Below are 225,121 nucleotides of genomic sequence, written 5' to 3'. Positions count from 1 at the left end.
GCGCGTCGGTCGCGGGGTCGGTGTTCTCGCCCTGTTCGGCGGCGCGTTCCTCCAGGCGGCGGCAGGCCTGCCGGACGAAGGCGTCGACGCCGTTGACGGTGACGCGGCCGATGTAGCCGTCGTCGGCCAGGTCCTCGGGGCGCGGGAACGCCATCGCGGCGACGGCGAGGTGGGCCAGTCCGTGCAGGAACCGGTCGCCGGAGTCGGCGGCGGTGCGACGCGCGTAGTCGCTCATGCGCACGGCGAAGACCGAGTCCTCGGCGGCGGTGACCGCCATGCCCGCGCGCGGGGAGACCTCCAGGACGACGAGGCCGAGGCCCGCGGCGACGGCGTCCGCGAGGCGGGCGAACGGCGGGTCCTCCCGGTAGCGGCGCAGCAGGTCGGCGTACTCCTGGTCGCGGGCGGGCAGCAGCTTGGGCTGGAGCCCGAAGGCGACGAGCCGCGCCGCGTCGGCGGCGTCGGCGGGGGTGACGGGGGCCTGCGCCGAGGGGGCAGGCGCCTCCGGCTCACTCCACTCGACGTGCTCGGTCACGGTCGGTGCTCCTTGTTGCGCTGGTGCTCACTCATGCTGCTTCCGTCCTGTCCGCCGCCATGCCGGCCGCGTCCAGCAGGGCCGTGCCGACGATGAGGTCGGCGCCCCCGAACTCGGGATCGTCGAGTTCGGTGCCGTCGTCCACGGCGAACAGGAGTTTCTCCTCGCCCTGCCGGTAGGCGGTGCCGACGGGCGGGCTGGCCGCGTGGACGGCCAGCAGGGCGACCAGGTACGGCAGGTCGGGGTCCTGCCGCCGGGCCTGGGCCAGCAGGCCCGACAGCCTGCGCGGCGCGTCGGCCGGAAGGTCCAGCAGTTCCATCGCGGCGGCCAGCTGTTCCTCGCTGAACCGGCTGTCGTCCGGGGTGGCGATGAGGTCGGGCTCGGGCATCTCGGCGCCCAGGTGCTCCCGCTCGACGGGCGGGGTCAACAGGATGTCGACCAGGTCCCCGACCCGGACGGACACCGGGGTGCGCAGGCCGGTGCCCTTGGCGAAGTAGGCGTCGGTGACGCGGATCGCCTGCTCCAGGGGCAGCGGCAGGATCGGGGCGAGGAGGTGGCCGTACAGGTCCGTCCCCGAGGTGGCGGCGGGGGTCGCGAAGGCCTGCCGGTCCTGCTCGGCGCGGAACAGCGGGCCGGCCTCCAGCAGGCGGGACTGGAGCTGGGTGTGGCGGCGGATGCAGTCCTTGACGATGTCGACGAGCTCGGCGGCGCGCCGCTTGTGCTCGGGGTCCTCGGACTCGTCGCGGGCCTTGCGGATGTTGGTGAGGATCGCGTTCTCGTGGCGGTAGCGGTCGGCCACGTGGTCCAGGGCCTCGGCGATCATGTCGGGGACGGCGGTGAGCCAGTCCACCGCGCGGACGTTGCGCCGGGTGGCGTCCAGCGCCTTGCGCAGGGTCTCCGAGTACTGCACGGTGCGGTACCGGGCCTGTTCGGCGGCGAGCTGGGCGTCGGCGAGACGGCCGCGGCTGATCAGCACCTCCAGTTTGACCTCGGCGGCGATCTGCGCGCTGGTGACATCGGTGTCGAGGGCGCCGACGAGGACGTTGACCGCCTCGTCCGTGGTCCGCAGGTAGACGCTGCCGCCGGGGCCGGGCACCTCCTCGATCAGCTTGAAGTCGTAGTCACGGCGGACGTACGTGCCGTCGGGGGCGAAGGTGCCGTACACCGCGCGGAAGCCGCGGTCGACGCTGCCGACGTTGATCAGGTTCTCCAGGACCCAGCGGGCCACCCGCTCGTGCTCGGCGGCGGGCCGCCCCGGGGCCTGCGCGGCGACGCGGGGGACGAGCCGGGCGACGACCTGGTCGTGGTCGGCGCCGGTGTCGAAGTCCATGTTGAGGGTGACGAGGTCGATCGCTGCGAGGGCGATCTCCGCCATGCCGTACACCGTGTACTCGCCCGCGAGGTTCGCCTTGCGCGCGTCGAGGTCGTGCAGCGGCGCGGTGCAGGCGAGCGCGCGCAGCCGCCGCGCCAGTCCCTCGTCGGCGGCCGGGCCCGGTGCGGGGCGCGGCCCCGCGCTGAGCTGGGGCGGAACGCTGTCCGTCGATGCAGGCGAAGTCACGGTGCACAGACTAGGTCCTCGGTCTGACAACGACCCAAACGACGCAGAGGGGGCCCACCGCCGCGCTGTCAAACCGGCCGTTCTCCGCCGAGCTCCCCGCCCATGGCCCGGATGGTCCAACTCCGCACGCGCTCGCCGGGCGCACCGGCCAGAGTGGGCAGCATGACGGAACCTGGCGAGCGACGGCGCCGCACGGCCACCGCCCCGGAGCGCGGGCACGCGCCGCGGGGTGCCGGCGACGCCGCCGAGCGGGCCGCCGAGAGCTTGAGCGCTCTCATCCGGCACCGCCTGGAGGGCGTTTCCGCGGTGCGGCGCACCGACGACGACGGCTGGATCGTCAACATCGACGTCCTGGAGCTGGCGCGCATCCCCGACACGACCAGCCTGCTCGCCGTCTACGAGGTGGAACTGGACTCGACGGGCGAGTTGACGCAGTACCGCCGAATCACGCGCTACCGGCGCGGTGCCCAGGACCAGTGACCGGCCCCTCGCGGCCCGCCGGAAGGACAGCACATGATCACGTATGAAGAAGAGGTCGTCTGCGCCCCCCGCGCCGGAAACCTCTACGACGTCCTGGATCTCATACTCGACCGCGGGATGGTGATCGACGTCTTCGTCCGCGTCTCCCTCGTCGGCATCGAGATCCTCAAGGTCGACGCCCGGATCGTGGTCGCCAGCGTCGACACCTACCTGCGGTTCGCGGAGGCGTGCAACCGCCTCGACCTGGAGCACGACGCGCGCAGCAAGACCGTGCCGGAACTGTTCGGCGCGCCGATGGCCAGGTCGCTCGGCAAGGCGGGCGCGAAGCGGGCCGGGCGGACGCTGAGCGACAAGGTGCGCGGTCTGCTCACTCCCCCCGAGGGGCGGGCCGAGGACGAGGACGAATACGAAGGCGGGTACGGCGAGTACGGCGACCACGGGGGCGCGTACGAGGACGAGGTGCCGGAGCGGGAGCCCGCGGGCCGTCGCGGCGGCCAGGGGCGGCGGCCGGAGCGGCGGCCCGACCGTCCGCGCCGCCGGCCGCCCGCGGAGCGCCCCGCACGCGGTGAGCGCGACCGCCCGGACCGCCCCCGTCCCCGCCCCCGCCGGCGCGCGGAGGAGGAAGAGGAGGAATGACGGTGAGCACTGCCGTCACCACGCTCGGCACCCTGTACGTCTACGGCATCACCCCCGCCGGCGTGGCCGGGCCGCGCACCGCGGGCGTGGCCGGCGCGCCGGTCCGGCTGCTGACCGAGTCCGGGCTGTGCGCGGTGGTCTCCACGCCGCCGGAGCGGCTGCGTCCCCGGCGCCGTGACCTGGCGGCCCATCAGGCGGTGCTGGCGGAACTCGCCGGCCAGGGACCGCTCCTGCCCATGCGGTTCGCGGTGGTCAGCCCCGACTCCGAGGCCCTGCGCGCCCAGCTGCGCGGGGACCGGCGGACCCTCCTCCGCCAGCTGGACGGCGTACGGGACTGCGTGGAGATGAATCTCAAGGGCACGGTCGTCCCCGGCTACTTCGCCCAGCTCGTACGCCGCGACGAGCACCTGGGCGCCCTGGCGGCCCGCGCCCGCCGCAGCCCCGACTACCAGACGAACGTACGGCTGGGCGAGGCGCTCGCCCGCGGTGTGCGCGGCGAGGCGCGCCGCGCCGCGCGGCAGGTCCTCGCCCGGCTGGCCCCCCTGGCCCGGCGCACGGCGGCGGGCCAGGTCGACGACGACCAGGTGCTGAGCACGTCGTTCCTGCTGCGCGCCGCGGACGAGCGGCGGTTCCGGGACGCCGTCGCGGACCAGGCCCGCGTCTACGGCGACCGGCTGGCGCTCAGCGTCACCGGGCCCCTGCCGTGCTACAGCTTCGTCGACCCGCGGCCCACCCCTGCGGGGCGGTGACCCGATGGGACTGGTGAGCGGTCTCCTGCTGCTACCCCTCGCGCCGGTGCGCGGCACCCTGTGGGTCGCCGACCACCTGCTGGCCGAGTCCCGGCGTCAGGCCCACGATCCGCGGCGCGTGCGGGCCCGACTCGCCGCGCTCAACGAGGCCCTGGACAAGGGTGTCATCGACGAGGCCGCCTTCGAGCGGGAGGAGGAGCGGCTGCTCACCCTGCTGGACGGCCTTCCGGACACCCCCGGCCGCGCTCGGACGAGGCCCGAGCCCCCACAGAGGACGAAGCCCGAACGCGCACAGAGAAGGCAACCATGAACGAAATGAAGGTGGCCATGGCGGCGGCCGTGGCAGGCGGCTACCTCCTGGGACGGACGAAGAAGGGGAAGCTGGCCCTGGTCGTCGGCTCCTACCTCGCGGGGCGGCGCCTCGGTGTCTCCCCCGCCCAGTTGGTCTCCCAGGGCCTGGCGAGGCTCCAGGAGGCCCCGCAGTTCCAGGAGCTGTCGGACCAGGTGCGCGGCGAGCTGATGCAGGCGGGCCGCACGGCGGTCTCCGGCGCGGCCAACCGCCGGCTCACGGGCCTCGCCGACGCCCTCCGGGACCGCACCGACGCCCTCAACGGCGCGGCGGGCTCCGTCGACGCGCGCGCCGGGCGCCGGGAGGACGACTACGGGGAGGACGACTACGAGGACTACCCGGAGGACGAGTACGCGGAGGATGACGAGTACGACGACGCGTACGACGACGAGGCCCGTGATCTGAAGCCGCCCGCCCGGACGGCCCCGGCCCGCAGGACGGCCCCGAAGCCCCCGGCGAAGAAGGCCGCAGCCAAGAAGACGGCCGCCAAGAAGACCGCGGCCAAGAAGACCGCTGCCAAGAGGGCTTCTTCGGGCGGCGGCGCCACCCGTTCGCGGCGAGGACGGTGACCCCGGATGGCGACGACGCGGGAACGGGGCGACCGGGCGAGCGGGCACACGGCCCTTCCGTTGGACGACCTCAAGGACGCGCTGAGCGGCTACGTCTCCGCCCTGGGCGGCAGCCTCATGAAGAAGGCGGTGCACGGGGTCGGCAAGCTGGCCACCCGGCTGACGGAGGGGGGCGGCGCGGGCGGCCGGAGCGGCAGCGGAGGCGTCAAGGCCACCCACATCATGGAGGCCGTGGACGTCGGTGTGCCCCTGCGCACCGCATACGACCAGTGGACCGCCTTCGAGGACTTCAGCGGTTTCACCAAGGGTGTGCGCAGCGTCAGCAAGTCCGGCGACGTCGAGTCCACCTGGAACGCCAAGGTCGGCCCCTCGAAACGCAGTTGGCGGGCGACCGTCCAGGAGCAGGTGCCCGACGAGCGGATCGTGTGGACGTCCGAGGGCGCCAAGGGCACCACCCGCGGCGCCGTCACCTTCCACGAGCTGGCGCCCCGCCTCACCCGGATCGTCGTGGTCGTCGAGTACGACCCGGCAGGCCTCTTCGAGAAGACCGGCAATCTGTGGCGCGCCCAGGGGCGCCGGCTGCGCCTCGACCTGAAGCACTTCGCACGGCACGTCACGCTGCACGCCGACGAGGAGGTGGAGGGCTGGCGCGGCGAGATCCGCGACGGCGAAGTGGTCCGCACGCCCGAGGACGTGCGGGCCGACGAGGAAGGCGACGAGTACGAGGCGGAAGCCGAGGAGGACAGGGAGGACGAGGAGGCCGGGGAAGAAGACGAGGAAGAAGACGCCGATGAGGACGAGTACGACGACGAGTACGAGTACGAGGACGAGGACGAGGACGAGAACGGCGACTACGGCGAAGAGGACGAATACGAAGAGGGCGAAGAGGACGAGGGCGACAGAGCCGGCCGTACGCGTCGCTGACCACCCGGGGAGCGTGCAGTGACCGACGTGAGCACCTGGCCTCCGGGCGCGGAGACGCAGCAGTACGCACCCGTCACCGGCAACCTCGCCGACCTTCTCGAACGAGTCCTCGACAAAGGCATCGTCATCGCGGGCGACATCAAGATCGATCTGCTCGACATCGAGCTGCTGACCATCCGGCTGCGCCTGTTCATCGCATCGGTCGACACCGCGCGGAAGGCGGGCATCGACTGGTGGGAGACGGACCCGGCGCTGTCCTCCCGGGCCGCGAGGGACGCGCTCGCGCAGGAGAACGCCCTGCTGCGGGAGCGTCTCGCGGCGCTGGAGGAGGCCGTACGGGAGGCTCTGGACGAGGAGCCGGAGGAGGTCCGATGAACGCGGACGCCACACTCGTGTGCGCCTTCGCCGTGCTGTCCGCCCACCCGGCCGGCGCGGAGCCGCACGTGCACCCCGGTCACGACGGGGGCGGACCGCTGCGCGTCCTGCCGGCCGGGCACCTCTTCCTGCTCGTCCAGGACGTACCGGCGGCCGCGTTCGGCGAGGCGGCGCTCGCCCAGCGGCTCGAACGTCCGGACGAGCTGGAGCGCGTCGCCCGCGCGCACCACCGGGCCGTGGAGACGGCCGCACGGTGGGGTCCTGCCGTACCGCTTCCGCTGGCGACGCTGTACCGCACCGACGACACCGCTGTGCGAGCGGTCGTGGAGCGGGAGGCGGAGCTGGCCGCGCTGCTCGACCGGTTGCGAGGCCGTACGGAGTGGGCGGTGAAGGTCCATGCCGCCACGGCCGCCACCACCACCGCGGCGCCCTCCGACGACGGCGCCAAGAACGACGGCGCGGGGAACGACGGCACCGGGACCGACGGCACCGGGACCGATCGCGGTGTCGCGGGACGCGCCTACCTGCGCCGGGTCAGCGCGCGGCGCCGCACCCGGCAGGAGGAGCACGAGCAAGCCCTGGCCGAGGCCCGGGCCGTGGACCGGGAGCTGAGACGGCACGCCGTCGCCGCGACCCGGCACCGGCCGCAGAGCAGCGAGCTGACGGGAAAGGACGCCCCGCAACTGCTGAACGGGGCCTACCTCGTCGACGACGCCGGCCGGGCGGCCTTCACCGGGGCGCTGGAGCGGCTGACCGCCGCGGGCCGGCTCCGGGGCGTCGAGGTCGTCGCGTCGGGGCCGTGGGTCCCGTACTCCTTCGCGCGCCTGGACGAGCAGCGGCAGTGCGCGGAACGAGACCCGGAGCATAGGCAGGAGGCCGGCGCATGACCGTGCCCGACACCCGGGAACCGGGGCGGCCGTTCGTCCCGTGGGACGAGCCGGAGCCCTACGCGCCGGTCGGCGTGCCGCTGGTCGACCTGCTGGACCGGGTGCTGGCGACCGGGGTCGTGGTCAGCGGGGACCTGGTCCTCGCCATCGCCGACGTGCCGCTGGTGCGGGTCTCGCTGCACGCCCTGCTGTCGTCGGTCAACGAGCGGGTGCCCGCTCCGTGGCCGGACAGCGGGCCGCTGTGAGCGCGCGGCGGGCCGGGTCCGTCGACCTGGACCCTGAGCGGGTGGCGAACGACCTGGCGGCCTTGGTCCTGACGGTGGTCGAGCTGTTGCGGCAGCTCATGGAACGCCAGGCGGTGCGCCGGTTCGACGAGGGAACGCTGAGTGCGGAGCAGGAGGAGCGGCTCGGGACCGCCCTGATGCTGCTCGACCAGCGGATGGACGAAATGTGTGAGCAGCACGGGCTGAGCCGCAGCGACCTGAATCTCGACCTGGGTCCGCTCGGACCGCTGCTGGCGGACCCCGGGCCGTGAGCCGGCCGGCGGATCCGGCAGCCCCGCGTGCGGCGGCGAGAAGGGCCCGCCGCTCACCTTCAACGCCCGGACGACCCGGTCCCGGGTGATCCGGACGGCGGGCCCTGGCCCTCCTCCCCGACCCGCCTCCGGTACACCTCCACCACCCGCTCCAGCGAGTCGTCGAGATAGCCCGCGAGCAGGCGCTCGGCCTTGCCGCGGTCGCCTTCCCGCAACGCCTCGAGAATCACGGCGTTGCGCGCGATGTACGGCTCGTGCAGGCGCCGCGGTTCGTCCACGACGTGGAAGGCCAGGCGCAGTTCGGCGAAGACGCTGCGCATCAGTTCGTCGGTGCGCTCGCTGCCGGCGAGGGCGACCAGCTCCCGGTGGAAGTGGATGTTGGCCGTACCCACCGCTTTCCAGTCACCTTCGCGTGCCGCGCGCCGGCCCGCCTCGACGGCCGCGGCGAGCGCGCCGACGTCGTGCGGCGGGGCGCCCAGCCCCCGGACGACGGCGCACTCGACGAGCCGGCGGGTGCGGTAGATGTCCTCGACGTCCTCCACCGTCAGCACCCGGACGAAGACCCCCCGGTTCAGTTCGTGGACGAGCAGCCGTTCGTGCGTGAGCAGCCGGAACGCCTCGCGCAGCGTGTTGCGGGAGACGCCGAGCGCCCCACCGATGCTGTCCTCGGACAGCCGCGTCCCGGGCGGGAAGTACCCGTCGGCGATACGGCTCCTGAGGATGTCCGAGACCCGCTCGGCGGTGCTGGTGCGCCCGAGGAGCGCGCGGTCGTCGGCAAGATCCGTCAACTGCTCTGCCATGCCTGGAATTCAAGCGCAGCCAACAGGACGAGACAACAGGGGTATTGAAGGATCGTTGAACGATCCTCTACGTTGCTGTGTGTTGGCTCACTTCTGAAGCACCCTCCGTCCTCCCCTTGCGAGGTGCCCATGAGCACGACTCCTCCACCGAAGGCCCTGACCGGCGACACACGCGACGACGCGGATCAACACCACCACGAGGCAGGCCCGTTGGGCTGGCTGCGCGCACTGGGGCCGCGCGGCCGACGCGCCTTCGCCGGCGCGTTCGGCGGCTATGCCCTGGACTCGTACGACTACTTCACACTGCCGCTCAGCATGGTCGCGCTGTCCGCGTACTTCGGCCTGGACAGCGGCCAGACCGGCCTGTTCACCACCGTCACCCTCGTCGTGTCCGCGATCGGCGGCGCGCTCGCCGGGGTGCTCGCGGACCGCGTCGGCCGGGTCAAGGCGCTGATGATCACCGTGATCACGTACGCCGTGTTCACCGTGGCCTGCGGCTTCGCCCCCACCTACGAGACGCTGCTGGTCTTCCGGGCACTGCAGGGCCTCGGGTTCGGCGGCGAGTGGGCGGTCGGCGCCATCCTGGTCGCCGAGTACTCGAGCGCCAGGCACCGCGGCCGCACCCTCGGCGCCGTCCAGAGCTCCTGGGCCGTGGGCTGGGCGCTCGCGGCGATCGTGTACACCCTGGTCTTCTCGGTCCTCGACGACGACCTGGCCTGGCGGGTGATGTTCTGGACCGGCGCGCTGCCCGCGCTGCTGGTCGTGTGGATGCGCCGCCGGGTGCACGACGCGCCCCAGGCCGTCGCCGTACGCGAACACAACCCCGCGAAGGGCTCGTTCACGACCATCTTCAAGCCCGGGCTGCTGCGCACCACGCTCTTCGCCGTGCTGCTGTCCACCGGCGTCCAGGGCGGCTACTACACCCTCGCCACCTGGGTGCCGACCTACCTGAAGACGGAACGCGACCTCTCGGTCGTCGGCACCGGCGGCTACCTGACCTTCCTGATCTCCGGTGCCTTCATCGGCTATCTGACGGGCGGTCATCTCACCGACCGGCTGGGCCGGCGGCGCAACATCTGGCTGTTCGCGCTGCTGTCGGCGGTCTGCATCCTGGCGTACGCGAACATCCCGAGCGGCGCCGACTCCCTGCTGCTCGTGCTCGGATTCCCGCTCGGGTTCTGCATGTCGGCGATCTTCAGCGGCTTCGGCTCCTTCCTGAGCGAGCTGTACCCGACGGCGGTGCGCGGCACCGGCCAGGGCTTCACGTACAACACCGGCCGCGCGGTGGGCGCCGTCTTCCCCACGACGGTCGGCTTCCTCGCCGACAGCTGGGGCGTGGGCGGCGCGCTGGTCTTCGGCGCGGTCGGCTACGGCATCGCCGCGCTCGCGCTGCTCGGTCTGCCGGAGACCCGTGGAAAGGAGCTGACGTGACCCGCCCGCGGCACCACTCCCCCGCCGTCACCGCCACCGGGGACCGCCCCCTGACCCTGGTCGACGCCCGCGCGCACGCGTGGACCCCCCGGGAGGCCCGCGCCCGCATCCGCGCGGGGCTGGCCGGCCCCACCGCCGGGGTCGCGGCGGGCCACACCCAGGTGAACCTGATCTCGGTACCCGCGGACTGGGCGTACGACATGCTGCTGTTCTGCCAGCGCAACCCCAAGCCGTGCCCGGTGCTCGACGTCACCGACGCGGGTTCCTGGAGCACGGTGCTCGCCGACGGCGCGGACCTGCGCACCGATCTGCCGCGCTACCGGGTGTGGCGGGACGGCGAGCTGGTCGACGAGCCGACGGACGTCCTCGGCCACTGGCGGGACGACCTGGTGTCGTTCCTGATCGGGTGCAGCTTCACCTTCGAGTGGGCGCTGACCCGGGCGGGCGTCCCGGTCCGCCATGTCGAGCAGGGCCGCAACGTCCCGATGTACGTCACCAGCCGCCCCTGCCGGCCCGCCGGCCGGCTGCACGGCCCCATGGTGGTGTCCATGCGGCCGGTACCGCCGGAGCACCTGGCGGCGGCGATCCGGGAGACCAGTCTGCTCCCGGCCGTGCACGGCGGCCCCGTACACTGCGGCGACCCGTCGGCACTCGGCATCGACGACCTCGGCCGACCCGACTTCGGCGAACCGGTGACGGCCGAGCCGGACGACATCCCGGTGTTCTGGGCCTGCGGTGTGACCCCGCAGGCGGCGGTGACGGCCTCGCGCCCGCCGTTCGCGATCACCCACGCACCCGGCCGGATGTTCCTCACCGACGCCCGCGACGAGCAGTACCGCGTGGGCTGATCCGAGCCCGACCGAGCCCGACCAAGCAAGAGGGGACCATGACCGCGATCGATCTGAACGCCGACCTCGGCGAGGGCTTCGGCCGCTGGCGGCTGACCGACGACGAACAGTTGCTGTCCGTCGTCACCAGCGCCAACGTGGCCTGCGGCTTCCACGCGGGTGACGCGGCCACCATGCGCCGGGTGTGCGAGCTGGCGGCCGGGCGCGGGGTGACGATCGGCGCCCAGGTCTCCTACCGGGATCTCGCCGGGTTCGGGCGCCGCGCGATGGACGTGCCGCCCGCCGAGCTGGCGGCCGAGGTGGCCTACCAGATCGGCGCCCTGGAGGTCTTCGCGCGGGCGGCGGGCGCCCGCGTGGCCTACGTCAAACCGCACGGCGCGCTGTACAACCGCGTGGTGCGCGACGAGCAGCAGGCCGGCGCGGTCGTCGAGGGGGTGCTCCTCGCGGACGCCACGCTGCCCGTGCTGGGGCTGCCCGGCTCGCGGCTGCTGGAGCTGGCCGCCAAGGCGGGCCTCCCGGCCGTCACGGAGGCGTTCGCCGACCGCGCGTACACCGAGGAGGGCACGCTGGTGCCGCGCGGGCAGGAAGGTGCCGTGGTCACCGACCCGGAGGCCGTCGTGGAGCGGTCGGTGGGCCTTGCCCGGTCCGGGACGGTGACCGCCCGCTCCGGCGTTCCGATCGAGGTCCGCGCGCGGTCCCTGTGCCTGCACGGGGACACGCCCGGCGCGGTGGAGCTGGCCCGGCGGGTCCGGCGGCGGCTGGAGTCGGCGGGCGTACGGGTGGAGGCCTTCGCATGAGGGTGCTGCCGGTCGGGGCCACCGCGCTGCTCGTCGAGGTGGCCTCCGGGGAGGAGGCGCAGGCCCTCCACGCGGAGCTGCTGCGGCGCCGCGCGGAGGGCTCGCTGGCGGTGCGGGAGATCGTGCCCGCCGCGCGGACCGTCCTTCTCGACGGGCTGACCGACCCCGGCCGGCTGGCCGCCGAGCTCGCCGCCGCCGACGTACCGCCCGCGCCGCCGCGCCCCGAGGCGGTCGTCGCCATCCCGGTGCGCTACGACGGCCCCGACCTGGCCGACGTCGCCGCCCACTGGGGGGTGTCCGCACAGGAAGTGGCCCGCATCCACGCGGGGACCGAGTTCCGGGTCGCCTTCTGCGGGTTCGCCCCCGGCTTCGGCTACCTCACCGGACTGCCGCCGCGCTACGACGTCCCGCGCCGGGCCACGCCGCGCACCGCGGTGCCGGCCGGGGCGGTGGCGCTGGCGGGCCCGTACACCGGCGTCTACCCGAGGTCGTCGCCCGGCGGCTGGCAGCTCATCGGCAGCACGGAGGCGGTGCTGTGGGACCACGCGCGCGTACCGGCCGCGCTGCTCGCACCGGGCACGCGGGTGCGTTTCGTCCCGGCGGGGACGGGTGCGGGGGCGGGGGCGGCATGACGGACCGCGCACTCGCCGTCGTACGGGCCGGAGCGCTGACCACCGTCCAGGACCTCGGGCGCCCAGGGCACGCCCACCTCGGGGTGCCGCGTTCCGGGGCGCTGGACGCCCCCGCGGCGGCCCTGGTCAACCGGCTGGTGGGCAATCCGCCGGAGGCGGCCGTCCTGGAGACGACCCTCACCGGCTGCGCGGTGCGGCCGCGTTCGGCCGTCACCGTGGCGGTCGGCGGTGCCCCCTGCGCGGTGACCGTGGACGGCCGGCCCGCCGCCTGGGGCGCCCCCGTACGGGTGCCCGCCGGGGCTCTCCTGGACGTGGGCGCGGCGCGGGCCGGCCTGCGGAGCTACGTCGCCGTCTCCGGGGGCGTGGCCGTCGAGCCGGTGCTCGGCAGCCGTTCCACTGACCTGCTGTCTGGGCTGGGCCCGGCGCCCCTCACCGACGGCGCCGTGCTGCCGCTCGGTGCGCCGGGCGAGCCGCACGCGCGCGTGGACGCCGCTCCGCAGCCCGCGCCGCCCGCCGAGTTGGTCCTGCGGGTCACCTTCGGGCCCCGCGACGACTGGTTCACGCCGGTGGCACTGCGCGCGTTCACGTCCCGCCCCTACCGGGTGTCCGCGGCGAGCAACCGCATCGGGCTGCGCACGGAGGGCCCCGCCCTGGCTCGGGCCCTCACGGGTGAGCTGCCCAGCGAGGGAATGGTGCTGGGCGCGGTCCAGGTGCCCCCGGACGGCCGCCCGGTCGTCTTCCTTGCCGACCACCCGACCACGGGCGGCTACCCGGTGATCGCGGTCGTCCGTCCCGCCGACCTCGCGGCAGCAGCCCAGGCGGTCCCAGGCACCCCGGTCCGTTTCGTGGCGGTACGCCGCCGCTGACGGGCCCGGGGCGCCCGGCCGTTCCACGGCGGAACACCGCCACCCACGGCCCCCGGACTCGCCCAGGGGACCCCTACGCCGCGCCCGTCCGCCCCACCACCGGCAGCGCCGCCAGTGCCGTCGACACCGCCTGGGTCGCGCGCAGGTCGAGGCGGGCGCTGGTGCCGCGGGCGTCGTGGTGAAGCTCGTCGGCGGCGAGCCGCAGCAGCTGGGGCAGCAGGTCGGTGCACCGGCGGGCCACCCAGCCGGTGCCCGCGGTGGCCAGCCACCACAGCGCGGCCCCTCGGGTCGGCGCAGGCGAGGCGGGCTCCGGCGAGGGGGCCGGGCCGGTCGCGAGGCCCGCTCCGGCCAGCAGCGCGTGGAAGCGGACCGCCAGCTGCCGGTGGCCCTTCTCGCCGGGGTGCAGCCGGTCCGCGCTCCACATCGCCCGGTCGCCGAGCCAGGCGTCCTCGCAGGCGTGCAGGTGCACGGCGCCGTAACGCTCGGAGAGGGCGTGGACCACGCTGTTGACCGCCCGCTGGCGCCGGGCGAGGGGGCGGGCGAGCGCCCCGGGCAGCCGCAGCATGGTGCCGGGGTCGGGCAGACAGGCGGTGAGCAGGACCGCGCCCTGCGCGGTGAACGCCGCGTACACCGTGTCGAGCCGCGCGGTGACCGCGTGGATGTCGAAGGTGCGGCGCAGGGTGTCGTTGACGCCGACGACGACGGACACCAGGTCAGGTCGCAGGGCCAGCCCGGCGCGCAGCTGGGTCTCCAGCACGTCCCTGGTCTGCGCCCCGCTGACCGCGAGGTTGGTGAACCGGACCGGTTCGGGGGCGAGGCCGGGGGCGAGCAGCGCGGCCCAGCCGCGCCACCCGCCGGCCACGGGATCACCCACCCCTTCGGTCAGCGAGTCGCCGAGCGCGACGAACCTCGGAGGTCTCATCCGACGACGCCCTCCGCGACTCCGGCGCCCTCGGCGACTTCGGCGCCCTGCCCGACACCGGCGCCCTGCCCGACACCGGCGCCCTCCCCGACTCCGGCGCCCCCCGCGGCGAAGGGACCGGTCAGGACCGTCGTGTCGTGCGCGGCGAGGAACGCCTCCACCGCGGTGCCCCAGCCGAAGCACTCCGCACGCGCGCGTGCCGCGTCGCGCCGCTCCCGCACGGGTCGCTCCAGCAGCGCCTCCACGGCGTCCGCGAAGCCCTCCCCGGTGTCCGCCGCGACGGCTCCGGCGGATCCGACGACCTCCGGCAGGGCGGAGGACGCGCTCACCGCGACGGGCGTCCCGCAGGCCATGGCCTCCAGCGCGGCCAGCCCGAACGTCTCCGCGGGCCCCGGCGCCAGGCAGACGTCGGCGCCGGCCTGGAGCGCCCCGAGCAGCCCTCGGTCGAGGACGTGCCCGAGGAAGGTGACCGGCAGCTCCCGTTCACGCGCCCGCTGTTCGAGCCGCCGGCGCAGCGGCCCGTCCCCGGCGACCACGAGCACCGCCCGCCTGCCCCGCCGGCGAAGCTCGGCGAGGGCGTCGAGCGCGGTCCCGGGCCGCTTCTCCACGGACAGCCGGGAGCACATCACCAGCAGCTCCTCGTCCACGCGCGCGTGGCGGCCGCGTATCTCCGGGTCCCGCAGCGAGGGGTGCCGGTGCGTCAGATCGACGCCGAGAGGGGCCCGTACGACGTTGCGGGCCCCGATGCGCACGAACTCCCGCTCGGCGAACTCGGTGGTGCACACGACCTTGGAGTAGGTGTGCGCGGTCCGCGTGTTGAGCGCGTCGGCGGCGCGCCGGGCGGCCCCTTCCGGCAGGCCCCAGGTGCGCAGCACGCCGTCGGCGGTCTCGTGGGACACCATCACGGCGGGTACTCGCGCGCGCCGCGCCCACCGGCCGGTCCACCGCAGCGTCGTGCGGTCGGAGACCTCCAGGCGGTCGGGCGCCAGGTCCTCCAGGAGGGCGGCGACGCGGCGGCGGTCGGTGAGGACGCGGTAGCCGCCGGTGCCGGGCAGCAGCGGCCCGGGCAGGGTGACGACCTGGCCCTGCTCGGTGTCCTCGTCGGTGTGCCGTTCGCCGGGCACGATCAGGACGGGTTCGTGGCCGGCCGCCCGGTAGCCCTCGCCGAGTTCGCGCAGCGCGGTGCGCAGGCCGCCGGACGCGGGGGCGACGAAGTTGGCCAGCCGGACGATCCGCAGCGGGGTGCCGGTCATGCCGCCAGCACCGCCTTCCGCGCGGCGAGCACGTCCTCGTAGTGCTCGATGAGCCGGTCCCCGACGGCCGCCCAGGTGCGGTCCTCGACGGTCGCCCGCGCGGCGGCGCCGTACGCGGCGCGCAGCACCGGGTCGGCGGCGAGGGACGCCACGGCGTCCCGTACGGCGTCCGCGTCGCGCGGCGGGACCAGCAGCCCGGTGCGGCCGTGGTCGACCAGGTCGAGCGGGCCGCCGGCGGCGGGCGCGACGACGGGCACCCCGCTGGCCATGGCCTCCTGCACGGTCTGGCAGAAGGTCTCGAAGGGGCCGGTGTGCGCGAAGACGTCGAGCGAGGCGAAGATCCGGGCGAGGTCGTCGCCGGTGCGGCGACCGAGGAAGGCCGCGCCGGGCAGCGCCTCCTCCAGGCCGGGCCGGCTGGGGCCGTCGCCGACGACCACCACCCGCACGCCGGGCAGCCCGCAGACACCGGCGAGCAGCTCGACCTGCTTCTCGGGGGCGAGTCGCCCGACGTAGCCGACGATCAGCTCGCCGCCGGGGGCCAGTTCGCGGCGCAGCGCCTCGTCCCGGTGGCCGGGCCGGAAGCGCACGGTGTCCACACCGCGCGGCCACAGCTCCACGCGGGGTACGCCGTGTGCCTCCAGGTCGCGCAGGGAAGCGGTGGACGGCGCGAGGGTGCGGTCGGCGGCCGCGTGCACGGAGCGGATGCGCCGCCAGGCGGCGGCCTCGCCGGCGCCCATGTAGGTGCGGGCGTATCCGGCCAGGTCGGTCTGGTAGACGGCCAGGGCGGGGACGCCGAGCCGGGCCGCGGCGGCCATGCCGCGGACGCCGAGGACGAAGGGGCTGGCCAGGTGGACGATGTCCGCGCGGTGGTCGACGAGTGCGGCGGCGAGGCGCCGGCTGGGCAGGGCGACGCGGACCTGGGGGTAGCCCGGGAACGGAAGGGAGGGGACGTGGACGACGGGGCACGGCGCGAGGGCGTCGGGCCGCTGTCCGGGAGCGGGGGCCGGGGCGACGACGAGGGGTGCGTGACCGCGATCGACGAGGTGCCGGGCGGTCTGGAGCGCGCAGTGGGCCACGCCGTTCACATCGGGGGGAAAGGATTCGGTCACGATGACGACACGCATAGGGGTGTTGTCGCCGCGCTGGACGTGGCCGCGTCAACGTGGATCTTTCCGGCCGAGGAACGTCCCATGAGCGTTGGCACCCGCACCCGGGCGGGTCAGACCGCGGCCATCCGGGCCTGATCCCCGGGTCACCCCGTGTTCACACGAGGGGGCGCACCGGCCCTGCCCGGGGTCGGGTGTCGTCCGGCGCACGCCGGATCTCGGTTCACGCGGCGGGCGCGTCCGGTCCGATGCGGCTGCGTACGGCCGTCTGGACCTCGGCCTCCTCGGCCGGGTCGGCGGCGAGCCGGCGCAGTTGCTCGACGACCCGGGTGTCACCGGTCTCGGCGTGCCGGGCGGCGAGTTCGCGGGTGGTCTCCTCGCAGTCCCACAGGCACTCGACGGCGAATCCGGCGGGGAAGGAGGGGTCGGTGGCGGCGAGCGCGCGGGCGGCGCGGCCGCGGAGATGGGAGGAGGCGGTCTCCCGGTAGATATGGCGCAGGACCGGGGCCGCGCAGCCGATGCCGAGGCGTCCGGCGCCGTCGACGAGGGTCCACAGGGTCGGCGCGTCGGGGCCCTCGCCCCGGATCGCCTCGCGCAGGGCGCCGAGGACCAGGTCGCAGTCCTGGGCTCCGCCCCGGCAGGCGAGCACCCGGCCGGCGGCGGCGCCCAGCTGGTCGGGCCGGCGGGCCCAGCCGCGCGCCCGGTCCACGGCGGCAATGCTGCTCATGCGTTCGAAGGCGTCGACGGCGGCGTCCACGACGGCCGGGGAGCCGGTGCTGACGGCGGCCTCGATCAGATCGAGGGCGTCGGGATCGCCGCTGTCGGCGAGGTACCGCAGCGCGGTGCTGCGGGCGCCGTCGGTGCCGTCCTTGGCCGCCTGCACGATCTCGGGCCGGTCCTCGGGACCGGCGACGGCGACCAGGCAGCGGGCGGCCGGCACATGGAGGGCGGCGCCGCGTTCGAGGCCCTGCTGAGCCCATTCGAACACAGCTCGCACGCTCCAGCCCGGGCGTGGCCCGGTGGGCCGCATCTGTCGCTGCCAGCGGTCGAAGCAGCCGGTCTCCTGGGCGGCGCGCACCCGCGCGGAGATCCATTCGCGGGGGTCCTCGGCCCACAGCCGCCAGGGCCGGGGTTCGAAGGAGTCCCGTACGGCGGCGGCCAGCTCGGCGTCGCCCTCGGGGTCGGCGGGGAAGCGCGCGAGGACGGGGGCGGCGAGGCCGCGCAGGGCGGCGTCGTCGTCGCGCAGGGCGAGTTCGTCCAGGGCCCATGCCCAGTTGGTGCCGTGGGCGGCGTACCTGCGCAGCAGTTCCAGGGCGTCCCGCCTGCCGTAGGAGGCCAGGTGGCCGAGGACGGCCAGGGCGAGCCCGGTGCGCGACTCGTCGCCGTCGAGGATGTCCTCGGGGTCGAAGAGGTGCGCCTCGATGGCGTCCAGCTCGCCGTTCAGGTCCAGGTAGAGACGGGCGTAGTAAAGGGAGCGGTTCTCCACCTGCCAGTCGTGGCGGGGGTCGCGGAGCACGCAGTGGTTCAGGGCCGTCAGGGCCTCGTCACGGGGGGCGGTGAGCGCGTGGAGCGTACCATCGCCGCGGCCCCGCTGGAGCAGGCCGAGCAGCGTACCGCTGGGCGCTATGACCGGATCGAACATGGGAAACAGCCTCACATCAAGCGTCGACGCAACCGGGGAACGTGCACTACCTGGCCGCGTGACAACACGTCGGGGCGCCCGCCGTCTCTAGCTTGCTGTAGACCATCTTCCTCTGCCTCTCGTCGGTGGCCCATGCGGACCGCATCACGGCCCGCGCGGTGCGGCAACACCTGCCCAGCCATCGCGTCCGTGAATCACGACGTCATGATGACTCGGCAGTTCTCCATGCCGCGACCGAAATTTCCGGCGGCCCCGTACCGCCTCCCCCGTGGTCGTTGTCTTCCCTGGTCGGAACGTGCGTTTTACCTGATCAGGCGCTGCGAATCAATCCGCGCCGAACAGCTTCAGCAGCTCGGCCTTGCCGAACATCCGAGCGGTGTCGACGGCTGAGGGCGTGCCGGCGGAAGGATTGGCTCCGCCTTCCAGCAGTGCCCTGATGACAGCTTCCTCGCCCTTGAAGACCGCCCCGGCGAGCGGTGTCTGGCCTCGGTCGTTGACATGGTCCGCCTCGGCACCCCGGGCGAGCAGCGCCCGTACGGTCTCGGCGTGGCCGTGATAGGCGGCGAGCATCACCAGGGAGTCGCCGCGGTCGTTCGTGAGGTTGGCCGGAACACCCGCGTCCACGTACGCCACGAGTGCCTCGGTCTGTCCCTGCCGGGCCAGATCGAAGATCTTCGTCGCCAGCTCCACGACCTCGGGGTCGGGGGCTTCACTCATCGGCCGGACCGCCTCTCACTACAACCGTTCAGGTGAATCGCCAGGGTACTGGCTCCCACGGCACATGACCCGATGTGCCCGAGGTAAAGATCACCACAGACCCGGTCGGGCGCAACCGCGCTGCTCAACCGGCCGAAGACGACTCGGCCGGTCGGTGGAAATCCACCGAATTTCACCCAGTTGCACCTTTTATCGTATGGATACATCCTGTGAGCCTGGAAGTACTCATGGTGACTGTCCCCACGAACCAGGAGATCTCAAATGATCCTGTCCATCTCAGGCGTGGTCCTGCTCGGCGTCATCGTCTTCCTCTTCTTCCGCAAGGACGGCCTCAAGGCCTCGCACTGCCTGGTCTCCGTCCTGTTCGGCTTCTACCTGGCGAGCACGGCGATCGCCCCCGGCATCAAGGCCGGCGGCGAGAGTCTCGCGAGCCTCCTCGGAGGCCTCAAGTTCTGACGTCCGTCCCGCCCGTACGCACCTTCAGGAGACAGCAGTGGCCCGGCGCCCCCTCCCCCGCATTCTGAGCACAGGCAGCGCGCAGATCGCCCGGAGCCGGGAGCTGGCCCGGACGGCGGCCGACAGCGCCACCGACGTCCTCCATCCGCTGATCACGATCACCCGGGGTCTGCGCCGGCTGGCGGCGGCCGGACGGCGCAGATGGGCCGAGACCCCCAAGGACAGGCGCGGGCCGCTGCTGTTCCTGATGGCCTCGGCGGTCATGGTCGTGGCACTGGTGCCGTACGGACCGCTGCTCGCCGTCATCACCCTGATGGCGGCAGCAGCCTGGCAGGGCCGGGACCGCGGCCCGGACGAGCCCGACGGCCCCGACGAGTCGCAGACCGAGCGGCTGAAGTCGTTGTACGAGGCGCTCGTCCCGTACTTCTCGACCGCCGAGGACCCCGAACCGCTGTACTCCCACGGCGGCGACTGGGACAAGGCCTTCCCCGGATACGAGTTCGACGGTTCGGGCCGGGTCGCCCACCTGGTGGTCCGCTATCCGGCCTACTTCCCGGACGGCGAGGCGGAGGCCCGCCGCCGCATCGAGTACCTGCTCACCGCCAAGTCGGGCCGCGGCCGGGAGTACCACTTCGCCTGGGACGAGGAGGGCAACCAGCTCGCCGTCACCGCCCTCGCCCCGCTGCCCACCGACATCGCCGCCCAGCGTTTCGTCACCGCCCCCGGCGAGACGGTCCTCGGCTTCACCGACCCCTCCGAGGTCCAGCGCACCCTCCCCCTCACCCACGGCGAGGAGCGGCGCGACGTCCCCCCGGTCGTCTGGCGCACCGGCGTCCGCTCCACCGAGCCGCACCTGCTGGTCGCCGGCCAGCCGGGCACCGGCACGACCACCCTGCTTCGCTCCATCGCGCTCCAGGCGCTGCAGCACGGTGACGTCCTCATCGTCGACGGCGGCGGCACCGGCGAGTACGCCTGCCTGACCGGCCGCGACGGCGTGCTCGCCGTCGAGTGCGGACTGGCCGGCGCGCTGGCCGGCCTGGAGTGGGCGGCGACCGAGACCGAGCGCCGCCTGATCGCCGCGAACCAGGCCCGGCAGGAGGGCAACCCGCCGCCGGAGGACATCAGGCGGCCCCTGTGGCTGCTGCTGGACCGGCCGACGGTGCTCACGCACATCGCCGCCGCCGACGGCCACAAGGACCCGCAGTCGCTGCTCCAGGTGCCGCTGCGGCACGGCCGGGCCGCGGGGGTCACGGTGGTCGTCGCCGAGCAGTTCGACAGCCTGGACGCCCTCGGCGACGCCGTACGCCAGCACACCCGCGCGCGCGTCGTCCTCGGCCCGGCCACCGCCGGCCGGCTGGAGTCGTTCCTGGGCGCCCCCGCGCAGACCACGCCGGTCACCCATGTCCCCCCGGGCCGCGGCTACGCCCGTCTCGGCGCGGGGCCGGTGCTGCGCCTCCAGGTCCCCGCGACGCCCGACCCGTACGACGACGCCACCAGCGACGCCCACCGGCAGGCCGTGCTGGAGCTGCTGCCCCCGCGCACGACCCCGGCGGAGGACGTCGAACCGGAGAGCGCGGAGCCGACGACCACGGGACCGAAGACCCCGGAGCCGACGACCACGGAGCCGGGGAGCGGCGCGCAGCCGGAACCCGCGGTGGAGCAGGTCCCGGATCCGGTGCCCGCCAAGGCCGTCGCGGCGGAGAGTTCCTGACGCCTCCCGACCGGAGGCATGCGAAGAGGCGGGTCCGCACCGGCGGGCCCGCCTCTTCGGGTCACGCGACGAAGGTCCGCGGCGCCTCCGCGCCCACCGTCCCCCCGCTCTCCACCAGCCGGGCCGCCGCGGCCAGCCGCACCGCGGCCTCCTCCGCCACCGCGCCGCCCACGGTGAACGGGAGCCGCACATACCCCTCGAACGCCCCGTCGACACCGAAGCGCGGCCCGGACGGCACCCGCACCCCGACCCGCTCCCCCGCCTCGGCGAGCCGCGACCCGGACAGCCCGCCGGCGCGCACCCACAGGGTCAGACCGCCCTTGGGCACCTCGAACTCCCACTCCGGCAGCTCCCGCCGCACCGCGGCGACCAGCGCGTCCCGGTTCTCCCGGGCCTGCCCCCGCCGCAGCTCGACGGCCTGCTGCCAGCCCCCGGTGCTGAACAGCCAGTGCACCGCCAGCTGCTCCAGCACCGGTGTGCCCAGGTCGGCGTAGGCCCGCGCGGCGACCAGGCTGCGGATCACGTCCGGTGCCGCCCGCACCCAGCCGATGCGCATCCCGGCCCAGAAGGCCTTGCTGGCCGACCCGACCGTGATCACCGTGGACCCGGCGGGGTCGAAGGAGCACACCGGCGGCGGCATCGCGCCCTGCATGTCCTCGTCGAGCCACAGCTCGCTCATCGTCTCGTCGGCGACCAGCACGGTCCCGGCCGACCGGGCCGCCTCCACCAGCCGCCGCCGCTGGTGCTCGTCGGCGAGCGCGCCGGTGGGGTTGTGGAAGTCGGCGACGACGTAGGCGATCCGGGGCGCGGCGTCCCGCAGCACCTGCCGCCAGCGGTCCATGTCCCAGCCCGTCAGCCCCTCGGCCATCGCGACGGGCACCAGCCGGGCGCCGGCCTCCCGCATCAGCTGGAGGATGTTGGCGTACGAGGGCGACTCCACGGCGATCCGCTCGCCCCGTCCCGCGAAGAGATGACAGATCGCGTCGATGGCGCCCATCGCACCGGTCGTCACCATGATCTGCTCGGGCATCGTGGAGATGCCCCGCGCGGTGTAGCGCTCGGCGATCATCGCGCGCAGCGCGGGCAGCCCGGCCGGATAGTCGCCGTGCGTGTGCGCGTACGGGGGCAGGTCCTCCAGAGCGCCCCGCACCGCGCGGGTGAGCCACGGCTCTGGGGCGGGGAGCGCCGCGCAGCCGAGGTCGATCATCGAGCCCAGCGCCTCGGGCGGCAGCGGTTCCAGGCCCCGCGCGGGCAGCGGGTTCCCGGCCGGTACGGCGGTCCAGCTGCCTGCGCCGCGCCGGGACTCCAGGAAGCCCTCGCCGCGCAGCGCCTCGTAGGCGGCCGCGACCGTCGTACGGCTCACGGACAGCGCGAGGGCCAGTTCACGCTCGGCGGGCAGCCGGGCGGCGACCGGCACGCGGCCTTCGAGGACCAGCAGCCGGATGCCGTCGGCGAGCGCCCGGTAGGCGGGCGGACGCCGGCTGCCGGGGCCGGCCGGGCGGTCTTGCTGGGACTTGAGCAGCCGGGCAAGCTGTGCGGCACCCACCGCCGAGGTCCACTGCGCCATGGTTACCAGTCCACCTTCCCCGAATTGGCCATGGATGGTCTTTCATCCCAAGCCACAGAGTGTCATGAGCCAGTCCACCATCACCAATCAGGGGGGGAACGTCTTGTCCACTCAGGGCCATCTCATACGCCGGCTGGTCCAGCTGTACCTCGGTCTCGCGCTGTACGGCGCGAGCTCCGCCCTCCTGGTGGAGTCGGGACTCGGGCTGGAGCCGTGGAACGTGCTCCACCAGGGCCTGGCCGAGCGCACCGGTCTGACGATCGGCGTGGTGTCGATCGTCGTCGGCGCCGCGGTGCTCCTGCTGTGGATCCCGCTGCGCCAGTGCCCCGGCCTCGGCACCGTCTCCAATGTCTTCGTGGTCGGCATCGCCATGGACGGCGCCCTCGCCGTCGTCCCCGAGGCCGACACCCTCCCCGTACGGGTCCCCCTGATGCTGGCGGGCATCCTCCTCAACGGCGTCGCCACCGGCCTCTACATCGCCGCGCGCTTCGGGCCGGGGCCGCGCGACGGGCTGATGACCGGACTGCACCGGCGCACCGGCCGCTCGATCCGGCTGATGCGCACGGCCGTCGAGGTGGCGGTCGTCGTCACCGGCTTCGCGCTGGGCGGCACGATCGGTGTCGGCACACTGCTGTACGCGCTCTCGATCGGCCCGCTCGCCCAGCTCTTCCTGCGCGTGTTCGCCGTCCCGTCGGCATCCGACGGCAGCACGGTCGTTGCCGGCGGGCAACCGCGGCGAGCGATACTTCGTCGGTGAGCACGCGCATCCGCCATCCCTATCTCGACCACCCCGGTCCCATCCCGTTCGCCCACCGGGGCGGGGCGGCCGACGGGCTGGAGAACACCGTGCGGCAGTTCCGGCGCGCGGTCGAGACGGGCTACCGGTACATCGAGACCGATGTACACGCCACGCGGGACGGCAAACTCGTGGCGTTCCACGACGACACGCTGGACCGGGTCACCGACGGCGCCGGCCGGATCGCGGACCTGCCCTGGGCGGAGGTACGGCACGCCCGGGTGGGCGGCAGCGAACCCGTGCCGCTTTTCGAGGAGCTGCTGGAGACGTTCCCCGAGGTTCGCTGGAACGTCGACCTCAAGGCGGAGTCCGCGCTCCACCCGTTCCTCAACCTGGTCGCCCGCACGGACGCCTGGGACCGGATCTGCGTCGGCTCCTTCTCCGAGGCCCGCGTGGTGCGCGCCCAGCGCCTGGCCGGACCGCGCCTGGCGACCTCGTACGGCACCAGGGGCGTGCTCAATCTGCGGCTGCGCTCCTGGGGCGTGCCCGCCGCGCTGCGCCGCTCGGCCGTCGCCGCGCAGGTGCCGGAGTCGCAGTCCGGCATCCAGGTGGTGGACCACCGCTTCGTGCGCACCGCGCACGCGCTCGGGCTCCAGGTGCACGTGTGGACGATCAACGAACCGGAACGGATGCACCGGCTCCTGGACCTGGGGGTCGATGGCATCATGACCGATCACATCGACACACTGCGCGAGGTCATGGCGGACCGCGGCGTCTGGGCCTGACGCCCCGGACCGGCGGACGTCCCGGCCCCACGCGCGGCACCTGCACGGGGAAGCGAGGGCACGGGTGGGCACCGACACCGTGCGGACGGGCGCGAAGGACGGCGACGAGTCCGCCGCGCGCCGGCGCGAGCAGCGCGGCTGGTACTTCTACGACTGGGCGTGCTCCGTCTACTCGACGAGCGTGCTCACCGTGTTCCTGGGCCCGTATCTGACGTCGGTCGCCGAGGCGGCGGCGGACTCTGACGGGTTCGTCCATCCGCTGGGCGTCCCGGTGCGCGCCGGGTCCTTCTTCGCGTACGCGGTGTCGCTGTCGGTGATCGTGGCCATCCTGGTGATGCCGCTGGTGGGCGCCGCCGCCGACCGCACCGGCCGCAAGAAGCACCTGCTGGGCGCCGCCGCGTACACGGGCGCCGCGGCGACGGCCGCCATGTTCTTCCTCTCCGGCGACCGCTATCTGCTGGGCGGGGCGCTGCTGGTGGTGGCGAACGCGGCCCAGTCGGTGGCGATGATGCTCTGCAACTCCTATCTGCCGCAGATCGCGCCGCCCGAGGAACGGGACGCGGTGTCCTCGCGCGGCTGGGCCTTCGGATACGCGGCCGGGGCCCTGGTCCTGGTCGGCAATCTGGTCCTGTACCTGGCGCACGACTCCTTCGGCCTGTCCGAGGGCGAGGCCGTCCGGATCTGCCTGGCCTCGGCCGGGCTGTGGTGGGGCGGCTTCGCGCTGATCCCGCTGCGCCGGCTGCGGGACCGCCCGGCCGTGGAGCCGGGGGCGGCCGTCCCCGGCCGCCGGCAGCTCATGGCGACCCTGCGGGACATGCGCCGCCACCCGCTCACGCTCGCCTTCCTGCTGGCGTACCTGGTCTACAACGACGGCATCCAGACCGTGATCTCCCAGGCCTCCGTCTACGGCTCCGAGGAGCTGGGACTCGGCCAGTCGACGCTGATCGGGGCCGTGCTGCTGGTCCAGGTGCTGGCGGTGGCGGGCGCACTGGCGCTGGGGCGGCTGGCCCGGCGCCACGGCGCCCGGCTCACCATCCTCGGTTCGCTGGTGGCGTGGACGGTGATTCTCGCCACGGGCTACTTCCTGCCCGCCGGGGAACCGGTGTGGTTCTTCGCGCTGGCGGCCGGGATCGGACTGGTGCTCGGCGGCAGCCAGGCGCTGTCCCGGTCCCTGTTCTCGCATCTGGTCCCGCCCGGCAAGGAGGCCGAGTACTTCGCGGCGTACGAGCTGAGCGACCGCGGGATGAGCTGGCTGGGACCGCTGCTGTTCGGCCTGACGTACCAGCTGACCGGAAGCTACCGGGACGCGATCATCTCGCTGGTGGGCTTCTTCGTGCTGGGTTTCCTGCTGCTCGCACGGGTACCGGTACGGCGGGCGATCCAGGAGGCGGGCAACCCGGTCCCCGAAAAGATTTAGCACTCGGCGCGAAAGGGCTGTAGTGTACGCGTTTGGCCTGCCAGGCGTACCGTTACTGCGCGTCAAAGATGCCGAAACGCTGGGTGACATCTCCTATCAGATGTGACAAACCGGGCGCCTGTGGGTACTGCACTGGTTGACAAGGCTGCGGCTACGACGGCGACGCATGACCCGGAACGGGACTCCGAACGGGAATCTTTACCGCCGACCGGACGTTGACCGGATGACGACGACAGCGACACCTGTCCTGTGGGCGACAAGCCCGGGAGGCACGATTCATGAGTGAGCGAGCTCTTCGCGGCACGCGCCTCGTGGTGACCAGCTACGAGACGGACCGCGGCATCGACCTGGCCCCGCGCCAGGCCGTGGAGTACGCATGCGAGAAGGGGCACCGGTTCGAGATGCCCTTCTCGGTCGAGGCGGAGATCCCGCCGGAGTGGGAGTGCAAGGTCTGCGGGGCCCAGGCACTCCTCGTGGATGGCGACGGCCCGGAGGAGAAGAAGGCCAAGCCGGCGCGAACGCATTGGGACATGCTGATGGAGCGCCGCACCCGTGAGGAGCTCGAAGAGGTCCTCGAGGAGCGGCTCGCCGTGCTGCGTTCCGGCGCGATGAACATCGCCGTTCATCCCCGGGACAGCCGCAAGTCGGCCTAGTCCCCGCGGGGCCTGGCCCGGTATCCAGCGCACGCACATGACCGCGGGCGCCGTACGTGGAAGTCACGTACGGCGCCCGCGGTCGTTTGTGTCCCTGCTCTCCTCCGGGCGCGATGCCCGGCGGCCCGGCGCAGCGGCCCGGCTCAGCGGTTCACTGATTCAGCGGTTCAGCGGCGGGTACTGTTCGCGCGGCGCGTCCGCGGGCTCGTCGCGGATGACCTCGCCCTGGACGACCTTGCCGTCCGGGCGGTGCATCCGGGCCTGCTGGAAGGCGTCGCCCAGGCTTCCGGGGGCGGCCCGGCGCAGCCTGCGGTCCACCGTGCGCTCCGCGTACCGGCCGAGGGCCTTCTGGAGCGGCGGTACGAGCAGCAGCAGACCGGCGACGTCCGAGATCATGCCGGGGAGTATCAGCAGCAGGCCGCCCAGCATCATCAGGCCGCTGCCGCCCCCGCTTGAGGGCGCGGTCCCACGCTGCAGCGCCTCGTTCAGGTTCTGGAAGGCACGCCGGCCCGCCCGCTTGATGACCGCCGCGCCGAGCACGAATCCGGCGACGAGCAGCAGGAACACGGTGAACCCGCCCGCCGCGTCGGCGACCACGGTCAGCAGCCAGATCTCCAGCACCAGCCACGCCGCGACGGCGAGCGGCAGCATGGTGCGCAGCCGGGAGCGCCGGGGCCGGGTGGTGGCAGGAGAAGGGGTCGAAGCGCCAGTCGTCATGGGTCCAGTGTGCCTGCGCCCGGCTCAGCACGGGATAAGGGGCCCGGCCGGTCCCGGCCGGGCTGGCGGCGGCGGCCCGTCACGGCTGCTTCGCAGGCCCCTCGCCGCGGCTGCCCAGCAGCTTGCCGACCCGCTCCCCCACGCCCCAGGTGGTGACCCGCCACAGCGCCTCGACGAGGATGTCGCGGCTCATCTTGGAGTCGCCCAGTTCGCGTTCGACGAAGGTGATCGGGACCTCGACCACGTGGTAGCCGGCCTTGATGGCGCGGCGGGCGAGGTCGACCTGGAAGCAGTAGCCCTGGGAGGCGACCTCGTCCAGGCCCAGGCCTTGCAGGGTCTCCACGCGGAACGCGCGGTAGCCGCCGGTGATGTCGCGCAGCGGCAGGTCCAGGGCCAGCCGCGAGTAGAGGCTGCCGCCGCGGGAGATGAACTCGCGGGACTTGGGCCAGTTCACCACCCGGCCGCCCGGCACCCAGCGGGAGCCGAGCACCAGGTCGGCGCCCTTGAGCGCGGTGAGCAGCCGGGGCAGTTCCTCGGGCTGGTGGGACCCGTCGGCGTCCATCTCGATGAGCACGCCGTAACCGTGCTCCATGCCCCAGCGGAAGCCCGCGAGGTAGGCGGCGCCGAGCCCTTCCTTGCCCTTGCGGTGCAGCACCTGGACGTGATCGTCGGACGCGGCGAGCTCGTCGGCGAGCTTGCCGGTGCCGTCGGGGCTGTTGTCGTCGGCGACCAGGACGTGCGCCTCGGGGACCGCCTCGCGCACCCGGCCGACGATCGTCTTGATGTTCTCCGCCTCGTTGTAGGTCGGAATGATCACCAAGGCCGTGCCGAGCGGGCCGAAGCGTCTCCCCTGGGCCTCTGCCGCGCGGGTGCCGTCGCCGTCGTTCACTGCTGCCCCTTCATGTCCGTACGCAGAGCTCCACCTTAGTGGCCGCGGCCTGCGCTGACGTGACAGGACGTTCCTATGGCGGCGGCCGTTCCACGTGAGCGGGGCAGATGCACTGTTTTGACCACCCCGGCGCCCCGGTCGCGCGGCGGCGCGGTGGTGCGGCGGATGGGGGCCCGGCGCCCTTCGGGCCGACCTGGGACCCGCTGGCTGCGGATCGACCGAAAGCCGTTGTCTACTGAGCGGCCGGGCCCCACCCGGGTCACACCTTCCCGGCCGGCCGGAACGCTCCCTCGGCGCGGTGCCGACGCTGAGCCTGGCTCCCAGTGACGGTGCCCCGGTGCGGTACACCATCCCTGACCCAGCGGCGCCGCGACGAGTGTGCGAACGTTCCCCGGTCGGGGTGTCCGGTGGTGGACCCGGCCGAACCTACCGGTGCCGGGCCGCCGCCTGTCAACAGCCGTCTGACCTGTGCTTTTGTGCCGAACCCGCTGGTGGGCGGGGCGGAAGCGCAGGTCGCGCGACCGTGCGCCGGGCCGCCCGCGCCCCCGCGCGGACCCCGTAGATCACTCGCCCGGCCGTACGAACACGGTCCGTCCGCCCACCACCGTGCGCAGGCAGACGGGCAGGTCGGTGCCGGGGGTGAGGTCGGGCAGGCCGGGGGTGCCGGAGCGCGGGTCGGTGGACCAGCGGGCGACCCGGTCGTCGGGGGCCTGGACGACGAGCTCGCCGGTGCGCCACACGGCGTAGTCCGCGGGCGCGCCCGGCACCAGGACGCCCGCGTCGTCGCGGCCGATCGCCCGCCAGCCGCCGCGCGTGTGGGCGGTGAAGGCGGCCCGTACGGAGACCCGGTGCTCGGGGGTGCGGTGGAAGGCGGCGGCGCGGACCGTGCCCCACGGGTCGAGCGGGGTGACCGGGCTGTCGGAGCCGAGGGCGAGCGGGACCCCGGCGCGCAGCAGGGCCGCGAACGGGTTCAGGGCGCGGGCGCGGTCGGCGCCGAGCCGCTGGGCGTACATGCCGTCCTCGCCGCCCCACAGGGCGTCGAAGGCGGGCTGGACGGAGGCGGTGAGGCCGAGCTCGGCGAAGGCGGCGACGGTCTCGGGGGTCAGCATCTCGGCGTGCTCGACGCGGTGCCGGGCGGCCCGGACGCGGGCGAGGCCGACCTTGTCGGCGGCGGCGCGCACGCCCTCGACGACGGCGGTGACGGCGGCGTCGCCGATGGCGTGGAAGCCGGCCTGGACGCCTGCCTCGGTGCAGGCGACGACATGGGCGGCGACGTCCGCGGCGTCCAGGTAGGCGGTGCCGGTGTGGCCGGCGTCGGCGTACGGCTCGTGCAGGCAGGCGGTGTGGGAGCCGAGGGCGCCGTCGACGAAGAGGTCGCCGGCGGCGCCGGCCGCGCCCAGCTCGCGGGCCTTGTCGACGTCACGCTCGGCCCAGTAGCCGACGACGCGCGGCCCGGGCTCGTCGGCGGCGAGGCGGAGCAGGCCGGTGAAGTCGTCCTCGGAGGAGATCTCGGGCCCGCCGCACTCGTGGACCGAGCCGATGCCGAGGGAGGCGGCGTGCGCGAGCGCGGCACGCTGGGCCTCGGTGCGCTGCCGCGGGGTGACGGCGGCGAGGGCGGCGGCGCGCACCGCGTGGTGGGCGTCGGCGGTGAGCGGGCCGTCGACCGGGCCGAGCTGCGGGGTCATGTCGAGCAGTGCGGTGCTGACGACCGCCGAGTGGACGTCGATCCGCGAGAGGTAGAGCGGGCGTCCCCCGGTCGCCTCGTCGAGCTCCGCGCGGGTCGGCGGGCGGCCGCCGGGCCAGCGGGCGGCGTCCCAGCCGTGGCCGAGCAGCACCCGGTCGTGCGGGCGGGCGGCGGCGAACTCCCGGACCAGGCCGAGGGCCTGTTCGAGGTCCCGCGCGGCGGACAGGTCGAGGCCGGTGAGGGCCAGTCCGGTCGCCGTGGCGTGGATGTGCGCGTCGGTGAACGCGGGGGTGACGAGGGCGCCGTCGAGGTCGATCACCTCGTCCACACCGTCCGCGAACGCGTCGGCCGCGCCCTCGGAGCCGACCCAGGCGACCTGGCCGTGCTCGACGACCATGGCGGTCGCGAAGGGGTCGGCGGGACTGTGGACCTCTCCGCGGCGGAGGAGGACGGTCTTCGGCGGGGCGGTGCGCTCACTCATGGGAACAGTCTCGCGCCCCGCGTGCGCCGCCCCGCACCCAGGTGGCTCAGATACGCGGAGGCCGTGCCTCGTACGGCGTCGACAGGACGACCGTGGTGCGCGTGGAGACCCCGGCGAGGGAGCGCAGCCGGGCCAGCAGCTCCTCCAGTTCGTGCGGGGTGGCCACCCGGACCTTGAGGATGTAGTTCTCGTCGCCCGCGACGCTGTGGCAGGCCTCGATCTCGGGGACGCCCGCGAGCCGCTCGGCGATGTCGTCGGGGGCACTGGGGTCGAACGGTTTCACCGAGATGAAGGCGGTCATGGGCAGCCCGACCGCCTCGGGGTCGACGACCGCGGCGTACCCGCGGATGACGCCACGCTGCTCCAGCCGGCGCACCCGTTGGTGCACGGCCGACGTGGACAGGCCCGTGGCCTTGCCCAGGTCGGTGTAGCTCATCCGCCCGTCCTTGACGAGCAGCTGCACGATCTGTCGGTCCAGCTCCTCCATGGCGCAAGAACCTACAGTGCGGTTGATCCCCTCGGATAGCGAGCGGCCCAGGTCATGCCCGGTTCGTGATGTGAGCGGGAGCGGTCCGTCGGCCGTCCGGGCGACGGGACTGCCACGCGGGCACCTGCGAACGGCATGTGACGAACGCCACAAGGTTCGAGCCGTCTCCGTGATGTTCTCGTGATTACCCCGGAATCCCGTTGGGAAGTGCTTGCTGTGGTCGAGGCCGCAGTGCCCGAACGGCCCAGCCCGAGGGGGAGAATCCCATGCAGAGTCTTAAGCGCCCTGGTCGTACCGCGCCCAAGCGGCAGCAGCCGGTCGTCGAACCCGAGCCGGAGGGTGTCGAACCCGACGCCTACGACGCCGAGGAACTCGACGCCTACGACACCTTCGAGATGTACCGGGTGATCTGCCCGGACTGCGCGCAGCCCATCGCCCTCCTGGCGGACGAGGAGGTCCTGCCGGAGCACGCGCTGTGCGCCTCGCCGTGGAACCCGTTCGGCCTCACGGTCTGTGCGGGTACCGGTCGCCGGGCCTCCGACGCCCGGCCAGCGGACGAGTCCTTCGAGCCGCAGGAGCAGGACACCGCCCTGCTGCTGACGCTGCCCCAGGGGCTCGACTGGCGGACGCAGCCGTTCTCGCACGTCGGCGGCCCGGGTTCGCGCCCGATGCGCGTGCCGGCGATGCGCCGCCACGCCGCCTGAGCCTCCGGCCCGCCTCTTCTCACCGGACCGTGCCACGGCACAGGACTGCCGTGGCGCGCTCCGGCATGCCGGGACGCGCCCCCGGGCCGCCCGGGCGCCCGTGACCGTACGCCCGGCGTGCGGTCTCCGCGAGCGCCCGTGAAACGCACGCCCGATTCCACGCACCGGTGACCTGCCCGGCCCGCGTGGCGTTGCCCAGGCATGACCCCCACGTACTCCACCACCGGGCGACAGCGGCCGCTGCTCGTCCCGAGCGGGTTCGCCCCCAGTGGGTTCGTCTCCAGCGGGTTCGTGCCGAGCGACGTCGCACCGAGCGGCTTCGTCTCGAGCGGCTTCCAGGACCCGCCGATCTACGCCGACCTGTTGCGGACCTGGGCCAACCGCGGCCGCACCCTGCCGGGGCGCCACGACCCGGAGTGGGTCCGGCTGGTGGCGCCCGTGGTCAGGCCGGGTCAGTTCAGCGGGTCTCCGGACCGGCGACGTGACGGGCGATGACCATCCGCTGGATCTGGTTGGTGCCCTCGACGATCTGGAGCACCTTGGCCTCGCGCATATGGCGCTCGACGGGGAAGTCCGCGGTGTAGCCGTACCCGCCGAGGATCTGGACCGCGTCCGTGGTGACCTTCATCGCCGTGTCGGTGCAGTGCAGCTTGGCCATGGCCGCCTGCTTGGCGAACGGCCGCCCCGCGTCCTTCAGCCGGGCCGCCGCGAGGTAGAGGGCGCGGCCGGCCTCGATCTGCGTGGCCATGTCGGCGAGCATGAAGCGCAGCCCCTGGAAGTCGGCGATCGGCCGGCCGAACTGCCGCCGTCCGAGTGCGTACTCCACCGCCGCGTCCAGGGCCGCCTGTGCGACGCCGATCGCGCAGGCCGCTATGCCGAGCCGCCCGGAGTCGAGGGCGGACAGGGCGATCGCGAAGCCCTGGCCCTCCTCGCCGACGCGCCGGTCGTCGCCGACCCGCACCCCGTCGAAGTGGACCTGGGCGGTGGGCGAGCCCTTCATGCCCATCTTCTTCTCCGGCGCCGCGGCACTCAGCCCCTCGGCGTCGCCGGGCACCAGGAAGGCGGTGATCCCGCGCGGACCGTCCTCGCCGGTGCGGGCCATCACGGTGTAGAAGTCGGCGACGCCGCCGTGGGTGATCCAGGCCTTGGTGCCGCTGATCACCCAGTCGTCGCCGTCGCGGACGGCCTTGGTGCGCAGCGAGGCCGCGTCGGAGCCGGAGGCCGGCTCGGAGAGGCAGTAGGCGCCGAGCAGGCCGCCGCCGAGCATCGTGGGCAGGTGCTCGACCTGCTGCTCCTTGGTGCCGTAGGTGGCGAGGGCGTGGGAGGCGAGGGTGTGCACGCTGACGCCGAGGCCGACGGTGAGGCGGGCCGTGGCCAGCTCCTCCAGGACCTGGAGGTAGACCTCGTAGGGCTGCTCCCCGCCGCCGTACTCCGGGTCGTAGGGCAGCCCCAGCAGGCCCGCCTCGGACAGGAGGGTGAAGATCTCGCGCGGGAAGCGGCCGGCGTCCTCCTCCTCGGCCGCCTTGGGCGCGATCTCGCGCTGCGCTATGTCGCGGACGAGCGAGATCAGGTCCCGGGCCTCGTCCGTGGGCAGTTGTCGGTCCACCGGCTGCGGGGCGCGGTCGGGCATGGCGACGCTCTCCTCCCGTTTCGGGCACATCGGCGGACGGCCGCCGTGGGTTGGGGCGGCTCCGCCGGTCTCTCTGAGGCCCAGCCGAGGGGGCGGGCTTCCGGGTCACGGAAGCCGCTGACCAGCGGCTGTGCGCAGTGAGTATGCCCGATCCGGGGCCCTCCGTCACCGGTTAACGACCGCTCACTTCAAGAATTCGGAAAGCGCGGAAATTGGTCCGCACCATTGACCTACTGGTCTAGTCCTCCTACGGTGTCGGATCACCGCACGCGTTATCGCGTTCATGCCAATGAGCGCGCCGTTCCCCTCTCCCCCACGAGGAGACACCTGATGCGAACTCCCCACCGCCCCCGCGGCCGCTTCCGGGCCGCCGTGGCCGCCGCCTGCGCGGCCGTCCTCGGCGCCGGACTGCTCGCCGGCGCCGGTGCGAGCACCGCCACCGCCGCCCCCGAGGCGGAGGCCGCCGCCGGCTCCAAGGTCGTCGGCTACTTCACCGAATGGGGCACCTACGACCGCAAGTACCTGGTCAAGAACATCGAGACCTCCGGCTCCGCCGCCAAGCTCACCCACATCAACTACGCCTTCGGCAACGTGGTCGGCGGCAAGTGTGTGATGGGCGACGCCTACGCGGCCACCGACCGCACCTACACCGCCGCCGAGTCCGTCGACGGCGTGGCCGACACCTGGGACCAGCCGCTGCGCGGCAACTTCAACCAGCTGCGCGAGCTGAAGAAGAAGCACCCGAACCTCAAGGTCCTGTGGTCGTTCGGCGGTTGGACCTGGTCCGGCGGCTTCGGTGAGGCGGCGAGGAACCCGGCCGCGTTCGCGCAGTCCTGTTACGACCTGGTCGAGAACTCCAAGTGGGCGGACGTCTTCGACGGCATCGACATCGACTGGGAGTACCCGAACGCCTGCGGCGCCTCCTGCGACACCAGCGGCCGGACGGCGTACAAGAACCTGATGCAGGCGGTCCGGGCCAAGTTCGGCTCCGGCAACCTGGTCACCGCGGCGATCCCCGCCGACGCGACCTCCGGCGGCAAGATCGACGCGGCGGACTACGCGGGCGCGGCGCAGTACGTGAACTGGTACAACCCGATGACGTACGACTACTTCGGCGCCTGGGACGCCACCGGCCCGACCGCCCCGCACTCGCCGCTGACCTCGTACTCCGGCATCCCGATCGCGGCGAACCACACCTCGGCGACCATCGCCAAGCTGAAGGGCCTCGGCATCCCCGCCTCGAAGCTGCTGCTCGGCATCGGCTTCTACGGCCGCGGCTGGACCGGCGTCACCCAGTCCGCGCCCGGCGGCACCGCGACCGGCCCGGCGGCGGGCACGTACGAGCAGGGCATCGACGACTACAAGGTGCTGAAGACCAAGTGCCCGGCGACCGGCACGGTGGGCGGCACCGCGTACGCCAAGTGCGGCAGCAACTGGTGGAGTTACGACACCCCGGCGACCATCGCGACGAAGATGAACTACAAGAACCAGCAGGGCCTCGGCGGCACCTTCTTCTGGGAGCTGAGCGGCGACACGGCGAGCGGTGAGCTGATCAAGGCCATCAACTGATCTTGGGACGCGGTCACTTGGGGCGGAGGCCGGTCACCGGTCTCCGCCCTCGCTCATGCCTCCCGGCGGGCGGGTCGCGGCGCCGGGAAGGCCGGGTCCAGCTCCTCGATGGCGCGCATGGCACCGCCCAGCGACTTCACCAGCAGCTCACGCATCAGGTCCCGGGGCAGCCCGGGGCGGTCGATCCAGTCGAGGGTGGTGCCCTCGACACCGCAGACCCAGCCGAGCAGTCCCATCCGCGCCAGCGGAGTGATCTCCCGTTGCCCGTAGGCCCCTTCGGCGACGGTCGTGACGATCGCCTCGCGCACGCCGTCCCGGATGGCCTGCACCTCGGTGTCGAAGCCGACGCCGCCGCTGACGATGGTGCGGTACGCGGCCTGGTTGTGCTCGGCGTAGCGCAGATAGCCGTCGACGGTGCGCTCCACCCGCTCACGCGCGGGCAGTTCCAGGCCGCCGGCCGCGAAGGTGACCAGGTCGGCGACGGAGTCCTGGACGATGGCCAGGTAATAGCCGCGCTTGGAATGGAAGTAGTAGTAGATCAGCCCCTTGGCGACATGCGCCTGCCGGGCGATGTCGTCCATCGACAGCGCGTCGTAGGACGTGTCGGCGAACAACTTCCGCCCGATGGCGATGAGTTCCGCGCGGCGTGCGACGGAGCGCTCGGTTCCGCGCGGCCGGGGACGGACGGCGTCACGTTGTTCGCTGATGTTCACTTTCGACCCTGATTCCAACGGGCGGCGGGACATCCGCAGTATGTCAGGTCGGGTCGTAGCCCTATGTGTCAGGTCACAGTGCGGCTGTGCAACCGGTCACAGCAGGCCGAGCCGGGTGACGAGCATCGCCACGACGGCCACGAGGACCCAGCCCATGACATGTTCGACGATCTGCGGGCCGTCGTCCTGGGGGCCGCCGGTACGGACGCGGGCGGCGATGAGGGAAGTGGCGGTCATGTGCTTCTCACTGGTCTCGTACGGGCGGTGGACACGGTGCACACAGTGGACACGCCGGGGCGTCGCCCACCGATCTGTCCACCTTGCCACCGCCCGCGCCGTTTGCGGCGGAGACGTTGCTCACAGCGCCGGTCAGGCCCGGAACCCGGCGCCCGGGGGTCAGCGCACCCCGACCGCCGCCAGCGCCGCCCGCTGCCGCGGGGTCGGCCGGGCCGGGAAGTAGAGGTAGCAGACGCCGCCGGTGCCGGAGACGACCTTGCCGGAGGCGTTGTACCGCTTGGTCCTCAGCCAGATGTTCTCCCACTCGCGCCGCCGGTAGACCCGCCGTACGGCCTCGTTGCTCGGCGAGGCCGGGTCGTTGGCGATCACGTCACCCTCGGCGGTGAAGCCGATCACCGTCATCAGATGGCCGGAGGTGCCGTAACCCGCGCCGGTCAGCTCCTCCTTCAGGAAGGACTGGGACGTTATGGCCGGGATGCCCGCCGCGATCAGCTGCTCCAGTTCCGTCAGGGAGCCGAGTCTGGTGACCACGCCCTGGAGGTCCTTGAAGGTGGCCGCGTAGGCGGCGTTGAACGGCCAGTTGCCGCAGCCCGCGTACTGATAGTCGTAGGTGTACCGGGCGGCGTGGCAGACCTGGGGGTCGGCGAAGGAGGGGTCGACCCAGGACAGCTGCTCGTCGGTGAGCCGGCCGCCCCAGTACTCGATGATCATCTGCGAGGAGGTGGGGCTGCACCAGGCCTCGCCGCCGTTGTCGTACTCGGGGTACTGGCCGACGTGGGTCTCCTGGGAGTAGCGCGGTACCGCCAGCTCCTGGGCGAGGCCCGCCGTGGTGGCGGGGACCGTGAAGCGGTCGGGAATGTCGGAGCCCATCGCGCCGAGGCGCCACACGGTGGGGGTGAGCCGGGTGCCCGGCCGCCGGTACAGGGTCAGCCGCAGCCGGTACGACTCCAGGCGCAGCCCGGACGCCGGGTCGTCGACGGCGAAGGTGTCCGTCCAGACGCTGCTCTTGCCGTCGCCCTGGTCGTCGACGGAGGTCCGCCGGATGTCCTGGTCGCCGGCCGCCCAGCGGCCCATGACGTACCAGGGGGTGTCGGTGCCGTCGGAGTAGGTGCCCTTCAGCTCGATCTGGATCCAGGTGCCCTCGGGGGTCTTCGCGTTCCAGGAGGGGATCACCTCGGTGGCGGGGACGGCGAGCCGGTGTACGGGCGAGGTCCAGGTCGCGTACTCCCAGCGGGAGGTCTCGCCGGTGTGCGGGTCCGTGTAGTCGAGGGTGCCGAGGGGGGCGGCGATCGCGAGGCCGGGCCGGGCGCCCGCGACGGCCCGGGTGCCCTTGGCGCCGCCGGAGCGCCAGTCGGTGTACGTGGTCCAGGCTCGGTTGTCGATGGGCCGGGCCGGGGCTCCGGCGGCGGTCGCGGTGCCGGCCGTGGTGGCGGTTCCGGCGGCCACTGCCGTTCCCGCGCTGCCGGTGACCGCGGCGGCGACCGCCGCGGCCAGGAGGGTTCTGCGGGACGGCTGTTCGGCTCTGCTCATGGGCGCTTGACTCCCAGGGGTGCGAGACGGGCAGGTCCTTGCACGACGGTGTGCGATGGTGTTCGCCAACTGATGGTGTCCGCCAACTATGGACGGGGGTGGACCGCCCTGCCAGCACTTCGGGGCATGCCACGCCCACCAATATTGGTCGGGACCACTGGCGGTCCGGGGCACACGGGATGATGGGCACGTGTCGCATCCCCTGAATGGCCTCGCCCGTACGCTCCGCCGCCTCCCCCCGTCCTGCGGCCCCGTCCGGCTCGTCGGGGTCGACGGGCACGCGGGCTCCGGGAAGTCGACCTTCGCGGGCGAGCTGGCCGCCGCGCTCGGCGGGGCGCCGGTGCTGCATCTGGACGACATCGCCAGCCACGAGGAGCTGTTCGCGTGGACCGGCCGGCTGCTGGAGCAGGTGATCGAGCCGCTCCGCAGCGGCGCGACCGCGTACTACTCCCCCTATGACTGGCGTGCCCGCCGGTTCGGCGCACCGCGTCCGCTGCCGTCGGCGCCGGTGGTCCTCTTGGAGGGCGTCGGAGCGGGCCGCCGCGCGCTGCGCCCGCATCTGGCGCGACTGCTGTGGATGGAGCTGCCCGCCGAGGACTCCTGGACGCGGGGTCGCTCCCGGGACGGGGAGGAGCAGCGGGAGTTCTGGGACGGGTGGGTTTTGGCGGAGCGGCGGCATTTCGCCGACGACCCTTCGCGGCCGTACGCCGACCTGTTGGTACGGCAGGTGAAAGGGGGATACGAGGTGCTTCCGGGGCCTGTGTGACGGTCCTCCGGAGACCAGTGCGTGACGCTCCGTGATGGATCGTCTCCGATGTGGTGAACCTGTGAAGACCCGTGCGTGCGAACTCGGCCGACTGCCTCAACTCCGCTTGACCCGGGGCCCGTACAGGACTTACGTTCTCAATGTGCGGCCAAACGGAGCCGCCCAGTGACGCGAAGCCCCCGATTGTTCCCCCGTGATCGGGGGCTTCGTTCTGTCCGCTTCACGTTTTCCGGCGCTCCCGGCCTCCGATTCGCTCACCCTCGGTCACCATGCGGGTGTGCGCCCCCTCTGCGCCCGACCTCGCCGAACGTCCCTGCGGCACCCTACGGCGGGCACCCGACCCGCGGGTACGATGCCCAATGTCGCAACTCCGGTCCGCTGCACAGCGGTTCGACCAGCGGGGGCACGGTTTGTGGGGGGACGTGATGGACTTCGGCACGCAGGGCCCCGAGGCCCCGGCCGACCTCGCCTGGCTGCGAGGCGTGGACGCGTACACCATGGGCGCCTATCCGCAGGCGGAGGAGGAGTTCCGGACCGCGGTACGGCTGGACCCCGGGATGGCCGACGGCTGGCTCGGGCTGCACGCGCTGCGCGTCGACACCACGACCGCGCTGCTGCGGATGTTCCGGCACCGTGACCGCTTCGGCGAGCAGCGCGCCCGGCACCGCCGCACCCTCAACTCCTGGTACTGGCTGGGCTGGTGGGTCCAGCCCGTGCTGGAGAGCCCCCGCGATCTGCTGCTCGCGCACGCCTCGCACTGGCTGGACGGCCGCCACGTCCCGGAGCTGGACCGGGCCCTCGCCGGGCTGCCCCCGGTCGACGCCGACGCCCAGGTCCGTTTTCTGCACGCCTGCCGGGCCTATCTGGTCAAGGACTGGGAGCAGCTGGTCCGGCACACCGACCCGCTGCTCGACGATCCGCTGCTCGGGATCGAGGCCGGCCTGTTCGGCGGCATGGCCCGGGTCCGCCTGGAGATGTACGGCCAGGCCGAGCCGCTGCTGTCGGCCGCGCTGATGCGCTGCCGCAGCGAGCAGCCGCAGCGCAAGGAGCTGCGGTACTGGCTGGCGCGGGCGCACGAGGGCACCGGCCGCTCGGCGGCGGCGCTCCCCCTGTACCGGGCGGTGCACCGCGTGGACCCCGCCTTCATGGACACCTCCGCGCGGCTCGCGGCGATCGCCGAGGGGGACGGGTACGACGACAGCACCGACCTCGCCTCGCTCCCCCTCACCGGCCCGGGGTCCGACTACGTCGACGGCGCGGAGGGACTGGACCCGCTCTTCGGCATCGAGGACCGCAACCTGAAGCTGACCGAGCCCGGCCTGCCGCCCGCCGGTCCGCTGCCGTCGGAGAGCGACCCGGCGGTACGGGAGAAGGCGACTCTGTCGTCGCAGCCGCTGCCCGCCGGCCCCACCGACCCGGGATTACTCGAGGAGGCGCTCGCCGAGCTGGAGCGCATGGTGGGCCTGGAACCGGTCAAACGGCAGGTCAAGGCGTTGTCCGCCCAGCTGAACATGGCGCGGCTGCGGGCCGGTCAGGGCCTGCCGGTGCAGCCGCCGAAGCGGCACTTCGTGTTCTCCGGCCCGTCCGGCACCGGCAAGACCACGGTGGCCCGCATCCTGGGCCGGGTCTTCTACGCGCTCGGCCTGCTCGGCGGCGACCATCTGGTGGAGGCGCAGCGGGCCGACCTGGTCGGCGAGTATCTGGGCCAGACGGCCGTGAAGGCCAACGAACTGATCGACTCCGCGCTCGGCGGGGTGCTCTTCGTGGACGAGGCGTACTCGCTGTCCAACTCCGGCTACGGCAAGGGCGACGCCTACGGCGACGAGGCGCTCCAGGTGCTGCTGAAGCGGGCGGAGGACAACCGCGACCATCTGGTGGTGATCCTGGCCGGCTACCCCGAGGGCATGGACCGGCTGCTGGCCGCCAACCCCGGCCTGTCCTCGCGTTTCACGACGCGGGTCGACTTCCCCTCGTACCGGCCGCTGGAGCTCACCGCGATCGGCGAGGTGCTGGCCGCGGAGAACGGCGACGCGTGGGACGAGGAGTCGCTGGACGAGCTGCGGTCGATCGCCGGGCACGTCGTCGACCAGGGCTGGATCGACGAGCTGGGCAACGGGCGGTTCCTGCGGACGCTGTACGAGAAGAGCTGCGCCTACCGCGATCTGCGGCTGTCGACGTACCCGGGGACGCTGTCCCGGGACGACCTGGCAACCCTGCGGCTGCCGGATCTGATGCAGGCCTACGGGGAGGTGCTGTCGGGCCGGGGCCCGCAGGATCCGTCAGCCATGTGACGGACCCCGCGGACCGGCCCGGGCGGCTCGGCTCGCCGGGGCGGGTCAGCTCGCCAGCGCTTGCTCGACCTCCTCACCCGAGCGGGGCTCGGACACGGAGGGCGGCGGGGTCTCCCGGTGCGCCGGGTCCCGCACCTCGCCGACCAGCAGTTCCAGCACGTCCTCCAGCGCCACCAGCCCCAGCACCCGGCCGGAGGCGTCGGCCACCTGGGCGAGGTGGGTGGCGGCGCGGCGCATCACCGTCAGCGCGTCGTCGAGGGGCAGCTCGGGGCGGAGGGTCGTCATCGGGCGCCACAGCTGCTGCGGCACCGCGCGGTCGGAGTCCTCCAGGTCGAGGACGTCCTTCACGTGCAGATAGCCCATGAAGGCGCCGCCGTCCGTGGCCACGGGGAAGCGGGAGTACCCGGTCCGCGCGGTCAGCTCGACGATCTGTCCCGGTGTGACCGACGGGGGCACCGTCACCAGCGACTCCCGCTTCAGCAGGACGTCCGTCACCGGGCGGGAGCCCAGTTCCAGGGCGTCCTCCAGGCGTTCGGCCTCCTCGGGGTCGAGCAGTCCGGCCTGGCCGGAGTCCTCCACCAGCCGGTTGAGCTGTTCGCTGGTGAAGACGGCCTCCACCTCGTCCTTGGGCTCGACCCGGAAGAGCCGCAGCACGCCCTGGGCGCAGGCGCCGAGGGCCGCGGTGATCGGGCGGCACACCCGGGCGAAGGCGACCAGTCCGGGGCTGAGCCACAGCGCGGCCTTCTCCGGCGCGGCCATCGCCAGGTTCTTCGGGACCATCTCGCCGATGACGAGGTGGAAGAACACGACGGTGGCCAGGGCGATGACGTAGCCCAGCGGGTGGATCATCGCGTGCGGCAGATGGATCCACTCGAAGACCGGCTCCAGCAGATGCGCCACCGTCGGCTCGGCGACCGCGCCCAGCGTCAGCGAGCAGACGGTGATGCCGAACTGGGCGGCCGCCATCATCTGCGGCAGCCGCTCCAGGCCGTACAGCACCTGGCGGGCGCGGGCGGTGCCGAGCGGTTCGATCTGGCTGCGGCGCACCGAGACCAGCGCGAACTCGGCACCGACGAAGAAGCCGTTGGCGAGCACGAGCAGCGCCGCGAACAGCAGTTGCAGGACGCTCATCGGACGGCCTCCATGACGGGGGCCGTGCGCACCAGGCGGACCCGCTCCGCGCGGTAGTGGCCGACCTGGCGGACGGCGAGCCGCCAGCCGGGCAGTTCCGCGCGGTCGCCGACGGCCGGGATCCGGCCGAGCAGGTCGGCGACGAGTCCGGCGACCGTCTCGTACGGTCCTTCGGGCACGTCCAGGCCTATCCGGGCCAGGGTGTCGACCCGGCAGCTGCCGTCGACGTCCCAGGCGGGCCTGCCGTCCTCGGGCGGGGCGGGGGCGAGTTCGGGTACGGCGTCGAGCACGTCGTCGTGCTCGTCGCGGACCTCGCCGACGATCTCCTCGACGATGTCCTCCAGGGTGACGACGCCGGCCGTGCCGCCGTACTCGTCGACGACGACCGCGATCGGCTGCTCGCTGCGCAGCCGGGCCAGCAACGGCCGGACGGGCAGGGTCTCGGGCACGAGGAGGGCCGGCCGGGCGATCCGCGACACGGGGGTGCGCAGCCGCTCGTGGGCGGGGACCGCGAGCGCGTCCTTGAGGTGGACCATGCCGACGACCTCGTCGATCCGCTCCCGGTAGACGGGGAAGCGGGACAGGCCGGTGGCCCGGGTCAGGTTGACCACGTCCTCGGCGGTCGCCGACGACTGGAGCGCGCTGACCTTCACGCGCGGGGTCATCACATGCTGCGCGGTCAGCTCGCCCAGCGACAGGGTGCGGACGAAGAGGTCCGCGGTGTCCTGTTCCAGGGCGCCGGCCCGCGCCGAGTGCCGGGCCAGCGAGACCAGCTCGCCCGGGGTGCGGGCGGAGGCCAGCTCCTCGGCGGGTTCGAAGCCGATGGCGCGGACGAGGCGGTTGGCGACGCCGTTGAGCCCGGCGATCACCGGGCGGAACAGGCGGGCGAAGGCGTGCTGCGGGCCGGCGACGAAGCGCGCGACCTGCATCGGGCGGGACACCGCCCAGTTCTTGGGCACCAGCTCGCCGACCACCATCTGCACGGCGGAGGCCAGCAGCATGCCGACGACCACGGCCACGCCGGACACCGCGGCCTCGGGGATGCCGACGGCCGTGAGCGGGCCGTCGAGCAGCCGGGCGAGGGCGGGTTCGGCGAGCATGCCGACGACCAGGGAGGTGATGGTGATGCCGAGCTGGGTGCCGGAGAGCTGGAAGGACAGCTCCTTGAGGGAGGCGACGACCCGAAGGGCCTGTCGGTCGCCCTCGGCGGCGGCCTTCTCGGCCTCCGGGCGCTCGACCGTCACCAGGCCGAACTCGGCCGCGACGAAGAAGCCGTTGGCGAGGATCAGCAGGAACGCGGCTGCGAGGAGCAGCAGGGGGGTGGTCATGATGCCGCCGCCTCCGCACGGACGCGGACCTCGTTGAGTCGGTCCGCGCTATGTCGGCAGGGGGCGGCGCAGGTACTACAGGACGATCCGTCCATCGCCGGAGAGGGTCACTCCTCGGGTAGCAGGAGCCCCTGTGCGCCGGGCGGCACGACAGGGGCGGAGGCTCATCGGAAAACACCTCCGCCCCACAGATTAATCAAGACCGGGGCCCGTGCGGCAGGGTGAGCACCCCCGAACCGTCCCCGAGTCAGCCCCGATGTTCCCCGGTACGGGCCTCCACCAGGGCCCTCAGGGTGCGGGTCTGGGCGATGGCCTGCTCCTTGGCGATACCCGGCTGGATGCCGATGGCGGGCAGGCTGGTGCCGTCGCTGAGGTCGAGGAACACCCAGGGGTCGCCGACCCGCAGGTTCACCTGGACGATCTCGGCCCACTCCAGACGGCGGACACTGCCGAAGTTGACGACCGTCACACCGGACTCCTCGGCGACGACCTTGGGGCGTGCCAGTCGCAGCAGCACCCAGGCCAGCAGGGCGGCGGTGAAGACGAAGCTCAGCTTCTCGGCCGGGCTGAGCCGGTCCAGGAGCAGTGCGACCAGCGACACGGTCACGAAGATCGCGGCGGCCGCGGTGAGCAGGACGGCCCGGGTGCGGGTCGGCCGGAAGGTGACGGGCAGATCGGGCAGGGGTGCCGGTTCCGACATCGTGCGCAGCCCCTTCTCAGAGCCGGCAGGCGTGGATGGCGGTCGTCAGGATGGCCCGCGCCCCGATGGAGTACAGGTCGTCCATGATCCGCTGCGCGTCCTTGGCGGGCACCATCGCGCGGACGGCGACCCAGCCCTCGTTGTGCAGCGGCGAGATGGTGGGCGACTCCAGGCCCGGGGTGAGGGCGACGGCCTTCTCCAGCTGCTCGACGCGGCAGTCGTAGTCCATCATCACGTAGGTGCGGGCGACCAGGACGCCCTGGAGGCGGCGCAGGAACTGCTGCACCTTCTCCTCCTCGGCGTCGGCGCCGACCCGGCGGACGACGACGGCCTCGGACTTCATGATCGGCTCGCCGATGACCTCCAGGCCGGCGTTGCGCAGCGAGGTGCCGGTCTCGACGACGTCCGCGATGACCTCGGCCACACCGAGTTCGATCGCGGTCTCGACGGCACCGTCGAGGTGGACGACCGAGGCGTCGATGCCGTTGTCGGCGAGGTGCTTGGCGACGATCCCCTCGTAGGAGGTGGCGACCGTCATGCCGCCGAGGTCCGCGACGCCGGTCGCCGTGCCCGGCTTGGTGGCGTAGCGGAAGGTGGAGCGGGCGAAGCCGAGCGGAAGGATCTCCTCGGCGCTGGCGCCGGAGTCGATCAGCAGGTCGCGGCCGGTGATGCCGATGTCGAGGCGGCCGGAGGAGACGTAGATCGCGATGTCGCGGGGGCGGAGGTAGAAGAACTCGACCTCGTTCTCCGGGTCGACGATCCGCAGTTCCTTGGACTCGCGTCGCTGCTGGTAGCCGGCCTCATGCAGCATCTCCGCCGCAGGGCCGGAGAGTGAACCCTTGTTGGGAACGGCGATGCGCAGCATGAGGTCGGCTTCCTTTGCGTGGTGTGTGGCGGGGACTGTGCGGGATGTGCTTACAGGTGGGCGTAGACGTCGTCGAGGGAGATCCCCCGGGCGACCATCATCACCTGGACGTGGTACAGCAGCTGCGAGATCTCCTCGGCGGCCGCCTCCTTGCCCTCGTACTCGGCGGCCATCCAGACCTCGGCGGCCTCCTCGACGACCTTCTTGCCGATGGCATGGACGCCCTTGCCGACCAGCTCTGCGGTGCGGGAAGTGGCGGGGTCGCCGTGGGCGGCCTTCTGCTGGAGCTCGGTGAAGAGCTCCTCGAACGTCTTCTTGGACATGGTGGTCCTAACCCTACGCGCTGACCGGCACCCCTCAGCGCCAGGGTTCAGATACTGAACGCAGGGTCGCCGCCGTGGCGACCGCCGCGGTCACCGCCTCGTGTCCCTTGTCCTCGTTGGAACCCTCCAGCCCGGCCCGGTCCAGGGCCTGCTCCTCGGTGTCGCAGGTGAGCACGCCGAAGCCGACGGGGACACCGGTGTCGACGGAGACCTGGGTGAGGCCCTGGGTGACGCCCTGGCACACGTAGTCGAAGTGCGGGGTGCCACCGCGGATGACGACGCCGAGGGCGACGATCGCGTCGTAGCCGCGGCCGGCGAGCACCTTGGCGACGACCGGGAGCTCCCAGCTGCCGGGGACCCGCAGCAGGGTCGGCTCGTCGATGCCCAGGTCGTGCAGGGCGCGCAGCGCGCCGTCCACCAGTCCGTCCATCACCTTCTCGTGCCACTGCGCCGCGATGACGGCGACCCGCAGGTCACCCACATTGCGTACGGACAGCTCCGGTGCGCCCTTGCCGCTCACGTTCTCGCCTCTCCTCGGTGTCGTTCGGGTTCGTTCTACTGGTTGCCGCAGGTGGACGCGGGGGCGTCCAGCCAGGGCAGGTCGTGACCCATCCGGTCCCGCTTGGTGCGCAGGTAGCGGAGGTTGTGCTCGCCGGCGGTCACGGGCATCGGCTCGCGCTCGGTGACCTCGATGCCGTGCCGGACGAGCGCGTCGGCCTTCTCGGGGTTGTTGGTCATCAGACGGACGCTGCGCACGCCGAGGTCCTCGAGGATCTGGGCGCCGGCCCCGTAGTCGCGGGCGTCGGCGGGCAGGCCCAGCTCCAGGTTGGCGTCGAGGGTGTCGTGGCCGCGTTCCTGGAGTTCGTAGGCGCGCAGCTTGGACAGCAGGCCGATGCCGCGCCCCTCGTGTCCGCGCAGGTAGACGACCACGCCCCGGCCGGCGGCCTGGATGCGCTCCAGGGAGGCCTCCAGCTGGGGGCCGCAGTCGCAGCGCAGGGAGTGGAAGACGTCGCCCGTGAGGCATTCGGAGTGCATGCGGACCAGGACGTCCTCGCCGTCGCCCAGCTCGCCGTGGACGAGGGCGACGTGCTCGACGCCGTCGACGGTGGAGCGGTAGCCGTACGCCGTGAAGGTGCCGTGCCGGGTGGGCAGGTGGACCTCGGCCTCGCGGCGGACGGTGGGCTCGGCGCTGCGGCGGTAGGCGATCAGGTCCTCGATGGAGATGATCGTCAGGCCGTGCTTGCGGGCGAACGGGATCAGTTCGGGCAGCCGGAGCATGCTGCCGTCCTCGCCGGCGATCTCGACGATGGCGCCGGCCGGGCGCAGGCCCGCGAGCCGGGCGAGGTCGACGGCGGCCTCGGTGTGGCCGTTGCGCGCGAGCACGCCGCCGGGCTTGGCGCGCAGCGGGAAGATGTGGCCCGGGCGGACGAAGTCGTCGGCCTGGGCGGCACCGCTCGCGAGCAGCTGGAGGGTGGTGGCGCGGTCGGATGCGGAGATGCCGGTGGTCACGCCGTGCGCGCCGGAGGCGTCGACGGAGATGGTGAACGCGGTCTTCATCGACTCGGTGTTGTCCGCGACCATCTGCGGGAGCTGGAGCCGGTCCAGTTCGTCGCCCTCCATGGGGGCGCAGATCAGACCGCGGCACTCGCTCATCATGAAGGCGACGATCTCGGGGGTGGCCTTCTCGGCGGCGATGACGAGGTCGCCCTCGTTCTCGCGGTCCTCGTCGTCGACGACCACGACCGGGCGGCCGGCCGCGATGTCGGCGATGGCCTGTTCGATCGGGTCGAGGGCGTAGTCCTCGATGCCGTCGGTGCTGTACAGCAGGGGTGCCGTGGTCATGCCGGGGCTCCTTCCAGGACGGGCTGCCCGGCCCGGCGGGAACGCCGCCACCAGTCGCGCATGCCCCACAGGACGAGTGCGCCGTAGATGACGTAGACGAAGCCGGAGAAGGCGTAGCCGTTGGCGAAGTTGAGGGGAACGCCGACCAGGTCGACGAGCAGCCAGGCGAACCAGAACTCGACCATGCCGCGCGCCTGCGCGTACATGGCGACGATGGTGCCGACGAAGATGTAGGCGTCCGGCCAGGGGTCCCAGGACAGGCTGGGGTAGGCCGTGAAGAGCAGGGCGACCGCGACGGTGCCGAGGGCGGCGGCGGCCGCCATCGCGCCGCGCTCGCGCCAGGTGGCGAACCGTACGGAGACGCGGCCGTCCTCGGTCCGGCTGCGCCCGCGGCTCCACTGCCACCAGCCGTACAGCGCGACGGCCATGACGACGGCCTGCTTGCCGGCGCTGCCGGTCAGGTGGCCGAAGAAGGCGCCGAAGAGGACGAGGCCGGAGAGGAACTGCACCGGCCAGGTCCACAGGGAGCGCCGCCAGCCGAGGGCGAGGGTGATGAGGCCGAGGATGTTGCCCACCATGTCGGACCAGATGATGTGCTGGCCGAAGAGGGTGAACGCCTCGGAGTTGAGCCAGTTCACCGGTCGGCCCCCCGGGTGCCGAGCAGGCGCTCGACGTACTTGGCGATCACGTCCACCTCGAGGTTGACCGGGTCGCCGGGCTGCTTGTGGCCGAGTGTGGTCAGGGCGAGGGTGGTCGGGATGAGGCTGACGGTGAAGTAGTCCGGGCCGGCCTCGACGACGGTGAGGCTGATGCCGTCGACGGTGATGGAGCCCTTCTCGACGACGTAGCGGGCGAGGTCGGCGGGGAGGGAGATCTTCACGATCTCCCAGTTCTCGGAGGGGGTGCGTTCGAGGACCGTGCCCGTGCCGTCGACGTGGCCCTGCACGATGTGGCCGCCGAGGCGGGCGCCGACGGCGGTGGGCCGTTCCAGGTTGACGCGGGAGCCGACGGTGAGGACGCCCAGGCTGGAGCGCTTCAGGGTCTCGGCCATGACGTCGGCGGTGAACTCGTCGCCCTCGTGGTCGACGACCGTGAGGCAGACGCCGTTGACGGCGATGGAGTCGCCGTGCTTGGCGCCCTCGGTGACGACGGGGCCGCGCAGGCGGAAGCGACAGGCGTCGTCGAGGTTCTCGACGGCGGTGACCTCGCCCAGCTCTTCGACGATTCCGGTGAACACTTCCCGGGTCCTCCTGCCTCTTCGGGCACGGACTCCGGGGCTGTCGATGACGACAGAAAGTACGGGCGACGACACCGGGAGCGACGCCGACAGAACCCGTCCCGAAAGGGACGAGCCAATACGGCGGCGCGCACGAATGCCCGCCCGCCGCGCACTGCCTCCCATCCGGACTTTAACCGTCGGTCCAGGAATTTCACCTGGTCAACCGGCCGCTGGAGGCGACCGGGTCGCGGACTGTAACCGCCGGTTCGGACTTTCACCGACCCCGGAGTGCGCTGCTACTGGTACAGGGCCAGTTTGCCACGCCCGATCGACGTCCATACGGGCGAGCGGTGTGGGGTGGCTCACAGCGCGCCCGTATGGACATTCCGAGCGCTTCCGGCAACGCCAACTCCCCCGTTCCCACCCGCACTTCAGATTGGTCCATACCTATTGACTCACTGGTCTAGTCCTCTCTAGGGTCTGCGCAACTTCCGTGGAGAGGAACCGACTGTGCTGTCCCCCTCACGTCACCGGGCCCGACCCGCCCTGCTCGCGGCCGCCGGGGCCGTCGCGGGTCTGCTGCTCGCCGGCCTCCCGGCGACCGTCTCGCACGCCGCCGACCAGGAGTCCTGTCGCCCCGACGGCCTCTACAAGACCCCCGGCGTCGACGTCCCCTACTGCTCGGTCTACGACGCCGACGGCCGGGAGAAGATGGGCGCCGACCACCAGCGCCGGGTGATCGGCTACTTCACCGGCTGGCGTACCGGCAAGGACGGCACGCCCGCGTACCTGGCCCCGGACATCCCGTGGGACAAGGTCACCCATCTCAACTACGCCTTCGCCCACATCGACGGCGGCAACAAGATCTCCGTCGGCGCGGACGGCCCGACGAACGCGGCCACCGGCATGACCTGGCCGGGGGTCAGTGACGCGGAGATGGACCCGGAGTTCTCCTACAAGGGCCACTTCAACCTGCTGAGCAAGTTCAAGAAGCAGCACCCGAACGTCAAGACGCTGGTCTCCGTGGGCGGCTGGGCCGAGACCGGCGGCTACTTCGACGACAGCGGCAAGCGCGTGAACTCCGGCGGCTTCTACTCGATGGCCACCAACGCCGACGGCTCGGTCAACCAGGCCGGCATCGACACCTTCGCCGACTCGGCGGTCGCCTTCATCCGCAAGTACGGCTTCAACGGCGTCGACATCGACTACGAGTACCCGACGACCATGAAGGACGCGGGCAACCCGCTCGACTGGTCCTTCGCCAACGCCCGCCGCGCGGGTCTGGTCAAGGGCTACGCGGCGCTGATGAAGACCCTGCGGGAGAAGCTGGACCGCGCGGGCGCCGCGGACGGCAGGCACTACCTGCTGACGGTGGCGGCCCCCTCGTCCGGCTACCTGCTGCGCGGCATGGAGACCTTCCAGGTCCAGAAGTACCTGGACTACGTCAACATCATGTCGTACGACCTGCACGGCGCCTGGAACGAGTACGTCGGCCCGAACGCCTCCCTCTTCGACGACGGCAAGGACGCGGAACTCGCGGCGGCGAACGTCTACGGCAGCCAGCAGTACGGCGGCATCGGCTACCTGAACACCGACTGGGCGTACCACTACTTCCGCGGCTCCATGCCGGCCGGCCGGATCAACATCGGCCTGCCCTACTACACGCGCGGCTTCAAGAACGTCCAGGGCGGCACGGACGGCCTGTGGGGCAAGGCCGCCGCCACCACCTGCCCGGCCGGCTCCGGCCTGACCAAGTGCGGTGACGGCGCGGTCGGCATCGACAACCTGTGGCACGACAAGGACGACAACGGCAAGGAGTCCCCGGCCGGCTCCAACCCGATGTGGCACGCGAAGAACCTGGAGAAGGGCATCGTCGGGGACTACCTGACGAAGTACGGCTTCCCCGCCGACACCCGGCTCACCGGCACCTACGCCCGCAAGTACGACTCCACCCTGGTCGCGCCGTGGCTGTGGAACGCCGAGAAGAAGGTGTTCCTCTCCACCGAGGACGAGCAGTCGGTGGCCGCCAAGGCCGACTACGTCGTGGACCGCGGCATCGGCGGCACCATGATCTGGGAGCTGGCGGGCGACTACGGCTGGAACGCGGCCAAGGGCCAGTACGAGCCCGGCTCCACGCTCACCTCGCTGATGTACGACAAGTTCAAGTCGGCCGCCCCGTACGGCGCGAAGGTCTCGAACAAGGATCTGCCCGCCAAGGCCGTCGACGTCGGCGTGGAGTTCGGGGAGTTCAAGCTCGGCGACTCCAACTACCCGATCACGCCCAAGGTGAAGATCACCAACAACACGAAGACGACGCTGCCGGGCGGTACGGAGTTCCAGTTCGACTACTCCACCGCGGCCCCGGCCAACGCCTCCGACCAGTCGGGCTTCGGCACCAAGGTGATCAGCAGCGACCACACCGGGAACAACGTCGGCGGGCTGAAGGGCGACTTCCACCGCGTCTCGCTGAAGCTGCCGGCCTGGCAGACGCTGGCGCCCGGCGCGTCCGTGGAGCTGTCCTTCAACTACTACCTGCCGGTGTCCACCCCGTGGAACTGGACCGTGAACATCGCCGGCACGACGTACGCGCTCGCCGGGAACCTGGCCCGCGGCACCACGGTGGTGGAGCCGGGCTCGGGCACCACGCCCACGCCGGACCCGACGACCCCGACCCCGACACCGACCCCGACGCCCGGGGCCTGCACCGCCCCGGCGTGGAACGCCGGCTCGGAGTACGGCGGCGGCTCGACGGTGTCCCACAAGTCCCACACGTGGAAGGCCAAGTGGTGGACGAAGGGCGAGGAGCCCGGCACCACCGGCGAATGGGGGGTCTGGCAGGACCTGGGCGCCTGCTGATCCCGGACGGACGGGCCCGGCGGCGGTGACGACGGCCCTTGCCCGCCGCCGGGTCTCACCAGAGCCACCCCGCACCCTGCCAAAGCGCCGCGCGGCGTACCGCTCTGGCAGGGTGATCGTCATGACGAGCGCGATCGCCGACGAGTTCGAACTCCACCGGGGCCGGCTGTTCGGGCTGGCCTACCGTCTGCTCGGCTCCGCCGACGAGGCCGAGGACGCCGTCCAGGACGCCTATCTGCGCTTCAGCGGCACCGACCGCGCGCAGATCGAAAACCCGGGGGCCTGGCTCGCCAAGGTCGTCACCAACCTCTGCCTCAACCGGCTGACCTCGGCCCATGCCCGGCGCGAGCAGTACGCCGGGCCCTGGCTGCCGGAACCCGTGGGCACCGCCGACGGCACCCTCGGGCCACTGGAGTCGGCCGAGCAGCGGGACGCCGTGTCCATGGCACTGCTGGTGCTCCTGGAACGGCTCACGCCGGCCGAACGGGCGGTGTACGTGCTGCGGGAGGCGTTCGGATACGGCCACCGGGAGATCGCCGAGGTGCTGGAGCTGGGCGAGGCGAACTGCCGGCAGCTGTACCGGCGGGCGGTACGGCGGGTCGCGGCGCAGGAACGCCGGTTCGAACCGGAACCCGAGCGGCAGCGGGAGCTGGTCGCGTCCTTCCTCACCGCCGCGCGCGAGGGCGATCTGGGCGGCCTGGAGAAGCTGCTCTCCGCCGACGTGACCTGGTGGAGCGACGGCGGGGGCAAGGTCTCCGCGGCCCGGCGGCCGCTCGAGGGCCGCGAGAAGGTGCTGCGCTTCCTCGCGGGCGGCTCGCAGCGGTTCGCGGCCGGGTTCACCTACACGCTCGTCGAGGTCAACGGCGGGAGCGCACTCGCCGCGTGGGCTGACGGGACGCTGGTCGCCGTGGTGTCCTTCGAGTCCGCGGACGGACTGATCACCGAGGCGCGGGCCGTGGTCAACCCGGACAAGCTGGCCTTCGTACGGCGCCAGCTCGCTCACCGGTAGGCGGTTGTCACATTCCGCGGGGGCCGCCCGGTCTCCAATGCGGAGGGCGTTCCGGCCGGGAGCGCCCCACGCGAAGGGACCGACAGCATGACCACGATCCTGGTGACCGGCGGTACCGGAACCCTCGGCCGGCTCGTCACCGAGCGGCTGCGGGCGGACGGACACGAGGTGCGGGTGCTCAGCCGCCACGCTCAGCCGTACGCCGTCGACCTGCGGGCGGGCGGCGGGCTGGACGCGGCCGTGGCGGGCGTGGACACGGTCGTGCACTGCGCGAGCTCGCCGCGCGGCGGCGACGAACAGGCGGCCGGCCACCTGATCGCGGCGGCGCGGCGGGCGGGCGTCGGCCATCTGCTCTACATCTCGATCGTCGGCGTCGACCGGGTGCCGTACGGCTACTACCGGTCCAAGCTCGCCGTCGAGCGGCTGGTCGAGGAGTCGGGGATCGGCTGGACCGTGCTGCGGGCGACCCAGTTCCACGATCTGCTGGTCCAGGTGTTCCAGGCGCTCGCCAAGCCGCCGGTGATGGCGCTGCCGGCCGGGGTGCCGGACCAGCCGATCGCGGTGGCGGAGGTCGCCGACCGGCTGGCGGAACTCGCCCTCGGCGGACCGGCCGGGCGGGTCCCGGACATGGGCGGACCCGAGGTGCGGTCGCTGGAGTCCCTGGCCCGGGCGTACCTGGCGGCGACGGGGCGCCGGCGACGGCTGCTGCGGGTGCCGTTGTGGGGCTCCGCGTACCGCGCCTTCCGCGCGGGCGGCCATCTCACGCCCGGACGGGCGGTGGGCAAGGGCACGTTCGAGGAGTACCTGGCGGCCCGCTTCGGGAGCGGCCGGTAGGCCGGCCGGCCCGTACGGTCATCTCTCCGGCGGTGTGAACAGCTCGTCCTGGGCGCGGTCCCGCGCGGTCAGCAGCGCGCCGCGCAGCACCGCGCCGCCGCCGAGGACACTCGTCCGCACCTCGGTCGCCAGCGGCGACATCCGCCGGACCCGCGCCTCGACCCGAGCGGCCAGCTCCGCTCCTCCGGCCTGCCCGATCTCACCCCCGAGCACCACACAGCCCGGATCCAGCACAGCGGCGACGGAGGCGACCCCGACGGCGATCCGGTCGGCGAGGGCGTCGAGAAAACGAGCCCCGGGGTCCGGGGGACCGCCCGCACCGGCCTCGTCGCCAGGCACTGCCGACGCGCTGCCCGACGAGCCCACCGCCGTCCCGGCACCCCGGCCGGGTTCGGGCCCCACACCGCCCATGGAGCCGGAGCCGCCCGCCTCATACGCGAAGCCGGCCGGTCCCCCGGCGCCCGGCGCGCCCTCGGAGCCGGGGCCGGGCCCGGCATCCGCCCCGCCTTCGGCACCGCGCGCCGCCGCGCCCACCAGCTCCGCCGCCCACGGGCCGGCGCCCGCGTGGGGCGCGGTCAGCCCGTGCCGCAGCGCGAGGCTCTCGATGGCCGACGCGCCCGCCAGGGAGTGGAAGCCGCCCTCGCAGTCCGTCGCCGACGGCAGGCCGCTCGTCCCCGGTACCGGCAGGAAGCCGATCTCTCCGGTGCCGCCGGAGGCGCCGCGGCGGAGACTGCCGTCGAGGACGACCGCCGCGCCGGTGCCGTGACCGAGCCAGAGCAGGACGAAGGTGTCGCGGTCGCGGGCGGCGCCGTCGCGCTGTTCGGCCAGGGCCGCGAGGTTGGTCTCGTTCTCGACGATGACGCGGGCTTCGGGGAGCCGTTCCTGGAGCGCGGCGACGAGGCGGCGGTGCCAGGCGGGCAGGCCGGTCGAGTCGCGCAGCTCGCCGGTCGCGGGGTCGATCAGTCCGGGCGCGCCGATCCCGACGGTGTGCAGCCGGTCCGCGCCGGCCTCCTTGGCGACCCGCTCGACGAGGGCGACCGCCTGTTCCACCGCGGGCCCGGTCCCGGTGCCGTCGCCGATCGGCACGGAGGCCTCGGCGAGCACCCGGCCGAGCAGGTCGGAGACGACCACGCTGACGCTCTCGGTACGCACGTCGAGCGCGGCGAGGTGGGCGCGGTCGGCGACGATGCCGTACAGCCTGGCGTTGGGGCCGCGCCGCTGCTCGCCCGCCTCGCCGACCACGGCGACGAGTCCGGCGGCGGTGAGGCGTTCGACGAGGTCGGCGACGGACGGCCGGGACAGTCCGGTCAGCTGTTTCAACTGCCCCGCCGTCAACGGGCCTTCCTGCTGGAGCAGGCGCAGGGCGAGCCGGTCGTTGATGGCCCGGGCGGTGCTCGGGGATGCGGGCATGCCGGGATCCTCCCAGACGGTCGGGCCCGCGCTGCGGGCGGCCACGAGAATACGCCCTATCTATCAGGCAGGCTTCCTGATAGTTTACGGCCGCAGAAACGGCGCCCCCGCGGACGGCGACAGCGGCACGGCGCGGACGGCGCGAACACGCCCGGGGAGGGGCCCGACAATGAGTGAAGTGGTCTACGAGCAACGCGTCGTGCGGCGCGCCCGCTACGCCGTGGCCGCCGTGTTCACCGTGCACGGAGCGGTCACCGGCTCGTTCGCGACCCGGGTGCCGTGGATCCAGGACCACGCCGGCGTGAGCGCGGGCCAGCTCGGCCTCGCCCTCGCCTTCCCCGCGTTCGGCGCGTCCGTGGCGATGCCGCTCGCGGGCTGGTTCAGCCACCGTTTCGGCGCCCGTACGGCCCTGCGCGGACTGCTGGCGCTGTGGACGCTGTCGCTGACCCTGCCCGCCCTCGCCCCGAACCTGGCCACGCTCTGTCTGGCCCTGTTCGTCTACGGCGCCACGGCCGGCATGTCGGACGTGGCGATGAACGCCCTGGGCGTGGAGGTGGAGAACCGCCTCAACCGGTCGATCATGTCCGGCCTGCACGGCATGTGGAGCGCGGGCGCCCTGCTGGGCTCGGCGGCCGGCACGCTCGCCGCGCACCTCGGCTCCGACGCCCGGCTGCACCACACGCTGGCGGCCGGTGTGCTGACCGTGGTCGGCCTGGTGGCCTGCGGCTGGGTGCTGGACCTCCAGCCCGCCGAGGACGAGGAGCCGCCGCCGCGGTTCGCGCTGCCGCCCCGCTCGGCGGTGCTGATCGGCGCGGTGGGGTTCTGCGCGGTGTTCGCGGAGGGGGCGAGCCTGGACTGGTCGGCGGTGTATCTCCGTGACGAGCTGGGCACCTCGGCCGGTCTGGCGGCGGCCTGCACGACCGGGTTCACGTTCACCATGGCGGTCGCCCGGATCGCGGGCGACAAGGTGGTGGACCGTTTCGGCGCGGTGCGGACGGTCCGCTGGGGCGGCGTGCTGGCGACCCTCGGCGGTCTGCTGATCGTCATCGGCGGGCATCCGGCGGTGGCGATGTCCGGGTTCGCCCTGATGGGGCTGGGCATCGCCGTGGTGGTCCCGCTGTGCTTCGCGGCGGCGGGCCGCAGCGGCTCGAACCCCAGCCTGGCCATCGCGGGCGTCGCCACGATCACCTACACCTCGGGGCTGGTCGCCCCGAGCGCGATCGGCGGGCTCGCCCAGCTGACCAGCCTGGTGGTGTCGTTCGGCCTGGTCACCGTGCTGGCCTGCGGGCTCGCCGTGTTCGCCGGCGTGCTGCGGTCCGGCGACCGGGGCCGTCCGAAGGTCAGCGCTGCGGACGCAGCAGTTCCCGGCCCGCGGCCCTGAACCGCTCGCTCCACGGGGCCGGGCGCATGGTGCCGGCGTCCAGCCGGACCAGCACCCGGCTGCCCTGGGCGTAGGTCACCGTCCCGTCGGCCGAGCAGAACCGGAAGCCGTAGGTGAGGCCCGTGGTGCCGAGCCGGTCCAGCCAGAGGTGGACGGCGTAGCCGCCCGGCCGGGTCACCGGCGCCTCGTAGCTGATCCGCAGTTCCCTGACGGCGTTGCAGGCGTCGCCGGCGGCGGCCCAGTCGCCCTCGAAGGTCACCCCGTGCTCCTGCCACAGCTCGGTCCAGGCGCGCTCGACGAGGACCGGGTAGCGGGCGTTGTGCAGCAGCCCGAGCGCGTCGAGGTCGTCGAAGTGGACGGTGACGGGGATCAGCCGGCCGTAAGACGGGGCGGGGGCGGCCGGGGCTTCGGCGGTGGTCATGGGCGGGGCTCCAGGGACGCGCGGGATAGGTGCCCAGTACATGAAGTGCCGGGCGCGATCATCCTAAGCGCCCGCTTTCGCCGAGCCTCCAGCAGCTTCGTCCCACCCCGAGCAGGCGCTCACATGTGCGAAGCACCCCCGTCCACCCCTGACAATGGTCCGGACGAAGCTGCCCGCACGACGAAAGCGACACCCCATGGATCTCGGCGTCCGCTGGAAACTGCACGGCGACGGACGCTCTCCGGCCCCCGGAGCCGTCGTCCACCCCGACGAACGGCTCTCCTGGCCGCGTACGGCCGGACTCGGCGCCCAGCACGTGGTGGCCATGTTCGGCGCGTCCTTCGTGGCCCCGGTGCTGATGGGACTGGACCCGAACCTCGCGATCATGATGTCGGGCGTCGCGACGATCGTGTTCCTGCTGGCCACGCGCGGCCGGGTGCCCAGCTACCTGGGCTGCTCGCTGTCCTTCGTGGGCGTCGCCGCGGTGATCCGCGCCCAGGGCGGCACCAGCGCCACGGTGACCGGCGCCGTCTTCGTCGTCGGGGTCGCGCTGTTCCTCGTCGGGCTCGCCGTGCAGCGGTTCGGGGCGCGGATCATCCACGCGGTGATGCCGCCGATCGTCACCGGCGCGGTGGTCATGCTGATCGGCTTCAACCTGGCCCCCGTGACCGCCTCCACGTACTGGCCGCAGGACCAGTGGACGGCGCTGCTGGTGATGCTGTTCACCGGTCTGGCCGTAGTGTGCCTGCGCGGTTTCTGGTCCCGGATCGCGATCTTCCTCGGCCTGGTCTTCGGCTACGGCATCTCCTGGGTCTTCGACCTGGTCCTCGGCAAGATCCACTCCGTGGACGGCAGCGGCAAGGTCACCGACCACTGGCGGCTGGACTTCTCCGCCGTCGGCCAGGCCGACTGGATCGGTCTGCCCTCCTTCCACGGCCCGTCCTTCGAGTGGTCGGCGGTCCTGGTCGCGCTGCCCGTCGTGATCGCCCTGGTCGCGGAGAACGCCGGGCACGTCAAGGCGGTCGGCGAGATGACCGGCGAGCGGCTGGACGACAAGCTCGGCACGGCGATCTCCGCCGACGGCGTCGGCTCCATGCTGTCCACCGCGTTCGGCGGCCCGCCCACCACCACGTACTCCGAGAACATCGGCGTGATGGCCGCCACCCGCGTCTACTCCACCGCCGCCTACTGGGCCGCCGCCGCGTTCGCCCTGCTGTTCGGCGTCTGCCCCAAGTTCGGCGCGGTCGTGGCCGCCATCCCGGGCGGCGTGCTCGGCGGCATCACCGTCATCCTGTACGGCATGATCGGCCTGCTCGGCGCGCAGATCTGGATCAACGCCAAGGTGGACCTGCGCAACCCGCTGAACCTGGTGCCGGCCGCGGCGGGCATCATCATCGGCGTCGGCAACGTCTCCCTGGAGATCACCGACAACTTCTCGCTCAGCGGGATCGCGCTGGGCACCCTGGTCGTCATCACCGGCTACCACGCGCTGGGCGCCTTCGCCCCCGCCCACCTCAAGGCGCAGGAGCCGCTGCTGGACGAGGGCACGTCCAGCTACGACACCGAGGACACCAAGTCGTCGTAGCCGCTTCTCAGCGCGCCAGGTCGTAGGCGTACGACGGGGTGAACGTGCCCGGCGCCCCCTTGCAGCCGTCCGACTCCCCCGGCAGCTTCACCCACAGGTAGGCGTCGATACGCTCCTCGCCGGTGTTCAGGGTCGGCGCGCGGCCGAGTTTGCGGCCCTCCGGGTCGCACCACCGGCCGTCGGCGGGGGCGCCGTTGCCGTTCCTGCTGGTGTCGATGACCGCGCCCAGGTCCGCCGGGCCGCCGAGGGCGTCCAGCACCCGCCGGTCGTAGGCGATCTCGTCGGCCGTGCGGTGGAAGTTGGAGACATTGCTGAAGACGCCGTCGGAGGAGGCGGCCGAGGCGGCGCCCGCCTGCCGCAGCAGTCCGGCCTGCTCGGCGGCCGGGCGCCAGCCGGAGTGGCCGGCGTCGTGGTAGACGCGGGCCTCGGGGTTGGCCTTCTTGAGCACCCGGCCCGCGCGGGCCAGCGAGGCGAACCTGGCGGCGCGGTCCGCGGCGGAGAGGCAGTCGGCCTGGGCGACCGCGTCGGGCTCCAGGATGACGATGACCTCGCCGGAGCCCAGCCCGGCGGCGAACCGGTCGATCCACGCGTCGTAGGCGGCGAGGCCGGGGGCCCCGCCCTGCGAGTGGCCGCCGCAGTCGCGGTCCGGGATCGCGTACGGCACCAGCACCGGCACCCGGCCCTCGGCGGCGGCGCCGGAGGTGACCGCCGCGACCCGTGAGGTGATCGTGGCCGGTGTGAAGTCGGCGAACCACACCGAGGCGGGCTGATCGGCGATGCGCTGCCGGATCACGTCGCGGCGCGGGTCGTCGGGGTTGGCGCGCACCCAGTCGAGGACGTGGGAGTCGGGGTGGCGGTAGAGCCGCCCGGCCGCCGGGGCGCCGCGCTGCTCCCGGTCGGTGGCGCGGGGCGTCGCGGTGGCGGACGGCGGCCCCTCGGACGGCGGGCCGGTCGAGGACGAGGGCGAGGCGGAGGCGGAGGGTGCCGCCGACCGCGGGGACGGCGACGGCGGCGGCTCGACCGGCGGCGGGTCCGGCCGTGGCGACCGGGTCCGCTCGGTGCTGCTCGCCTCCTCGACGGGCGGCCGGTCGTCGAACGCGGACCTCAGTCCGGTCACCGCGCCGACCGCGACCACGACCGAGGCGGCCACCACCATCGCGTTGCGCCGGACGGCACGCCTGCGCGCGGCCCTGCGCTCGGCCAGCCGCCGGGCACGTAAGCCTGACACGTGCTCTTCCCCCCTTGTGTCGCCGTCTCCCCCACGGCTCACTCCCCCGTGCGACGAACCCGTTCCCCCGTTCTGGGGAAGCGCCGGGCTCGTCGGCACCGCGGCAAGCGTAAGGCTGGGACGCTGCCCCCATGGCGCAGTTGGAACACTTCACCACTCCCGTCGACGCGGTCGTCTCCCGGATGCGCGCGCTCGACGCGTCCCTGCCCCCTCGGGACGGGGTGGCGGTCTTCAACCGCGTCTACCTCGCGGTGACCGAGGCGGTCGACCACCGCATCGACGCGGGCCGGTTCCCGGACCCGCTGGCCGCGATGACGCTGGACGTACGGTTCGCGGAGCGGTACCTCGCGGCGGTCGACGCGGTCGCCGAGGAGCGCCGCCCGCCGGCCTGCTGGCGGCCGCTGTTCCAGTTCCGCCGCCACCCCGGCGTACGTCCGCTGCAGTTCGCGCTGGCGGGCATCAACGCGCACATCGGGCACGATCTGGCGCTCGCCGTCGTGGACGCCTGCCGTACGTTGGGATGCGAACCGGCCGATCTGGAGGATGAGTTCGACCGCGTGGGCGACCTCCTCGTGACGCTGGAGGAGCGCATCCGCGAGGATCTGATGCCGGGCCCCGATCTGCTGCAGATCGCCGACCCGCTCACCCATCTGCTCGGCGCGTGGAGCCTGGACCGGGCCCGGGACGCGACGTGGGCGGCGGCGCGGGCGCTGTGGGCGATGCGCCGACTGCCCGATCTCACGGCGGAGTTCGTCGAGCGGCTGGACGCGGCGGTGGGGTTCGCGGGACGGATGATGCTCACTCCGCTACCGGACTGATCAAGCCAACCGCTTTACGCTCACCAGGCAACTCCCCATTGAATCGTTGTAAGTTGAATGACCCCTTCGGCGTCGCTCACGCAAAGGAGCAGCACGGGACATGGCGATTCGGCTCGGCCTCGGACTGCCCCAGGCACGGCACTACGACATCGGCCGCGACGTACCCGAGGTGGCACGCGCCGCGGAGCGCGTCGGCTACGAGAGTCTGTGGGTGTTCGAGCGCGCGTTGTTCCCCGAACCCGCGACCCAGGGGCTGTACGGCATCGAGGGCCTGCCGTGGCCCGAGCTCTACCGGCATGTCGCCGACCCGCTGGTCACGCTGACGCTCGCCGCGGCGGCCACCGAGCGGGCCCGCCTCGGCACCAGCGTGCTGGTGGCCCCGCTGCACGTGCCGTTCCAGCTCGCCAAGACGCTCGCCACGCTGGACGCGGCGAGCGGCGGCCGGGTGGTCGCCGGATTCGGCACCGGCTGGTCCCTCGACGAGTACGCGGCCGCCGGCATCCGGCCGTTCACGGAGCGCGGCCGGGCCCTGGACGAGCTGCTGGAGGTGTGCCGGGCGGTGTGGGGCCCGGACCCGGTCGCCTACGACGGCGACACCACCACGATCGCCTCCGCCGCGGTCGGTCCCAAGCCCGCCCGGCCCATCCCGGTCCTGCTGGCCGCGTCCAGCCCCAAGGCCCAGCGGCGGCTGGTGGACCACGCCGACGGCTGGCTGCCGGTGGCGATGGACGCCGACGCCCTCGCCGAACAGTGGCGCCGGCTCCAGGACCTGGCGGCCGAGCGGGGCCGTACGGCTCCCCTGCGGACGGTGCTGCGGGTCAACGCGCAGTACACGCCGCGGACGTACGACGGCTCCGACCGCCGGCCCTTCCAGGGCAGCGTCGACCAGATCGTCGCCGACCTGGTCCCGTTCGCGGAGATCGGGCTGGAGGAGATCATGGTCGACTTCCTGGGCGTGCCGCGCGACGCCCGGGAACTCGTGGACCTGGCCGCGCAGGTCTACGACAAGGCCCGCGCGGCCGGTATCTGAGCCGGACCCGGCTCAGTCCTCGGGCAGCTCGACCGGCGCGATCTCGTCGTACACGTCACCGGGGCCCGGGTTGGTCGGGTCGGTGGTGCCGCCCAGGTGGTGCATGACGCCCCAGACCGCGTTCAGCGCGGTCTGGACGGCGCCCTCGGCCCAGCCGGCCGTCCAGGAGATGTCGTCGCCGGCGAGGAAGATGCCCCGCTTGTCCTCGGGCAGCCGGTCCTGCATGAAGTGGGTGAACAGGCGCCGCTGGTAGCGGTAGTGGCCGGGCAGGTTGGCCTTGAACGCGCCCATGAAGTAGGGCTCGTTCTCCCAGGAGACCGTCACCGGGTTGCCGATGATGTGCTTGCGGATGTCGACCTTGGGATAGATCTCGCCGAGCGACTTCAGCATGACCTCCATCCGCTCGTTCGCGGACAGCGGCAGCCACTTCAGGCTGTCGTCGCACCAGGTGTACGACAGGCAGATGACGGCGGGCTTGTCCGGGCCGTCGTCCAGCAGGTAGGTGCCGCGGGTCATGCGGTCGGTGAGCGTCATCGACATGACGTCCCGGCCGGTCTCCTCGTCCTTGTCCAGCCAGAAGGGCCGGTCGACGGGGACGAAGAGCTTGGAGGACTCCATGTAGTGGGTGCGCTCGATCGCCGTCCAGTGGTCGATCGGGAACAGCGAGTCGTCGCAGGCGATCTTCGACAGCAGCATCCAGGACTGGGCGGTGAAGATCGCCGCACGGTAGGTGCGGATGTCGCCGTTCGCGTCGGTCACCGTGATCCGGTTGCCGGCGGTGCGGTTCAGCCGGGTCACGGCCGGGCGCGGCGCGCCGTTCTCGTGCAGCTTGGCGAGCGAGGTGCCGTACGCCCAGTGCGTGATCTTCTCCGGCTCGCGCTCCCACAGGCGCAGCGGCAGCTGCTGGGAGCCGCCGACGATGCCGCGGTGGTGGTCGTCGGCCTCGGTGTAGACGACCCGCAGGATCTCCAGGATGGAGTTGGGGAAGTCGGTGTCCCAGCCGCCGGTACCGAAGCCGACCTGGCCGAAGATCTCGCGGTGCCGGAAGGACTTGAACGCCTCGGAGTCACAGAGGAAGCCGTAGAACGTCTGGTTGTCGAGCTTCTCGACGAGCTGCGACCAGATCTCCCGGATGCGCGGCACGTCCCGCTCGCGCATCGCCTGGTTCATGTCGGAGAAGTCGGCGCCCTCTTCGAGGCACTTGTTCCAGGCGTCGGCGACGTCGCGGTAGACCTGCGGGAGGTCGTCGATCGTCTCGGCGTAGTGGCTCTCGCCCTTGAGGTCGACGACGGTCGACGGGGTCGCCTCGGCGAGGGGGTTCGGGAACGGCCGGGTCTCGAGTCCGACCAGGTCGATGTAGTGCTGGAGGGCGGTGGAGGACGGCGGGAAGCGCATCGCGCCCATCTCGGCGGTCAGCGCCGGGTCGCAGCCGTCGAAGCCGACGGTGCGCAGCCGGCCGCCGATCTGGTCGGCCTCGTAGACGACGGGCTTGAGGCCCATCTTCATCAGCTCGTAGGCGGCGACGATGCCGGACAGGCCGCCGCCGATGACCGCGACCTCGGTGCCGTGCTCGGTGGCGGGCACCTGGCCGAGGCCCGCCGGGTGGGCGAGGAAGTCGTCGTACGCGTAGGGGAAGTCCGGGCCGAACATGGTGATCGGCGGCTGCTGCTCGTCGGCGTGCTCGACGGCGTTGGGCACCGTGGACGTCATGGGGTACGGACTCCTTGCGCGGAAATCTTGCTCAGAAAGCGAGAAGAGAAGCGGGGGGCGGGGGGGAGGGCGGGGGCCGGGGCTTCAGAGAAGGGACCCGTAGAGGGCCGGGCGGCGGTCCTTCAGGTACGGGTTCGCCTCGCGGGAGGCAGCGAGGGAGACGGGGTCCACGTCGGCGAGGACCAGCTCCTCGGCGCGGCCGGCCCGGGTGCGGGCGACGCCGTCGGGTCCGGCCAGGGTGGAGAGCCCGACGAACTCGAACTCCCCTTCCACGCCGACCCGGTTGACGTAGGCGACGTACATCTGGTTCTCGAAGGCGCGCACCGGGACCAGGTGTTCGGCGACGAACTGGAACGGGTGCATCTGGGCCGTCGGCACCAGCAGCAGGTCGGTGCCCGCCAGCGCGTGGGCGCGGACGTTCTCCGGGAACTCCACGTCGTAGCAGATCATCAGGCCGACCCGCAGCCCGTCCAGCTCGGCCTGGACCACCGGCTGCTCGCCCGGCGTGAACTGGTCGCGCTCGAAGCAGCCGAAGAGGTGGGTCTTGCGGTAGTTGGCGAGGCGGGTGCCGTCGGCGGAGATCAGCTGGACGGAGTTGAAGACGATCGCGTCGGCGCGCTCCGGGTAGCCGTACGCGACCGCCAGACCGTGGCGGGAGGCGAGCTCCGCGATCGCGTCGGCCGAGTCGCCGTCGGCGGGCTCGGCGAGGCGGGCGACGTCGTCTCCGATGGCGTAGCCGGTGAGGAACATCTCCGGCGCGACCAGCAGTCCCGCGCCCGCGGCGGCGGCCCGGCCCGCGGCCTCGTCGAGGACCTTGAGGTTCTCGACGGTGGAACCGGGGCGGCCGGAGCTCTGGAGCAGGGCGATGCGCATGCGTGTTCCTCACCGGGACGGATGGGTGTGGGGGACACGTAGACGGTACGGGCGGCGGAGTCGGGCGGACAAGGAGGAGCCGTTGCGCGCTCGTGCGCGGTTCGTTGCGTCCGTGCCGGGCGTGGCGGCGATTCGTTGCGCGCCCCGAGTCGTACGCCCGGTCGCCCTCGGGGCATACCACCGGGCCCAGTCCTCCGCCGGGTGGCGGAGGCGGGGTGACGCCGTCGGCGCGATGTGGCGGGGGGTGGTCCGCGGGGAGAGTGGTGACCGTTCGCATCACCGGCTCTCACCTGCGGAAATCCCGGAAAGGACCTGCCATGAAGCGTCGCACGAGGACAGCCGCGTCCGGTGTCGCGCTTGCCCTGCTGACGGCCGCCGGCGCGGCGGCCGGCACCGCCGCCGCGGAAAAGCGGGAGGCCGCCACGCAGCAGCGCCGGACCGCCGCGGAGAAGCGGGAGGCCGCCGCGCTGACCGGCACGGCCAAGCTGTACCGGTCGGCCGGGGACCCCATCACCTTAGGTCGCGGTCGTCTCCGGCGTGATCACCGACTCCGACCTGCCCGGCGCCGAGGGCAAGCGGGTCGGCATCACCGTGCACGACCGGGGCCGGCACGACCGGCTCGGCTACAGCTGGGCCGCGACGGGCAGCCCCGCCGAGACGGAGGGACTGCCCGAGTGCGAGGGGTCCGCCCCCTTCGAGAAGGTCGAGCGGGGGACGGGCGACTTCACGGTCGTGCCGTGGCGGCCCCGGCTCTGGTCAGCAGCAGCGCCGTCACCAGGTACGGCACCGCGAACAGCGCGAAGACGGTGCCGTGCGCCGCCGATCCGCCGAGTGCCGCGTAGCCGCCGTACACGGCGATCGTGGCCAGCTCGGTGCCGAGGCCCGCGACCGAGGTGAGCGTGGCGCGCTCGCCGTCCTGGATGCGGTGCTGGAGCCGGGCGTCGGCGAGGACCGTGGCCAGCTGGAAGCCGCCGAAGGCGAGGGCCACGAGACCGAGGCCGGCCGGTGTGCCCAGGCCGGCTCCCACGGCGAGGGCGAGCGCGGCCCCGGCGAGCACTCCGGCGAGCCCGTGCCCGCCGAGGCCCGCGGCGCGCCCGGCGAGCAGGCTCCCGGCGGCGGCCCCCGCCCAGATCAGCATGATCAGGTAGGGCACGAGCTCGTCGGGCACCCCGGTCTCCCGCACCAGCAGCGGCGTGTACTCGTCGAGCGCGCCCCACACCGCGCCGACGGCGGGGACGAGCAGCAGCGCGCCCCGCAGGGACCGGTCGCCGCGGGCGGCGGCGAGCCCGGACCGCAGGGTGGCGGCCCAACCGTCGCCGCCCTCGGTCGCCGGCGTGCGGTGCTGCGGGAACCGGGTGGCCGTCGCCGCGGTCAGCAGGGCCGCCAGGACGCTGGCCGCGCCGACCGCCGCGTAGCCACCGAGCGCGAACACCGGGCCGGCGAGCGCGACCGCGGCGACCGTGGCCAGGAGGCGTGCCGCGTGGGACCGGCCCATGACCCGGGCGTACCGGTCGGCCGCGCCGAGCCGGTCCAGCTCCTCGTACACCAGGGCCTCAAGGGCACCGGAGCCGAGCGCTCCCCCGGCACCCCACAGGACGAACCCGGCCGCGAAGGCCCAGTACGACGGGACCAGCACCCACAGGCCGAAGCCGACGGCGGTGAGCAGCGGGCCGAGACACAGCAGCAGCCGGCGCGAGAAGGCGTCGGCCCAGGCGCCGGAGGGGACCTCCAGCAGGACGCCGGTCACCGACCAGAGGGCGAACAGGGAGGAGATCTGCCAGAGCGACAGGCCGGTGTCGGCGAACAGCAGCGCGTACACCGGGTAGAGCAGGACGAAGTCGTCGAGGAACGCGTAGCCGTACAGCGTGGCCGTGAGGCGGCGGACGCCGGTGCCGGGCACGCGTGCGGGTGAGAGTGTCATGAGGCCTTCCCACTGGGACGGATCGGACGCCGGGGGTACGGCGTCCGAGGCGGCCCTCGGGAGGCACGGCGGGTGGATCAATGTCGCCAGGTCATGGCACCGATGGTAGGCGGGACCGGCTCGCCCGCGCAGGGTTCCCGGCGATCCGGCGGCTCCGCCGCACGGCTACCCGTGTCCGCCTCGCGGAGGAGGCCGTCGCCCGCACCGGGGCGCGAGACTTCCTCACGACAAGCCGAAGCCGCCCGCCGAAGGGATCCTCCATGAATGCCGCCGATCGTCTCGCCCTGCCGTTCGTCGACCGGCACAGCACGGTGGTCGCGGCGGGCGCCGACGTCGTCTGGAGGGGGCTGGGTGAAGTCCTGGACCGCTCGTGGGCGGGCGGCGGGGCGGCAGGGTACGCGCGCCGGGTCGGCTGCGCCGACCGCACGGTGTCCGGGCCCCGGCCGCTGACGGAGGGTTCGGCGCTCGCGGGGTTCAGGGTGGCCGCCGCGGATCCGGGCCGGGAGCTGGTCCTCGTCGGGCGCCACCGGTTCTCGACGTACGCCCTGATCTTCCGCCTCGACGAGGCGGGCCCGGGACGAACCGTGCTGCGGGCCGAGACCCGGGCCAGGTTTCCCGGCCCGGCGGGTACCCTCTACGGGCGGCTCGTCATCGGCACGGGCGGCCACGCGATCGGCGTACGGCGGCTGCTGGCGGCGGTCCGCCGCCGGTCCGGATGAGAGCGGTCGGGTCGGCGAGCCGACCGCTCAGGTCGGCGACCCGGACGAGAAGCGCCGCAGCAGCGGGGACAGCACCAGCACCGACTTGGTGCGTTCGACGAACGGCTCCCCGGCGATCCGCTCCAGGACCCGTTCGAAGTGCCGCATGTCGGAGGCGAAGACCTGGGCGATCGCGTCCGCCTCCCCGGTGACGGTGGAGGCGGCCACGACTTCCTGGTAGCGCTCCAGGCCCCGCTGGATGGTCTCCGGCGAGGTGTTGCGGCGGCAGTAGATCTCGACGAACCCCTCGGTCTCCCAGCCGAGCGCCGACGGGTCCACCCGGACGGTGAATCCGGTGATGGCCCCGGTGGCTCGGAGCCGGTCCACGCGCCGTTTCACGGCCGGGGCGGACAGTCCGACCAGTTGACCGATGTCCGCGTAGGAGCGGCGGGCGTCCTCGGCGAGGGCGTGCACGATGCGTTCGTCGAGATCGTTCAGCACAGTGGGGTGTTCACTTCTCAGGTGTTGCGAGACGGGACCGGCGATAGCCGTAGAGGAAGTAGAACACGAGACCGGCGGCCATCCAGAACCCGAAGACGACCCAGGTGACGGTGTCGAGGCTGAACATGTTGTAGGCGCAGAAGACGAATCCCAGCACCGGCAGCACGGGGCCGAACGGCACCTTGAAGGTGCGCTCCAGCTCCGGGCGCTTGTAGCGGAGCACGATCACCGCGATGTTGACCAGGGCGAAGGCGAACAGGGTGCCGATGCTGGTGGCGTCGACGAGCTTGCCCAGCGGGATCAGGGCGGCGAGCACACCGCAGAACAGGGAGACGACCACCGTGTTCAGACGCGGCGCGCCGGTCTTCGGGTTGATCTTGCCGAGCGCCTTGGGGACCAGGCCGTCGCGGGACATCGCGAAGAGGATGCGGGTCTGGCCGTAGAGCACGGTGAGCACCACGCTGGCGATGGAGATGACCGCGCCCAGGGCGAGGAGCGTGCCCCAGAAGGTCTGTCCGCTGACGTCGTTCATGATCGCGGCGAGGGAGGCCTCGGAGCCCTCGAACTTCGTCCAGTGCCAGGCGCCGACGGCGACACCCGCGACCAGCACGTACAGCACGGTGACGATGATCAGCGAGAGCATGATCGCGCGGGGCAGGTCCTTCTTCGGGTCCTTCGCCTCCTCACCGGCGGTGGAGGCGGCGTCGAAGCCGATGTAGGAGAAGAACAGCGTGGCGCCGGCGGCGCTGACCCCGGCCATGCCGAGCGGCATGAAGTCGGCGTAGTTGCCGGACTTGAAGCCCATGAAGCCGACCGCGCAGAACAGCACCAGCGCCGCGATCTTCACCGCGACCATGATGGTGTTGGCGCGGGCGGACTCCCGCACCCCGCCGAGCAGGAAGACCATCGCCAGCAGGACGACGATCAGCGCGGGCAGGTTGATGACGCCGCCCTCGCCGGGCGCGGAGGACAGGGCGGCGGGGATGGTGACGCCGATCGTGCCGTCGAGCAGTTCGTTCAGGTACTCGCCCCAGCCGACGGCGACGGCGGCCACCGAGACGCCGTACTCCAGGACCAGACACCAGCCGCATACCCAGGCGACCAGCTCGCCCATCGTTGCGTATGCATACGAGTACGAGGAACCGGCGACCGGGATGCTGCCCGCCAGCTCGGCGTAGGACAGGGCCGAGAAGAGGGCCGTCAGACCGGCGATCACGAACGCCAGGGTGACCGCGGGGCCGGCCTCCGGGACGGCGTCGCCGAGGACGACGAAGATGCCGGTGCCGAGCGTGGCACCGATGCTGATCATGGTGAGCTGCCACAGCCCCAGGGAGCGGCGCAGCGCGCCTCCCTCACCCTGGCCGCCCTCCGCGACCAGGCGTTCCACGGGCTTGCGGCGCAGCAGGCGCGCGGCGACGCCCGGGCCTGGCTGGGTGGGGTTCTGCGGGGGTGCGCCTTGGTCGAGCACGCGCTGGCTCCTTCTCGCTGCCGTTCAGGTCGGACGGGGTCCGGCGGCACCCCGACGACAGCCGGGACCCACCGAGCGGGGTCCCCGCCACGCCACGTACAGCGCAGCACTCTATGGCCGGGGCGTTGCGGCTGTAATGCAGCAACCTTGCGCATGCCCGCAAGATCATTGCGTTCCTGGGGGTGGGGCGGGGGTTCGTTGCGCGGGGGCTGTCGAGTGTTGCGTCGCGTTGCTCAGTGGAGGGTTTTGACGAGGAACGTGCAGGAGTCGGCCTGCTCCTGCTGGACGCCCTGTTCGTCCAGGTATGTCCACCGGTCGACGTAGGCCACCGCGGGCCGGTATCCGAGCCGTGCGTAAAGAGCTTCGGCGCGCGGATTGCCGCGGCCGACACCGAGACCCATGACGGCGATGCCGCGCTCGGCCGCGAGCCGCTCGGCGGTGCGGATCAGGGCCGTGCCGATGCCCTGGGAACGCAGGGACGGCGGCGCGACGAGGAGGCCGTTGATCTCCGGGCAGCCCGGCTGGACGGCCCGCACCTCGGGCGCCGCGCAGCCGGTCCAGCGCACCTCCGCGTGGCCCACGGGCCGCCCGTCCAGCCACGGGACGAGATAGCTGCTCTCCCCGGCCTCCTGGCGGGCGAAACGGGCGGCGTGCGAGCCGCCGACGCTGTTCGACGGCAGGAGGCGCTCCAGCGCCTCGAGGTCCTCGGCACGGCACACGGTGATCTCCATGGACCCGACCGTACGGCGCCGGACACGCCGAAGGCCCCCGATTTCCCGGGGGCCTTCGGCTGGGGGCTGGTCAGCTCCAGCTGGCGTGCAGCGGCTTGCCCTCGGCGTAGCCCGCGGCGCTCTGGATGCCGACGATCGCCTTCTCGGCGAACTCCTCCAGGGAGCCGGCACCGGCGTAGGTGCAGGAGGAGCGGACGCCCGCGATGATCGAGTCGATCAGGTCCTCGACGCCCGGGCGGGCCGGGTCGAGGAACATGCGGGACGTGGAGATGCCCTCCTCGAACAGCGCCTTGCGGGCACGGTCGTACGCGGACTCCTCGGACGTGCGGTTGCGCACGGCACGCGCGGAGGCCATGCCGAACGACTCCTTGTAGGCGCGGCCGTCGGCGTCGTGCTGGAGGTCGCCCGGGGACTCGTACGTGCCGGAGAACCAGGAGCCGATCATCACGTTGGACGCGCCGGCCGCGAGGGCCATCGCCACGTCGCGCGGGTGACGGACACCGCCGTCGGCCCACACGTGCTTGCCGTACTTCTTCGCCTCGGCGGCGCACTCCAGCACCGCGGAGAACTGCGGCCGGCCGACGCCGGTCATCATGCGGGTGGTGCACATGGCGCCGGGGCCGACGCCGACCTTCACGATGTCGGCGCCCGCTTCGATCAGGTCCCTCACGCCCTCGGCGGAGACGATGTTGCCCGCCGCGATCGGCACCTGCGGGTCGAGCGCGCGGACCGTGCGGATCGCGCTGATCATCGACTCCTGGTGACCGTGCGCGGTGTCGATGACGAGGGTGTCGACGCCCGCGTCCAGCAGCTGCTTGGCCTTGCCCGCCACGTCGCCGTTGATGCCGACGGCGGCGGCGATGCGCAGCTTGCCGTTCGCGTCGGTGGCCGGGGTGTACAGGGTGGCGCGCAGGGCGCCCTTGCGGGTGAGGATGCCGGCGAGCCTGCCGTCCTTGTCGACCGCCGGGGCGTAGCGCCGGTTGTGGTGGTCGAGGGTGTTGAAGGCCTCGCGCGGGTCGATGTCGGCGTCCAGCAGGAGCAGGTCCTTGGACATGACCACTTCGAGCTGGGTGAAGCGGTCGACGCCGGTCAGGTCCTGGTCGGTGACGACACCGACAGGGCGGTGGTCCTCGTCGACGACCACGCCGGCGTTGTGCGCGCGCTTGGGCAGCAGGGCGAGTGCGTCGGCGACGGTCTGGTGCGGGGCCAGCACGATCGGGGTGTCCAGCACCAGGTGACGGCTCTTGACCCAGGAGACGACGTCGGTGACGACCTCGATCGGGATGTCCTGCGGGATGACCACGAGGCCACCGCGCCGGGCCACCGTCTCCGCCATCCGGCGGCCGGCGATGGCGGTCATGTTGGCGACGACGAGCGGAATCGTGGTGCCCGTGCCGTCCGGGGAGCTGAGGTCCACGCCCTGGCGGGAGCCGACCGCGCTGCGGCTCGGCACCATGAACACGTCGTCGTACGTCAGGTCGTACGAGGGCTGGATGTCGTTGAGGAAACGCACGTGCTGCACATCCCAGTCGATCAGAGGTGGCCCCCGGACAGGTCAGCCAGGGGGAAAGAGCACGTACTTCATTCTCCCATGGCGCCCCCTCAGCGACGTACGGGCAGTTCATCCAGGCTGGTCAGGGAGGCGTTGGGAGGATCCTCCAAGCGCGAGGTGCACGGAGAGCGCCGGAGTGTGGTCCGCCGCCTGACCGAACACCTCCTGAGCGGTCCGCCACTCGTCCGGCCGGGCCTGCGCGTACCCCTGCCAGTTCCGTACGACGACCAGCAGTCCCCGCTCTACGGCGTCCTCCGGCCAGAGGGTGTGGTCGCCGAGGCTGTCGGCGAGCGCGTCCCAGTTCCGGCCGAACCAGTCGGGCAGGTCCAGGGCGCGGGCGCAGCGGTCCATGAGGCCCGCCTTGTCGGTGATCCCGGCGAGATCCAGGGTGACCACGCGTTCCGTCATCTCGGCACCGCCCTGAACGAGTCGTAGTGATCGTCGGTGTAGTGGATCCCGCCGAGACCGGCGCGGAAACCAGCGCGCGGACCGCGCGCAGCCGACACGGCGACGGCGCGCAGACGGACGAGGGCGCCTGGGACGCACCGCGGCCGCATGCCGTCGATGCTGCCACGGCCGTGCCCGGCTCACCCGCCGCCCGCGTCCCTCGGTGTCCGCCGGCGCCCGCCGGCGCCCGTCAGTGTCCGTCCGGGTCCGCCCGGTTGAGCGCGGGCTTCGGCGTCGGGCCCGCCGTCATCAGGTAGTCCGCGGCCGAGGTGTCCGTGACCAGGCTGGTGACCAGCCCGGACCGCAGCACCGCGTCGATCGCGGCCGCCTTGCGCTGTCCGCCCGCGATCGCCACCACCTCGGGGATACGGCGCAGCTGGTCGGCCTTGACCGTGATGCACCGCTCGCCCAGGTCCCGGCCGATCCGGCGGCCCTCGGCGTCGAAGAGGTGCGCGGACATCTCGGCGGCGACACCGAGCGAGGCGTAGTGCGCCCGCTCCTCGTCGCTGAGCATGTCGTGCACCGTCGAGATGCCGGGCTCCCAGGAGCCGATAGAGACACAGGCGACCGTGACCTTGTCGAAGTACTCGAAGGCCCGGGCGATCCCCGTCTGGTTGCGCAGCGCCACCGCGGTGGCCGCGTCCGGCAGCAGCATCGGCGCGTAGATGGGGTGGGCGTCGCCGCCCGACACCTGGGCGGCACGCCGCACCGCCTCCACCGAGCCGCGCTCGGCGGTCCCGGCGTCGTACACGCCCGTCAGCTGCACCACCGTGCAGGGCGGCAGCCGGTCGAGGGCGGCCGCCATGTGGATGGTGGACCGGCCCCAGGCCAGACCCAGCACGTCACCCTCGTTGACCAGCTCGCCGAGCAGGTCGGCGGCCACCTCCCCCAGGTTCTCGGGGTCGGGTGTCTCCTCCGCCTCCGCCGGGGACTCGACCACGACGGCGTGCCTGAGGCCGTAGCGGGCGCGCAGCGCGTCGGAGCGCTCCGCGTCCAGCTCGGCCGGCACCCGGATCTCGATACGCACGAGATCCCGTTCGAGGGCGGTCTCCAGGACCCGGGCCACCTTGAAGCGGCTGACGCCGAACTCCTCGGCGATCTGGATCTTGGACTTCCCCTCGAGGTAGAAGCGGCGGGCCATGGCCGCCGCCTGCACCAGCTCAGCGGGTCCCATCCGCATGGCTGACCGGCCCGCCGACATACCCGACACGGCGATCTCCTCACTGCTGTTCACACTCTGGATTCGCCGTTCATCCTTGCAGATCCGGCGCGCTTGATCAGCCCTGATGGGAGCCGTTCACGTTCCTGACGCTCAGTGGTCGCAAGCCCACGAGGCCTTGGCCGTGGCCGCCTGAGCCTGGTTGCGTAGTGCACGTACCGCCTCGGCCGGGTCGGACGCGCCGTAGACGGCCGATCCCGCCACGAAGACGTCCGCGCCCGCGTCGGCGCACTGCTCGATGGTGGACTCCGCGACCCCGCCGTCGACCTGGAGCCACAGCTGCAGACCGTGCTTGCTGATCAACTCGCGGGTGCGGCGGATCTTGGGGAGCATGATGTCGAGGAAGGCCTGGCCGCCGAAGCCCGGCTCGACCGTCATGATGAGCAGCATGTCGAGCTCGGGGAGCAGGTCCTCGTACGGCTCGATCGGCGTCGCGGGCTTGAGCGCCATGGAGGCGCGGGCGCCCTTGGCGCGGATCTCCCGTGCCAGCCGTACCGGGGCGGCGGCCGCCTCGACATGGAAGGTGACCGAGGAGGCACCCGCTTCCACGTACTGGGGGGCCCAGCGGTCGGGGGCCTCGATCATCAGATGGCAGTCCAGCGGAGTGTCCGTCGCACGGGCCAGGGACTCCACCACCGGCACGCCGAGCGTGAGGTTCGGGACGAAATGGTTGTCCATCACGTCGACATGGAGCCAGTCGGCTCCTTCGACCGCCTTCGCCTCCTCGGCGAGTCTGGCGAAGTCGGCGGACAGGATGCTGGGGTTGATCTGCACGGCCATGACCCAAGCCTGCCATGCGCCAGGCCCTGCCGTAACGGCGGACCCGTGGGCCGGGGCCGGTGAGGGCGCCCATGGCGGACGCCCGAGGCGTCGCGCGGCTGGTCTGCGGGCCGCGCGCCAAGTGGCTGGTGCTCGCTCTGTGGCTGGTGGTGCTCGCGCTGACGGTGCCCTTCGGCCAGCGGCTCACCGGCGCCCAGGACAACGACGCGGCCTCCTGGCTGCCCGGCTCCGCCGAGTCCACGCAAGTCATGGAGATCTCCCAGGAGTTCAGGCCCGAACAGCTCCCCGTGGTCGTCCTCTACGCCCGGGAGGGCGGGCTGACGGCCCGGGACCGGGCGGCGATCGCCGAGGACGTGCGCGAGCTGCGGCTGCTGCGCGACCACGGCGTCCGGGGCGCGGAGACCCGCGGGCCGGTGTTCGACCGGGAGACCGGGCCCCGGGCCGCCCAGGTCTTCGTACCGGTCACCATGGACGAGAAGGGCTGGGAGCACATCGCCCCGGCCGTCGACTCGATCCGGGCGGGCGCCGGCGCGGGCGGCGCCGGCCTGGCCGTGCACATCACCGGCCCCGGCGGCACGTCCGCGGACTTCGCCGAGGCCTTCGCGGGCATCGACTCCACGCTGCTGCTCGCGGCGATGGGCGTCGTCGTCGCCATGCTGCTGATCACCTACCGCAGCCCCACGCTCCTCCTGGTCCCCCTGCTGTCGGTGACCGCCGCGCTGTTCACCTCGCAGGCCATCGTCTACTTCCTCGCACAGCACGCGGGTCTGACCGTCAACGGCCAGAGCGCGGGCATCCTCACCGTCCTGGTCTTCGGCGCCGGCACCGACTACGCGCTGCTGCTCGTCGCCCGCTACCGGGAGGAACTGCGCCGCCACGCGGACCGGCACGAGGCGATGGCCCTCGCCCTGGGCCGCGCGGGCCCGGCGGTGATCGCCTCCGGCGCGACGGTCGTGCTCGGCATGCTCGTCCTGCCGGCCGCCGAGATGAACTCCACCAGCGGCCTAGGCCCGGTCGCGGCCACCGGCGTCGCCGTCGCCCTGCTCGCGATGCTGACGCTGTTCCCGGCGCTGCTGGTGAGCCTCGGCCGCTGGATCTTCTGGCCGGTCGTCCCCCGCGACGGCGCCGACGACCCGGCGGAGCGCGGGATCTGGGCGCGTACGGGCCGCCGTATCGCCCTCCGCCCGCGCGTGGTGTGGGCCGTGACGGCCGTGCTCCTCGGGGTCTGCTCGCTCGGCCTGCTCCAGCTGCGCGCCGAGGGTCAGAGCAACGCCGACGCCTTCACCGACAAGCCGGACTCGATCGTCGGCCAGGAGCTCTCCGCGCGCTGGTTCCCCGCGGGCAGCGGCGATCCGCTCCTCGTCGTCAGCGACCGGGAGCAGGCCGGGCAGGTGGGCCGCGCGGTCGCCGCGGCCCCGGGGATCGTCCCCGGCTCGGTGGTCCCGGCGCCCGGCGCCGCACCGGTGCACGACGGCAGGGTCCTCTTCGAGGCCACCCTGACCGACCCCGCCGACAGCGAGGCCGCGAAGCAGACCGTCGAACGGGTCCGGGAAGCGGTGCACGCGGTGCCGGACGCCGACGCCCGGGTCGGCGGCGGCACGGCGGCGCTGGTGGACATGGACGAGGCGACGACCCGCGACAACCAGCTGATCATTCCGCTGGTGCTGGTGGTGGTGCTGCTGATCCTCTGCGTCCTGCTGCGCGCCCTGCTCGCGCCGCTGCTGCTGATCGGCACGGTGATCCTGTCGTTCGCGGCGGCGCTCGGGATCAGCGCGTTCGTGTTCCGCCACGTCTTCGGCTTCGCGAGCGAGCCGACGGACTTCCCGCTCTTCGTCTTCGTCTTCCTGGTCGCCCTGGGCATCGACTACAACATCTTCCTCACCACCCGCATCCGCGAGGAGGCCGCCCGGCAGGGCACCCGCCCGGGCGTTGTCACCGGCCTGGCGACCACCGGCGCGGTCATCACCTCCGCCGGCCTGGTCCTGGCCGGCACCTTCGCCGCGCTGGGCACCATGCCCCTGGTCACCTTCGCCGAGATCGGCTTCGCGGTCGCCCTGGGGGTACTGCTGGACACCTTCGTGGTGCGGTCGGTGCTGGTGACGGCACTGTTCCTGGACGTGGGACCGGCGGTGTGGTGGCCGCACCGGCTGGCCCGGGAGGACGGCGGTCCGCCCGAGCCCGAGCCGGTCGGCGTGGAGGTCAGCCGGTTCGGCGGATGAGCGCGAGGTACATCGCGTCCGTCCCGTGCAGATGCGGCCACAGCTGGACGTCCGGGCCGTCGCCGAGGTCCGGTACGCCGGGCAGCAGCGGACGGGCGTCGATCAGCTCGGCCTGCGGGAACTGCTTGAGCAGGTCGGCGACCACGGCCCGGGTCTCGGCGAGCAGCGGCGAGCAGGTGGCGTAGCCGACGACACCGCCGACGCGGACGGAGTCAAGGGCGGTGCGCAGCAGGGCGCGCTGGAGCGGCGCGAAGCCGTCCAGGTCCTCCGGGCGCCGCCGCCAGCGGGCCTCGGGGCGGCGGCGCAGCGCGCCGAGCCCGGTGCAGGGCACGTCCATCAGCACCCGGTCGAAGGTGCCGGACCGCCACGGCGGGCGGGTCCCGTCGGCGGCGATGACCTGGTAGGGGCCGGGGTTGCCGTGCAGCGCCTTGGCGACCAGCCCGGCCCGGTGGGGCTGCTTCTCGGAGGCGAGCAGCGTGGCGCCCCGCTCGGCGGCCAGCGCGGCGAGCAGCGCGGCCTTGCCGCCGGGTCCGGCGCAGCCGTCCAGCCACTTCTCGTCCGGCCCGTCCAGCGGCGCGCTGGCGAGGGCGAGCGCGACGAGCTGGCTGCCCTCGTCCTGGACGCCGGCCCGGCCCTCGCGGACGGCCTCGATCGCGCCGGGCTCGCCGCCCTCGGTGAGCCGCACGGCGTACGGCGACCAGCGGCCCGCCACCGCGGCGTCCTCCGCCAGCAGTTCCTCGGCCGTGGCCCGGCCGGGGCGGGCCACCAGGGTCACCTCGGGCCGCTCGTTGTCCGCCGCCAGCAGTTCCTCGATGCCGGCGCGCCCGCCGCCGAGCGAGTCCCACAGCGCGGAGACCACCCAGCGGGGGTGGGAGTGCACGACGGCGAGGTGGTCCTCGGGGTCCTCGTCGTAGGGCGGCGCGACGCGCTCCAGCCAGCCGTCGAGATCGTGCTGGGCCACCTTGCGCAGCACGGCGTTGACGAACTTGGCGCGCCCGTCGCCGAGCACCACGCGGGCCAGCTCCACGGAGGCGGACACGGCGGCGTGCGTCGGGATGCGGGTGCCGAGCAGCTGGTGCACACCGAGGCTGAGCACGTCCAGGACCGGCGGGTCGACCTCCCTGAGCGGCCGGTCGACGCAGTCCGCGATGACCGCGTCGTACGTCCCCTGCCGGCGCAACGTCCCGTACACCAGCTCGGTGGCCAGCGCGGCGTCCCGCCCGTCGAACTTCTCGGGGCCCTCCTTCTCCCGCGCCTTGCGCAGCAGCGGCGGCAGCACGAGGTTGGCGTAGGCGTCCCGCTCGTCCACGGCACGCAGCGCCTCGAAGGCGAGGATGCGGACGGGGTCCTTCTGGGGCCGACGGTAGGGCTTGCCGGGCTTGCGGGGCCGCCGGGAGGTGTCGCTCACGAAAAGGTGCTCCGGATTTCTGTATACGGTGTGCGACCAGCCTACGTCTGCCGCACACCGCCCGTGCCGGGCCTAGGGGGCGTCTCGCCGGTCATGCCGGGCTCGCGGCACCCCCTAGGGGACGTCTCGCCGATCATGCCGGGCTCGCGGCGCCTGGCACCGCGCCTCGCCGCGTTGTCGTCACTCGCCGATGCGCCGCATCGGCTCCCTCCTCCGCCTTGCGATGCACGGCACCAGACGCCGCTCCCTGATCCGGCCTGATCGACGAGACACCCCCTAGGCGCCGACGGTCTCCCCGTCGGCGATGCGCACGCCGCGGGCCCAGTCCGCCGCGCGCATCGGCTTCTTGCCCTGGGCCTGGACCCACAGCAGCTCCACGGCGTGCGAGCCGGTGCCGACGTGGACGTTGTTCTTGCCGACGGACAGTTGTCCGGGAGCGAGGTCGGTGCGGTCCGGGGTCAGGGCGACCTGGATGAGCTTGAGCCGTTCGCCTCGGAACGTGGTCCACGCGCCCGGCGCGGGGGTGCACCCGCGCACCACCCGGTCGACGCGCAGCGCTGGGGCGGCCCAGTCGATCCGCGCGTCCTCGACGGTGATCTTCGGCGCCAGGGTGATCCCGTCGGCGGGCTGCGGCACGGCCTTGAGCGTGCCGTCCTCGATGCCGTCCATGGTCGCGGCCAGCAGTCCGGCCCCGGCGAACGCCAGCCGGGTCAGCAGGTCGCCGCTGGTGTCGGTGGGGCGGACCTGCTCGGTGACCGTGCCGTAGACGGGACCGGAGTCCAGCCCCTCCTCGATCAGGAAGGTCGAGGCACCGGTGATCTCGTCACCGGCCATGATCGAGTGCTGCACGGGAGCCGCCCCGCGCCAGGCGGGCAGCAGCGAGAAGTGCAGATTGACCCAGCCGTGGGCGGGGATGTCCAGGGCGACCCGCGGCAGCAGCGCGCCGTAGGCGACGACGGGGCAGCAGTCCGGGGCGATGGCGCTCAGCCGCTCCAGGAACTCCGGGTCGCGCGGCTTCGCCGGCTTCAGCACCTCGACGCCGGCCTCCTCCGCCCGCTCGGCCACGGGAGAGGCGACCAGCCTGCGGCCCCGCCCCGCGGGCGCGTCGGGCCGGGTGACGACGGCGGCCACCTCGTGCCGGCCGGAGGCGAGCAGAGCGTCCAGGGCGGGAACGGCGACCTCGGGGGTACCGGCGAAGACCAGCTTCATGGGTGGGCACGGGCCTCTCGGACGGAATTGTGCGGGCACGCAAAGTCTAATTCCCACGCGGCGAACGTCCCTGACGGTGGAAAACCCGCAGGCGGGACGCACCGCGCACACCATCACGCGGGGGCGTGGACATATGCCCGCACGCCCCCGGTGCGTGACCAGCGGCGCCGATCCGCGTTGGTCAAGACAGAGTTGACCACCACGGGCCGCGATCGCGGCCCGATCCTTTCTCCTCAACGCCGGTTCGAGAGGCTTGTTCATGGCCGACCACGCAACCCACGACGCCCAGGCTCGGGCCAGCCTGCACTTGCTGGTGCGGGACATCGAGCGGGTCCGCCGGCAGGTGGACGCGCTGCGCACGCTCACCGCCCAGCTGGGAAACGTCTACCGCCCGCGCCGCTCCGGCCCCTCCACGGGCTTCGTCGTCTACGGACGCGCCCCCGCCCCGACCGTCCGCCTCGCCCAGGAACTGCGGGACAGCGTCGAGACCCTGGTCACGGCAGCGGTCGACTTCGACCGCTCGCTCGGCTTCTCGTGGGACGCGGTGGGCTCCGCCCTCGGAGTCACCAAGCAGGCGGTGCACCGTCGTTACGGCTCCCGCCGCGCCGCCGCCCAGGCGGCCGCCGAGGCCGAGCGCGGCACCGAGCCGTCGGGCACCCGGACGGTCAACGTCGGGACCGGCCTGCCCGCGGTACCGACGGTCCCGGCCGCCCGCTCCATGCCCACCCAGCCGACGGCAGGCAGCCCGGCCCTGCGCGACGAGGCCAGGACGACGGCCTTCCCGAGCCCCCGCAACGGCTGACACCGACCGCCCCCGCCCCGCCACCGAACACTGCACTGCCCTCCCGGCGCACCGCGCCGGGAGGGCAGTCCGTGTGCGGCTCCGGGACCACGGCCCTCCCGGCCGGGCACGCCGCCACGTCCCTCCCCCTTCGGGCTCAGCCGCCGGGCACGCCGCCGCGTCGCTCAGCCGATGTCCGGCGGATCGATCCGCACCCGTACCGCCGCCCCGTTCCCCCGGGCCGTCCGTGCCGCCTGGGTGGCCTTCAGCGCCGACGCCAGTGCGGCTCCGCGGCCCGGTGGTACGCGGATCAGCGCCCGCTCCCAGTGCTCCCCGGGCGGTGGCGCGCCCGGCCTGCGCGGCCCGCCAGGCGCGGCGACGGGCACCGGTACCGGGCCCAGCACCTCCGCCTCGGGCGGCATGTCGACCATCGTCAGGAACTCCGCGACCGCCTCCGCCGTCCCCGAGACCGCCGCCATCCGGGACACCGGCGGAAACCCCAGCTCGGCGCGCTCGGCCAGCTCCCGCACCGCGTGCCCGACGGGGTCCCACCGCACCAGCGCCTGCACCGGCCGCAGCGTGGACTCGGCGACCACCACCACCGTCCCGCCCGCGCCCTGCGGACGCACCAGCGCGCCGGCCGCGATCCACCGGCGCAGCGCGTCCTCACCGGCGCGCAGATCGGGCCGCCCGAGCATGGCCCAGCCGTCGAGCAGCAGGGCGGCGGCGTAACCGCCCTCGGCGACGGGCTCGGCGCCCGGTGTGCTCACCACCAGCGCGGGCGTCCCCGGCACCGTGTCCAGCACGTGCTCGCGCCCCGACGTCCGCACCGGGACCGCCGGGAAGGCCCGTCCCAGTTCCTCCGCGGTCCGCCGGGCGCCCACGACCTGCGCGCGCAGCCGGAACGACCCGCACTCCGGGCAGTGCCAGGACTCCTCCGCGCGGCCGCACCAGCCGCACCGCAGCGCCCCGGCGTCCTGCGCCTCGAGCGGTCCGGCGCAGTGCCGGCAGCGGGCGGGCTCGCGGCAGCGGGCGCACGCCATCCGCGGGACGTAGCCCCGCCGGGGCACCTGGACCAGGACCGGTCCGTGCCGCAGCCCCTCCCTGACCGCCTGCCAGGCCAGGGTGGGCAGCCGGGCCGCCCGGGCGGCCTCGTCCCGGGCCAGGTCCTCGTCGCCGACGGTCCGCACCAGCGGGGCGGCGGCCCGTACCTGCTCGCGCCCGGCGACCAGGGGCCGCGCCCATCCGCTCTCCACGAGCTGCGCGGCCTCCACGGTGCAGCTCCAGCCGCCCAGCAGGAAGGCGCACTTGTCCTGGGCGGCCCGCAGCAGCAGCACGTCCCGGGCGTGCGGCTGCGGCGCGTGCGGCTCGCTGTGGCTGTCGTCCCCGTCGTCCCAGAGGGCGACCAGCCCGAGGTCCTGTACCGGCGCGAACATGGCGGCCCGGGTGCCGACCACGGCGCGTACGGACCCTCTGCGTACCGCCAGCCATTCGCGGTACCGCTTCTCGGGCCCCGCGTCGGCGGTGAGCAGCGCGTGCCGCCCCGGCCCGAGCAGGGCGGTCAGGGCGGCGTCGACCCGTGCGGCGGCCCGCCCGTCCGGTACGACGACGAGCGCGCCGCGTCCCGAGGCGAGCGTCGCGGCGACGGCGCGAGCCAGCTCGGCGCTCCACTCCGGGCCGGGCAGCGCGTTCCACACGGCGCGCGGCGCGCCCCCGGAGGCCAGCGCCGCCAGGAACGCCGGGCCTCGCTCGTACCGCGTCCAGGACCCCGCGTCGGGCGCCGGGGGCGGCGGCAGCGGCGCGGGGGACGGCCGCTGCTCGGCCTTCGCGCTGCGCGGCGGCACGGCGAGCTGGAGCACGTCGGCGAGGCTTCCGGCGTACCGGTCGGCGACCGCGCGGGCCAGCCCCAGCAGTTCCTCGCTCAGGACCCGCTCGGGCGACACGACCTGCGCCAGCGCGGCCAGCGGCCCGGAGTAGTCGGACTCCGCCCGCCGCTCGATCAGGAACCCGTCGATCAGCCCGCCGCCCTCGCGGCGCCCTTCGCGCACCCGGTGCCGTCCGGCCCCGAACCGCACCCGCACCCGGACGCCCGGCTGCGCGTCGGCGTCCAGTTCCTCGGGTACGGCGTAGTCGAAGTAGCGGTCGAGGTGCAGTACGCCCTTGTCCACGAGCACCCGCGCCACGGGCAGCTCCTTGGCGAGCGCGGCGCCCCGCCATGTCCGCGGCTTGGCCTTCGGCGCCTTGGCCTTGCGCACGCTCTCCCGGATGAGCGCGAGCTGCTGCGGCGGCGCGCCTTCCGCGCCGCCGCCCCCCTGACCGTTCTCGCTGCTCACGCTTGCATTCTTACCAAACCGCACTGACACCGACGCGCGGCCCGAGATCACCTCGGCCGCGGACGAACGCCCATCGGCGCTTCCGCCTTGGTCCACTCGGCCATACCGGTCCGCCGGGACGGACCGGCAGCAGGATTCGAACCTGCGAGAGGAGAGATCCCCAGAAGTACCCGCGGCCTTCGCACCGGGCACGCGTCGTCGGCCTCCCGAGATCAAGCCGGCTTCGGCACGTGTCTTCCAGATTCACCGCACGCCCGAGAGCGCACTCCACCGAAGGAACCGAGACCCTCGCACCGGGAGATCACCACCGTACGGCGCCGTGCTCCCGCCCGGCCAGCGATTTCCCCACCGGGCCGGGCAGGGCAGGGCAGGGGCCAGGGGCGGGACGGAACGCGACGAGGCCCGGCGCCCCCGAAGGGGTACCGGGCCTCGCGGAGACCGTCGGGGCTTACAGCCCCGCAGCGGCGCGCAGCGCGTCCACGCGGTCCGTGCGCTCCCAGGTGAAGTCGGGGAGCTCACGGCCGAAGTGGCCGTACGCCGCGGTCTGGGCGTAGATCGGGCGGAGCAGGTCGAGGTCGCGGATGATCGCGGCCGGGCGGAGGTCGAAGACCTCGTCGATGGCCTTCTCGATCTTCTCCGGCTCGATCTTGTGGGTGCCGAAGGTCTCGACGAAGAGGCCGACCGGCTCGGCCTTGCCGATGGCGTAGGCGACCTGGACCTCGCAGCGGCCGGCCAGGCCCGCGGCGACCACGTTCTTGGCGACCCAGCGCATGGCGTAGGCGGCCGAGCGGTCGACCTTGGACGGGTCCTTGCCGGAGAAGGCGCCGCCGCCGTGGCGGGCCATGCCGCCGTAGGTGTCGATGATGATCTTGCGGCCGGTGAGGCCGGCGTCGCCCATCGGGCCGCCGATCTCGAAGCGGCCGGTCGGGTTGACCAGCAGGCGGTAGCCCTCGGTGTCCAGCTTGATGCCCTCGTCGAGCAGCGCCTTCAGCTCGGGCTCGACGACGAACTCGCGGATGTCGGGAGCGAGCAGCGAGTCGAGGTCGATGTCGCTGGCGTGCTGCGAGGAGACCACGACGGTGTCCAGGCGGACCGCCTTGTCGCCGTCGTACTCGATGGTGACCTGGGTCTTGCCGTCCGGGCGCAGGTAGGGGATCGTGCCGTTCTTGCGCACGTCGGACAGTCGCTTGGACAGGCGGTGCGCGAGGAAGACCGGCAGCGGCATCAGCGTCGGCGTCTCGTCCGTCGCGTAGCCGAACATCAGGCCCTGGTCGCCGGCGCCCTGCCGGTCCAGCTCGTCCTCGTCGCCCTCGACGCGGGTCTCGTAGGCGGTGTCCACGCCCTGCGCGATGTCCGGGGACTGCGAGCCGATCGACACCGACACGCCGCAGGAGGCGCCGTCGAAGCCCTTCTTCGAGGAGTCGTAGCCGATCTCCAGGATCTTGTCCCGGACGAGCTGCGGGATCGGCGCGTAGGCCTTGGTCGTGACCTCACCGGCCACGTGCACCAGGCCGGTCGTGATCAGGGTCTCGACGGCGACCCGGGACGTCGGGTCCTCGCGCAGCAGGGCGTCGAGAATGGTGTCGCTGATCTGGTCAGCGATCTTGTCGGGGTGACCCTCGGTCACGGACTCCGAGGTGAACAGGCGACGGGACACAACGCTCCCTGGGGTTGCAGCGGCTGCTGGCTGATCATTGGTGGACGGGACGGGGCTGCTGCCCGGCGGTCGTCCTGGAACAGTTTATCGGTCGCGCTCCGCCGCAGGGCCACCCGTCTCGCCTCTCGGGAGCGCTGTGACCTGCGGCACGGGCATTCTGCCCATGTTCTGCGGCATTGGCCAGGGGCGCCACGCCTGGATCGAGCGCGCGGCGGACGGCGTGGCGAGCGGAGCCGGTCAGCGCAGGCGGCCGGCGACGAGGTCCCACACGGTGTCGGCGAGCGCCTCCTTGGGGCCGTGCGGGACGGGCGTCTCACCGCCGTCGGCGGCCAGCACCACGGCCTCGTTCTCCTCGGCGCCGAAGGTCTTGCGCTCCCCCACCTCGTTGACCACGAGCAGATCGCAGCCCTTGCGCTCGAGCTTTCTGCGGCCGTTGGCCAGGACGTCGTCGGTCTCGGCGGCGAAGCCGACGATCACCTGACCGGGGCGCGCCCGGTCGGCGGAGATCTCGGCGAGGATGTCGGGGTTGCGGACCAGCACGACCGGGTCCGGGTCCTGCCCGTCCTTCTTCTTGATCTTGCCGGTCGCGTAGGTCTCCGGGCGGAAGTCGGCGACGGCGGCGGCCATGACGACCGCGTCCGCGTCGGCGGCCGCCTTCAGCACCGCCTCCCGCAGCTGGACGGCGGTGCCCACCCGGACCACGTCCACACCGGCCGGGTCCGGCAGCTCGGCGTTGGCGGCGACCAGGGTGACGCGGGCGCCGCGCGCCGCGGCCGTACGGGCGAGGGCGTAGCCCTGCTTGCCGGAGGAGCGGTTGCCGAGGAAGCGGACCGGGTCCAGCGGCTCGCGGGTGCCGCCGGCGCTGACGACGACGTGCCGGCCGGCGAGGTCGGGCTCCCGTACGCCCCGGGCGAGGACGCGGCGGCAGACCTCGAAGATCTCGGCGGGCTCGGGGAGCCTGCCCTTGCCGGTGTCGACGCCGGTGAGGCGGCCGACGGCGGGTTCGATGACGACGGCGCCGCGCCGGCGCAGCGTCGCCACGTTCTCCTGGGTGGCAGGGTGCTCCCACATCTCGGTGTGCATCGCGGGGGCGAAGACGACCGGGCAGCGGGCGGTGAGCAGGGTGTTGGTCAGCAGGTCGTCGGCGAGGCCGTGGGCGGCCTTGGCGAGCATGTCGGCCGTGGCCGGGGCGACGACGACCAGGTCGGCCTGCTGGCCGATGCGCACGTGCGGCACCTCGTGCACGGCGTCCCAGACCTCGGTGGAGACGGGATTGCCGGACAGGGCCGACCACGTGGCGGCGCCCACGAAGTGCAGGGCTGAGGCGGTGGGGACGACCCGGACGTCGTGTCCGGACTCGGTCAGCCTGCGCAGCAGCTCACACGCCTTGTACGCGGCGATGCCGCCGCTGACCCCCAGAACGACCTTCGGCTTGTCCACCGTCGTCTCTCCCCGAACCTCGGAAACGTGCAACCACCCCCCATGAGACACCACAGGCCCGGCAGACGTGCTGCCGGGCCTGTGGAAAAGTCAGCCGTGAGCTGACCGTATGACTTACTGGCCGGGGCCTTCGACGGCCTCGGAGGTCAGCAGCCCCGCGTTGATCTCGCGCAGTGCGATCGAGAGCGGCTTCTCGTGGACGTGGGTGTCGACGAGGGGACCGACGTACTCGAGGAGACCCTCGCCGAGCTGCGAGTAGTACGCGTTGATCTGGCGGGCCCGCTTGGCCGCGTAGATCACGAGGCTGTACTTCGAGTCGGTGGCCTCGAGGAGCTCGTCGATCGGCGGGTTGATGATGCCCTCGGGCGCGGAGATGGAAGAGGACACGCTCTACCTTCCGATGGATGGGAAAGAATCAGTCGCGATGATCAGCCACTGCGGCATGGTCGTCACGATCACACAACGTTCATCAAGGCTAGCAGCTCACGCGCCACGTCCTCGACGGAGGTGTTGACCAGCGTCTCGTCGAACTCGGGCTCGGCCGCGAGTTCGACCTTGGCCGCGTCCAGCCGGCGCTCGATGACCTCGGGCGGCTCGGTGCCCCGGCCGGTCAGCCTGCGCACCAGCTCCTCCCAGGAGGGCGGAGCCAGGAACACCAGCTGTGCCTCGGGCATCGACTCACGGACCTGCCGGGCGCCCTGGAGGTCGATCTCCAGGAGGACGGGCTCACCCGCCTCCAGGCGCTCCAGGACGGCCGCACGCGGCGTGCCGTAGCGGTTGCCGGCGAACTCGGCCCACTCCAGCAGCTCGCCGTTGGCGATCAGCTTGTCCATCTCGTCGTCGGTGACGAAGAAGTAGTGGACTCCGTGCTGCTCGCCCGGGCGGGGCTTGCGGGTCGTCGCCGACACCGAGAGCCAGACCTCGGGGTGTTCCTTGCGCATATGGGCGACGACCGTGCTCTTGCCGACCCCGGAGGGTCCGGAGAGCACGGTCAGCCGCGGACGTTCACTCATGCAGCGATTATTCCAGCAATCCCGGAGTGCCCGGGACCATCCCCGGGCGGACCGGGGTTCAGGAGCCGGTGCTGCCGAACTCGCGCTCGAGCGAGGCGATCTGGTTGGAACCGAGACCACGCACGCGGCGGCTCTCGGAGATTCCGAGTCGCTCCATGATCTGCTTGGCGCGGACCTTGCCCACGCCCGGCAGGGACTCGAGGAGGGCGGAGACCTTCATCTTGCCGATGACGTCGTTCTCCTGGCCCTGCTTGATGACCTCGTGAAGGGAGGCGCCGGAGTGCTTGAGTCGATTCTTGACCTCGGCCCGCTCCCGGCGAGCCGCGGCGGCCTTTTCGAGCGCGGCTGCGCGCTGTTCGGGGGTAAGGGGCGGAAGAGCCACGCCTACGTCACCTCGGATGTCGAACTGTCGGATACGGACCGGTGAGGAACCTAGTCGCCCCACACCTGGGGAGCCACGAGCAACACGCTCGCCCGTTGACTCTCGTCGGAGACTAGCGGTCAAGTCCGCCGGAGTCAGCGAGAACAGAGGAAAAGTCCTGGTCAGCCTCAGTCAGGACCGGATATTTCAGACATACTGCCCTGGATTTGAGGATGTATCCAGCCTCAAGCCGACCCCGGCGGACGCGACGGGGACCTCAGACCGACGCCACCGCGGTCCGGATCTCCTCCGCGAACCGCTCCGCGGCCGTCCGCAGCGCTCCGACGTCGGGACCGTGCCGCAGCACACCCCGGCTGACGTTCGGGACGACGTTGCGCACCGCCGCTCCGAAGACCCGGGGAAGGTCGGCCGCGGTGGCCCCCTGGGCGCCGATGCCGGGCGCGAGCAGCGGACCGTTGATCGCCAGGTCGTACGAGGACAGATCCCCCAGCGTGGCGCCGACGACCGCGCCGAAGGACCCCAGCGGCTCCTCCGCCGCGTTCTCCTCCGCGAGGTGGGCGAGCATCGTCGCGCCGACGTTCCGGCCGGCCGGGTCCTCGGTGCGCACGGCGTGCTGGACCTCGCCGCCCTCCGGGTTGGAGGTCAGCGCCAGCACGAACAGCCCGGCGCCGTTCTCCCGGGCCAGCTCGATCGCGGGCTTCAGGGAGCCGTAGCCGAGGTAGGGCGAGACGGTCAGCGCGTCGGAGAACAGCGGGGCGTCCTTGCGCAGGAACGACTCGGCGTAGGCGGCCATGGTGGAGCCGATGTCGCCGCGCTTGGCGTCCATGACGACCAGCGCGCCAGCCGCGCGGGCCTCCTCGACCGCCTTCTCCAGGACGGCGACGCCGCGCGAGCCGAAGCGCTCGAAGAACGCGCTCTGCGGCTTGAGGACGGCGACCCGGTCGGCCATCGCCTCGACGACCGTGCGGCTGAACCGCTCCAGACCGGCCACGTCGTCGTTCAGGCCCCACTCGGCGAGCAGGGAGGCGTGCGGGTCGATGCCGACGCACAGCGGGCCGCGGTCGTCCATGGCGCGGCGCAGTCGCGCGCCGAAGGGCTCAGTCATGCCGTCTTCCTCACATCGGCGCCGACCGCGTCGGCGAGGGTGGCGTAGGGGCTCTGGCGCAGGCGCGCGGCGAGGCCCTTGTGGATGGCGCGGGCCCAGAAGGGCCCCTCGTAGATGAAGGCGCTGTAGCCCTGGACCAGCGTGGCGCCGGCCAGGATGCGCTGCCAGGCGTCCTCGGCGTTCTCGACGCCGCCGACGCCCACCAGGGTGATCCGGTCCCCCACGCGCGCGTAGAGGCGGCGCAGCACCTCCAGGGAGCGGGCCTTCAGGGGCGCTCCGGACAGGCCGCCGGTCTCCTTGACCAGGGCGGGTCCGGACCGCAGGCCCAGGCCCTCGCGGGCGATGGTGGTGTTGGTCGCGATGATCCCGTCGAGGCCGAGTTCCACGGCCAGGTCGGCCACCGCGTCGACGTCCTCGTCGGCGAGGTCGGGGGCGATCTTCACGAGCAGCGGCACGCGCCGCGTGGTGACGGTCCGGTCGGCGGCGTCGCGGACGGCGGTGAGCAGCGGACGCAGCGCCTCGGTGGCCTGGAGGTTGCGCAGCCCCGGCGTGTTCGGCGACGACACGTTCACGACCAGGTAGTCGGCGTGGGGCGACAGGCGCTCGGCGGACTTCACGTAGTCCAGGACGGCCTCCGCCTCGGGGACGACCTTGGTCTTGCCGATGTTCACGCCCACGACGGTCTTGAAGACGGGCGTACGGGAGGCCAGGCGCGCGGCGACGGCGAGCGAGCCCTCGTTGTTGAAGCCCATGCGGTTGATCAGCGCCCGGTCCGCGACCAGCCGGAACAGCCGCTTCCTGGGGTTGCCGGGCTGCGCCTCCCCGGTCACGGTGCCGATCTCGACGTGGTCGAAGCCGAGCATCGCCATGCCGTCGACGGCGACCGCGTTCTTGTCGAAGCCGGCGGCGAGCCCGAAGGGCCCGTGCATGCGCAGGCCGAACGCCTCCGTGCGCAGTTCCTTGTACCGGGGCGCGAGCACGGCCGCGACGAAGGTGCGCAGCACCGGGACGCGCACGGCCAGGCGGATCCAGCGGAAGGCCAGGTGGTGGGCCTGCTCCGGGTCCATCCGCTTGAAGACGAGGTTGAAGAAGATCTTGTACATCGTGTCCTCATGAAGAAGCTCGAAGGCGAGCCTCATGAAGAGGGGGACACCGTTTCCGGTGTCCCCCTCAAGGGCTGCTAGTCGCGGGCCGCGGTCAGGAATTCCGCGTGTTCCTGGAGCGATCGGACGCCCACGTCTCCGTGGTTGAGGGCGTCGATGCCCTGGACGGCGGCGGCGAGCGCCTGGACCGTCGTCAGGCACGGCACGGACCGCGCCACGGCCGCCGTACGGATCTCGTAGCCGTCGAGGCGGCCGCCGGTGCCGTACGGCGTGTTGACGATGAGGTCGACCTCGCCGTCGTGGATGAGCTGGACGATGGTCTTCTCGCCGTTCGGGCCGGTGCCCTCGGACTGCTTGCGCACGACGGTGGCGTTGATGCCGTTGCGCTTGAGGACCTCGGCGGTACCGGAGGTGGCCAGCAGCTCGAAGCCGTGCGCGACCAGCTCGCGCGCCGGGAAGATCATCGAGCGCTTGTCGCGGTTGGCGACCGAGATGAAGGCGCGGCCCTTGGTCGGCAGCGGGCCGTAGGCGCCGGCCTGCGACTTGGCGTACGCCGTGCCGAAGACCGAGTCGATGCCCATGACCTCGCCGGTGGAGCGCATCTCCGGGCCGAGGACGGTGTCGACGCCGCGGCCGTGGATGTCGCGGAACCGCGACCACGGCATGACGGCCTCCTTGACGGAGATCGGCGCGTCGAGCGGGAGCTCGCCGCCGTCGCCGTGCTGGGGCAGCAGGCCCTCGGCGCGCAGCTCGGCGATGGTCGCGCCCAGCGAGATCCGGGCGGCGGCCTTGGCCAGCGGCACCGCGGTCGCCTTGGAGGTGAAGGGCACCGTGCGCGAGGCGCGCGGGTTGGCCTCCAGGACGTAGAGGATGTCGCCCGCCATCGCGAACTGGATGTTGATCAGGCCGCGCACGCCGACGCCCTTGGCGATGGCCTCGGTGGAGGCGCGCAGGCGCTTGATGTCGAAGCCGCCGAGGGTGATCGGGGGCAGGGCGCACGCCGAGTCGCCGGAGTGGATGCCGGCCTCCTCGATGTGCTCCATGACGCCGCCGAGGTACAGCTCCTCGCCGTCGTAGAGGGCGTCGACGTCGATCTCGATCGCGTCGTCGAGGAAGCGGTCGACGAGCACCGGCCGGGTGGGGCTGATCTCGGTCGACTCGGCGATGTACGACTCCAGGCGGGCCTCGTCGTACACGATCTCCATGCCGCGGCCGCCGAGCACGTACGACGGGCGGACGAGGACCGGGTAGCCGATCTCGTCGGCGATGGCCTTGGCCTCGGCGAAGGTGGTGGCGGTGCCGTGCTTGGGGGCCGGCAGGCCGGCCTCCTTCAGGACGCGGCCGAAGGCGCCGCGGTCCTCGGCGGCGTGGATGGCCTCCGGGGAAGTGCCGACGATCGGCACGCCGTTGTCCTTGAGGGCCTGGGCGAGGCCGAGCGGGGTCTGGCCGCCGAGCTGCACGACCACACCGGCGATCGGGCCGGCCTGCCGCTCGGCGTGGACGATCTCCAGCACGTCCTCGAGCGTCAGCGGCTCGAAGTACAGGCGGTCGGAGGTGTCGTAGTCGGTGGAGACGGTCTCCGGGTTGCAGTTGACCATCACGGTCTCGTAGCCCGCGTCGCTCAGCGCGAAGGAGGCGTGGACGCAGGAGTAGTCGAACTCGATGCCCTGGCCGATGCGGTTCGGGCCGGAGCCCAGGATGATGACGGCCGGCTTCTCGCGCGGCGCGACCTCGGTCTCCTCGTCGTACGCCGAGTAGAAGTACGGCGTCCGGGCGGCGAACTCGGCGGCGCAGGTGTCGACCGTCTTGTAGACCGGGCGGATGCCGAGCGCGTGCCGGACCTCGCGGACGACGTCCTCGCGCAGGCCGCGGATCTCACCGATCTGCTGGTCGGAGAAGCCGTGCCGCTTGGCCTCGGCGAGCAGCTCGCGGGTCAGCTCCGGGGCCTCGGCGATCTCTTCGGCGATCTCCTTGATCAGGAAGAGCTGGTCGACGAACCACGGGTCGATCTTCGTGTACTCGAAGACCTCCTCGGGGGTGGCACCCGCGCGGATGGCCTCCATGACCTTGTTGATCCGGCCGTCGGTCGGGCGCACGGCGTCGCGCAGCAGCTCTTCCTTGTCGCCGGTCTCGCCGACGAAGGTGAACTGGCTGCCCTTCTTCTCCAGGGAGCGCAGCGCCTTCTGGAAGGCCTCGGTGAAGTTGCGGCCGATGGCCATGGCCTCGCCGACCGACTTCATGGTGGTGGTCAGCGTGGAGTCGGCCTGCGGGAACTTCTCGAAGGCGAAGCGGGGCGCCTTGACGACCACGTAGTCGAGGGTCGGCTCGAAGGAGGCCGGGGTCTCCTGCGTGATGTCGTTCGGGATCTCGTCCAGCGTGTAGCCGACGGCGAGCTTCGCGGCGATCTTGGCGATCGGGAAGCCGGTCGCCTTGGAGGCGAGCGCCGAGGAGCGGGACACACGCGGGTTCATCTCGATGACGATGACCCGGCCGTCCTCCGGGTTGACCGCGAACTGGATGTTGCAGCCGCCGGTGTCGACGCCGACCTCGCGGATGATCGCGATGCCGACGTCGCGCAGCACCTGGTACTCGCGGTCGGTGAGGGTCATCGCGGGGGCGACGGTGATGGAGTCACCGGTGTGCACGCCCATGGGGTCGAAGTTCTCGATGGAGCAGACGACCACGACGTTGTCGTGCTTGTCGCGCATCAGCTCCAGTTCGTACTCCTTCCAGCCGAGGATGGACTCCTCCAGGAGCACCTCGGTGGTCGGGGAGAGCGTGAGGCCCTGGCCGGCGATGCGGCGCAGCTCCTCCTCGTCGTGCGCGAAGCCGGAGCCGGCGCCGCCCATGGTGAAGGAGGGGCGGACGACGACCGGGTAGCCGCCGAGCGTCTCCACGCCCTTGAGCACGTCGTCCATGGAGTGGCAGATGACCGAGCGGGCGGACTCGCCGTGGCCGATCTTCTTGTTGACCTCCTCGACGACCTCCTTGAAGAGGTCGCGGTCCTCGCCCTTGTGGATCGCCTCCACGTTGGCACCGATCAGCTCGACGCCGTACTTCTCCAGGACGCCGTTCTCGTGCAGCGAGATGGCGGTGTTGAGCGCGGTCTGGCCGCCCAGGGTGGGCAGCAGGGCGTCGGGGCGCTCCTTGGCGATGATCTTCTCGACGAACTCCGGGGTGATCGGCTCGACGTAGGTGGCGTCGGCGATCTCCGGGTCGGTCATGATCGTCGCCGGGTTGGAGTTCACGAGGATGACCCGCAGGCCCTCGGACTTCAGAACCCGGCACGCCTGGGTGCCGGAGTAGTCGAACTCGGCGGCCTGGCCGATGACGATCGGGCCGGAGCCGATGACCAGGACGGACTGGATATCGGTGCGCTTAGGCACGCTGGCCCTCCATCAGGGAAACGAAGCGGTCGAACAGGTAGGCGGCGTCGTGCGGGCCGGCTGCCGCTTCGGGGTGGTACTGGACGCTGAAGGCCGGCTTGTCGAGAAGCTGGAGGCCCTCCACCACGTTGTCGTTGAGGCAGACGTGGGAGACCTCGGCGCGGCCGAAGGGGGTCTCGGAGACCTTGTCGAGCGGGGCGTCGACGGCGAAGCCGTGGTTGTGCGCGGTGACCTCGACCTTGCCGGTCGTACGGTCCTGCACCGGCTGGTTGATGCCGCGGTGGCCGTACTTCAGCTTGTAGGTGCCGAAGCCGAGGGCGCGGCCCAGGATCTGGTTGCCGAAGCAGATACCGAACAGCGGGGTGCCCCGCTCCAGGACGGACTGCATCACGGAGACCGGGTGGTCGGCGGTGGCCGGGTCGCCCGGGCCGTTGGAGAAGAACACGCCGTCCGGGTTGACGGCGTACACGTCCTCGGCGGTCGCCGTGGCGGGCAGCACGTGCACCTCGATGCCGCGCTCGGCCATGCGGTGCGGGGTCATGCCCTTGATGCCGAGGTCGACGGCGGCGACGGTGAACTTCTTCTCGCCGATCGCGGGGACGACGTACGCCTCGGTGGTGGCGACCTCGGCGGAGAGGTCGGCGCCCTTCATCTCGGGCGCCTCCTGGACGCGGGCCAGCAGCGCGGCGTCGTCCTGGATGGCGTCGCCGCTGAAGATGCCGACGCGCATGGCGCCGCGCTCGCGCAGGTGGCGGGTGAGGGCGCGGGTGTCGATGCCGCTGATGCCGACGACGCCCTGGGCGGCCAGCTCCTCGTCCAGCGAGCGCCGGGAGCGCCAGTTGGAGGGCACGCGCGCGGGGTCGCGCACGACGTAGCCGGCGACCCAGATGCGCTTGGACTCGGGGTCCTCGTCGTTGACGCCGGTGTTGCCCACGTGCGGGGCGGTCATCACGACGACCTGGCGGTGGTAGGACGGGTCGGTCAGGGTCTCCTGGTAGCCGGTCATGCCGGTGGAGAAGACTGCCTCGCCGAAGGTCTCCCCCACGGCCCCGTAGGCACGGCCGCGGAAGACTCGGCCGTCCTCCAGGACGAGTACGGCGGGAACCTTGCTGGTTCCCCTGGTGGAGGTCGTCATCGTTCGGCGCCTTCCCTGGTGTTCGTTTCGGTCATGGAGTTCAGTACGTCGACCCACTCGTTGTGCTCGGCCGCTCGGTCCGAGCGGAAGCCCGAGTCGATCAGTTTTCCGCCGTGGGCCCAGGTCACGATGAGCAGTCCGCCCTCGGTGAGCACCTTTCCGGCGATGCCCTTGTCGAGCCGGGCCTCACGCAGGCTCGCGGCCGGGACGAAGAAGTCGGTCGCCCCGGGGCGTACGACCTCCAGTCCCGCGTCCGTCAGCGTGAGCTCGGCACGGCTGCGGGTGCCCAGGCCGTGTGCCACGATGCGGTCGAGCCACTGCCCTGCGGTGGTGGAGCCGTGGTAGCGGCCGCTCATCGTCAGTTTCGCCGGACCGGCGGCATCCGGCGCGGTGGGCAGCTCCGGCAGGTCCCCCTGGAGGGTGCCCCGCCATTTCCAGCCCTCGCGCATCAGCCAGTAGACGAGCGCGACGAAGAGGGCGAGACCGACGACCCAGCCGAGGCGGGCGGCCCAGTCGGTCACTTCCGCCGATTCCTTCTCGGCGGCCAGCAGGAGTACAGGTGTCACGTGAGCTTCCCGTCGACGAGCGTGGCCTTGCCCCGGAGCCACGTGTGCGTGACACGGCCCGGCAGCTCACGCCCCTCGTACGGAGTGTTGCGGCTGCGCGAGGCGAAGCCCGCGGGGTCCACGAGCCCACGGTATGCCGTGTCGACGAGGGTGAGGTTGGCGGGCTCACCAGCCGAGACGGGACGTCCGTGGCCCGAGGCCTGTCCGATCCGCGCGGGCGTGACGGACATCCGGTCGGCGACGCCGGCCCAGTCCAGCAGGCCCGTGTCCACCATGGTCGCCTGGACCACCGACAGGGCGGTCTCCAGGCCGACCATGCCCATCGCGGCGGCGGCCCACTCGCAGTCCTTGTCCTCGTGCGGGTGCGGGGCGTGGTCGGTGGCGACGATGTCGATCGTGCCGTCGGCGAGCGCCTCGCGCAGGGCCATCACGTCGCGCTCGGTGCGCAGCGGCGGGTTGACCTTGTAGACGGGGTTGTAGGTGCGCACCAGCTCGTCGGTGAGGAGCAGGTGGTGCGGGGTGACCTCGGCGGTGACCTGGATGCCGCGGGACTTGGCCCAGCGGACGATCTCGACGGAGCCGGCCGTCGACAGGTGGCAGATGTGCACGCGGGAGCCGACGTGCTCGGCGAGCAGCACGTCCCGGGCGATGATCGACTCCTCGGCCACGGCCGGCCAGCCGCCCAGGCCCAGCTCGGCGGAGACGATTCCCTCGTTCATCTCGGCGCCCTCGGTCAGCCGCGGCTCCTGCGCGTGCTGGGCGATGACACCGCCGAAGGCCTTCACGTACTCCAGGGCGCGGCGCATGATCTGCGCGTCGTGGACGCACTTGCCGTCGTCGGAGAAGACGGTGACGCCGGCCGCGGACTCGTGCATGGCGCCCAGCTCGGCGAGCTTGCTGCCCTCCAGGCCGACGGTGACGGCGCCGATGGGCTGCACGTCGCAGTAGCCGGACTCCTGGCCGAGCCGCCAGACCTGCTCGACGACACCGGCGGTGTCGGCGACCGGGAAGGTGTTGGCCATGGCGAACACGGAGGTGTAGCCGCCGGAGGCGGCGGCGCGGGTGCCGGTGAGGACGGTCTCGGAGTCCTCGCGGCCGGGCTCGCGCAGGTGGGTGTGCAGGTCGACCAGGCCCGGCAGCAGCACCTTGCCACCGGCCTCGACGACCTCGGCGCCCTCGGCGGACAGGCCGCTGCCCACCGCCTCGATGGTCTCGCCGTCGATCAGGACGTCCCGCGCCTCGCCGCCGAGGACCTTCGCACCACGGATCAGGATCTTGCTCATCTGTCTTACTTCTCCTCAGCGGTACGGGCGTGGGTGACGGCGGGCTCGTTGCCGCCCAGCAGCAGGTAGAGGACGGCCATGCGGATGGAGACGCCGTTGGCGACCTGCTCGACGACCGTGCACCGGTCGGAGTCGGCGACCTCGGCGGTGATCTCCATGCCGCGCACCATGGGGCCGGGGTGCATCACGATGGCGTGCTCGGGCATCTTCGCCATGCGGTCGCCGTCGAGGCCGTAGCGGCGCGAGTACTCGCGCTCGGTCGGGAAGAACGCGGCGTTCATCCGTTCGCGCTGCACCCGCAGCATCATCACCGCGTCGGACTTGGGCAGCGTGCTGTCGAGGTCGTACGACACCTCGCAGGGCCAGGTCTCGACGCCGACCGGCACCAGGGTCGGCGGGGCGACCAGGGTGACCTCGGCGCCGAGGGTGTGCAGCAGGTCTACGTTGGAGCGGGCGACCCGGCTGTGCAGGACGTCTCCGACGATGGTGACGCGCTTGCCGGCCAGGTCCTGGCCGAGCCCGGCGTCCCGGCCGACCAGGCGGCGGCGCATGGTGAAGGCGTCGAGGAGGGCCTGGGTGGGGTGCTGGTGGGTGCCGTCGCCGGCGTTGATCACGGCCGCGTCGATCCAGCCGGAGTTGGCCAGGCGGTACGGGGCTCCGGAGGCGCCGTGCCGGATGACGACGGCGTCGACGCCCATGGCCTCCAGGGTCTGGGCGGTGTCCTTCAGGGACTCGCCCTTGGACACGCTGGAGCCCTTGGCGGAGAAGTTGATGACGTCCGCGGACAGCCGCTTCTCGGCGGCCTCGAAGGAGATCCGGGTGCGGGTGGAGTCCTCGAAGAAGAGGTTGACCACGGTGCGGCCGCGCAGGGTCGGCAGCTTCTTGATCGGCCGGTCGGCGACCCGGGCCATCTCCTCGGCGGTGTCGAGGATCAGGACGGCGTCGTCGCGGGTGAGGTCGGCGGCCGAGATGAGATGACGCAGCATCTGTCAGGCTCCGTAAGGCAGTTATTCAGGAGAATTCGGGCAAACCTGGTCGCGCGTCGGCGTGCGGAAGCGTCGACGCGCCCTGATCTGCTACCGGTCGGCCGGCTTGGCGCCGAGCAGCACGGTGTCGCGACCGTCCTCCTCGGCGAGCTGGACCTTGACCGTCTCCCGCAGCGACGTGGGGAGGTTCTTGCCGACGTAGTCGGCGCGGATGGGCAGCTCGCGGTGGCCGCGGTCGACGAGGACCGCCAGCTGGACCGCGCGGGGGCGCCCGATGTCGTTCAGGGCGTCGAGGGCGGCGCGGATGGTGCGGCCGGAGAAGAGCACGTCGTCGACCAGGACGACCAGCTTGCCGTCGATGCCGTCACCGGGGATCTCGGTGCGGGCCAGCGCACGCGGCGGGTGCATGCGCAGGTCGTCGCGGTACATGGTGATGTCCAGCGAGCCGCACGGGACCTTGCGCTCGGTGATCTGCTCGAGCTTGGCGGCGAGTCGCCGGCCGAGGAAGACGCCTCGGGTCGGAATGCCGAGGAGCACCACGTCGTCGGCGCCCTTGGCGCGCTCGACGATCTCATGGGCGATGCGGGTCAGTACCCGCGCGATGTCGGGGCCCTCGAGAACGGGCCTCGCATCGGACGCTTGCGTGTCCATACGAAACGGACCTCCTTCTCCGCCTCACGGGACGGACCTTAAAGGACGTCGGGATTGCGCCACCAACGTTAGCAGGCCCGTACGACACGCCCGAGCACCCCCCTCCCGGGCTCCCGATTTCACCCACTTGGCCCAAGCGATCGCCGATACCACGGAAGAGTCGGTGTGGACCATTCGGCTTGACGCAAGAGAGTCACGCTGCGTAACCTCACAGTGAGTTACCAACCGCGCGGCATGGACCCACGCCAGTCGCGTCGACACAGTGTCCGGGGAGCTATATGTCCAGCGAATACGCCAAACAGCTCGGGGCCAAGCTCCGGGCCATCCGCACCCAGCAGGGCCTTTCCCTCCACGGTGTCGAGGAGAAGTCCCAGGGACGCTGGAAGGCCGTGGTGGTCGGTTCGTACGAGCGCGGTGACCGCGCGGTGACCGTACAGCGCCTCGCCGAGCTGGCGGATTTCTACGGCGTTCCCGTGCAGGAGCTGCTGCCGGGCACGACCCCGGGCGGCGCCGCCGAGCCGCCGCCGAAGCTGGTCCTGGACCTGGAGCGGCTGGCCACCGTGCCGGCCGAGAAGGCGGGCCCCCTGCAGCGCTACGCGGCGACGATCCAGTCCCAGCGCGGTGACTACAACGGCAAGGTGCTCTCGATCCGCCAGGACGACCTGCGCACACTCGCCGTCATCTACGACCAGTCGCCCTCGGTCCTCACCGAGCAGCTGATCAGCTGGGGCGTGCTGGACGCCGACGCGCGGCGCGCGGTGGCCTCCCACGAGGAGAGCTGAGCGCTCCACAGCGTCGGCAGACGCCCAGCAGAAACGTGCCGCCGGGGTGGCCGGAACCGATCGGTTCCGGCCACCCCGGCGGCGTTCTGCGGGCCGCACGAGCCCTGGACGTACGGCGGACGCCCGAGGGCCCGCAGCAGTGGTGCTGCGGGCCCTCGGGCGTCTTGGGGCTCTCAGGCCTGGTCGCGGCGCAGCGACGGCTTGAGTTCCTTGAGCCGGCCGAGCAGGCCGTTGACGAACGAGGGCGACTCGTCCGTGGAGAACTCCTTCGCCAGCTGCACCATCTCGTCGAGGACGACGGCGTCCGGGGTCTCGTCGACCCAGATCAGTTCGTACGCGCCGAGACGCAGGATGTTGCGGTCCACGACCGGCATCCGGTCGAGCGTCCAGCCGACCGAGTACTGCGAGATCAGCTCGTCGATCCGGGTCGCGTGCACCGCGTAGCCCTCGACCAGCTGCATCGTGTACTCGCTCACCGGCGGCTGCCGGGTGTCGGCCCGGGAGAGCCGGATCCAGTCCGCGAGGACCGTCAGGACGTCGGCGCCGCGCTGGTCACCCTCGAAGAGGATCTGGAAGGCGCGCTTGCGGGCCGTGTTGCGGGCAGCCACGGTTAGCTGTTCACCCGGCCGAGGTAGTCGCTCGTGCGGGTGTCGACCTTGATCTTCTCACCGGTGGTGATGAAGAGCGGGACCTGGATCTGGTGGCCGGTCTCCAGGGTGGCGGGCTTGGTGCCGCCGGTGGAGCGGTCGCCCTGGACGCCCGGCTCGGTCTCCTGGATGGTCAGCTCGACGGCGGCGGGCAGCTCGACGAAGAGGACCTCGCCCTCGTGCTGGGCGACGGTGGCGGTGAAGCCCTCGACGAGGAAGTTGGCGGCGTCGCCGACGGCCTTGCGGTCGACCATGAGCTGGTCGTACGTCTCCATGTCCATGAAGACGAAGTACTCGCCGTCCATGTACGAGAACTGCATGTCGCGCTTGTCGACAGTGGCCGTCTCGACCTTGACGCCGGCGTTGAAGGTCTTGTCGACGACCTTGCCGGAGAGCACGTTCTTGAGCTTGGTGCGCACGAAGGCCGGGCCCTTGCCGGGCTTGACGTGCTGGAACTCGACGACGGACCAGAGCTGGCCGCCTTCGAGCTTGAGCACCATGCCGTTCTTGAGGTCGTTCGTGGAAGCCACGGTTGCGGAATCTCCTGGACTGACGTGGACGACCCCGGGGGCACGCACCTGCCTATAGTGCGAGCAGCTCCTTGGTCGTGATGGTGAGTAGCTCGGGTCCGCCGTCCGCCTCGGGGCGGACGACGAGCGTGTCATCGATCCGGACGCCGCCCCGGCCCGGGAGGTGGACCCCCGGTTCGACGGTGACCGGCACGCAAGCGTCCAGTTTACCCATTGCGGCGGGAGCCAACTGAGGGTCCTCGTCGATTTCGAGTCCCACGCCGTGGCCGATGAGCGGAGGCAGTCCTTCCCCGCGGCCCGCCGAGTCCAGCACCTGCCGCGCCGCGCGGTCCACGTCCCGGTAGGCGGCGCCGGGCGCCAGGCTCTCCCGTCCGGCGCGCTGGGCGGCGAAGACCAGGTCGTACAGCTCGATCTGCCAGTCGGCGGGCGAGGTCCCGATCACGAAGGTACGGCCGATCTCGCACCGGTAGCCGCGGTAGGTGGCGCCCAGACAGACGGAGAGGAAGTCGCCCTCCTCCACGCGCCGGTCCGTGGGCCGGTGGCCGCGGCGGCCGGAGTTCGGGCCGGTGCCGACGGAGGTGGGGAACGCCGGACCGTCGGCGCCGTGGTCGACCAGGCGCCGTTCCAGCTCCAGCGCGAGATGCCGCTCCGTGCGGCCGACGAGGATGGACTCCAGCAGTTCGCCGAGGGCCTGGTCGGCGATCTCCGCGCCGATGCGCAGACAGGAGATCTCCTCCTCGTCCTTCACCACCCTCAGCTGCTCGACCGCGCCGCCCAGATCGGCCAGCCGCAGCCGGGGCGCGACCGAGCCGATGGCCCGGTGCCGGGAGACGGTGAGGTGGTGTTCCTCGACGGCCAGGGATTCGGCGCCCTGCGCGGTGGCGAGGTCGGCGGCCGCGACGGCGGGGTCGCCGCCGAGGCGGGACAGGGCGTGCACGCGCAGCGCCTCGTCCGGGCGCCCCTCGAAGGGGCGGTCCTCGGGCGGGCCTGCGCACACCAGCAGGTCTTCGCGCTTGCCCAGCAGCAGTACGGCACCTTGGGGAGCCGCGCCCGCGAGGTAGCGCACGTTGGCGGGACGGGAGACGAGCGCTGCCGCGGTGCCGGCCGCGGTGCAGCGTTCCCGTACTCGCGTACGGCGGGTCGCGTACACCTCTGACATGAGTCGAGCGTAGGAGCTCCCCGGGCTCGGCGCCGTTCGGGAGAGGCTGAGTGGGGCACGGGTCCGTCAGCCGACGGGCCGGCTCAGTCCCCCGGGGTCACCACGCCGGCGGGCTCGCGATCGAGCGGGACAGGATCTCGTCCAGGACCCGGGCCGTGCCGGGGACGTCGAGCTGGGAGTTGTCGATGATCGGCAGTCCCGAGCCGTACCAGCCGGCCATGCGGCCGTGGATGCGGGCGACCTCCTCGTCGGTGAGGCGGCGGTTGCCGCTGCGCTCGGCGTTGCGCTCCAGCACGATGTCGAGCCCGGGGAGGAGGACGACGGGCAGCAGGCCGGGGCCGACGTGCCGCTTCCAGCCGCCGAGGCCGACGACGGGCCGGTCCGGGAAGACGGCGTCGTCGAGGATGCAGGAGATGCCGTTGGCGAGGAAGTTCCGCGCGGCGAAGCCGCAGGTGCGGCGGGCCAGGCGGTACTGGGCCTCCGAGTTGTCGTTCCACCCGGACTGCGGGTCGGCGAACCCCGAGCGGACCCATTCGCGTACGTCGTCCAGGCTGATGTGGGCCGTGGGCACCCGGCGGTGGTCCGCCCAGTACTTGGCGACGCTGGTCTTGCCCGCTCCTGCGGGGCCGATCAGCAGCACCGCGAGGGTCGTGGTGGACGGATCGGGCGCGGCGACGGCCGGCGGGGCGGTGGGTATGGTCACGGGGCCGCCGGGCGGCAGCGCCACATGGCCGGTGGTGTCCGGCGCGTGCGGCGGCATGCCCGGGTGCGCGGAGCCCGGCGCTCCGGGGAAGCCCGGCGCGGGCGGCGGCGGGGGCACGGGGGCTGATCCGTGGGGCACCGGGGCGGGACCTTGCGGTACCGGGGCGGGGCCCTGGTGCGGACCCGGGTGGTGGGGACCCGGGTGGTGTGCGGCCGGCGACCAGCCGGCGGCCGGACCGTGCCCCGGCTGGTGGGGCGGCGGCAGCGGAGACCCCACTGCGTGCTGCATCCGGTGCCACTCCGTCTCGTACAGGCGATAGCGCTGGCAGCGGGCGGGACCCCGCTTCGCTACCGAACGGTACCGCCCCCGGCCGTCCTTTGGTGAACGGCCGGGGGCGGCCCGAAGTGCCCGTCGCGGCAAGCGAATCGGACGGAAGGGTCCTGGCGGGACTTACTGGGCGACCTCGCCGTAGGCGGCGAGCAGCATGGCCGGATCGGGGCCTTCCATGACGGTCGGCTTGGCGAGCCCGTCCAGGACGATGAAGCGCAGCAGGTCGCCGCGGGACTTCTTGTCGACCTTCATGGTCTGCAGCAGCTTGGGCCACTGGTCGTAGCGGTAGCTGAGCGGCAGGCCCACCGATTCGAGGATGGTGCGGTGACGGTCGGCGGTGGCGTCGTCCAACCGGCCCGCCAGACGGCCGAGTTCGGCGGCGAAGTGCATGCCGACGGCGACCGCGGCACCGTGCCGCCACTTGTAGCGCTCGTTCTTCTCGATGGCGTGGCCGAGGGTGTGGCCGTAGTTGAGGATCTCCCGGAGGCCGGTCTCCTTCAGGTCGGAGGAGACCACGTGCGCCTTCACCCGGATCGACCGCTCGATCAGCTCGGCGGTGTGCGGGCCGGCCGGGGTGCGCGCGGCCTCCGGGTCGGCCTCGATCAGGTCCAGGATCACCGGGTCGGCGATGAAACCGGCCTTGATGACCTCCGCGAGCCCGGAGACGTAGTCGTGCACCGCGAGGGAGTCCAGCGCGGCCAGGTCGCACAGGACGCCGGCCGGGGGGTGGAAGGAGCCGACGAGGTTCTTGCCCTCGGCGGTGTTGATGCCGGTCTTGCCGCCGACCGCCGCGTCGACCATCGCCAGCACGGTCGTCGGGATCGCGATCCAGCGCACCCCGCGCAGCCAGGTCGCGGCCACGAACCCGGCCAGGTCGGTGGTGGAGCCGCCGCCGACACCGACGATCACGTCCGTGCGGGTGAACCCGGACTGGCCCAGCGCCTTCCAGCAGTAGGCGGCGACCTCCGCGGTCTTCGCCTCCTCCGCGTTCGGCACCTGGATCGCGACCGCCTCGTAGCCCTGCTCGGCCAGGTCCGCGCGCAGCGCCTCGCCGGTCTCGGCCAGCGCCTCCGGGTGGATCACGGCCACCCGCGCGGCCTTGTCGCCGATCAGACCGCCCAGCTCGCCCAGCAGCCGGCGGCCCACCAGGACCTCATACGGTTCGCTGCCCGGGGTGCCGCCGACCTGGATCCGCGTCACAGACTCGCTCATGCTTCCTTCAACTCCAGTGCGTCCAGCACCGCCTGGGCGACCTCGTCCGGCGTGCGGGCGTCGGTGGCCACGACCGCGCGGGCCACCTCCTCGTACAGGTGCCGGCGGGCTTCCATCAGTTCCCGCCACTGCTTGCGCGGGTTGATCGCCAGCAGCGGGCGGGCGGCGTTCAGGCCGGTGCGCCGGGCCGCCTCCTCGACGTCCATCGACAGGTAGACGACCCGCTGCCCGGCGAGGAGCGCGCGGGTGTCCGCGTCGAGGACCGCGCCGCCGCCGAGGGCGAGGACGCCCTCGTGCTCGGTCAGCGCCCGGTGCACGGCCCGCTTCTCGACGGCCCGGAAGGCGGGCTCGCCCTCGTCGACGAAGATGTCGGCGATGGCCCGCCCCTGCTCGGCGACGATGTCGTCGTCGGTGTCCCGGTAGCCGACCCCCAGCCGCTCGGCGAGCAGCTGCCCGACGGTGGACTTGCCCACCCCCATCGGGCCGACCAGGACGACGACAGGACCGGCGCTCATCGGATGTGCAGGTTGTCGAGGTACGACCGCACGTTGCGGCTGGTCTCGGCGACGCTGTCGCCGCCGAACTTCTCCGCCACCGCGTCGGCGAGGACCAGGGCGACCATGGCCTCGGCCACGATGCCGGCGGCCGGCACGGCGCAGACGTCGGAGCGCTGGTGGTGGGCGGCCGCGGGCTCGCCGGTGACGACGTCCACGGTCTTCAGGGCGCGCGGCACGGTGGCGATGGGCTTCATCGCCGCGCGGACCCGCAGCAGCTCACCCGTGGTCAGACCGCCCTCGGTACCACCGGAGCGGCCCGAGGTGCGCCTGATGCCCTCGTCCGTGGTGACGATCTCGTCGTGCGCCTTGGAGCCCGGCACCCGGGCCAGCTCGAAGCCGTCGCCGACCTCGACGCCCTTGATCGCCTGGATGCCCATCAGCGCGGCGGCGAGCCGGGCGTCGAGACGCCGGTCCCAGTGCACGTGCGAGCCGAGGCCCACGGGGACGCCGTACGCCAGCACCTCGACGACACCGCCGAGCGTGTCGCCGTCCCTGTGGGCCTGGTCGATCTCCGCGACCATCGCCTTCGACGCGTCCGCGTCCAGGCACCGCACCGGGTCGGCGTCCAGCTTCTCCACGTCGGCGGGCGTCGGGTAGACGCCGTAGGGGGCCTTGGCGGCGGCGAGCTCCACCACGTGGGAGACGATCTCGATGCCGGCCGTCTCCTTCAGGTACGACCGGGCCACCGCGCCGAGCGCCACCCGCGCCGCCGTCTCGCGCGCCGACGCGCGCTCCAGGATCGGCCGGGCCTCGTCGAAGCCGTACTTCTGCATGCCCGCGAGGTCGGCGTGGCCGGGCCGCGGGCGGGTCAGCGGCGCGTTGCGGGCCAGTTCGGCCAGCTCCGCCGGGTCGACCGGGTCGGCCGCCATGACCTTTTCCCACTTGGGCCACTCGGTGTTGCCGACCATGACGGCGACCGGGGAGCCGAGCGTGAGTCCGTGCCGGACGCCACCGATGAAGGTGACCTCGTCCCGCTCGAACTTCATCCGCGCACCGCGCCCATAGCCGAGCCGCCGCCGCGCCAGGTGGTCCGCCACCATCTCCGTGGTGATCGGCACGCCGGCGGGAAGTCCCTCCAGCGTCGCGACGAGTGCGGGGCCGTGGGACTCCCCCGCGGTCAGCCAGCGCAACCTGCTCAACGGTGCTCCTCAGTGCTCGCGCCCTGGTACTGCCCTGCGTGCGCGTGTCCTCGCGCACGGCGGTGGCGCGACCGGGTGCGCGGCCCTGGCCCGCCACCCCCGATCCTCCCACGTCCGGGCCGTTGTCCCATCCGCCGGTCCACCAGGCGGACGGGCGGGCGCCGCTCCCGGGACGTGTCCTAGGCCCTGTCGTCAAGTTCCCGCCTGCCCGGCGACGCCATGCACGTGCTCTCGCCGCACCGGGCCCTGGCCCACGTACATCCTTACGAGGACCAGGGCCCGGCACGCCGGGAGCACGCACCTGACGCCGCCGGGCCCGCCCTCCGGGCGGACGACGGGAATTCGACGACCGGGCCTAGCGCTCCGCGAGAGCGTGCTCGCCCGCCCGGCGCATGGCGTCGACGGGGGCCGGGGCGCGGCCGGTCATCTGTTCCACCTGCAGTACGGCCTGGTGGACGAGCAGGTCGAGGCCGCTGACGACCGCGCCGCCGTACGCGGACCAGCGGGCGGCGAGGGTGGTCGGCCAGGGGTCGTACAGCACGTCGAAGAGGGCGGCGGGCCGCTCGGGGATGGCGGCGGCCAGCGCGTCGGTGGTGCCCGCCGGGGTGGTCGCGACGACGAGGGGCGCGCGCAGCGCCTGCTCGGCGTCGGCCCAGTCGGCGACGCGGATCCCGACGTCCAGCCGCTCGGCCCACTGCCGCATCTCGGCGGCCCGGGCCTCGCTGCGGACGTAGACGGCGATCTCACCGGTGCAGATCCGGGCCAGCGCGGCGAGGGCGGAGGAGGCGGTGGCGCCCGCGCCGAGGACGGCCGCGCTGTCGACCTTCTCGATGCCGTGCTCGGCCAGCGCCGCGACCATGCCGGGGATGTCGGTGTTGTCGCCGGTCCGGCGGCCGTCCTCGTGGAGGACGACGGTGTTCACGGCGTCCACGGAGGACGCGGTCTCGCTGATCTCGTCGAGCAGCGGGATCACCGCCCGCTTCAGCGGCATGGTCAGCGACAGCCCCGCCCACTCCGGACCCAGCCCGTCGAGGAAGCCGGGCAGCGCCGCCTCGTCGACGTCGAAGCGGTCGTACGTCCATCCGGTCAGCCCCAGCTCGGCGTACGCGGCGCGGTGCAGCACCGGGGACAGGGAGTGGGCGATCGGCGAGCCGAGAACGGCGGCCCGGCGGGCTGGGGACATCAGTTGTTCCTCGAAGCGTTCCACTGGTCGACCAGCTTCTGGTGCTCTGCGTTGGTCTTGGTGAACTTGCTGGTCTTGCCGTCCATCGAGATGAAGTAGTACCAGCCGTCGTCGGTCGGGTCGAGCGCGCCCGTGAGCGCCTCCTCGCCCGGGTTGCCGATCGGTCCGGGCGGCAGGCCCTTGTAGTAGTACGTGTTGTACGGGTTGTCGTAGTTCCGCAGCTCGGCCAGCGTGAGGTCGATCTTGCTCTGGTTCTTGATGTAGTTGTACGTGGAGTCGAACTCCAGCATGCCGTTGGTCTGCGGGTTGGCCGGCTTCATCCGGTTGTAGACGACCTCGGCCATCTTGCGGAAGTCGTCGTGGCTGGTGCCCTCGGCCTGGGCGAGGCTGGCGACCGTGATCAGCTGCCAGGGGCCGTCGAGGCCCAGGCTCTCCGCCTTCTTCTCGACACCCATCTTCTCGTAGGTGTCGGTGGCCCGCTGGACCATCTGTTTGAGGACGTCCTCGGGCTTCTGCCCCTTGGCGACCGGATAGCTGGAGGGGTAGAGGAACCCTTCCAGCGGGTCCTTGACGTTCTCGTGGTCCTGCGCCCAGCCGGGCAGACCGAGCTTCTTCCAGTCCTCCTTGGCCACCTTGGCGGTGGTGCCCTCGGTGACCTCAAGACGCTGGTCGATGAGGACGTAGATGTCGGCGTTGCGTTTGCCCTCGGCGATGATCAGGTTGTTGCGGCTCTCGTCGCTGAGCATCAGCTCGACGGCGCTCTCGGCGGACATCTCCTTCTGGAGTGTGTACACGCCGTCCTGGATGCTCTTGCCCTCGGGGTTGCCGTTCTGGGCTGCGACGAAGGCGTCGACGCTCTTGACGACGCCCGCCTGCTTCAGCAGGTTGCCCATCGTGTAGCCGCTCGCGCCCTTGGGGATGGTGACGGACACCTGCTCGCCGTTGCCGTCGCCCGCGAAGTCCGGGGCCTCGCCGAAACGATCCTGGTAGAACTGCAGGCCGAAGTAGCCGACGCCGGCGAGACCGCCGCCGAGCACCAGGACGACCACCAGGCAGGCGACTCCGTTGCGGCTCTTCTTCTTGCCGCCGCGGCCCCGCCGGTCGCCCCGGTCGCCCCGGCCACGCCGGCCGCCCGCCTCGTCGTCGAAGTCGTCCGCGTCGTCCGGGCCGTCGGAGTCGCGGTCGTCGTCGCCCGCGAAGAAGGCGTGCTCGCCCTGGTCGGGACCCGGGTCCCAGTCGGTCTGCGGCTCGGGCTCGGCGCTGCGCCGGGCGGGCGGCTCGGGCGGCGGGTAGGCGTCCTGGGTGCCGTAGAAGTCGGGGTGCGCCCCGTTGTAGGCCGCCGACTGCTGGGCGTACGGGTCCGCCGGGTCGGCGGGGTACTGGACCTGCGGCTGGGCGCCGGTGGACCAGGCGTCGCCGTTGCCGTACGGCTGCTGCCGCGGGTCGTACTGCTGCCCGCCCTGGCCGGGGTACTGCTGGCCGCCGTAGTTCTGGTACTGCCGCTGGTTCTGGCCGTACGCGGCGTGCCCGCCGGTGTCGCTCCAGTCGCCGTACTGCGGCTGCTGCGGCTGCTGCGGATAGTGCTGCGGCCGGCCGCCGTAGGACGACTGTGGGCCCGGGTGGGCCTGCTGTCCTCCCCATCCGCCGTCCCCGTACAACGGGTCCTCCGGATGCCACGGTTCGGAGCCTTGGCCCCGGCCATACTCAGTCATCGATCCCCTAGAGCCGCGAGGCGGCGGTCGCGGTCTCGGAAACCGGTTCCGTCCCGCCTCTTGCTGTGCGGCGGCTGTTCGAATGCCGCCGCATCGCGCGGAACGTTACCGTATCGCGATCAGATGACCACTTCGACGCCCTCGCCGGGTGCTTTACCTGACACCCGTTCGGATTCCAGGGCCTGTTGAAGGATGATCACCGCTGCCGCCTGGTCGATGACGGACCGCCCCTTCTTCGACTTCACGCCCGAAGCGCGCAGTCCCTGGCTCGCCGTCACCGTTGTCATACGTTCGTCGACGAGTCTCACCGCGACCGGCGCGATCATGCGTGCGAGTTCCTGGGCGAAGCCGCGCACCTTGGCCGCGGCCGGGCCCTCGCCCCCCTTGAGGGAACGCGGAAGCCCGACCACCACCTCGATCGGCTCGTACTCCTCGACCAGCTGCCTCAGCCTGCGCTGGGCGGCGGGGACGTCCCGCCCGGGCACGGTCTCCACCGGCGTGGCGAGGATCCCGTCGGGGTCGCACGAGGCGACCCCGATGCGGGCGTCCCCGACGTCGATGGCGAGCCGACGTCCTCTGCGCATTACTTGGCCGTCTCCGCGACCAGGCGCTCGACGGCGTCCACGGCGTCGCCGATGGCGGCCGGGTTCTGGCCGCCGCCCTGGGCGACGTCCGGCTTGCCACCACCGCCGCCGCCGAGGGTCTTGGCGGCCGTGCGGACCAGGTCGCCGGCCTTGAGACCCCGCTCGCGGGCGGCCTCATTGGTGGCGATCACCGTCAGCGGCTTGCCGTTGACCGTGGTGAACAGGGCCACCACGGCGGCCCGGCCGCCCTGGATGCGGCCGCGCACGTCGAGGACCAGCTTGCGCAGGTCGTCGGCGGTGGTGCCGTCCGGGACCTGGCCGGTGACCAGGGCCACACCGCGCACGTCCTTGGCGGACTCGGCGAGACCGGCGGCGGCCTGCAGCACCTTCTCCGCGCGGAACTTCTCGATCTCCTTCTCGGCGTCCTTCAGCTTGCCGAGCATGGCGGAGACCTTCTCCGGAAGCTCCTCCGGACGGCCCTTGATCAGCTCCTGGAGCTGGGCGACGACCGTGTGCTCACGGGCGAGGAAGTTGTAGGCGTCCACGCCGACCAGGGCCTCGATACGGCGCACACCGGAGCCGATGGAGGACTCGCCGAGCAGCTTCACCAGGCCCAGCTGGGCGGTGTTGTGCACGTGCGTGCCGCCGCACAGCTCCTTGGAGAAGTCGCCGATGGTGACGACGCGCACCCGCTCGCCGTACTTCTCGCCGAACTCGGCGATGGCGCCCTGCTTCTTGGCCTCGTCGATGCCCATGACCTCGGCGTGCACGGCGAGGTCGCGGGACAGCACCTCGTTGATCTTCTGCTCGACGTCGGTCATCACGGCCGTCGGAACGGCGGACGGCGAGCCGAAGTCGAAGCGGAAGCGGCCGGGCTGGTTCTCGGAACCGGCCTGGGCGGCCGTCGGGCCGAGCGCGTCGCGCAGGGCCTGGTGGGTGAGGTGGGTGGCCGAGTGGGCGCGGGCGATGGCCGTGCGACGGCGGGCGTCGATCGAGGCGTGGGCCTTGGCGCCGACGGTGACCTCGCCGACCTGGACGACGCCCTTGTGCACGTAGACGCCGGGGACCGGCTTCTGGCAGTCGCGGACCTCGATGACGGCACCGGTGTCGACCTTGATCCGGCCGGTGTCGCCGATCTGGCCGCCGCCCTCGGCGTAGAACGGGGTGCGGTCGAGGACGATCTCGACCTCGTCGCCCTCGGTGGCGGCCGGGGAGGAGACGCCGTCGACGAGGATGCCGACGATCGTGGTCTCGCCCTCGGTGTCGGTGTAGCCGATGAAGTCGGTCTCGCCGGCGGCGTCGGCGATCTCGCGGTAGGCGCCGAGGTCGGCGTGGCCGGTCTTCTTGGCCTGGGCGTCGGCCTTGGCGCGCTCCCGCTGCTCCTTCATCAGGCGGCGGAAGCCGTCCTCGTCCACGGAGAGGCCCTGCTCGGCGGCCATCTCCAGGGTGAGGTCGATCGGGAAGCCCCAGGTGTCGTGGAGCAGGAAGGCCTTGTCGCCGGAGAGCACGGTGCCGCCGGCCTGCTTGGTCTCGGTGACGGCGGTGTCGAGGATGTTGGTGCCGGCCTTCAGCGTCTTGAGGAAGGCGTTCTCCTCGGCGAGGGCGACCTTCTCGATGCGCTCGCGGTCGGTGATCAGCTCGGGGTACTGCTGGCCCATCATGCCGATCACGGTGTCGATCAGGTCCTTGACGACCGGGCCGGTGGCGCCGAGCAGGCGCATGTTGCGGATGGCGCGGCGCATGATGCGGCGCAGCACGTAACCGCGGCCCTCGTTGCCGGGGGTCACGCCGTCGCCGATGAGCATCACGGAGGTGCGCATGTGGTCGGTGACCACGCGCAGGGAGACGTCGGAGTCGTGGGCGTCGCCGTAGCGGACGCCGGTCAGCTCGGTGGCCTTGTCGATGACGGCCATCGAGGTGTCGATCTCGTACATGTTCTGCACGCCCTGCAGAATCATGGCGAGGCGTTCCAGACCGAGGCCGGTGTCGATGTTCTTGCTCGGCAGCTCGCCCAGGATCTCGAAGTTGTCCTTGCCGATGCCCTCGCCCCGCTCGTACTGCATGAAGACGAGGTTCCAGATCTCGACGTACCGCTCGTCGTTGACGGCGGGGCCGCCCTCGACGCCGAACTCGGGGCCGCGGTCGTAGTTGATCTCGGAGCAGGGGCCGCAGGGGCCGGGGACGCCCATGGACCAGTAGTTGTCCTTCATGCCGAGGCGCTGGATGCGCTCCTTCGGCACGCCGACGACCTCGTGCCAGATGCGCTCGGCCTCGTCGTCGTCCTTGTAGACGGTGATCCAGAGCTTCTCCGGCTCCAGGCCGTAACCACCCTTGTCCTGGGGCGTGGTGAGCAGCTCCCAGGCGTACTTGATGGCGCCTTCCTTGAAGTAGTCGCCGAAGGAGAAGTTGCCGCACATCTGGAAGAACGTGCCGTGCCGCGTGGTCTTGCCGACCTCTTCGATGTCGGGCGTGCGCACACACTTCTGGACGCTGGTGGCGCGGGCGAAGGGCGCCTTGACCTCGCCCAGGAAGTAGGGCTTGAAGGGCACCATGCCGGCCGGGACGAGGAGCAGAGTCGGGTCGTCCGCGATGAGCGACGCCGAAGGGACGACGGTGTGCCCGCGCTCCTCGAAGAAGCTCAGCCAGCGACGGCGGATCTCAGCCGACTCCATCAGTGGTCCTCATTCCGGTTGTACGAGTACGTCGTGTTCTCGATGTACTTGGGGTCGTTGCGGTTCTCGATGACGGCGTAGCGCCGCGGTGCGGGCAGCTCGCGGTCCGCGTTGATGCCGAGGGCGTCGCCGAGTTCGGCCTCCCGCTGGGCCATGTTGTCGCGGACGTCGAGGGCGAAGCCGACCGCGCGGTCCTTGAGCCGGTGACCCGCCTCGATCGCCTTGTTCGCCGCGGTCGCGGCCAGGCTCTCGGGGGTCAGCTGCTTCAGCTTGCGGTTGACCTTGGTGGTGGCCCACACACCGGCGGCGACACCCGTGGTGAACCAGAACGTACGGCGGAACATCGCTGGTTCAGTCCTTCTTTCCGCGGAGGTTTCGCTTCGCCCGCCGCGCGGCCGGGACAGTGCGGCCCACGATCACGGTACGCCGGGGTGCCCGCTCGGGCACGTCGTCCTTGCGTCCGCCGAGCGCCCGGCGGACGCCGTATCCGAAGGCCGCGACCTTGACCAGCGGGCCTCCGAAGGTGGAGGCGACGGTGGTCGACAGCGCGGACGCGTTGGACGTGACCTCCTGGACGTCGGAGGCGATCGCGTCGACCCGGTCGATCTGGGTCTGCGCGGAGCGCACCGCCGCGGAGGCGTCGGCCAGCAGCGGGACGGCCTGGTCGGTCACGTCCGCCACGAGCTTGGTGGTCGCCTTGAGCGTCTGGGCCAGCCTCGCGAGTGCCACCGCGAGGAAGGAGACCAGGATCGCCCAGAAGACGGCCACCAGGATCCCGGCCACCTCTCCACCGGACACCTTGTGCACCCGCTCCCTGAAACGTGCCTGAACATCGAGAAAGTCGTGCACCGAGCCTATCGCGCCGGGGCTGCCCGTCCGTACCGCATTACCGGGCGGGACCAGCGGAGTTGCCTCCGGCATTTGTACGCAGTGCATACGATTGAGTACGCTGCGTATCCCATGCGGGACCAACAGCGCGGCGACACCCCCCGGACCGGCAATCTCCCCTGGGAACTCGACGGGTTCGTCGGACGGACCTCCGAACTCGCCGCCCTGACGGCGGCGCTCGACGCCGCGCGGCTGGTGACCGTGACCGGTGTCGGCGGAGTCGGCAAGTCGCGGCTGGCCGCGCGCGCCGCCGCCGGTGCCGCGCCCCGCGACGGGGTGTGGCGCGCGGAGCTGGCCCCGCTGCGCGACCCGGAGTTCGTCGACTACGCCGTGATGGAGGCCCTGGGCCTCACCGACCACACCACCCGGCAGCCCCGCGAGACGCTGCTCGGCCATCTCGCCGACCGGCAACTGCTGCTGGTCCTCGACGGTTTCGAGCACCTGGTGGACGCTTGCGCCGCGCTGGTCGTGGAGCTGCTGCGCGGGGCGCCGGGACTCACGGTCCTGGCGGTGGGACGCCGACCGCTCGCGGTGTCGGGCGAGCGGCTGTTCCCGCTGGCGCCGCTGGGCGAGGACGAGGCGGTGGGCCTGTTCACCGACCGGGCGGCCCGGCAGGGGCTGCCGCCCGGCGACGAGCGGACCGTACGGGAGCTGTGCCGGCGGCTGGACGGTATCCCGCTGGCGATCGAACTGGCCGCGGGGCGGCTGCGGGCCCTCTCCCCCGAGCTGCTGCTGGACCGGCTGGAGGACCGGTTCCGACTGCTGACCGGCGGTGGGCGGGACGGGCTCCCCCGGCACCGGACGCTGCGTACGGCGATCGGCTGGAGCCATGAGCTGTGCACGCCCGAGGAGCGACTGCTGTGGTCCCGGCTGTCGGTGTTCACCGGGCCCTTCGACCTGGAGGCCGCCGAGTACGTGTGCGCCGGGCACGGTCTGCGTGCCGAGGACGTCCTGGACGTGCTGGACGAGCTGATCGCGCAGTGCGTGGTCGGGCGGGAACCGGGCGGGACGCCGGTGCGCTACCGGATGCTGGACACGGTCCGCGCGTACGGCGCCGACTGGCTGGAGGCCACCGGTGACGCCGGCCGGCTTCGGCGACGGCACCGGGACTGGTACCTGGGTCTGGCCACCTGGTGCGAGCTGGACTGGTTCTCGCCCCGCCAGTGCGAGGTGGCCGCCCGGGTGGCGGCGGAGCTGCCCAATCTGCGCAGCGCCCTGGAGTTCTGTCTGACCGAGCCCGACGAGGCGCATCTGGCGCAGTACCTGGCGGGCTCCCTGTGGTTCTGCTGGGTCGGCTGTGGGCGGCTGGCCGAGGGCCGGCACTGGCTGGAGCGGGCCTTGGCACTGGACTCCGACCACGAGCAGCCCCGGTTGAAGGCCCTGTGGGTGCTGGGCTATGTGGCCATCCTGCAGGGCGACCCGGTCCCGGCCCTGGCGGCGCTCCAGGAGTGCCGGGAGGAGGCGGAGCGGTCGGGGAGCGCGACGGCGCTGGCGTACGCCGAGCACCGCACCGGCTGTCTGGCGCTGGTCACGGACGACATGGCGCGTGCGGAGACGCTGCTGCGCTCGGCGCTGGACCGCTACCGGGAGATCGGCGAACTCAACAGCAACGTCCTGATGGGGCAGGTCGAGCTGGCCATGACCAGGGCGTTCCGGGGCGATCTGCCGGACGCCGTGCGGCTGTGCGAGGACGTGCGCCGGGTGTGCGAGGACCACGGGGAGCGCTGGGCCCGGGGCTACGCGCTGTACGTCCTGGCGTACGCCGCCTGGAGCGAGGGCGACACGGACCGCGCCCGCGTCCTGCTGACGGAGTGCGTGCGCGGCGCGCACGGCTTCCGGGATCTGCTGGGCTGCGTGCTGGCGGTGGAGCTGCTGGCGTTGGTGACGGCGACGGAGGGCGATCCGGCGGAGGCCGCAGTGCTGCAAGGCGCGGCGGCCCGTATCTGGCCGTCCGTGGGGCTGCCGCTGTTCGGCTCGGCGCACTACAAGGGCCCGCACGAGCTGTGCGAGGCGATGGCCCGGGAGCGGCTGGGCGACGAGCGGTACGAGGAGTGCGTGCGGGAGGGCGAGCGGCTGGACCGCGCGGAGGCGGTCGCCCGGGTGCGGCAACGGGGGCGGATCCGCAACGCGGTGCCGGGCCCGCGCGGGCCGGTGCGGGAGGCGCGAGGGGCGGCGGACACGCAGAAGCCCGCCGGCTCGCCCACCCGGAAGGGTGGGGAGACGGCGGGCTGACGCGGGAGGTGCTACACCCGGATCAACGGGCGTAGTACTCGACGACGAGCTGCTCGTCGCAGATCACCGGGATCTCCTTGCGGTTCGGCTCACGGTCCAGGCGGAACGCCAGGGCGCGGAGGTTCACCTGGAGGTAGCGCGGGGTCTCGCCGTCGGGGGCGAAGCCACCCTCACGGGCGATCGAGAACAGCGTCTTCTCACGGCTGCGCTCGCGAACCTGCACGACGTCGTCCGGACGGACACGGAACGACGGCTTGTCGACCTTCTGGCCGTTGACCTCGATGTGGCCGTGCACGACCATCTGGCGGGCCTGGTAGATCGTGCGGGCGATGCCCGAACGCAGGACCAGGGCGTCGAGACGGCGCTCGAGCTCGACGATCAGGGCCTCACCGGTCTTGCCCTGCACCTTGGAGGCACGCTCGTAGGCGCGGACCAGCTGACGCTCGGAGATGTCGTACTGCGCGCGCAGACGCTGCTTCTCCAGCAGACGGACCTTGTAGTCCGAGTTCTGCTTGCGGCCGCGGCCGTGCTCACCCGGCGGGTAGGGACGGGCCTCGAAGTACTTGACGGCCTTCGGGGTCAGCGCGATGCCGAGGGCACGCGACTTCTTGACCTTGGGGCGGGACTGGTTCGCCACTTGTCTCTCATTTCTGGTGTTCGGCTTGTCAGAGTTGAGGGAGGTCGCATCCGCAGCCGGGGAATCCCGCCGGGTCCGCATGGGACCTGCCGGGCAGCCGCTCCCCTGGTCTGGGCACATACGTGCAGCACGCGAGTGGCCCACCGACCGATTCCGGGATTCCGGGTGGTGGTGGGCTGCCCGCGACACCGTTCGACGGTGCGCGACGCTCCTGGAGCCGATCCGCTGGGGATCGGTTCTCCGGCTGACTGTCCCGTTCTGACTGCACAGGACGCAGCGCTTCAACGAATCCTACAGGGTGCTCAGGACCGCCTGCGACCGAGGTGCTTCCTGGTCCACTCCACGGCGTCCGCGTACCGCGCCTCCGCGCCGTGCCGGCTCGGGGTGTAGTACTCGCGGTCCTTCAGGGCGTCCGGCGCGTACTGCTGGGCGGCGATGCCCTCGGGCAGGTCGTGCGGATAGACGTACCCCTGCCCGTGGCCGAGCTTGGCGGCGCCCTTGTAGTGGGAGTCGCGCAGATGCCCGGGCACCGGCCCGGCCAGTCCCTTGCGCACGTCGTCCAGGGCGGCGCCGATCGCGGTGGTCGCCGCGTTGGACTTGGGGGCGAGGGCCAGGGCGATGGTGGCGTGGCTGAGGGTGAGCGCGGCCTCGGGGAAGCCGATCATGGCGACGGCCTGGGCGGCGGCGACCGCGATCGGCAGGGCATTGGGATCGGCGAGGCCGATGTCCTCGCTGGCGGAGATCATCAGGCGGCGGGCGATGAACCTGGGGTCCTCGCCCGCCTCGATCATGCGGGCCAGGTAGTGCAGGGCGGCGTCGACGTCGGAGCCGCGGATGGACTTGATGAGGGCGCTGGCCACGTCGTAGTGCTGGTCGCCGTCGCGGTCGTACTTCACCGCCGCGCGGTCGACCGTCTCCTCCAGGGTGGTGAGGGCGATCTCCGGCTCGCCCTTGTCGAGCGCGGCCCCGGCGGCGGCCTCCAGGGCGGTCAGCGCGCGGCGGGCGTCGCCGCCGGCGATGCGCAGCAGGTGCTCCTCGGTGTCCTCGGGGAGGGTGACGGCGCCCTTGAGGCCGCGGTCGTCGCTCAGCGCCCGGCGGAGCAGCCCGCGGACGTCGTCGTCCGTGAGGGGTTCGAGGGTGAGCAGCAGGGAGCGCGACAGCAGCGGGGAGATCACCGAGAAGTACGGGTTCTCGGTGGTCGCCGCGATCAGGGTCACCCAGCGGTTCTCGACGGCCGGGAGGAGGGAGTCCTGCTGGGCCTTGCTGAAGCGGTGGATCTCGTCGAGGAAGAGGACGGTCTCCTTGCCGTACCCGCCGGTGGCGCGGCGGGCGCCGTCGATGACCGCGCGGACCTCCTTGACCCCGGCGGTGATCGCGGACAGCTCCACGAAGCGCTTGTTGGTGGCCTTGGAGACGACGTACGCGAGTGTGGTCTTGCCCGTGCCGGGCGGGCCCCAGAGGATCACCGAGGACGGTCCGGCCGGTCCCCCGGAACCCTCGCCGACCAGCCGGCGCAGCGGCGAGCCGGGCTTGAGCAGGTGCTGCTGGCCCACCACCTCGTCGAGGGTGCGCGGGCGCATCCGCACGGCGAGGGGGCTGCCGGTCGGGTCCTTCTCCTGGCGTTCTTCTGCGGCGGCGGTGAACAGGTCGGGCTCCACGCTGGAAACCCTAAATCACCGCACCGACAATCCCCCGGGCGCCGGGTCAGGCCCAGAGCTGGCTGCCCCAGCGGGTCATGATCAGCATGACGATGATGCCGACGTGCGTGACCGGCAGCACCCAGGTGAACTCGCCGAGGAAGTTCTTGAGCCCGGCCGGGGCGGGCAGGAAGCCGTTCCTGACGTTGAAGGACGTCAGGTACCAGAACATGACGATGGTCGCGACCCAGGCCAGCGAGCACCACAGGCACAGCGCGTTGATCTCGTACAGCGACTGGATCATCAGCCAGGTGCAGAACCCGACACCGAAGAGCGTGCCCGCGTTGAAGGTGAGCCAGTACCAGCGCGGGAAGCGGGCCCGGGCGAGCAGGCTCATGCCGACGCAGATCACGATGCCGTAGGCGACGAGGCCGAGCATCGGGTTGGGGAACCCGAAGACGGACGCCTGCTCGCTCTCCATGACGCTGCCGCAGGACACGATCGGGTTGAGGCTGCAGCTCGGCGTGAACGTCTCGCCCCGGGCCTTGGCTTCCAGGATCTTGAACTTGTCGAGGGTGATGACCCAGGCGGCGAGCAGCCCCGCCGCGCCCGTGATCACCAGCAGCAGGGCGAAGGCCCGGCTGCCGCCCACCGTGCGCGGCTCGTCGGCGGTGCGCCGCGACTGGGGCTCGGGCTCGGTGGAGACGTCCTGGACTGTCGTCTTGCTCATCACGCCGATTCCGTCACTTGAGGGAGGTGGACCTGCTTCCGGCATCGGACATTGTGCCGCACACCCCTGTGTGGCCACCGTTCGCTGCGCATAAGGACATACGGCCGAAGGCCGTCCACCGTTCGGATCCGGACATGCCGAGAGCGCCGGGGTTCCCTTGTCCCCGGCGCTCTCGCAGTGCTCGGACGGCGCTCCGACGAGGCCGTCAGCCGAGCCGTGCCTCCAGCTCGGCCACGATCTCGTTGACGCCGATCGCGGTCTGCTCGCCGGACTCCATGTCCTTGAGCTGGACGACGCCCTCGGCGAGGTCCCGCTCACCGGCCACGATCGCGTAGCGGGCGCCGCTGCGGTTGGCGTTCTTCATCGCGCCCTTGAGGCCCTTGCCGCCGTACGAGAAGTCGGCCGCGATCCCCGCCTTGCGCAGGTCGGTGACCTTGGCGAACAGCACCCGGCGGGCCTCCTCGCCGAGCGGCACCGCGAACACGCTGGTACTGGCCGGGATGTCGAGCTCGATGCCCTCCGCCTCCAGGGCGAGGACGGTGCGGTCGACGCCGAGGGCCCAGCCGACGGACGGCAGCGCGGGGCCGCCGATCATCTCGGACAGGCCGTCGTAGCGGCCGCCGCCGCCCACCGCGGACTGGGAGCCCAGACCGTCGTGGACGAACTCGAAGGTCGTACGGGTGTAGTAGTCCAGGCCGCGGACCAGCTTGGGGTCGTCCTCGAAGACGACACCGGCGGCCGTGATCAGCTCACGGACCTCCTCGTGGTACGTCTTGCAGGCGTCGCAGAGGTAGTCGCGCAGCAGCGGCGCGTTCGTCAGCTGCTTCTGGACCGACTCGCGCTTGTCGTCGAGGACGCGCAGCGGGTTGATCTCCGCGCGGCGCAGGGTGTCCTCGTCGAGGTCGAGACCGCGCAGGAAGTCCTGGAGCGCGGCCCGGTACACCGGACGGCACTCCTTGTCGCCCAGGCTGTTGAGCAGGATGCGGAAGTCGCGCAGCCCGAGCGAGCGGTACGCCTGGTCGGCCAGGATGATCAGCTCGGCGTCCAGCGCGGGGTCCTCGGCGCCGATCGCCTCGGCGCCGACCTGGGAGAAGTGCCTGTAGCGGCCCTTCTGGGGGCGCTCGTAGCGGTAGTACGAGCCGGAGTACCAGAGCTTGACCGGGAGGTTGCCCGCCTTGTGCAGGTTGGCCTCCAGAGCCGCGCGCAGCACGGAGGCGGTGCCCTCGGGGCGCAGGGCCAGCTTGTCGCCGCCCTTGGTCTCGAAGGCGTACATCTCCTTGGTGACGATGTCGGTGGACTCGCCGACACCGCGCGCGAACAGTTCGACGCTCTCGAAGCCGGGCGTCTCGATGTAGCCGTAGCCGGAGTTGCGCAGCGGGGCGGCGATCGCCTCGCGCACCGCCAGGTACTTCGCGGAGTCCGGCGGGATCAGGTCGTAGGTGCCCTTGGGGGCCTGGAAGGTGCTCACGAAAGTCTCTCGTCTACATTCCTCGTCGGGGAGCCTCGACGGCTCCCTGGCCGGCGGCCACCTGCCGCAGATAGGGGTTGGTGGCGCGCTCACGGCCGATGGTCGTCTGGGGGCCGTGGCCGGACAGCACCACGGTCGAGTCCTCTAGCGGCAGGCACACGCGGGCGAGCGAGTCGAGGATCTCGGCCATGTCACCGCCGGGCAGGTCGGTGCGTCCGATGGAGCCGGCGAACAGCAGGTCGCCCGAGAAGAGGATCGGCGGGATGTCCGCCGCCTCGGGCAGCCCGAAGGTCACCGACCCCTTGGTATGGCCGGGCGCGTGCGCGACGGTGAGCTCCAGACCGGCCAGCTCCAGCTTCGCGCCGTCGGTCAGCGTCCTGACGTCGTCCGGCTCCCCCACGGTCAGCTCGCCCATCAGCTGCGTGCCGATGGAACGGCCGAGGGCCTTCTCCGGGTCGCTCATCATGTACCGGTCCTCGGGGTGGATCCAGGCCGGTACGTCGTGCGCGCCGCACACCGGGACGACCGAGGCCACGTGGTCGAGGTGGCCGTGGGTGAGGACGACGGCGACGGGCTTGAGCCGATGCTTCTTCAGCGCCTCTTCGACTCCTGGGGCCGCTTCGTGGCCCGGGTCGATGATCACGCACTCCTCACCGGCGGCGGGGGCGACCAGGTAACAGTTGGTCCCCCAGGCCCCGGCGGGGAACCCGGCAATGAGCACGATCGTCCTTCGTTGTGTCGATACGGGCGGCTACAGCTTCCGTAAGAGCCTACCGGCGCTGCCGTTTCCTCAGCGAACCCATATACGGTACGGGGCACACGCAGGCGGTCGGCTCACCAGACGCACGCGTACCACCCGTCGACTTACGAGACGCATGAGGAGTAAACCCGGTGGTCAGCCAGGAGCAGCGGCGGCGTCAGCTCGCCCGGGAGAAGTTCTTGCGGCAGCAGCAGCGGCGAACCGACGCGCGGCGCAAGGCCCGCGTGCGCAACGCGGTGATCGCATCGGCTCTGGGCGTGGTCCTGGTCGGCAGCCTCGCGCTGTACACGACCGGGGTCCTCAAGGACGACGGCAAGGAGAACGCGGGCGCGGAGGTCACCCCGAGCGCGACGGCCCCGAGCACGCCGCCGGACCCGTGCGACAAGCCGGCCAAGGGCGAGGTCGAGTCGATGAGCTGGAAGAAGGAGCCGGCGATGACCATCGACAAGTCGGCGAAGTACTCGATGAAGCTGGCGACGACCTGCGGTGACATAGACGTCGCGCTGAAGACGTCGGCGGCCCCGCACACCGTGAACTCCTTCGAGTTCCTGGCCGGCAAGGGCTACTTCGACCACACCAAGTGCCACCGGCTCACCACCAACGGCATCTACGTGCTCCAGTGCGGCGACCCGACGGGCAGCGGCAGCGGCGGTCCCGGCTACACCATTCCGGACGAGAACCTGAAGGACGAGAGCCTCAAGGACAACGTCTACCCGGCGGGCACGGTCGCGATGGCGAACACCGGGCAGAAGAACAGCGGGGGCAGCCAGTTCTTCCTGGTCTACCAGGACAGCCAGCTGCCGCCCAGCTACACGCCGTTCGGTACCGTTTCGGAATCGGGCATGAAGGTTCTGAAGAAGATCGCCGCCGCGGGTGAGAGCACCGGCGCCGGTGACGGGGCCCCGAACGCGACGGTCGTGATCGACAAGGCGACCGTCACGAAATCCTGACCGCCAACTGCGAATTTCGGTCGCGCGGGATGCGGACAGGCAACCCGCCGGTCGCCTATGTTGGCCGTGACGAAACTGTGGACGATGCCCGGGGGAGCTGAGGCCCCCCGCAGGCATCATGTGGAGGAGGCGCTGTGAGCAGCGACCCGTGGGGCCGCGTCGACGAGACGGGGACCGTGTACGTGCGTACGGCCGACGGCGAGCAGGTCGTCGGTTCCTGGCAGGCCGGCTCCCCTGAGGAGGCGCTGGCCTACTTCGAGCGCAAGTACGAGGGCCTGGTTGTCGAGATCGGCCTCCTCGAGAAGCGAGTGCAGACCACGGACCTGTCGGCCAAGGACGCCCAGGCCGCCATCGACCATCTGCGCGAGCAGGTCGACGCGCACCACGCCGTCGGTGACCTGGACGCCCTGCGAACCCGGCTGGACAAGCTGGTGCAGACCGTCGAGAAGCGCCGCGAGGAGCGCAAGGCGCAGCGGGCCAAGCAGTCCGACGAGGCCCGTCACGCCAAGGAAGCGCTGGTCGTGGAGGCGGAGGAGCTGGCGCAGTCCGACCAGTGGCGGGCGGCCGGCGAGCGGCTGCGGGCGCTGGTGGACACCTGGAAGGGTCTGCCGCGGCTGGACCGCAAGTCGGACGACGAGCTGTGGCACCGCTTCTCGCACGCCCGCTCGGCGTTCTCCAAGCGTCGCAAGGCGCACTTCGCGCAGCTCGACGCGCAGCGCGAGGAGGCCCGCAAGACCAAGGAGCGGCTGGTCGCCGAGGCCGAGGCGCTGTCGGACTCGACCGACTGGGGTGCGACGTCCGCCCGCTACCGCGAGCTGATGGCGGAGTGGAAGGCCGCGGGCCGTGCCCAGCGCGAACACGAGGACGACCTGTGGAACCGCTTCCGCGGCGCCCAGGACGTCTTCTTCGCCGCGCGCAGCTCGGTCTTCGCCGAGCGTGACGCCGAGCAGGCCGAGAACCTGAAGCTGAAGGAGGAGCTGGCCGAGGAGGCCGAGAAGATCCTCCCGGTGACGGATCTCAAGGCCGCGCGGGCCGCGTTCCGCTCGATCAACGAACGCTGGGAGGCCATCGGCCACGTCCCGCGCGACTCCCGGCCGAAGGTCGAGGGCCGGATGCACGCGGTCGAGCGGGCCATCCAGGAGGCCGAGGAGGCCGAGTGGCGCCGGACCAACCCGGAGGCACGCGCGCGTGCCGCGGGTCTGACCGGCCAGCTCCAGGCGGCCGTGGACAAGCTCAAGGGCCAGATCGAGCAGGCGCGCGCCCAGGGCAACAACGCCAAGGCCGAGAAGCTCGAGCGTGAGCTGGAGGGGCGGCAGGCGCTGCTGGACCAGGCACTGAAGGGGCTGCAGGAGTTCGGCGGCTGAGAACCGCACGCGAGAGGGCGCCCGCACCTTCCCGGTGCGGGCGCCCTTTCGTATGCCCTGCTACGACTCGTGTGCCAGTCGACTCGTACGCGTTACGACCGGCTGCGTGCCGACGTCACCCGGTACACGTCGTACACGCCCTCGACGCCCCGGACCGCCTTCAGCACGTGGCCGAGATGCTTCGGGTCGCCCATCTCGAAGGTGAAGCGGGAGGTCGCGACGCGGTCGCGGGAGGTCTGGACGGCCGCGGAGAGGATGTTGACGTGCTGGTCGGACAGGACGCGGGTGACGTCCGACAGCAGCCGGGAGCGGTCCAGCGCCTCGACCTGGATGGCGACCAGGAAGACCGAGGACTGGGTGGGCGCCCACTCGACGTCCAGGATGCGCTCGGGCTCGCGGGACAGTGACTCCACGTTCACACAGTCGCTGCGGTGAACCGATACGCCGCTACCGCGCGTGACGAAGCCGATGATCGGGTCGCCGGGCACCGGGGTACAGCAGCGGGCCAGCTTGACCCACACGTCCTCGACGCCCTTGACGACGACGCCCGGGTCGGCGCTGGTACGGCGCTTGCGGCCGCGTCCGCGCGCCGGCGGCACGCTCTCGTCGATCTCCTCGGTGGCCGCCTCCTCGCCGCCGAAGGCCTGGACGAGCTTCTGCACCACGTTCTGCGCGGAGACATGGCCCTCGCCGATCGCCGCGTACAGCGCGGAGATGTCCGGGTAGCGCATCTCGTGCGCGAGGGTGACCAGGGAGTCGCCGGTGAGGATGCGCTGGATCGGCAGGTTCTGCTTGCGCATCGCGCGGACGATGGCGTCCTTGCCCTGCTCGATCGCCTCGTCGCGACGCTCCTTGGAGAACCAGGCGCGGATCTTGTTGCGGGCGCGCGGCGACTTCACGAAGCCGAGCCAGTCGCGGGAGGGGCCCGCGCCGGTCGCCTTTGAGGTGAAGACCTCCACCAGATCGCCGTTGTCGAGGGTGGACTCCAGCGGTACGAGGCGGCCGTTGACCCGCGCTCCTATGGTGCGGTGGCCGACCTCGGTGTGGACGGCGTACGCGAAGTCGACGGGGGTGGCCCCGGCGGGCAGCGCTATGACGTCGCCCTTGGGGGTGAAGACGAAGACCTCGTTGCGGGACAGGTCGAAGCGCAGCGACTCCAGGAACTCGCTGGGGTCCTCGGTCTCCTTCTGCCAGTCGAGGAGCTGCCGCAGCCACGCCATGTCGTTGATGGCGTCCTTGTCCTTGCCGGACGCCTTGGGCACGTCGGTGCGGACCTTGGAGGCGCCGGCGACCGCGTCCTGCTTGTACTTCCAGTGCGCGGCGATGCCGTACTCGGCGCGGCGGTGCATGTCGAAGGTGCGGATCTGCAGCTCGACGGGCTTGCCGTTGGGGCCGATGACCGTCGTGTGCAGCGACTGGTACATGTTGAACTTGGGCATCGCGATGTAGTCCTTGAACCGGCCGGGGACCGGGTTCCATCGCGCGTGCACCGTGCCGAGGGCCGCGTAGCAGTCGCGGACGGTGTCCACGAGGACGCGGATGCCCACCAGGTCGTAGATCTCCGCGAAGTCCCGGCCGCGGACGATCATCTTCTGGTAGACGCTGTAGTAGTGCTTCGGGCGGCCGGTGACCGTCGCCTTGATGCGGGCGGCGCGCAGGTCCTGCTGGACCTCGTCGGTCACTATGGCCAGATACTCGTCACGCTTCGGTGCCCTCTCGGCCACCAGCCGGACGATCTCGTCGTACATCTTGGGGTAGAGGATCGCGAAGGCGAGGTCCTCCAGCTCCCACTTGATGGTGTTCATGCCCAGGCGGTGGGCGAGCGGCGCGTAGATCTCCAGGGTCTCGCGCGCCTTCTTCTCCTGCTTCTCGCGCTTGAGGTAGCGCATGGTGCGCATGTTGTGCAGGCGGTCGGCGAGCTTGATGACCAGGACGCGCGGGTCCTTGGCCATGGCGACGACCATCTTGCGCACGGTCTCGGCCTGGGCGGCCTCGCCGAACTTGACCTTGTCCAGCTTGGTGACGCCGTCGACGAGCAGGGCGACCACGTCGCCGAAGTCGCGGCGCAGGTCCTCCAGGCCGTACTCGGTGTCCTCGACGGTGTCGTGCAGCAGGCCCGCCATCAGGGTGGCCGGATCCATGCCCAGCTCGGCGAGGATGGTGGTGACGGCGAGCGGGTGTGTGATGTAAGGGTCGCCGCTCTTGCGCTTCTGGCCGCGGTGCCAGCGCTCGGCGACCTGGTAGGCGCGCTCGATCTGGCGGAGCGTGGCCGTCTCGATCTTGGGGTCGTTGCTCCGGACTATCCGCAGCAGCGGCTCCAGGACCGGGTTGTACGGGTTCGCGCGCTGTACGCCGAGGCGGGCGAGGCGGGCGCGGACGCGGTTGGAGGAACCCGTGCGCGCGGGCTGGGGCGGCGAGGCCGGGCGGATCGGGGGCGTCGGCGCGACCGGGGTCCCGCCCGGACCGGAGCTTGCCGAAGGCCCTTGGGCGCGCTCGGGAGGAGCCGGCTTGGGGCGCGCCTGCTCGGCGGCCTTGGCGACGGGCGCGGACTGGGCGTGCTGAGCCGTCCCGCGGCTGTCGTCCTTCGCGTGGGGCGCGGGCTTGGCCGCGGGCTCCGAGCCTTGCTCGGGCTTTGCGGCGGTCAGGTGCTGGGCCTCGTCTGGCAAGAGGGCTCCTCGTGCGCGATCCGGGTCCCCCGGTCAGGCTCCGGAAACCCCATGGTAGCGATCCTGGGCTCCGGGATCGCCTTCAGGCCGATGTGAGGGCCGTCCACTGGGGAAACGCATGGGGCGGGCGCCGGATTCCTCCGGGCCCGCCCCACCCATGCGGTGACGCGATGGCTCAGACGACGAGCAGCGCCTCCAGCGGGGCGCCGTCGAGAGCCGGTGCCAGGCGGCTGCGGCCGTCGAGGAAGGCCAGCTCCATCAGCACCGCGACGCCCGCGACCTGGGCGCCCGCGCGGCGGATCAGCTGGAGGGACGCCTCCGCGGTGCCGCCGGTGGCGAGCACGTCGTCGATGACCAGGACTCGGTCGTCCCCGGTCAGGTCCTCGGCGTGCACCTCGATCTCCGCCGAGCCGTACTCCAGGTCGTAGGACTGGCGCAGGGTGGCTCCGGGGAGCTTTCCGGCCTTGCGGACCGGGATGAAGCCGACGCCCGCGCGGACGGCGACCGGGGCTCCGAGGATGAAGCCGCGGGCCTCCAGGCCGACGATCTTGGTGGCGCCGGTGCGCTCCACGATCTCGGCGAGCGCGTCGGTGAGCGCGGTGAAGGCCGCGGGGTCCGCGAGGAGCGGGGTGATGTCCTTGAACATCACCCCGGGCTCCGGGTAGTCGGCGACGTCGCGGATGCGGCTGAGCAGCAGCTCCTTGATGTCGGTCATCGGCGCTTCCCGGAGGGTCGGCCGCGGCCCCGGGCGCGGGAGGCGGGCTCGTCGCGCGGGCCGACGACCGCGGCGGCGGCGTCGGCGTACGCCTCGTCGCTCCTCTCCCCGGTCTGCGGCTCACCCTGGTCGCCGCCCTGCGCCCGCTTGGCCAGGACGCGCTTGCGCAGGGACTTCATCTGCGGCTCGAGCTCCTTGAGGTCGGCGACGAGCGGCGTGGCGATGAAGATCGAGGAGTACGCGCCGGCCGCGAGGCCGACGAACAGCGACAGCGAGATGTCGTTCAGCATGCCGGCGCCGAGGACACCGCCACCGATGAACAGCAGGCCCGCCACCGGCAGCAGCGCGACGACCGTGGTGTTGACCGAGCGGACCAGGGTGCTGTTGATGGACCGGTTGGCGATGTCGCTGTAGGTCCAGCGGCTCTGCTTGGTGATGTCCTTCGTCTGCTCCTTGAGGCTGTCGAAGACGACGACCGTGTCGTAGAGCGAGTAACCGAGGATGGTCAGCAGACCGATCACCGTGCCCGGCGTGACCTCGAAGCCGACGAGGGCGTAGATGCCGACCGTGATGGTGATGTCGTGGATCAGGGCGACGAACGCGGCGACCGCCATGCGCCACTCGAAGGCGATCGCCAGGTAGATCACCACGAGGACGAGGAAGATGCCGAGGCCCTGCCAGGCCTTGTTGGCGATCTGGTCACCCCAGCTGGGGCCGACCAGCTCGGCGTTGATCTTCTCGCCGTCGACCTTCATGTCCTCGGCCAGCCGGTCCTTGATCCGGTCGGACTGGTCGGTGTCGATACCGGCGACCTGGATGCGCAGGCTGCCGTTGCCGAGCTCCTGGACGATGGCGTCGTGGCCGGAGGCCTCTTCCGCGTAATCCTCGGCCTGGGAGACGGAGACGGAGGTCTTCGGGGTGGTGAAGACGGCACCGCCCTGGAACTCGATGCCCATGTTGAGGCCGCGCACCGCCAGGCCGACGATGGCCGTGATGGTGATCAGTATCGAGATGCCGTACCAGATCTTGCGGTTGCCGACGAAGTCGTAGCTGACCTCGCCACGGTGCAGTCGGGCGCCGAGGTTGCCGAGCTTCGACATCTCACGCCTCCTTCGGGTCGACGGGGGCGGCGGGACGGCGGGTACGGCGCAGCGGCGGCCGGGCACCCAGACGCTTCGGGTCGAGGCCGGACCAGGGATGTCCGCTGGCGAAGAACTTGCGGCGGGCCAGCAGCGTCAGCAGCGGCTTGGTGAAGAGGAACACGACCACGACGTCGAGGACGGTCGTCAGACCGAGCGTGAACGCGAAGCCCTGGACCTTGCCGATGGTGACGAGGAAGAGCACCGCGGCGGCGAGGAAGGAGACGAAGTCGGAGACCAGGATGGTGCGCCGGGCGCGCGGCCAGCCCCGCTCCACCGCGGGGCGCAGCGAGCGGCCCTCGCGGATCTCGTCCCGGACCCGTTCGAAGTAGACGATGAACGAGTCCGCCGTGATGCCGATGGCGACGATGGCGCCGCAGACGGCCGGCAGGTTCAGCGCGAAGCCGATGGCCGGGCCGAGCAGGGCCATGATCACGTAGGTGAGGGCGGCGGAGACCAGCAGCGAGGCGATCGCGATGAGCGACAGACCGCGGTAGTAGACCACCAGGTAGAGCACGACGAGGGCGAGGCCGATGGCGCCCGCGATGAGGCCGGCCTGCAGCTGCTCGCCGCCGAGCGCGGCGGTCACCGTGGTGACGCTGTCCTCCTTGAAGGTCAGCGGCAGGGCGCCGTACGAGAGCATGTTGGCGAGGCCCTGGGCCTCCTGCTGCTGGAAGTTGCCGGAGATCTCGGCGTTGCCGCCGGTGATGGCCTGGCTGACGTACGGGCTGGAGACGACCTCGCCGTCCAGCACAATGCCGAACTGGTTCTGCGGGTCGGCGTTCTGCGCCAGCTTGCCGGTGATGTCGGCGAACTTCTTGCGGCCGCTGTCGGTGAAGTCCATCTGGACCTTCCAGCCGGCGCCGCTCTGGGTGTCGTAGACGGCCTGGGCCTTCTTGACCTCGGTGCCGTCGACGGCGGCCGGGCCGAGCAGGTACTTGTACCAGACGCCGTTGATCTCGCCGCAGCCGACGGTGGTGTCCTCGGGCTTGAAGCCGTCACCGGCCTCGTTGCGGGCCTTCTCCGTGCTGCAGTCGAGCGCGGCGTACTTGGCCTGGGCGTCGCCGTCCTTGCCGGTGCCGGCGCTCGCCGACGGGGAGGCGTCGGCCGACGGGGAGCCGGAGGCGCTGCCGGACGGGCTGGGGCTGGCCTTCAGGGCGTCCGTGACGGCGCGGCCCTGGGTGGTGGCGGAAGCGGAAGGGGCCGTCGCGCTCTCGGACGCGCCGGCGGAGGCGGAGGCGGACGGGCTCGCCTTGTCGTCGTCGGCGGGCTTCCCGGAGGCGCTCGAGGAGGCGCTGGGCGAGGGGCTCGCGGCGGCGGCGCCCGTGGGCTCGGCGGCGAGCACGGGGCGGAAGTAGAGCTTGGCGGTGGTGCCGACCTGGTCCCGGGCCTGCTCGGAGTTGGTGCCCCTGGGGATGTTGACGATGATGTTGCGGTTACCCTGCGTCTGGACTTCCGACTCCGAGACGCCAAGACCATTGACGCGGCGCTCCATGATGGAGACCGCGGTGTCCATGTTGGTCTTGTTGATCGCTGCCTCGTTGCCGTCCTCCGGGACGGCGCGGAGCGTGATGCTCGTGCCGCCGGCCAGGTCGATGCCGAGCCGCGGAGTGGTGTGACCGGAGACGAACATGCCGCCGGTGAGCGCCACGATGGCGATCAGGATCAGGGCCAGCGAGCGCCCCGGCTTGCTCTGGGCGCTCGCGTTCCGGCCCCTTTTAGGTGCTGCCACCTTCTCGTACTCCCTCTCGGGCCGCCACGCGCCGGGTGGGCGTGCGGGCGGCCATGACATGGTGTCGGGATCCCGCGCGGGATGCGCATGTCCCGGGGCACGCGAGGGCCTCTCGCGCGCCCCGGGACATCACTACTTCGCGTCGGCGTCGCCGTCGGTCTTCTTCGGCGCCTCGTCCGCGGTGGTGTCGTCGGAGGGCTCCGCGTCCTTCTTGCCGAGGTCGACGGCCTTGTCGTCGGAGGCGGCGGCAGCGTCGGAGTCGCCGTCGGTCCCGGTGAGGGCGGAGGCGTCGTCCGGGACGAGGTCCGAGTCGGACTTCAGGTCGTGCTCGATGCCGTGGACGATGCGGTTGTACTCGTCGTCGGACAGGACGGCACCGATCGCGTTCTTGGCGAAGAGCAGCTCGACGCCCGGCCCGGCGTCGAGGAGGACCGTGTCCTCACTGACCTCCTTGACCGTCGCGTACATGCCCCCGATCGTGCGGACACCGGAACCGGGCTGCATCTGGTTCCGCATGTCGATGGCCTGCTGCTGCTTCTTCTTGGCCGACCGAGTCATCAGGATCATGGCCCCGATGAGCACGATGAACGGGAGGAGGGTCACGAGACTCACGGGTCGGTACTTCCTTCACACGACCGCGATGGTGAGCGGCCTGATGGTTGGGGGTATGTGTGCCGCCGACTAGAGCGGCATCGGCGGAGTCTAAGCGAGTCCGCGCGCATGGAACAACGCTCAGCATGGCACCGGGGTTCCTGGTCCGGCGAATCCCTCGCCGTCACGCCCCGAACAGGTCCTGTTGTCCGTTTCCCCCGCCCTGCGCGCGGGGCGGGGTGAGGCCGAGATGCGCCCATGCGGCGGGAGTGGCGACGCGACCACGGGGTGTGCGGGCCAGCAGGCCCTCCCGGACCAGGAAGGGTTCGGCGACCTCCTCGACGGTCTCCCGCTCCTCCCCCACCGCGACGGCGAGCGTCGACAGACCGACCGGACCGCCGCCGAACAGCTTCAGCAGGGCCTCCAGCACCGCGCGGTCGAGCCGGTCCAGGCCACGGGCGTCGACCTCGTACACCGACAGGGCCGCCGCCGCGATCTCCCTGGTGATGACGCCGTCGGCCTTGACCTGGGCGTAGTCCCGGACCCGGCGCAGCAGGCGGTTGGCGATGCGGGGCGTGCCACGGGAGCGGCCGGCGATCTCGGCGGCCCCGTCCGCGTCTATCTCGACGTCCAGCAGGTTCGCGGAGCGGTGGACGACACGCTGCAGCTCGGCGGGCTCGTAGAACTCCATGTGTGCCGTGAACCCGAAGCGGTCGCGCAGCGGGGGCGGCAGCAGACCCGCCCGGGTGGTGGCGCCCACCAGGGTGAACGGGGGCAGTTCGAGGGGGATGGCGGTGGCGCCGGGGCCCTTGCCGACGATCACGTCGACGCGGAAATCCTCCATCGCCATGTACAGCATCTCCTCGGCGGGCCGGGACATGCGGTGGATCTCGTCGAGGAACAGCACCTCGCCCTCCTGGAGGGAGGAGAGGATCGCCGCGAGGTCGCCGGCGTGCTGGATGGCGGGGCCCGAGGTGATGCGGATGGGGGCGCCCATCTCGGCCGCGATGATCATCGAGAGGGTGGTCTTGCCGAGGCCGGGGGCGCCGGACAGCAGCACGTGGTCGGCGGTGGCGCCGCGCGCGCGGGCGGCCCGCAGGACCAGGTCCAGCTGCTCGCGGACCTTCTCCTGGCCGATGAACTCGCCCAGGTCCTTCGGGCGCAGCGCGGCCTCGACGGCCTGGTCCTCGCGGTCGGCGGACGCACCGACGAGCCGCTCCTCGGCGGAGGTGTCGGTCGTGTCGTCCCAGTTCATGGAGTGTGCCTCGGGGGTCGCGGTCGGATGGGTCGTGCGCGGAGGGGGCGCCGCTCGCGGGGGTGGTTTCCGGCCGAATAGGGGCCGGGGCGCCTCGCCGCGGGCGGCGCGGGCGTCAGCGGGCTCTGTTGAGGGTCTGGAGAGCCGCCTTCAGCAGCGCGCCCACCTGCGGGGTGCCCTGCGCGGCCTCGGCCTGCGGGGTCACGGCGGCCACGGCCTCGTCGGCCTCGCGGGTGGCGTAGCCCAGGCCGATCAGTGCGGCGTGCAGCTGGTCGCGCCAGCCGGAGCTGACCGGGGCGCCGACGGCGGGGGCGCCGATGGGCTCGCCGAGGCGGTCCTTCAGCTCCAGCAGCAGCTTCTGGGCGCCCTTCTTGCCGATGCCGGGGACGGCGGTGAGCGCCTTCTCGTCTCCGGTGGAGACCGCGCGGCGCAGGGCGTCGGGGCTGTGCACGGCGAGCATGGCCTGGGCGAGGCGGGGGCCGACGCCGCTGGCGGTCTGCAGCAGTTCGAAGACCTGGCGCTCGTCGTCGTCGGCGAAGCCGTACAGCGTGAGGGAGTCCTCACGCACGACCAGGGAGGTGGCGAGCTTGGCCGGCTGGCCCACGCGAAGCGTGGACAGGGTGTTCGGCGTGCACTGGACGGCCATGCCGACACCGCCGACCTCGACCACCGCGGCGTCCGGGGCGAGGGCGGCGACCGTGCCGCTGACGAAGGCGATCATGTCGTACGGCCTTTCGTTGCGTGTGCTGCGTGCTGGGCGACCGCCTGCTGGAGGCGGTTCTGGGCGGGGGCGCGCCAGATGTGGCAGATGGCGAGCGCGAGGGCGTCGGCCGCGTCGGCGGGCTTGGGCGGCGCGGCCAGCCGCAGCAGGCGGGTGACCATGGCGCCGACCTGGGCCTTGTCCGCGCGGCCCGATCCGGTGACGGCGGCCTTGACCTCGCTGGGGGTGTGCAGGGCGACCGGGATGCCGCGGCGGGCGGCGCACAGCATGGCGACGGCGCTGGCCTGGGCGGTGCCCATCACCGTACGCACGTTGTGCTGGCTGAAGACCCGCTCCACCGCCACGTACTCCGGCCGGTGCTCGTCGAGCCACTGCTCGATGCCCTGCTCGACGGCGACGAGGCGGTCGCCGAGCTGGGCGTCGACCGGTGTGCGGACGACCCCGACGCCGAGCATGGTGAGCGGTCTGCCGGGCACGCCCTCCACGACTCCGACACCGCACCGGGTCAGTCCCGGGTCCACCCCCAGTACGCGCACCCGCCCCTCCTTCAATCGCCTGTTCGTGCAGGCTATCGGGTGGCACTGACAACGCCGCACATAGCGACGGGCCGACGGGGTGTGTCCCGTCGGCCCGTTCGGCTCGCCGTGCTCGCTGCGGCGTCAGGCTCCGCCTCAGGCGTCGACCTTCTCCATGACCTCGTCGCTGACGTCGAAGTTGGCGAAGACGTTCTGGACGTCGTCGCTGTCCTCGAGCGCGTCGATCAGCTTGAAGATCTTCTTGGCGCCCTCCTCGTCCAGCTCGACCTGCATGGTCGGGACGAAGTTGGCCTCGGCGGAGTCGTAGTCGATGCCGGCGTCCTGGAGGGCGGAGCGGACCGCGACCAGGTCGGTGGCCTCGCTGATGACCTCGAAGTTCTCGCCGAGGTCGTTGACCTCCTCGGCGCCGGCGTCCAGGACGGCCGCGAGGACGTCGTCCTCGGACAGCTCGCCCTTGGGGACGATGATGACGCCCTTGCGGTTGAACAGGTACGACACCGAGCCCGGGTCGGCCATGGAGCCGCCGTTGCGGGTCATGGCGACGCGGACCTCGGAGGCGGCGCGGTTGCGGTTGTCGGTCAGACACTCGATGAGGACCGCGACGCCGTTCGGGCCGTAGCCCTCGTACATGATCGTCTCGTAGTCGGCGCCGCCGGCCTCCAGGCCACCGCCGCGCTTGATCGCCGAGTCGATGTTCTTGTTCGGGACCGAGCTCTTCTTCGCCTTCTGCACGGCGTCGTAGAGCGTCGGGTTGCCGTCGAGGTCGACGCCGCCCATGCGTGCGGCCACCTCGATGTTCTTGATCAGCTTCGCGAAGAGCTTGCCGCGCTTGGCGTCGATCACGGCCTTCTTGTGCTTCGTCGTGGCCCATTTAGAGTGGCCGGACATCTGCCTGTCTCCTTCGCGTAACCCATCCAGATACGAACGCCAGGAATCCTACAAGGACTCGGCTTCCCGATTCGCGCGCACCATGTCGACGAAGAGGGAGTGCACACGGTGGTCGCCGGTCAGTTCCGGGTGGAACGACGTGGCGAGCGCGCTGCCCTGGCGGACCGCCACGATGTGCCCGTCGTGCTCGGCCAGCACCTCGGCCGCGGCTCCGACGGACTCCACCCAGGGGGCGCGGATGAACACGCCCTCCACGGGGTCGCCCTCGACGCCCTTGATGTCGACGGCCGCCTCGAAGGACTCGTTCTGGCGTCCGAAGGCGTTGCGCCGGACGATCATGTCGATGCCGCCGATGGTCTCCTGGCCCGAGCGCGGGTCGAGGATCTTGTCGGCGAGCATGATCATGCCCGCGCAGGTGCCGTAGACCGGCATGCCGGCCCGCACGCGCGCGCGGAGGGGTTCCATCACGCCGAAGAGGACGGCCAGCTTGGAGATGGTGGTGGACTCGCCGCCGGGGAGGACGAGGCCGTCGACCTCGGCGAGTTCCTCGGGGCGCCGGACCGGCCTGGCCACGGCGTCGGCCGCGGCCAGGGCGATCAGGTGCTCCCGTACGTCGCCCTGGAGGGCCAGGACGCCAATGACAGGGGCTTGGTTGCTCATCGGGTGATTACCAGCCGCGGTTGGCGTAGCGCTCGGTCTCGGGGAGGGTGTCGCAGTTGATGCCGACCATGGCCTCGCCGAGGTTGCGGGAGGCGTCGGCGATGATCTTCGGGTCGTCGTAGAAGGTGGTGGCCTTCACGATGGCGGCGGCACGCTTGGCCGGGTCGCCGGACTTGAAGATGCCGGAGCCGACGAAGACGCCCTCGGCGCCCAGCTGACGCATCAGGGCGGCGTCGGCCGGGGTGGCCACGCCACCGGCGGAGAACAGCACGACCGGGAGCTTGCCCAGCTCGGCGACCTCCTTGACCAGCTCGTACGGGGCGCGCAGCTCCTTGGCGGCGGCGTACAGCTCGTGGTTGTCGAAGCCGCGCAGCTTGGCGATCTCGTTCTTGATCTGGCGCAGGTGGCGGACGGCCTCGACGACGTTGCCGGTGCCGGCCTCGCCCTTGGAGCGGATCATCGCGGCGCCCTCGGCGATGCGGCGCAGGGCCTCGCCCAGGTTGGTGGCACCACAGACGAAGGGGGTGGTGAACGCCCACTTGTCGGAGTGGTTGACCTCGTCGGCCGGGGTGAGGACCTCGGACTCGTCGATGTAGTCGACGCCGAGGGACTGCAGGACCTGGGCCTCGACGAAGTGGCCGATGCGGGACTTGGCCATCACCGGGATGGAGACGGCGTCGATGATGCCCTCGATCATGTCCGGGTCGGACATGCGGGCCACGCCGCCGTCCTTGCGGATGTCGGCCGGGACGCGCTCCAGAGCCATGACGGCGACGGCGCCCGCGTCCTCGGCGATCTTCGCCTGCTCCGGCGTGACGACGTCCATGATCACGCCGCCCTTGAGCTGCTCGGCCATGCCGCGCTTGACGCGCGCGGTGCCGGTCTCGGGGGCCTGGGCGGAGTTGGGGAGGGTGGACACGGGTTGACCTCACTCGGTGAAGAGGGTTTCTGCCGAACCGAGGAAACGTGAGGCGCCCAGGCCACAGCAAGGGCCAATGGAAAGGCGGTGGATCGTTTTTCCGCCACGGCGGGGGAAACCGCAGGTCACGAGCCGCTCAGGCGGCCCGGTCCACCAGCGCCGCGGGCGGTTCGTCGTCCATCTCGAAAGCCAGCGGGAAGGGCGCGTGGCCGGCCAGCCGGAACCAGCGGACCTTGCGGTGCTCGCGGAGCCTGCGGGCCGCGCCCACGGCGTCGTTGTGGAACCGGCGCGCCATCGGCACCCTGCGCACGGCCTCGGTGAGCTCGCGGGCCGCCTCCTCGCCCCCGGGAGCCTCCCGTACGGCCGTCATCTGGTGCGGGTCCCCGAGCACGGCCCGCAGCGCCTGGCTCAGCTCGCTCTCGGCGACCTCACGGTGCTCCTCCTCGGCCTGCCGGGCGGCGTGCGCGGCCTCGTACAGGACGATCGAGGCGGCCGGGTCGAGCACCCCCGACGTAGCCAGTTCCTGCGCCACCGAGGCCCTGCGCAGCAGCTGGGCGTCCAGCGCGGCGCGCGCGGCGTCGATCCTGGCGTGCAGCCGGTCCAGCCGCCCGGCCGTCCAGCTCAGGTAGAGGCCGATCGCGACGAGGGCGGCGAGGATCCAGATGAGGGTTTCGATCACGGGCGGCAGACTAGCCGCGCCGGGTCGACGAGGTCTCGCTCGGGGCGTCGGCGCGGCCGTCACCGGGGGCTAGGTCGTGTCCGCAATGTCACGGCAGCCAGAGTCGCAGGCACGCGATGGTGACCAGGGCTTGGTAGTGACGGGCGCGTTTGTCGTAGCGGGTCGCCAGGGCTTTGTTGTGCTTCAGCTTGTTGAAGCAGCGCTCGACGGTGTTGCGGCGCCGGTAGGCGGCCCGGTCAAGCCGGCATCTGCTCTCTCCGCGTCGGATGCGGCCGTTGATCTGGTCGATCCGCTCCGGAATGGCGGCTTTGATGCCGCGCCTGCGCAGGTAGGAGCGGATCTTCGTGGACGAATACCCCTTGTCCGCGACGACCAGGGTGGGTCGGGTGCGAGGACGGCCGGGCCCGCACCGCCCGATGCGGATGCGGGCCATCACCGCTTCGAACTGGGTGCAGTCGTTGACGTTCCCGGCGGTCAGGGTGAAGGCCAGTGGCCTGCCCTCGCCGTCGCAGGCGAGGTGGATCTTCGTGGTCAGCCCGCCGCGGGACCGGCCGATCGCCTCACCCGGCCAGAGCCCCCTTTTCGCGCCCCGGCCGCGTGCTGGTGAGCCCGCACGGTCGTGGAGTCGACACACACGACCGTCCAGTCAACGGCACCGACGGCATCCGAGTGCTGCTGGACGTGGGCCGGCAGCCGGTCCCAGGTGCCGTCGGCCGACCAGCGGCGGAAGCGTTCGTAGACCGTCTTCCACGGCCCGTAACGCTCGGGCAGGTCCCGCCAGGCCGCCCCCGTGGACAGCTTCCACAGGATGCCGTTGAGGACCTGCCGCCGGTCGCGGGCCGGGCGGCCCATCCGCGACGGAGCCAGCAACGGCTCAATGACCGCCCATGCCTGATCAGTCAGCTCGTGACGACGCACCACGAACAGACCAACGCGCCAACCACTTTGCGGACACGACCTAGGGGGTGTCTCGTCGATCAGGCCGGATCAGGGAGCGGCGTCTGGTGCCGTGCATCGCAAGGCGGAGGAGGGAGCCGATGCGATGGGGGTCCCCCCTGCTCGAGCGGAGCCGAGAGCTTGGGGGAATCGGGGACCGACGACAACGCGACGAGGCGCGGCGCCAGACGCCGCGAGCCCGGCATGATCGGCGAGACGTCCCCTGGCGCCCGGCCCATGACTCGGCCCTGAACGGGGCTCGCCTCGGACACCGGACGTTCCGGGACGCCCCCACCGCGTCGGAAGCTCAGTCCCGCGCCCGCCGTCACCGTCTCGTAGACGGAGAAGATGCCGGCGCGGCCGTCACCGAGAACTGCCGCCCCGGCCCCTCACGCCGGCCCCGAACCAGGCTCGCCTCGGACGCCGGACGTTCCAGGACGCCCCCGCCCCGTCGGAAACTCAGTCCCGCGCCAGCCCCAACCGCGCCCGCAGTCCGCCGCCCCCGTCGGCCCCCTCGTCCGCCGCCACCGCCGCCGCGCCCGCCGTCACCGTCTCGTAGACGGAGAGGATGTCGGCGCCGACCGTCGACCAGTCGAAGCGCCGGACGTGGGCGCTGCCGCGTTCCCCCAGCTCCGCGCGGCGCTTCGGCTCGGCCAGCAGGCGCAGCGCCGCCTCGGCGAGCGCGTCGGCGTCCTCGTTGGCGAACAGCTCGCCGGCCGCGCCCTGGTCGAGGACCTGGGCGAACGCGTCGAGGTCGGAGGCGAGCACCGGGGCGCCCGCCGACAGCGCCTCGACGAGGATGATGCCGAAGCTCTCGCCACCCGTGTTGGGGGCGACGTACAGGTCGACACTGCGCAGGAGACGCGCCTTGTCCTCGTCGCTGACCATGCCGAGGAACTGCACGCGCGGGCGCAGCTCGGCGGGCAGCGACGCCACCGCCTCCTCCTCGTCCCCGCGTCCGGCGACCAGGAGCCGGGTCTGCGGGCGTTCGGCGAGGATCCGGGGCAGCGCCCGCATGAGCACCGGCAGGCCCTTGCGGGGCTCGTCGATGCGCCCTATGAAGCCGATGGTGTCGCCCTGCCACTCCGGGTTCGGCTCGGCCTCGGCGAAGAATCCGACGTCGACGCCGTTGGGGATCACCACGGCGTCCCCGCCGAGGTGTTCCACCAGGGTGCGGCGGGCGTACTCGCTCACCGCGATCCGGGCGCTGATCTTCTCGAGCGCCGCCTGGAGGATCGAGTAGGCGGCGATCATCGCGCGGGAGCGCGGGTTGGACGTGTGGAAGGTGGCCACGATGGGGCCCTGCGCCGCCCAGCAGGTCAGCAGCCCCAGCGAGGGGGAGGTCGGCTCGTGGATGTGGATGACGTCGAACGCGCCGTCGTGCAGCCACCGCCGCACCCGGGCGGCCGACAGGAAGCCGAAGTTCAGCCGGGCCACCGAGCCGTTGTACGGCACCGGCACCGCGCGGCCCGCCGAGACGACGTACGGCGGCAGCGGGGTGTCGTCGTCGGCGGGGGCGAGCACCGACACCTCGTGGCCGAGGCGGATGAAGTACTCGGCGAGGTCGCGGATGTGGAACTGGACGCCGCCCGGCACGTCCCACGAATACGGGCAGACGATGCCGATCCTCACGAGGGCCCCTTCGCGGGGTCGAGGTCCGAGAGCCACAAACGCTGCAGCATGTGCCAGTCCTCCGGGTGTTCGGCGATGCCCTGGGCGAAGGCGTCTGCCAGCGCCTGTGTCATGACAGACGTCTTCTCGGCCCGGGTGCCTGTCTCCGGCACCTCGATCGGGGGATGGACCCTTCCCCGCATGACGGGCGAGTCGTCGTACCAGAGCGTCACCGGCAGCAGCAGCGCGCCCGTCTGCTGGGCCAGCAGCGCGGGCCCGGCGGGCATCCGCGCGGTGTCGCCGAAGAAGGTGACCTCGACGCCGGACGCGGACAGGTCGCGGTCGGCGACCAGGCAGACCAGTCCGCCGTCGCGCAGCCGCCGGGCGAGGGTGCCGAAGGCGGAGCCGCCGGTGTGCGGCAGCACCTCCATGCCGAGGCCTTCGCGGTAGGCGACGAAACGGTCGTACAGCGTCTCCGGCTTCAGGCGCTCCGCGACCGTCGTGAACGGCGTCTCCAGCTTGGTGGTGACCCAGGCGCCCGCCAGGTCCCAGTTGGCCAGGTGCGGCAGGGCGAGTACGACGCCCTTGCCGGAGGCGAGGCCGTCGGTGAGGTGGTGCAGGTCCTTGGGGTCGAAGCCGCCCTTGACGCGTTCGGCGCTCCACGCGGGGAGCCGGAACGACTCCATCCAGTAGCGCAGGTACGAGCGCATGCCCGCGCGGGACAGCTCCGCCAGCCGCTCCGGGGTCGCGTCGGGCACCACGCGCGCGTAGTTGCTCTCCAGCCGCAGCACCCCCTTGCCGCGGCGCTTCCAGGCGGTGTCGGCGATGGTGCGGCCGAGCCGTACCGCGACCGGCTCGGGGAGCTTCTTCACGGTGCTCCAGCCGAGACCGTACAGCGCGTCCGTCAGGCGTTCCCGGACGCTCATTTCGCGGCCTCGCTGCCGTGGGAGGCGTTCGGCTGCCCCTGCTCGGCCGCTGCCGCCGCTTCCGCCTCCGCGGACTCCCTGCGGACCGTGACGACCCGCTGCACCAGCGTGACGAGGCTGCCCACGGCGACGATCCACAGCGCGATCGGCAGCAGCACGTCGATGCCGGGCACACCGAACTTGTGCAGGCCGGCGAGACCGGCCGCGACCAGGGAGATCACCAGCCGCTCGGCGCGCTCCACGAGCCCGTTGACGGCGACCGGCAGGCCGATCGACTCGCCGCGCGCCTTGGTGTACGACACCACCTGGCCGCTGGCCAGGCAGAAGATCGACACCGCGCACAGCGCGTTGTCGTCGCCCCCGCCGGCGTACCAGAGCGCGAAACCGCCGAAGATCGCGCCGTCGGCGACCCGGTCCAGGGTGGAGTCCAGGAAGGCGCCCCAGCGGCTGGAGCGGCCGAGCTGGCGGGCCATGTTGCCGTCGACGAGGTCGGAGAAGACGAACAGCGTGATGACGATCGTGCCCCAGAAGAACTCGCCCCTGGGGTAGAAGACCAGCGCGCCCGCGATCACACCGGCGGTGCCGATCAGCGTGACCGTGTCGGGGCTGACGCCCCGGCGGATGAGAAACGCGGCGAACGGTGTGAGGACACGCGTGAAGAATGCACGCGCGTACTTGTTCAGCATGGCCTTCCCGAGGGTCGGTGTCGCCGCGCGGCCCCTGCTGGCCACCGGCTGGCCCATCGTAGCCACGCGCGCGTGGGCGCGACGGCCGGGCACCCACACGGGTCCGGGACCGTCCGGCGAACGGCCCGCAACCGACGGGCGGCGACGGGTTCCGGTCGTTCGTATGGACGCACCGTGACGGGAGTGGAAAGCTCGAAGGATCGCGGGCGTCGCCGGAGCCGCTCGCACGCGGCCGCGCGTGTCCGCGCCCACAGTGACCTCACCGTGCACGGGAGGCAGGATCATGGGCGACAAGGCGAATGTACATTCCGGAGCCGCCGGCAGGGCTACGGCGGCCGACCACCCCGCGTCCGTACGGAATGTGGTGCTGGTCGGCCACTCCGGATCGGGCAAGACGACCCTGGCGGAGGCTCTCGCGCTGACCGCGGGAGCGGTGAACCGGGCGGGCCGCGTGGAGGACGGCGGCACCGTCTCCGACTACGACGACATCGAGCACCGCCAGCAGCGCTCGGTGCAGCTGTCCCTGGTCCCCGTCGAATGGGACGGGATCAAGATCAATGTGCTGGACACCCCCGGATACGCCGACTTCGTCGGGGAGCTGCGGGCCGGTCTGCGTGCGGCGGACGCGGCCCTCTTCGTCGTCTCGGCCTCCGACGGCGTGGACGGCTCGACCCGCATGGTGTGGGAGGAGTGCGCGGCCGTCGGCATGCCCCGGGCGATCGTCGTCACGCACCTGGAGGCCGCCCGCGCGGACTTCGAGGAGATGACCCGCATCTGCGCCGAGGCCTTCGGCGGCGACGACCCCGACGCCGTGCTGCCGCTGTACCTGCCGCTGCACGGCCCGGAGGGCCCGGACGGGCACGCGCCCGTCACCGGTCTGATCGGCCTGCTCACCCAGAAGCTGTTCGACTACTCGAGCGGGGAGCGGAAGGAGTCCGAGCCGGGCGAGGACCAGCTCCCGCTGATCGAGGAGGCCCGCAACCGGCTGATCGAGGGGATCATCGCCGAGAGCGAGGACGAGACCCTGATGGACCGCTACCTCGGCGGCGAGCAGATCGATCTGAAGACGCTCGTCGAGGACCTGGAGCGGGCCGTGGCACGGGGCACGTTCTTCCCCGTCCTGGCCGCCGCCCCCGCCGCCGACGGCGCCCGCCAGGGCATCGGAACGGTGGAGCTGCTGGAGCTGGTCACCGGCGGGTTTCCGACCCCGTTCGAGCACCCCACCCCCACGGTGACCACCATCGACGGCAGGCCGCGCGAGCTGAAGCCGTGCGACATCGACGGCCCCCTGGTCGCGGAGGTCGTCAAGACGTCCTCCGACCCCTACGTCGGCCGGATCTCCCTGGTGCGGGTCTTCTCCGGCACCCTGCGCCCCGACCAGACCGTCCACGTCTCCGGGCACGGCCTCGCCGACCGCGGCCACGAGGACCACGACGTCGACGAGAAGATCGGCGCGCTGTCCGTGCCCTTCGGCAAACAGCAGCGGCCGGTGACGCACGCCGTCGCGGGCGACCTGGCGTGTGTGGCCAAGCTGGGCCGCGCGGAGACCGGCGACACCCTCTCCGCCAAGGACGACCCGCTCCTGATGGAGCCCTGGCAGATGCCCGACCCGCTGCTGCCGCTCGCCATCCAGGCGCACAGCAAGGCCGACGAGGACAAGCTCTCCCAGGGCCTGGGCCGGCTGGTCGCCGAGGATCCGACGATGCGGCTGGAGCAGAACCAGGACACCCACCAGGTGGTGCTGTGGTGTCTGGGCGAGGCGCACGCGGACGTCGCCCTGGAGCGGCTGCGCAGCCGCTACGGCGTCCAGGTCGACGTCATACCGCACAGGGTCTCCCTCCGGGAGACGTTCGCGGGCAAGTCGGCCGGGCGCGGACGGCATGTGAAGCAGTCCGGCGGGCACGGGCAGTACGCCATCTGCGAGATCGAGGTGGAGCCGCTGCCGGGCGGCTCGGGCATCGAGTTCGTCGACAAGGTGGTCGGCGGCGCGGTGCCGCGCCAGTTCATCCCGTCGGTGGAGAAGGGCGTCAGGGCCCAGGCCGCCAAGGGCGTCGCGTCGGGCTACCCGCTGATCGACGTCCGGGTCACGCTGCTGGACGGCAAGGCCCACTCGGTGGACTCCTCCGACGCCGCGTTCCAGACGGCGGGCGCGCTGGCGCTGCGGGAGGCGGCGTCCGACGCGCGGATCCATCTGCTGGAGCCGGTGGCCGAGGTGAGCGTCCTGGTCGGCGACGAGTACGTGGGCGCCGTGATGAGCGACCTGTCCGGCCGACGCGGCCGGGTGCTCGGCACCGAGCAGACACCCGGGGGGCGCACGGTCGTACGCGCCGAGGTGCCCGAGATCGAGATCGGGCGCTACGCCGTCGATCTGCGCTCCCTGTCGCACGGCACGGCGCGCTTCGACCGCCGGTACGCGCGGCACGAGCCGATGCCGCCACAGGTCGCCGAACGCGTCCGTGAACAGGAGCGGGCCGCCTCCTAGTTGGGACGAGAGAGCACTCAAGTGGTCTGAGAGGCCGCTTTCCTGCCATCCCGGCGGACGGCTTCGGCCGTCCGCCGACGCTTGTCGGTGCCTGCGGATACGCTGAAGACCTGATCAACAGGTGTGCGAAGCAAGGAAGTCGGGAAGGCCGCAGGACGACACTGGCGGCGATCGGGGGCGGGAATGACCGTTGACGGCGGTTACGCGGACATCTTCGGACCGCAGGTGCCGCGCACGGGCGACGAGGGCCAGACGGCGACCTTCGCGCTGGCGTCGGCGGCCTATCGGGACAACCCCGTGGAGGACATCAAGAAGGCCGACAACGAGTGGCACCAGTCGACCGTGAACGCGGGGAAGATCGCGCTGTTCAAGCCGAACCTGGGCGAGGCGTTCTCCCGCGCGGTGGTCGACCGCATGCTGGGCGGCGGCCGCAGCCCGCTCATCCAGTCCTTCGGCACGCAGCCCCAGGTGGTCGTCGAGCACTGCCTGGCCGCCAACCGGCTGCGCCGCGAGCGGGACAACAAGCTGACCGCGATCACGGTCCTGTGCGGGCTGATCTTCCTGCCGGGTTTCCTGGTGTGGCTGCTGGTGTTCCAGCTCCGCACCACCATGGCCAAGCGGGAGGACAGGCGGACCTCCGCCCTGGCCACCGTGCTGCTCGTGGCCGTCGGCGCGATGGCCGTGATCGTCCTGGTCCGGATGCCGTTCGGCGGCTTCTGGGGGTGGTACGCCCGCGCGGCGGTCGTCGCCCCCGTCGCGGGCTGGTTCCTGGCCAAGCAGCTCTGCGAGCGCACCGCGAAGGACCTCAGGGAGCGCTGGGACAGCCTGCTGTCGGGCAGCAGCATCGGCGCGAAGGTCCCGGAGGCGGTGCCCAGCAACCCCGGTGAGACGGCCGCCGAGCAGCTGCGCCAGTCCCTCGCCAAACTCAGCGCCGAGCAGCAGTCGAACTCCGTGTTCTACGCCGGTCCCAAGGGGATCCTCGGCATGGGCACCCGCTGGGGCTCCTGGCAGCTCGCCGAGGAGCTGGTCCCCGCCCACGCCGACCGCGAGATCCACCCGTTCCGCAGCTGGGACGTCATACGCGCGATCCACGACCAGCTGCGCATGCTGGAGCGCGGCCCGCTGAACACCGGCGGCTTCCCGACCCCGTCGATACGGCACTGGATCGTCACCCCGATCGGCGAGAACGCCAAGGCGGTCTCCCGTCCGGAGGGCACCGACGTGGAGGCGTACCAGGTCAAGCCGCACGCCATACAGGACATCTGCAACAAGCAGCAGTTCGGCGCCGGCGACCGGCACTACCTGGGCGTCCAGTGGACGCTGTGGGACGGCCAGCTGGTCCTCACCATGCTGATCACCGTCACCGTGCTGCACTCGACGCTGCGCATCGAGGTCACCGGTCACGCCCTGGGCCCGGTGAACGGCCTGTTCACCACCAAGTCGGAGGCGCCGACCAAGACGGTCAGCAAGTCGCTCAAGCCGTGGGAGACCCGCACGGTGAAGCTGCCGCTGGTCACCAGCGACGAGGTGGTCCGGCTCGCCGTGCGGGCGCCGATCAGCTGGTATCCCCCGCTGCTGAAGTGGCTGGGCGGCTCCATCGGCCTGCCCGAGCCGTTCGGTCTGCGGCACGCCTGGGCCGACCAGCCGTGGCGGCACCGCTTCATGGCCGACGACGCGCTGCGCGCCGCGACGCCGGTGCTGCGCGTGGTGCACTCCGCGGCGATCAAGGTGCTGGACGAGAACGGCGTCGACACGGAGAAGTTCGGCAGCCGCTCCGCCTTCCTCAGCACGGCGGTGCAGGACCCGAGCCCGCGCAAGGCCGACGTCTACGACGCGTGAGCCTGCGCGGTCCGGCCGCGCGGAAGGTCTGGGTGGCTGTCCCCGGGGGCTGCGCCCCCAGACCCCGCATCGGCCGGGACTCACACCGCGGGCCAGGCCTCCGCCAGCATCTTCCGGGTGTCCGCCAGCAGCTGCGGCAGCACCTTGGTGTGGCCGACGACCGGCATGAAGTTCGTGTCGCCGCCCCACCGGGGCACGATGTGCTGGTGCAGGTGCGCGGCGATCCCCGCGCCCGCCACCGAGCCCTGGTTCATGCCGATGTTGAAGCCGTGCGCCCCGGACGCGGTGCGCAGCGCCGTCATGGCCTGCTTGGTCAGCTCCGCCAGCTCGGCGGTCTCCGCGTCGGTGAGGTCCGTGTAGTCGGCGACGTGGCGGTAGGGCACGGTCATCAGATGGCCGCCGTTGTACGGGTACAGGTTCAGCACCGCGTACACCTGCTCACCGCGCCGGACGATCAGCCCGTCCTCGTCGGATTTGGCCGGGATGGAGCAGAACGGGCAGCCGTCGTCGGCCCCCGGGCCGGTCGGCTTGTTCTCGCCCTGGATGTAGGCCATCCGGTGGGGCGTCCACAGGCGCTGGAACGCGTCCTGCGTCCCCACTCCGATCTGCTGCTCCGGCTCACTCGTCATGCAAGGCAGCATATGGCTTCCCCCGTTCGCGGCGTGTCGCCGGGGCGAGCGGGGGGCGGTCACCGGCCAAGCTGGGCCAGTGCACCACGACGACAGCCCTTCGGCTCGCTGGGAGCAGCGCACCGAGATCCCCCTCTTCCTGACGTCGCTGATCTTCTTGGCTGCCTATGCCACCCGGGTCCTGGCCGTGAGCCTGCCGTCCTTCTGGAAGACCCTGTGCGACGTCACAGTGCTCGCCATCTGGCTGCTGGGCTTCGCGGACTACGCCGTGCGCTGGCGGCTGAGCGGGCAGGGCCTGCGTTTCGTCTCCACGCACGTGCTGCACACCGTGGTCGTCATCCTGCCGCTGCTGCGCCCGCTGCGGATCGTCCCGCTCTACGACGTCGTCCAGCGCCGGCGCGGACAGCCCCGGCTGTCTCTGTACGCGCGCGTGATCGCCTACGCCGGTCCGTCGACCGTGCTGCTCGGGTTCTCCGGGGCACTGGCGGTCTACCAGCAGGAGCGCGGGGCGCCCGGGGCGAACATGCGGACGTTCGGGGACGCCGTGTGGTGGGCCGCCGCGACTCTCAGCACGGTCGGCTACGGCGACATCACCCCGGTGACCTTCACGGGCCGGGTGATCGCGATCGGCATGATGGCCGGCGGACTGGCCCTGCTCGGCGCGGTCACGGGCTCGTTCTCGTCCTGGGTGATGCAGACCTTCACTCGCGAGGGAGACGAGCCGAGGCCCCCGGGAAGATGACCTTCCCGGGGGCCTCCTCGCTGGTGAGCGGGATCAGACCTGCGTCCGCTCCTCGACGACCTTCGCGATCTTCGCGATCGCCTCGTCGAACGGGATGCCGTTCTCCTGCGAGCCGTCGCGGTAGCGGAAGGACACCGACCCGGCCGACATGTCCTCGTCGCCCGCGATGACCATGAAGGGCACCTTCTGCTTCTGGGCGTTGCGGATCTTCTTCTGCATCCGGTCGGACGAGGAGTCGACCTCGACCCGCAGCCCCTTCTTCTTCGCCTCCGCGGCGAACTTCTCCAGGTACTCGACGTGCGCGTCACCGATCGGGATGCCGATCGCCTGCACCGGCGCCAGCCAGGCCGGGAACGCGCCCGCGTAGTGCTCGAGGAGCACGGCGAAGAACCGCTCGATGGAGCCGAACAGCGCGCGGTGGATCATGACCGGCCGCTGCTTGGTGCCGTCCGCGCCGGTGTACTCCAGGTCGAAGCGCTCCGGCAGGTTGAAGTCGAGCTGGATGGTCGACATCTGCCAGGTGCGGCCGATGGCGTCCTTGGCCTGCACGGAGATCTTCGGGCCGTAGAAGGCGGCGCCGCCCGGGTCGGGGACCAGCGGCAGGCCCTGCTTCTCGGCGACCTGGCGCAGCGTCTCGGTCGCCTCCTCCCAGACTTCGTCAGAGCCGACGAACTTCTCCGGGTCCTTGGTGGACAGCTCCAGGTAGAAGTCGGTCAGGCCGTAGTCGCGCAGCAGGTTCAGCACGAAGGTGAGCGTCTTGTCCAGCTCGTCGGACATCTGCTCGCGGGTGCAGTAGATGTGCGCGTCGTCCTGGGTGAAGCCGCGGGCACGGGTCAGGCCGTGCACGACGCCGGACTTCTCGTACCGGTACACGGTCCCGAACTCGAAGAGGCGCAGCGGCAGTTCACGGTACGAACGCCCGCGCGCGTCGAAGATCAGGTTGTGCATCGGGCAGTTCATGGGCTTGAGGTAGTAGTCCACGCCCTCGTCGAGCTGCATGGGCGGGTACATGCCCTCGGCGTACCAGTCCAGGTGGCCGGACGTCTCGAAGAGCTTCCCCTTCGTCGCGTGCGGGGTGTAGACGAACTCGTAGCCCTCTTCCTCGTGGCGGCGCCGCGAGTAGTCCTCCATGACCCGGCGGACGATGCCGCCCTTGGGGTGGAAGACGGCGAGGCCGGAGCCGATCTGCTCCGGGATGGAGAACAGGTCCAGCTCGTTGCCCAGCTTGCGGTGGTCGCGCTTCTCGGCCTCGGCGAGGAAGTCCAGGTACGCCTTCAGCTCGTCCTTGGACGGCCAGGCGGTGCCGTAGATGCGCTGGAGCATGGGGTTCTTCTCGCTGCCACGCCAGTAGGCGGCCGCGTTGCGCATCAGCTTGAACGCCGGGATGAGCCGGGTGGAGGGCAGGTGCGGACCGCGGCAGAGGTCCTTCCAGCACAGCTCGCCGGTCTTGGCGTCCAGGTTGTCGTAGATCGTCAGCTCGCCGGCGCCGACCTCGACGTCCGCGCCGTCGTCCGAGGAGGCGGAGCCCTTGAGGCCGATCAGCTCCAGCTTGTACGGCTCGTTCGCCAGCTCCTCGCGGGCGGCCTCGTCGGTCACCACGCGGCGGGCGAACTTCTGCCCCCGCTTCTGGATCTCCTGCATCTTCTTCTCGATGGCCTTGAGATCCTCGGGCGTGAACGGCTTCTCGACGTCGAAGTCGTAGTAGAAGCCGTCCTTGACGGGCGGCCCGATGCCCAGCTTCGCCTCGGGGAACAGTTCCTGCACGGCCTGCGCCATGACGTGCGCGGTGGAGTGGCGCAGGATGTTCAGGCCGTCCTCGGAGGAGATCTCGACGCCCTCGACCTCGTCGCCGTCGGAGAGCACGTACGACAGGTCCCGGAGCTCACCGCCCACACGCGCGGCGATGATCGAGCGCTCGCCGGCGAAGAGGTCGGCGGCCGTAGTGCCCGTCGTCACCACGCGCTCTTCCCGCTCGGAATCGCGTTGGATGATCACACGGACGTCTGACACCGGTCTCTCCTGACTGAAGATGGATGCGGCGCCATACCGAGAGCGCGCGCAATAGGGGATCGTACCGACCCGGGCCCGCCCTCCGCGAAATCAGTCCCCGGCGCACGCCTCCTCGAAGAAGTCGAGATTCTCCTGGAGGGACTTCATCAGGCGGTCCCGTTCCGCCTCGTCCACCTGCACCGGTACGACGCCGGAGGCCCCGGTCAGCCGCCGGAAGCCGCCCCGGCTCTCCAGCCGCCCGTGCACCCGCACCGGCAGCCCCACGAGGTGTGCCTGCCCGGCGATGCGGTAGTCCTCCTCGTCGAGCACGAGCCGCACGTGCGGCACCTCCGCGCCGGCGAGCACCCGCAGCCGTACGTGGCCCTCGCCGCTCGGCCCGGACCTGCGCATCCGGACGACGGCTCCGGTGATCCGCACGGGCTGGGACGGCTCGGCGCGCCGGTAGCGGGCCCCGGCCTCGCGCAGCACGGGCAGGTCGCCGGGCGAGAACTCGACGGCCTCGGCGGAGGCGACCGCGCCCTCCGGGGTGCCGGCGGCGGGTGCCCACGCGACGGCGATCCGGGCGCCCTCGGTGCCCCGGACGAGGGCGGTCAGCGCCTCGGTGAGCTCGCGGCTGACGCCGGCCTCGACGGCGCCGTCGAAGGCGTCCATGCCACCGGTGGCCCGCCGGTAGTCGATCGCCTCGCGGGCGGCGTACAGCGCCTGGTGGAGGCGTACGACCAGGGGGCGTCCGCCGGCGACGGGCACGAAGGCGGTGAGGGCACGGCCGCCGCCGGCGGGGCCGACCAGGACGCTCTCCAGTTCGGCGGCGGCCGCGCGGCGGTGCCGGGCCCCGTAGTAGCCGGCTCGCGCGCGGGTGGCGAGGGCGGCGGCGAGCAGCGTCTGGCGGGCGGCGGTGCGCAGCTGCTCCTCGACGGTCCAGGCGTCGGCGCCGGCCGGTCCGCCCGGGACGTCCCGCCACCAGCGGATCTCGTCGCTGGGCACGGCGAGCCCGACCAGCACCTCCCGGGCGGCGGGACTGGCGCTGCGGGCGAGGGCGGTCAGGGCCTCGCCGAGCAGGTCGTCGCTGTCGGGGAAGGCGCGGCTCTCGGGGACGAGCAGGCTGGTGCCGCTGCCGCCGGGGCCGGGCGGGGTCCAGCGGCCGTAGCGGCCGGGGGCGCCGCCGCGGCGCTGCCAGCCGTGCCGGCGCAGCAGTGCGCTGAGCACGGCGGGGTCGACGCGGCCCGGCTCGGGCGGCTGGTCCCAGCGGACCTCGGGGTGCGGGCGCACCGGTCGCAGGGGCTCGTGGAGCGGGCGGTGGGTCATGGTCTGCCTCCGGTCCCGACCCGCGTCATGATCTCGCACAGCGCCCGGTCGTCGAAGACGCGTGCGGTCGGGATCCGCACGGTGGTGCGGCTGCGGCCGGTGATCGGGTGCCCGGCGAGGTTGACCCAGTAGCAGCAGTGTCTGAGGTCGAGGCGGTCGTGGCTGGCGCGCAGCCAGTCGTCCTGGGACCTGGGCACGAGCATCACGACGAGGATCTTGTGCACCGAGACCGGGGTCCGGGCGAGTTTCGACAGGTGGCCGTTGTCGAGCGTGAAGGAGAAGGAGCGGCCGGGAGGGTTGGGCGCGATCTGGTAGGTCGCCTTGAGCTGCACCTTGATGGTGACCTCGTCGTCGACGGTGTGGCCGGGCGCGCTGTGGCTGACGTGCCAGTCGATGCCGTTGTCGGGGAAGGGCTGCGAGAGCGAGCAGCCCGCGGCCGCGGCGACGGCGTGCAGATAGCCGACCTGCAGGGTCTCCATGCAGGCGGTGGTGGCGAGGGAACCGCGAAGGGGACCCGCGCGGTCGGGCAGCAGCCCGCCCCGCTCGGGCTGCGCTATCGCCATGGCCAACAGCCTTCCGAGCAAAGTGCTTCCCGTGCCGGGCCGCTGAACTGCGCGGACCCGTATCCCTGTTGTCTCCGCCCGGCGTACGGCGCAAACGGCCCGGGTATCACCAAACCGGCAGGAGACGGAACGTCAGCTGCCTCGGGTGAACGAGGAGTTGTGTAGGTATGACGTGCTGGTACGAGGGCCCCCTGGCGGCATTCGACACGGAGACTACGGGCGTGGACGTCGAGACCGACCGGATCGTGTCGGCCGCCCTCGTGGTGCAGGACGCACCGGGCACCCGCCCGCGGGTGAATCGCTGGCTGGTGAACCCGGGCGTGCCGGTGCCCGCCGAGGCGACGGCGGTGCACGGGCTGACGGAGGATCACCTGGCGCGCAACGGCCGCTGGCCGGCGCCGGTGATGCAGGAGATAGCCATGGGGCTGGCCGAGCAGGCCGGCCGCGGGCGTCCGCTGGTGGTGATGAACGCGCCGTTCGATCTGACGCTGCTGGACCGCGAGCTGCGCCGGCACCGGGCGTCGTCGCTGGCGCGCTGGTTCGAGTCGACACCGCTGCTGGTGCTCGACCCGCGGGTGCTCGACAAGCATCTGGACCGCTACCGCAAGGGCCGCCGCACGCTGACCGACCTGTGCGCGCAGTACGGGGTGGGGCTGGACGACGCCCATGACGCGGCGGCGGACGCGCTGGCGGCGCTGGAGGTCGTCCGGGCGGTCGGGCGGCGGTTCGCGTCCCGGCTGGAGCGCCTCTCCCCCGCCGAGCTGCACACGCTCCAGGCGGTGTGGCACGCGGCGCAGGCGCGCGGGCTGCAGGCGTGGTTCGCGCGCAACGGCACCGAGGAGGCGGTGGACCCGGCGTGGCCGCTGCGTCCGGACCTGCCGGCGGCCGCGGCATGAAGAAGGCCGGTCCGCGATGGCGGACCGGCCTTTCCCGGTGGGCGATACTGGGTTCGAACCAGTGACCTCTTCGGTGTGAACGAAGCGCTCTCCCACTGAGCTAATCGCCCGGGAACGCACTGAACAATACAGGTCCCGGCGCCTTTCGTTCAAACCGCTTCCAGCCGGCCCGCCAGTCCGCGCCGTCCCGCGCGCATCATCAGCCAGTGGTTGGCGCGGAAGAAGGGCCGCCCGGGCACCGCGAACCGCCGCAGCAGCGGTTTGCGGACGTGGACCTCCTGGTCGTAGCGCACGAGGCTGCCGGGGCCGTGCGCGATGACGGTCCAGCGCGACCAGCCGTCGACGTCGCCGCTCAGGGCCGCCTCCAGCACTCCGGCCGCGGGGTCGCGGCGCACCTCGCGGATGGTGAAGGTCATGTCGTAGGGCAGGAGCGAGCGGATCCGGATGGCGGCCGTGCGGTCGTCGACCTGGGTCACCTCGCGCACCTGCCGCCACCAGCGCGGATAGTCCTCGACCCGCTCCAGGGCGGCGTACACGGCGGCGGGCGGGGCGGGCAGGTGCCAGAGGCTGCGGAAGCGGTGGTGGGTCCAGTCCATGGGCGGAGTCTGTCCTGCTCAGCGCCTGGGTATCCGCGTCTGAGTACGTTCTGAGTACCCGCACTCATGTACTGGCGGGTGACGGGGGCCACACTCCGAGCCATGACGCACATTCCGTCCCCCGCCGAGGAGTTGCGGCTCGTCGACGCCGAGCTGCACCGACTGGACGCCCGGCGCGCCCAGTTGCTGGCGCGCCGCGGCTGGCTGCTGTCGCAGTTGCAGCCGCTGCGACCGCTGCCGGCCGCTGTCCCGCCGCGTCCCGAGGCCACCGGCCCCCGGGTCCAGAACGTCCTGCTGGTGCTGGGCGGTGTGCTGCTCACCCTGGCGGCCGCCGCGTTCACGCTGGTCAGCTGGGGTCACCTGGGGATCGCCGGGCGAGCCGTGGTGCTGGGCGCGGTAACGGCGGCGGCGCTCGCGGTGCCGGTGCCGCTGCTGAAGCGGGGCCTGCGCTCCACCGCGGAGTCGGTGGCGGGGCTGGGTCTGGCGCTGACGGTGCTGGACGCGTACGCGCTGTACTCGGCCGCGCTGACGGGCACGGACGGCACGGCCTACGCGGCGGGCGCCTCGGCGGCGCTGGCCGCGGTGTGGGCGGCGTACGGTCTGCTGCTGCCCCGCGTGACGGGCCGGCCGCTGGTCCTGCCCGTGCCGGCAGCCGTGTGCGTGGCGCAACTCGCGCTGCCGCTGTGGGCGGTGGCGGCCGGCCCGGACGTGTCCGGGTTCGCGGCGGCCCTCCTGGTGACGGCGGCGGCCGACGCGGCGGTGGCGCTCCGGGTGTCCGCCGGATCCGTGCGGATCGCCGCCGCCGTGGGCGCGTACGGCCTGGGCGGCTGGGGTGCGCTGGCGGCCGGCTGGCTGGCGTGGACGGCCACGGGTCCGGGTGCCGCCGTCCCCGCGGCCGCGCTTCTGCTGCTGGCCACGGCGATCACGCTGGCCGGGGCGCGGGCGCCGCACGCCGGGATGGCGCTGGGCAACGCCGTCGCGGCGGGACTGCTGGCGGTCGCCGCGCTCGGGGCGGTGCCCCGGTCGGCGCTGCCCGGCGCGTGGACGGTGCCGGTCCATCTGGCGTTCGGCATCGCCCTGTTGGGGCTGCTCGGCGTCACCCGGGTCCCGGAGGTGGTGCGCCGGGGGTCCGGCTGGGCCTCCGGGGCCGTGCAGGCGCTGGCCGTGGTTGCGGCGCTGCCGGTGGTGGCCGTCGCGCTGCTGGGGTCCCTCGGCTGGGCGGCGCGGGTCTGGTCGGGGGCGCCCGCGGACGCGCGGGCGGCCGTGACGGCCGACGTGCCGTGGCCGCCGGACAGCGCGACGGCGCCGTTGGCGCTGGTCGCGGTCGCGGCGGTGCTGGCCGTGACGGTCCGGGAGGCCGCTTGGCGGCCCCGCGCCCTGGACGCCGCGCTCGCCCTGGTGTGGGCGGCGGCGGCGGCCCTGCCGCCGGTCCTGCGGCTGCCGTACGTCGCCACGCTGGTGGTGCTGGGCCTGACGACGGCGGCGCTGCTGTGGCTGAGGCGGCTCGCGGCGACCGTGCTCGCCGTCCTCACCTCGGTCGTCCTCGCCCTGCTCGCGCTGGCCACCGAGCCGGCCACCCTCACGGTGCTGGCCCTGCTGACGGCCGGTTTCGCGCTCGGCGCCCGCATGCCGGTGCCGGCGGCGGCCACGGCGGGGTACGCCACCGCCCTGCTCTGCGCGACGGGTGCCGCGCTGGACTGGTCGTCGGCGCACTGCGCGCCGCTGGTGCTGCTGGTGCCGGTGGCGGCGGCGCTGTGGGCAACGCGCACCGAGGGTGCGACCCGGCTGACGGCCGAGGTCTCCGGCGCGGTCGCGGCGCTGGTCGCGGTCGGCCTGGCGGTGCCGGACGCGCCGATGCTGGCGCTGGTGCTGGCCCTCACCGGGGTGATCGCGGCGGCCACGGCCGTACGTCCCGACCGGCGTGCGGTCGGCCACGCGGCGGCCGCGCTGTTCGTGCTGGCCGCCTGGGTGCGGCTGGTGGCCTGGGAGGTGACCGTCCCGGAGGCGTACGCGCTGCCGGTGGCCGTCCCCGCGCTGGCCGTGGGCGTGCTGCGCCGGCGCCGTGACCCGCAGGCGTCGTCCTGGACGGCGTACGGCCCCGGTCTCGCCGCCGGTCTGCTGCCGAGCCTCGTCGCGGCCTGGGGCGACGCGCACTGGCAGCGCCCCCTGCTGCTGGGCACGGGGGCGCTGCTGGTGACGCTGGCCGGGGCCCGGCACCACCTCCGGGCGCCGCTGCTGCTGGGCGGTGCGGTACTCGCCCTGGTGACCCTGCACGAGCTGGCCCCGTACCTCGTGCAGGTGGCGGGCGCGCTCCCCCGCTGGGCGCCTCCCGCCCTCGCCGGACTGCTGCTGCTCGCCCTCGGGGCGACATACGAGCAGCGGCTGAGGGACGTCCGGCGGGTGCGGGAGACGCTGGGGCGCATGAACTAGACGGCTACGACGGCATCTTGTCGCCGAGCAGCGCCAGGTTCTCGATGGCGGCGAGGCCGTACAGGGCGGTGTCGTTGGTGGACACCCAGCCGGCCTCGCTGCCCTCGACCAGGGCGGTGGGGCCGCTGACCTTCTCGGTCTTCCAGGGCGCGGACTCCTTGTAGCCGTCGGAGTTGTAGAACTTGTCCCAGGCCCGCTTGGCGAGCTTCTCGTCGCCGGTCTTGACGGCCGCGTAGGCGTCGAGGCGGGAGTGGCCCTGGAAGAGGATCAGGCTGCCGAAGTTGGAGCCGTAGCGGGCGGCCTGCTCGGTCTTGCCGGCGTTGAAGTAGCGGCAGTAGTCGAAGTAGGCCTCGTTGAACTCCGGCATGTCGACCAGGTCGATGAGTTCGGCGCACAGCTCGTTGAGGCCGAACACCGCCGACAGGTGCGAGACGCCGACGACGGGCTTGTCCGCGACGGCGAACCTGCCGGTGTCGAGGTCGTACAGGCCGGTGCCCTGGACGAAGCCGTTGGGCTGGGCGGCGATGGTCTCCATCGTCGACAGCACGCGCGCCTTGGCCTTCTCCCACTTCGGGCCCTTGCGCTCCCACTCGGTGAGCCAGGCCGAGACCAGACCGCTCCAGTCGGTGCCGAAGCCGATCGACAGGGCGTGCCGGTCGGGCGTGTACGGCTCGGTGCGGATCTTGCGGATCGGGTCGAGGACGAGGAACGTCTCGTCGGAGTCGACGTTGGCGTGCATGAGGTCGCCGACCCGCTCGTCCGCCGTGAGGAAGTAGTAGTAGCGGCGGTAGGTGGTGTTGGCGATGCGCTGCTGCTTGGCGCTGTCGGCGTAGTGCTGGACGCCGTGCCGGGTGCCGAGGCCGGCCCACTTGCCCAGGTGGTAGACGTCGACCTCGCCGGTGTGCCGGGTCATGGCCTCGGCGAACCGGAAGATGTCGGCGCGGCCGGAGCGCAGGTACGCGTACCAGAGCCACAGGTCGGGCGACAGCTCGGAGTTGTCCCAGGCGTAGCCGCCGACGTCGTACCGCCACTGGTGCCGGACGGTGTCGTAGGTGTGCATGATGTCGCCGTAGTCCCAGAAGCCGTACCACCGGCGCATCTCCACCTGGTCCTTGTAATAGGTGAAGAGGAAGTCGAGGTGGTCCTCGATCTTCGCCTTGGCCGGCGTGGAGCGGTCGGGCTCGGCGTACAGGCCCTTGCCGAAGACGCCCGCCTTGATGAGCTGCTTGGGCGGGGCGGCGAGCTGGGGCAGGACGCGGACCGCCTCGACCTGCTCGGCGAGCGTCTCGGCGCTCGGGGTGGACTCGTTGGCCCAGAAGAGGAGTTCGGAGGTACGGGCGATGCCGTAGGCGGTGCCGAACTCGAGCTCGTAGTCCTCGTAGGTGATGTTGAGGCCTTCGATCTGCTCGGGGTAGGTGTCCTGGCCCAGGCCGTCGTGGTAGAAGCGCAGGTCCATGGGCTGCGCCTCGGGCGACCAGAGCCAGACGGTGACCTGGGCCTCGTCGGTGTGGGCGTCGCGGATGTCGAGCTGGGCGGGGAACTTCTCCCAGAAGTCACGCAGGCCGAAGGAGAAGCCGCCGCTGACGCCGCCGACGTAGCCGAAGCCGGAGGCCCGCCGGCCGCCGCCCGCGCCGATCCAGCCGTGGCCCTGCTTGGTGCGCTTGCGCAGCGTGAAGCCGTCGGCGGAGAGCTGGGAGAGGGTGTAGTCGCCCCACTCGGGGATGTACTGCAGGCGGGTGGTGACCCGCTGGTCCCAGGTCGAGGGGTCGGGCAGTTTCTTGCCCTCGAACTGCGCGGCCTGCACCGCCGCGCCCGGGTCGCGGCGCAGTCCGGTGATGCCCTTGACGGCCTCGCGGAGCATTCCGGTGCCCTCGCCGCCGATGCGGATGTGGCGGTCGTACGACTGGTCGCGCATCGGCACGGTGAAGCGGACGCCGATGCCGCGGATGAAGTCGCCGGAGGCCTTGCCGGGCTCCTGGGTGCCGTCGTAGGTGATGGTGTGCACCATGCGGAAGGAGTCGGCGCCCGCGTAGAAGTAGAGCCGGACGGAGAACGGCAGCCAGCTGCGGTTGCCCTTGCGGTGCTTGCCGTCGATGCGGACGACCGCGCGGACCGGGCCCTCCTGCTCGACCTTCACCTCGTCGATGGCGCTCTCGAAGCGCTCGTACTTGACCGTGCCCTGGTCCCCGTCCTCGATCTCCGGCTGGCGGAGCAGGACGAGGCGGCCGTTCTTTGCGATCTCCGTGGAGCCGCGGGTGACCGACTTGACCAGGGTGGAGCCGGACTTGCCGATCCTGGCGGTGATGACGCCGGTGGAGATGTCGACGGTGCCGCCGCTCTTGTCGACGGTGACTTTCTTCTCGGGGGCGGTGGGCCTCCCCGCGGTCAGGGTGAGCTTGCCGCTGCCGGAGCTGACGGCGTGCGCGGTCCACTTCAGGGAGCCGTCGGGCCAGTAGGCGATCGGCCAGGACTGGACGGGGACGTCGGTGCCGTTCTCGTCGGTGAGCGCGAAGGTCTGGTCCTCCTGGTACGCGCCCTTGGGCCAGGGCACGCCGAGGGTGGAGCCGGGCGCGGCGCCGAGACCGCCGTCCTCCAGCCAGTCGAGGACGACGGGTTCCGCCTCGGCGGTCTCCGCTCTGGGCGCGGCCTGGGCGTCCTGCGCCCCCAGCGCCCAGCTGAACTGGGCGGCGGCTCCGGCGACGGCGGCCGCCTTGAGGATGGACCTGCGGGGGATGGGGGACATGGCCTTTCCTTTCCGTACGGTACGGGTTGCCGAGGGCATGACAGGCAGAGGTACGGCGCACGAGGCGCCGCCCTCGAGGGAGCCAGGCGCGCTCGGCGCGCCGCCCGGGGACGAAGTGCTTGACGAGACGAGCGGCACCCCGCGGGGTGCCGCCCCTGATGTGCGGCACCGCGCGTCAGCGGTGCCGGTACCGCTCCTCCACGGCGACGGCGGCCGCCGCGACGGCCCCGAGCACCGGAACCGCCAGCGGCGGGACGAGCCATCCCGAGCAGGCGACGACGGCGAGCCCGCCGACCAGCAGGAAGGACCCGGCCGGGTCCACGACCGTGCGGCGGCCGGCCGCGCCGAGCAGCGCGCGCCAGGACTCGCCCGGTGTCCAGGTCGCCGCCGCCCGCATCCCGGCGACGGCGGCGGCGATGAGCGCGAGCAGGCCGACCGCTCCGACCAGCGGTCCGCCGGGAAGCCCGGCCCGCGCGGCCTGGACGTCCACCCAGACGGCGGCCACCGCGGCCCAGCCGGCCAGGCCGACCAGCCAGCCGCGGCGCACAGCCGCCCGGAAGTCGGCGGCGAACTCCCGCAGGCCGCCCGCCGTGTGGGCCGTACGACGCCGCAGATGCCGTGCGCCGGCGGCGAACGCGGCGGGATAGGTGACGATCCCGAGACAGGCCACGGCGATCCACACGCCGGTGAGCAGGGACTCGGCGAAGACACTGAACCGCTCGCCGAGGACCGGCTCCTTGCGCGGAGCGCGGGCTTTCACGCGTGCTTGCGCCATGGTCACCGCCTCAGCCCTTCAGTCCGGACGTCGCCATACCGTCGATGAGGTAGCGCTGGAAGGCCATGAAGAAGGCGATGACCGGCACCAGCGCCACCAGCGACATCGCGATCATGCTGCCGTAGTTGGAGATGCCCTCCTGGTCGCGGAACATCATCAGACCGAGCGAGACGGTGTACTTCTCGGGGGTGTTGAGGTAGATCAACGGCCCCATGAAGTCGTTCCAGGCGTTGATGAAGGTGAAGATGGCGCTGGTGATGATGGCGGGGCGGCTCAGCGGCAGCACGATGGCCCAGTAGGTTCTCAAGTGCCCGCAGCCGTCGAGCTTGGCGGCCTCGTCCAGTTCACGCGGCAGTCCGCGCATGAACTGCACCATCAGGAAGACGAAGAACGCCTCCGTGGCCAGGAACTTGCCCGCGACGAGCGGCACCAGGGTGTCGGTGAGCTCCAGGTTCCGGAAGAGCACGTACTGCGGGATGAGCAGCACATGGTACGGCAGCAGCAGCGTGCCGATCATCAGCGTGAAGAGCAGGTTCCGCCCGGCGAACCGGATCTTGGCGAAGGCGTACGCGGTCAGCGAGCTGGACAGCACGACCCCCACGACGGCGAGGGCCGCGTACATCAGCGAGTTCCAGAAGAAGCTGCTGATGGCGATGCCGGAGATGCCGTCGGCGAGTCCGGAGAAGTTCTCGAAGACCGGCTCGGTGGGCAGCAGGTCGAGGCTGGCGATGATGTCCTTGCTCGGCTTGAACGAGGCACCGACCACCCAGATCACCGGGTACAGGACGACCGCGAGGACGGCGAGTGCGCCCACGTGCCAGGCGATCGATCCGATGCGCCGCCGTTCACCCGGGGCACGAACGACAGGAGTGGTGGCAGTGGTCACTTGGCGGCCTCCTCGTAGTGCACCCACTTCTTCTGGGACCGGAACAGGACCGCCGTGACGAGCGCCACCGCGACCACCAGCGTCCAGGCCATGGCTGAGGCGAAGCCCATCTGGGCCTCCTTGAAGCCCTTCTGGTAGAGGTAACAGGTGTAGACGAGCGTGGCGTCGGCCGGCCCGCACCGGGTGTCCGAGACGACGTACGCGGAGCCGAACACCTGGAACGCGTGGATGGACTCCAGCAGCACGTTGAAGAACAGCACCGGGGAGATCATCGGCAGCGTGATGTTCCAGAACCGCCTGAAGGGGCCGGCCCCGTCCACCTCGGCGGCCTCGTACAGCTCCTGCGGGACCTGCTTGAGGCCGGCCAGGAAGATGACCATCGGCGCGCCGAACTGCCAGATGCTCAGGGCCACCAGCGAGTAGAGGACGTAGTCCGGGTTGCCGATCCAGCCCCCGACGTCGAACCCGAAGACCGTCTGCGTGCGATCCACGATCGCGTCGTCCGAGAACAGCGCCCGCCACACGAAGCCCACGGAGACGCTGGCGCCGATCAGCGAGGGCATGTAGAACGCGGCGCGGTACAGGCCCTGGCCGCGCCGCTTCTGCGCGAGCAGCAGCGCGACGCCGAGCGCGAGCAGCAGCTTCAGCGGCGTGGCCACGACGACGTACTTCAGCGTGACCTCGACCGACTTCTGCCAGCGCGGGTCCTGGAACATCGTCGTGAAGTTGTCCAGCCCCACCCACTTCGGTGGCGTGAACAGGTTGTAGCTGGTGAACGCGTAGTACAGCGACGCGATCATCGGCCCCGCCGTGAGCAGCAGGAATCCCGCGATCCACGGCGACATGAAGAGATAACCGGCGAGGTTCTCGCGGTGCCGCCCGCGCCGCCCCGCGGCGGGAGCGGCGGGCCGCTTCCCGGCCGGGCGCGCGGGCGCTTCCTTGACGAGCGTCATGGTGGTACGTCCCCTCAGCCCGCGAACGCGGCCTTTGCCTCGCTGAACAGCGCCTTGGCGGCGTCGGCCGGCTTGGTCTTGCCCTGCGCGACCTCACCACCGAGACGCAGGAACGCCGCCTCGATGACATCGGCGCCGGACGGGTGCGGAGTGATCTTCCCGAGCACGCCGGCCGCGGCGACCTCCTCCTCGTAGGCCTTGACGCCCTTGTTGGTCTCGTCGGCGGGCGCGAACGCCTCGTACTGCTCGGTCGTGGCGAGGATGCCGCGGTCGTAGCCCATGATCTTGCCGACCTCCGGGTCGTGGACCATGAAGTCGATGAACTGGGCCACCTCCTTCGGGTGTCCGGTCCCGGAGAAGGCGCTGAGCATCAGCGAGCCGAGGTACTGACCCGTGTCCTTGCCGTTCGTGGTGGGGATCGGCGCGAGGCCGTAGTCCGACTCGCCCTCGCCCTCGTAGCGGATGGAGAAGTTGTCCCAGGTGAACTCGGACGCGGCCAGACCCGCCGACAGACCGGACTTGGGCGCGACCTGCTCGATCTTCTTGGGGTCGGCGACCAGCCCGGAGCGCACGCGCTTGTAGCCGTCCTCCCACCACTGCGTCAGATCGTCCTCGGTGAAGCCCAGGGCGTCCTCGGTGAAGAAGGCCTTGCCGTTCTGACGCAGGTACAGGTCGTAGAGGTACATGATGCCGAAGTAGCCGGTGTCACCAGCGATCTTCAGCTTGTCCTGGATCGTCTGCAGCGCGTCGAAGTACTCGTCCCAGGTCCAGCCGAACTTCGGCTCCACGCCCGCCTTCTCGAAGGCCTTGAGGTCGATGACGAGCGCCATGGTGTTGGCGCCGACGGGGATGCCGATCTGCTTGCCGTCGACCTGACCGTTCGCCAGAACGCCGTTGCGGAAGTTCTCCAGGTCCAGATGTCCCGCGTCGGCCTGCGACTTGAGGTCCATGAGAACGCCGCGCTTGTCGTACTTGCGCAGGAAGCCGACCGCATTCTGGAAAACGTCCGGCGGATTTCCACCGGAGGCCTGGGTCTGGAACTTCTCCCAGAAGGCCGCGTAGTCGGTGAATTCCGGCTTGATCTTGATCTTCGGGTACTTCTTCTCGAAGAGCGCGATGGACTTCTTGATGGCGATGGTGCGCGGCTCGCCGCCCCACCACGCGTAACGGAGTGTCACCGTCCCGTCGGCGGAGGCGCCTCCGCCACCACCGCAACCGGTCGTCGCGGCCAGCCCGAGGGTGGCCGCCGAGGCTCCCGCCACCTTGAGGATCGTGCGCCTCTCCACACTTCTGCCTGCCACCGTCAGACCCCTCCCCGCGGCGTCCTTGCCGCTGCATGAATCGTTTCAAGTAAGCGCTTGCTGGCACAAGGTACGAAGGGGTTCCGGGTGCGTCAATGATTCGGACAGGAATTTCTTGCGACCGAGATCAACCGGCGGGCGGGTCGCGACGACCGCAGAGCCGGCCTGGCGGGGTGACACAGCAGGTGAGGGCGCCGTGATCGGCGTTTCGAACGGGGTGCAGCCTGCCGCACGAAATGGCCGTGCGGCCGAAACTCACCGCAGGGCGCGGACATGACAGGAGGTCGGCGACCGCCCAGCCGTCCCCGCACACACGACGGCGGCCCGCCTGCTTCTCGCAGACGGGCCGCCGTGCCGGGTGGGCGATACTGGGTTCGAACCAGTGACCTCTTCGGTGTGAACGAAGCGCTCTCCCACTGAGCTAATCGCCCGGGCGCAGGAAGAACATTACCCCATGTCAGGGGGTGCCTGTGACCACCCTCGGCCGCCCGCGCCCCGGTCGCGGATCACTGATCCTTGATCTTCCACGGCATGACGAGACCGAACTTCCACAGATAGATCCCGGCCAGCACGGCCGCGATCACCAGACCGAGCACGGTCAGGATGATGTTGCGCCGCCGCACCTTCGGATCCAGGGCCCGCTGAGCCGCCTCGGTGACCTTGCGCTTGGTCCAGCGCAGCACCAGCTGGGCCCACACGAACTCGGTCGCCCAGATCGCCATGCCGCCGAAGATCACGACCCAGCCCGGTCCCGGCAGGGGCAGCATGATGATGCCGGCCACGACGACCGCCAGGCCCACGACGAAGACGCCGACCTGCCAGCTCAGGTGAAGCACCCGGCGCGCCTTGATGAACTCCGGCGCCCGGGAACCGAGTCCCTGCTCGCTCCGCACCCCGCTCGTCCCCGTCTCGTCCGCAGCCATGGCGACGACCTCGCCAGACTCGTTACTCCCCGTATTCATACGGCCAAACCCTACCGGACCGAAACCGGTCACCGAAATGGACGCACCGGACGAAGAGGTTCTCGGCCGGAAGAGTTACCTAAACACACGCAAAACCCTCAGAGGGGTTTACAACGGCACCGTAGGTGGCATGTCGATTTCGCCGACGTGCGAATCCCCGAGCGCACACTGAGCGAAAGGCCCTGGCGCTTATGAACACCACGGTCAGCTGCGAGCTGCACCTGCGCCTCGTTGTGTCGAGCGAGTCCTCCCTGCCTGTCCCCGCAGGCCTGCGGTACGACACGGCCGACCCCTACGCCGTGCACGCCACCTTCCACACCGGAGCCGAGGAGACCGTCGAGTGGGTGTTCGCCCGCGACCTCCTCGCCGAGGGGCTTCACCGGCCCACAGGTACCGGCGACGTCCGCGTCTGGCCGTCGCGTAGCCATGGTCAGGGCGTGGTGTGCATCGCCCTGAGCTCCCCGGAGGGAGAGGCGCTGCTCGAGGCCCCGGCGCGGGCCCTGGAGTCGTTCCTGAAGCGAACGGACGCCGCCGTGCCGCCCGGCACGGAACACCGTCACTTCGACCTTGATCAGGAGCTCTCGCACATCCTGGCGGAAAGCTAGGAGAGCCCCACAGAGCCGCCCGGCGCCGTCCACTCGGGGAGACGGCTCGGGCCAAGACGGCCGCATGCGGCACACCGGCGCCGTCCCGCACGCCGAGCGTGAGGGGCGGCGCCGGTGTGCGCGCGTGAGGGGGGGCGATGCGGGCATCCGGGGGCGACGGCGAGATTCGGCCGGTTCGGCCGGCAGTAGTGACGCTGCGTGTTGGACGGGGGGATCCGAACCCCGCCCTACCCGACTCCACCACGCTGACCGAGTAGCCCCTCACGGTGAGTGACTTGCCCCTCACGGAGCGAGTGAGCTCCCGCGGCGAGTAGGCGGCCTCTTACGGTGAGCCAGTGACCATTTGCCGTGAGTGAGCAGGTCGAGGTCCGTGAGCGCACTGGGCGGAGCCGTGAAAAACCCGGCGGTTCCGGGAACACCGCAGGCCGGGCCCCCGTTCTCAGGGCAAGCGCGGACGGGTACGGGGCAGGGGCCGCCGGGGAGCCATTACCATCGGCCACCACCGACGGGCGTCCGCCCGACCCCCAGGCCAGGGAGCGAAACGTGCTGATCACCCACGACACCCGGTGCGCACTCGACACCGTGGTGGATCTGGTGAACACCGCACCGGAGGACGACACGACCCCGGACGGGCTGCCGGATGTCACGGCCCTCGACGAGTTCGTACGAACGCACCAGATCAGCGATGTCGGCACGCTCTCGGAGTTCGACCTCTCGGCCGTGCGCAAGATCCGTGGCCGGTTCGCCGGGATCTTCGCCGCCCCGGACGCCCGGTCCGCCGCGGTGGTCATCAACGAACTGGTCGCCTCGGCGGGCACCACGCCCCGTCTCACCGACCACGACGGCTACGACTGGCACGTCCACTACTTCGCCCCCGGCGCCTCCGTCGCCGACCACCTGGCGGCCGACTGCGGCATGGCGCTGGCGTTCTTCGTGGTCGCCGGTGAGCAGGAGCGGCTGCGGCGCTGCGAGGCACCCGACTGCCGGCGCGCCTTCGTCGACCTCTCCCGGAACCGTTCCCGGCGGTACTGCGACAGCCGCACCTGTGGGAACCGTCTGCACGTGGCCGCCTACCGGGCCCGCCGCAAGGAGGCGGCCGGCTGACGGCCGGGCGGGCCGGACACCGGTGCCGTCGCGGCCCCCGGCGGGTGGCGCCGGGGACCACGGGTACGGCTCACAGCAACAGCAGGTCGTGCAGCGCAGCTGTGAGCAGCAGACACCCGATCACCGCAAGGAAGATCATCAGCGGTGGCTGGGAAAGGGCGAAGAGACATCCGCGCGGTTCGTCCTGAGGCGGCGCGGCATCGCTCTGTGTCGTGTCCAGCATCTCGCCGGCGATGATGGCGCAGACGGGACCCTTGACACGCCCCGCAGGCCCCGGTTCGTGCGGTACTTCACCGGATCACGTGGTCCGGCGGCGCGATCTTCACTAAGCTTCGCCGGCTCGTGAGCGGGACGCTCTTGTGACGATTCAGCCCGCACCGGTCGCGGGCGTCATATGCCGTGCTTCTTGAGGATGGCCTCGATGTCGCTGAAGTCGTCCCCGGAGTCGGCGGGGGACTTCCGCTGCGGGCGGGTCGCCGGGCGGGAGGCCTGTCCCAGGGAGGGCGCCGAGGCCTGCGGAGCGACCACGTCCGGCCGTCCCTCCGCCGAGACGGCCCCGCGGCCCCGTCGGCCGCCGCGCCGGCGCTCGACCGCACGGGTGCCGACGAAGAGCAACCAGGCGGCGCCCAGCACCCCGAAGCCCGCCCAGGCGACCGGGCTGAAGGCGGTGTCGGCGGCCCACTGGACGGCACCGGTCATGACCAGGCCCAGGGGGACGAGGGAGTAGGCGGCGATTCTCGCGGCCGCGAGGAACCGCTTGCGGTACGCCGTGATCGCCGCGATGCCCAGGCCGGCCGCGGAGACGGCGGAACAGACGGTCTCGGCAATCATCCGGTCCTCCAGCTGGGCTCGATGGCGGGAGCACTGCGTCCCCCTCCATCCTGCACCGCCCACACCCCGCCCGGCCATGCTCCACCCGGACATCAGGGACATCTCCGGGTCGGCTCCTCCTGAGGACGGGGGTTTCCACCGGGATGCCAGGCAGGGGTGCCGACGGGTGCCGGTTGGGGTGGGTGGTCCGGGCTGGGAGACTGGTCTTCATGAGCGACACCTCCCCCGCACGTCCGGCCCCCGTTCTCGACGTCTGGTGCGAGCTTCAGTGCCCGGACTGCCGTACCGCCCTGGACGACCTTCGCGCCCTGCGCGCCCGTTACGGTGACCGTCTGGAGGTGCGGCTGCGGCACTTCCCGCTGGAGAAGCACAAGCACGCCTTCGCCGCCGCGCAGGCCGCCGAGGAGGCCCTGGAGCAGGGGAAGGGATGGCCGTACGTCGAAGCGGTGCTGGACCGGGTCGAGGAGCTGGACCGTAAGGGAGAGCCCTTCCTGGTCGAGGTGGCCGGCGAACTCGGTCTGGACGCGGAGGAGTTCGACACCGCGCTGATCGACGGCCGGCACATCCTGATCGTGGACGCCGACCAGGCCGAGGGCAAGGCGATCGGCGTCACCGGCACCCCGACGTACGTCATCGGCGGCGAACGCCTCGACGGCGGCAAGAGCCAGGAGGGCCTGCGCGAGCGCATCGAGGAGATCGCCGACCGAATGCTGGCCGAGCAGGAGGCCTGACCGTCACAGCAGCGGCTTCTGCAGGGCGTACTGCGTCGTCTCGTAGCCGAGCGACGCGTACAGCCGCTCGGCCGGGGTGTTCCCGGCGAACACGTTCAGCGCGAGGACGCGCAGGCCGGCCGCCATGGACTGGGCCTCCGCTAGCAGCATGAGCGTACGGCCGTGGCCCCGCCCGCGATGGGCCTCGTCGGCCTCCACCTTGTAGACGAACCCCTTGTCCTCGCGCAGGGCCAGCCAGAGGATGCCCACCCGGGTGCCCTCGTGCTCCAGGACGCTGAACCGCATGTGCTCGCTGGCCAGGCCCTGGGGCAGCAGCTGCTCGTGGTCACGCCGCGCCTTGGCGTGCGCCACGGCCTCGGGCACGCCTCGCTCGATCCAGCTGCGCGCGTAGTTCTCGAAGGCGGGGACGCGCCACTCCTCGAACTCCGACTCGGTCATGGGCCTGCCCCGGCTGCCCGCGGGCAGCGCGGGCGGGCTGTCTCCGAGCCGCTTCTCCATGCCGCGGTTGCGGACGGTGTAGCCCAGCGTCCGCACGAGCCGCAGGGCGCCCTCCGCGTCGGCGGGGACGGTCGCCTCGATCCGGGTGCAGCCCCAGCCGCGCGCCACCTCCTCCGCGGCGAGCAGGGCCACCGTGGCGCGGCCGCGTCTGCGGTCGGCCTCGTCGATGTAGACGTGGTGCACGCTCGCCACCGCGTCACCGAGGGAGGACGAGGTCCCGAGATGTATGACGCCGACGGGACGGCTGTTCACGCACACCTGGTAGTGGCGCGAGCGCGTCCCGTCGGCGTGCTGCTGGAGCGGCCCGGTCGGCCGTAGGGTCGTGGTCATCACGGGTGTTCTACCCGCACCGGGGCCCCGGGTCAGCCGAATATCGCGCCGGACGTCGCGGCGGTCACGGATCGAGGTCGTCGCCGGAGCGCTCGTCGAAGATCCGCATGGCCTTGGCCGTCACCGCACCCGCCGTGCCGGGCAGTTCACGGTCGTCGACGCGGTGCACGGCCTGTACGTCCCGCAGGGTGGAGGTGAGGAAGACCTCGTCCGCGCGTTCCAGGACGTCCAGCGGAAGGTCGGTCTCCTTGGCGCCGGTCCATTCGATCGCCAGCGCGCGGGTGATGCCGGCGAGGCAGCCGGAGGCGAGGGGCGGGGTGTGGATCTCGCCGTCCAGGACGACGAAGACGTTCGATCCGGTGCCCTCGCAGAGCTGTCCGACGGTGTTGCCGAACAGCGCCTCGGACGCGCCGTGTTCGTGGGCGCGGGCGAGGGCGACGACGTTCTCGGCGTACGAGGTCGTCTTCAGGCCGGTCAGCGCGCCCCGCTCGTTACGGGTCCACGGCACGGTGATCACGGCGGTCGAGTCCGGTCGGCGCGAGGTCTCGCCGAGGGCGACGACCAGGGTCGGGCCGTGCTCTCCCCGGTCGGAGCCGAGCGGGCCGTGGCCGCCGGTGTAGGTGATGCGCAGCCGGCCCAGCGGCATGGGGTTGGCCTCGAGGACGGCGGCGCAGCCGCGGCGGACCTCGTCGAGGTCGGGGTCGGGCAGACCCAGACCGCGGGCCGAGCGGGTCAGCCGGTCGAGGTGGCGGGTCAGGGCGAAGGGCCGGCCGTCCACCGCCTTCACGGTCTCGAAGATGCCGTCGCCCACGGTCAGCCCGTGGTCGAAGACGGAGACGCGGGCGGATTCGACGTCCTGCAGCCCGCCGTCGAGCCAGATCTTCACGTAAGTACCTCTCCACTCACCTCGTACGTCCCCGACGCTACCGCGAGCAGCCGGGACGCCTTCAGTTCGGTCTCCCGCCACTCCCCCTCCGGGTCCGAGCCCCAGGTGATCCCCGCGCCGGTCCCGAACCGCAGGAGCGGCGTGCCCTCGCTGGTGCGGTCGGTGCGGTCGATCCAGAAGGTCCGGATGCCGACGGCCAGCTCGCCGACGCCCCGGTCGGCGTCGACCCAGCCGATGCCACCGCAGTACGGGCCGCGCGGGGCCGGCTCCAGGGCGTCGAGGATCCGCAGGGCGCTCGACTTGGGGGCGCCGGTGACCGAGCCGGGCGGGAAGGCGGCTGCCAGCAGTTCCGGCCAGCCCGCGCCGTCGCGCAGCTCGCCGCGCACGGTGGAGACCAGGTGCACCAGACCGGGATGCTTCTCCACGGCGCACAGGTCGGGCACGGTGACGCTGCCGGTGGCGCAGACCCGCCCGATGTCGTTGCGGACCAGGTCCACGATCATCACGTTCTCGGCGTAGTCCTTCTCCAGGAGGTCCGCCTCGGTGCGTCCGGTGCCCTTGATCGGCCCGGACTCGACGATCCGCCCGTCCCGGCGCAGGAACAGCTCCGGGGAGGCGGTGGCTATCTCCACCCCGTGCCCCGGCAGACGGATCGTTCCCGCGTACGGCGCCGGGTTGCCGCGGGCGAGCAGTGCGGTGAGGGCGTCGACGTCGGCGCCGGGGTCGACCGGGGCGGACAGCACCCGGCAGAGGTTCGCCTGGTAGACCTCGCCGGCCGCGATGTGCTCGCGGATCCGCCGTACGCCCGCCGTGTACGCGGCACGGTCGAGGGACGACGTCCAGTCACCGGCCGCCGGTCCCCGCCAGGCACCCGGCACCGGGGCCGGGACCGGAACCTCGCGGACGTCCGCGAAGCGTGCGCAGGTCAGGCGGCCCTCGAAGTCCGCGGCGACCGCCCAGAAGCCGGTGGAGTCCAGGGCCGCGGGATCACCGGTGACGTCGAGGAGGCCGGTGGCGAGACGGTCGCCGAAGCGGGCGAGAGGAGCGAGGTCGAGCACGCTGTCGAGTCTAGGGCGGGTGTCCTGCGGGTGGCCCCGGCGTGTCCTTCCGGACGCCCCGGCCGGGTCGTCCGGTGAGCGCAGCGCAGCACGCTGCACAAACGCGTTTTTGTGCTGGCCCGGGAATCCGCTAGAGTTCAACACGTCGCCGGGACGCGGAAGCGGACCGAAACGACAAGCGGACGTAGCTCAGTTGGTAGAGCGCAACCTTGCCAAGGTTGAGGTCGCGAGTTCGAGCCTCGTCGTCCGCTCGAAGGAAAAGGGGATCTTCCCGATCCTCTACACTCCTGGTGGAGTGGCCGAGAGGCGAGGCAACGGCCTGCAAAGCCGTCTACACGGGTTCAAATCCCGTCTCCACCTCCAAGGACGATTAGCTCAGCGGGAGAGCGCTTCCCTGACACGGAAGAGGTCACTGGTTCAATCCCAGTATCGTCCACTGGATCTTCGGATCCTGGATCTTCTCGAAGATCCCACCCGCGCGATTAGCTCAGCGGGAGAGCGCTTCCCTGACACGGAAGAGGTCACTGGTTCAATCCCAGTATCGCGCACGCAGTGCCCACGGTCTGCTCCACTGAGTTGAGTGGATATGATCGTGGTCCCGAGGACGATTAGCTCAGCGGGAGAGCGCTTCCCTGACACGGAAGAGGTCACTGGTTCAATCCCAGTATCGTCCACACACCGGAAACCCCCGGCCGTCTTGAACGGTCGGGGGTTTCGTCGTCTTCGTCGTCTTCGTGTTGAGCACCGAGGTCCCGGTGGACCGGTGGTCGGTCCACCGGGATCAGTGACTCAGCCGGTGACTCAGCTGGAGAAGAGCATGTGCCCGAAGCTCTTGTGGCGCTTGTGACCGTAGTGACCGCCGTGCGGGGCGCCCCAGGCGGGAGCGGCCGGCTGGGTCGGGTACGACTGCGGGGCCGGGGCGGGAGCGGCCGGCGGAGCCGGCGGTGCGGGCTGCGTCCACTGGGACTCCAGACGGGTCAGGGCCTCCAGCTCGCCGTAGTCGAGGAAGATCCCGCGGCAGTTCGCGCACTGCTCTATCTGGACTCCGTTGCGGTTGTAGGTGTGCATCGCGGCATGACACTTCGGACACTGCACGGTCGGCTCAACTCCTCGCCGGTCGATCCTGCTTCATGTATCGCCAGGACAGACTCTGTCCGGCTGCGGTCGGTTGCACCCTACTTCGCGGAGTTTCGAGCCAACTCCGTGGGGACCGTGGCCATTCGGTCGCAAGCGTCCACGAGCGACTGCTCGACCTCGTCCAGCGGGCGGCCCGCCGCGACGGCCTTCGCGATCGCCTGGGCGGCGGCCTGGACGGTGAGGGCGCGGGCCGGGACGTCCAGCGCGGGCCAGGGATCGCCGGTCGCGGGGACGGCCGGGCCCGCGGCGGTGCGGTAGGCGGCCAGGAAACGGGTCCACTCGTCCGGCGGGAGCAGGCCGCAGGCGTACCAGGCGGCCGGGCGGGCCAGATCCCAGGACGGTACGCCCACGCCGAGGTCGTCGACGTCGATCAGCAGCCAGCGGGTGTCCGAGGCCGGCGCGCGGACGAGCTGACCGAGGTGGAGATCGCCGTGACAGAGGGTGGTCGCGTCCGGCATGGGCGCCTCCGCGCGGGCCCAGGCGGGGAGGGAGGCCCAGGCGCGCAGCACGGCAGCGGCAGCGGCTGCGGCAACGGGGTGGCGGTCGCCTTCGGCCGGGATTACGAGACGCGTGAGGCGGGCCACCGCGCGGGCGGCCTTCTCGGGGCCGCGCATGGCGGGCAGGGGCGCCGGTGCGGGGGTGCGGTGGAGGCGTGCGAGGAGGGTGGCGGCGGCCTCCCAGGGGGCGGCGTCCGGGTCGTCGGGGTCGACCGGGGTGCCGTAGGGCCACAGGGTGACCAGGCGGCCGTGGAGGGGCTCCGGCGTGGGGTCGAGCGGGGGCAGGAGGACGTCGGGAAGGCGGGCGGCGGTGGTGACGCGGGATCCGAGGCGCGCGGAATCGGTGTCAGGAGCGTGTGCCTTGGCTACGGCGGGACCGTGGCGGACGACGGTGGCGTCCGGGCGGTCGGCGAGGGTGGCGATCGCGGCGGGACCACAAGCGCACGCGCGGGTGCTGCTGCTTGCGCCGGGGTGAGCGGCGGTACTGGCCTTGGCGGCGAGGGCGGTGAGAAGCGGGGGTGTCGGCACGCGGGGTCCTGGGTGGTGGGGTGTTGGGGTGAGGGTACGTGGGGGTGTGGGTAGGCCTGGGGGCTGGGCGGGGGGTGCGGGTCCCGGCACGACCGGGCGTCTCTCTTCGCGAACTGTTCGTGGGGAGGGCGTCCAGCGCCCACCCGTGGCGGCGTAGGCGGCACGAGCGCCTGCGGGCTTGGTTCGGGCTAGCGGGGGCCTGCGGCCTGGGCGGGTGAGCGGCGCATCGCGGGCGGGAGAGCGGCGCTCGCGCGCAGGCAGGCGCAGTGGCGACGACGGCGTATGCAGGGCGGGCGAGCGGCGGCCACGGCGTGGGCGGACAGCGGCGGCCACGGCGTGGGCGGACAGCGGCGGCCACGGCGTGGGCGGACAGCGGCGGCCACGGCGTGGGCAGGGGCAGATGGCGGCTGAAGGCGGGCCGGGGAGCACTGTCGCTCGGGGTGGGTCTGCCGTGGCCGCGGTGGGGCTGGGTGGGATGCCGCTGAAGGGGGTCTGGCATGCGCTGCGGCGGAGCGAGGCGGGGACGGCGTCCGCCTGCGGCGGGGGGCCGCATCCCAGCCGAGGCGGTGCAACGCAGGACAATCCGGCCGAGGCAGAGACGGCGTCCCGCCTAGGTCGGGGGGCGGACGGCACCCGATGAGGCGGACACGGCATGCGGCTGCGGCGGAACGAAACAGGAGCCGCCCCGGCGGGGCAGAGTCGCGCAGGCAGGGCAGCCGGCCCCAGCCGAGTGATGGAGGCACGGCAGCCGACCGAAGCTGGGACGGAGTGGGGCCGGCGTGGGATAGGTGGGTAAAGCAATGCCGGCGCAGCTCCCCAGCTGCGCCGGCATTTTGCCGTCCGCCGCACCCCCGTCCCCACGGGGTTATGGGTGGATGTCCCCGCCCGGACCGCTCATCCGGGCCTGGGGTCGCCGCTCAGCGCCCCAGCATCACGCCCACGGACGACGCCTGTGTGGCCACTGTCTCCCAGCCGTCGAAGACGACCAGGAGCAGGACCGCCAGGGGAAGGGCCATCAGCGTCGCCACCAGCGGGTGGCGGCGGCCCTGGCGGCGGGGACGGAGCGCGGCGGCGTACGCCTTGCGTCCCTCCTCGCGGAGCAGCGTCCGCGGTGCCGTGTGGGCCATGGTCCTCTCCTGACCGTGATCAGTTGTCGTGGCAGCGGCGGGTGTCTGACCTCGGGGGACGAGTACTGCACCCGCCGCTTGACCTCAAATCTAGGCGGGCGGCGGACGCCGCACGTCATGCCCTCGTACCGATTGCCTGGCCTCCCCGAGGATGAGCCATGAGCTGCGGTGTACTCCCCTGGGTGGAGACGGAGTGCTACGTCTCGGGGTCTTCCCGGAGGGGACGCCCGGAGTGCCCCCGCTTTTCCGAGCCGTCCTCCCGGGGCACCGGCTGTTCGACCAGCGCGAGGACCCGGTTCGCCATGAACCGTGCCGTACGGACGACGGCCCCGGTGCGGGTGACTTCGCTCACTTCCACCACGCCTCGTCGCACGGCCGTCTCCACCCGGCGGCCCGCCCGGCTCGCCACCACCTCGTACGTCCGTGTCGTGTCGCCGGCGTCCACGACTATTTCCACGCGGTCACCCTTCACGGGATCAATCCCCCTTCTGTGACGGGTGGTTGAGTGCCCGCCGTCCATGAAGTCGGGCCGTTCGCGGGCTCCCTGACCATCCTTCAAGTGTCCCACCCGGCACTGACAATCGATCGGATGGAGAGGGCGCGGCCTCTGCGCGCAGGCGGCCGGGGAAACGTAAGCTGTGCCACGTCAGACGGACCGGGCAGCGGGGATGAACATGGCGATGATGCGCCTGAGGCGCGAGGACCCGCGCGTCGTCGGCTCGTTCAAGCTTCACCGACGGCTCGGCGCGGGTGGGATGGGCGTTGTCTATCTGGGCTCCGACAAGAAGGGGCAGCGGGTCGCCCTGAAGGTGATCCGGCCCGATCTCGCGGAGGACCAGGAGTTCCGGTCGCGGTTCGCCCGCGAGGTCTCCGCGGCCCGCCGGATCCGGGGCGGCTGCACGGCCCGGCTGGTCGCGGCGGATCTGGAAGCGGAGCGTCCGTGGTTCGCCACGCAGTACGTGCCCGGCCCGTCCCTGCACGACAAGGTCGCCGACGAGGGCCCGCTGTTCGCGGCCGACGTCGCCGCGGTCGGGGCCGCGCTGTCGGAGGGCCTGGTCGCCGTCCACGAGGCGGGGGTCGTGCACCGGGACCTCAAGCCGTCCAACATCCTGCTGTCCCCGAAGGGACCGCGGATCATCGACTTCGGTATCGCCTGGGCGACCGGCGCCTCGACCCTGACCCACGTGGGCACGGCGGTCGGCTCCCCCGGCTTCCTCGCCCCCGAGCAGGTGCGCGGCGCCGCGGTGACCCCGGCCACGGACGTGTTCTCGCTGGGTGCCACGCTCGCCTACGCCTCGACCGGCGACTCGCCCTTCGGGCACGGCAGCTCCGAGGTGATGCTGTACCGCGTGGTCCACGAGGAGCCGCAGCTGCACGGCGTCCCGGACGCGCTGGCCCCGCTGGTGCGGGCCTGCCTGGCGAAGGACCCCGAGGAGCGGCCCAGCACCCTGGATCTGTCACTGCGGCTGAAGGAGATCGCCGCCCGCGAGGCACAGGAGCTGATCGAGGGGCGTCCGCCCGCGCCGCGCAGCAGTGAGGCGGACCGGCCCACCGGCCGGCTGGCGGACACCTACCCCGACCCGCAGCGCCCGCCGTCCCCGCGCCGGCCGCAGGGCCCGGCGAGCGCGCCCGGCACGCCCGCGCCCCGGGGCGCGGGTGCGGCGCGCGGTGCCGCACCCGCGCGGGGCGGTGGCCCGTCACGAGGTCCGGTTCCGTCGCGCGGCGGCGGTGGCGGTGCCTCCCGGGGCGGGGTCCCCTCGTCCCGGTCCGGGACGCGGCCCACGCCCGCTTCTCGGAACACGCCCGCCTCTCGGAACACCCCCGTGTCGCGGAACACGCCGGCCCCGCGCAACACCTCCGCTTCGCGCAACACCTCCGCCTCGCGCAGCACGACCCGTTCCGGCAGCGGTGCCCGTCCGGTGCCGCGCGGCGGATCCGGACGGTCGGCACCCAGGAACACCAAGACCGGGCTGCGGCCGGCCAACCCGCGGCTGCTGCGCCAGCGGCTGTTCGTGTTCGTCGTCGTGACCCTGCTCGTGGCGCTCGGCATCGGTCTCGTACAGGGCTGCCAGGGGTCGGCCCACGGGCTCGGCGACGAGCGGGGAGGCGTCCCGGAGCGGCAGGAGCAGGTACGGACCGGCTACCGCCCGCTGGACGAGGGGCAGTTGATGTCCGAGCGGTACGAGTCGACCCTCGAGCGGTCCGAGTAAGCCGCAGGCGGTCACCGGGCCGTCGCCGGCGACGGCTACGCCCCCGGGCGGCCCGTCGCCACCGCGTAGAACGCGACCGCCGCCGCCGCGCCCACGTTGAGGGAGTCCACGCCGTGGGACATGGGGATGCGGACCCATTCGTCGGCGGCGACCAGGGCCTGGGTGGTCAGGCCGTCGCCCTCGGCGCCGAGCATCAGGGCGACGCGGTCCATGCGGTGCGGGGCGGCCTCGTCGAGGGTCTTGGCCTTCTCGTCCGGGGTGAGGGCGAGGAGGGTGAAGCCGGCCTCGCGGACCGAGTCCAGGCTCTTGGGCCAGCTGTCGAGGCGGGCGTACGGGACGGAGAAGACCGCGCCCATGGAGACCTTGACGCTGCGGCGGTAGAGGGGGTCGGCGCAGTCCGGGGAGAGGAGCACCGCGTCCATGCCGAGGGCGGCCGCCGAGCGGAAGATGGCGCCGATGTTGGTGTGGTCGTTGACCCCTTCCATGACGACGACCCGGCGGGCGGTGCGCAGGAGGTCGGCCGCCGTCGGCAGCGGCTTGCGCTGCATGGAGGCGAGGGCGCCGCGGTGCACGTGGTAGCCGGTGACGCGTTCGGCGAGTTCCGGGGTGACCGCGTAGACGGGGGCCGGGAGCTCGTCGATGACGTCGCGCATGACGTCGACCCACTTGGCGGACAGCAGCATCGACCGCATCTCGTACCCGGCGTCCTTGGCCCGCCGGATGACCTTCTCGCCCTCGGCGATGAACAGGCCCTCGGCGGGTTCGCGCTTGCGGCGCAGCTCGACGTCGGTCAGGCCCGTGTAGTCGTGCAGACGCGGGTCGTCGGGGTCATGGACGGTGATGAGATCGGCCACAGGGTGATACTGCCTTGCTCTGGGGTGCTGCCAACGGCACGGAACGGGTTGTGTCACCCCGGGTTACGCCGAGGTCTGGGGGCCTACGGTGACCACCTCGCCGATCACGATGACCGCCGGGGGCTTGACCTCGCGGGTACGGACCGTGTCGGCGACCGTGGCCAGGGTGGCGTCGACGCGGCGCTGGGCGGCCGTCGTGCCCTCCTGCACCAGGGCGACCGGGGTGTCCGGGGACTTGCCGTGCGCGACCAGGGTCTCGGCGATCTTGCCGATCTTGTCGACGCCCATCAGCACCACCAGCGTGCCGGTGAGCTTCGCGAGGGACGCCCAGTCGACCAGCGAGCGCTCGTCGTCGGGGGCCACATGGCCGCTGACCACGGTGAACTCGTGGGCCACGCCCCGGTGGGTGACCGGGATGCCGGCCGCGCCCGGGACCGAGATCGAGCTGGAGATGCCGGGGACGACCGTGCAGGGGATGCCCGCCTCGGCGAGCGCGTGGAGCTCTTCCATACCCCGGCCGAAGACGTACGGGTCGCCGCCCTTGAGCCGTACGACCGACTTGCCCTGCTTGGCGTGCTCGATGAGGGCGTTGTTGATGGCCTCCTGGGCCATGAAACGGCCGTATGGGATCTTCGCCGCGTCGATCACCTCGACGTGCGGGGGCAGCTCGGCGAGCAGGTCGCGCGGGCCGAGGCGGTCGGCGATGACCACGTCGGCCTCGGCGAGCAGGCGCCGGCCGCGGACCGTGATCAGGTCCGGGTCACCGGGGCCGCCGCCGACCAGGGCGACGCCCGGGGTGCGGGTGCGGTGGTGGGGGGCGACGAGGGTGCCGTCACGCAGCCCCTCGACGACCGCGTCACGGATGGCGGCGGTGTGGCGGGGGTCGCGGCCGCGTGCGTCCGTGGTGAGTACGGCGACGGTGACGCCCTCGCTGTGGCCCGTCGCCGGGGTCCAGGCGGTGGCCGCGTCGGCGTCGTCGGAGCGGACGCACCACACGCGGTGGCGCTCCGCCTCGGCGGAGGCGGCGGTGTTCGCCTCCGCGTCGCTGGTGGCGATCAGGGCGTACCAGGCGTCGGCGAGGTCGCCTTCGGCGTACGGGCGCTTCTGCCAGGTGATCTCGCCCGCGTCCGCCATCGCCTCGACGGAGGGGGTGGCCTCCGGGGAGACGAGGTGGATGTCGGCGCCCGCCGCGATGAGGGCCGGGAGGCGGCGCTGGGCTACCTGGCCGCCGCCGAGGACGACCACTTTGCGGCCGGTGAGGCGGAGGCCTACGGGGTAGGCGGGGTGTTCGGCCATGAGGGGACGGCTCCTCGTGCTGGCAGGCGGGGGGCGCTTCGGCGTCGGAGCAGCCCTGACGTGCGGATTTTAGAGTGCGAACGGGGCAGGCGACAGGAGCGGTCCGATGGCTGAACACCGGACCGCCCCGCGCGGCACGCCTACTTCTCGGTGACACCCGCCGAGTCGAACGTCGCCACCTCGTGCATCGCCCTGGCGGTGCTCTGGACCATCGGGAGGGCGAGGAGGGCGCCGGTGCCCTCGCCGAGGCGGAGGTCGAGGTCGACCAGGGGGCGCAGGCCCAGCTTGTTCAGGGCGGCGACGTGGCCCGGTTCGGCGCTGCGGTGGCCCGCGATGCAGGCGGCCAGCACCTCGGGGGCGATGGCGCGGGCCACCAGGGCGGCGGCGCCCGCGCTGACGCCGTCCAGGATCACCGGCGTACGCAGGGACGCGCCACCGAGGAGGAGGCCGACCATGGCGGCGTGCTCCAGGCCGCCGATAGCGGCGAGGACGCCGATGGGGTCCGCCGGGTCGGGCTGGTGGACCTCGATGGCGCGACGGACGACCTCGGTCTTGCGGGCCAGCGTCTCGTCGTTGATGCCGGTGCCACGACCCGTCACCTCGGCCGGGTCCGCGCCCGTGAAGACGGAGATCAGGGCGGCGGACGCGGTGGTGTTCGCGATGCCCATCTCGCCGGTCAGCAGCGCCTTGTTGCCGGCCGCGACCAGGTCGCGGGCCGTCTCGATGCCCACCTCGATGGCCTTCTTGGCCTCCTCGCGGGTCATCGCCGGGCCGGTGGTCATGTCGGCGGTGCCCGGCCGGACCTTGCGGGGCAGCAGACCCGGGGTCGACGGCAGGTCGGCGGCGACACCGACGTCGATGATGCAGACCTCGGCGCCCACCTGGCCGGCGAACGCGTTGCAGACCGCTCCCCCGCCGAGGAAGTTGGCCACCATCTGGGCGGTGACCTCCTGCGGCCACGGCGTGACGCCCTGGGCGTGCACACCGTGGTCGCCCGCGAAGATCGCGACGGCCGCGGGCTCCGGGATCGGCGGCGGGCACTGCCGGGACAGGCCGCTGAGCTGGGCGGAGATGATCTCCAGCATTCCGAGCGCGCCGGCCGGCTTCGTCATGCGCTTCTGGCGCTCCCACGCCTCGCCGAGCGCCTTGGCGTCCAGCGGGCGGATCTGCGCGACGGTCTCCGCGAGCAGGTCGTGCGGCTCCTCTCCGGGCAGGGCACGGCGGCCGTACGTCTCCTCGTGGACCACCCAGGACAGCGGGCGGCGCTTGGACCAGCCGGCCTGCATCAGCTCGGGCTCGTCCGGGAACTCGTCGACGTAGCCGACGCAGAGGTAGGCGATGACCTCCAGGTGCTCGGGCAGGCCGAGCGCGCGGACCATCTCCCGCTCGTCGAAGAAGCTGACCCAGCCGACACCGAGGCCCTCCGCGCGGGCTGCGAGCCACAGGTTCTCGACCGCGAGGGCGGCGGAGTACGGCGCCATCTGCGGCTGGGTGTGGCGGCCGAGGGTGTGACGGCCGCCGCGGGTCGGGTCGGCGGTGACGACGATGTTCACCGGGGTGTCGAGGATGGCCTCGATCTTCAGTTCCTTGAACTGCTTCGCGCGGCCCTTCGGCAAGGACTTCGCGTACGCCTCGCGCTGAAGCATCGCCAGCTCGTGCATGGCCCGGCGGGTGTCGGCGGAACGGATGACGACGAAGTCCCAGGGCTGCGAGTGGCCCACGGAGGGCGCGGTGTGCGCCGCCTCCAGGACGCGGAGCAGCACCTCGTGCGGGATGGGGTCGCTGCGGAAGCCGTTGCGGATGTCCCGGCGTTCCCGCATGACCTTCAGGACGGCTTCGCGCTCGACGTCGGTGTAGGCGGGGGCGGCAGGGCCGGTGGACTGGCGTGCGTCTGCCACGGGGGCCGTGCCTTCTTCTTGCTGGTCTGCCTGCTGCGTCTGGTGCGTCGGGTGTGCCTCGTCCGCCTGTTCCGCTCGCAGGTCCCGCAGGTCCTCCTGCTCGGCGGCCCGGGTGTCCAGGTCGTCCGCCTGCTGTACGAGTGCGACCTCGTCCGTGTCCTCGGCGGCGGCCGCCTGCTCGGGCTCGCGGGGCGCCGGGACCGTGGGCGCCAGGTTGGGCGTCGTCGGGATCGAGCCCTCCACCGGCACGAACTGACCGACGGCCTGCTCCGCGCCGGGCTCGGCGGCCAGGGGGGCGGGGGCGTCGGCGGACACCTCGGGGGCGGGAATCCCCGCGGGGGCCTCGGGGGCGGGAATCTCCGCGGGGGCCTCGGGGGCTGCGTCGATCTGTACGTCGTCGGCCGGTACGGCGCTCGGGACGTCCGCGACGGCGGCTTCGGGCTCGGGGGCCGGCTCCGGGGCGGGCGGGGCGACGAGCTGGTCGACGGGCTGGTCGACAGGGGGCTGCGGCTGCTGCGGGGTGTCCGCCGGCTGCGGCTGCGGCAGGGTCTCCGCCTGCTGGTCGGGCTCAACGACCTGCGGAGCCTCCGCGGGCACGGGCGCCTCGACGACCGGAGCGGGCGCCTCGGGAGCCTGCGCGGCGGCAACAGCGACGGCTTCGGCGACCTCAGGAGCCTCGGGGACCTCAGCGGCCTCGGGCAGCACCGCAGGAGCCTGCGGCGCCTCCGAGACGACCGCCTCGGGAGCCTGCGGCGTCTCAGGCGCGGCCTGCTCGGGCGCCTCGGTGGCGACGGCGGCGATCGGTTCCGGCGCCTGCGGCGTCTCGGGGGCCGGCTCCGGCGCGGCGACGGGCTGGACCTGCTCGGCGTCGGGCTCCGGCACCTGTACGGCGACCGGGCCCTGCAGGGCCTCCGGCTGCTGCGGCTCGACGGCGTCCGGGGCGGGGACCGCCTGCGGCTCGGCCGGAACATCGGCGACCTGACCGGCGTCCGGAGCGGGGACCGGGGTGGCGTCGGGAAGCTGGACGGGGGTGACAGGATCGGCGTCGGCCGGGGCCACCGCGGCGGCGACCTGACCGTCCTCGGCAGCCACCTCGGGGGCTGCCTCGACCTCGGCGGCAGCCTCCGCGACAACCTCTGCGGGCTCCTGCCCGGCCTCGGCGACCGCCTCCACGGGCACCTGCCCGGTGCTCGCGTCCTCCCCCGCGGCAGCGGGGAACTCAACGACCTCCGGTACGGCGGCGGCAGCGGCAGCCTCGACCGGGGCCTGAGCAGCGGCCTCCGCCTCGACGGCAGCCGCGACGGGGGCCTGGGCGGCGGCCTCGGCCTCGACGGCAGCCGCGACGGGGAACTCACCGCTCCCGGAAGCGTCAGCGGCCTCCTCGACCGCCGGACCGACCGGCACGTCAGCCACCTCGGCCGCATTAGCCGTATCGGCCGCAGCCTGTGCAGCCTCCGGAACCTGCTCGGCCTCCACCGCACCCGGCATCGCCGACGCCGTGGCCTGGCTGGTGAGGCGGGCCACCGCCGCCTGGGCCGCGTCGGCGGGCTCCGGCTGGGCGGCGACGGGCGGGACAACCGTTTCCGCAGGGGTCGGCTCTGCGGCGACCGGCGCCTGCACCGGGGCAGGAGCCGGCGCCGGAGCGGCCGGGGCCTGTGTCTGGACCGGCGCCTGCGCGCCCCACGGTGCCGCGCCCTGGGGCGGCAGGTCGCGCGGGACGTCGAGGTACTCGGGGCCGCGGTCGGCGAGGGAGCGGACCGGGCTGGCGGAGGCGTCTGGGATCTGCGGGCCGAGGTGCAGCGGACGGCGCGGGGTGATCGGCGGGATCGGCGTCGTCGGCGCGGTCGGCAGCGTCGGGTTCGGCAGGCGGACGCCGGTGAGGTCGACCGAGCCGCTGTCCCGGCCGGCCAGCTCGTGCGGGCCGGGTTCGTGGACGGCCTCGACGACCGGCTCGGGCGCCGGCGGGGCCACCTCGTTGCCCCAGGCGCCCTGGGCGCCGGGCAGCAGCAGGTCTTCGTCCTCGGCGGGTGTCTCGGAGAGGTAGGTGTACGCTCCGGGCGCGGCGACGCCCGGCTGCTCCACCATGCCTGCGTTCTCCGGCAGCCCCTCGCCCGGGACCTGGCCGGTGTCGGTCATGCGTACCCCTCGCCCATCGGTTGATGCTTCTACGACCAGCTCACCCGGAACGGCGCACCGACCGCCCGTAGTGAAGAACGAGCGTGCGTGCCCAGCGGCACGAACGACCGCCCGGAAAAGGCGACAAAGCCATTCAGTGGCATTGTCGCGGTCGTTCCGCCGTCAGGACAGCTCGATCCACGACGGCCCGCTGTGGACTGCGCCACGTTGCGCGTCCTCCCGGTTGTTGCCGTACCACACACACCCCAAAAAGGGCGCGTTTTCGGGACATTGACCGACGGGGTGCCGGACGTCCTGGTGCGGTGCAGCGATCGGCCAGCCTACCGCGCGCGGTACGACAACCGGATCACGGGGCGCGATCCGGGAGAACCCCGCTGAGCAGGAACGCGACGCTCCGCTCCTTCTCCGTCCAGTGGCGGGTGTCGAGTTCCACGGACTGCAGCAGGGCGCACTGGACCCGGTAGCCGTGCTCGGTCAGATCGCGGCCGACGAGTTCGGCCGCGTCGCGGGTGCCGGCGTGGGTGACGATGCGCTGCGGGCGGCGGTCGGCGACCGCGGAGACCACGGCCGCTCCCCCGCCGCCGATCCGGACGACGTCCGGTTCGGGCAGGTTCTCCAGGACGTGCGGGGCGACGCCCTGGACGACCTGGAGCTGGACGCCGAAGCGGCGGGCGGCGGCCTGGGCGCGGGCGCAGGCGGCGGGGTCCCGGTCGACGGCGATGACGGCGGCGCCGGCCCGGGCGGCCTCGACGGCGAAGGCGCCGGAGGCCGAGCCGATGTCCCACACGAGGTCGCCCACGCGGGGGCCGAGGCGGGCGAGTTGGGCGGCGCGCAGCGGTTCGGTCTCGCCTTCGCCGAGTTCGGCGTCGTAGGCCTCGGCGGGCAGGGTCCAGCCGCGCGGGCCGGCGGCCGGGTCGCGGCCGGCGATCCAGCCGCCGCCCTCGGTCGCGGCGACGGGTCCGCCGATGACGATGACGACGTTCGGGTCGCGCCAGGTGTGGTCGGCGGCGTTGTCTGAGGTGACGACGGTGACCTGCTCGCGGTCGGTGCCCAGTTCCTCGCAGATGACGAAGGTGCGGTGAACTCCGTCCAGGAGGAGTCCGAGTTCGGCGGGGCCGGCGCCGGGGGCGGTGAGAACCGCCACCTTAGTGTGGGCCCGGCATACATTCACCGCGCGTCGCAGGGTGCGAGGGTGTGCGACGACCACGTGTGCGTCGTCCCAGGGCATTCCGGCGCGGGCGAAGGCGGCGGCGACCGAGGAGACGGCGGGCACGACTTCGACCTCCAGGCCGAACTCGGGTGCGCGCAGGGTCCGTACGACGCCGAAGAAGCCGGGGTCGCCGTCGGCGAGCACCACGGCCGTGCCGCGGTGGGCGGCGATGCGGCGGGCGGCGAGGGCGACGCTGCCGAGGCGGATGCGTTCGGCGGCGGGGGGCACCTCGGGCAGGGCGAGGTGGTGGGCGGCACCGGCCACCAGCGTGGCGGCGCCGAGGGCGGCGCGTGCCGCGGCGGTCAGCGGAGAGCCGTCCCAGCCGATCACCGTGACCCGGTCGGCCATCGTCGTCACTCTCCTGTTGGTTCGCGCGGGTCGTCGGGGCAGGCCCCGTGAGCGTACCCGGTGGGGCCGCGGGCGGGGCGGGCGACCTCGCCGGTGGATTCAGTTCCAGTCCGGGTAGGACGTGAAACCTCCGGTGTCCGCCAGCTCCTCGGCGACACCGGCCAGGTCCTCCGGCAGCAGGCTCCAGACGATGACATCGGTGCGTACGTCGCTCCACGCCCCGCTCCGGGTGCGGGCCCGGGCTATCCAGGCGCCGCGCAGGACGCCCTCGCTGATACAGCCGATCTTCTGCGCGACCTGCTGGGAGGCGGTGTTGTCGGCGGCGGTGCGCAGTTCCAGCCGTTCGAACTTCTGGTCGTTGAAGAGCCACTGGGCGGTGGCCAGGGCGGCCTCGGAGGCGTAGCCCTCGCCGCGGGCCCAGGGGGCGATGACGTAGGCGAGTTCGCTGGCGCGGACCCGCCAGTCGGTGTTGCGCAGGTGGACGGTGCCGACCAGACGCTGGGTCAGGAACTCGGTGACGGCGAGGACGACGCCGCGGCCCTCGGTGCGTTCGGCGGGGGCGAGTTCGGTGATCCAGGCGCGGGCGTCGGCCTCGGTGTAGGGGTGCGGTACGGAGGTCCAGGCGACGACGAGTTCGTCGTTCATCATCTCGGCGAAGGCCTCGACGTCCGGCTCCTCGAAGGGGCGCAGGACCAACCGCTCCGTGCTGATGGAGATGTTGGGGAAGGTGCTCGTCATGGCGCCGCTCCGTAACCTGTGAAACCGTCAGGGCCTGCTGAACTGCCCAGCATGCAGCATGAAAGCACCGAACCGCACAACGGGGTCCACTCCGCCTGGAGGGGACCCCGTCGTGCGGTGTGCCGGGTCAGCCGGAGGTGACCGGGAGGACCGAGCCCTGGTACTCGTCCTCGATGAACTTCGCCACCTCGGGCGAGGTGAGGAGGTCGGCGAGCCTGCGCACCCGCGGATCGTCCTCGTTGCCGCGCTTGACGGCGAGGATGTTGGCGTAGGGGTTGTCCTTCGCCGACTCCAGGAGGATGGCGTCCTCGGTGGGGCTGAGGCCCGCATCCTGGGCGTAGTTGTTGTTGATGACCGCGGCGGCCACGTCGTCGAGCGAGCGGGGCAGCTGGGCGGGCTCCAGCTCCTTGAACGTGAGGTTCCTGGGGTTGGCGGTGATGTCCGCGGGGGACGCGTCCGTGCCGGCGTCCTCGCTGAGCGTGATCACGCCCTTGGAGGCGAGCAGCTTCAGGGCGCGGCCCTCGTTGGTGGTGTCGCTGGGCACGGCGACGGTGGCTCCGTCGGCGAGCTTCGTGACGTCGTCGGTCTTCTTGGAGTAGACGCCCATGGGCGGCAGGTAGGCGTCGACGACGGGGACCAGATCGGTGCCCTTGGCCTGGTTGAAGTCGTCCAGGTAGGGCTCGTTCTGGTAGAGGTTCGCGTCGAGCGCGCCCTCCTGGAGGGCGGTGTTCGGCACGACGTAGTCGGTGAACTCCCGGATCTCCAGTTCCAGGCCGGCGTCCTCGGCGAGGTTTTCCTCGATGTACGTCAGGATCTCGCCGGCCGGGACGGCGGTGGCGCCGACGACGAGGGTGTCGTCGGCGCCACCGCCGGAGCCGGAGCCGCAGGCCGCCGGACCGAGGGTGAGGGTCAGGGCGGTGGTCGCGAGGAGTGCGGTGCGGCGGGTGCGCAAGGCCGTCAGAAGGCCGCGACGACGGCGCCGTCGTACTCGTCGTCGATGAACTTCTTCACCTCGGGCGAGGTGAGGAGCTTGGCGAGCTTCCGGACGCGCGGGTCGTCCTCGTCGCCCTTCTTGACGGCGAGGAAGTTGCCGTACGGGTTGTCCTTGGGGGACTCGGCGGCGATGGCGTCCTTCGCCGGGCTGAGGTCGGCCTCCAGGGCGTAGTTGCCGTTGATCACCGCGGCGTCGACGTCACCGAGGGAGCGCGGCAGCTGGGCCGCCTCCAGCTCCTTGAACTCGAGGTTCTTCGGGTTGGACTCGATGTCCTTCGGGGTCGCCTCGTAGCCGACACCGGCCTTGAGCTTGATGACGCCGTTGGCCTCCAGCAGCTTCAGCGCGCGGGCCTCGTTGGTCGTGTCGTTCGGGACCGCGACCGTGGCGCCCTTCTCCAGGTCGGCGAGCTTCTTGACGCCCTGGGAGTAGACGCCGAGCGGCTCCAGGTGGACCGTCGCGCCGGGGACGGCGACGATGTCGGTGCCGTTCTTCTTGTTGAAGTCGTCGAGGTAGGGCTGGTGCTGGAAGTAGTTGGCGTCCACCTCGCCCTGATCGACGGCCGTGTTCGGCGTGACGTAGTCGGTGAACTCCTTGACCTCGAGCTCGAGGCCCTGCTTCTCCGCGAGGTTGTCCTTGATGTAGTTCAGGATCTCGGCCTGCGGGGTGGCGGTGGCGGCGACGGTGAGCGGTCCGCTCGCGTCGGAGCCGGAGTCCTTGTCGGAGCCGCAGGCGGTGAGCCCGAAGGTCAGTGCTCCGGCGGCGAGGACGGCGGTGGTGATCTTGGCGGTGTTACGCACGAAAAGTGCCTTTCCTTATGGGTGGTGCGGCCCCGTCGTGGGTGGACGGGGAGTTTCGGGGAGCGGCCGCTTACGCGACCTTGTCGATGTCGGCCGCCGCCGGCTCCTTCGCCTTGAGCAGGCGGAGCGTGGGGGCCGGGCCGGAGCGGGCGCCGCGGCGGTGCAGGGAGCGGGCCGCGTGGTCGCCGGCGAACTGGATGACGGAGATGACCACGGCGAGGATCGCGACGGTGATCCACATCAGGCCGGTCTCGAAGCGCTGGAAGCCGTAGCGGACCGCGAGGTCGCCGAGGCCGCCGCCGCCGACGGTGCCGGCCATGGCGGAGTAGCCGATGAGCGCGATGACCGTGGTCGTGGTGCTGGCGATGAGGGAGGGCAGGGCCTCGGGGACCAGGACCTTGCGGACGATGGTCCAGGTGTTGCCGCCCATCGACTGGACGGCCTCGACGAGCCCGTGGTCCACCTCGCGCACGGCCGTCTCGACGAGCCGGGCGAAGAACGGGATGCCGCCGATGGCGAGCGGCACGATCGCGGCCTCGCTGCCGATGGTGGTGCCGGTGACCCAGCGGGTGAAGTTCATCAGGGCGACCATCAGGATGATGAACGGCATCGAGCGGCCGATGTTCACGATCTGCCCGATGACCTTGTTCAGCACCGTGCTCTGCAGCAGTCCGCCCTTGTCGGTGAGGACCAGCAGGACGCCGATGGGCAGGCCGGCGACGACCGCGATCAGCGTGGACCAGCCGACCATGATCAGCGTCTCGGTACAGGCCTGCTCCAGCAGGGGCTGCATCTCGGACCAGGTCACTTGGCACCTTCCTTCACCAGTACGGGCTCCTGGCCGACGATGTCGATCTCCAGGCCCTGCTCGCGCAGGAAGCCGATCGGTACGACGTTGTCCTCGTAGCGGCCGGGCAGCTCGATGCGCATCCGGCCGACCTGGAGCCCGCCGACGGTGTCGATGGCGGCGCCGAGGATGGAGATGTCGATGTTGTAGGTGCGGGCCAGCTGGGAGATGACCGGCTGGGTGGCGGCGTCGCCGTGGAAGGTGACGTCGAGGACGGTGCGGTCGTCGCCGGAGGCCTCGCCGCCCACCGGGAACAGCGCGGAGGCCAGCTCGGAGCCGGGGGTGGCGAGCAGTTCGCTGACGGTGCCGGACTCGACGATGCGGCCGTGCTCCATCAGGGCGGCGGAGTCGCAGATGCTCTTGACGACGTCCATCTCGTGGGTGATGAGCAGGACGGTCAGGCCGAGCTGCCGGTTGAGGTCGCGCAGCAGCGTCAGGATCGAGCGGGTGGTCTCGGGGTCGAGGGCGCTGGTGGCCTCGTCGGAGAGCAGCACCTTGGGGTCGCCGGCCAGGGCGCGGGCGATGCCGACGCGCTGCTTCTGGCCGCCGGAGAGCTGGGCGGGGTAGGCCTTGGCCTTGTCGGCGAGACCGACGAGGTCGAGGAGTTCCAGCGCCTTGCGGGAACGTTCCTTCCCCGACTTGCCCAGGATTTCCAGCGGCAGCTCGACGTTGTCCTGCACGGTCCGGGAGGACAGCAGGTTGAAGTGCTGGAAGACCATGCCGATCCGGCTGCGGGCCTGCCGCAGCTCCCTGCCGGCGCGCGGGCCGCGGCCGGCGAGCGCGGTGAGGTCCTGGCCGGCGACGGTGACCGTGCCGGAGGTGGGGCGCTCCAGGAGGTTGACGCAGCGGATGAGCGAGGACTTGCCGGCACCGGACTGGCCGATGACGCCGTACACCTCGCCTTCGCGAACGTGCAGATCGACGCCGTCGAGGGCGGTGACCTCGCGGCCGCGTGAGCGGTAGACCTTGGTCAGGCCCGATGTGGTGATCACTGGGGTTTCCGTCACTGTCGAGTGCGCGGGCGTGGGTGTGCCCGGGCACGGGTGCATTCGGTCGGGAACGCGGCACGGTTCTCGCGGTGCGCGGGGACCGGGGGAGAACTTGTGCGCTGGGCGGCTCGGTGCCGTAGGGCGGGCGCTACGGCGGACATGAGCGGGCTCTCGCTTCGGGGCGCGAGGCTCAGGTGGTGCAGGGGCCCTCTAGAAGGCGCACATTCGACACAGACACATACAACGAGCACCGGGCGTCATGGTCGCCTCGGTCGCAAGATTGCGGCTGCTCATCGTGGTCATGCGATCAGTAAAGCAGACGTACGGTCCTGACCGGTCACCGCCGTCCGCATAGTGGACAGCGGTGGACCGTCACGGACGTACGTCAGTCCCGTACGGCGATCTCCACACCCCCGTCGGTGACCAGTACCGACAGGGCCGACAGGTCCCGCACCACCAGGTCGGCGTCGAGCTCGTGGGCCTGGTGGGTTGTGGCCAATGCCACGGTGGTCATCCCGGCGGCGCGGCCCGCGGCGAGACCGGCGGGTGCGTCCTCGAAGACGACGCAGGCGGCCGGGTCGACGCCCAGCGAGCGGGCGCCGAGCAGGTAGGGCTCGGGGTCGGGCTTGCCGCGGGTGATGTCGTCGGCGGCGATCAGGGTCTTGGGCAGGATGCCGACGGCGTGCAGGCGGGCCTCGGCGAGCCGCCGGGTGGCGGAGGTGACGACGGCCCAGCGGTCGGCGGGCAGCGCGGCCAGGAAGTCCTCGGTGCCGGGCAGCAGCCGGACGCCGCCGCCTGGGACGTCCTCCACCTCGAACCGCTCGATCCGCGCGACGGCCTCCGGCACTACCTCGGCGGGCAGCAGGTCCGCGGCTATCTCCGCGGCCGGGCGCCCGTGCAGCTCCACCTGCCCGAACCGCTCCGCCGTGATGCCGTACTCCGCGGCCCACCGGGTCCAGCAGCGGTGCACGGATTCCAGGGAGGAGACGAGGGTCCCGTCGTTGTCGAACAGGAGGGCTTGTGCGCGGATCTTCATGCCCCCGACCCTACGGGGCCGCCGGAACGAGCTGTTCCGGGCCGTGGCCGCGGATGGCCGGGGGCGCGCACGGGGTGTCCGTTGCGTCGTAATAGGGTCGCTGCATGCTTGATGCCCTGACGCTGGTGACCGGGGTCGCCGCGCTGCTGCTCGCCGCGTGGTGCGGCTGGGCGGCGTACCGTGACCAGCCGACCAAGGACTGGCACTTCACCGGGATGGCCGTGGTCACCCTGTTGACCCTGATCCAGCTGGTCGTCGGCATCGTGCAGCTGGCGCGGGGCGAGGAGCCGGACCAGGGGACGACGATCTTCGTGTCGTATCTGCTGGGCGCGTTCGCGTGCGTGCCGGCCGCCGGCTTCATGTCGCTGGCCGAGCGCACCAAGTGGGGTTCGGTGACGGTCGCCGCGGGCGGCGTGGTCCTCGCCGTGCTGGAGGTGCGGCTCTATGACATCTGGGGAGGCTGAGGTGACCGCGGTCGAGGAGAGGCAGCGGCAGCGCCTGACCAGCGGGCCCGGAACGCTGCTCGTCTGGCTGTACGGCGTGATGGTCGTCGGCGCGGTCTCGCGCTCCGCGTATCAGATCGCCACCGAGTTCGACCGGGCGCCGCTCGCCTACTCCCTGTCGGCGGTGGCCGGTGTGGTGTACGGCTTCATCACGTACACGCTGTTCCGGGGCGGGGAGACGGCCCGCAGGGCGGCGCGGCTGTGCTGCGCCGCCGAGCTGGTGGGCGTGCTGGTCGTGGGCACCTGGACGCTGGTCGAGCCGTCGGCGTTCCCCGATGCGACCGTGTGGTCGGACTTCGGGATGGGTTATCTGTTCATCCCGGTGCTCCTGCCGGTGTCCGCGCTGTTCTGGTTGCGGAAATCGCGGAGCGGGCAGCCGGGTTGACGGCTCGTCGGCGGGTGCGGGCCTTCCGTGGTTTCTCGCGCGGTTCCCCGCGCCCCTGAGGGCGTTCCCCTCACGCCGTCTGCACGTACGTGCCCGCCCGCTTCTCCAGGATGATCATCGGGACGCCGTCCGAGCCCTGGGCCGTGCCCACGGCCTCGTAGCCGACCTTGCGGTAGAGGCGGAGGTTGCCTTCGCTGCGGTGGCCGGTGTGGAGGCGGAACTTCTTGGCGCCGCGCTGGTCGGCGAGGGCGGACTCGGCGGCGTTCAGGAGGCGGGCGCCGATGCCGTGGCCCTGGAGGCGGGGGTGGACGCAGAGCTTGCCGATGGCGGCGGCGCCGTCCTCGGTGACGGTGCCGCGCACGGAGCCGACCACCTCGTCGCCGAGCCGGGCGACGAACACGCAGTCGTCGGCGACCTCCCGGCGGAGCGAGTCGAGGGTCTGGACGAGCGGGTCGATGCGGTAGTTGCCGTACAGCGCGGCCTCGCTCTGGAAGCACAGGTACTGCAGCTTGAAGATCTGCTCGGCGTCCTGGTCCGTCGCCTCGGAGATGACCACGCTCATGCCCATGTGTGCACGCCTCCCGCTCACCTGTTGCCTGTCGTCCCACACTCCTATCCCCGTGCTCCCCGGGCCGCAACCTCCGTTGTGAGCAATCGCCGTAGACATCCCAGACATCTGGAACGTTCCGGTCCGAGACTGCCCTGTGAGATACCCAACTCCCCCGCGATCTCCCGGTATGTCAGGTCCTGCGGGGACAGCAGCGCTTCGAGCAGCGTCGGGCAGCGGCCCGGCAGCCGGCGGACCATGTCACGCAGGGCGCGGCGACGCGCGGCGGCGAGGGCCAGTTGCTCGGGGGTGCCGCCGCCGTCGTCGGCCGGCTCGTTCGCGTACGGCCGTTCGCGACGGGTCGTACGACGGGAGCGGCGCGCCTCGGAGCGGACGGCGCGGCGCAGCCAGCGCTCGGGGTCGTGGGGCGGGCCGTCGGTGCCGAGGCGCTCCAGGAGGCGGAGCCAGACCGCCTGTTCGAGGTCCGCGGGCTCGGTGCCGGGGTGTGCCTCGGCGACGGCCTCGGCGGCGAGCAGCGGCCGCAGCGCGGTGAGGAGGTCGTGCGTCATATGCGGCACGACGCGGCCGCCCGGGCGGTGGGTTGCCCGGGCGGCCGGGAGTCACCCCGAACGGGGTGCGGGGTTCAGCCGTTGACGAACTCCGCGCGGGCCAGCAGGCCGGTGTCCGGGTGGTCGGTGAAGACACCGTCGATGCCCGTCGCGAAGTACGCCCGGTACGCGCCGAAGACGTCGCCGTAGCCGTCGGCGTCCGTGCCCTTGCGGAAGTCCGCCGGGAGGAACGGGTTCTCGTTGCGCAGGGTGTAGGGGTGCAGGATCAGGCCCACCTTGTGGGCGTCGGCGACCAGCGTGGTCGGCTCGGTGAGGTTGCCGGCCGCGTCCTTCGGGACGACCAGGTCGAGGGTGGGGCCGATGCCCTGGGCGTAGGAGGCGATCTCGCGCAGGCCGGCCGGCTTGACCAGGTCGGCGACGGTGCGCGGGTCACCGGTCTCGACGAAGTCCCAGGGGCGGCTGTTCGCGCCGGACAGCAGGACCACCAGCGGGTTGTCGACCAGCTTGTTCAGGCGCTGGATGCTGGTCGGCTCGAAGGACTGGAGGATGACCGGGGAGTTCCACTTGTGCCTGCCGTGCTTGCGCAGCACCTTGGCGACCCGCTCCTCCAGGCCGAGGCCCAGCTTGCGGAAGTAGGTGGGGTGCTTCAGCTCGGGGTAGATCCAGACCTGCTTGCCGCGCCGCCGGGTCTGCTCCTCCTGCCAGCGCAGCACCTCCTCGAAGGTGGGGATCTCCCAGCGGCCGTCGTAGAGGGTGTTGTGCGGGCGGTTGGCGGGGATCCGCTCCTTGGCCCGCAGGGTCTTCAGCTCGGCGAGCGTGAAGTCCTCGGTGAACCAGCCGGTGGTGCGCACGCCGTCGAGGGTCTTGGTGGTCTTGCGGTCGGCGAACTCGGGGTGGTCGGCGACGTCCGTGGTGCCGCCGATCTCCGGCTCGTGGCGGCAGACCAGGTGGCCGTCCTTGGTGGGCACCAGGTCGCCGGCCTCGACGATGTCGGCGCCCATGTCCAGGGCGAGCTGGTAGGCGGCGAGGGTGTGCTCGGGGCGGTAGCCGCTGGCGCCCCGGTGTCCGATGATCGTCGGCACGGGCAGGCTCTTCACGCCGCGGCCCTCCTTGCTCGCGTCGGCTCTCGCCGTGCCGCCCAGCCCGAGGACCGCTCCGCTCGCGCCGAGCACGGCCGCGCCGAGGAGCGCCCGTCGTCCGGTGCTGTGGGCGTGTTCGTTCGTCTCCTGCGTTCCCATCGGCGCCTCCCTCAATCGGCTCGGCCGTCGTTCGGCCGCGGTGCGCGCCGATCGTAGGGGCGCGGACATGACGGAGGGGAGGCCTCGGGTCGAACACATGGATGACGATGGATGGCGTAGTGGAGGCGCAAAATAACGGGCCGTCGGCTTGCCGGGCCGGGCGCGGGCCACCCGTCGGCAAGGGCCCGGCACGCGCCGCGCCCGGGGTACCGGGCGAGGTGCGTCACATCGTGGCCTGCGTGTCACGCGCCGTCCACGGCGCGATGGCGCAGGTTAACCCGCGTCAACAGTGAGTAAGACGTCGGTGAACCCGATGTGCGCCACGCCGGGAACCGCGAGTATCGTCCTCACCTGCACAGACACATACCGCTTCACTCACCGACATCTTCGACACCGGAGGGCTCGTTGTCCCGCTTCGCACTCATCAAGGCAGTGCTCGGCCCGGTCATGCGCCTGATGTTCCGCCCTCGGGTGGAGGGCGTGGAGCACATCCCGGGCGACGGGCCGGTCATCCTCGCGGGCAACCACCTGACCTTCATCGACTCGATGATCCTGCCGCTGGTCTGCGACCGTCAGGTCTTCTTCATCGGCAAGGACGAGTACGTCACCGGCAAGGGCCTCAAGGGCCGGCTGATGGCCTGGTTCTTCACCGGCGTCGGCATGATCCCGGTCGACCGGGACGGCGGCCGGGGCGGCGTGGCCGCGCTGATGACGGGCCGGCGGATCCTCGAGGAGGGCAAGGTCTTCGGCATCTACCCGGAGGGCACGCGGTCGCCCGACGGACGGCTGTACCGGGGCCGCACCGGCATCGCGCGGCTGACGCTGATGACGGGTGCGCCGGTGGTGCCGTTCGCGATGATCGGCACGGACAAGATCCAGCCGGGCGGGGCGGGGCTGCCGCGGCCGCACCAGGTGACGGTCCGGTTCGGCGAGGCGATGGAGTTCTCGCGGTACGAGGGGATGGACCGGGACCGGTACGTGCTGCGGGCGGTGACGGACTCCGTGATGACCGAGGTGATGCGGCTGTCCGGGCAGGAGTACGTGGACGTGTACGCCACGAAGGCGAAGGCCGCCTAGAAAGTACCCGGTACCCGGCGCGGCGGCCAGATTCCGTCCGCCTGCCGGTGGAATCTGCATCCGACACCTCGTCTGCCCGGACCGGTTCCCGCGTATATGAACACAGAACATGTCTTATCTAGGCATGCACACACCTTCGCGGCGTACCCTCCTCCGTGCCCCGATCGCCGGTGCCGGCGCGGGACTCCTGGCGGCCTGCACCGACTCCGGCCCCGAGCCCCGTTCCGGCCCAGAACACACCGGTCACCAGGGTGACTTCGTCCCGCCGGGGCCCTCGGGGTACATCAACCCGTCGGATCCGGAAGTCGAGGCCGCCGAGCGGGAACGCGGCTCGGGCCCCGTCCGCACGCTGCGGCTCACCGCCGCCGAGACCCTGCTGGACCTGGGCGGGCGCACCGTCCGGACCTGGGCCTACGACGACGCGGTGCCGGGCCCGCTGGTGCGCGCCACAGCGGGGGGCATCCTCAGCCTGACACTCGCCAACCGGCTGCCCGCCCCGACCACGCTGCACTCGCACGGGCTGCGTCTGCGCTGCGACATGGACGGCACTCCGGGCCTGACCCAGCCGGAGATCGAGCCCGGAGCCGACTTCCTCTACCGCTTCGCCGTCCCCCACCCGGGCACCTACCTGCTCCACTCCCACGTCGGGATGCAGCCCGACCGCGCCCTGTACACCCCCTTCATCATCGACGACCCGAAGGAGCCGCTCGCCTACGACGAGGAGTGGATCGTCGTCCTGGACGACTGGCTCGACGGTGTGGAGGGCTCCACCCCCGACGGGGTGCTCGAACAGCTCAAGCCCGGGGCGAGTGGATCCATGCACTCGGGCGGCATGGGCATGGGCATGGGGTCCGAGCGCGGCACGCCCGAGCACGCGCACGGCTCGCCGTCGGCCGGAAAGTCGTCGGGGCCCTCCCGGGTGCTGATGAACTCCTACAGCCGCCTCCTCGACGGGGAGAGCGGCAACGTCGCCCACCCCCACTTCCTGGTCAACGGGCGGCTGCCCACCCGGCCCTCGGTGTTCCGCTGCCGTCCCGGCGACCGCGTCCGGCTGCGCATCATCAACGCCGGTTCCGACACCGCCTTCCGGGTCGCACTGGAAGGTCACAGCATGACCGTCACGCACACCGACGGCTATCCGGTGGAGCACCGGGACACGGACGCCCTGCTCGTCGGCATGGCCGAGCGGTACGACGTGCTCGTCACCGCGAAGGACGGCGTCTTCGCCCTCGTCGGACTCGCCGAGGGCAAGAAGGGCCGGGCCCTCGCCGTCCTGCGCACCGACAAGGGACGGCGGAATCCCCCGCCGGACGTCCACCTCGACGAGCTCGACAGGCGGATCGTCCCGGCGCGGCGGCTGAGGCCGCACGAGTCGGTGGCCCTGTCCGACCGGGAACCCGACCGCGAGATGCGCATCCGGGTCACCGGCGGAATGGAGAAGTACAACTGGGGCTTCGACCACAAGCCGTACGACGTGCGGCACCGTTACCCGATCCGCTCCGGGGAACGGGTACGGCTCACCCTGATCAACGCCACCGACATGTGGCACCCCCTGCATCTGCACGGCCACACCTTCGCGATCACCGGCTTCGGCGCGGCGGGCGCGCGCAAGGACACCTCGGTGGTGCTGCCGCACCGCAAACTGGTCATCGACTTCGACGCCGACAATCCGGGGTTGTGGATGCTGCACTGCCACAACCAGTACCACTCGGAGAGCGGCATGATGACGATTCTCGGTTACAAGAGGTGACACCCGGGCGGGGGCGCCGGGGCACGGCCCCGCGCCCCCCTGGCGGTCAGTGCCCGTGGCCGGAGCTCTCCAGGCGCTGTCCCTTCAGCAGGAACCAGGCCGCCGCAGCCGTCGCCAGCAGGACCGCCGCGCCCACACCCGCCGCGAGGGCGAGGCCGTCGACGAAGGACGCGCGGGCCGCGTCCAGCAGTGCCCCCGCCGTGTCCGCCGGCAGGCCGTGGGCCGCTTCCACCGCGCCGCCCAGCGACTCGTGGGCGCCCTCGGGGGTGCCCGCCGGGGACGGGAAGCCCCGGTAGACGCCGGTGACGATGGAGCCGAGCACGGCGATACCGAGGGCGGCGCCGAGTTCGTACGCCGTCTCCGAGACCGCGGAGGCGGAGCCCGCCTGCTCCTTGGGCACGGAGGCGAGGATGACGTCGGCGGTCACGGTGAAGGAGAACCCGGCGCCCACGCCGACGACCAGCAGGGCGGCGCCGAGCTGCGGGTAGCCGGTGGACTGGTCGAGGAAGGTCAGCGAGGCCAGGGCCAGGCCGACCGCGGCGAGACCGCCGGCGACGACCGACCGCACCGAGAAGCGCCGGGCCGCCGCGCCGGCGACCAGACCGGCCGTCACCGCGCCGATCGCGGCGGGCAGTTCGGCCAGCCCCGCCTCGAACGGCCGCCTGCCCTGCACCAGCTGCAGGTACTGGGAGAGGAAGAACACCAGGCCGGACATGCCGAGGATGGTCAGCAGGTCGGCCAGGACGGCCGCGCCGAAGCCGCGCTTGCGGAACAGCCGCATGTCCAGCAGCGGGACGGGCAGCGTCAGCTGACGGCGTACGAAGCCGTACAGGGCGGCGGCGCCGAGGGCACCGGCGGCGAGGGTCGCCCAGGTGAAGCCGTGGGTGGCGGCCTCCTTCACCGCGTACACCACGCCGATCATCCCGACGAGCGAGAGCAGCACGCTGGGCAGGTCCCACGGGCCCGGGTCCGGGTTGCGGGACTCCGGCAGCAGCTTGCTGCCGACGAGCACCAGCACCGCCATCACGGGCAGGTTGATCAGGAAGACCGAGCCCCACCAGAAGTGCTCCAGCAGGAAGCCGCCCGCGATCGGGCCGACCGCGGTACCGGCGGAGGCGGTGGCGCCCCAGATGCCGATGGCGAGGCTGCGCTCGCGCGCGTCGTGGAAGATGTTGCGGATCAGGGCGAGGGTGGCCGGCATCAGGGTCGCGCCGGCGACACCGAGCAGCGCCCGCGCGAGGATCATCATCTCGGGGCTGGTCGCGTAGGCGTTGAGCACGGACACCGCGCCGAAGGCGGTGGCGCCGATCAGCAGGATGCGCTTGCGTCCGATGCGGTCGCCGAGGCTGCCCATGCTGACGAGGAGACCGGCGATGACGAACGAGTAGACGTCACCGATCCACAGCAGCTGGGTGCCGGTCGGTGCCAGGTCCTCACTGATGTACGGGGTCGCGAGGCCGAGGACGGTCGCGTCGACGGCCACCAGCAGCACGGCGAGCACGAGGACGGACAGCGCGAGCCAGCGGCCCGGACGCTTCACCGCCTCCGTGGGGGTCACCGGCTGCAGGGTGCTGGTCATGGTTCCTCTCTCCGTAGTGCGCCGCCGAGCAGCAGCTCGGCGATCATGAACTGGAAGTCGTTGCGGGCGACCTTGCCGTCCAGTACCGACCAGGCGCCGGCGGCGAGCAGGCCGTACAGCGCCTCGGTGAGCCAGGTCGGCGAGAGGTCGATACGGAACTCGCCGCTGTCCTGGCCGCGCCGGAACAGGGTCGAGACGCGGGTGTCGATGCGGGCCCAGCCCGCGTTCTGCTCCTCGCCCTCGAACAGCTGGTTCTCGCTGTAGAGGAAGGCGAGCAGGCCGGCGGCGGGCTCGATCTCGCGGATCAGCCGGCGTACGGCCTCGCCCGCCGGGCCCTCGTCCAGCCGGGCCCGGTCCAGCGCGGCCTCGCACTCGGCGATGCCCAGCGCCTCCAGCGCCCGGACGAGCGCGTCGCGCCCGGCGAACTGCCGGTGCAGCGTGGCCCGGCTGATCCCGGCGGCCTTGGCGACCTCGTCCATGGTCGCGGTGGATTTACGGGTCAGCAGGGCGGCGGCGCTGCGCAGTACGTGGTCACGATCGACGGCCATGAGACAACCATAGACCAAGTGAGACATCTTTGTCTCAGACAAGGCGTGTGTGACTCATTGCCGCTGGTCGGCGGGGGTGTCTCAGTGCCAGGGCAGCTGTCCGCGCCGCTCCCAGTAGGCGCGCGGGTCCTCCGCCAGGGCCGCGAGGCGGGTGAGCCGGTCCTCGTCCAGGTCGACGACGGGGGCGTGCAGGTTGGAGGCGAGCTGGACGACGGTGGCCGCGCCGGACAGGACCACGCCCGCCCACGGCTGCCGCAGGACCAGGGCCAGGGCGACGGCGTCACAGCCGAGACCGGTCTCCTCCGCCACGGCCTTCAGCGCGTCCGGGGCGTGCGGCTCGGCCAGCCGGCCATTGGCCATGCCCTCCTTGACGATCACCGTCAGACCGGCGTCGTGCGCCTCGGCGAGGGCGGGGGCGGCCGAGGTCTCCAGCGCGTTGTACGTGGACTGGACGGTCCGGAACAGCGGCTCGCCGTCCACGGTCACGGCGAGCGCGGCGCGGATCGCGTCGGCCTGGGCGGGGCCGCTGGTGGAGAAGCCGACGGTGACGCCCTGCGCGGCGGCCTCGGCGAGCCGGGCGTGCAGGTCCTTGTCGGTCAGGGCGGGGCTGTCCGGGGTGACCGAGTGGATCTGGTAGAGGTCGAGCCGGTCGCCGAGCAGGGCGGCGCTCTCGGCGCGCTGCCGCTCGTACGCCTCGACACTGTGGTCCTTGACCTCGTGCCGCTCGGCGTCGGTGGTCCAGTCGGCGGTGTAGGTGTAGCCCCACTTGCTGCCGATGACGATGTCGTCGATTTCCGGGTGCGCGGCCAGCCAGCCCGCCAGGAACTCCTCGGAGCGGCCGTAGGAGCGGGCGGCGTCGAAGTAGCGGACACCCTGGGCGTAGGCGGCGTCGAGGAGTTCGTGGGTGCGCTCACGCAGCGCGTCGACGCTGCGGTCGTCGCCGAGGTCGCGGTCCCGTCCGAGGTTGATGTACCCGGGGCGGCCGACGGCGGCGAGACCCAGGCCGATGTGGCAGGTGGGCGTCGTGGCGGTCGCGAGACGGGCGAAGGGCATCGCGGGCTCCGTTTCGGTCGGCTCCGGTACGGCTGTACGGCTCGACGACCAACGTAACCCGCGATGCCCTCACGTCACTTCTTGGCGTTCGCCCAGCCGTGCTGGGCGGCCACGTCCGCCTTCACCTCGGCCAGCTGCACGGCGACCGCGCTGGGCGCCGTACCGCCGCGGCCGTTGCGGGAGGCGAGGGCGCCGGGCACGTTGAGGACGGACCGCACCTCGGGCGTCAGATGCTCGGAGATCTTCGCGAACTGCTCGTCCGTGAGGCCGTCCAGCTCCTTGCCCTCGGACTCGGCGACCTTCACACACTCGCCGGCCACCTCGTGCGCGACCCGGAACGGCACGCCCTGCCTGACCAGCCACTCGGCGATGTCGGTGGCCAGCGAGAAGCCGGCCGGGGCCAGCTCCTCCATGCGCTCGCGGTGCACGGTGAGGGTGGCCATCATGCCGGTGAAGGCGGGCAGCAGGATCTCCAGCTGGTCGATGGAGTCGAAGACCGGCTCCTTGTCCTCCTGGAGGTCGCGGTTGTACGCCAGGGGGAGGGCCTTCAGCGTCGCCATCAGGCCGGTCAGGTTGCCGATGAGGCGGCCCGACTTGCCGCGCGCCAGCTCCGCGATGTCCGGGTTCTTCTTCTGCGGCATGATCGACGAGCCGGTGGAGAAGGCGTCGTGCAGGGTCACGAAGGAGAACTCCTTCGTGTTCCAGATGATGACCTCCTCGGCGATCCGGGAGAGGTTCACCCCGATCATCGCGGTGATGAAGGCGAACTCGGCGACGAAGTCGCGGGAGGCCGTGCCGTCGATGGAGTTGGCGGCGCTGCCGTGCTCGAAGCCGAGGTCGCGGGCGACCGCCTCGGGGTCGAGGCCGAGGCTGCTGCCCGCGAGGGCGCCCGAGCCGTACGGCGAGACCGCCGTGCGCTCGTCCCACTGGCGCAGCCGCTCGGCGTCCCGGGACAGGGCCTGGACGTGGGCGAGGACGTGGTGGGCGAAGAGCACGGGCTGGGCGTGCTGGAGGTGGGTGCGGCCCGGCATCGCCACGTCGGGGTGGGCCTCGGCGAGGCCGATCAGGGCGTCCTGGAGCTCGGCGATCAGGCCGCCGATGGTGCGGGCGTGGTCGCGCAGGTACATCCGGAAGAGGGTCGCGACCTGGTCGTTGCGGGACCGGCCGGCGCGCAGCTTGCCGCCGAGGTCGGGGCCGAGGCGCTCCAGCAGGCCGCGCTCCAGGGCGGTGTGCACGTCCTCGTCGGCGATCGTGCCCACGAAGGAGCCGTCGGCGACGTCGGCTTCGAGCTGGTCGAGCCCGGCGATCATCCGCTGGAGCTCGTCCTCGGTGAGGAGGCCCGCCTGGTGCAGCACGCGCGCGTGGGCGCGCGAACCGGCGATGTCGTACGGCGCGAGCCGCCAGTCGAAGTGGACGGACGCGGACAGTTTCGCCAGGGCCTCGGCGGGCCCGTCGGCGAAACGGCCGCCCCAGAGCCGTACGTCACCGCTGTTGCTGCTCACTCGCGCTGCTCCTAGCCTCGCACTGCCTTCCCGGTCATGCATGAGTATGCAGAACACTGCATGATTCGTCAATTTCGGGGGGCGTTGAACGGGGGAAATCGCTTTCTCGTACTGCTCACCGAACTTGTCAGTACCTCTCCGCAGCTCCCCGACCCGAGTGAGGCATCCGCATGTCCAGGGCACTTCCCAAGTACGACAAGCGCCGCGTGGCGATCGTCGGCGGCGCCGCCGCCGTGGTGCTGTCCGGCGCGCTGATCGCAGGCTCCGCCCTGGCAGGCGAGTCGTCCGGCAGCGACGCCGGCCCCCGCACCCTGGCCGCCCCGGGCAGGATCAGCTGCCCGGACGTGGCATCCCGGCTCCCCGCGATCCCCGCCTCCGCCAAGGCCGAAGTCGACCGCAACCTCACCCTCCTCCAGACCCAGATCGCCGAAGCCAACAAGCGCCTCACCGACACCGCCGGCCAAGGCGGACCCAACTTCGTCCAGAACGCCATCCTCGGCCCCCTCCAAGGCAAACGAACCGCCGCCATCGACCGCATCGCCATCTCCATCGGCCGCACCACCACCAAGCCGCAAGGCCTGGAAGCGCTCGCGGCCTGCACGCTCGGCGGCGCGGGAACCGGCACCGGCACGGCGGCACCGAGCCCGGCGGCACCGCGCCCCGTGGCGACACAGCCGGCCCGCGCGGGCAGGATCAGCTGCCCGGACGTGGCGTCGAAGCTCCCCGCGATCCCCGCCTCCGCCAAGGCCGAAGTCGACCGCAACCTCACCCTCCTCCAGACCCAGATCGCCGAAGCCAACAAGCGCCTCACCGACACCGCCGGCCAAGGCGGACCCAACTTCGTCCAGAACGCCGTCCTCGGCCCCCTCCAAGGCAAACGAACCGCCGCCATCGACCGCATCGCCATCTCCATCGGCCGCACCACCACCAAGCCGCAAGGCCTGGAAGCGCTCGCGGCCTGCACGCTCCGGTAGGAGGGAGGTGGCCGCCCCGTGGAAGCGCCGGCCGGGGCGGCCGCCAGCCGGCAACCGCCGCAATTCGTCGGACAAATGAGCGACGTGCATCAATAATCGTTAGACATGGGAAAGACTTACGAACGCATCGACGGCAGACTCCGGACGTTCATCGAGGAACAGCCCGTCTTCTTCACCGCGACCGCCCCGCTCGCGGGCGACGGCACTGTCAACCTCTCCCCCAAGGGCCTCAAGGGCTCCTTCGTGGTGCTCGACGAGCACACCGTGGCCTACCTGGACTTCGCGGGCTCCAACGCGGAGACCATCGCCCATCTGCGGGAGAACGGCAGGATCACGCTGATGTGGTGTGCCTTCCAGGGCCCGCCGAACATCGTCCGCGTGCACGGCCGCGGGGAGCCGGTGTTCCGGGACGACCCGCGCTTCCCGGACCTCCTCGCCCGCTTCCCCGCCATCGACACGACCTCCCACGGCCTGCGCGCGATCATCGTCGTGACGGCCGAACTCGTCCGTGACACCTGCGGATACGCGGTGCCCTTCATGTCGTACGACGAGGACCGCGACCTGCACGGCAAGCGGTTCGCCCGCGAGGACGACGCCTCGCTGAGCGCCTACTTCGCAAAGAAGGAGCATGTGGCGAGCAGCATCGACGGACTGCCGGGGCTGCCGTTGCCGCTGCCGTCCCTCGTCCGGGACACCCCCTAGGGGGTGTCTCGTCGATCAGGCCGGATCAGGGAGCGGCGTCTGGTGCCGTGCATCGCAAGGCGGAGGAGGGAGCCGATGCGATGGGGGTCCCCCCTGCTCGAGCGGAGCCGAGAGCTTGGGGGAATCGGGGACCGACGACAACGCGGCGAGGCACGGTGCCAGGCGCCGCGAGCCCGGCATGATCGGCGAGACGCCCCCTAGCCCCCGAACGGCGCAACCGCGCTGGCGCCGCGCCCGGGCGCCGCTAGCGTCGGAGGCATGCGCCCCGCCGTCGCCGCCGTCTCCCTGTTCGCCTGCGTGTGCCTCACCGCCTTCGCCCCGTCCGGCGAGGAGGTGCTGCCCGACCGGATGGCCGACACCGGGGGCGGCCGTCAGCTGATCACCGCGGTGGCGCCGGAGGCCGGTGCGACGCGCGGCACGGTGGCGTGGTGGGAGCGGCGGAACGGACGGTGGGTGGAGGAGGGTTCGGCGGCGGCCCGGTTCGGCGCGAACGGGCTCGTCGAGGGTGCCGCGCGCCGGCAGGGCACGAACACGACGCCGACCGGGCTGTACGACCTGCCGTACGCCTTCGGCATCGAGCCGGCACCGCGCGGGACCACCTACCGCTACCGCCCGGTCCGGGAGGACTCCTGGTGGTGCCAGGACAACGGCTCCCGCGCCTACAACCGATGGACCGAGCCACGTCCGGCCGACTGCCGCGCCGCCGAGGCCGAGCACCTGGTCTCCTACACGACGCAGTACGCGCACGCCCTCGTCATCGGCTTCAACTACGCCGAGCCCGTGCGGGGCCGCGGCGCCGGCATCTTCCTCCATGTCGACGGGCGGGGCGCCACGGCCGGGTGTGTGTCCGTGCCGGCGGGCGCGATGCGGCGGATCCTGGCCTGGGCGGAGCCCGGCAAACGGCCGCACATCGCCATCGGGACGGAGAGCGGGCGGACGGCCGTCACCCGCTACTGAACGCCCGGCGAACGCCCTCGCCGCTCGCTGAACACCGGCCGCCTCCCCCACGTATCTCTGGGCCAAGGGACTACGAGACACCGTTGCCCCCGTCCCCGGAGGAACCGTGACCACCACGCTCGCAGGCGGCCGTGCCGCCCGGCGCCAGACGATGCGCCGCATCCGCCCGCGCCGCTCCCCCGCCGTGCCGCTGCTGCTGGCCCTGTGGGCGGGGGCGGGCGGGGTGCTGTGGCTGTGGTGGCACACCACTCCCTCGATCGCGGACGACACCGGGCGGATCCTCGGCGCGGGCCGGATCACCGGTCTGCTCGCGGGCTATCTGATGGCCCTGGTGGTCCTCCAGATGGCGCGGGTGCCCGCGCTGGAGCGGCGAGTGGGTTCCGACCGGGTGGCCCGCTGGCACGCGATGACCGGCCGCTACACGCTCTGCCTGGTGATCGCGCACGTCTTCCTCATCATGTGGGGGTACGCGCTGCAGGCCGGGCGGAGCCTCGGTGACATCGTCCAGCAGACCGTCGACTCGGTGAACCAGCTGCCGGACATGGGCAAGGCCGCGATCGGCACCGGTCTGCTGCTGCTGATCGGGCTGGTCTCGATCGGCGGCGTCCGCCGCAGGATCCCGTACGACGCCTGGTACCACGTGCACCTTCTGACGTACGCGGCGGTGTACCTGACGTTCTGGCACCAGATCAGCACCGGCAACGACTTCGCCGTCGAGCCGGTCGCGAAGACCTTCTGGTACGGGCTGTACGGGACGGTCACCGCGCTCGTCGTCTGGTACCGGGTCATCACCCCGGTGCGCCTCAACCTGAAGCACCGGATGCGGGTCGAGGCCGTGATCGAGGAGACGCCCGGGATCGTGTCGGTGCTGATCGGCGGGCGGAAGCTGCACCGGATGGGCGCGGAGGCCGGGCAGTTCTTCCGGTGGCGGTTCATGGCGCCGGGCATGCGGTTCAGTTCGCACCCGTACTCGCTGTCGGCGGCGCCCCGCCCCGGCGTGCTGCGCATCACCGTGAAGGCGATCGGCGACCACAGCGCCCGGCTGCGCGAGCTGGCCCCCGGCACCCGGGTGTGGGCCGAGGGCCCGTACGGGGCGCTGACCGCGCAGCGCCGCAGCCGCGGCAAGGTGCTGCTGGTGGCGGGAGGCGTCGGCATCACCCCGATGCGGGCCCTGTTCGAGACGCTGCCGGGCGCGGCCGGCGACATCACTCTGCTCTACCGGGCCAACAGCACCCAGGACCTGGCCCTGTGGGACGAGCTGGCCGCCATCGCCGACGAACGGGGGGCGCGGCTGATGTACGCGGTCAACAGCCCCGACGGGGAGCGCCCGGACATCTCGGCGGAGCGGCTGCAGGAGAAGGTGCCCGACATCGACAAGCACGACGTCTTCCTGTGCGGGCCGCCCGGCTTCGCGCAGTCCGTGTACGAGGCGCTGCGCGGCGCGGGAGTGCCCGCCCGCCGCATCCACCACGAGTCGTTCGAGATGTGAGCGACGGTAATTCCAGCGATTTCAGGAGCTGTTGGGACCGATGAGGAAGAGTCACCCGATCCGGCGTGCCCTGCTCGCCACCGCCGCCACGGTGTCCGGCATCGTGTTGCTGCTGTCGCTGAAACCGGCGTCCGACCCGGCCTCCGCCTCGGCGGTGGGCGGCGCGGCCCCGCAGCAGACGGCGGCGGGCCAGTCACCTCAGGGCGGCGCCCGGGGCGCGGGCACCACCACGCTCACCGGCGAGGCGGTCCAGACCCAGTACGGTCCGGTCCAGGTCCGTCTGACGGTGGCCGACGGCCGCGTCACCGGGGCCGACGCCGTCCAGGCGCCCAGTGGCGGCCGCAGCGGCCAGATCACCGCCGACGCCGTACCCCGCCTCAACCAGGCCGCCGTCGCCGCCGGCACCGCCGACATCGACGCCGTGTCCGGAGCCACCTACACCAGCGCCGGATACAAGGAGTCACTCCAGTCCGCCCTGGACCAGATGGGAAGCGCGAGCCCCGAGGCCGAAGCCGAGGCCGAGCCCGGGACCGAGGCCCGTACGGTCACGGGCGCCGTCGCGCAGACCCAGTACGGCCCCGTCCAGGTCCGTGTCACCGTGACGGGCGGCCGTGTCACCGGGGCCGACGCCGTCCAGGCGCCCAGTGGCGGCCGCAGCGGCCAGATCACCGCCGACGCCGTACCCCGCCTCAACCAGGCCGCCGTCGCCGCCGGCACCGCCGACATCGACGCCGTGTCCGGAGCCACCTACACCAGCGCCGGGTACAAGCAGTCCCTGCAGTCGGCCCTGGACCAGATCGGTGGGTGAGGCCGCAGAAGCTCCCGTCGCGGTACGTCGGGTGGAGGAGACGATGGGGACCGTCTTCTCCTTCGACGTCCGCGGCGGGGATCCCCGTGCCGTGCGGGCTGCGCTCGACGAGGCGGTCGACGGGCTGCACCGGGCCGACGCGGTGTTCAGCACCTACCGCGAGGACAGCCAGCTGTCCCGGCTGTCACGCGGCGAGCTGACCGTCGAGGAGTGCGACCCGGAGGTCGCCGAGGTGCTGGCGCTGGGCGCCGAGGCGGAGCGGATGACCGACGGCTGGTTCAGCACCACGTACCAGGGCCGCCTCGACCCGACCGGCATCGTCAAGGGCTGGGCCGTCGAGCGTGCGGCGCGGGTGCTGGCGCTGGCCGGCGCGAGCGGGGTGAGCGTCAACGGGGGCGGCGACGTGCAGTTGCTGGGCGCTCCCGGGGCCGAGCGGCCGTGGCGGGTCGGGGTCGCAGACCCGCTGCGTCCGGGCGGCCTGGCGGCGGTGGTCTCGGCGTCCGGCACCACGGAACTGGCCGTCGCCACCTCCGGCACCGCCGAACGCGGCGCCCACATCGTCGACCCCCGCACACGCAGGTCGGCGGTCACCGACCTGCTCGCGGTGACCGTGGTGGCCCCCCACCTGACCTGGGCGGACGCCTGGGCGACGGCTGCTTTCGCGATGGGCGCGAGGGAGGGCCTGGCGTGGCTGGAGAGCCTGCCGGAGGTGGAGGCCCTGCTGATCACGGCGGGGGACGAGGTGAGGTGCACCAGGGGCCTGGCGGGTCGGCTGGGGTGAGGCAGGCTCCCTCAGTGCCCGTTCTGAGCCAGCCGGAGCAGGTGGTCCGCCAGTGCCTGCCCGCCGTCCGGCTGCCGGGAGATCAGCAGCAGCGTGTCGTCACCGGCGATCGTCCCCAGGATGTCGTGCAGCTCCGCCTGGTCGATGGCCGAGGCGAGGAACTGCGCCGCCCCCGGGGGCGTCCGCAGGACCACGAGGTTCGCGGAGGCCTCCGCGGAGATCAGCAGCTCCTGCGAGAGCCGCCGCATCCGCTCCTCCTTCGCCGACTCGCCCAGCGGCGCCCGGGGGGTGCGGAAACCCCCCTCGCTCGGCACCGCGTAGATGAGTTCGCCGTCGGTGTTGCGGATCTTCACCGCGTTCAGCTCGTCCAGGTCCCGGGAGAGCGTCGCCTGGGTGACGGTCAGCCCGTCGTCGGCGAGCAGCTTCGCCAACTGGCTCTGGGAGCGCACCGGTTGCCGGTTGAGGATGTCCACGATCCGGCGGTGGCGGGCGGTGCGCGTCTGCGGCACGGCGGGTCCGTTGGCCCCCGGCTGCTCGTGATCCTGCGCCTGGCTCATCGTCGTCTCATTCTCCGGATCGTCCGTCCCCGCTGACTGCGTCGAGGAAGCCGGGCAGCGCCTGGACCAGCGCCGCCACGTCGTCGTCACCGAGGTTCAGCGGCGGCATCAGCCGTACGACGTCGGGGGCGGGCGCGTTCACCAGGAAGCCCGCTTCCTGAGCCACCTGCTGCACCTGTGCCGCAAGGGGTTCGGTGAGCACGATACCCAGGAGCAGTCCCGCACCCCGGACGTGGCCGACGAGCGGGTGGCCGAGCCCCTCGATCCCGTTCCGCAGCTGCTCGCCCTGCCGCTTGGTGTTCTCCAGGAGTCCTTCGTTCGCGATGGTGTCGAGGACGGCGAGGCCGGCGGCGCAGGCGACGGGGTTCCCGCCGAAGGTGGTGCCGTGGTGGCCGGGCTTCAGCAGGTCGGCGGCGCGGCCGAAGGCGACGGTGGCGCCGAGCGGCAGTCCGCCGCCGAGGCCCTTGGCGAGGGTGACGACGTCGGGCAGGACGCCCTCGTGCGCCTGGTACTCGAACCAGTGCCCGGTGCGGCCGATGCCGGTCTGCACCTCGTCGAGGACGAGCAGCGAACCGGTGGCGGCGGTGATCGCGCGGGCGGCCTTGAGGTAGCCGGGCGGCGGGACGACGACGCCGTTCTCGCCCTGGATGGGCTCGATGACGACGAGCGCGGTCTCCTCGGTGACGGCGGCGGCCAGGGCCTGCGCGTCGCCGTAGGGGACGTGGGTGACGTCGCCGGGCAGGGGGTGGAAGCCGTTCTGCTTGCCGGGCTGGCCGGTGAGGGCGAGGGCGCCCATGGTGCGGCCGTGGAAGCCGCCCTCGGTGGCGACCATGTGGGTGCGTCCGGTGAGCCGGCCGATCTTGAAGGCGCCTTCGTTGGCCTCGGCGCCGGAGTTGCAGAAGTAGACCTTGCCGTCCCGGCCGAAGTGCGTGAGGAGCCGTTCGGCGAGGGCGACGGGCGGTTCGGCGACGAAGAGGTTGGAGACGTGGCCGAGGGATGCGATCTGCTTGCTGACGGCCTCGACGACCGCGGGGTGGGCGTGGCCGAGCGCGTTGACCGCGATTCCGCCGACGAAGTCGAGGTATTCCTTGCCGTCGGCGTCCCACACCCGGGTGCCCTCGCCGCGGACGAGGGGCAGCCGGGGGGTGCCGTAGTTGTTCATGAGCGCGCCCTGCCAGCGCGTGGTCAGTGCCTCGTTGCTCATCGCTCCCCCTGTTCGTCCGGCTTCTCGTCGGGCACGACCATGGTGCCGATGCCCTCGTCGGTGAAGATCTCCAGCAGGATCGAGTGCTGGACCCGGCCGTCGATGACGCGGGCGGTGGTGACGCCGTTGCGTACGGCGTGCAGGCAGCCCTCCATCTTCGGCACCATGCCGGAGGACAGCTCGGGGAGCAGTTTCTCCAGCTGGGAGGCGGTGAGGCGGCTGATCACCTCGTCGCTGTTCGGCCAGTCCTCGTACAGTCCCTCGACGTCCGTGAGGACCATCAGGGTCTCGGCGCCCAGCGCGGCCGCGAGCGCCGCGGCCGCCGTGTCGGCGTTGACGTTGTAGACGTGTCCGTCGTCCTGGGAGCGGGCGATCGACGAGACGACCGGAATCCGGCCGTCGGCGAGCAGCGCCTCGATCGCGCCGGTGTCGATGTCGGTGATCTCGCCGACCCGGCCGATGTCGACGGATTCGCCGTCGATCTGCGGCTGGTGCTTGGTGGCGGTGATGGTGTGCGCGTCCTCGCCGGTGAGGCCGACGGCGAGCGGGCCGTGCTGGTTGAGCAGTCCGACCAGTTCGCGCTGCACCTGTCCGGCGAGCACCATCCGGACGACGTCCATGGCCTCCTCGGTGGTGACGCGCAGGCCGGCCTTGAACTCGCTGACGATTCCGTGCTTGTCGAGGGCGGCGCTGATCTGCGGGCCGCCGCCGTGCACGACGACCGGCTTGAGGCCGGCGTGGTGCAGGAACACGACGTCCTGGGCGAAGGCGGCCTTCAGGTCCTCGTCGATCATGGCGTTGCCGCCGAACTTGATGACGACGGTCTTGCCGTTGTGCCGGACCAGCCAGGGCAGCGCCTCGATGAGGGTCTGGGCCTTGGGGAGAGCGGTGTGCTTCCGCGTCGGATTGCTCATGAGCTGTAGGCGCTGTTCTCGTGGACGTAGTCGGCGGTGAGGTCGTTGGTCCAGATGGTGGCGGTCTCGGCCCCGGCGGCGAGGTCGGCGACGATGTGCACCTCGCGGTAGCGCATGTCGACCTTCTCCCGGTCCTCGCCGACGGAGCCGTTCTTGCAGACCCAGACGCCGTTGATGGCGACGTTCAACCGGTCGGGCTCGAAGGCGGCGGAGGTGGTGCCGATCGCGGAGAGGACGCGGCCCCAGTTGGGGTCCTCGCCGTGGATGGCGCACTTGAGGAGGTTGTTGCGGGCGATGGAGCGGCCCACCTCGACGGCGTCGGCCTCGGTCGCCGCGTTGATCACCTCGACCTTGATGTCCTTGCTGGCGCCCTCGGCGTCGCGGATCAGCTGCTGGCCGAGGTCGTCGCAGACCTGTCGTACGGCCTCGGCGAACTCCTCGTAGGCAGGGGTGACCTCGGCGGCGCCGGAGGCGAGCAGCAGGACGGTGTCGTTGGTGGACATGCAGCCGTCGGAGTCGACGCGGTCGAAGGTGACCTTGGTGGCGGCGCGCAGCGCCCGGTCCAGGGTCCCGCTGTCGAGGTCGGCGTCGGTGGTGATGACGACCAGCATGGTGGCGAGGCCCGGCGCGAGCATGCCGGCGCCCTTGGCCATGCCGCCGACGGTCCAGCCGTCCTTGGTGACGACGGACGTCTTGTGGACGGTGTCGGTGGTCTTGATGGCGATGGCGGCCTTCTCGCCGCCGTGCTCGGACAGCTGGGCGGCGGCGGTCTCGACGCCGGGGAGCAGCTTGTCCATGGGGAGCAGGACGCCGATGAGGCCGGTGGAGCAGACGGCGACCTCTCCGGCGCCGATGTCCAGCGCCTCCGCGACCTTCTCGGCGGTGGCGTGGGTGTCCTGGAAGCCCTTGGGGCCGGTGCAGGCGTTGGCGCCGCCGGAGTTGAGGACGACGGCCGACAGCTCGCCGCTCTTGAGGACCTGCTCGGACCACAGCACCGGGGCGGCCTTGACGCGGTTGGAGGTGAAGACGCCCGCGGCGGCGCGGCGCGGCCCGGTGTTGACCACGAGGGCCAGGTCCGGGTTGCCGTTCTCCTTGATCCCGGCGGCGATGCCCGCCGCCGTGAATCCCTTGGCTGCCGTGACGCTCAAGGTGCGACTCCGATCGTGGAAAGCCCGGTGGTCTCGTCGAGACCCAGGGCGATGTTCATGCTCTGGACGGCACCGCCGGCGGTGCCCTTGGTCAGGTTGTCGATGGCGCTGATCGCGATGATCCGCCCGGCGGCCTCGTCGTACGCGACCTGCACCTGGACGGCGTTGGACGCCTGCACGGACGCGGTGGCGGGCCACCGGCCCTCGGGGAGCAGGTGGACGAAGGGCTCGTCGGCGAACGCCTTCTCGTAGGCGGCGCGGACGGTGTCCGCGGTGACCCCCGGCCTGGCCTTCGCGCTGCACGTGGCGAGGATGCCGCGCGGCATCGGCGCGAGGGTCGGGGTGAAGGAGACGGAGATCCGCTCGCCGGCCGCCGCGCTGAGGTTCTGGATCATCTCGGGCGTGTGCCGGTGGCCGCCGCCGACGCCGTACGGCGTCATGGAGCCCATGACCTCGCTGCCCAGCAGGTGCGGCTTGGGCGCCTTGCCCGCGCCGGAGGTGCCGGACGCGGCGACGATCACGGCCTCGGCCTCGGCGAGCCCGGCGGTGTAGGCCGGGAACAGGGCGAGGGAGACAGCCGTGGGGTAGCAACCGGGTACCGCGATGCGCTTGGACCCCTCCAGCGCGCCGCGGGCACCCGGAAGTTCGGGGAGGCCGTACGGCCAGGTCCCGGCGTGCGGGGAGCCGTAGAAGCGCTCCCAGTCGGCGGCGTCCTTCAGCCGGAAGTCGGCGCCCATGTCGACGACGAGGACGTCCGGTCCGAGCTGTTCGGCGACGGCGGCGGACTGCCCGTGGGGCAGCGCCAGGAACACGACGTCGTGTCCGGCGAGCACGTCGGCGGTGGTCTCCTGGAGCACCCGGTCGGCGAGCGGCAGCAGGTGCGGCTGGAGTGCGCCGAGCCGCTGGCCCGCGTTGGAGTTGCCCGTGAGGGCGCCGATCTCGACCTCGGGGTGCGTCAGGAGCAGACGCAGCAGCTCTCCGCCCGCGTATCCGCTCGCTCCGGCCACTGCCGCACGTACCGTCATGGGACCCTCCGACCCTCCTCCTGGATGGCATGACTATACGTTTCGCTGCACGTTTATGCAATCCATGTGATCCATACGCATCGCACCGGACGCGAGAATCGGCGTGTACACCGCAAGCGGCCGAAGGACCTCCCGTGACACCGGACCTCAGCACGTTCACCGCTCCCTCCGAGGAGTGCCCGCCCGTCCCCGTCCCCGTCGACTGGGCGGTCGTCGAGGAGTGGCTGGGGCTGCGCCTGCCCGGCGACTACAAGCGGCTCGCGGACCGGTACGGCCCGCTGGAGTTCGGCGACTTCCTCTATGTGCACGCGCCGTGCGCGGGAGAGGAGTTCGAGTACGCCGAGTGGCTGCGGGAGGTCCGCCGCGAGGCGGTCCGTGGGCTGCCGGAGGACGAGCGGCCCGCGCTGCACCCCGAGCCGGGCGGGCTGCTGCCGTGGGGGTGCAGCGCGGGCGACGACGCGCTGTTCTGGGACACCTCCGTGTCCGAGGACCCGGACGAGTGGACGGTCGTGGTCAGGCACCAGGGGGCGATCCCCGGCAGCGGACTGCGCCCCTGGCACCCGTACGACCTCACTCTCACCGGGTATCTGCGGCACACCGTCCGGGACACCTGGGAGACGCCGTCCCCGCCCGGCCCGCTGATGGGACCGCTGCCCGGCACCGTCGCCCGCCCGGACTTCCTGACGGACGCCGGGCCGTGGACGCCGCCCGAGCCCGTGCCGCCCCGGCTCGGCGAGGCCGAGCGGCGCATCGCCCTGGAGACCGGCACCGGACAGGCGGCACTGCGGCTGCTGGCCCCGCCCCCGGCGGAGCCGTATCTCGGCGACGCCACCTGGGAGCAGCTGTTCGCCGAGCTGGGGACGCGGCTGCCGCGGGAGTACGTGGAGCTGCTGGAGGTGTACGGCGCCGGCGCCTTCAGCGAGTGGCTGCGGCTGCACACACCGCTGCGCACCGGCGAGCGGCGGTTCACGACGCTGGCCGGGGAGATCCTGGACGGCTACCGGCGGCTCAGGCGCAGCCACCCCGACGACTTCCCGCTGCCGGTGTGGCCCGAGCCGGGCGGTTTCCTGCCGTTCGGCAACTCCATCGACGGCGACTACCTGGGCTGGCTCACCGAGGGCCCCGATCCGGACTCCTGGCCGCTGGTCTTCTGGCCCCGGCACGCCCGGCAGGGGCCGCCGCTCGCGGGCGGGCTGGTGGAGACGCTGCTCGACTGGCAGCGCGGGAACCTGGTCACGCCGGGGCTCGCGCACCTGGACGAGGAGCACGACGACCCGCTGGAGTGGGCGGGCTTCCGGGGCTGGGACGCGGGCGCCTACTGGTAGGCCCGCCTCAGCGGCCCTTGCGCGCCGCGTACGCCCGGGCCGCCCGGACCCGGTTGCCGCACTTCGTGGTGCACCAGCGGCGGGCGGCGTGGGAGCGCAGGAACCAGCGGGCGCAGCCCTGGGCGGCGCATTCGGCGAGCTGATCGGCCTCGGGGCCGGTGAGCAGTTCGGCGGCGTCCTCGGCGAGCAGGGAGAGCGCGGCGCCGGCCGGGTTGCCGGCGTCGGACTGGTGGGCGCGGCGGGGGCCGTCGGCGGTCCAGTCGAGGCGGGGGGTCGGCGGGGCGGCGGCGAGCGCGGAGTTGAACGCGGCGAGGCTGCCGGCCGGGGGGACGGCCGCGGTGCCGTAGGCGGTGAAGAGGGCGCGCAGGGCCTCGCGCAGCCCCAGGAGCCTGCCGAACTGCCGGCCGTTGAGGGCGACGCGGTCCGGCAGCAGCTCGTGCCGGACCAGCCACAGGTGCGCGGCCTCGGTGTCGTCGAGCAGGTCCACCGGGCCGTGGCTCAGGGTGAAGCGCGTGTTGACCAGGGCCAGCGACACATAGCGTTCCTCGCCCGGGACCGGGAGCCGGTGCAGGGAGACGGGGGACTCATGATCCACGCTCTCATGTTAACGCTTGCGATTCTCCGTGAGGAGACCTAGCGTGCCTCACGGCAAATGGTTACAGAACCCGTGAGAGGTGAGACGTCGTGGCCTTCGACGTGCACGCGCTGCGCAAGGACTTCCCGATCCTGGAGCGGACCCTGGACAGCGGCGCCCGCCTCGTCTACCTGGACTCCGGCGCCACCACCCAGAAACCGCTCCGGGTCCTCGACGCCGAGCGGGACTTCCTGCTGCACCACAACGCTGCCGTGCACCGCGGCGCCCACCAGCTCGCCGGGGAGGCGACGGAGGCGTACGAGAACGCCCGGCACACCGTCGCCCGTTTCGTCGGCGCGGCGGACGACGAGATCGTCTTCACCCGGAACACCACCGAGGGCATCAACCTGGTCGCCCACGCGCTGGGCGACGCCCGCCGGATCGGCCCCGGCGACCGGATCGTGGTCACGGAGATGGAGCACCACGCCAACCTGGTGCCCTGGCAGCAGCTCGCCGAGCGGACCGGCGCGACGCTGGACTGGTTCGGGCTGACCGACGAGGGGCGCCTGGACCTCACCCGGCTCGACGAGCTGGTCGACGAGCGCACCAGGGTCGTCGCCGTCACCCACCAGTCGAACGTGCTCGGCACGGTCAACCCGGTGCGGCTGCTGGCCGACCGCGCCCACGAGGTGGGTGCGCTGGTGGTGGTCGACGGCGCCCAGTCGGTCCCCCACCGGCCGGTGGACGTCGCCGCGCTCGGCGCGGACTTCCTGGCGTTCTCCGGGCACAAGATGCTCGGCCCGTACGGGGTCGGCGTGCTGTGGGGCCGGCGGGATCTGCTCGACTCGCTGCCGCCGTTCCTGACCGGCGGTTCGATGGTCGAGATCGTGGAGATGGAGCGGACCACGTTCCTGCCGCCGCCGCAGCGTTTCGAGGCGGGCGTGCCGATGACGTCCCAGGCGGTCGGCCTGGCCGCGGCGGTGGACTATCTCCAGGCGCTCGGCATGGCCGAGGTCGCCGCGCACGAGGACCGGCTCACCGCGCGGGCCCTGGAGCTGCTGGGCGAGATCCCCGGCGTGCGGATCGTCGGCCCGCGCGACCTCGCCGACCGGGGCGGCGCCGTCTCCTTCACGGTCGACGGCGTCCACCCGCACGACGTCGGCCAGGTGCTGGACGAGCGCGGGGTCGCCGTCCGGGTCGGCCACCACTGCGCCCGCCCGATCGTGCGCCGGTACGGCGTTCCGGCGACGACCCGGGCGAGCTTCTACGTCTACAACACGCCGGCGGAGGTGGACGCGCTGGCGGAGGGGGTGCGGGCGGCCCAGGCGTACTTCGGGGTCTGAGCCGCCCGCGTCCCCCTCACCTCCTGGCGATCCTGAGGAACGTCACGGAGTTCGCCGGGAAGGTGTAGGTGAACTTCCCGGCGACTCCCGTGAACGTGGACTTCACCGGGGTGACCGGGGTGTCCGTCTCGGTGTTCACGTCCTCGGGGTCGGCGGCCAGGGTGGTCACCCGGGCCCGCGAGGAGACCTTGGCACCGCCCAGGTCGACCGCCGTACGGGCGGCCGTGGACTGGGCGTTGACGACCTTGACGATCAGTTCGCCGGTGCGCCGGTCCTCGGTGACGACCTGGCGGAACGGCTCGGCGGGTTTGTCGTCGGTGAAGCTGCCCCAGAGCTGTCCGTCCAGGTAGAGGCCGACCTGGCGGCCCCGCACCTTGATGTCGATGTCGTAGGCGCGGCCCGTCTCGATCGAGTGGGGCTTGGAGATCAGTGTGGACTTGCCGCCGTCCGAGGCCTGCTCGACGGCGGAGCTGGTGTTGTTCCAGCCGCCGAGGTTCCACCAGTAGTAGTTGCCGGTGTCCTTGACACCGAAGGCGACGAGGAAGCCCTCCTTGCCGGACTTCTTGGTGGCCTCGACATGCAGGTCGTAGTCCTTCCACGCCGGGTCGCCCGCGGTGACCAGGGTGTTCTCGGCGGCGGCGTCGGTCTGGACGTAGGTGCCGTCCTGGACGCTCCAGCTGCCGGCGCCGGAGTGGGTCCACTTCGAGGCATCACCGGAGAAGTCGTCGCTGAGCAGGGTCGTGCCGTCGGCCGAGGTGACCTTCACGTCGTCGTAGGCGGCGCTGGTCGCCCAGGTGGACAGGCCGACCGCGCCGGTGATCGGGCCGCTGACGTCCGGCGTGCCGGTCGCGGTCGAGGGGATCACGCGGTCGCCCACGTTGTTCATGAACAGCTTCTGGACCTCGTAGCCGGCCGAGTTCCAGGAGGCCCGGTTGTTGAACCAGATCATGTCGGGGCGCCACTGCACGTAGTCCTCGTTGGCGAGCAGCGGGGCGTACGAGGCGAGCTTGACCACGTCCGCGTTGCGTTCCAGGCCGGTCATGAACGCGGCCTCGGCGAGGGCGTTCTTGAAGGCGTTGCCCTGGGAGGCGTACTCGCCGAGGAACACCTTGGGGCCCTGCCGGTCGTAGGAGTCGTAGCGGTCGTTGTTCTGCAGGAACCACTGCGGGCTGTTGTAGTAGTGCTCGTCGACCATGTCGACGTCGCCCTCGCGGTTGAGCTTCCAGGCGGTGTCGAAGGTGGTTCCGGCGTCGTCCGGGCCGGAGTTGGAGATGACCGTGATGTCGGGGTACTTCGCCTCGATCGCGGCGCGGAACTTCTGGAAGCGGGCGAAGAACTCGTTCGGCAGGTTCTCCTCGTTGCCGACGCCGAGGTGGGTGAGGCCGAAGGGCTTCGGGTGGCCCATCTCGGCGCGCAGCCCGCCCCACTTCGAGGTCGTCGGGCCGTTGGCGAACTCGATCAGGTCGAGGGTGTCCTGGATGTGCCGCCGCAGCAGTTCCTCGTCTTCGGTGGCCTTGTTCTGGCCGCAGCCGGTGACCAGGGCGGGGACGACGGGCAGCGGCATGGCGCCGATGTCCTCGGCGAAGCGGAAGTACTCGTAGTAGCCGAGGCCGTAGCTCTGGTTGTAGCCCCAGAAGTTGGCGTTGGTGGCGCGTTCCTCGACCGGGCCGACGGTGTCCTTCCACTGGTAGGACCGCTTGCGCTGCCAGCCGGAGGCCTCGCTGTAGTCCTCCATGGAGCCGGTGTTGACCAGGCAGCCGCCGGGGAAGCGGACGAAGGCCGGGTTCAGGGCCTCGATCTTCTCGGCGAGGTCCTTGCGCAGGCCGTTGGGCTGGTTCTTGTAGGTGTCGCGCGGGAACAGCGAGACCATGTCGAGCGCGGCGGCGCCGGCGGAGTGGACGGCGAGGCGGCCGCGGTTGCTGGTGCGGGTCGCGGTGAAGGTGGCGGTGTACTTGGCCCAGCCGCCCTCGGCGCTCACCCGGCGGGCGGTCGCCAGCTCGCCGGCGGCGTCCTTCAGGGAGACGGTGAGGGTGGTTCCGGCGTCGGCGCGGGCCCACACGGAGAAGTCGTACCGCTTGCCCTGCTCCACCCGTATCCCGGTGTTGTAGCCGGCGTTGGTGACGGACGAACCGGCACCCAGGGAGAGGTAGTTGCGGTTGCGCTCGTCGAGCCGGCCGTCGTCGTTCACGACCTGCGCGGTGCCGGCGACCGTCCAGGAGGTCAGCGGGGTGTACGAGCCGTTGTCGGCGGTGGAGTACTCGAAGGACCGGTTCTGCACGAGTTCGGCGTACAGACCGCCGTCGGCCGCGCGGTTGATGTCCTCGAAGAAGACGCCGTACATCGTGTCGTCGATCTTCGCGCCGGTCGCGGACGGGTCGACGGTGATGGCGTAGTCGGTGACGGACCCTGCGTGCGCGGGCGCGGGCACGAGCACGGAGGAGGCGGCCAGCGCGGCGGTCGCGGTCAGGCCGAGTCTCCAGCGGGTGGTGCGGGTGGTGCGTGACATGGATACTCCGCGGCTCTCTGCTCCGGAAAGGAGTTGTTCGAAATATCGGACCTTGGTCAGCACTTCGAACGGCAAGATAGGGAGGGGGCGGGTACGCGTCAATGGGTCACGCAGGAACGGACGGGACGGAGAGTCGTACGCGATGGGCGAGTTCTGGCCGGTGCCGGAGGCGCTGGCGTTTCTGGCCGGGAAGTGGGAGGTGACGCGTTCCGTGCGGGATCTCGCGGGCGGGGACGCGGGGGAGTTCACCGGAACGACGGTTTTCAGCCCGCTCGAGGGCGGCGGCCTGCTCCATCACGAGTCCGGGACGTTCACCTGGCAGGGCGTCTCCCGGCCCGCCGAGCGGACCCTGCGCTTCCTGCCGGGACCGGACGGCGCCGGGACGGCCGACGTGCGGTTCGCGGACGGCCGGCCGTTCCACGACCTGGACCTGACGTCCGGGCACTGGGTCACCGACCACCCCTGCGCGGCCGACCTCTACCGCGGGGAGTTCACGGTCCGGGACGCGGACCACTGGCGGACGGTGTGGCGGGTCGGGGGCCCGGCGAAGGACGTGATCCTGACGACGGACTACGCGCGCGTGGGCTGAGTCCGGCAGCCGTCGAGACGCAGGTTCCAGCGGCCCGCGCGCCCCGTCACGGTGGTCGTCGACAGCGGGCGGACGTCGATGTTCCAGTACGTCGACGGCGGTGCCTTCAGGGCGTACACCAGCGCCGCGCGGATCACCGACGGCTCGGCCACCGCGACGATCCCGCAGCCGTCCTCCGCCGGCCGGGTGTCCAGCCAGCCGCCGACACGGCCGATGAAGGCGAGCAGCGGCTCACCGCCGTGCGGATTGCCGCGCGGGTCGGCCAGCCACGCGTCCACCGCCTGCGGCTCGCGGGCCATCGCCTCGCCGAGGGTCAGCCCGCGCCACCGGCCCATGTCGCAGTCGCGCAGGGCGAGCTGCGCCAGCGGGGCGTAGCCCAGGGCGTCGCCGGTGGCGCGGCTGCGCGGCGTGGGCGAGCAGTAGCGCAGCTCGGCCGCCGCCAGCGGCAGCAGCTCGGGGGCGACGCGCTCCACCTCGCCCCAGCCCGCCTGGTCCAGCGGCCGGTCGTCCTCGAAACGCTCCGCGAGCAGCGGGGAGCTGCGCGCGGCGGCGACGAACGTGACCCGAAGTGTCATGCGGGGATGGTGAGCCGCGCGCGTACCCGGGTCAAGGGGTGGAGGCCAGGGGTTACCCAGGGTTTACCCGGCTCACCGGTCGAAGTGGAGCGCCATCCACTGGTCCGGCCGCTCCAGCGGCGCGAATCCCAGCTTCGCGTACACCGCGTGCGCGTCGTGCGTGGCGAGCAGGATCCGCCGCAGCCCGTACGGCCGCAGCTCCTCCCGTACGGCGCCCACCAGCGCGGTCCCCACGCCCTTGCCCCGCACCGACGGGTCGACGTAGACGTCGCACAGCCAGGCGAAGGTCGCCCGGTCGGTGATGATCCGGGCGTACGCCACCTGCTCCCCCGAGGCCGTGTCGTACACCCCGAAGTTGAGCGACCCCGCGATGGCCCGGTCCTGCTTCTCGCGGGGCCGTCCGAGCGCCCAGTAGGCGTCGGTGGACAGCCACCGGTGCACACGGTCGGTGTCGACGCGCTCGGGGTCCGTGGAGATCTCATAGCCGTCGGGGAGGCGGAAGGTGTCGTCCATGGGGGGAGGTTGGCAGTTCCGGGACGGCGACGTCGAACGATTTGCCCGGCGGGGCTGTGCGGACGGTCCGCCTACAGGACCTCGTCACAGGCCGTCCGCAGCCGCCGCACCCCCTCCGCGATCTCGCCCGTCCCGGCGACCGCCGCGAAGCTCAGCCGCAGATGGGCGGCGGGCGGCTCGGCGCTGAAGTAGGGGCGGCCGGGGGTGACGGCGACGCCCGCGCGCAGCGCCGCCGCCGTCAGGGCCGCCTCGTCGGTGCCCTCGGGCAGCCGGGGCCACAGGTGGTAGCCGCCGCTGGGGATGTGCGGCAGCGCCAGCTCGGGCAGCCGCAGCCGCAGCGCGGAGACCATGGCGTCGCGCCGGGTTCTCAGCTCGGCGGAGACCGCGCGCAGATGACGCGGCCAGGCCGGCGAGCCGACCAGCTCCAGCGCCGCCTCCTGGAGCGGCCGGGGCACGAAGAAGGTCTCGACGACCTGGATGGCGCGCAGCCGCTCCAGCACCGGGCCCCGGGCGGCCAGCGCGCTCACCCGGAAGCTGGGCGAGGTGGCCTTGGTCAGCGAGCAGACGTGGACGACGACGCCGTCGGGGTCGTCGGCGACCAGCGGGCGCGGCAGCGGCGGCGCGTCCTCGTGCACGAGGCGGCGCACGAAGTCGTCCTCGACGACGAACGCCCCGGCCGCCCGCGCGAGCCGCAGCACCTCACCCCGCCGCTCGGGGGCGAGGACGGCACCGGTGGGGTTCTGGAACAGCGGCTGGCAGACGAGGACCCGGGCGCCGGTGGCCCGGAACGCGTCGGCGAGCAGGGCCGGGCGGACCCCGTCGGCGTCCACCGGGACCGGCACCGGCCGCAGGCCCGCCGCCCGGGCGATCGCGAGCATGCCCGGGTAGGTCGGCGACTCCACGAGCACCGGCGCCCCGGGCGGGGCGAGCGCGCGCAGGGCGGTGGTGAGCGCGGACTGGCCGCCCGCGGTGATCAGCACCTCGGCCGCGGTGACCGCTCCGCCGGGGCCGCCGATGCTGCGCGCGAACCACTCCCGCAGCTCCGGCAGCCCTTCCATCGGCGGCCGTCCCCAGGCGCCGGGCCGGCGTCCCGCGCGGGACAGCGCGGCGGCCATCGCCCGCTCGGGCTGCAGGGAGGGGTGCAGGTAGCCGCCGTTGAACTCGATCACGCCGGGCGACGGTGCGGCGAGGGAGACCAGCACCCCGGAGGCGTCCACGGAGCGCGGCACGGCCTCGGCGGCGCCGTCGGCGCTCAGCGTCAGCTCCTGCCACGAGGTGTCCCCGGCGAGCGCGGCGGCGGGACGCGGCCCGGCCCGGAACGCCCCGGCGCCGGGGCGGGTCACCACCAGCCCCTCGGCGGCGAGCTGGGCGAGCGCCCGGGAGACGGTCACCGGGCTCACCCGGAACCGCTCCACCAGGGCCCGGCTCGACGGCAGCTTTCCACCTGGGGAGTAGCGGTCCAGCTCTCTTCGCAGCTGTTCCGCCAGTTCACCCACACTGCTACGCTCTTGCATGAGAGCACAGAGTAGCGCTACCAAGCCGACCGCGATAGCAGTCGACGCCCCGCCCACAGGCCCGTCCACCGGTGCGTCCACCGGTCCGGCCGCCGTCCCGGCCCGCGCCGCGGCGGGCACCCTCCAGGCGGCCCTCGGCGTCATCGCCTTCTCGCTCACCTTCCCCGCCACCGCCTGGGGGCTGGAGGGCTTCGGGCCCTGGTCGCTGGTCGCCGTGCGCAGTGTGCTGGCCGCGCTGATCGCGGGCGGCTGCCTGCTGGCCATGAGGATCCCGCTGCCGGCCCGTGAGCACCTTCCCGGGCTTGCCGTGGTCGCCGCCGGGGTGGTCATCGGGTTCCCGATGCTGACCACGCTCGCCCTGCAGACCTCGACCACCGCGCACGCCGCCGTCGTGGTCGGGCTCCTGCCGCTGACGACGGCCGCGCTGTCCGCGCTGCGCGTCGGCAGCCGCCCCTCGCGCACCTTCTGGACGGCGGCCCTCGCCGGTGCCGCGGCGGTGGGCGTGTTCACCGCGCAGCAGAGCGGCGGCGGCCTGAGCACCGCCGACCTCTGTCTCTTCGGCGCGCTGCTGGTGTGCGCGGCCGGCTACACCGAGGGCGGCCGGCTGGCCCGGGTCATGCCGGGCTGGCAGGTCGTCGGCTGGGCGCTGGTGCTGTGCCTGCCGCTGAGCGTCCCGGCCACCGCGATCGCGCTGTCGTACGAGCCGGTGACGCTCACCGCGCACGCCGTGGCCGGGGTGCTGTGGGTCGCGGCGGGGTCGCAGTTCCTGGGGCTGGTCGTCTGGTACCGGGGCATGGCGGCCATCGGCATCCCCAAGGCCAGCCAGTTGCAGTTGGCCCAGCCGCTGCTCACACTGGTGTGGTCGGTGCTGCTGCTGGGCGAGCACCTGACAGTGGCCGCCCCGCTGACGGCCGCGGCCGTGCTCGTCTGCATCGCCGTCACCCAACGGGCGCGAGGCTGAGCGGCGTACGCCGCCGGGTTCCGCCCGGCGCCCACCGCAGTGGACTCGAGGCCACGGACCGCTGCTCCCGCGATGGTGAGGAGGCCACAGATGCGCGCAAGCGTGGGCGACCAGCTTGTCCAGCACGGCAGGGTGGTCGGACAGCACGACAAGGTCGGCGAGATCGTGGAAGTGCTCGGCCAGGAGGGCAACCCCCCGTACCGCGTCCGGTTCCAGGACGGGCACGAGGGTCTGTGCTCCCCGGGCCCCGACACCGAGATCCGGCACCGGGACACCCACCCGATGACCGGTCAGTGATCCAGGGCGCGGGATTCGCCGGTCACTGGTAGTGGTCGGCGATCACCCGCGCCAGCGCGCCGTACGGGTCCGCCACCACCTCTTCGGCGGCGAAGAACACATGCCCGCCGACCTCCGGGTACCTGGACGCCAGCGTCAGATGCCGGGACAGCTCGGCCGGGTCCTGCCAGGCCGCGGGCTGCGCGGGGTCACCGGCCTTGTACAGGGCCTCCCCGATGTAGAGCCGGGTTCCGGTGCCCCGGGCGGCCTTCGCCCACCACGGGACCAGGGTGGCGTAGTCGGCGGCGGTGAAGCCGATGTGCCAGTACAGCTGCGGGCAGATGTAGTCCACCCAGTTCTCCCGCACCCACTTGCGGGTGTCCGCGTACAGGTCGTCGTAGGTCTGGAGGGCCGTGGTGTCCGAGCCGCGCGGGTCGGTCTCGGCGTTGCGCCACACCCCGAAGGGGCTGATCCCGAACCGGGTCCCGGGCCGCACCTCCCGGATGCCGGTCGCCATTCCGCGCACCAGCCGGTCGATGTTGTCGCGCCGCCAGTCGGCCCGGTTGGTGAAGTCGCCGCCGTGGGCGTCGTAGGCCGCGTCGTCGTCGAAGCTGTGGCCCGGCACCGGGTACGGGTAGAAGTAGTCGTCGAAGTGGACTGCGTCGACCGGGTACTTCTCGACCGCGTCGAGCATCGCGGTCCGCACGAAGGCACGGACCTCGGGCAGCCCCGGGTTGTAGTGGAGCTTCCCGGCGTACGTCACCACCCACCCGGGATTCCTGCGGGCCGGGTGGGTGGGCGTGAGCCGGGTGAGGTCCGCGTGGGTGGCGACCCGCAGCGGGTTGAACCAGGCGTGCAGCTCCAGGCCGCGCGCGTGCGCCTCGGCGACGGCCGTGCCGAGCGGGTCCCAGCCCGGGTCCCCGCCCTGGGTGCCGGTGAGGACCTGCGACCATGGCTCGTACGCCGAGGGCCACAGCGCGTCGGCGGCCGGCCGCACCTGGAAGATCACCGTGTTGAGGCGGCGCCGTACGGCCGCGTCGAGCAGGGCGATCAGCTCCGCGCGCTGTTCGGCGGCGCTCAGACCGGCGCGGGAGGGCCAGTCCCGGTTGGCGACGGTCGCCAGCCACACGCCGCGCATCTCGTCGGTCACCGCACCGCCCGCCGCGCCCCTCGTCTCGCCGTCCGCCCGTGGCCCCCGACCGGGCCTCCCCGGGGCCGCCGAGGCGGCATCGCCCGCCATGGCCAGGGCCGACAGCGCGGCGGCCGCGAAGACCCGACGTGTCATACGTCCCATGCGAACACCCCCATACGCCGCGTCTCCACGCGGTCACCATCCGTTGCCGCGCCCAGAATGCCCGACCCCGGCGATCGATCATCGATACTTGGCGGTAACGTGCACGAACGGAGCAGGCACGTGCAGGCCCCGGGACCCGGCGGACCTGACGAGCATGGATCAGCGAAGGGGACGATGTGACGGGCATCCCAGCGGGAGACATTTCGCGCGTCGGAGTGGTCGGCTGCGGCCAGATGGGCGCCGGTATCGCGGAGGTGTGCGCCCGCGCCGGCCTGGACGTCAAGGTCGCCGAGACCACCGGCGAGGCCTTGGAGATCGGCCGCACCCGGCTGTTCAACTCCCTGGCCAAGGCCGCCGAGCGGGGCAAGATCAGCGAGGAGGAGCGGGACTCGACGCAGGCCCGGCTGAGCTTCACCACTGACCTCGGCGAGTTCGCCGACCGTGATCTGGTGATCGAGGCGGTCGTCGAGAACGAGCAGGTCAAGACCGAGATCTTCCAAGTGCTCGACCAGGTGGTGACCCGCCCGGACGCGATCCTGGCCTCCAACACCTCCTCCATCCCGCTGGTGAAGCTGGCGGTCGCCACCTCGCGGCCGGACCAGGTCATCGGCATCCACTTCTTCAACCCGGCCCCGGTGCAGCAGCTCGTCGAGCTGATCCCCGCGCTCACCACATCCGAGGGCACGCTCAGCCGGGCCCAGCTGTTCACCGAGAAGGTGCTGAACAAGCACGCCATCCGCGCCCAGGACCGCTCCGGCTTCGTGGTCAACGCGCTGCTGATCCCGTACCTGCTCTCCGCGATCCGGATGTTCGAGTCGGGCATCGCCAGCCGTGAGGACATCGACAACGGCATGGAGATGGGCTGCGCGCACCCCATGGGCCCGCTGAAGCTGTCGGACCTCATCGGTCTGGACACGGTCGCCTCCGTGGCGTACTCGATGTACGAGGAGTACAAGGAGCCGCTGTACGCCGCTCCCCCGCTGCTCCAGCGCATGGTCGACGCCGGCCGGCTCGGCCGCAAGACCGGATCCGGCTTCTACACCTACGGCTGATTACCGACCGTCAGTATCCGGCCGGACGCAGGGCCCGGCACCCAGGAGGGTGCCGGGCCCGCGCCATTCACACACCGTGTGCGCGCCGGGCTCGCATATGCCCTGCGCACACGCTCCCCATGCGCCCACCAGGCGAGTTGACTCTTCATGCGCATGCAAGGGATGTAGACCGACCACGGAAAGGAGCGGACTTGTGACCGCCGATCCCGAGCATCCGGTCGTGAACGGAGAACTCGCAGAGTTACGACGCCGCCTCGATGTGGCCTATGCCCGCGTCGAAGGCGGACTGGCCCTGCTCAGCCATCGGACCGAGGAGACCGCGAAGGAACTGGACGAGGTGAACAACCGGCTCGTCACGCTGGAGCACGCCCGCTGGCCGCTGCCCTCGCTCGCGGCCGTGACGGCCGTGGGCGCGCTCGTCGTGACGATCTGGCAGGCGCTGGGACGTTAGCGGACACGCCCTAGGGGACGTCTCGCCGATCATGCCGGGCTCGCGGCGCCTGGCACCGCGCCTCGCCGCGTTGTCGTCGGTCCCCGACGCGCCGCATCGGCTCCCTCCTCCGCCTTGCGACGCACGGCACCAGACGCCGCTCCCTGATCCGGCCTGATCGACGAGACACCCCCTAGAGCCTGAGGTGGTGAAGTAACAGCAGTGCGGCCGCCATGTTGGCGGCCGGGACCTCGCCGCGGGCGATCAGGTCGGGGACGACCTTGAGGGGGACCCACTCCCGCCGGTCCGACTCGAAGTCGTCCACGGGGTGACCGACGTACTCGCCCTCGTCGGCCCAGTAGATGTGGTGCCGGGCGTCGGTGAGCCCGTTGGACGGCTCCACGCTCATCAGATGGCGCAGCGGTCCCGGCCGCCATCCGGTCTCCTCCTCCAGCTCCCGGGCGGCGGCCGCCGCGATGTCCTCGCCGTCCTCCACGACGCCCGCCGCGAGTTCCCACCCCCAGCTGTCGGTGATGAAGCGGTGCCGCCACAGCAGCAGGACCTCGTTGGCCTCGTTCACCACGGTGGCCACGGCGACGGGCCGCAGCCGTATCAGGAAGTGGTCGAGATGCCGGCCGTCCGGCAGCTCGACATCCGCGAGGTTGACGCTGAACCAGCGGTTTTCATACACAGTTTGTTCGTTCTGTTTCGTCCACTGCACGGTTCTGCCACCTTCCGCCGAGTAAGTGGCAATATCGCAGCAGGAGCGGGCGGGCAGCAGGGCGCACACCCGGCCGCTAGCGGGGCGGCCGTGGGCGCAGTGGGGTCGCAAGGTATCCGCAGGGGGGTCCGGACAGCAGGTCTACAGCGGTACGCGCAGGGCCCCGTCGATGAGTTCGGCGGCCTCGGCCGTGCCCGCGCCGCCGCTGCGCACCAGGTGCTCGCGTACCGCCCGGAGTCTGTCGCGCAGCCGCTGCGACTCCATCCCGCGGGCCTGCTCGGCCATCCGCACCGCGGTGGCCACGGCCTTCTCCGCGTTGCCCTGGCGCAGTTCGATCGTGCTGAGCATGGCCAGCCGGTGCACGCGGCCCCGGTCGTGCGCCGGGGTGTCCACCGCCGCCTCGGCGTGCTCCCGGGCCGCCGCCAGCTCACCCAGGCTGAGCAGCGCCTCCGCCACCTGGACGTTGACCAGCCCCGGCTGCACATAGCCGGTCTCGTCCGGTTCGTAACCGCGCCGGATCCGCTCGGCGGCCTGCTCGGCGCGCCGGATGCAGGACAGCGCCCCGCTGCCGTCGCCGAGATGGGCGTAGGCCTTCGCCTGCATCGCGTACAGGTCGGAGGCCAGCGCGGGCGTGATGTGCTTCCCGGCGGTGCGCAGCGCGGCCTCCGCGAAGGCGACGGCCTGCCGGTACTCCTTCATGAACAGCGACTGGTTGACCAGCAGCGCGATCACATAGGCGCCGAGTCCCCGGTCCCCGCTGGCCTTCGCCAGCCGCAGCGCCTGGTGGAAGTAGCGCTGGGCGAGGCCGTGCGCGTCGGAGTCGTAGGCGCAGATGCCCGCGACCGCCACCAACCCGCCGGTGGCCCGGTGCAGCTGACGGCCCGTGGCGTCGGTGTAGCCGCCGCGCAGCAGCGGCGCGGCCTCGGCGTTGAGGAACCCGACGATCCGGGTGCGCGTCGCGACCCCGCCGGCCTTGCGGTACATCTGCTCGTAGTGGGTGCGGGCGGCGCGCAGCATGTCGATGTCGGCCGGGGTGACCCGGTGCCGCCCGCCCCGGGAGACGTCCACGTCCTCGGGCGGGTTCTCCCACTCCCACACCGGCATCACGGCGGGCGTGCCGGTGACCGCGGGCGCGCCCAGGATATGCGGGCGCTGCTGCTCGTCGGAGCGCCACAGGGCGGTGGCCCGCTCCACGAAGCCGGACAGCGACGTGCCGTGCGCGGTCGGCTCGCCGCCGGGGACGCCGAGTCCGATGTCGTCGAGGGTGACCGGCCGGTGCAGCCGGGCGGCCAGCACCTCGCAGATCAGGTCGGGCACCTGGCCGCGCGGACGCTGTCCCTTCAGCCAGCGGGCCACGGCGGTGTGTTCGTAGCGGAGCGCTAGTCCGCGCGCCCGTCCGGCCTGGTTCACGTGCGCGGCCAGACCGGCGTGCGAGATGCCCGCCTCGTCCAGAATCGCGTCGAGCAGTGTGTTGGGCTGCATGGGATAGGCCCCCCGGATGGCTCGGTGCCCGACAGCGTAGTGAATCCGGGTTCACACGGGGTGTGAACGGAGTACGCGAATCCGGGGTGTGCGCGCGCTGTCGCGGAGAGTTCCGAGCGGGTTGACTGAATGTCCTCGAAAGAGGCCGGCCGGGCCGTCGGCTCCCCCTCGTACAGTGCGACGGCCCGCGCTCACGCCGTCCGCCGCGTCGCCTGCCCGACACTCCGTGGCGGGGCGGACGGCGTGTCGCCGGCGGCACTGCCCCGCGCCCCTGAAGGGCGACCGAGCAGACGCTCGTTGCGGACGACCAGGAAGGCGACGTCATCGGCGGGGGTGCCCTGGGTGTGGCGCAGCAGGCGGGTGAACACGGCTCCCAGGAGGGCCTGCGGAGTTCTCGTCCCCGCGCTCAGCGCCTCCGCGAGGACGAGGTCCAGCGGGAAGAAGCGGCCCTGCGCGTCGCGGGCGTCCTCCGCGCCGTCCGTGTGGAGGAAAAGGGCCTCACCGTGCCGGAGTTCGCCGCAGGGTGTGGCGGGCAGTTCGGGCGGCAGCGGGAACGGGCCCAGCGGCGGCAGCGGCTCGGCCACGGACAGCGGCTCGACCTCGGCGCCCCGCAGGCGGTACGGCCATGGGTGACCGCAGTTGAGGGCCCGCATCTGCCCGTCGCGGTCGATCTCCAGCAGCAGGACGGTGACGAACTCCTCGGAGAGCGCGCCGCCCGCCTCGGTGCGGCCCCGTTCCCGCAGATGGCGGGCGAGGGCCCGGTCCAGCCGGCGCAGCACCCGGTCGAGGTCGGGTTCGTCGTGGGCGGCCTCGCGGAAGCTGCCGAGCACGGCGGCGACGGTTGCGATGGCGCCGATCCCGTGCCCGCGCACGTCGCCCATCACGGCCCGTACGCCGTGCTCGGTGGCCACCACGTCGTACAGGTCGCCGCCCACACTGGCGCCGCGGTCGGCCGCCAGCTGGGCGGCGGCCACCCGCAGCCCGTCGACCCGTGGCGGCAGGGGCCGCAGCAACGCGCTCTGCGCGGCACCGGCGACCTCGCGGGCCTGTTCGAGCTCGCGCAGCAGCACCCGGCGGACGTGGAACATCAGCCCGGTGCCGACGGCGAAGAAGACGGCGCTGATCACGAGCCGCGCCCCGAGCCCGTCCTGCCGGCCGAGCGGGCAGGCCAGCTTGTAGGCGATGGCCGCGGCACCCCAGGCCGTGGGCAACCCGAGGGCGAGCATCCGACGACCTGGGGCCCGTGCCCTGATACGGATCATGCCGATGGCCCCCCATGTAGGCCCTGACAGCGCGGACCGACCCCGAAAGGCCGGTCCGATTCTGTCGACCGCATGACCCGTAAAGACGGATCAGCCGGAAATGTCACCCGATCGAGTGAGGTGACTCCAACGCCCCGAAAAGGGGTGCGGGGAACCGCGCGACCGGTCACGGACGGCTGGAAGCCTCCGACGATCGCACAGTCCCCCGGCGCTGTCGCGGGACTAGCCCCGCAGCACCGCCCCGGTCCGCTCGGCGGCCAGCGCGACGGCCGCGTCCCGCGCGGCCGACGCCTCGTCCACCGTCAGCGTCCGGTCGCCGGCCCGGAAACGCAGCGCGTACGCGAGGGACTTCTTGCCGTCCCCCAGCTGCTCCGCGTTCTCGTACACGTCGAACAGCCGGATGCCCTCCAGCAGCTCGCCCGCGCCCTCACGCAGCGCGGCCTCGACCTCGGCGTGCGGCACCGGCTTGTCGACGACGAGCGCGACGTCCTGCGTGGCCACGGGGAACGTGGAGATGCCGGGCGCCTGCGGGGTGCCGTCCCCGGCCTGCTCCAGCGCGTCCAGGTCCAGCTCCATCGCGCAGGTCCGCTCGGGCAGCCCGAGCGCCTTCAGCACGCGGGGGTGCAGCTCGCCCGCGTGGCCGACGACCTGCTCGGCGCCGTCGGCGACGACGACCAGCTCGGCGCACCGGCCCGGGTGCCACGGACCGTACTGGCCCTTGCGCACCACCAGCTCGGAGCCCGCCTCCCGGGCGACGAGCCGCGCGGCCTCGACCGCGTCGGCCCAGTCGGCCGGACGGCCCTTGCCCCACCAGCCGGCCTGCTCGCGGGCGCCCGCGAGGACGACGGCCACGTGGCGCGGCTGCTCGGGCAGCACGGCGTTCAGCGCGGCGAGCTCCTCGTCGGTGGGACGCCGGTCGACGGGCAGGTGAGCGGCGACGCCGCGCTCCTGACGCGGGTGGAAGACCAGCCCGGTCTCGAACAGCGCCAGGTCGTGCGAGCCCCGGCCGTCGTTGCGGCGCAGCGCGCCGAGCAGACCCGGCAGCAGCGAGGTGCGCAGCGCGGGCTCCTCGTCGTTGAGCGGGTTGACCAGCTTGACCACGCGGCGGGCGGGGTCGTCGGCCTCCAGGCCGAGCTGGTCGAAGACCTGCTCGCTGACGAACGGGTAGTTCGGCGCCTCGACGTACCCGGCGCCGGCCAGCACCCGGCCGACCCGGCGGTGCAGCCGCTGCCGGTGGGTGAGGCCACGGCCCGACGGGGGCTTCGGCAGGGTGGAGGGCAGGTTCTCGTAGCCCTCCAGCCGGATGACCTCCTCGGCCAGGTCGTTGGCCTCCAGCAGGTCGGGCCGCCAGGACGGGACGGTGACGATCAGCTCGTCCTGCCCGTACACGTCGCAGCCGATCTCCTGCAGCCGCCGTACGACGGTCTCCCGGCCGTAGACGACACCCGCGACCTTGTCGGGGTGGTCGGCCGGCACGGTGATGGTGTGCGGCGCGGACGGCGCGATGACCTCGGTGACCCCGGCGTCCGCGGTGCCGCCCGCGAGCAGCACCAGCAGGTCGACGGTGCGCTGGGCGGCGGCGGACGCGGCCTGCGGGTCGACACCGCGCTCGAAGCGGCGGGAGGCCTCCGAGGACAGCTTGTGGCGGCGGGCCGTACGGGCGATGGAGACGGCGTCGAAGTGCGCGGCCTCGATCACCACGTCGGTGGTCGCGCCCTCCTCGTCGTCGTGGTCGGCGATCTCGGTGTTGGCGCCGCCCATGACACCGGCCAGGCCGATGGGGCCGCGGTCGTCGGTGATGACCAGGTCCTCGGCGTGCAGCTTCCGCTCGGCGCCGTCGAGGGTGACGATCTTCTCGCCCTCCTCGGCACGGCGGACGCCGATCGTGCCCTTGACCAGCTTGCGGTCGTAGGCGTGCAGCGGCTGGCCGAGCTCCATCATCACGTAGTTGGTGACGTCGACGGCGAGGGAGATCGGGCGCATGCCGACCTTCTGGAGCCGGCGCTGGAGCCAGATCGGGGAGCGGGCCTCGGGGCGCAGGCCGGACACCGTGCGGGCGGTGAAGCGGTCGCAGCCGAGCGGCTCGGAGATCTTCACCGGGTAGCCGAAGGCGTTCGGGGCGGGCACGTCGAGCAGCGCCGGGTCGCGCAGCGGCAGGCCGTAGGCGATGGCGGCCTCGCGGGCGACGCCGCGGATGGACAGGCAGTCGCCGCGGTTGGCGGTGACGGCGATGTCCAGCACCTCGTCGACCAGTTCGAGCAGCTCGATGGCGTCCTTGCCGACCTCGGTCTCGGGCGGCAGCACGATGATGCCCTTGGTGCCGTCGTCGCCCATGCCCAGCTCGTCGCTGGAGCAGATCATGCCGTGGGACGTCTTGCCGTAGGTCTTGCGCGCGGAGATGGAGAAGCCGCCCGGCAGGGTGGCGCCGGGCAGGACCACGACGACCTTGTCGCCGACGGCGAAGTTGCGGGCGCCGCAGACGATCTCCTGGGGCTCGCCGGTGCCGTTGGCCTGGCCGACGTCGACGGTGCAGAAGCGGATCGGCTTCTTGAAGCCCTCCAGCTCCTCGATGGTCAGCACCTGGCCGACGACCAGGGGGCCCTTGAGGTCGTGGCCGAGCTGCTCGACCGTCTCGACCTCCAGACCGGCCGAAATGAGCTTGGCCTGGACGTCACGGCCGGTCTCGGTGGCCGGCAGGTCGACGTACTCCCGCAGCCAAGAAAGCGGGACCCGCATCAGATCTCCATCCCGAAGGGCCGGGTGAACCGGACGTCACCCTCGACCATGTCTCGCATGTCTTCGACGTTGTGGCGGAACATCAGCATCCGCTCGATGCCGAACCCGAAGGCGAACCCGCTGTACTTCTCCGGGTCGACGCCGCAGGCGGCCAGCACCCGCGGGTTGACCATGCCGCAGCCGCCGAGCTCGATCCAGCCCTCGCTGGAGCAGGTGCGGCAGGGCCGGTCGGGGTTGCCGACGGACTCGCCGCGGCAGACGTAGCACACCATGTCCATCTCGGCGGACGGCTCGGTGAAGGGGAAGAAGTTCGGCCGCAGCCGGGTCTTCATGCCCTCGCCGAACAGCGACTGGACCATGTGGTCCAGGGTGCCCTTGAGGTCCGCCATGGTCAGGCCCTCGTCCACGGCCAGCAGCTCGACCTGGTGGAAGACCGGGGTGTGGGTGGCGTCCAGCTCGTCGGTGCGGTACACGCGGCCCGGGCAGATGACGTAGACCGGCAGCTCACGGTCGAGCAGGGAGCGGATCTGCACCGGCGAGGTGTGGGTGCGCAGCACGACACCGGACTCGGAGCCGCCGTCGGGGCCCTGCACGAAGAACGTGTCGGCCTCGCCGCGGGCCGGGTGGTCCGGGCCGATGTTCAGGGCGTCGAAGTTGAACCACTCGGCCTCGACCTGCGGGCCCTCGGCGACCTCGTAGCCCATGGCCACGAAGATGTCCTCGATGCGCTCGGACAGGGTGGTGAGCGGGTGGCGGGCGCCGGCCGGTACGCGGTCGTACGGCAGCGTGACGTCCACGTCCTCCTCGACCAGCACGCGGGCGTCCCGCTCGGCCTCCAGCTCGGTCTGGCGGGCGGCGAGCGCCTTGTTCACGGCGCCGCGGGCCTGGCCGACCAGCTTTCCGGCGGCGGCCTTGGCGTGCGGGGGCAGGGCGCCGATCTCGCGGTTGGCCAGGGCCAGCGGGGAGGTGCCGCCGGTGTGGGCGACCTTGGCCTCCTGGAGCGCGTCGAGGGAGCCCGCGGCGGCGAAGGCGGCGAGCGCCTCGTCCCGCATGCGCTCGATCTCTTCCGGTTTCAACGCCTCGACCTCGACAGGGTCGTACGACTTATTGGGTGCCGACATCTCTTCCCGTGCTTCCGATTGGCTGGCTGAAGGTCCCCGTCACCGACGTCACCGACGCTCTGGGACCGTCGCGGGACACAAAGGTGCCAAAGGCCGAGTCTAACGGGGTGAGGGTGTACGAATGCGCCCGTGGGTCACTGGGCGAGATACGCCGGTGCCCCCACGGGCAAGGTAAATCGGAACTCGGCGCCGCCCTGCTGGGCGCGGCCGACCGTGATGGTGCCGCCGTGGGCCTCGACGATGCCCTTGACGATGTAGAGCCCGAGGCCGGTGCCGCCGCGTTTGCTGCCCCGCCAGAAGCGGGTGAAGACGCGGTTCATGGACTCCTCCGGGATGCCGGGCCCCTCGTCGCTCACGGTGACCGACGTGCCGGTGTCCTCCCCTTCGCGGGGGGACGCCGTGGCCGTGATGTCGATGGTGACGGTTCCCTCGCCGTGCCGCACCGCATTTTCCAGCAGGTTGCTGAGCACCTGGTCGATCTTGTCGGGGTCGGCCCACAGGCCGGGCAGCGGCTGCTCGATGCGCAGCAGGAACCGGTCGGCGGCCTGGCCGGCGGCGACGTACGCCTGGATGTGCCGTCCGACGGCGGCGCCGATGTCGACGGGCTGGCGGCGCACCTCCAGGCGCCCGGAGTCGATGCGGGAGATGTCCAGCAGCTCGGCGATCAGCCGGGTGACGCGGTCGGCGTCCGCGTCGACGGTCTCCAGCATCAGCCGCTTCTGGTCGTCGGTGAACCTCTCCCACTTGGCCAGCAGGGTCGCGGTGAAGCCCTTGACCGAGGTGAGCGGGGAGCGCAGCTCGTGGGCGACGGTGGCGATCAGCTCGGCGTGGCTGCGCTCGGTGCGGCGCCGGGCCTCGGTGTCGCGCAGGCAGACGACGACCCGGCGGACGGGGCCGGTGGGCTCGGCGCGCACGTACCGGGCGGAGACCAGTACCTCCCGGCCGCCGGGGAGCAGCAGGTTGCGCTCCGGCTGGCGGACCCGGATGGCGAGCCCGCCGTAGGGGTCGGTCAGCTGCCACCAGCGCCGGCCCTCCAGGTCCTCCAACGGCAGCGCCGACTCCAGCGGCTGCCCGAGGACCTCGGCGGCGCGGACGGCGGCGATGCGCTCGGCGGCGGCGTTGCAGCAGACCACCCGGCCGTGCTCGTCGGCGACGACGAGGCCGTCGGGCAGGTCGTCGGGATCGATGCCGAGGCCGGCCGCCGGATCACCGGGCCGTGGCGCGGGCGGGCGCCGCACGTCCTGTGCTCCGCGTGCGCTGCTCGTGCCGACGCTCATCCCCGTATCCCACCTCTCGGATGGTTGAGTGGGCCCCCGAGCCCGTCACCCTACTAGCTCTCGGTGACGGATCGGCACCCTCCGAAGGCGCGCTGTGCGCGGGCCGACGCGTAGAGACATACGGCGGCGGCGGTGGCGAGGTTCAGGCTCTCCGCCTTCCCGTGGATGGGGACGCGGACCACGGCGTCCGCGAGGGCCCGGGTGTCCTCCGGCAGGCCCCAGGCCTCGTTGCCGAAGACCCAGGCGGTGGGCCCGCCCATGCTGCCCTTGTCCAGCTCGTCGTCGAGGTCGTCGGTGCCGGCCCCGTCGGCGGCGAGGATCCGCACCCCGGCCTCCTTCAGCCCGGCGACGGCCCGCTCGACGGGGACGCCGACGGCGACCGGCAGATGGAACAGGGAGCCGACGGAGGCGCGTACGGCCTTCGGGTTGTACAGGTCGACGGAGGCGTCGGTGAGGACGACGGCCTCGGCGCCCGCGGCGTCCGCGCAGCGCAGCACCGTGCCGGCGTTGCCGGGGTCGCGGACGTGCGCGAGGACGGCGACGAGCCGGGGCCGTGCCTTCAGGATCTCCTCGAAGGGCGTGTCGACGAACCGGCAGACGCCGACGAGTCCCTGCGGGGTCACGGTGGTGGAGATGTCGGCGATCACCTGTTCCGAGGCGAGGTGCAGCCGGGCCCCGGCGTCCCGCGCCTCGCCGACGATGTCGGCGTACCGCTCCGCGGCCTCGACGGTGGCGAACAGCTCGACGAGGGTGTCCCGGTACGCCGCCGCCTCCCGCACGGCCTGCGGCCCCTCCGCGAGAAACAGCCGCTCCTTGCCCCGGAAGTTCCGCTTGGCGAGCCGCCGGGCGGCGGAGACGCGGGGAGAGCGGGGGGAGATCAGCTCGGGGGCGGCGGGAGGCATGGGGTTCACCTTCGGTTGTCCTGTCCGGAAAGTCTCGGAACGCAGCGGACCCGCAGGCCGTGAGAGCCTGCGGGTCCTTCAGTCACGTCGGCTCGGAGCCAGCGCGTCGCTGTGTTACGCGGCCTTGGGCGCGTTCACGTCCGACGGCAGCGCCTTCTGCGCGACCTCGACGAGCGCGGCGAACGCGTTCGCGTCGTTGACGGCCAGCTCGGCCAGGATCTTGCGGTCGACCTCGACGTTCGCCGCCTTCAGACCCTGGATGAAGCGGTTGTACGTGATGCCGTTCGCGCGGGCAGCGGCGTTGATGCGCTGGATCCACAGCTGGCGGAAGTCACCCTTGCGCTTCTTGCGGTCGTTGTAGTTGTAGACCAGCGAGTGGGTGACCTGCTCCTTGGCCTTGCGGTACAGGCGCGAACGCTGACCGCGGTAGCCGGAGGCCTGCTCGAGGATCGCCCGGCGCTTCTTGTGGGCGTTGACTGCCCGCTTGACGCGTGCCACTTGTTAACTCCTTGTAGCGGGGCCGTGGTTGTCGTCACACGGCCCGGAAACGATTGGGTCCCGGTGTCGGTGGATCAGGCGCTGGGCGCCCGACCTCACTTGCCGAGAAGCTTCTTGATCTTCGCGGCGTCGCCCGGGGCCATCTCGGCGTTGCCGGTGAGGCGACGCGTCACGCGGGACGACTTGTGCTCGAGCAGGTGGCGCTTGCCGGCGCGCTCACGGAGCACCTTGCCGGAGCCGGTGACCTTGAAGCGCTTGCTGGCACCGCTGTGCGACTTGTTCTTCGGCATAGCGCCGTTCTCTCCTCGTCGGTGGCGCTCCGGTGCCCGGTCGCGAAAACCGGGCACGGGTGGAGCGTC

Annotated in this window: 211 protein-coding genes, 7 tRNA genes, 2 pseudogenes and 1 riboswitch (1 of these 221 running past the window's edge); of the genes and pseudogenes, 72 read left to right on the top strand and 148 right to left on the bottom strand. The window is 72.2% G+C overall.

Going from position 1 to position 225,121, the window contains the following annotated elements; translation table 11 throughout:
* Positions 1–532: the 5' portion of a hypothetical protein gene (locus tag ACSU6L_RS31590; protein WP_437062305.1), read on the bottom strand. It extends 350 nt beyond the left edge of the window; the window shows 532 of its 882 coding nt (coding positions 1–532); its start codon is at positions 530–532; the stop codon falls past the left edge of the window.
* A 31-nt stretch (positions 533–563) separates the two neighbouring features.
* Positions 564–2,090, bottom strand: a complete 1,527-nt coding sequence (locus ACSU6L_RS31585) for a hypothetical protein (protein WP_073941835.1) — start codon at positions 2,088–2,090, stop codon at positions 564–566.
* A 162-nt stretch (positions 2,091–2,252) separates the two neighbouring features.
* On the opposite strand from ACSU6L_RS31585, the gene ACSU6L_RS31580 reads away from it, so the two are divergent.
* From ACSU6L_RS31580 to ACSU6L_RS31535, 10 genes are read left to right on the top strand one after another with little or no spacing between them, the layout of a single operon-like run.
* A complete protein-coding gene (locus ACSU6L_RS31580) occupies positions 2,253–2,570 on the top strand; it encodes a gas vesicle protein (RefSeq protein WP_437062303.1) in 318 nt (105 codons plus the stop codon).
* Between the two features lie 33 nt (positions 2,571–2,603).
* Positions 2,604–3,206 (top strand): gas vesicle protein GvpJ, encoded by a 603-nt coding sequence (gene gvpJ, locus ACSU6L_RS31575; protein WP_437062301.1) that lies wholly within the window; start codon positions 2,604–2,606, stop codon positions 3,204–3,206.
* Positions 3,203–3,955, top strand: a complete 753-nt coding sequence (locus ACSU6L_RS31570; RefSeq protein ID WP_437062299.1) for a GvpL/GvpF family gas vesicle protein — start codon at positions 3,203–3,205, stop codon at positions 3,953–3,955. Before gvpJ ends, ACSU6L_RS31570 begins: the two co-directional genes overlap by 4 nt.
* 4 nt (positions 3,956–3,959) lie before the next feature.
* Positions 3,960–4,265 carry a gas vesicle protein GvpG gene (locus ACSU6L_RS31565; RefSeq protein ID WP_437062297.1) on the top strand — a complete coding sequence of 102 codons (306 nt, stop codon included), beginning with the start codon at positions 3,960–3,962 and terminating at the stop codon, positions 4,263–4,265.
* Entirely contained in the window at positions 4,262–4,873 is a 612-nt protein-coding gene (locus tag ACSU6L_RS31560) for a hypothetical protein (RefSeq protein ID WP_437062295.1), read from the top strand. The genes ACSU6L_RS31565 and ACSU6L_RS31560 overlap by 4 nt, the downstream gene beginning before the upstream one ends.
* A gap of 6 nt (positions 4,874–4,879) precedes the next feature.
* Complete coding sequence (locus tag ACSU6L_RS31555) at positions 4,880–5,797, top strand: SRPBCC family protein (protein ID WP_437062293.1); 918 nt, start codon at positions 4,880–4,882, stop codon at positions 5,795–5,797.
* A gap of 18 nt (positions 5,798–5,815) precedes the next feature.
* Complete coding sequence (locus ACSU6L_RS31550) at positions 5,816–6,172, top strand: gas vesicle protein (protein ID WP_073941841.1); 357 nt, start codon at positions 5,816–5,818, stop codon at positions 6,170–6,172.
* Positions 6,169–7,059, top strand: coding sequence for a GvpL/GvpF family gas vesicle protein (locus ACSU6L_RS31545; protein WP_437062291.1), 891 nt, complete (start codon positions 6,169–6,171; stop codon positions 7,057–7,059). Before ACSU6L_RS31550 ends, ACSU6L_RS31545 begins: the two co-directional genes overlap by 4 nt.
* Positions 7,056–7,304 (top strand): gas vesicle protein, encoded by a 249-nt coding sequence (locus ACSU6L_RS31540; protein WP_437062289.1) that lies wholly within the window; start codon positions 7,056–7,058, stop codon positions 7,302–7,304. Before ACSU6L_RS31545 ends, ACSU6L_RS31540 begins: the two co-directional genes overlap by 4 nt.
* Entirely contained in the window at positions 7,301–7,594 is a 294-nt protein-coding gene (locus ACSU6L_RS31535; RefSeq protein WP_437065128.1) for a gas vesicle protein K, read from the top strand. The genes ACSU6L_RS31540 and ACSU6L_RS31535 overlap by 4 nt, the downstream gene beginning before the upstream one ends.
* Positions 7,595–7,653: 59 nt before the next feature.
* On the opposite strand, the gene ACSU6L_RS31530 is transcribed toward ACSU6L_RS31535, so the two are convergent.
* A complete protein-coding gene (locus ACSU6L_RS31530) occupies positions 7,654–8,394 on the bottom strand; it encodes a GntR family transcriptional regulator (RefSeq protein WP_437062287.1) in 741 nt (246 codons plus the stop codon).
* Between the two features lie 129 nt (positions 8,395–8,523).
* Here ACSU6L_RS31530 and ACSU6L_RS31525 point away from each other — a divergent pair, with 129 nt between their 5' ends.
* The 5 genes from ACSU6L_RS31525 to ACSU6L_RS31505 are packed head-to-tail and all read left to right on the top strand — an operon-like array spanning position 8,524 to position 12,968.
* Positions 8,524–9,825: an MFS transporter gene (locus ACSU6L_RS31525; RefSeq protein WP_437062285.1), complete on the top strand. Its 1,302-nt coding sequence runs from the start codon at positions 8,524–8,526 to the stop codon at positions 9,823–9,825.
* Complete coding sequence (locus ACSU6L_RS31520; RefSeq protein WP_437062283.1) at positions 9,822–10,673, top strand: putative hydro-lyase; 852 nt, start codon at positions 9,822–9,824, stop codon at positions 10,671–10,673. Before ACSU6L_RS31525 ends, ACSU6L_RS31520 begins: the two co-directional genes overlap by 4 nt.
* A 38-nt stretch (positions 10,674–10,711) precedes the next feature.
* Positions 10,712–11,470, top strand: coding sequence for a LamB/YcsF family protein (locus tag ACSU6L_RS31515; protein ID WP_437062281.1), 759 nt, complete (start codon positions 10,712–10,714; stop codon positions 11,468–11,470).
* A complete protein-coding gene (locus tag ACSU6L_RS31510; RefSeq protein WP_437062279.1) occupies positions 11,467–12,102 on the top strand; it encodes a 5-oxoprolinase subunit B family protein in 636 nt (211 codons plus the stop codon). Before ACSU6L_RS31515 ends, ACSU6L_RS31510 begins: the two co-directional genes overlap by 4 nt.
* Positions 12,099–12,968 (top strand): biotin-dependent carboxyltransferase family protein, encoded by an 870-nt coding sequence (locus ACSU6L_RS31505; RefSeq protein WP_437062277.1) that lies wholly within the window; start codon positions 12,099–12,101, stop codon positions 12,966–12,968. The genes ACSU6L_RS31510 and ACSU6L_RS31505 overlap by 4 nt, the downstream gene beginning before the upstream one ends.
* 73 nt (positions 12,969–13,041) lie before the next feature.
* Here ACSU6L_RS31505 and ACSU6L_RS31500 read toward each other — a convergent pair whose 3' ends face one another.
* The 5 genes from ACSU6L_RS31500 to ACSU6L_RS31480 all read right to left on the bottom strand — a co-directional run bounded on the left by ACSU6L_RS31500 (position 13,042) and on the right by ACSU6L_RS31480 (position 18,608).
* Entirely contained in the window at positions 13,042–13,890 is an 849-nt protein-coding gene (locus tag ACSU6L_RS31500; protein WP_437062275.1) for an SGNH/GDSL hydrolase family protein, read from the bottom strand.
* Positions 13,887–15,143, bottom strand: a complete 1,257-nt coding sequence (locus ACSU6L_RS31495; RefSeq protein WP_437062273.1) for a glycosyltransferase — start codon at positions 15,141–15,143, stop codon at positions 13,887–13,889. The genes ACSU6L_RS31500 and ACSU6L_RS31495 overlap by 4 nt, the downstream gene beginning before the upstream one ends.
* Positions 15,140–16,267, bottom strand: coding sequence for a glycosyltransferase family 4 protein (locus ACSU6L_RS31490; protein WP_437062271.1), 1,128 nt, complete (start codon positions 16,265–16,267; stop codon positions 15,140–15,142). Before ACSU6L_RS31490 ends, ACSU6L_RS31495 begins: the two co-directional genes overlap by 4 nt.
* A 205-nt stretch (positions 16,268–16,472) precedes the next feature.
* On the bottom strand, positions 16,473–17,891 hold the full coding sequence (locus ACSU6L_RS31485; protein WP_437062269.1) for a HEAT repeat domain-containing protein: 1,419 nt from the start codon (positions 17,889–17,891) through the stop codon (positions 16,473–16,475).
* A gap of 324 nt (positions 17,892–18,215) precedes the next feature.
* Positions 18,216–18,608, bottom strand: a complete 393-nt coding sequence (locus tag ACSU6L_RS31480; RefSeq protein WP_073941854.1) for an ankyrin repeat domain-containing protein — start codon at positions 18,606–18,608, stop codon at positions 18,216–18,218.
* A 261-nt stretch (positions 18,609–18,869) separates the two neighbouring features.
* Here ACSU6L_RS31480 and ACSU6L_RS31475 point away from each other — a divergent pair, with 261 nt between their 5' ends.
* Together ACSU6L_RS31475 and ACSU6L_RS31470 are read left to right on the top strand one after the other, a co-directional pair.
* Positions 18,870–19,064: a hypothetical protein gene (locus tag ACSU6L_RS31475; protein ID WP_073941855.1), complete on the top strand. Its 195-nt coding sequence runs from the start codon at positions 18,870–18,872 to the stop codon at positions 19,062–19,064.
* A gap of 37 nt (positions 19,065–19,101) precedes the next feature.
* A complete protein-coding gene (locus tag ACSU6L_RS31470; RefSeq protein WP_437062266.1) occupies positions 19,102–20,775 on the top strand; it encodes a hypothetical protein in 1,674 nt (557 codons plus the stop codon).
* Positions 20,776–20,836: 61 nt separating this feature from the next.
* Here the strand turns inward: ACSU6L_RS31470 and ACSU6L_RS31465 are convergent, their stop codons facing one another.
* Entirely contained in the window at positions 20,837–22,342 is a 1,506-nt protein-coding gene (locus tag ACSU6L_RS31465) for a PLP-dependent aminotransferase family protein (RefSeq protein WP_437062264.1), read from the bottom strand.
* Positions 22,343–22,406: 64 nt separating this feature from the next.
* Between ACSU6L_RS31465 and ACSU6L_RS31460 the strand changes: the two genes are divergently transcribed.
* The 4 genes from ACSU6L_RS31460 to ACSU6L_RS31445 all read left to right on the top strand — a co-directional run bounded on the left by ACSU6L_RS31460 (position 22,407) and on the right by ACSU6L_RS31445 (position 25,933).
* On the top strand, positions 22,407–23,099 hold the full coding sequence (locus ACSU6L_RS31460; protein WP_437062262.1) for a YczE/YyaS/YitT family protein: 693 nt from the start codon (positions 22,407–22,409) through the stop codon (positions 23,097–23,099).
* A complete protein-coding gene (locus tag ACSU6L_RS31455) occupies positions 23,096–23,863 on the top strand; it encodes a glycerophosphodiester phosphodiesterase (protein ID WP_437062260.1) in 768 nt (255 codons plus the stop codon). Before ACSU6L_RS31460 ends, ACSU6L_RS31455 begins: the two co-directional genes overlap by 4 nt.
* Positions 23,864–23,927: 64 nt before the next feature.
* Entirely contained in the window at positions 23,928–25,280 is a 1,353-nt protein-coding gene (locus ACSU6L_RS31450) for an MFS transporter (protein WP_437062258.1), read from the top strand.
* A gap of 278 nt (positions 25,281–25,558) precedes the next feature.
* A complete protein-coding gene (locus ACSU6L_RS31445; protein WP_003977404.1) occupies positions 25,559–25,933 on the top strand; it encodes an RNA polymerase-binding protein RbpA in 375 nt (124 codons plus the stop codon).
* Between the two features lie 159 nt (positions 25,934–26,092).
* Here ACSU6L_RS31445 and fxsA read toward each other — a convergent pair whose 3' ends face one another.
* The 4 genes from fxsA to ACSU6L_RS31425 form a co-directional block, all read right to left on the bottom strand.
* The gene (fxsA, locus tag ACSU6L_RS31440) at positions 26,093–26,650 is read right to left on the bottom strand and encodes an FxsA family membrane protein (RefSeq protein ID WP_437062256.1); all 558 of its coding nucleotides are present in this window, start codon (positions 26,648–26,650) and stop codon (positions 26,093–26,095) included.
* Between the two features lie 79 nt (positions 26,651–26,729).
* Positions 26,730–27,539 carry a polyprenol monophosphomannose synthase gene (locus ACSU6L_RS31435; protein WP_437062254.1) on the bottom strand — a complete coding sequence of 270 codons (810 nt, stop codon included), beginning with the start codon at positions 27,537–27,539 and terminating at the stop codon, positions 26,730–26,732.
* Positions 27,540–28,102: 563 nt separating this feature from the next.
* A complete protein-coding gene (locus ACSU6L_RS31430) occupies positions 28,103–29,704 on the bottom strand; it encodes an amidohydrolase (protein ID WP_437062252.1) in 1,602 nt (533 codons plus the stop codon).
* A 46-nt stretch (positions 29,705–29,750) separates the two neighbouring features.
* Positions 29,751–30,191 (bottom strand): Lrp/AsnC family transcriptional regulator, encoded by a 441-nt coding sequence (locus ACSU6L_RS31425; protein WP_030677853.1) that lies wholly within the window; start codon positions 30,189–30,191, stop codon positions 29,751–29,753.
* Positions 30,192–30,457: 266 nt separating this feature from the next.
* On the opposite strand from ACSU6L_RS31425, the gene ACSU6L_RS31420 reads away from it, so the two are divergent.
* Entirely contained in the window at positions 30,458–30,895 is a 438-nt protein-coding gene (locus ACSU6L_RS31420; RefSeq protein ID WP_365514692.1) for a hypothetical protein, read from the top strand.
* Positions 30,896–31,096: 201 nt separating this feature from the next.
* Positions 31,097–31,390, top strand: coding sequence for a hypothetical protein (locus tag ACSU6L_RS31415; protein WP_437062249.1), 294 nt, complete (start codon positions 31,097–31,099; stop codon positions 31,388–31,390).
* On the opposite strand, the gene ACSU6L_RS31410 is transcribed toward ACSU6L_RS31415, so the two are convergent.
* Positions 31,353–32,525: an acyl-CoA dehydrogenase gene (locus ACSU6L_RS31410; RefSeq protein WP_437062247.1), complete on the bottom strand. Its 1,173-nt coding sequence runs from the start codon at positions 32,523–32,525 to the stop codon at positions 31,353–31,355. The two genes, ACSU6L_RS31415 and ACSU6L_RS31410, sit on opposite strands and share 38 nt — an antisense overlap.
* 330 nt (positions 32,526–32,855) lie before the next feature.
* On the opposite strand from ACSU6L_RS31410, the gene ACSU6L_RS31405 reads away from it, so the two are divergent.
* Positions 32,856–34,094 (top strand): glycoside hydrolase family 18 protein, encoded by a 1,239-nt coding sequence (locus ACSU6L_RS31405; protein WP_437062245.1) that lies wholly within the window; start codon positions 32,856–32,858, stop codon positions 34,092–34,094.
* A 53-nt stretch (positions 34,095–34,147) separates the two neighbouring features.
* Here ACSU6L_RS31405 and ACSU6L_RS31400 read toward each other — a convergent pair whose 3' ends face one another.
* The 3 genes from ACSU6L_RS31400 to ACSU6L_RS31390 all read right to left on the bottom strand — a co-directional run bounded on the left by ACSU6L_RS31400 (position 34,148) and on the right by ACSU6L_RS31390 (position 36,574).
* Complete coding sequence (locus ACSU6L_RS31400) at positions 34,148–34,807, bottom strand: TetR/AcrR family transcriptional regulator (RefSeq protein WP_437062243.1); 660 nt, start codon at positions 34,805–34,807, stop codon at positions 34,148–34,150.
* Between the two features lie 96 nt (positions 34,808–34,903).
* Positions 34,904–35,044 (bottom strand): SCO1431 family membrane protein, encoded by a 141-nt coding sequence (locus ACSU6L_RS31395; RefSeq protein ID WP_107468662.1) that lies wholly within the window; start codon positions 35,042–35,044, stop codon positions 34,904–34,906.
* Positions 35,045–35,203: 159 nt separating this feature from the next.
* Complete coding sequence (locus tag ACSU6L_RS31390) at positions 35,204–36,574, bottom strand: peptidase C39 family protein (RefSeq protein ID WP_437062241.1); 1,371 nt, start codon at positions 36,572–36,574, stop codon at positions 35,204–35,206.
* A 190-nt stretch (positions 36,575–36,764) separates the two neighbouring features.
* Here ACSU6L_RS31390 and ACSU6L_RS31385 point away from each other — a divergent pair, with 190 nt between their 5' ends.
* Both ACSU6L_RS31385 and ACSU6L_RS31380 read left to right on the top strand, forming a co-directional pair.
* Positions 36,765–37,340 carry a uridine kinase family protein gene (locus ACSU6L_RS31385; RefSeq protein WP_437062239.1) on the top strand — a complete coding sequence of 192 codons (576 nt, stop codon included), beginning with the start codon at positions 36,765–36,767 and terminating at the stop codon, positions 37,338–37,340.
* Between the two features lie 425 nt (positions 37,341–37,765).
* Positions 37,766–39,631 (top strand): AAA family ATPase, encoded by a 1,866-nt coding sequence (locus ACSU6L_RS31380; protein WP_437062237.1) that lies wholly within the window; start codon positions 37,766–37,768, stop codon positions 39,629–39,631.
* Positions 39,632–39,676: 45 nt separating this feature from the next.
* On the opposite strand, the gene ACSU6L_RS31375 is transcribed toward ACSU6L_RS31380, so the two are convergent.
* The 9 genes from ACSU6L_RS31375 to ACSU6L_RS31335 all read right to left on the bottom strand — a co-directional run bounded on the left by ACSU6L_RS31375 (position 39,677) and on the right by ACSU6L_RS31335 (position 47,057).
* Positions 39,677–40,762 carry a hemolysin family protein gene (locus tag ACSU6L_RS31375; RefSeq protein ID WP_437062235.1) on the bottom strand — a complete coding sequence of 362 codons (1,086 nt, stop codon included), beginning with the start codon at positions 40,760–40,762 and terminating at the stop codon, positions 39,677–39,679.
* On the bottom strand, positions 40,759–42,090 hold the full coding sequence (locus tag ACSU6L_RS31370) for a hemolysin family protein (RefSeq protein WP_437062233.1): 1,332 nt from the start codon (positions 42,088–42,090) through the stop codon (positions 40,759–40,761). The genes ACSU6L_RS31375 and ACSU6L_RS31370 overlap by 4 nt, the downstream gene beginning before the upstream one ends.
* Before the next feature lie 247 nt (positions 42,091–42,337).
* Entirely contained in the window at positions 42,338–42,790 is a 453-nt protein-coding gene (locus ACSU6L_RS31365) for a PH domain-containing protein (RefSeq protein ID WP_437062231.1), read from the bottom strand.
* Between the two features lie 16 nt (positions 42,791–42,806).
* Positions 42,807–43,655 (bottom strand): ATP phosphoribosyltransferase, encoded by an 849-nt coding sequence (hisG, locus tag ACSU6L_RS31360; RefSeq protein ID WP_437062229.1) that lies wholly within the window; start codon positions 43,653–43,655, stop codon positions 42,807–42,809.
* 50 nt (positions 43,656–43,705) lie between these two features.
* Positions 43,706–43,978, bottom strand: coding sequence for a phosphoribosyl-ATP diphosphatase (locus ACSU6L_RS31355; protein WP_023552153.1), 273 nt, complete (start codon positions 43,976–43,978; stop codon positions 43,706–43,708).
* A gap of 34 nt (positions 43,979–44,012) precedes the next feature.
* Positions 44,013–44,498 (bottom strand): 6,7-dimethyl-8-ribityllumazine synthase, encoded by a 486-nt coding sequence (gene ribH / locus ACSU6L_RS31350; RefSeq protein WP_030247057.1) that lies wholly within the window; start codon positions 44,496–44,498, stop codon positions 44,013–44,015.
* 35 nt (positions 44,499–44,533) lie between these two features.
* Positions 44,534–45,820, bottom strand: coding sequence for a bifunctional 3,4-dihydroxy-2-butanone-4-phosphate synthase/GTP cyclohydrolase II (locus tag ACSU6L_RS31345; RefSeq protein ID WP_437062226.1), 1,287 nt, complete (start codon positions 45,818–45,820; stop codon positions 44,534–44,536).
* A complete protein-coding gene (locus tag ACSU6L_RS31340) occupies positions 45,817–46,458 on the bottom strand; it encodes a nicotinamide mononucleotide transporter family protein (protein ID WP_073941876.1) in 642 nt (213 codons plus the stop codon). Before ACSU6L_RS31340 ends, ACSU6L_RS31345 begins: the two co-directional genes overlap by 4 nt.
* Entirely contained in the window at positions 46,455–47,057 is a 603-nt protein-coding gene (locus ACSU6L_RS31335) for a riboflavin synthase (protein ID WP_437062224.1), read from the bottom strand. The genes ACSU6L_RS31340 and ACSU6L_RS31335 overlap by 4 nt, the downstream gene beginning before the upstream one ends.
* Before the next feature lie 147 nt (positions 47,058–47,204).
* Positions 47,205–47,335, bottom strand: a riboswitch (FMN riboswitch).
* A gap of 214 nt (positions 47,336–47,549) precedes the next feature.
* Here ACSU6L_RS31335 and ACSU6L_RS31330 point away from each other — a divergent pair.
* From ACSU6L_RS31330 to ACSU6L_RS31320, 3 genes are all read left to right on the top strand, one after another.
* Positions 47,550–49,895 carry a chitinase C-terminal domain-containing protein gene (locus tag ACSU6L_RS31330; protein WP_437062222.1) on the top strand — a complete coding sequence of 782 codons (2,346 nt, stop codon included), beginning with the start codon at positions 47,550–47,552 and terminating at the stop codon, positions 49,893–49,895.
* 121 nt (positions 49,896–50,016) lie between these two features.
* Positions 50,017–50,904: an RNA polymerase sigma-70 factor gene (locus ACSU6L_RS31325; protein WP_437062220.1), complete on the top strand. Its 888-nt coding sequence runs from the start codon at positions 50,017–50,019 to the stop codon at positions 50,902–50,904.
* 87 nt (positions 50,905–50,991) lie between these two features.
* Entirely contained in the window at positions 50,992–51,738 is a 747-nt protein-coding gene (locus ACSU6L_RS31320) for an SDR family oxidoreductase (RefSeq protein WP_437062218.1), read from the top strand.
* Positions 51,739–51,756: 18 nt separating this feature from the next.
* Here the strand turns inward: ACSU6L_RS31320 and ACSU6L_RS31315 are convergent, their stop codons facing one another.
* Positions 51,757–53,148: an ROK family transcriptional regulator gene (locus ACSU6L_RS31315; protein WP_437062216.1), complete on the bottom strand. Its 1,392-nt coding sequence runs from the start codon at positions 53,146–53,148 to the stop codon at positions 51,757–51,759.
* A gap of 169 nt (positions 53,149–53,317) precedes the next feature.
* On the opposite strand from ACSU6L_RS31315, the gene ACSU6L_RS31310 reads away from it, so the two are divergent.
* Positions 53,318–54,529, top strand: coding sequence for an MFS transporter (locus tag ACSU6L_RS31310; RefSeq protein ID WP_437062214.1), 1,212 nt, complete (start codon positions 53,318–53,320; stop codon positions 54,527–54,529).
* Here the strand turns inward: ACSU6L_RS31310 and ACSU6L_RS31305 are convergent.
* The gene (locus ACSU6L_RS31305; protein ID WP_437062212.1) at positions 54,489–54,950 is read right to left on the bottom strand and encodes an acyl-CoA thioesterase; all 462 of its coding nucleotides are present in this window, start codon (positions 54,948–54,950) and stop codon (positions 54,489–54,491) included. The genes ACSU6L_RS31310 and ACSU6L_RS31305 overlap by 41 nt on opposite strands.
* 196 nt (positions 54,951–55,146) lie before the next feature.
* On the opposite strand from ACSU6L_RS31305, the gene ACSU6L_RS31300 reads away from it, so the two are divergent.
* Positions 55,147–56,535 (top strand): uracil-xanthine permease family protein, encoded by a 1,389-nt coding sequence (locus ACSU6L_RS31300; protein ID WP_437062210.1) that lies wholly within the window; start codon positions 55,147–55,149, stop codon positions 56,533–56,535.
* A gap of 7 nt (positions 56,536–56,542) precedes the next feature.
* Here the strand turns inward: ACSU6L_RS31300 and ACSU6L_RS31295 are convergent, their stop codons facing one another.
* Entirely contained in the window at positions 56,543–57,691 is a 1,149-nt protein-coding gene (locus ACSU6L_RS31295; protein WP_437065127.1) for a glycoside hydrolase family 6 protein, read from the bottom strand.
* A gap of 203 nt (positions 57,692–57,894) precedes the next feature.
* Here ACSU6L_RS31295 and ACSU6L_RS31290 point away from each other — a divergent pair, with 203 nt between their 5' ends.
* The gene (locus ACSU6L_RS31290; RefSeq protein ID WP_073941884.1) at positions 57,895–58,581 is read left to right on the top strand and encodes a DUF5995 family protein; all 687 of its coding nucleotides are present in this window, start codon (positions 57,895–57,897) and stop codon (positions 58,579–58,581) included.
* A gap of 100 nt (positions 58,582–58,681) precedes the next feature.
* Positions 58,682–59,611, top strand: coding sequence for an LLM class F420-dependent oxidoreductase (locus ACSU6L_RS31285; RefSeq protein ID WP_437062208.1), 930 nt, complete (start codon positions 58,682–58,684; stop codon positions 59,609–59,611).
* Positions 59,612–59,623: 12 nt separating this feature from the next.
* Here the strand turns inward: ACSU6L_RS31285 and ACSU6L_RS31280 are convergent, their stop codons facing one another.
* Complete coding sequence (locus tag ACSU6L_RS31280; protein ID WP_437062206.1) at positions 59,624–61,321, bottom strand: flavin monoamine oxidase family protein; 1,698 nt, start codon at positions 61,319–61,321, stop codon at positions 59,624–59,626.
* A gap of 84 nt (positions 61,322–61,405) precedes the next feature.
* Positions 61,406–62,194: a carbon-nitrogen hydrolase family protein gene (locus ACSU6L_RS31275; protein ID WP_437062204.1), complete on the bottom strand. Its 789-nt coding sequence runs from the start codon at positions 62,192–62,194 to the stop codon at positions 61,406–61,408.
* Between the two features lie 317 nt (positions 62,195–62,511).
* Here ACSU6L_RS31275 and ACSU6L_RS31270 point away from each other — a divergent pair.
* Positions 62,512–62,947, top strand: a pseudogene (locus tag ACSU6L_RS31270) (Repetin); the annotation flags it as partial.
* On the opposite strand, the gene ACSU6L_RS31265 reads toward ACSU6L_RS31270, so the two are convergent.
* The gene (locus ACSU6L_RS31265) at positions 62,919–64,115 is read right to left on the bottom strand and encodes an MFS transporter (RefSeq protein ID WP_437062202.1); all 1,197 of its coding nucleotides are present in this window, start codon (positions 64,113–64,115) and stop codon (positions 62,919–62,921) included. The pseudogene ACSU6L_RS31270 and the gene ACSU6L_RS31265 overlap by 29 nt on opposite strands.
* A gap of 260 nt (positions 64,116–64,375) precedes the next feature.
* Here ACSU6L_RS31265 and ACSU6L_RS31260 point away from each other — a divergent pair, with 260 nt between their 5' ends.
* Positions 64,376–64,834, top strand: coding sequence for a hypothetical protein (locus tag ACSU6L_RS31260; RefSeq protein WP_437062200.1), 459 nt, complete (start codon positions 64,376–64,378; stop codon positions 64,832–64,834).
* 27 nt (positions 64,835–64,861) lie between these two features.
* On the opposite strand, the gene ACSU6L_RS31255 is transcribed toward ACSU6L_RS31260, so the two are convergent.
* The 7 genes from ACSU6L_RS31255 to rpe all read right to left on the bottom strand — a co-directional run bounded on the left by ACSU6L_RS31255 (position 64,862) and on the right by rpe (position 71,511).
* Positions 64,862–65,314, bottom strand: coding sequence for an Lrp/AsnC family transcriptional regulator (locus tag ACSU6L_RS31255; RefSeq protein WP_073941891.1), 453 nt, complete (start codon positions 65,312–65,314; stop codon positions 64,862–64,864).
* 10 nt (positions 65,315–65,324) lie between these two features.
* On the bottom strand, positions 65,325–66,782 hold the full coding sequence (locus ACSU6L_RS31250) for an amino acid permease (protein ID WP_437062197.1): 1,458 nt from the start codon (positions 66,780–66,782) through the stop codon (positions 65,325–65,327).
* 233 nt (positions 66,783–67,015) lie between these two features.
* Positions 67,016–67,513 (bottom strand): GNAT family N-acetyltransferase, encoded by a 498-nt coding sequence (locus ACSU6L_RS31245; protein WP_437062195.1) that lies wholly within the window; start codon positions 67,511–67,513, stop codon positions 67,016–67,018.
* A 70-nt stretch (positions 67,514–67,583) separates the two neighbouring features.
* A complete protein-coding gene (locus ACSU6L_RS31240) occupies positions 67,584–69,026 on the bottom strand; it encodes a GuaB1 family IMP dehydrogenase-related protein (protein WP_437065126.1) in 1,443 nt (480 codons plus the stop codon).
* 108 nt (positions 69,027–69,134) lie between these two features.
* The gene (locus tag ACSU6L_RS31235; RefSeq protein ID WP_437062193.1) at positions 69,135–69,473 is read right to left on the bottom strand and encodes a barstar family protein; all 339 of its coding nucleotides are present in this window, start codon (positions 69,471–69,473) and stop codon (positions 69,135–69,137) included.
* Positions 69,474–69,702: 229 nt separating this feature from the next.
* On the bottom strand, positions 69,703–70,746 hold the full coding sequence (locus ACSU6L_RS31230; RefSeq protein WP_437062191.1) for a sugar-binding transcriptional regulator: 1,044 nt from the start codon (positions 70,744–70,746) through the stop codon (positions 69,703–69,705).
* Positions 70,747–70,824: 78 nt separating this feature from the next.
* Entirely contained in the window at positions 70,825–71,511 is a 687-nt protein-coding gene (rpe, locus tag ACSU6L_RS31225) for a ribulose-phosphate 3-epimerase (RefSeq protein WP_437062189.1), read from the bottom strand.
* A 71-nt stretch (positions 71,512–71,582) separates the two neighbouring features.
* Here rpe and ACSU6L_RS31220 point away from each other — a divergent pair, with 71 nt between their 5' ends.
* Complete coding sequence (locus ACSU6L_RS31220) at positions 71,583–73,730, top strand: MMPL family transporter (RefSeq protein WP_437062187.1); 2,148 nt, start codon at positions 71,583–71,585, stop codon at positions 73,728–73,730.
* Here the strand turns inward: ACSU6L_RS31220 and ACSU6L_RS31215 are convergent.
* Positions 73,711–75,138 (bottom strand): RsmB/NOP family class I SAM-dependent RNA methyltransferase, encoded by a 1,428-nt coding sequence (locus ACSU6L_RS31215; protein WP_437062185.1) that lies wholly within the window; start codon positions 75,136–75,138, stop codon positions 73,711–73,713. The two genes, ACSU6L_RS31220 and ACSU6L_RS31215, sit on opposite strands and share 20 nt — an antisense overlap.
* 276 nt (positions 75,139–75,414) lie before the next feature.
* A complete protein-coding gene (gene fmt / locus ACSU6L_RS31210; protein ID WP_437062183.1) occupies positions 75,415–76,347 on the bottom strand; it encodes a methionyl-tRNA formyltransferase in 933 nt (310 codons plus the stop codon).
* 259 nt (positions 76,348–76,606) lie between these two features.
* On the opposite strand from fmt, the gene ACSU6L_RS31205 reads away from it, so the two are divergent.
* Positions 76,607–77,149, top strand: coding sequence for a hypothetical protein (locus ACSU6L_RS31205; protein WP_073941900.1), 543 nt, complete (start codon positions 76,607–76,609; stop codon positions 77,147–77,149).
* 164 nt (positions 77,150–77,313) lie between these two features.
* Here ACSU6L_RS31205 and ACSU6L_RS31200 read toward each other — a convergent pair whose 3' ends face one another.
* From ACSU6L_RS31200 to pyrR, 14 genes are all read right to left on the bottom strand, one after another.
* Positions 77,314–79,461, bottom strand: a complete 2,148-nt coding sequence (locus ACSU6L_RS31200) for a primosomal protein N' (protein ID WP_437062181.1) — start codon at positions 79,459–79,461, stop codon at positions 77,314–77,316.
* Between the two features lie 448 nt (positions 79,462–79,909).
* Positions 79,910–81,118 carry a methionine adenosyltransferase gene (metK, locus tag ACSU6L_RS31195; protein WP_437062179.1) on the bottom strand — a complete coding sequence of 403 codons (1,209 nt, stop codon included), beginning with the start codon at positions 81,116–81,118 and terminating at the stop codon, positions 79,910–79,912.
* Between the two features lie 237 nt (positions 81,119–81,355).
* Positions 81,356–82,558: a bifunctional phosphopantothenoylcysteine decarboxylase/phosphopantothenate--cysteine ligase CoaBC gene (gene coaBC / locus ACSU6L_RS31190; RefSeq protein WP_365514625.1), complete on the bottom strand. Its 1,203-nt coding sequence runs from the start codon at positions 82,556–82,558 to the stop codon at positions 81,356–81,358.
* 114 nt (positions 82,559–82,672) lie between these two features.
* Positions 82,673–82,945: a DNA-directed RNA polymerase subunit omega gene (gene rpoZ, locus ACSU6L_RS31185; protein ID WP_004933985.1), complete on the bottom strand. Its 273-nt coding sequence runs from the start codon at positions 82,943–82,945 to the stop codon at positions 82,673–82,675.
* Between the two features lie 68 nt (positions 82,946–83,013).
* Positions 83,014–83,571, bottom strand: coding sequence for a guanylate kinase (gene gmk, locus ACSU6L_RS31180; RefSeq protein WP_073941904.1), 558 nt, complete (start codon positions 83,569–83,571; stop codon positions 83,014–83,016).
* A gap of 58 nt (positions 83,572–83,629) precedes the next feature.
* Complete coding sequence (locus tag ACSU6L_RS31175; RefSeq protein WP_003977346.1) at positions 83,630–83,953, bottom strand: integration host factor; 324 nt, start codon at positions 83,951–83,953, stop codon at positions 83,630–83,632.
* 256 nt (positions 83,954–84,209) lie between these two features.
* Positions 84,210–85,058 carry an orotidine-5'-phosphate decarboxylase gene (gene pyrF, locus ACSU6L_RS31170; RefSeq protein ID WP_437062176.1) on the bottom strand — a complete coding sequence of 283 codons (849 nt, stop codon included), beginning with the start codon at positions 85,056–85,058 and terminating at the stop codon, positions 84,210–84,212.
* Positions 85,055–86,161, bottom strand: a complete 1,107-nt coding sequence (locus ACSU6L_RS31165; protein WP_437062174.1) for a quinone-dependent dihydroorotate dehydrogenase — start codon at positions 86,159–86,161, stop codon at positions 85,055–85,057. Before ACSU6L_RS31165 ends, pyrF begins: the two co-directional genes overlap by 4 nt.
* A 77-nt stretch (positions 86,162–86,238) precedes the next feature.
* Positions 86,239–89,547: a carbamoyl-phosphate synthase large subunit gene (gene carB / locus ACSU6L_RS31160; RefSeq protein WP_437062172.1), complete on the bottom strand. Its 3,309-nt coding sequence runs from the start codon at positions 89,545–89,547 to the stop codon at positions 86,239–86,241.
* A complete protein-coding gene (carA, locus tag ACSU6L_RS31155) occupies positions 89,540–90,682 on the bottom strand; it encodes a glutamine-hydrolyzing carbamoyl-phosphate synthase small subunit (RefSeq protein WP_437062170.1) in 1,143 nt (380 codons plus the stop codon). The genes carB and carA overlap by 8 nt, the downstream gene beginning before the upstream one ends.
* Positions 90,679–91,248, bottom strand: coding sequence for a PH-like domain-containing protein (locus tag ACSU6L_RS31150; protein ID WP_073941909.1), 570 nt, complete (start codon positions 91,246–91,248; stop codon positions 90,679–90,681). The genes carA and ACSU6L_RS31150 overlap by 4 nt, the downstream gene beginning before the upstream one ends.
* Positions 91,245–92,531 (bottom strand): dihydroorotase, encoded by a 1,287-nt coding sequence (locus ACSU6L_RS31145; RefSeq protein WP_437062167.1) that lies wholly within the window; start codon positions 92,529–92,531, stop codon positions 91,245–91,247. The genes ACSU6L_RS31150 and ACSU6L_RS31145 overlap by 4 nt, the downstream gene beginning before the upstream one ends.
* A gap of 5 nt (positions 92,532–92,536) precedes the next feature.
* Entirely contained in the window at positions 92,537–93,517 is a 981-nt protein-coding gene (locus ACSU6L_RS31140) for an aspartate carbamoyltransferase catalytic subunit (RefSeq protein WP_437062166.1), read from the bottom strand.
* Between the two features lie 90 nt (positions 93,518–93,607).
* Positions 93,608–94,168 carry a bifunctional pyr operon transcriptional regulator/uracil phosphoribosyltransferase PyrR gene (gene pyrR, locus ACSU6L_RS31135; protein ID WP_437062164.1) on the bottom strand — a complete coding sequence of 187 codons (561 nt, stop codon included), beginning with the start codon at positions 94,166–94,168 and terminating at the stop codon, positions 93,608–93,610.
* A 278-nt stretch (positions 94,169–94,446) separates the two neighbouring features.
* On the opposite strand from pyrR, the gene bldD reads away from it, so the two are divergent.
* Entirely contained in the window at positions 94,447–94,950 is a 504-nt protein-coding gene (gene bldD, locus ACSU6L_RS31130; protein WP_004990661.1) for a transcriptional regulator BldD, read from the top strand.
* 173 nt (positions 94,951–95,123) lie between these two features.
* Here the strand turns inward: bldD and nusB are convergent, their stop codons facing one another.
* The 13 genes from nusB to ACSU6L_RS31065 all read right to left on the bottom strand — a co-directional run bounded on the left by nusB (position 95,124) and on the right by ACSU6L_RS31065 (position 108,176).
* Positions 95,124–95,558: a transcription antitermination factor NusB gene (gene nusB / locus ACSU6L_RS31125; RefSeq protein WP_437062162.1), complete on the bottom strand. Its 435-nt coding sequence runs from the start codon at positions 95,556–95,558 to the stop codon at positions 95,124–95,126.
* A 2-nt stretch (positions 95,559–95,560) separates the two neighbouring features.
* The gene (gene efp, locus ACSU6L_RS31120; RefSeq protein ID WP_019757323.1) at positions 95,561–96,127 is read right to left on the bottom strand and encodes an elongation factor P; all 567 of its coding nucleotides are present in this window, start codon (positions 96,125–96,127) and stop codon (positions 95,561–95,563) included.
* 52 nt (positions 96,128–96,179) lie between these two features.
* Positions 96,180–97,286, bottom strand: coding sequence for an aminopeptidase P family protein (locus ACSU6L_RS31115; protein ID WP_437062159.1), 1,107 nt, complete (start codon positions 97,284–97,286; stop codon positions 96,180–96,182).
* Positions 97,287–97,383: 97 nt separating this feature from the next.
* Positions 97,384–98,277: a Pro-rich N-terminal domain-containing protein gene (locus ACSU6L_RS31110; RefSeq protein WP_437062157.1), complete on the bottom strand. Its 894-nt coding sequence runs from the start codon at positions 98,275–98,277 to the stop codon at positions 97,384–97,386.
* A gap of 162 nt (positions 98,278–98,439) precedes the next feature.
* Positions 98,440–99,531, bottom strand: a complete 1,092-nt coding sequence (gene aroB / locus ACSU6L_RS31105) for a 3-dehydroquinate synthase (protein WP_437062155.1) — start codon at positions 99,529–99,531, stop codon at positions 98,440–98,442.
* Positions 99,528–100,046, bottom strand: a complete 519-nt coding sequence (locus ACSU6L_RS31100; protein ID WP_437062153.1) for a shikimate kinase — start codon at positions 100,044–100,046, stop codon at positions 99,528–99,530. The genes aroB and ACSU6L_RS31100 overlap by 4 nt, the downstream gene beginning before the upstream one ends.
* A complete protein-coding gene (gene aroC / locus ACSU6L_RS31095; protein WP_437062151.1) occupies positions 100,043–101,227 on the bottom strand; it encodes a chorismate synthase in 1,185 nt (394 codons plus the stop codon). Before aroC ends, ACSU6L_RS31100 begins: the two co-directional genes overlap by 4 nt.
* A 355-nt stretch (positions 101,228–101,582) precedes the next feature.
* The gene (locus ACSU6L_RS31090) at positions 101,583–102,410 is read right to left on the bottom strand and encodes a shikimate dehydrogenase (RefSeq protein ID WP_437062149.1); all 828 of its coding nucleotides are present in this window, start codon (positions 102,408–102,410) and stop codon (positions 101,583–101,585) included.
* Positions 102,410–104,122, bottom strand: a complete 1,713-nt coding sequence (gene mltG, locus ACSU6L_RS31085) for an endolytic transglycosylase MltG (protein WP_437062147.1) — start codon at positions 104,120–104,122, stop codon at positions 102,410–102,412. The genes ACSU6L_RS31090 and mltG overlap by 1 nt, the downstream gene beginning before the upstream one ends.
* A 119-nt stretch (positions 104,123–104,241) precedes the next feature.
* The gene (ruvX, locus tag ACSU6L_RS31080; protein WP_073941921.1) at positions 104,242–104,706 is read right to left on the bottom strand and encodes a Holliday junction resolvase RuvX; all 465 of its coding nucleotides are present in this window, start codon (positions 104,704–104,706) and stop codon (positions 104,242–104,244) included.
* The gene (alaS, locus tag ACSU6L_RS31075; protein WP_437062144.1) at positions 104,706–107,378 is read right to left on the bottom strand and encodes an alanine--tRNA ligase; all 2,673 of its coding nucleotides are present in this window, start codon (positions 107,376–107,378) and stop codon (positions 104,706–104,708) included. Before alaS ends, ruvX begins: the two co-directional genes overlap by 1 nt.
* Complete coding sequence (locus tag ACSU6L_RS31070; protein ID WP_437062142.1) at positions 107,378–107,722, bottom strand: hypothetical protein; 345 nt, start codon at positions 107,720–107,722, stop codon at positions 107,378–107,380. The genes alaS and ACSU6L_RS31070 overlap by 1 nt, the downstream gene beginning before the upstream one ends.
* A gap of 7 nt (positions 107,723–107,729) precedes the next feature.
* Positions 107,730–108,176 (bottom strand): DUF948 domain-containing protein, encoded by a 447-nt coding sequence (locus ACSU6L_RS31065; RefSeq protein WP_437062140.1) that lies wholly within the window; start codon positions 108,174–108,176, stop codon positions 107,730–107,732.
* A 162-nt stretch (positions 108,177–108,338) separates the two neighbouring features.
* Between ACSU6L_RS31065 and ACSU6L_RS31060 the strand changes: the two genes are divergently transcribed.
* Positions 108,339–110,498 carry an ATP-binding protein gene (locus tag ACSU6L_RS31060; protein WP_437062138.1) on the top strand — a complete coding sequence of 720 codons (2,160 nt, stop codon included), beginning with the start codon at positions 108,339–108,341 and terminating at the stop codon, positions 110,496–110,498.
* A gap of 22 nt (positions 110,499–110,520) precedes the next feature.
* Here the strand turns inward: ACSU6L_RS31060 and rpsD are convergent, their stop codons facing one another.
* From rpsD to ACSU6L_RS31035, 5 genes are all read right to left on the bottom strand, one after another.
* On the bottom strand, positions 110,521–111,135 hold the full coding sequence (rpsD, locus tag ACSU6L_RS31055) for a 30S ribosomal protein S4 (protein ID WP_073941925.1): 615 nt from the start codon (positions 111,133–111,135) through the stop codon (positions 110,521–110,523).
* Between the two features lie 302 nt (positions 111,136–111,437).
* On the bottom strand, positions 111,438–112,793 hold the full coding sequence (locus ACSU6L_RS31050; RefSeq protein WP_437062136.1) for a replication-associated recombination protein A: 1,356 nt from the start codon (positions 112,791–112,793) through the stop codon (positions 111,438–111,440).
* Between the two features lie 46 nt (positions 112,794–112,839).
* The gene (locus ACSU6L_RS31045; protein ID WP_437062134.1) at positions 112,840–113,502 is read right to left on the bottom strand and encodes a vitamin K epoxide reductase family protein; all 663 of its coding nucleotides are present in this window, start codon (positions 113,500–113,502) and stop codon (positions 112,840–112,842) included.
* A 205-nt stretch (positions 113,503–113,707) separates the two neighbouring features.
* The gene (gene hisS / locus ACSU6L_RS31040; protein WP_437062132.1) at positions 113,708–114,970 is read right to left on the bottom strand and encodes a histidine--tRNA ligase; all 1,263 of its coding nucleotides are present in this window, start codon (positions 114,968–114,970) and stop codon (positions 113,708–113,710) included.
* 13 nt (positions 114,971–114,983) lie between these two features.
* Positions 114,984–115,691, bottom strand: coding sequence for an MBL fold metallo-hydrolase (locus ACSU6L_RS31035; RefSeq protein WP_073941929.1), 708 nt, complete (start codon positions 115,689–115,691; stop codon positions 114,984–114,986).
* Positions 115,692–115,861: 170 nt separating this feature from the next.
* Here ACSU6L_RS31035 and ACSU6L_RS31030 point away from each other — a divergent pair, with 170 nt between their 5' ends.
* Together ACSU6L_RS31030 and ACSU6L_RS31025 are read left to right on the top strand one after the other, a co-directional pair.
* Entirely contained in the window at positions 115,862–116,680 is an 819-nt protein-coding gene (locus ACSU6L_RS31030) for a peptidylprolyl isomerase (protein ID WP_437062130.1), read from the top strand.
* Between the two features lie 134 nt (positions 116,681–116,814).
* The gene (locus ACSU6L_RS31025) at positions 116,815–118,044 is read left to right on the top strand and encodes a DUF349 domain-containing protein (protein WP_437062128.1); all 1,230 of its coding nucleotides are present in this window, start codon (positions 116,815–116,817) and stop codon (positions 118,042–118,044) included.
* A gap of 92 nt (positions 118,045–118,136) precedes the next feature.
* Here the strand turns inward: ACSU6L_RS31025 and ACSU6L_RS31020 are convergent, their stop codons facing one another.
* The 16 genes and pseudogenes from ACSU6L_RS31020 to pgsA all read right to left on the bottom strand — a co-directional run bounded on the left by ACSU6L_RS31020 (position 118,137) and on the right by pgsA (position 134,761).
* Positions 118,137–120,710, bottom strand: a complete 2,574-nt coding sequence (locus ACSU6L_RS31020) for a RelA/SpoT family protein (protein ID WP_437062126.1) — start codon at positions 120,708–120,710, stop codon at positions 118,137–118,139.
* A 175-nt stretch (positions 120,711–120,885) separates the two neighbouring features.
* On the bottom strand, positions 120,886–121,425 hold the full coding sequence (locus tag ACSU6L_RS31015; protein WP_437062124.1) for an adenine phosphoribosyltransferase: 540 nt from the start codon (positions 121,423–121,425) through the stop codon (positions 120,886–120,888).
* Positions 121,422–122,525 (bottom strand): protein translocase subunit SecF, encoded by a 1,104-nt coding sequence (secF, locus tag ACSU6L_RS31010; RefSeq protein WP_437062122.1) that lies wholly within the window; start codon positions 122,523–122,525, stop codon positions 121,422–121,424. The genes ACSU6L_RS31015 and secF overlap by 4 nt, the downstream gene beginning before the upstream one ends.
* A 1-nt stretch (position 122,526) precedes the next feature.
* Positions 122,527–124,296 (bottom strand): protein translocase subunit SecD, encoded by a 1,770-nt coding sequence (gene secD, locus ACSU6L_RS31005; protein WP_437062120.1) that lies wholly within the window; start codon positions 124,294–124,296, stop codon positions 122,527–122,529.
* 132 nt (positions 124,297–124,428) lie between these two features.
* Positions 124,429–124,908, bottom strand: a complete 480-nt coding sequence (yajC, locus tag ACSU6L_RS31000; RefSeq protein ID WP_073941936.1) for a preprotein translocase subunit YajC — start codon at positions 124,906–124,908, stop codon at positions 124,429–124,431.
* Between the two features lie 163 nt (positions 124,909–125,071).
* Positions 125,072–126,142, bottom strand: a complete 1,071-nt coding sequence (ruvB, locus tag ACSU6L_RS30995) for a Holliday junction branch migration DNA helicase RuvB (RefSeq protein WP_365517482.1) — start codon at positions 126,140–126,142, stop codon at positions 125,072–125,074.
* Positions 126,143–126,257: 115 nt separating this feature from the next.
* Complete coding sequence (ruvA, locus tag ACSU6L_RS30990; RefSeq protein WP_073941938.1) at positions 126,258–126,863, bottom strand: Holliday junction branch migration protein RuvA; 606 nt, start codon at positions 126,861–126,863, stop codon at positions 126,258–126,260.
* A complete protein-coding gene (gene ruvC / locus ACSU6L_RS30985; protein ID WP_073941939.1) occupies positions 126,860–127,399 on the bottom strand; it encodes a crossover junction endodeoxyribonuclease RuvC in 540 nt (179 codons plus the stop codon). The genes ruvA and ruvC overlap by 4 nt, the downstream gene beginning before the upstream one ends.
* Before the next feature lie 135 nt (positions 127,400–127,534).
* The gene (locus tag ACSU6L_RS30980; protein ID WP_437062117.1) at positions 127,535–128,287 is read right to left on the bottom strand and encodes a YebC/PmpR family DNA-binding transcriptional regulator; all 753 of its coding nucleotides are present in this window, start codon (positions 128,285–128,287) and stop codon (positions 127,535–127,537) included.
* 48 nt (positions 128,288–128,335) lie between these two features.
* Positions 128,336–128,947: a pyridoxal 5'-phosphate synthase glutaminase subunit PdxT gene (gene pdxT, locus ACSU6L_RS30975; protein ID WP_437062115.1), complete on the bottom strand. Its 612-nt coding sequence runs from the start codon at positions 128,945–128,947 to the stop codon at positions 128,336–128,338.
* 7 nt (positions 128,948–128,954) lie between these two features.
* Positions 128,955–129,866, bottom strand: a complete 912-nt coding sequence (pdxS, locus tag ACSU6L_RS30970) for a pyridoxal 5'-phosphate synthase lyase subunit PdxS (protein WP_073941942.1) — start codon at positions 129,864–129,866, stop codon at positions 128,955–128,957.
* Between the two features lie 136 nt (positions 129,867–130,002).
* A complete protein-coding gene (locus tag ACSU6L_RS30965) occupies positions 130,003–130,545 on the bottom strand; it encodes a hypothetical protein (protein WP_437062113.1) in 543 nt (180 codons plus the stop codon).
* Between the two features lie 88 nt (positions 130,546–130,633).
* Positions 130,634–131,397, bottom strand: a pseudogene (locus ACSU6L_RS30960) (IS5 family transposase).
* Between the two features lie 543 nt (positions 131,398–131,940).
* Entirely contained in the window at positions 131,941–133,113 is a 1,173-nt protein-coding gene (locus ACSU6L_RS30955; RefSeq protein ID WP_437062111.1) for a glycosyltransferase family 4 protein, read from the bottom strand.
* Entirely contained in the window at positions 133,110–134,018 is a 909-nt protein-coding gene (locus tag ACSU6L_RS30950; RefSeq protein ID WP_437062109.1) for a phosphatidylinositol mannoside acyltransferase, read from the bottom strand. The genes ACSU6L_RS30955 and ACSU6L_RS30950 overlap by 4 nt, the downstream gene beginning before the upstream one ends.
* Positions 134,015–134,761, bottom strand: coding sequence for a phosphatidylinositol phosphate synthase (gene pgsA, locus ACSU6L_RS30945; protein WP_437065124.1), 747 nt, complete (start codon positions 134,759–134,761; stop codon positions 134,015–134,017). Before pgsA ends, ACSU6L_RS30950 begins: the two co-directional genes overlap by 4 nt.
* Before the next feature lie 226 nt (positions 134,762–134,987).
* Here pgsA and ACSU6L_RS30940 point away from each other — a divergent pair, with 226 nt between their 5' ends.
* Complete coding sequence (locus ACSU6L_RS30940; RefSeq protein WP_437062107.1) at positions 134,988–137,186, top strand: elongation factor G-like protein EF-G2; 2,199 nt, start codon at positions 134,988–134,990, stop codon at positions 137,184–137,186.
* Between the two features lie 183 nt (positions 137,187–137,369).
* On the top strand, positions 137,370–139,025 hold the full coding sequence (locus ACSU6L_RS30935) for a hypothetical protein (RefSeq protein WP_437062105.1): 1,656 nt from the start codon (positions 137,370–137,372) through the stop codon (positions 139,023–139,025).
* Positions 139,026–139,105: 80 nt separating this feature from the next.
* Here ACSU6L_RS30935 and ACSU6L_RS30930 read toward each other — a convergent pair whose 3' ends face one another.
* On the bottom strand, positions 139,106–139,666 hold the full coding sequence (locus ACSU6L_RS30930) for an HIT family protein (RefSeq protein WP_437062103.1): 561 nt from the start codon (positions 139,664–139,666) through the stop codon (positions 139,106–139,108).
* A 67-nt stretch (positions 139,667–139,733) separates the two neighbouring features.
* On the opposite strand from ACSU6L_RS30930, the gene ACSU6L_RS30925 reads away from it, so the two are divergent.
* Positions 139,734–140,396, top strand: coding sequence for a potassium channel family protein (locus tag ACSU6L_RS30925; RefSeq protein ID WP_437062101.1), 663 nt, complete (start codon positions 139,734–139,736; stop codon positions 140,394–140,396).
* 33 nt (positions 140,397–140,429) lie between these two features.
* Here the strand turns inward: ACSU6L_RS30925 and thrS are convergent, their stop codons facing one another.
* The 3 genes from thrS to ACSU6L_RS30910 form a co-directional block, all read right to left on the bottom strand.
* On the bottom strand, positions 140,430–142,406 hold the full coding sequence (thrS, locus tag ACSU6L_RS30920) for a threonine--tRNA ligase (RefSeq protein WP_437062099.1): 1,977 nt from the start codon (positions 142,404–142,406) through the stop codon (positions 140,430–140,432).
* A 90-nt stretch (positions 142,407–142,496) separates the two neighbouring features.
* Positions 142,497–143,711 (bottom strand): hypothetical protein, encoded by a 1,215-nt coding sequence (locus ACSU6L_RS30915; protein WP_437062097.1) that lies wholly within the window; start codon positions 143,709–143,711, stop codon positions 142,497–142,499.
* Positions 143,708–144,274 carry a DUF4365 domain-containing protein gene (locus ACSU6L_RS30910; RefSeq protein ID WP_437062095.1) on the bottom strand — a complete coding sequence of 189 codons (567 nt, stop codon included), beginning with the start codon at positions 144,272–144,274 and terminating at the stop codon, positions 143,708–143,710. The genes ACSU6L_RS30915 and ACSU6L_RS30910 overlap by 4 nt, the downstream gene beginning before the upstream one ends.
* Before the next feature lie 167 nt (positions 144,275–144,441).
* Here ACSU6L_RS30910 and ACSU6L_RS30905 point away from each other — a divergent pair, with 167 nt between their 5' ends.
* Entirely contained in the window at positions 144,442–145,170 is a 729-nt protein-coding gene (locus ACSU6L_RS30905) for a 3'-5' exonuclease (RefSeq protein WP_073941953.1), read from the top strand.
* 38 nt (positions 145,171–145,208) lie between these two features.
* On the opposite strand, the gene ACSU6L_RS30900 is transcribed toward ACSU6L_RS30905, so the two are convergent.
* Positions 145,209–145,280: transfer RNA gene (locus ACSU6L_RS30900), tRNA-Val, on the bottom strand.
* A gap of 39 nt (positions 145,281–145,319) precedes the next feature.
* On the bottom strand, positions 145,320–145,766 hold the full coding sequence (locus ACSU6L_RS30895; RefSeq protein ID WP_437062092.1) for an SRPBCC family protein: 447 nt from the start codon (positions 145,764–145,766) through the stop codon (positions 145,320–145,322).
* A gap of 102 nt (positions 145,767–145,868) precedes the next feature.
* On the opposite strand from ACSU6L_RS30895, the gene ACSU6L_RS30890 reads away from it, so the two are divergent.
* Complete coding sequence (locus ACSU6L_RS30890; RefSeq protein ID WP_437062090.1) at positions 145,869–148,196, top strand: SCO7613 C-terminal domain-containing membrane protein; 2,328 nt, start codon at positions 145,869–145,871, stop codon at positions 148,194–148,196.
* A gap of 4 nt (positions 148,197–148,200) precedes the next feature.
* Here the strand turns inward: ACSU6L_RS30890 and ACSU6L_RS30885 are convergent, their stop codons facing one another.
* From ACSU6L_RS30885 to ACSU6L_RS30855, 7 genes are all read right to left on the bottom strand, one after another.
* The gene (locus tag ACSU6L_RS30885) at positions 148,201–150,939 is read right to left on the bottom strand and encodes a Tat pathway signal sequence domain protein (protein ID WP_437062088.1); all 2,739 of its coding nucleotides are present in this window, start codon (positions 150,937–150,939) and stop codon (positions 148,201–148,203) included.
* 175 nt (positions 150,940–151,114) lie between these two features.
* Positions 151,115–151,714, bottom strand: coding sequence for a hypothetical protein (locus tag ACSU6L_RS30880; protein WP_073941957.1), 600 nt, complete (start codon positions 151,712–151,714; stop codon positions 151,115–151,117).
* A 10-nt stretch (positions 151,715–151,724) separates the two neighbouring features.
* Complete coding sequence (locus ACSU6L_RS30875; RefSeq protein WP_437062086.1) at positions 151,725–152,600, bottom strand: carbohydrate ABC transporter permease; 876 nt, start codon at positions 152,598–152,600, stop codon at positions 151,725–151,727.
* The gene (locus ACSU6L_RS30870) at positions 152,597–153,553 is read right to left on the bottom strand and encodes a carbohydrate ABC transporter permease (RefSeq protein ID WP_437062084.1); all 957 of its coding nucleotides are present in this window, start codon (positions 153,551–153,553) and stop codon (positions 152,597–152,599) included. The genes ACSU6L_RS30875 and ACSU6L_RS30870 overlap by 4 nt, the downstream gene beginning before the upstream one ends.
* A 14-nt stretch (positions 153,554–153,567) precedes the next feature.
* Positions 153,568–154,854 (bottom strand): ABC transporter substrate-binding protein, encoded by a 1,287-nt coding sequence (locus ACSU6L_RS30865; protein WP_437062082.1) that lies wholly within the window; start codon positions 154,852–154,854, stop codon positions 153,568–153,570.
* A 359-nt stretch (positions 154,855–155,213) separates the two neighbouring features.
* A tRNA-Val gene (locus ACSU6L_RS30860) sits at positions 155,214–155,285 on the bottom strand.
* 75 nt (positions 155,286–155,360) lie between these two features.
* Positions 155,361–155,816 (bottom strand): TIGR02611 family protein, encoded by a 456-nt coding sequence (locus ACSU6L_RS30855; RefSeq protein WP_437062080.1) that lies wholly within the window; start codon positions 155,814–155,816, stop codon positions 155,361–155,363.
* A gap of 191 nt (positions 155,817–156,007) precedes the next feature.
* Between ACSU6L_RS30855 and ACSU6L_RS30850 the strand changes: the two genes are divergently transcribed.
* Both ACSU6L_RS30850 and ACSU6L_RS30845 read left to right on the top strand, forming a co-directional pair.
* Positions 156,008–156,421: an SsgA family sporulation/cell division regulator gene (locus ACSU6L_RS30850; RefSeq protein WP_004002642.1), complete on the top strand. Its 414-nt coding sequence runs from the start codon at positions 156,008–156,010 to the stop codon at positions 156,419–156,421.
* Between the two features lie 543 nt (positions 156,422–156,964).
* Entirely contained in the window at positions 156,965–157,525 is a 561-nt protein-coding gene (locus tag ACSU6L_RS30845; protein ID WP_437062078.1) for a CGNR zinc finger domain-containing protein, read from the top strand.
* Between the two features lie 70 nt (positions 157,526–157,595).
* Here ACSU6L_RS30845 and ACSU6L_RS30840 read toward each other — a convergent pair whose 3' ends face one another.
* Positions 157,596–157,748, bottom strand: coding sequence for a hypothetical protein (locus tag ACSU6L_RS30840; RefSeq protein ID WP_164873000.1), 153 nt, complete (start codon positions 157,746–157,748; stop codon positions 157,596–157,598).
* A gap of 167 nt (positions 157,749–157,915) precedes the next feature.
* Positions 157,916–158,356 (bottom strand): hypothetical protein, encoded by a 441-nt coding sequence (locus tag ACSU6L_RS30835; RefSeq protein ID WP_437062075.1) that lies wholly within the window; start codon positions 158,354–158,356, stop codon positions 157,916–157,918.
* Between the two features lie 209 nt (positions 158,357–158,565).
* On the opposite strand from ACSU6L_RS30835, the gene ACSU6L_RS30830 reads away from it, so the two are divergent.
* Positions 158,566–159,087: a DsbA family protein gene (locus tag ACSU6L_RS30830; protein ID WP_437062073.1), complete on the top strand. Its 522-nt coding sequence runs from the start codon at positions 158,566–158,568 to the stop codon at positions 159,085–159,087.
* Positions 159,088–159,090: 3 nt separating this feature from the next.
* Here the strand turns inward: ACSU6L_RS30830 and ACSU6L_RS30825 are convergent, their stop codons facing one another.
* The 3 genes from ACSU6L_RS30825 to ACSU6L_RS30815 all read right to left on the bottom strand — a co-directional run bounded on the left by ACSU6L_RS30825 (position 159,091) and on the right by ACSU6L_RS30815 (position 161,859).
* Positions 159,091–159,915, bottom strand: a complete 825-nt coding sequence (locus ACSU6L_RS30825; RefSeq protein WP_437062071.1) for a GNAT family N-acetyltransferase — start codon at positions 159,913–159,915, stop codon at positions 159,091–159,093.
* A gap of 64 nt (positions 159,916–159,979) precedes the next feature.
* Positions 159,980–160,801 (bottom strand): aminotransferase class IV, encoded by an 822-nt coding sequence (locus tag ACSU6L_RS30820; protein ID WP_365518325.1) that lies wholly within the window; start codon positions 160,799–160,801, stop codon positions 159,980–159,982.
* The gene (locus ACSU6L_RS30815) at positions 160,798–161,859 is read right to left on the bottom strand and encodes a chorismate-binding protein (protein WP_437062069.1); all 1,062 of its coding nucleotides are present in this window, start codon (positions 161,857–161,859) and stop codon (positions 160,798–160,800) included. The genes ACSU6L_RS30820 and ACSU6L_RS30815 overlap by 4 nt, the downstream gene beginning before the upstream one ends.
* Before the next feature lie 178 nt (positions 161,860–162,037).
* Between ACSU6L_RS30815 and ACSU6L_RS30810 the strand changes: the two genes are divergently transcribed.
* The 5 genes from ACSU6L_RS30810 to ACSU6L_RS30790 all read left to right on the top strand — a co-directional run bounded on the left by ACSU6L_RS30810 (position 162,038) and on the right by ACSU6L_RS30790 (position 162,533).
* Positions 162,038–162,110: transfer RNA gene (locus tag ACSU6L_RS30810), tRNA-Gly, on the top strand.
* A gap of 38 nt (positions 162,111–162,148) precedes the next feature.
* Positions 162,149–162,222, top strand: a tRNA-Cys gene (locus tag ACSU6L_RS30805).
* Between the two features lies 1 nt (position 162,223).
* A tRNA-Val gene (locus ACSU6L_RS30800) sits at positions 162,224–162,295 on the top strand.
* 40 nt (positions 162,296–162,335) lie between these two features.
* Positions 162,336–162,407, top strand: a tRNA-Val gene (locus ACSU6L_RS30795).
* 54 nt (positions 162,408–162,461) lie between these two features.
* Positions 162,462–162,533: transfer RNA gene (locus tag ACSU6L_RS30790), tRNA-Val, on the top strand.
* A 127-nt stretch (positions 162,534–162,660) separates the two neighbouring features.
* Here ACSU6L_RS30790 and ACSU6L_RS30785 read toward each other — a convergent pair.
* From ACSU6L_RS30785 to ACSU6L_RS30770, 4 genes are all read right to left on the bottom strand, one after another.
* The gene (locus ACSU6L_RS30785) at positions 162,661–162,954 is read right to left on the bottom strand and encodes a zf-TFIIB domain-containing protein (protein ID WP_437062067.1); all 294 of its coding nucleotides are present in this window, start codon (positions 162,952–162,954) and stop codon (positions 162,661–162,663) included.
* Between the two features lie 80 nt (positions 162,955–163,034).
* Positions 163,035–164,021: a phosphotransferase family protein gene (locus ACSU6L_RS30780; protein ID WP_437062065.1), complete on the bottom strand. Its 987-nt coding sequence runs from the start codon at positions 164,019–164,021 to the stop codon at positions 163,035–163,037.
* A 917-nt stretch (positions 164,022–164,938) separates the two neighbouring features.
* Entirely contained in the window at positions 164,939–165,148 is a 210-nt protein-coding gene (locus tag ACSU6L_RS30775) for a hypothetical protein (protein ID WP_073941970.1), read from the bottom strand.
* A 196-nt stretch (positions 165,149–165,344) separates the two neighbouring features.
* Positions 165,345–165,620 carry a hypothetical protein gene (locus ACSU6L_RS30770; RefSeq protein ID WP_437062063.1) on the bottom strand — a complete coding sequence of 92 codons (276 nt, stop codon included), beginning with the start codon at positions 165,618–165,620 and terminating at the stop codon, positions 165,345–165,347.
* Between the two features lie 196 nt (positions 165,621–165,816).
* Between ACSU6L_RS30770 and ACSU6L_RS30765 the strand changes: the two genes are divergently transcribed.
* Positions 165,817–167,358 (top strand): serine/threonine-protein kinase, encoded by a 1,542-nt coding sequence (locus tag ACSU6L_RS30765; RefSeq protein ID WP_437065122.1) that lies wholly within the window; start codon positions 165,817–165,819, stop codon positions 167,356–167,358.
* 35 nt (positions 167,359–167,393) lie between these two features.
* On the opposite strand, the gene ACSU6L_RS30760 is transcribed toward ACSU6L_RS30765, so the two are convergent.
* The 10 genes from ACSU6L_RS30760 to ACSU6L_RS30715 form a co-directional block, all read right to left on the bottom strand.
* A complete protein-coding gene (locus tag ACSU6L_RS30760; RefSeq protein WP_437062061.1) occupies positions 167,394–168,212 on the bottom strand; it encodes a TrmH family RNA methyltransferase in 819 nt (272 codons plus the stop codon).
* A gap of 63 nt (positions 168,213–168,275) precedes the next feature.
* Positions 168,276–169,508, bottom strand: coding sequence for a uroporphyrinogen-III C-methyltransferase (cobA, locus tag ACSU6L_RS30755; RefSeq protein WP_437062059.1), 1,233 nt, complete (start codon positions 169,506–169,508; stop codon positions 168,276–168,278).
* A 140-nt stretch (positions 169,509–169,648) separates the two neighbouring features.
* A complete protein-coding gene (gene cobT, locus ACSU6L_RS30750; RefSeq protein WP_437062057.1) occupies positions 169,649–173,542 on the bottom strand; it encodes a nicotinate-nucleotide--dimethylbenzimidazole phosphoribosyltransferase in 3,894 nt (1,297 codons plus the stop codon).
* Between the two features lie 346 nt (positions 173,543–173,888).
* On the bottom strand, positions 173,889–175,100 hold the full coding sequence (cbiE, locus tag ACSU6L_RS30745; RefSeq protein WP_437062055.1) for a precorrin-6y C5,15-methyltransferase (decarboxylating) subunit CbiE: 1,212 nt from the start codon (positions 175,098–175,100) through the stop codon (positions 173,889–173,891).
* Positions 175,101–175,199: 99 nt separating this feature from the next.
* Positions 175,200–175,838 carry a GNAT family N-acetyltransferase gene (locus ACSU6L_RS30740; protein ID WP_437062053.1) on the bottom strand — a complete coding sequence of 213 codons (639 nt, stop codon included), beginning with the start codon at positions 175,836–175,838 and terminating at the stop codon, positions 175,200–175,202.
* A gap of 127 nt (positions 175,839–175,965) precedes the next feature.
* Positions 175,966–176,790, bottom strand: coding sequence for a MetQ/NlpA family ABC transporter substrate-binding protein (locus ACSU6L_RS30735; RefSeq protein ID WP_437062051.1), 825 nt, complete (start codon positions 176,788–176,790; stop codon positions 175,966–175,968).
* 5 nt (positions 176,791–176,795) lie between these two features.
* Entirely contained in the window at positions 176,796–177,629 is an 834-nt protein-coding gene (locus ACSU6L_RS30730; protein WP_437062049.1) for a MetQ/NlpA family ABC transporter substrate-binding protein, read from the bottom strand.
* A gap of 70 nt (positions 177,630–177,699) precedes the next feature.
* Positions 177,700–178,437 carry a methionine ABC transporter permease gene (locus tag ACSU6L_RS30725; RefSeq protein WP_437062047.1) on the bottom strand — a complete coding sequence of 246 codons (738 nt, stop codon included), beginning with the start codon at positions 178,435–178,437 and terminating at the stop codon, positions 177,700–177,702.
* Complete coding sequence (locus tag ACSU6L_RS30720) at positions 178,434–179,525, bottom strand: methionine ABC transporter ATP-binding protein (RefSeq protein ID WP_437062045.1); 1,092 nt, start codon at positions 179,523–179,525, stop codon at positions 178,434–178,436. The genes ACSU6L_RS30725 and ACSU6L_RS30720 overlap by 4 nt, the downstream gene beginning before the upstream one ends.
* Positions 179,526–179,850: 325 nt before the next feature.
* Positions 179,851–180,501: an HAD-IA family hydrolase gene (locus ACSU6L_RS30715; RefSeq protein WP_437062043.1), complete on the bottom strand. Its 651-nt coding sequence runs from the start codon at positions 180,499–180,501 to the stop codon at positions 179,851–179,853.
* 104 nt (positions 180,502–180,605) lie between these two features.
* Here ACSU6L_RS30715 and ACSU6L_RS30710 point away from each other — a divergent pair, with 104 nt between their 5' ends.
* Together ACSU6L_RS30710 and ACSU6L_RS30705 are read left to right on the top strand one after the other, a co-directional pair.
* Complete coding sequence (locus ACSU6L_RS30710) at positions 180,606–180,965, top strand: hypothetical protein (protein ID WP_437062041.1); 360 nt, start codon at positions 180,606–180,608, stop codon at positions 180,963–180,965.
* Positions 180,946–181,389 carry a hypothetical protein gene (locus ACSU6L_RS30705; protein ID WP_437062039.1) on the top strand — a complete coding sequence of 148 codons (444 nt, stop codon included), beginning with the start codon at positions 180,946–180,948 and terminating at the stop codon, positions 181,387–181,389. Before ACSU6L_RS30710 ends, ACSU6L_RS30705 begins: the two co-directional genes overlap by 20 nt.
* A gap of 70 nt (positions 181,390–181,459) precedes the next feature.
* On the opposite strand, the gene ACSU6L_RS30700 is transcribed toward ACSU6L_RS30705, so the two are convergent.
* The 3 genes from ACSU6L_RS30700 to ACSU6L_RS30690 all read right to left on the bottom strand — a co-directional run bounded on the left by ACSU6L_RS30700 (position 181,460) and on the right by ACSU6L_RS30690 (position 183,743).
* The gene (locus tag ACSU6L_RS30700) at positions 181,460–181,957 is read right to left on the bottom strand and encodes a GNAT family N-acetyltransferase (protein WP_073941985.1); all 498 of its coding nucleotides are present in this window, start codon (positions 181,955–181,957) and stop codon (positions 181,460–181,462) included.
* A gap of 44 nt (positions 181,958–182,001) precedes the next feature.
* Positions 182,002–182,505, bottom strand: coding sequence for an RNA polymerase sigma factor (locus tag ACSU6L_RS30695; protein ID WP_437062036.1), 504 nt, complete (start codon positions 182,503–182,505; stop codon positions 182,002–182,004).
* Between the two features lie 74 nt (positions 182,506–182,579).
* Positions 182,580–183,743, bottom strand: coding sequence for a glycerophosphodiester phosphodiesterase (locus tag ACSU6L_RS30690; RefSeq protein ID WP_437062034.1), 1,164 nt, complete (start codon positions 183,741–183,743; stop codon positions 182,580–182,582).
* 405 nt (positions 183,744–184,148) lie between these two features.
* On the opposite strand from ACSU6L_RS30690, the gene ACSU6L_RS30685 reads away from it, so the two are divergent.
* Complete coding sequence (locus ACSU6L_RS30685) at positions 184,149–184,820, top strand: lysophospholipid acyltransferase family protein (RefSeq protein WP_073941988.1); 672 nt, start codon at positions 184,149–184,151, stop codon at positions 184,818–184,820.
* A gap of 124 nt (positions 184,821–184,944) precedes the next feature.
* Positions 184,945–186,570 carry a multicopper oxidase family protein gene (locus ACSU6L_RS30680; RefSeq protein WP_437062032.1) on the top strand — a complete coding sequence of 542 codons (1,626 nt, stop codon included), beginning with the start codon at positions 184,945–184,947 and terminating at the stop codon, positions 186,568–186,570.
* Between the two features lie 46 nt (positions 186,571–186,616).
* Here the strand turns inward: ACSU6L_RS30680 and ACSU6L_RS30675 are convergent, their stop codons facing one another.
* The 4 genes from ACSU6L_RS30675 to argH form a co-directional block, all read right to left on the bottom strand.
* A complete protein-coding gene (locus ACSU6L_RS30675; RefSeq protein WP_437062030.1) occupies positions 186,617–188,149 on the bottom strand; it encodes an MFS transporter in 1,533 nt (510 codons plus the stop codon).
* Positions 188,146–188,697: a TetR/AcrR family transcriptional regulator gene (locus tag ACSU6L_RS30670; protein WP_437062028.1), complete on the bottom strand. Its 552-nt coding sequence runs from the start codon at positions 188,695–188,697 to the stop codon at positions 188,146–188,148. Before ACSU6L_RS30670 ends, ACSU6L_RS30675 begins: the two co-directional genes overlap by 4 nt.
* 81 nt (positions 188,698–188,778) lie before the next feature.
* Positions 188,779–189,750, bottom strand: coding sequence for an aldo/keto reductase (locus ACSU6L_RS30665; protein WP_437062026.1), 972 nt, complete (start codon positions 189,748–189,750; stop codon positions 188,779–188,781).
* Between the two features lie 74 nt (positions 189,751–189,824).
* A complete protein-coding gene (gene argH / locus ACSU6L_RS30660) occupies positions 189,825–191,252 on the bottom strand; it encodes an argininosuccinate lyase (RefSeq protein WP_437062024.1) in 1,428 nt (475 codons plus the stop codon).
* 170 nt (positions 191,253–191,422) lie between these two features.
* Between argH and ACSU6L_RS30655 the strand changes: the two genes are divergently transcribed.
* From ACSU6L_RS30655 to ACSU6L_RS30630, 6 genes are all read left to right on the top strand, one after another.
* Positions 191,423–192,226 (top strand): hypothetical protein, encoded by an 804-nt coding sequence (locus tag ACSU6L_RS30655; protein ID WP_437062022.1) that lies wholly within the window; start codon positions 191,423–191,425, stop codon positions 192,224–192,226.
* A gap of 105 nt (positions 192,227–192,331) precedes the next feature.
* A complete protein-coding gene (locus ACSU6L_RS30650) occupies positions 192,332–192,928 on the top strand; it encodes a pyridoxamine 5'-phosphate oxidase family protein (RefSeq protein ID WP_437062020.1) in 597 nt (198 codons plus the stop codon).
* Between the two features lie 258 nt (positions 192,929–193,186).
* Positions 193,187–193,885 carry a L,D-transpeptidase family protein gene (locus tag ACSU6L_RS30645; RefSeq protein WP_437062018.1) on the top strand — a complete coding sequence of 233 codons (699 nt, stop codon included), beginning with the start codon at positions 193,187–193,189 and terminating at the stop codon, positions 193,883–193,885.
* A gap of 106 nt (positions 193,886–193,991) precedes the next feature.
* Positions 193,992–195,374 (top strand): ferredoxin reductase family protein, encoded by a 1,383-nt coding sequence (locus ACSU6L_RS30640; protein ID WP_437062016.1) that lies wholly within the window; start codon positions 193,992–193,994, stop codon positions 195,372–195,374.
* Between the two features lie 40 nt (positions 195,375–195,414).
* Positions 195,415–196,182 carry an FMN-binding protein gene (locus tag ACSU6L_RS30635; protein WP_437062014.1) on the top strand — a complete coding sequence of 256 codons (768 nt, stop codon included), beginning with the start codon at positions 195,415–195,417 and terminating at the stop codon, positions 196,180–196,182.
* 43 nt (positions 196,183–196,225) lie between these two features.
* Positions 196,226–196,963 (top strand): FAD:protein FMN transferase, encoded by a 738-nt coding sequence (locus ACSU6L_RS30630; RefSeq protein WP_437062012.1) that lies wholly within the window; start codon positions 196,226–196,228, stop codon positions 196,961–196,963.
* 11 nt (positions 196,964–196,974) lie between these two features.
* Here ACSU6L_RS30630 and ACSU6L_RS30625 read toward each other — a convergent pair whose 3' ends face one another.
* Genes ACSU6L_RS30625 through argC form a run of 5 tightly spaced genes read right to left on the bottom strand, consistent with a single transcriptional unit; the run spans position 196,975 to position 201,811 of the window.
* Complete coding sequence (locus ACSU6L_RS30625; RefSeq protein ID WP_073942000.1) at positions 196,975–197,520, bottom strand: arginine repressor; 546 nt, start codon at positions 197,518–197,520, stop codon at positions 196,975–196,977.
* 7 nt (positions 197,521–197,527) lie between these two features.
* Complete coding sequence (locus tag ACSU6L_RS30620; RefSeq protein ID WP_437062009.1) at positions 197,528–198,724, bottom strand: acetylornithine transaminase; 1,197 nt, start codon at positions 198,722–198,724, stop codon at positions 197,528–197,530.
* Positions 198,721–199,638 carry an acetylglutamate kinase gene (gene argB, locus ACSU6L_RS30615; protein WP_437062007.1) on the bottom strand — a complete coding sequence of 306 codons (918 nt, stop codon included), beginning with the start codon at positions 199,636–199,638 and terminating at the stop codon, positions 198,721–198,723. The genes ACSU6L_RS30620 and argB overlap by 4 nt, the downstream gene beginning before the upstream one ends.
* Positions 199,635–200,786: a bifunctional glutamate N-acetyltransferase/amino-acid acetyltransferase ArgJ gene (gene argJ / locus ACSU6L_RS30610; protein ID WP_437062005.1), complete on the bottom strand. Its 1,152-nt coding sequence runs from the start codon at positions 200,784–200,786 to the stop codon at positions 199,635–199,637. Before argJ ends, argB begins: the two co-directional genes overlap by 4 nt.
* On the bottom strand, positions 200,783–201,811 hold the full coding sequence (gene argC, locus ACSU6L_RS30605; RefSeq protein WP_437062003.1) for an N-acetyl-gamma-glutamyl-phosphate reductase: 1,029 nt from the start codon (positions 201,809–201,811) through the stop codon (positions 200,783–200,785). The genes argJ and argC overlap by 4 nt, the downstream gene beginning before the upstream one ends.
* A gap of 134 nt (positions 201,812–201,945) precedes the next feature.
* On the opposite strand from argC, the gene ACSU6L_RS30600 reads away from it, so the two are divergent.
* A complete protein-coding gene (locus tag ACSU6L_RS30600) occupies positions 201,946–203,136 on the top strand; it encodes an SMI1/KNR4 family protein (protein WP_437062002.1) in 1,191 nt (396 codons plus the stop codon).
* Positions 203,137–203,143: 7 nt separating this feature from the next.
* On the opposite strand, the gene ACSU6L_RS30595 is transcribed toward ACSU6L_RS30600, so the two are convergent.
* Complete coding sequence (locus ACSU6L_RS30595; RefSeq protein ID WP_437062000.1) at positions 203,144–203,731, bottom strand: ABATE domain-containing protein; 588 nt, start codon at positions 203,729–203,731, stop codon at positions 203,144–203,146.
* 89 nt (positions 203,732–203,820) lie between these two features.
* Between ACSU6L_RS30595 and ACSU6L_RS30590 the strand changes: the two genes are divergently transcribed.
* On the top strand, positions 203,821–205,053 hold the full coding sequence (locus ACSU6L_RS30590; RefSeq protein WP_437061998.1) for a cysteine desulfurase: 1,233 nt from the start codon (positions 203,821–203,823) through the stop codon (positions 205,051–205,053).
* 16 nt (positions 205,054–205,069) lie between these two features.
* On the opposite strand, the gene ACSU6L_RS30585 is transcribed toward ACSU6L_RS30590, so the two are convergent.
* Positions 205,070–207,559 carry an alpha-L-arabinofuranosidase C-terminal domain-containing protein gene (locus ACSU6L_RS30585; protein ID WP_437061996.1) on the bottom strand — a complete coding sequence of 830 codons (2,490 nt, stop codon included), beginning with the start codon at positions 207,557–207,559 and terminating at the stop codon, positions 205,070–205,072.
* 142 nt (positions 207,560–207,701) lie between these two features.
* Here ACSU6L_RS30585 and ACSU6L_RS30580 point away from each other — a divergent pair, with 142 nt between their 5' ends.
* A complete protein-coding gene (locus ACSU6L_RS30580; protein ID WP_437061994.1) occupies positions 207,702–208,148 on the top strand; it encodes a DUF6314 family protein in 447 nt (148 codons plus the stop codon).
* On the opposite strand, the gene ACSU6L_RS30575 is transcribed toward ACSU6L_RS30580, so the two are convergent.
* The 3 genes from ACSU6L_RS30575 to ACSU6L_RS30565 form a co-directional block, all read right to left on the bottom strand.
* Entirely contained in the window at positions 208,130–208,723 is a 594-nt protein-coding gene (locus ACSU6L_RS30575; RefSeq protein ID WP_437061992.1) for a histidine phosphatase family protein, read from the bottom strand. The genes ACSU6L_RS30580 and ACSU6L_RS30575 overlap by 19 nt on opposite strands.
* Before the next feature lie 72 nt (positions 208,724–208,795).
* Positions 208,796–209,236 (bottom strand): GNAT family N-acetyltransferase, encoded by a 441-nt coding sequence (locus ACSU6L_RS30570; protein ID WP_437061990.1) that lies wholly within the window; start codon positions 209,234–209,236, stop codon positions 208,796–208,798.
* Between the two features lie 71 nt (positions 209,237–209,307).
* Positions 209,308–210,750, bottom strand: coding sequence for a PLP-dependent aminotransferase family protein (locus ACSU6L_RS30565; protein WP_437061988.1), 1,443 nt, complete (start codon positions 210,748–210,750; stop codon positions 209,308–209,310).
* Here ACSU6L_RS30565 and ACSU6L_RS30560 point away from each other — a divergent pair.
* The gene (locus tag ACSU6L_RS30560) at positions 210,749–211,711 is read left to right on the top strand and encodes a DMT family transporter (protein ID WP_437061986.1); all 963 of its coding nucleotides are present in this window, start codon (positions 210,749–210,751) and stop codon (positions 211,709–211,711) included. The genes ACSU6L_RS30565 and ACSU6L_RS30560 overlap by 2 nt on opposite strands.
* A gap of 90 nt (positions 211,712–211,801) precedes the next feature.
* On the top strand, positions 211,802–212,008 hold the full coding sequence (locus tag ACSU6L_RS30555; protein WP_073942013.1) for a DUF1918 domain-containing protein: 207 nt from the start codon (positions 211,802–211,804) through the stop codon (positions 212,006–212,008).
* A 22-nt stretch (positions 212,009–212,030) separates the two neighbouring features.
* On the opposite strand, the gene ACSU6L_RS30550 is transcribed toward ACSU6L_RS30555, so the two are convergent.
* Positions 212,031–213,272, bottom strand: a complete 1,242-nt coding sequence (locus tag ACSU6L_RS30550; RefSeq protein ID WP_437061984.1) for a glycoside hydrolase family 10 protein — start codon at positions 213,270–213,272, stop codon at positions 212,031–212,033.
* Between the two features lie 185 nt (positions 213,273–213,457).
* On the opposite strand from ACSU6L_RS30550, the gene ACSU6L_RS30545 reads away from it, so the two are divergent.
* Together ACSU6L_RS30545 and ACSU6L_RS30540 are read left to right on the top strand one after the other, a co-directional pair.
* Positions 213,458–214,333 (top strand): 3-hydroxybutyryl-CoA dehydrogenase, encoded by an 876-nt coding sequence (locus ACSU6L_RS30545; RefSeq protein ID WP_437061982.1) that lies wholly within the window; start codon positions 213,458–213,460, stop codon positions 214,331–214,333.
* Positions 214,334–214,526: 193 nt separating this feature from the next.
* The gene (locus tag ACSU6L_RS30540) at positions 214,527–214,784 is read left to right on the top strand and encodes a hypothetical protein (protein ID WP_073942016.1); all 258 of its coding nucleotides are present in this window, start codon (positions 214,527–214,529) and stop codon (positions 214,782–214,784) included.
* Positions 214,785–214,956: 172 nt separating this feature from the next.
* Here the strand turns inward: ACSU6L_RS30540 and ACSU6L_RS30535 are convergent, their stop codons facing one another.
* The 9 genes from ACSU6L_RS30535 to rpmI all read right to left on the bottom strand — a co-directional run bounded on the left by ACSU6L_RS30535 (position 214,957) and on the right by rpmI (position 225,052).
* Positions 214,957–215,484: an NUDIX domain-containing protein gene (locus ACSU6L_RS30535; protein WP_073942017.1), complete on the bottom strand. Its 528-nt coding sequence runs from the start codon at positions 215,482–215,484 to the stop codon at positions 214,957–214,959.
* 141 nt (positions 215,485–215,625) lie between these two features.
* Positions 215,626–216,966 (bottom strand): transcriptional regulator, encoded by a 1,341-nt coding sequence (locus tag ACSU6L_RS30530; RefSeq protein ID WP_437061979.1) that lies wholly within the window; start codon positions 216,964–216,966, stop codon positions 215,626–215,628.
* A gap of 191 nt (positions 216,967–217,157) precedes the next feature.
* Positions 217,158–218,228, bottom strand: a complete 1,071-nt coding sequence (locus tag ACSU6L_RS30525; RefSeq protein WP_437061977.1) for a PP2C family protein-serine/threonine phosphatase — start codon at positions 218,226–218,228, stop codon at positions 217,158–217,160.
* Positions 218,229–218,450: 222 nt separating this feature from the next.
* Positions 218,451–220,964, bottom strand: coding sequence for a phenylalanine--tRNA ligase subunit beta (gene pheT / locus ACSU6L_RS30520; protein WP_437061975.1), 2,514 nt, complete (start codon positions 220,962–220,964; stop codon positions 218,451–218,453).
* Positions 220,964–222,085: a phenylalanine--tRNA ligase subunit alpha gene (gene pheS, locus ACSU6L_RS30515; RefSeq protein WP_437061973.1), complete on the bottom strand. Its 1,122-nt coding sequence runs from the start codon at positions 222,083–222,085 to the stop codon at positions 220,964–220,966. Before pheS ends, pheT begins: the two co-directional genes overlap by 1 nt.
* A gap of 134 nt (positions 222,086–222,219) precedes the next feature.
* Entirely contained in the window at positions 222,220–223,362 is a 1,143-nt protein-coding gene (locus ACSU6L_RS30510; protein ID WP_437061971.1) for an ATP-binding protein, read from the bottom strand.
* Between the two features lie 53 nt (positions 223,363–223,415).
* Positions 223,416–224,264 carry a TrmH family RNA methyltransferase gene (locus ACSU6L_RS30505; RefSeq protein WP_437061969.1) on the bottom strand — a complete coding sequence of 283 codons (849 nt, stop codon included), beginning with the start codon at positions 224,262–224,264 and terminating at the stop codon, positions 223,416–223,418.
* 114 nt (positions 224,265–224,378) lie between these two features.
* Entirely contained in the window at positions 224,379–224,762 is a 384-nt protein-coding gene (gene rplT / locus ACSU6L_RS30500; RefSeq protein WP_006141703.1) for a 50S ribosomal protein L20, read from the bottom strand.
* A 95-nt stretch (positions 224,763–224,857) separates the two neighbouring features.
* Entirely contained in the window at positions 224,858–225,052 is a 195-nt protein-coding gene (rpmI, locus tag ACSU6L_RS30495; protein WP_004933563.1) for a 50S ribosomal protein L35, read from the bottom strand.
* Between the last annotated feature and the right edge of the window lie 69 nt (positions 225,053–225,121).

The organism is Streptomyces sp. enrichment culture (assembly GCF_964272855.1).
Lineage (GTDB): Bacteria > Actinomycetota > Actinomycetes > Streptomycetales > Streptomycetaceae > Streptomyces.
The sequence above is the reverse complement of the archived record's forward strand: the minus strand, read 5'-3'. Positions and strand labels throughout refer to the sequence as shown.

Bases quoted from the DNA above. Each gene is read 5' to 3' on its own strand.
- ruvA (WP_073941938.1), bottom strand. From the start codon at position 126,863: ATGATCGCCTTCGTCAGCGGCACGGTCGCCGCCCTCGCCCCGGACGCC.
- ACSU6L_RS31305 (WP_437062212.1), bottom strand. From the start codon at position 54,950: ATGACCACCGCCGAAGCCCCGGCCGCCCCCGCCCCGTCTTACGGCCGG.
- ACSU6L_RS30930 (WP_437062103.1), bottom strand. From the start codon at position 139,666: ATGCTGCCTTGCATGACGAGTGAGCCGGAGCAGCAGATCGGAGTGGGG.
- ACSU6L_RS31505 (WP_437062277.1), top strand. From the start codon at position 12,099: ATGACGGACCGCGCACTCGCCGTCGTACGGGCCGGAGCGCTGACCACC.
- mltG (WP_437062147.1), bottom strand. From the start codon at position 104,122: ATGACTGAGTATGGCCGGGGCCAAGGCTCCGAACCGTGGCATCCGGAG.
- ACSU6L_RS30680 (WP_437062032.1), top strand. From the start codon at position 184,945: ATGCACACACCTTCGCGGCGTACCCTCCTCCGTGCCCCGATCGCCGGT.
- ACSU6L_RS31510 (WP_437062279.1), top strand. From the start codon at position 11,467: ATGAGGGTGCTGCCGGTCGGGGCCACCGCGCTGCTCGTCGAGGTGGCC.
- ACSU6L_RS31290 (WP_073941884.1), top strand. From the start codon at position 57,895: ATGGCGCAGTTGGAACACTTCACCACTCCCGTCGACGCGGTCGTCTCC.
- ACSU6L_RS31545 (WP_437062291.1), top strand. From the start codon at position 6,169: ATGAACGCGGACGCCACACTCGTGTGCGCCTTCGCCGTGCTGTCCGCC.
- ACSU6L_RS30620 (WP_437062009.1), bottom strand. From the start codon at position 198,724: ATGAGCAACGAGGCACTGACCACGCGCTGGCAGGGCGCGCTCATGAAC.
- ACSU6L_RS30740 (WP_437062053.1), bottom strand. From the start codon at position 175,838: ATGACGAGCACCTTCCCCAACATCTCCATCAGCACGGAGCGGTTGGTC.
- pgsA (WP_437065124.1), bottom strand. From the start codon at position 134,761: ATGGGCCAGCCGGTGGCCAGCAGGGGCCGCGCGGCGACACCGACCCTC.
- ACSU6L_RS30675 (WP_437062030.1), bottom strand. From the start codon at position 188,149: ATGACCAGCACCCTGCAGCCGGTGACCCCCACGGAGGCGGTGAAGCGT.
- rpmI (WP_004933563.1), bottom strand. From the start codon at position 225,052: ATGCCGAAGAACAAGTCGCACAGCGGTGCCAGCAAGCGCTTCAAGGTC.
- ACSU6L_RS31280 (WP_437062206.1), bottom strand. From the start codon at position 61,321: ATGACGTCCACGGTGCCCAACGCCGTCGAGCACGCCGACGAGCAGCAG.
- ACSU6L_RS31260 (WP_437062200.1), top strand. From the start codon at position 64,376: ATGAATGCCGCCGATCGTCTCGCCCTGCCGTTCGTCGACCGGCACAGC.
- ACSU6L_RS30980 (WP_437062117.1), bottom strand. From the start codon at position 128,287: ATGTCCGGCCACTCTAAATGGGCCACGACGAAGCACAAGAAGGCCGTG.
- ACSU6L_RS30585 (WP_437061996.1), bottom strand. From the start codon at position 207,559: ATGTCACGCACCACCCGCACCACCCGCTGGAGACTCGGCCTGACCGCG.
- ACSU6L_RS30910 (WP_437062095.1), bottom strand. From the start codon at position 144,274: ATGGCGATAGCGCAGCCCGAGCGGGGCGGGCTGCTGCCCGACCGCGCG.
- ACSU6L_RS30650 (WP_437062020.1), top strand. From the start codon at position 192,332: ATGGGAAAGACTTACGAACGCATCGACGGCAGACTCCGGACGTTCATC.
- ACSU6L_RS30825 (WP_437062071.1), bottom strand. From the start codon at position 159,915: ATGACCACGACCCTACGGCCGACCGGGCCGCTCCAGCAGCACGCCGAC.
- ACSU6L_RS31565 (WP_437062297.1), top strand. From the start codon at position 3,960: ATGGGACTGGTGAGCGGTCTCCTGCTGCTACCCCTCGCGCCGGTGCGC.
- ACSU6L_RS31275 (WP_437062204.1), bottom strand. From the start codon at position 62,194: ATGCGCATCGCCCTGCTCCAGAGCTCCGGCCGCCCCGGTTCCACCGTC.
- fxsA (WP_437062256.1), bottom strand. From the start codon at position 26,650: ATGACGACTGGCGCTTCGACCCCTTCTCCTGCCACCACCCGGCCCCGG.
- pyrF (WP_437062176.1), bottom strand. From the start codon at position 85,058: ATGACTGAGCCCTTCGGCGCGCGACTGCGCCGCGCCATGGACGACCGC.
- ACSU6L_RS30885 (WP_437062088.1), bottom strand. From the start codon at position 150,939: ATGTCCCCCATCCCCCGCAGGTCCATCCTCAAGGCGGCCGCCGTCGCC.
- ruvX (WP_073941921.1), bottom strand. From the start codon at position 104,706: ATGCGCAGAGGACGTCGGCTCGCCATCGACGTCGGGGACGCCCGCATC.
- ACSU6L_RS30720 (WP_437062045.1), bottom strand. From the start codon at position 179,525: ATGCACCCGTGCCCGGGCACACCCACGCCCGCGCACTCGACAGTGACG.
- ACSU6L_RS30625 (WP_073942000.1), bottom strand. From the start codon at position 197,520: ATGAGCCAGGCGCAGGATCACGAGCAGCCGGGGGCCAACGGACCCGCC.
- ACSU6L_RS31380 (WP_437062237.1), top strand. From the start codon at position 37,766: ATGGACTTCGGCACGCAGGGCCCCGAGGCCCCGGCCGACCTCGCCTGG.
- ACSU6L_RS30940 (WP_437062107.1), top strand. From the start codon at position 134,988: ATGGGCGACAAGGCGAATGTACATTCCGGAGCCGCCGGCAGGGCTACG.
- ACSU6L_RS31420 (WP_365514692.1), top strand. From the start codon at position 30,458: ATGCAGAGTCTTAAGCGCCCTGGTCGTACCGCGCCCAAGCGGCAGCAG.
- alaS (WP_437062144.1), bottom strand. From the start codon at position 107,378: ATGGAGTCGGCTGAGATCCGCCGTCGCTGGCTGAGCTTCTTCGAGGAG.
- ACSU6L_RS31090 (WP_437062149.1), bottom strand. From the start codon at position 102,410: ATGTCCCCAGCCCGCCGGGCCGCCGTTCTCGGCTCGCCGATCGCCCAC.
- ACSU6L_RS31070 (WP_437062142.1), bottom strand. From the start codon at position 107,722: ATGTTCCGCCGTACGTTCTGGTTCACCACGGGTGTCGCCGCCGGTGTG.
- ACSU6L_RS31555 (WP_437062293.1), top strand. From the start codon at position 4,880: ATGGCGACGACGCGGGAACGGGGCGACCGGGCGAGCGGGCACACGGCC.
- ACSU6L_RS31165 (WP_437062174.1), bottom strand. From the start codon at position 86,161: ATGTACAAGATCTTCTTCAACCTCGTCTTCAAGCGGATGGACCCGGAG.
- ACSU6L_RS30765 (WP_437065122.1), top strand. From the start codon at position 165,817: ATGAACATGGCGATGATGCGCCTGAGGCGCGAGGACCCGCGCGTCGTC.
- ACSU6L_RS30915 (WP_437062097.1), bottom strand. From the start codon at position 143,711: ATGACCCACCGCCCGCTCCACGAGCCCCTGCGACCGGTGCGCCCGCAC.
- ACSU6L_RS30580 (WP_437061994.1), top strand. From the start codon at position 207,702: ATGGGCGAGTTCTGGCCGGTGCCGGAGGCGCTGGCGTTTCTGGCCGGG.
- ACSU6L_RS31015 (WP_437062124.1), bottom strand. From the start codon at position 121,425: ATGACCGACATCAAGGAGCTGCTGCTCAGCCGCATCCGCGACGTCGCC.
- ACSU6L_RS31315 (WP_437062216.1), bottom strand. From the start codon at position 53,148: ATGCCCGCATCCCCGAGCACCGCCCGGGCCATCAACGACCGGCTCGCC.
- ACSU6L_RS30950 (WP_437062109.1), bottom strand. From the start codon at position 134,018: ATGAGCGTCCGGGAACGCCTGACGGACGCGCTGTACGGTCTCGGCTGG.
- ACSU6L_RS31355 (WP_023552153.1), bottom strand. From the start codon at position 43,978: ATGTCCAAGAAGACGTTCGAGGAGCTCTTCACCGAGCTCCAGCAGAAG.
- ACSU6L_RS30665 (WP_437062026.1), bottom strand. From the start codon at position 189,750: ATGCCCTTCGCCCGTCTCGCGACCGCCACGACGCCCACCTGCCACATC.
- ACSU6L_RS30635 (WP_437062014.1), top strand. From the start codon at position 195,415: ATGAGGAAGAGTCACCCGATCCGGCGTGCCCTGCTCGCCACCGCCGCC.
- ACSU6L_RS30645 (WP_437062018.1), top strand. From the start codon at position 193,187: ATGCGCCCCGCCGTCGCCGCCGTCTCCCTGTTCGCCTGCGTGTGCCTC.
- ACSU6L_RS31500 (WP_437062275.1), bottom strand. From the start codon at position 13,890: ATGAGACCTCCGAGGTTCGTCGCGCTCGGCGACTCGCTGACCGAAGGG.
- ACSU6L_RS31560 (WP_437062295.1), top strand. From the start codon at position 4,262: ATGAACGAAATGAAGGTGGCCATGGCGGCGGCCGTGGCAGGCGGCTAC.
- ACSU6L_RS30775 (WP_073941970.1), bottom strand. From the start codon at position 165,148: ATGGCCCACACGGCACCGCGGACGCTGCTCCGCGAGGAGGGACGCAAG.
- ACSU6L_RS31495 (WP_437062273.1), bottom strand. From the start codon at position 15,143: ATGACCGGCACCCCGCTGCGGATCGTCCGGCTGGCCAACTTCGTCGCC.
- rpe (WP_437062189.1), bottom strand. From the start codon at position 71,511: ATGGCCGTGCAGATCAACCCCAGCATCCTGTCCGCCGACTTCGCCAGA.
- bldD (WP_004990661.1), top strand. From the start codon at position 94,447: ATGTCCAGCGAATACGCCAAACAGCTCGGGGCCAAGCTCCGGGCCATC.
- ACSU6L_RS31540 (WP_437062289.1), top strand. From the start codon at position 7,056: ATGACCGTGCCCGACACCCGGGAACCGGGGCGGCCGTTCGTCCCGTGG.
- ACSU6L_RS31390 (WP_437062241.1), bottom strand. From the start codon at position 36,574: ATGAGCAGAGCCGAACAGCCGTCCCGCAGAACCCTCCTGGCCGCGGCG.
- gmk (WP_073941904.1), bottom strand. From the start codon at position 83,571: ATGAGTGAACGTCCGCGGCTGACCGTGCTCTCCGGACCCTCCGGGGTC.
- ACSU6L_RS30630 (WP_437062012.1), top strand. From the start codon at position 196,226: ATGGGGACCGTCTTCTCCTTCGACGTCCGCGGCGGGGATCCCCGTGCC.
- ACSU6L_RS30560 (WP_437061986.1), top strand. From the start codon at position 210,749: ATGAGAGCACAGAGTAGCGCTACCAAGCCGACCGCGATAGCAGTCGAC.
- ACSU6L_RS31465 (WP_437062264.1), bottom strand. From the start codon at position 22,342: ATGGCGCAGTGGACCTCGGCGGTGGGTGCCGCACAGCTTGCCCGGCTG.
- ACSU6L_RS30890 (WP_437062090.1), top strand. From the start codon at position 145,869: ATGACGCACATTCCGTCCCCCGCCGAGGAGTTGCGGCTCGTCGACGCC.
- ACSU6L_RS31570 (WP_437062299.1), top strand. From the start codon at position 3,203: ATGACGGTGAGCACTGCCGTCACCACGCTCGGCACCCTGTACGTCTAC.
- ACSU6L_RS30655 (WP_437062022.1), top strand. From the start codon at position 191,423: ATGTCCAGGGCACTTCCCAAGTACGACAAGCGCCGCGTGGCGATCGTC.
- ACSU6L_RS30510 (WP_437061971.1), bottom strand. From the start codon at position 223,362: ATGAGCGTCGGCACGAGCAGCGCACGCGGAGCACAGGACGTGCGGCGC.
- ACSU6L_RS30695 (WP_437062036.1), bottom strand. From the start codon at position 182,505: ATGACGCACGACCTCCTCACCGCGCTGCGGCCGCTGCTCGCCGCCGAG.
- ACSU6L_RS30905 (WP_073941953.1), top strand. From the start codon at position 144,442: ATGACGTGCTGGTACGAGGGCCCCCTGGCGGCATTCGACACGGAGACT.
- ACSU6L_RS31235 (WP_437062193.1), bottom strand. From the start codon at position 69,473: ATGACGGAACGCGTGGTCACCCTGGATCTCGCCGGGATCACCGACAAG.
- ACSU6L_RS30690 (WP_437062034.1), bottom strand. From the start codon at position 183,743: ATGGGAACGCAGGAGACGAACGAACACGCCCACAGCACCGGACGACGG.
- ACSU6L_RS31405 (WP_437062245.1), top strand. From the start codon at position 32,856: ATGCGAACTCCCCACCGCCCCCGCGGCCGCTTCCGGGCCGCCGTGGCC.
- ACSU6L_RS30855 (WP_437062080.1), bottom strand. From the start codon at position 155,816: ATGAATACGGGGAGTAACGAGTCTGGCGAGGTCGTCGCCATGGCTGCG.
- ACSU6L_RS31265 (WP_437062202.1), bottom strand. From the start codon at position 64,115: ATGACACTCTCACCCGCACGCGTGCCCGGCACCGGCGTCCGCCGCCTC.
- ACSU6L_RS30850 (WP_004002642.1), top strand. From the start codon at position 156,008: ATGAACACCACGGTCAGCTGCGAGCTGCACCTGCGCCTCGTTGTGTCG.
- ACSU6L_RS30550 (WP_437061984.1), bottom strand. From the start codon at position 213,272: ATGACACGTCGGGTCTTCGCGGCCGCCGCGCTGTCGGCCCTGGCCATG.
- ACSU6L_RS31325 (WP_437062220.1), top strand. From the start codon at position 50,017: ATGACGAGCGCGATCGCCGACGAGTTCGAACTCCACCGGGGCCGGCTG.
- argC (WP_437062003.1), bottom strand. From the start codon at position 201,811: ATGACGGTACGTGCGGCAGTGGCCGGAGCGAGCGGATACGCGGGCGGA.
- ACSU6L_RS31205 (WP_073941900.1), top strand. From the start codon at position 76,607: ATGGCCGACCACGCAACCCACGACGCCCAGGCTCGGGCCAGCCTGCAC.
- ACSU6L_RS31115 (WP_437062159.1), bottom strand. From the start codon at position 97,286: ATGTCAGAGGTGTACGCGACCCGCCGTACGCGAGTACGGGAACGCTGC.
- ACSU6L_RS30835 (WP_437062075.1), bottom strand. From the start codon at position 158,356: ATGATTGCCGAGACCGTCTGTTCCGCCGTCTCCGCGGCCGGCCTGGGC.
- ruvB (WP_365517482.1), bottom strand. From the start codon at position 126,142: ATGAACTGGGACGACACGACCGACACCTCCGCCGAGGAGCGGCTCGTC.
- ACSU6L_RS31110 (WP_437062157.1), bottom strand. From the start codon at position 98,277: ATGCAGCACGCAGTGGGGTCTCCGCTGCCGCCGCCCCACCAGCCGGGG.
- ACSU6L_RS31395 (WP_107468662.1), bottom strand. From the start codon at position 35,044: ATGACCGCCACTTCCCTCATCGCCGCCCGCGTCCGTACCGGCGGCCCC.
- ACSU6L_RS31480 (WP_073941854.1), bottom strand. From the start codon at position 18,608: ATGAGTGAAGCCCCCGACCCCGAGGTCGTGGAGCTGGCGACGAAGATC.
- cbiE (WP_437062055.1), bottom strand. From the start codon at position 175,100: ATGGCCGACCGGGTCACGGTGATCGGCTGGGACGGCTCTCCGCTGACC.
- ACSU6L_RS31415 (WP_437062249.1), top strand. From the start codon at position 31,097: ATGACCCCCACGTACTCCACCACCGGGCGACAGCGGCCGCTGCTCGTC.
- aroB (WP_437062155.1), bottom strand. From the start codon at position 99,531: ATGAGCGAGTCTGTGACGCGGATCCAGGTCGGCGGCACCCCGGGCAGC.
- secF (WP_437062122.1), bottom strand. From the start codon at position 122,525: ATGTCGAAGCTCGGCAACCTCGGCGCCCGACTGCACCGTGGCGAGGTC.
- ACSU6L_RS31580 (WP_437062303.1), top strand. From the start codon at position 2,253: ATGACGGAACCTGGCGAGCGACGGCGCCGCACGGCCACCGCCCCGGAG.
- ACSU6L_RS30710 (WP_437062041.1), top strand. From the start codon at position 180,606: ATGCTTGATGCCCTGACGCTGGTGACCGGGGTCGCCGCGCTGCTGCTC.
- ACSU6L_RS30880 (WP_073941957.1), bottom strand. From the start codon at position 151,714: ATGGCGCAAGCACGCGTGAAAGCCCGCGCTCCGCGCAAGGAGCCGGTC.
- ACSU6L_RS31145 (WP_437062167.1), bottom strand. From the start codon at position 92,531: ATGAGCAAGATCCTGATCCGTGGTGCGAAGGTCCTCGGCGGCGAGGCG.
- ACSU6L_RS31475 (WP_073941855.1), top strand. From the start codon at position 18,870: ATGATCCTGTCCATCTCAGGCGTGGTCCTGCTCGGCGTCATCGTCTTC.
- ACSU6L_RS31295 (WP_437065127.1), bottom strand. From the start codon at position 57,691: ATGGTGGTGGCCGCCTCGGTCGTGGTCGCGGTCGGCGCGGTGACCGGA.
- ACSU6L_RS30555 (WP_073942013.1), top strand. From the start codon at position 211,802: ATGCGCGCAAGCGTGGGCGACCAGCTTGTCCAGCACGGCAGGGTGGTC.
- ACSU6L_RS31060 (WP_437062138.1), top strand. From the start codon at position 108,339: ATGCGGGACCAACAGCGCGGCGACACCCCCCGGACCGGCAATCTCCCC.
- carA (WP_437062170.1), bottom strand. From the start codon at position 90,682: ATGACGACCTCCACCAGGGGAACCAGCAAGGTTCCCGCCGTACTCGTC.
- ACSU6L_RS31245 (WP_437062195.1), bottom strand. From the start codon at position 67,513: ATGGAGATCACCGTGTGCCGTGCCGAGGACCTCGAGGCGCTGGAGCGC.
- cobA (WP_437062059.1), bottom strand. From the start codon at position 169,508: ATGGCCGAACACCCCGCCTACCCCGTAGGCCTCCGCCTCACCGGCCGC.
- ACSU6L_RS31490 (WP_437062271.1), bottom strand. From the start codon at position 16,267: ATGCGTGTCGTCATCGTGACCGAATCCTTTCCCCCCGATGTGAACGGC.
- ACSU6L_RS30700 (WP_073941985.1), bottom strand. From the start codon at position 181,957: ATGGGCATGAGCGTGGTCATCTCCGAGGCGACGGACCAGGACGCCGAG.
- ACSU6L_RS30575 (WP_437061992.1), bottom strand. From the start codon at position 208,723: ATGACACTTCGGGTCACGTTCGTCGCCGCCGCGCGCAGCTCCCCGCTG.
- ACSU6L_RS31485 (WP_437062269.1), bottom strand. From the start codon at position 17,891: ATGTTCGATCCGGTCATAGCGCCCAGCGGTACGCTGCTCGGCCTGCTC.
- ACSU6L_RS31430 (WP_437062252.1), bottom strand. From the start codon at position 29,704: ATGAGTGAGCGCACCGCCCCGCCGAAGACCGTCCTCCTCCGCCGCGGA.
- ACSU6L_RS31345 (WP_437062226.1), bottom strand. From the start codon at position 45,820: ATGACCACGGCACCCCTGCTGTACAGCACCGACGGCATCGAGGACTAC.
- ACSU6L_RS31300 (WP_437062210.1), top strand. From the start codon at position 55,147: ATGGATCTCGGCGTCCGCTGGAAACTGCACGGCGACGGACGCTCTCCG.
- cobT (WP_437062057.1), bottom strand. From the start codon at position 173,542: ATGACCGACACCGGCCAGGTCCCGGGCGAGGGGCTGCCGGAGAACGCA.
- ACSU6L_RS31320 (WP_437062218.1), top strand. From the start codon at position 50,992: ATGACCACGATCCTGGTGACCGGCGGTACCGGAACCCTCGGCCGGCTC.
- ACSU6L_RS31515 (WP_437062281.1), top strand. From the start codon at position 10,712: ATGACCGCGATCGATCTGAACGCCGACCTCGGCGAGGGCTTCGGCCGC.
- ACSU6L_RS30530 (WP_437061979.1), bottom strand. From the start codon at position 216,966: ATGCAGCCCAACACACTGCTCGACGCGATTCTGGACGAGGCGGGCATC.
- ACSU6L_RS30565 (WP_437061988.1), bottom strand. From the start codon at position 210,750: ATGCAAGAGCGTAGCAGTGTGGGTGAACTGGCGGAACAGCTGCGAAGA.
- ACSU6L_RS31525 (WP_437062285.1), top strand. From the start codon at position 8,524: ATGAGCACGACTCCTCCACCGAAGGCCCTGACCGGCGACACACGCGAC.
- pheT (WP_437061975.1), bottom strand. From the start codon at position 220,964: ATGCGGGTCCCGCTTTCTTGGCTGCGGGAGTACGTCGACCTGCCGGCC.
- ACSU6L_RS31425 (WP_030677853.1), bottom strand. From the start codon at position 30,191: ATGGAGGAGCTGGACCGACAGATCGTGCAGCTGCTCGTCAAGGACGGG.
- ACSU6L_RS31365 (WP_437062231.1), bottom strand. From the start codon at position 42,790: ATGTCGGAACCGGCACCCCTGCCCGATCTGCCCGTCACCTTCCGGCCG.
- ACSU6L_RS31100 (WP_437062153.1), bottom strand. From the start codon at position 100,046: ATGAGCGCCGGTCCTGTCGTCGTCCTGGTCGGCCCGATGGGGGTGGGC.
- ACSU6L_RS30505 (WP_437061969.1), bottom strand. From the start codon at position 224,264: ATGCCTCCCGCCGCCCCCGAGCTGATCTCCCCCCGCTCTCCCCGCGTC.
- ACSU6L_RS31530 (WP_437062287.1), bottom strand. From the start codon at position 8,394: ATGGCAGAGCAGTTGACGGATCTTGCCGACGACCGCGCGCTCCTCGGG.
- pyrR (WP_437062164.1), bottom strand. From the start codon at position 94,168: ATGGACACGCAAGCGTCCGATGCGAGGCCCGTTCTCGAGGGCCCCGAC.
- ACSU6L_RS31410 (WP_437062247.1), bottom strand. From the start codon at position 32,525: ATGCCCGACCGCGCCCCGCAGCCGGTGGACCGACAACTGCCCACGGAC.
- fmt (WP_437062183.1), bottom strand. From the start codon at position 76,347: ATGAAGCTGGTCTTCGCCGGTACCCCCGAGGTCGCCGTTCCCGCCCTG.
- ACSU6L_RS30895 (WP_437062092.1), bottom strand. From the start codon at position 145,766: ATGGACTGGACCCACCACCGCTTCCGCAGCCTCTGGCACCTGCCCGCC.
- ACSU6L_RS31460 (WP_437062262.1), top strand. From the start codon at position 22,407: ATGAGCCAGTCCACCATCACCAATCAGGGGGGGAACGTCTTGTCCACT.
- ACSU6L_RS31045 (WP_437062134.1), bottom strand. From the start codon at position 113,502: ATGAGCAAGACGACAGTCCAGGACGTCTCCACCGAGCCCGAGCCCCAG.
- pheS (WP_437061973.1), bottom strand. From the start codon at position 222,085: ATGTCGGCACCCAATAAGTCGTACGACCCTGTCGAGGTCGAGGCGTTG.
- argB (WP_437062007.1), bottom strand. From the start codon at position 199,638: ATGAGCAATCCGACGCGGAAGCACACCGCTCTCCCCAAGGCCCAGACC.
- ACSU6L_RS31220 (WP_437062187.1), top strand. From the start codon at position 71,583: ATGGCGGACGCCCGAGGCGTCGCGCGGCTGGTCTGCGGGCCGCGCGCC.
- ACSU6L_RS31370 (WP_437062233.1), bottom strand. From the start codon at position 42,090: ATGACCACCCCCCTGCTGCTCCTCGCAGCCGCGTTCCTGCTGATCCTC.
- ACSU6L_RS31285 (WP_437062208.1), top strand. From the start codon at position 58,682: ATGGCGATTCGGCTCGGCCTCGGACTGCCCCAGGCACGGCACTACGAC.
- ACSU6L_RS30935 (WP_437062105.1), top strand. From the start codon at position 137,370: ATGACCGTTGACGGCGGTTACGCGGACATCTTCGGACCGCAGGTGCCG.
- hisG (WP_437062229.1), bottom strand. From the start codon at position 43,655: ATGCTGCGCATCGCCGTTCCCAACAAGGGTTCACTCTCCGGCCCTGCG.
- ACSU6L_RS31375 (WP_437062235.1), bottom strand. From the start codon at position 40,762: ATGAGCGTCCTGCAACTGCTGTTCGCGGCGCTGCTCGTGCTCGCCAAC.
- ACSU6L_RS30570 (WP_437061990.1), bottom strand. From the start codon at position 209,236: ATGGACGACACCTTCCGCCTCCCCGACGGCTATGAGATCTCCACGGAC.
- ACSU6L_RS30525 (WP_437061977.1), bottom strand. From the start codon at position 218,228: ATGATCCGTATCAGGGCACGGGCCCCAGGTCGTCGGATGCTCGCCCTC.
- ACSU6L_RS30705 (WP_437062039.1), top strand. From the start codon at position 180,946: ATGACATCTGGGGAGGCTGAGGTGACCGCGGTCGAGGAGAGGCAGCGG.
- ACSU6L_RS30670 (WP_437062028.1), bottom strand. From the start codon at position 188,697: ATGGCCGTCGATCGTGACCACGTACTGCGCAGCGCCGCCGCCCTGCTG.
- gvpJ (WP_437062301.1), top strand. From the start codon at position 2,604: ATGATCACGTATGAAGAAGAGGTCGTCTGCGCCCCCCGCGCCGGAAAC.
- ACSU6L_RS30840 (WP_164873000.1), bottom strand. From the start codon at position 157,748: ATGCTGGACACGACACAGAGCGATGCCGCGCCGCCTCAGGACGAACCG.
- ACSU6L_RS30870 (WP_437062084.1), bottom strand. From the start codon at position 153,553: ATGACGCTCGTCAAGGAAGCGCCCGCGCGCCCGGCCGGGAAGCGGCCC.
- ACSU6L_RS30715 (WP_437062043.1), bottom strand. From the start codon at position 180,501: ATGAAGATCCGCGCACAAGCCCTCCTGTTCGACAACGACGGGACCCTC.
- ACSU6L_RS31140 (WP_437062166.1), bottom strand. From the start codon at position 93,517: ATGCTGCGTCATCTCATCTCGGCCGCCGACCTCACCCGCGACGACGCC.
- pdxT (WP_437062115.1), bottom strand. From the start codon at position 128,947: ATGAGCAACCAAGCCCCTGTCATTGGCGTCCTGGCCCTCCAGGGCGAC.
- ACSU6L_RS30830 (WP_437062073.1), top strand. From the start codon at position 158,566: ATGAGCGACACCTCCCCCGCACGTCCGGCCCCCGTTCTCGACGTCTGG.
- ACSU6L_RS31310 (WP_437062214.1), top strand. From the start codon at position 53,318: ATGAGTGAAGTGGTCTACGAGCAACGCGTCGTGCGGCGCGCCCGCTAC.
- ACSU6L_RS31445 (WP_003977404.1), top strand. From the start codon at position 25,559: ATGAGTGAGCGAGCTCTTCGCGGCACGCGCCTCGTGGTGACCAGCTAC.